Origin of the sequence: Curtobacterium phyllosphaerae (assembly GCF_049341865.1) — a bacterium.
GTDB lineage: Bacteria > Actinomycetota > Actinomycetes > Actinomycetales > Microbacteriaceae > Curtobacterium > Curtobacterium phyllosphaerae.
On sequence record NZ_JBMPIU010000004.1, the window covers coordinates 56,695 to 287,380 of the forward strand.

General features: G+C 71.3%; 199 protein-coding genes, 7 tRNA genes, 1 pseudogene and 1 riboswitch (2 of these 208 running past the window's edge). Of the genes and pseudogenes, 89 read left to right on the top strand and 118 right to left on the bottom strand.

Translation table 11 applies throughout. The annotated features are described in order from the left end of the window. On the bottom strand, positions 1–801 hold the 5' portion of the coding sequence (locus ACO0E0_RS08340; protein ID WP_422870951.1) for an ABC transporter ATP-binding protein. 84 nt of this gene lie to the left of the window's left edge; the window shows 801 of its 885 coding nt (coding positions 1–801); it begins with the start codon at positions 799–801; its stop codon lies beyond the left edge, outside the window. After that, complete coding sequence (locus ACO0E0_RS08345; protein ID WP_422870952.1) at positions 798–1,484, bottom strand: hypothetical protein; 687 nt, start codon at positions 1,482–1,484, stop codon at positions 798–800. The genes ACO0E0_RS08340 and ACO0E0_RS08345 overlap by 4 nt, the downstream gene beginning before the upstream one ends. Positions 1,485–1,786: 302 nt before the next feature. On the opposite strand from ACO0E0_RS08345, the gene ACO0E0_RS08350 reads away from it, so the two are divergent. Next, a complete protein-coding gene (locus ACO0E0_RS08350) occupies positions 1,787–1,948 on the top strand; it encodes an aureocin A53 family class IId bacteriocin (RefSeq protein ID WP_422870953.1) in 162 nt (53 codons plus the stop codon). Positions 1,949–2,165: 217 nt separating this feature from the next. Here the strand turns inward: ACO0E0_RS08350 and ACO0E0_RS08355 are convergent, their stop codons facing one another. Both ACO0E0_RS08355 and ACO0E0_RS08360 read right to left on the bottom strand, forming a co-directional pair. Further along, positions 2,166–2,831: a CE1759 family FMN reductase gene (locus tag ACO0E0_RS08355; protein WP_422870954.1), complete on the bottom strand. Its 666-nt coding sequence runs from the start codon at positions 2,829–2,831 to the stop codon at positions 2,166–2,168. Then, positions 2,828–3,952 (bottom strand): LLM class flavin-dependent oxidoreductase, encoded by a 1,125-nt coding sequence (locus ACO0E0_RS08360; protein ID WP_422871266.1) that lies wholly within the window; start codon positions 3,950–3,952, stop codon positions 2,828–2,830. Before ACO0E0_RS08360 ends, ACO0E0_RS08355 begins: the two co-directional genes overlap by 4 nt. Positions 3,953–4,133: 181 nt before the next feature. Between ACO0E0_RS08360 and ACO0E0_RS08365 the strand changes: the two genes are divergently transcribed. The 3 genes from ACO0E0_RS08365 (at position 4,134) to ACO0E0_RS08375 (ending at position 7,352) form a co-directional block, all read left to right on the top strand. Next, the gene (locus ACO0E0_RS08365) at positions 4,134–4,547 is read left to right on the top strand and encodes a lactococcin 972 family bacteriocin (RefSeq protein WP_422870955.1); all 414 of its coding nucleotides are present in this window, start codon (positions 4,134–4,136) and stop codon (positions 4,545–4,547) included. A gap of 70 nt (positions 4,548–4,617) precedes the next feature. Continuing rightward, positions 4,618–6,618: a hypothetical protein gene (locus tag ACO0E0_RS08370; RefSeq protein WP_422870956.1), complete on the top strand. Its 2,001-nt coding sequence runs from the start codon at positions 4,618–4,620 to the stop codon at positions 6,616–6,618. Between the two features lie 32 nt (positions 6,619–6,650). After that, positions 6,651–7,352, top strand: a complete 702-nt coding sequence (locus ACO0E0_RS08375) for an ATP-binding cassette domain-containing protein (RefSeq protein WP_422870957.1) — start codon at positions 6,651–6,653, stop codon at positions 7,350–7,352. A gap of 260 nt (positions 7,353–7,612) precedes the next feature. Here ACO0E0_RS08375 and rpsO read toward each other — a convergent pair whose 3' ends face one another. From rpsO to ACO0E0_RS08390, 3 genes are all read right to left on the bottom strand, one after another. Further along, on the bottom strand, positions 7,613–7,882 hold the full coding sequence (gene rpsO, locus ACO0E0_RS08380; RefSeq protein ID WP_422870958.1) for a 30S ribosomal protein S15: 270 nt from the start codon (positions 7,880–7,882) through the stop codon (positions 7,613–7,615). 120 nt (positions 7,883–8,002) lie between these two features. Continuing rightward, entirely contained in the window at positions 8,003–8,863 is an 861-nt protein-coding gene (locus ACO0E0_RS08385; protein WP_422870959.1) for a nuclease-related domain-containing protein, read from the bottom strand. Between the two features lie 181 nt (positions 8,864–9,044). Then, complete coding sequence (locus tag ACO0E0_RS08390; protein ID WP_422870960.1) at positions 9,045–9,500, bottom strand: VanZ family protein; 456 nt, start codon at positions 9,498–9,500, stop codon at positions 9,045–9,047. Between the two features lie 175 nt (positions 9,501–9,675). Here ACO0E0_RS08390 and ACO0E0_RS08395 point away from each other — a divergent pair, with 175 nt between their 5' ends. The 3 genes from ACO0E0_RS08395 (at position 9,676) to ACO0E0_RS08405 (ending at position 12,230) form a co-directional block, all read left to right on the top strand. Then, a complete protein-coding gene (locus ACO0E0_RS08395; RefSeq protein ID WP_422870961.1) occupies positions 9,676–10,821 on the top strand; it encodes a glycoside hydrolase family 6 protein in 1,146 nt (381 codons plus the stop codon). 40 nt (positions 10,822–10,861) lie between these two features. After that, entirely contained in the window at positions 10,862–11,902 is a 1,041-nt protein-coding gene (locus ACO0E0_RS08400) for a M4 family metallopeptidase (RefSeq protein ID WP_422870962.1), read from the top strand. Between the two features lie 61 nt (positions 11,903–11,963). Then, a complete protein-coding gene (locus tag ACO0E0_RS08405) occupies positions 11,964–12,230 on the top strand; it encodes a protealysin inhibitor emfourin (RefSeq protein ID WP_422870963.1) in 267 nt (88 codons plus the stop codon). A 10-nt stretch (positions 12,231–12,240) separates the two neighbouring features. Here the strand turns inward: ACO0E0_RS08405 and ACO0E0_RS08410 are convergent, their stop codons facing one another. From ACO0E0_RS08410 to ACO0E0_RS08420, 3 genes are read right to left on the bottom strand one after another with little or no spacing between them, the layout of a single operon-like run. Next, a complete protein-coding gene (locus ACO0E0_RS08410; RefSeq protein WP_422870964.1) occupies positions 12,241–14,547 on the bottom strand; it encodes a HelD family protein in 2,307 nt (768 codons plus the stop codon). Positions 14,548–14,606: 59 nt separating this feature from the next. Beyond that, positions 14,607–15,449, bottom strand: coding sequence for an aldo/keto reductase (locus ACO0E0_RS08415; protein WP_422870965.1), 843 nt, complete (start codon positions 15,447–15,449; stop codon positions 14,607–14,609). Further along, entirely contained in the window at positions 15,449–15,820 is a 372-nt protein-coding gene (locus ACO0E0_RS08420) for an FKBP-type peptidyl-prolyl cis-trans isomerase (RefSeq protein WP_422870966.1), read from the bottom strand. The genes ACO0E0_RS08415 and ACO0E0_RS08420 overlap by 1 nt, the downstream gene beginning before the upstream one ends. A gap of 44 nt (positions 15,821–15,864) precedes the next feature. On the opposite strand from ACO0E0_RS08420, the gene ACO0E0_RS08425 reads away from it, so the two are divergent. The 3 genes from ACO0E0_RS08425 to ACO0E0_RS08435 all read left to right on the top strand — a co-directional run bounded on the left by ACO0E0_RS08425 (position 15,865) and on the right by ACO0E0_RS08435 (position 18,405). Further along, a complete protein-coding gene (locus ACO0E0_RS08425) occupies positions 15,865–16,254 on the top strand; it encodes an MFS transporter (RefSeq protein ID WP_422871267.1) in 390 nt (129 codons plus the stop codon). After that, positions 16,197–17,195 carry an MFS transporter gene (locus tag ACO0E0_RS08430; RefSeq protein WP_422871268.1) on the top strand — a complete coding sequence of 333 codons (999 nt, stop codon included), beginning with the start codon at positions 16,197–16,199 and terminating at the stop codon, positions 17,193–17,195. Before ACO0E0_RS08425 ends, ACO0E0_RS08430 begins: the two co-directional genes overlap by 58 nt. 91 nt (positions 17,196–17,286) lie before the next feature. After that, a complete protein-coding gene (locus ACO0E0_RS08435) occupies positions 17,287–18,405 on the top strand; it encodes a YihY/virulence factor BrkB family protein (protein WP_422870967.1) in 1,119 nt (372 codons plus the stop codon). Positions 18,406–18,449: 44 nt separating this feature from the next. Here ACO0E0_RS08435 and ACO0E0_RS08440 read toward each other — a convergent pair whose 3' ends face one another. The 3 genes from ACO0E0_RS08440 to ACO0E0_RS08450 form a co-directional block, all read right to left on the bottom strand. Next, entirely contained in the window at positions 18,450–19,982 is a 1,533-nt protein-coding gene (locus tag ACO0E0_RS08440) for an aspartate ammonia-lyase (RefSeq protein ID WP_422870968.1), read from the bottom strand. A gap of 441 nt (positions 19,983–20,423) precedes the next feature. Further along, entirely contained in the window at positions 20,424–20,717 is a 294-nt protein-coding gene (locus ACO0E0_RS08445) for a hypothetical protein (RefSeq protein WP_422870969.1), read from the bottom strand. Beyond that, entirely contained in the window at positions 20,714–21,970 is a 1,257-nt protein-coding gene (locus tag ACO0E0_RS08450; protein ID WP_422870970.1) for an inorganic phosphate transporter, read from the bottom strand. The genes ACO0E0_RS08445 and ACO0E0_RS08450 overlap by 4 nt, the downstream gene beginning before the upstream one ends. A gap of 140 nt (positions 21,971–22,110) precedes the next feature. On the opposite strand from ACO0E0_RS08450, the gene ACO0E0_RS08455 reads away from it, so the two are divergent. Then, positions 22,111–23,799, top strand: coding sequence for a cation:proton antiporter (locus tag ACO0E0_RS08455; RefSeq protein WP_422870971.1), 1,689 nt, complete (start codon positions 22,111–22,113; stop codon positions 23,797–23,799). A 115-nt stretch (positions 23,800–23,914) separates the two neighbouring features. Beyond that, entirely contained in the window at positions 23,915–25,447 is a 1,533-nt protein-coding gene (locus ACO0E0_RS08460; protein WP_422870972.1) for an ABC transporter permease, read from the top strand. Between the two features lie 6 nt (positions 25,448–25,453). Here the strand turns inward: ACO0E0_RS08460 and ACO0E0_RS08465 are convergent, their stop codons facing one another. Next, a complete protein-coding gene (locus ACO0E0_RS08465; protein WP_422870973.1) occupies positions 25,454–25,960 on the bottom strand; it encodes an 8-oxo-dGTP diphosphatase in 507 nt (168 codons plus the stop codon). A 95-nt stretch (positions 25,961–26,055) separates the two neighbouring features. Between ACO0E0_RS08465 and ACO0E0_RS08470 the strand changes: the two genes are divergently transcribed. Continuing rightward, positions 26,056–26,406, top strand: a complete 351-nt coding sequence (locus ACO0E0_RS08470; RefSeq protein WP_422870974.1) for a tryptophan synthase subunit alpha — start codon at positions 26,056–26,058, stop codon at positions 26,404–26,406. Positions 26,407–26,503: 97 nt separating this feature from the next. Further along, positions 26,504–27,394, top strand: coding sequence for an aminodeoxychorismate lyase (locus ACO0E0_RS08475; RefSeq protein ID WP_422870975.1), 891 nt, complete (start codon positions 26,504–26,506; stop codon positions 27,392–27,394). A 33-nt stretch (positions 27,395–27,427) separates the two neighbouring features. On the opposite strand, the gene ACO0E0_RS08480 is transcribed toward ACO0E0_RS08475, so the two are convergent. Further along, positions 27,428–28,630, bottom strand: a complete 1,203-nt coding sequence (locus ACO0E0_RS08480) for an amidohydrolase (RefSeq protein ID WP_422870976.1) — start codon at positions 28,628–28,630, stop codon at positions 27,428–27,430. Positions 28,631–28,821: 191 nt separating this feature from the next. Between ACO0E0_RS08480 and ACO0E0_RS08485 the strand changes: the two genes are divergently transcribed. Next, complete coding sequence (locus ACO0E0_RS08485) at positions 28,822–30,987, top strand: S9 family peptidase (protein WP_422870977.1); 2,166 nt, start codon at positions 28,822–28,824, stop codon at positions 30,985–30,987. A gap of 12 nt (positions 30,988–30,999) precedes the next feature. Here the strand turns inward: ACO0E0_RS08485 and ACO0E0_RS08490 are convergent, their stop codons facing one another. Continuing rightward, positions 31,000–32,520 carry a CYTH domain-containing protein gene (locus ACO0E0_RS08490; protein WP_422870978.1) on the bottom strand — a complete coding sequence of 507 codons (1,521 nt, stop codon included), beginning with the start codon at positions 32,518–32,520 and terminating at the stop codon, positions 31,000–31,002. A 79-nt stretch (positions 32,521–32,599) separates the two neighbouring features. On the opposite strand from ACO0E0_RS08490, the gene ACO0E0_RS08495 reads away from it, so the two are divergent. Next, entirely contained in the window at positions 32,600–32,872 is a 273-nt protein-coding gene (locus ACO0E0_RS08495; RefSeq protein ID WP_422870979.1) for a mycoredoxin, read from the top strand. An 8-nt stretch (positions 32,873–32,880) separates the two neighbouring features. On the opposite strand, the gene ACO0E0_RS08500 is transcribed toward ACO0E0_RS08495, so the two are convergent. Both ACO0E0_RS08500 and ACO0E0_RS08505 read right to left on the bottom strand, forming a co-directional pair. Continuing rightward, positions 32,881–35,055 carry a DEAD/DEAH box helicase gene (locus tag ACO0E0_RS08500; protein ID WP_422870980.1) on the bottom strand — a complete coding sequence of 725 codons (2,175 nt, stop codon included), beginning with the start codon at positions 35,053–35,055 and terminating at the stop codon, positions 32,881–32,883. A gap of 538 nt (positions 35,056–35,593) precedes the next feature. After that, entirely contained in the window at positions 35,594–36,820 is a 1,227-nt protein-coding gene (locus tag ACO0E0_RS08505; RefSeq protein ID WP_422870981.1) for an aminoglycoside phosphotransferase family protein, read from the bottom strand. A 124-nt stretch (positions 36,821–36,944) separates the two neighbouring features. Here ACO0E0_RS08505 and ACO0E0_RS08510 point away from each other — a divergent pair, with 124 nt between their 5' ends. Then, positions 36,945–38,030, top strand: coding sequence for an FUSC family protein (locus ACO0E0_RS08510; protein WP_422870982.1), 1,086 nt, complete (start codon positions 36,945–36,947; stop codon positions 38,028–38,030). Positions 38,031–38,124: 94 nt separating this feature from the next. Here the strand turns inward: ACO0E0_RS08510 and ACO0E0_RS08515 are convergent, their stop codons facing one another. Then, positions 38,125–38,526 carry a hypothetical protein gene (locus tag ACO0E0_RS08515; protein ID WP_422870983.1) on the bottom strand — a complete coding sequence of 134 codons (402 nt, stop codon included), beginning with the start codon at positions 38,524–38,526 and terminating at the stop codon, positions 38,125–38,127. Positions 38,527–38,791: 265 nt separating this feature from the next. Between ACO0E0_RS08515 and ACO0E0_RS08520 the strand changes: the two genes are divergently transcribed. Continuing rightward, positions 38,792–39,469, top strand: a complete 678-nt coding sequence (locus ACO0E0_RS08520) for a response regulator transcription factor (RefSeq protein WP_422870984.1) — start codon at positions 38,792–38,794, stop codon at positions 39,467–39,469. 4 nt (positions 39,470–39,473) lie between these two features. Then, a complete protein-coding gene (locus ACO0E0_RS08525) occupies positions 39,474–40,913 on the top strand; it encodes a sensor histidine kinase (protein ID WP_422870985.1) in 1,440 nt (479 codons plus the stop codon). 33 nt (positions 40,914–40,946) lie between these two features. On the opposite strand, the gene ACO0E0_RS08530 is transcribed toward ACO0E0_RS08525, so the two are convergent. The 16 genes from ACO0E0_RS08530 to rplU form a co-directional block, all read right to left on the bottom strand. Further along, entirely contained in the window at positions 40,947–44,414 is a 3,468-nt protein-coding gene (locus ACO0E0_RS08530; protein ID WP_422871269.1) for an error-prone DNA polymerase, read from the bottom strand. Then, on the bottom strand, positions 44,414–46,021 hold the full coding sequence (locus tag ACO0E0_RS08535; protein WP_422870986.1) for a DNA polymerase Y family protein: 1,608 nt from the start codon (positions 46,019–46,021) through the stop codon (positions 44,414–44,416). The genes ACO0E0_RS08530 and ACO0E0_RS08535 overlap by 1 nt, the downstream gene beginning before the upstream one ends. After that, complete coding sequence (locus ACO0E0_RS08540; protein WP_422870987.1) at positions 46,018–46,959, bottom strand: hypothetical protein; 942 nt, start codon at positions 46,957–46,959, stop codon at positions 46,018–46,020. The genes ACO0E0_RS08535 and ACO0E0_RS08540 overlap by 4 nt, the downstream gene beginning before the upstream one ends. Positions 46,960–47,037: 78 nt before the next feature. Continuing rightward, a complete protein-coding gene (locus ACO0E0_RS08545; protein ID WP_422870988.1) occupies positions 47,038–49,332 on the bottom strand; it encodes a hypothetical protein in 2,295 nt (764 codons plus the stop codon). A 108-nt stretch (positions 49,333–49,440) separates the two neighbouring features. After that, positions 49,441–51,027 (bottom strand): anthranilate synthase component I family protein, encoded by a 1,587-nt coding sequence (locus tag ACO0E0_RS08550; protein ID WP_422870989.1) that lies wholly within the window; start codon positions 51,025–51,027, stop codon positions 49,441–49,443. Between the two features lie 36 nt (positions 51,028–51,063). Further along, a complete protein-coding gene (locus ACO0E0_RS08555) occupies positions 51,064–51,987 on the bottom strand; it encodes an aldose 1-epimerase family protein (protein ID WP_422870990.1) in 924 nt (307 codons plus the stop codon). 93 nt (positions 51,988–52,080) lie between these two features. Then, positions 52,081–52,153: transfer RNA gene (locus ACO0E0_RS08560), tRNA-Ala, on the bottom strand. 121 nt (positions 52,154–52,274) lie between these two features. Then, positions 52,275–52,643 (bottom strand): ribosome silencing factor, encoded by a 369-nt coding sequence (gene rsfS, locus ACO0E0_RS08565; RefSeq protein WP_422870991.1) that lies wholly within the window; start codon positions 52,641–52,643, stop codon positions 52,275–52,277. A gap of 105 nt (positions 52,644–52,748) precedes the next feature. Beyond that, on the bottom strand, positions 52,749–53,960 hold the full coding sequence (locus ACO0E0_RS08570; RefSeq protein ID WP_422870992.1) for a hypothetical protein: 1,212 nt from the start codon (positions 53,958–53,960) through the stop codon (positions 52,749–52,751). 350 nt (positions 53,961–54,310) lie between these two features. Beyond that, positions 54,311–54,910 (bottom strand): nicotinate-nucleotide adenylyltransferase, encoded by a 600-nt coding sequence (gene nadD, locus ACO0E0_RS08575; protein WP_422870993.1) that lies wholly within the window; start codon positions 54,908–54,910, stop codon positions 54,311–54,313. Positions 54,911–54,921: 11 nt separating this feature from the next. Further along, positions 54,922–55,128, bottom strand: a complete 207-nt coding sequence (locus tag ACO0E0_RS08580) for a hypothetical protein (RefSeq protein ID WP_422870994.1) — start codon at positions 55,126–55,128, stop codon at positions 54,922–54,924. Between the two features lie 36 nt (positions 55,129–55,164). Continuing rightward, entirely contained in the window at positions 55,165–56,424 is a 1,260-nt protein-coding gene (locus tag ACO0E0_RS08585; RefSeq protein WP_422871270.1) for a glutamate-5-semialdehyde dehydrogenase, read from the bottom strand. A gap of 54 nt (positions 56,425–56,478) precedes the next feature. Further along, positions 56,479–57,366 carry a glutamate 5-kinase gene (proB, locus tag ACO0E0_RS08590; protein WP_422870995.1) on the bottom strand — a complete coding sequence of 296 codons (888 nt, stop codon included), beginning with the start codon at positions 57,364–57,366 and terminating at the stop codon, positions 56,479–56,481. A gap of 4 nt (positions 57,367–57,370) precedes the next feature. Then, positions 57,371–58,888, bottom strand: a complete 1,518-nt coding sequence (gene obgE / locus ACO0E0_RS08595; protein WP_422870996.1) for a GTPase ObgE — start codon at positions 58,886–58,888, stop codon at positions 57,371–57,373. Positions 58,889–59,003: 115 nt separating this feature from the next. After that, a complete protein-coding gene (rpmA, locus tag ACO0E0_RS08600) occupies positions 59,004–59,255 on the bottom strand; it encodes a 50S ribosomal protein L27 (RefSeq protein WP_422870997.1) in 252 nt (83 codons plus the stop codon). A gap of 12 nt (positions 59,256–59,267) precedes the next feature. Next, entirely contained in the window at positions 59,268–59,576 is a 309-nt protein-coding gene (gene rplU / locus ACO0E0_RS08605; RefSeq protein WP_422870998.1) for a 50S ribosomal protein L21, read from the bottom strand. A 228-nt stretch (positions 59,577–59,804) separates the two neighbouring features. Between rplU and ACO0E0_RS08610 the strand changes: the two genes are divergently transcribed. Then, positions 59,805–60,074, top strand: coding sequence for a DUF4031 domain-containing protein (locus ACO0E0_RS08610; RefSeq protein ID WP_422870999.1), 270 nt, complete (start codon positions 59,805–59,807; stop codon positions 60,072–60,074). Between the two features lie 115 nt (positions 60,075–60,189). Here the strand turns inward: ACO0E0_RS08610 and ACO0E0_RS08615 are convergent, their stop codons facing one another. Next, positions 60,190–61,371, bottom strand: a complete 1,182-nt coding sequence (locus tag ACO0E0_RS08615; RefSeq protein WP_422871000.1) for a hypothetical protein — start codon at positions 61,369–61,371, stop codon at positions 60,190–60,192. 188 nt (positions 61,372–61,559) lie between these two features. Further along, positions 61,560–64,637: an Rne/Rng family ribonuclease gene (locus ACO0E0_RS08620; protein ID WP_422871001.1), complete on the bottom strand. Its 3,078-nt coding sequence runs from the start codon at positions 64,635–64,637 to the stop codon at positions 61,560–61,562. Between the two features lie 292 nt (positions 64,638–64,929). Here ACO0E0_RS08620 and ACO0E0_RS08625 point away from each other — a divergent pair, with 292 nt between their 5' ends. Both ACO0E0_RS08625 and ACO0E0_RS08630 read left to right on the top strand, forming a co-directional pair. Further along, positions 64,930–65,538 carry a vitamin K epoxide reductase family protein gene (locus ACO0E0_RS08625; protein WP_422871002.1) on the top strand — a complete coding sequence of 203 codons (609 nt, stop codon included), beginning with the start codon at positions 64,930–64,932 and terminating at the stop codon, positions 65,536–65,538. 129 nt (positions 65,539–65,667) lie between these two features. Beyond that, a complete protein-coding gene (locus ACO0E0_RS08630) occupies positions 65,668–66,528 on the top strand; it encodes a DsbA family protein (protein ID WP_422871003.1) in 861 nt (286 codons plus the stop codon). 171 nt (positions 66,529–66,699) lie between these two features. Here the strand turns inward: ACO0E0_RS08630 and ndk are convergent, their stop codons facing one another. From ndk to ileS, 4 genes are all read right to left on the bottom strand, one after another. Further along, positions 66,700–67,119, bottom strand: coding sequence for a nucleoside-diphosphate kinase (gene ndk / locus ACO0E0_RS08635; protein ID WP_422871004.1), 420 nt, complete (start codon positions 67,117–67,119; stop codon positions 66,700–66,702). A gap of 73 nt (positions 67,120–67,192) precedes the next feature. Then, positions 67,193–67,672 (bottom strand): DUF4233 domain-containing protein, encoded by a 480-nt coding sequence (locus ACO0E0_RS08640; RefSeq protein WP_422871005.1) that lies wholly within the window; start codon positions 67,670–67,672, stop codon positions 67,193–67,195. Beyond that, positions 67,669–69,168, bottom strand: coding sequence for a bifunctional folylpolyglutamate synthase/dihydrofolate synthase (locus ACO0E0_RS08645; protein WP_479723449.1), 1,500 nt, complete (start codon positions 69,166–69,168; stop codon positions 67,669–67,671). The genes ACO0E0_RS08640 and ACO0E0_RS08645 overlap by 4 nt, the downstream gene beginning before the upstream one ends. Continuing rightward, positions 69,161–72,430: an isoleucine--tRNA ligase gene (ileS, locus tag ACO0E0_RS08650; protein WP_422871006.1), complete on the bottom strand. Its 3,270-nt coding sequence runs from the start codon at positions 72,428–72,430 to the stop codon at positions 69,161–69,163. Before ileS ends, ACO0E0_RS08645 begins: the two co-directional genes overlap by 8 nt. A gap of 296 nt (positions 72,431–72,726) precedes the next feature. Here ileS and ACO0E0_RS08655 point away from each other — a divergent pair, with 296 nt between their 5' ends. The 3 genes from ACO0E0_RS08655 (at position 72,727) to ACO0E0_RS08665 (ending at position 75,843) form a co-directional block, all read left to right on the top strand. Next, positions 72,727–73,272, top strand: coding sequence for a GtrA family protein (locus tag ACO0E0_RS08655; protein ID WP_422871007.1), 546 nt, complete (start codon positions 72,727–72,729; stop codon positions 73,270–73,272). A 77-nt stretch (positions 73,273–73,349) separates the two neighbouring features. Beyond that, complete coding sequence (locus ACO0E0_RS08660; protein WP_422871008.1) at positions 73,350–74,405, top strand: cation diffusion facilitator family transporter; 1,056 nt, start codon at positions 73,350–73,352, stop codon at positions 74,403–74,405. Positions 74,406–74,757: 352 nt separating this feature from the next. Then, on the top strand, positions 74,758–75,843 hold the full coding sequence (locus ACO0E0_RS08665; protein WP_422871009.1) for a cell wall-binding repeat-containing protein: 1,086 nt from the start codon (positions 74,758–74,760) through the stop codon (positions 75,841–75,843). 57 nt (positions 75,844–75,900) lie between these two features. On the opposite strand, the gene ACO0E0_RS08670 is transcribed toward ACO0E0_RS08665, so the two are convergent. Beyond that, positions 75,901–76,533 carry a TetR/AcrR family transcriptional regulator gene (locus ACO0E0_RS08670; RefSeq protein WP_422871010.1) on the bottom strand — a complete coding sequence of 211 codons (633 nt, stop codon included), beginning with the start codon at positions 76,531–76,533 and terminating at the stop codon, positions 75,901–75,903. A gap of 31 nt (positions 76,534–76,564) precedes the next feature. Here ACO0E0_RS08670 and ACO0E0_RS08675 point away from each other — a divergent pair, with 31 nt between their 5' ends. From ACO0E0_RS08675 to ACO0E0_RS08690, 4 genes are all read left to right on the top strand, one after another. Then, positions 76,565–78,208 (top strand): ABC transporter substrate-binding protein, encoded by a 1,644-nt coding sequence (locus ACO0E0_RS08675; RefSeq protein WP_422871011.1) that lies wholly within the window; start codon positions 76,565–76,567, stop codon positions 78,206–78,208. Between the two features lie 83 nt (positions 78,209–78,291). After that, a complete protein-coding gene (locus ACO0E0_RS08680; RefSeq protein ID WP_422871012.1) occupies positions 78,292–79,236 on the top strand; it encodes an ABC transporter permease in 945 nt (314 codons plus the stop codon). After that, positions 79,233–80,078 (top strand): ABC transporter permease, encoded by an 846-nt coding sequence (locus tag ACO0E0_RS08685; RefSeq protein WP_422871013.1) that lies wholly within the window; start codon positions 79,233–79,235, stop codon positions 80,076–80,078. The genes ACO0E0_RS08680 and ACO0E0_RS08685 overlap by 4 nt, the downstream gene beginning before the upstream one ends. 86 nt (positions 80,079–80,164) lie before the next feature. Beyond that, entirely contained in the window at positions 80,165–81,949 is a 1,785-nt protein-coding gene (locus tag ACO0E0_RS08690; protein ID WP_422871014.1) for an ATP-binding cassette domain-containing protein, read from the top strand. Between the two features lie 72 nt (positions 81,950–82,021). On the opposite strand, the gene proP is transcribed toward ACO0E0_RS08690, so the two are convergent. After that, on the bottom strand, positions 82,022–83,614 hold the full coding sequence (gene proP / locus ACO0E0_RS08695; protein WP_422871015.1) for a glycine betaine/L-proline transporter ProP: 1,593 nt from the start codon (positions 83,612–83,614) through the stop codon (positions 82,022–82,024). Positions 83,615–83,845: 231 nt separating this feature from the next. Here proP and valS point away from each other — a divergent pair, with 231 nt between their 5' ends. The 3 genes from valS (at position 83,846) to ACO0E0_RS08710 (ending at position 88,838) form a co-directional block, all read left to right on the top strand. Beyond that, positions 83,846–86,470, top strand: coding sequence for a valine--tRNA ligase (gene valS, locus ACO0E0_RS08700; RefSeq protein WP_422871016.1), 2,625 nt, complete (start codon positions 83,846–83,848; stop codon positions 86,468–86,470). A gap of 64 nt (positions 86,471–86,534) precedes the next feature. Then, the gene (locus ACO0E0_RS08705; RefSeq protein WP_422871017.1) at positions 86,535–86,786 is read left to right on the top strand and encodes a hypothetical protein; all 252 of its coding nucleotides are present in this window, start codon (positions 86,535–86,537) and stop codon (positions 86,784–86,786) included. A gap of 27 nt (positions 86,787–86,813) precedes the next feature. After that, entirely contained in the window at positions 86,814–88,838 is a 2,025-nt protein-coding gene (locus ACO0E0_RS08710; protein WP_422871018.1) for a M3 family metallopeptidase, read from the top strand. A 54-nt stretch (positions 88,839–88,892) separates the two neighbouring features. Here ACO0E0_RS08710 and clpX read toward each other — a convergent pair whose 3' ends face one another. After that, positions 88,893–90,173, bottom strand: coding sequence for an ATP-dependent Clp protease ATP-binding subunit ClpX (gene clpX / locus ACO0E0_RS08715; RefSeq protein ID WP_422871019.1), 1,281 nt, complete (start codon positions 90,171–90,173; stop codon positions 88,893–88,895). A 154-nt stretch (positions 90,174–90,327) separates the two neighbouring features. On the opposite strand from clpX, the gene ACO0E0_RS08720 reads away from it, so the two are divergent. After that, complete coding sequence (locus tag ACO0E0_RS08720) at positions 90,328–91,062, top strand: YcnI family copper-binding membrane protein (RefSeq protein WP_422871020.1); 735 nt, start codon at positions 90,328–90,330, stop codon at positions 91,060–91,062. Further along, positions 91,062–91,820 carry a copper resistance CopC family protein gene (locus ACO0E0_RS08725; RefSeq protein WP_422871021.1) on the top strand — a complete coding sequence of 253 codons (759 nt, stop codon included), beginning with the start codon at positions 91,062–91,064 and terminating at the stop codon, positions 91,818–91,820. The genes ACO0E0_RS08720 and ACO0E0_RS08725 overlap by 1 nt, the downstream gene beginning before the upstream one ends. 167 nt (positions 91,821–91,987) lie before the next feature. Here the strand turns inward: ACO0E0_RS08725 and ACO0E0_RS08730 are convergent, their stop codons facing one another. From ACO0E0_RS08730 to ACO0E0_RS08750, 5 genes are all read right to left on the bottom strand, one after another. After that, positions 91,988–92,647, bottom strand: coding sequence for an ATP-dependent Clp protease proteolytic subunit (locus ACO0E0_RS08730; protein ID WP_422871022.1), 660 nt, complete (start codon positions 92,645–92,647; stop codon positions 91,988–91,990). A gap of 27 nt (positions 92,648–92,674) precedes the next feature. Beyond that, on the bottom strand, positions 92,675–93,316 hold the full coding sequence (locus ACO0E0_RS08735; RefSeq protein ID WP_422871023.1) for an ATP-dependent Clp protease proteolytic subunit: 642 nt from the start codon (positions 93,314–93,316) through the stop codon (positions 92,675–92,677). Positions 93,317–93,500: 184 nt separating this feature from the next. Beyond that, positions 93,501–94,841, bottom strand: coding sequence for a trigger factor (tig, locus tag ACO0E0_RS08740; RefSeq protein WP_422871024.1), 1,341 nt, complete (start codon positions 94,839–94,841; stop codon positions 93,501–93,503). 63 nt (positions 94,842–94,904) lie between these two features. After that, positions 94,905–94,978, bottom strand: a tRNA-Pro gene (locus tag ACO0E0_RS08745). Positions 94,979–95,113: 135 nt separating this feature from the next. Further along, a complete protein-coding gene (locus tag ACO0E0_RS08750; protein WP_422871025.1) occupies positions 95,114–95,389 on the bottom strand; it encodes a hypothetical protein in 276 nt (91 codons plus the stop codon). A 104-nt stretch (positions 95,390–95,493) separates the two neighbouring features. Between ACO0E0_RS08750 and ACO0E0_RS08755 the strand changes: the two genes are divergently transcribed. The 5 genes from ACO0E0_RS08755 (at position 95,494) to ACO0E0_RS08775 (ending at position 97,043) form a co-directional block, all read left to right on the top strand. Next, positions 95,494–95,564, top strand: a tRNA-Gly gene (locus ACO0E0_RS08755). An 87-nt stretch (positions 95,565–95,651) separates the two neighbouring features. After that, entirely contained in the window at positions 95,652–95,897 is a 246-nt protein-coding gene (locus tag ACO0E0_RS08760) for a hypothetical protein (RefSeq protein ID WP_422871026.1), read from the top strand. Beyond that, positions 95,894–96,208 carry an SdpI family protein gene (locus ACO0E0_RS08765; RefSeq protein WP_422871027.1) on the top strand — a complete coding sequence of 105 codons (315 nt, stop codon included), beginning with the start codon at positions 95,894–95,896 and terminating at the stop codon, positions 96,206–96,208. The genes ACO0E0_RS08760 and ACO0E0_RS08765 overlap by 4 nt, the downstream gene beginning before the upstream one ends. Before the next feature lie 253 nt (positions 96,209–96,461). After that, positions 96,462–96,794 (top strand): hypothetical protein, encoded by a 333-nt coding sequence (locus ACO0E0_RS08770; protein ID WP_422871028.1) that lies wholly within the window; start codon positions 96,462–96,464, stop codon positions 96,792–96,794. 96 nt (positions 96,795–96,890) lie between these two features. After that, on the top strand, positions 96,891–97,043 hold the full coding sequence (locus tag ACO0E0_RS08775) for a hypothetical protein (RefSeq protein WP_422871029.1): 153 nt from the start codon (positions 96,891–96,893) through the stop codon (positions 97,041–97,043). Between the two features lie 27 nt (positions 97,044–97,070). Here the strand turns inward: ACO0E0_RS08775 and ACO0E0_RS08780 are convergent, their stop codons facing one another. The 4 genes from ACO0E0_RS08780 to ACO0E0_RS08795 form a co-directional block, all read right to left on the bottom strand. Then, the gene (locus tag ACO0E0_RS08780; protein WP_422871030.1) at positions 97,071–97,988 is read right to left on the bottom strand and encodes an EamA family transporter; all 918 of its coding nucleotides are present in this window, start codon (positions 97,986–97,988) and stop codon (positions 97,071–97,073) included. Next, on the bottom strand, positions 97,985–98,662 hold the full coding sequence (locus tag ACO0E0_RS08785; RefSeq protein ID WP_422871031.1) for a response regulator transcription factor: 678 nt from the start codon (positions 98,660–98,662) through the stop codon (positions 97,985–97,987). Before ACO0E0_RS08785 ends, ACO0E0_RS08780 begins: the two co-directional genes overlap by 4 nt. Positions 98,663–98,672: 10 nt before the next feature. Continuing rightward, positions 98,673–100,208 carry a sensor histidine kinase gene (locus ACO0E0_RS08790; RefSeq protein ID WP_422871032.1) on the bottom strand — a complete coding sequence of 512 codons (1,536 nt, stop codon included), beginning with the start codon at positions 100,206–100,208 and terminating at the stop codon, positions 98,673–98,675. A 96-nt stretch (positions 100,209–100,304) separates the two neighbouring features. Further along, a complete protein-coding gene (locus tag ACO0E0_RS08795; RefSeq protein ID WP_422871033.1) occupies positions 100,305–101,765 on the bottom strand; it encodes a serine hydrolase in 1,461 nt (486 codons plus the stop codon). A 48-nt stretch (positions 101,766–101,813) separates the two neighbouring features. Between ACO0E0_RS08795 and ACO0E0_RS08800 the strand changes: the two genes are divergently transcribed. Both ACO0E0_RS08800 and ACO0E0_RS08805 read left to right on the top strand, forming a co-directional pair. Next, on the top strand, positions 101,814–102,491 hold the full coding sequence (locus tag ACO0E0_RS08800; protein ID WP_422871034.1) for an FMN-binding negative transcriptional regulator: 678 nt from the start codon (positions 101,814–101,816) through the stop codon (positions 102,489–102,491). Next, positions 102,488–104,008, top strand: coding sequence for an amidohydrolase (locus ACO0E0_RS08805; protein ID WP_422871035.1), 1,521 nt, complete (start codon positions 102,488–102,490; stop codon positions 104,006–104,008). Before ACO0E0_RS08800 ends, ACO0E0_RS08805 begins: the two co-directional genes overlap by 4 nt. 210 nt (positions 104,009–104,218) lie before the next feature. On the opposite strand, the pseudogene ACO0E0_RS08810 reads toward ACO0E0_RS08805, so the two are convergent. Together ACO0E0_RS08810 and ACO0E0_RS08815 are read right to left on the bottom strand one after the other, a co-directional pair. After that, positions 104,219–105,187: pseudogene (locus tag ACO0E0_RS08810) on the bottom strand (Fpg/Nei family DNA glycosylase); the annotation flags it as partial. A gap of 19 nt (positions 105,188–105,206) precedes the next feature. Then, positions 105,207–105,695, bottom strand: coding sequence for a ribose-5-phosphate isomerase (locus ACO0E0_RS08815; protein ID WP_422871036.1), 489 nt, complete (start codon positions 105,693–105,695; stop codon positions 105,207–105,209). A gap of 101 nt (positions 105,696–105,796) precedes the next feature. On the opposite strand from ACO0E0_RS08815, the gene ACO0E0_RS08820 reads away from it, so the two are divergent. Beyond that, complete coding sequence (locus tag ACO0E0_RS08820) at positions 105,797–106,321, top strand: GNAT family N-acetyltransferase (protein ID WP_422871037.1); 525 nt, start codon at positions 105,797–105,799, stop codon at positions 106,319–106,321. 94 nt (positions 106,322–106,415) lie between these two features. Here ACO0E0_RS08820 and ACO0E0_RS08825 read toward each other — a convergent pair whose 3' ends face one another. Next, positions 106,416–107,057, bottom strand: a complete 642-nt coding sequence (locus ACO0E0_RS08825) for a mycothiol-dependent nitroreductase Rv2466c family protein (protein ID WP_422871038.1) — start codon at positions 107,055–107,057, stop codon at positions 106,416–106,418. Between the two features lie 112 nt (positions 107,058–107,169). Here ACO0E0_RS08825 and pepN point away from each other — a divergent pair, with 112 nt between their 5' ends. The 3 genes from pepN to ACO0E0_RS08840 all read left to right on the top strand — a co-directional run bounded on the left by pepN (position 107,170) and on the right by ACO0E0_RS08840 (position 111,698). Beyond that, positions 107,170–109,761: an aminopeptidase N gene (pepN, locus tag ACO0E0_RS08830; protein ID WP_422871039.1), complete on the top strand. Its 2,592-nt coding sequence runs from the start codon at positions 107,170–107,172 to the stop codon at positions 109,759–109,761. 150 nt (positions 109,762–109,911) lie between these two features. Then, complete coding sequence (locus tag ACO0E0_RS08835) at positions 109,912–110,919, top strand: mechanosensitive ion channel family protein (protein ID WP_422871040.1); 1,008 nt, start codon at positions 109,912–109,914, stop codon at positions 110,917–110,919. A 413-nt stretch (positions 110,920–111,332) separates the two neighbouring features. Beyond that, the gene (locus tag ACO0E0_RS08840) at positions 111,333–111,698 is read left to right on the top strand and encodes a globin (RefSeq protein ID WP_422871272.1); all 366 of its coding nucleotides are present in this window, start codon (positions 111,333–111,335) and stop codon (positions 111,696–111,698) included. 53 nt (positions 111,699–111,751) lie between these two features. Here ACO0E0_RS08840 and ACO0E0_RS08845 read toward each other — a convergent pair whose 3' ends face one another. After that, complete coding sequence (locus ACO0E0_RS08845) at positions 111,752–112,609, bottom strand: NAD-dependent epimerase/dehydratase family protein (RefSeq protein ID WP_422871041.1); 858 nt, start codon at positions 112,607–112,609, stop codon at positions 111,752–111,754. 176 nt (positions 112,610–112,785) lie between these two features. After that, positions 112,786–113,517 (bottom strand): DUF8185 domain-containing protein, encoded by a 732-nt coding sequence (locus ACO0E0_RS08850; RefSeq protein WP_422871042.1) that lies wholly within the window; start codon positions 113,515–113,517, stop codon positions 112,786–112,788. A gap of 262 nt (positions 113,518–113,779) precedes the next feature. On the opposite strand from ACO0E0_RS08850, the gene ACO0E0_RS08855 reads away from it, so the two are divergent. Next, on the top strand, positions 113,780–114,676 hold the full coding sequence (locus ACO0E0_RS08855; RefSeq protein WP_422871043.1) for an acyl-CoA thioesterase: 897 nt from the start codon (positions 113,780–113,782) through the stop codon (positions 114,674–114,676). A 179-nt stretch (positions 114,677–114,855) separates the two neighbouring features. Here ACO0E0_RS08855 and ACO0E0_RS08860 read toward each other — a convergent pair whose 3' ends face one another. The 6 genes from ACO0E0_RS08860 to msrA all read right to left on the bottom strand — a co-directional run bounded on the left by ACO0E0_RS08860 (position 114,856) and on the right by msrA (position 119,273). Continuing rightward, positions 114,856–115,338 carry an acyl-CoA thioesterase gene (locus ACO0E0_RS08860; protein WP_422871044.1) on the bottom strand — a complete coding sequence of 161 codons (483 nt, stop codon included), beginning with the start codon at positions 115,336–115,338 and terminating at the stop codon, positions 114,856–114,858. Positions 115,339–115,346: 8 nt separating this feature from the next. Further along, entirely contained in the window at positions 115,347–117,032 is a 1,686-nt protein-coding gene (gene ettA, locus ACO0E0_RS08865; protein WP_422871045.1) for an energy-dependent translational throttle protein EttA, read from the bottom strand. A gap of 37 nt (positions 117,033–117,069) precedes the next feature. Further along, complete coding sequence (locus ACO0E0_RS08870; protein WP_422871046.1) at positions 117,070–117,588, bottom strand: DUF6993 domain-containing protein; 519 nt, start codon at positions 117,586–117,588, stop codon at positions 117,070–117,072. A gap of 65 nt (positions 117,589–117,653) precedes the next feature. Further along, entirely contained in the window at positions 117,654–118,355 is a 702-nt protein-coding gene (locus ACO0E0_RS08875) for a single-stranded DNA-binding protein (RefSeq protein WP_422871047.1), read from the bottom strand. 104 nt (positions 118,356–118,459) lie between these two features. After that, positions 118,460–118,696: a methyltransferase gene (locus ACO0E0_RS08880; RefSeq protein WP_422871048.1), complete on the bottom strand. Its 237-nt coding sequence runs from the start codon at positions 118,694–118,696 to the stop codon at positions 118,460–118,462. A gap of 49 nt (positions 118,697–118,745) precedes the next feature. Beyond that, on the bottom strand, positions 118,746–119,273 hold the full coding sequence (gene msrA / locus ACO0E0_RS08885) for a peptide-methionine (S)-S-oxide reductase MsrA (protein WP_422871049.1): 528 nt from the start codon (positions 119,271–119,273) through the stop codon (positions 118,746–118,748). Positions 119,274–119,434: 161 nt separating this feature from the next. Between msrA and ACO0E0_RS08890 the strand changes: the two genes are divergently transcribed. The 3 genes from ACO0E0_RS08890 to ACO0E0_RS08900 all read left to right on the top strand — a co-directional run bounded on the left by ACO0E0_RS08890 (position 119,435) and on the right by ACO0E0_RS08900 (position 121,099). Continuing rightward, on the top strand, positions 119,435–119,719 hold the full coding sequence (locus ACO0E0_RS08890) for a hypothetical protein (RefSeq protein ID WP_422871050.1): 285 nt from the start codon (positions 119,435–119,437) through the stop codon (positions 119,717–119,719). A gap of 117 nt (positions 119,720–119,836) precedes the next feature. Next, the gene (locus tag ACO0E0_RS08895) at positions 119,837–120,862 is read left to right on the top strand and encodes a hypothetical protein (protein WP_422871051.1); all 1,026 of its coding nucleotides are present in this window, start codon (positions 119,837–119,839) and stop codon (positions 120,860–120,862) included. A gap of 164 nt (positions 120,863–121,026) precedes the next feature. Further along, positions 121,027–121,099, top strand: a tRNA-Arg gene (locus tag ACO0E0_RS08900). Between the two features lie 79 nt (positions 121,100–121,178). Here ACO0E0_RS08900 and ACO0E0_RS08905 read toward each other — a convergent pair. Further along, entirely contained in the window at positions 121,179–121,439 is a 261-nt protein-coding gene (locus ACO0E0_RS08905) for a glutaredoxin family protein (protein WP_422871052.1), read from the bottom strand. A gap of 77 nt (positions 121,440–121,516) precedes the next feature. Further along, positions 121,517–121,807, bottom strand: coding sequence for an oligoribonuclease (locus tag ACO0E0_RS08910; protein ID WP_422871053.1), 291 nt, complete (start codon positions 121,805–121,807; stop codon positions 121,517–121,519). 199 nt (positions 121,808–122,006) lie between these two features. Between ACO0E0_RS08910 and ACO0E0_RS08915 the strand changes: the two genes are divergently transcribed. The 5 genes from ACO0E0_RS08915 to ACO0E0_RS08935 all read left to right on the top strand — a co-directional run bounded on the left by ACO0E0_RS08915 (position 122,007) and on the right by ACO0E0_RS08935 (position 125,586). Next, entirely contained in the window at positions 122,007–122,441 is a 435-nt protein-coding gene (locus ACO0E0_RS08915; RefSeq protein WP_422871054.1) for a MarR family winged helix-turn-helix transcriptional regulator, read from the top strand. Positions 122,442–122,575: 134 nt separating this feature from the next. Next, positions 122,576–123,781 (top strand): MFS transporter, encoded by a 1,206-nt coding sequence (locus tag ACO0E0_RS08920; RefSeq protein ID WP_422871273.1) that lies wholly within the window; start codon positions 122,576–122,578, stop codon positions 123,779–123,781. A gap of 23 nt (positions 123,782–123,804) precedes the next feature. Next, positions 123,805–124,440, top strand: coding sequence for an oligoribonuclease (orn, locus tag ACO0E0_RS08925; RefSeq protein WP_422871055.1), 636 nt, complete (start codon positions 123,805–123,807; stop codon positions 124,438–124,440). Between the two features lie 150 nt (positions 124,441–124,590). Further along, positions 124,591–124,663 (top strand) — tRNA-His (locus ACO0E0_RS08930). Between the two features lie 578 nt (positions 124,664–125,241). Next, a complete protein-coding gene (locus ACO0E0_RS08935) occupies positions 125,242–125,586 on the top strand; it encodes a metallopeptidase family protein (protein ID WP_422871274.1) in 345 nt (114 codons plus the stop codon). A 147-nt stretch (positions 125,587–125,733) separates the two neighbouring features. On the opposite strand, the gene ACO0E0_RS08940 is transcribed toward ACO0E0_RS08935, so the two are convergent. The 3 genes from ACO0E0_RS08940 to ACO0E0_RS08950 form a co-directional block, all read right to left on the bottom strand. Then, on the bottom strand, positions 125,734–126,381 hold the full coding sequence (locus tag ACO0E0_RS08940) for a nucleoside/nucleotide kinase family protein (RefSeq protein WP_422871056.1): 648 nt from the start codon (positions 126,379–126,381) through the stop codon (positions 125,734–125,736). Beyond that, positions 126,366–128,741: an ATP-binding cassette domain-containing protein gene (locus ACO0E0_RS08945; protein ID WP_422871057.1), complete on the bottom strand. Its 2,376-nt coding sequence runs from the start codon at positions 128,739–128,741 to the stop codon at positions 126,366–126,368. Before ACO0E0_RS08945 ends, ACO0E0_RS08940 begins: the two co-directional genes overlap by 16 nt. Beyond that, positions 128,738–129,418, bottom strand: a complete 681-nt coding sequence (locus tag ACO0E0_RS08950; protein WP_422871058.1) for an ECF transporter S component — start codon at positions 129,416–129,418, stop codon at positions 128,738–128,740. The genes ACO0E0_RS08945 and ACO0E0_RS08950 overlap by 4 nt, the downstream gene beginning before the upstream one ends. Beyond that, positions 129,410–129,522, bottom strand: a riboswitch (TPP riboswitch). Its footprint overlaps the gene before it by 9 nt. A gap of 32 nt (positions 129,523–129,554) precedes the next feature. Here ACO0E0_RS08950 and ACO0E0_RS08955 point away from each other — a divergent pair. Then, on the top strand, positions 129,555–129,854 hold the full coding sequence (locus tag ACO0E0_RS08955; RefSeq protein WP_422871059.1) for a hypothetical protein: 300 nt from the start codon (positions 129,555–129,557) through the stop codon (positions 129,852–129,854). Here the strand turns inward: ACO0E0_RS08955 and ACO0E0_RS08960 are convergent. After that, complete coding sequence (locus tag ACO0E0_RS08960; protein WP_422871060.1) at positions 129,844–130,164, bottom strand: hypothetical protein; 321 nt, start codon at positions 130,162–130,164, stop codon at positions 129,844–129,846. The two genes, ACO0E0_RS08955 and ACO0E0_RS08960, sit on opposite strands and share 11 nt — an antisense overlap. 140 nt (positions 130,165–130,304) lie before the next feature. Here ACO0E0_RS08960 and glgX point away from each other — a divergent pair, with 140 nt between their 5' ends. The 3 genes from glgX to treZ are packed head-to-tail and all read left to right on the top strand — an operon-like array spanning position 130,305 to position 136,809. Further along, complete coding sequence (gene glgX, locus ACO0E0_RS08965; RefSeq protein WP_422871061.1) at positions 130,305–132,581, top strand: glycogen debranching protein GlgX; 2,277 nt, start codon at positions 130,305–130,307, stop codon at positions 132,579–132,581. Further along, a complete protein-coding gene (treY, locus tag ACO0E0_RS08970; RefSeq protein ID WP_422871062.1) occupies positions 132,578–135,046 on the top strand; it encodes a malto-oligosyltrehalose synthase in 2,469 nt (822 codons plus the stop codon). The genes glgX and treY overlap by 4 nt, the downstream gene beginning before the upstream one ends. Further along, positions 135,043–136,809 carry a malto-oligosyltrehalose trehalohydrolase gene (gene treZ, locus ACO0E0_RS08975; protein ID WP_422871063.1) on the top strand — a complete coding sequence of 589 codons (1,767 nt, stop codon included), beginning with the start codon at positions 135,043–135,045 and terminating at the stop codon, positions 136,807–136,809. Before treY ends, treZ begins: the two co-directional genes overlap by 4 nt. A 155-nt stretch (positions 136,810–136,964) precedes the next feature. Here the strand turns inward: treZ and ACO0E0_RS08980 are convergent, their stop codons facing one another. From ACO0E0_RS08980 to ACO0E0_RS09005, 6 genes are all read right to left on the bottom strand, one after another. Beyond that, a complete protein-coding gene (locus ACO0E0_RS08980; protein ID WP_422871064.1) occupies positions 136,965–137,744 on the bottom strand; it encodes a polyprenol monophosphomannose synthase in 780 nt (259 codons plus the stop codon). 66 nt (positions 137,745–137,810) lie between these two features. Further along, positions 137,811–138,521, bottom strand: a complete 711-nt coding sequence (locus ACO0E0_RS08985; RefSeq protein WP_422871065.1) for a class F sortase — start codon at positions 138,519–138,521, stop codon at positions 137,811–137,813. Beyond that, entirely contained in the window at positions 138,491–139,666 is a 1,176-nt protein-coding gene (locus ACO0E0_RS08990) for a family 8 glycosyl hydrolase (RefSeq protein ID WP_422871066.1), read from the bottom strand. Before ACO0E0_RS08990 ends, ACO0E0_RS08985 begins: the two co-directional genes overlap by 31 nt. A 148-nt stretch (positions 139,667–139,814) precedes the next feature. Then, on the bottom strand, positions 139,815–140,645 hold the full coding sequence (locus ACO0E0_RS08995) for a DUF4397 domain-containing protein (protein ID WP_422871067.1): 831 nt from the start codon (positions 140,643–140,645) through the stop codon (positions 139,815–139,817). Positions 140,646–140,725: 80 nt separating this feature from the next. After that, on the bottom strand, positions 140,726–142,849 hold the full coding sequence (locus ACO0E0_RS09000) for an ArnT family glycosyltransferase (RefSeq protein WP_422871068.1): 2,124 nt from the start codon (positions 142,847–142,849) through the stop codon (positions 140,726–140,728). Next, on the bottom strand, positions 142,846–144,399 hold the full coding sequence (locus ACO0E0_RS09005; protein ID WP_422871069.1) for a glycosyltransferase: 1,554 nt from the start codon (positions 144,397–144,399) through the stop codon (positions 142,846–142,848). Before ACO0E0_RS09005 ends, ACO0E0_RS09000 begins: the two co-directional genes overlap by 4 nt. Positions 144,400–145,262: 863 nt before the next feature. Between ACO0E0_RS09005 and ACO0E0_RS09010 the strand changes: the two genes are divergently transcribed. The 4 genes from ACO0E0_RS09010 to ACO0E0_RS09025 all read left to right on the top strand — a co-directional run bounded on the left by ACO0E0_RS09010 (position 145,263) and on the right by ACO0E0_RS09025 (position 149,061). After that, positions 145,263–146,225, top strand: a complete 963-nt coding sequence (locus ACO0E0_RS09010) for an endonuclease domain-containing protein (RefSeq protein ID WP_422871070.1) — start codon at positions 145,263–145,265, stop codon at positions 146,223–146,225. A gap of 398 nt (positions 146,226–146,623) precedes the next feature. Further along, positions 146,624–147,184, top strand: a complete 561-nt coding sequence (locus ACO0E0_RS09015) for a YceI family protein (protein ID WP_422871071.1) — start codon at positions 146,624–146,626, stop codon at positions 147,182–147,184. A 327-nt stretch (positions 147,185–147,511) separates the two neighbouring features. Continuing rightward, the gene (locus ACO0E0_RS09020) at positions 147,512–148,084 is read left to right on the top strand and encodes a TIGR03086 family metal-binding protein (RefSeq protein ID WP_422871072.1); all 573 of its coding nucleotides are present in this window, start codon (positions 147,512–147,514) and stop codon (positions 148,082–148,084) included. Beyond that, a complete protein-coding gene (locus ACO0E0_RS09025) occupies positions 148,081–149,061 on the top strand; it encodes an aldo/keto reductase (RefSeq protein WP_422871073.1) in 981 nt (326 codons plus the stop codon). Before ACO0E0_RS09020 ends, ACO0E0_RS09025 begins: the two co-directional genes overlap by 4 nt. 44 nt (positions 149,062–149,105) lie before the next feature. Here ACO0E0_RS09025 and ACO0E0_RS09030 read toward each other — a convergent pair whose 3' ends face one another. Then, complete coding sequence (locus tag ACO0E0_RS09030) at positions 149,106–150,023, bottom strand: oxygenase MpaB family protein (RefSeq protein ID WP_422871074.1); 918 nt, start codon at positions 150,021–150,023, stop codon at positions 149,106–149,108. 82 nt (positions 150,024–150,105) lie between these two features. Here ACO0E0_RS09030 and ACO0E0_RS09035 point away from each other — a divergent pair, with 82 nt between their 5' ends. Further along, positions 150,106–151,791 carry a long-chain-fatty-acid--CoA ligase gene (locus ACO0E0_RS09035; RefSeq protein WP_422871075.1) on the top strand — a complete coding sequence of 562 codons (1,686 nt, stop codon included), beginning with the start codon at positions 150,106–150,108 and terminating at the stop codon, positions 151,789–151,791. Positions 151,792–151,850: 59 nt separating this feature from the next. Here ACO0E0_RS09035 and ACO0E0_RS09040 read toward each other — a convergent pair whose 3' ends face one another. The 7 genes from ACO0E0_RS09040 to ACO0E0_RS09070 all read right to left on the bottom strand — a co-directional run bounded on the left by ACO0E0_RS09040 (position 151,851) and on the right by ACO0E0_RS09070 (position 158,862). Further along, entirely contained in the window at positions 151,851–153,839 is a 1,989-nt protein-coding gene (locus tag ACO0E0_RS09040; RefSeq protein WP_422871076.1) for an APC family permease, read from the bottom strand. A 19-nt stretch (positions 153,840–153,858) separates the two neighbouring features. After that, a complete protein-coding gene (locus ACO0E0_RS09045) occupies positions 153,859–154,707 on the bottom strand; it encodes an ABC transporter permease (protein ID WP_422871077.1) in 849 nt (282 codons plus the stop codon). Further along, positions 154,704–155,798, bottom strand: coding sequence for an ATP-binding cassette domain-containing protein (locus ACO0E0_RS09050; protein WP_422871078.1), 1,095 nt, complete (start codon positions 155,796–155,798; stop codon positions 154,704–154,706). The genes ACO0E0_RS09045 and ACO0E0_RS09050 overlap by 4 nt, the downstream gene beginning before the upstream one ends. A gap of 69 nt (positions 155,799–155,867) precedes the next feature. After that, on the bottom strand, positions 155,868–156,581 hold the full coding sequence (locus tag ACO0E0_RS09055) for a hypothetical protein (RefSeq protein WP_422871079.1): 714 nt from the start codon (positions 156,579–156,581) through the stop codon (positions 155,868–155,870). A 117-nt stretch (positions 156,582–156,698) separates the two neighbouring features. Then, the gene (locus ACO0E0_RS09060; RefSeq protein WP_422871080.1) at positions 156,699–157,154 is read right to left on the bottom strand and encodes a DUF3054 domain-containing protein; all 456 of its coding nucleotides are present in this window, start codon (positions 157,152–157,154) and stop codon (positions 156,699–156,701) included. 22 nt (positions 157,155–157,176) lie between these two features. Next, positions 157,177–157,830 (bottom strand): spermidine/putrescine ABC transporter substrate-binding protein, encoded by a 654-nt coding sequence (locus ACO0E0_RS09065; protein WP_422871081.1) that lies wholly within the window; start codon positions 157,828–157,830, stop codon positions 157,177–157,179. Positions 157,831–157,902: 72 nt separating this feature from the next. Further along, a complete protein-coding gene (locus ACO0E0_RS09070; protein ID WP_422871082.1) occupies positions 157,903–158,862 on the bottom strand; it encodes a DUF3097 family protein in 960 nt (319 codons plus the stop codon). Positions 158,863–158,965: 103 nt separating this feature from the next. Between ACO0E0_RS09070 and ACO0E0_RS09075 the strand changes: the two genes are divergently transcribed. The 5 genes from ACO0E0_RS09075 to ACO0E0_RS09095 all read left to right on the top strand — a co-directional run bounded on the left by ACO0E0_RS09075 (position 158,966) and on the right by ACO0E0_RS09095 (position 166,178). Next, positions 158,966–160,018 carry a zinc-binding dehydrogenase gene (locus tag ACO0E0_RS09075; RefSeq protein ID WP_422871083.1) on the top strand — a complete coding sequence of 351 codons (1,053 nt, stop codon included), beginning with the start codon at positions 158,966–158,968 and terminating at the stop codon, positions 160,016–160,018. A gap of 60 nt (positions 160,019–160,078) precedes the next feature. Further along, a complete protein-coding gene (locus tag ACO0E0_RS09080; protein WP_422871084.1) occupies positions 160,079–160,744 on the top strand; it encodes a response regulator transcription factor in 666 nt (221 codons plus the stop codon). Next, the gene (locus tag ACO0E0_RS09085) at positions 160,741–161,973 is read left to right on the top strand and encodes a sensor histidine kinase (protein ID WP_422871085.1); all 1,233 of its coding nucleotides are present in this window, start codon (positions 160,741–160,743) and stop codon (positions 161,971–161,973) included. The genes ACO0E0_RS09080 and ACO0E0_RS09085 overlap by 4 nt, the downstream gene beginning before the upstream one ends. 114 nt (positions 161,974–162,087) lie before the next feature. After that, positions 162,088–164,004, top strand: a complete 1,917-nt coding sequence (locus ACO0E0_RS09090) for a glycosyl hydrolase family 18 protein (RefSeq protein ID WP_422871086.1) — start codon at positions 162,088–162,090, stop codon at positions 164,002–164,004. Between the two features lie 110 nt (positions 164,005–164,114). Then, positions 164,115–166,178, top strand: a complete 2,064-nt coding sequence (locus tag ACO0E0_RS09095; protein WP_422871087.1) for a glycoside hydrolase family 43 protein — start codon at positions 164,115–164,117, stop codon at positions 166,176–166,178. Between the two features lie 100 nt (positions 166,179–166,278). Here ACO0E0_RS09095 and ACO0E0_RS09100 read toward each other — a convergent pair whose 3' ends face one another. The 5 genes from ACO0E0_RS09100 to ACO0E0_RS09120 all read right to left on the bottom strand — a co-directional run bounded on the left by ACO0E0_RS09100 (position 166,279) and on the right by ACO0E0_RS09120 (position 170,726). Next, positions 166,279–167,028: a methyltransferase domain-containing protein gene (locus tag ACO0E0_RS09100; protein WP_422871088.1), complete on the bottom strand. Its 750-nt coding sequence runs from the start codon at positions 167,026–167,028 to the stop codon at positions 166,279–166,281. Then, a complete protein-coding gene (locus ACO0E0_RS09105; RefSeq protein WP_422871089.1) occupies positions 167,025–168,158 on the bottom strand; it encodes a type III polyketide synthase in 1,134 nt (377 codons plus the stop codon). Before ACO0E0_RS09105 ends, ACO0E0_RS09100 begins: the two co-directional genes overlap by 4 nt. A gap of 66 nt (positions 168,159–168,224) precedes the next feature. Then, a complete protein-coding gene (locus tag ACO0E0_RS09110) occupies positions 168,225–169,700 on the bottom strand; it encodes a cryptochrome/photolyase family protein (protein ID WP_422871090.1) in 1,476 nt (491 codons plus the stop codon). Positions 169,701–169,725: 25 nt separating this feature from the next. Beyond that, on the bottom strand, positions 169,726–170,109 hold the full coding sequence (locus ACO0E0_RS09115) for a cupin domain-containing protein (RefSeq protein ID WP_422871091.1): 384 nt from the start codon (positions 170,107–170,109) through the stop codon (positions 169,726–169,728). Between the two features lie 62 nt (positions 170,110–170,171). Continuing rightward, on the bottom strand, positions 170,172–170,726 hold the full coding sequence (locus ACO0E0_RS09120; RefSeq protein ID WP_422871092.1) for a P-loop NTPase family protein: 555 nt from the start codon (positions 170,724–170,726) through the stop codon (positions 170,172–170,174). Positions 170,727–170,918: 192 nt separating this feature from the next. Here ACO0E0_RS09120 and ACO0E0_RS09125 point away from each other — a divergent pair, with 192 nt between their 5' ends. Together ACO0E0_RS09125 and ACO0E0_RS09130 are read left to right on the top strand one after the other, a co-directional pair. After that, positions 170,919–171,533 carry a TetR/AcrR family transcriptional regulator gene (locus ACO0E0_RS09125; protein ID WP_422871093.1) on the top strand — a complete coding sequence of 205 codons (615 nt, stop codon included), beginning with the start codon at positions 170,919–170,921 and terminating at the stop codon, positions 171,531–171,533. A gap of 104 nt (positions 171,534–171,637) precedes the next feature. Next, positions 171,638–172,057, top strand: coding sequence for a hypothetical protein (locus tag ACO0E0_RS09130; RefSeq protein WP_422871094.1), 420 nt, complete (start codon positions 171,638–171,640; stop codon positions 172,055–172,057). 196 nt (positions 172,058–172,253) lie between these two features. Here ACO0E0_RS09130 and gatB read toward each other — a convergent pair whose 3' ends face one another. From gatB to mnmA, 7 genes are all read right to left on the bottom strand, one after another. Next, positions 172,254–173,774 (bottom strand): Asp-tRNA(Asn)/Glu-tRNA(Gln) amidotransferase subunit GatB, encoded by a 1,521-nt coding sequence (gatB, locus tag ACO0E0_RS09135; protein WP_422871095.1) that lies wholly within the window; start codon positions 173,772–173,774, stop codon positions 172,254–172,256. After that, entirely contained in the window at positions 173,774–175,297 is a 1,524-nt protein-coding gene (gatA, locus tag ACO0E0_RS09140) for an Asp-tRNA(Asn)/Glu-tRNA(Gln) amidotransferase subunit GatA (RefSeq protein ID WP_422871275.1), read from the bottom strand. Before gatA ends, gatB begins: the two co-directional genes overlap by 1 nt. A 17-nt stretch (positions 175,298–175,314) precedes the next feature. Next, positions 175,315–175,614, bottom strand: a complete 300-nt coding sequence (gene gatC / locus ACO0E0_RS09145) for an Asp-tRNA(Asn)/Glu-tRNA(Gln) amidotransferase subunit GatC (RefSeq protein ID WP_422871096.1) — start codon at positions 175,612–175,614, stop codon at positions 175,315–175,317. Positions 175,615–175,676: 62 nt separating this feature from the next. Continuing rightward, positions 175,677–177,818, bottom strand: coding sequence for a transglycosylase domain-containing protein (locus ACO0E0_RS09150; RefSeq protein WP_422871097.1), 2,142 nt, complete (start codon positions 177,816–177,818; stop codon positions 175,677–175,679). A 194-nt stretch (positions 177,819–178,012) separates the two neighbouring features. After that, positions 178,013–179,260, bottom strand: a complete 1,248-nt coding sequence (locus tag ACO0E0_RS09155; RefSeq protein WP_422871098.1) for an alpha/beta hydrolase — start codon at positions 179,258–179,260, stop codon at positions 178,013–178,015. 533 nt (positions 179,261–179,793) lie between these two features. Beyond that, positions 179,794–182,142, bottom strand: a complete 2,349-nt coding sequence (gene ligA, locus ACO0E0_RS09160) for an NAD-dependent DNA ligase LigA (RefSeq protein WP_422871099.1) — start codon at positions 182,140–182,142, stop codon at positions 179,794–179,796. After that, positions 182,139–183,263, bottom strand: a complete 1,125-nt coding sequence (gene mnmA, locus ACO0E0_RS09165) for a tRNA 2-thiouridine(34) synthase MnmA (RefSeq protein ID WP_422871100.1) — start codon at positions 183,261–183,263, stop codon at positions 182,139–182,141. Before mnmA ends, ligA begins: the two co-directional genes overlap by 4 nt. Positions 183,264–183,324: 61 nt before the next feature. On the opposite strand from mnmA, the gene ACO0E0_RS09170 reads away from it, so the two are divergent. From ACO0E0_RS09170 to ACO0E0_RS09180, 3 genes are all read left to right on the top strand, one after another. Beyond that, entirely contained in the window at positions 183,325–184,611 is a 1,287-nt protein-coding gene (locus tag ACO0E0_RS09170; RefSeq protein ID WP_422871101.1) for an MFS transporter, read from the top strand. Between the two features lie 89 nt (positions 184,612–184,700). Beyond that, a tRNA-Leu gene (locus tag ACO0E0_RS09175) sits at positions 184,701–184,782 on the top strand. Positions 184,783–184,959: 177 nt separating this feature from the next. Further along, positions 184,960–185,637, top strand: a complete 678-nt coding sequence (locus ACO0E0_RS09180) for a DedA family protein (protein WP_422871102.1) — start codon at positions 184,960–184,962, stop codon at positions 185,635–185,637. A 94-nt stretch (positions 185,638–185,731) separates the two neighbouring features. Here ACO0E0_RS09180 and rdgB read toward each other — a convergent pair whose 3' ends face one another. The 3 genes from rdgB to murI form a co-directional block, all read right to left on the bottom strand. Then, entirely contained in the window at positions 185,732–186,346 is a 615-nt protein-coding gene (rdgB, locus tag ACO0E0_RS09185) for an RdgB/HAM1 family non-canonical purine NTP pyrophosphatase (RefSeq protein ID WP_422871103.1), read from the bottom strand. Beyond that, the gene (rph, locus tag ACO0E0_RS09190) at positions 186,343–187,077 is read right to left on the bottom strand and encodes a ribonuclease PH (RefSeq protein ID WP_422871104.1); all 735 of its coding nucleotides are present in this window, start codon (positions 187,075–187,077) and stop codon (positions 186,343–186,345) included. The genes rdgB and rph overlap by 4 nt, the downstream gene beginning before the upstream one ends. Before the next feature lie 76 nt (positions 187,078–187,153). After that, a complete protein-coding gene (gene murI / locus ACO0E0_RS09195; RefSeq protein ID WP_422871105.1) occupies positions 187,154–188,002 on the bottom strand; it encodes a glutamate racemase in 849 nt (282 codons plus the stop codon). 24 nt (positions 188,003–188,026) lie between these two features. Here murI and ACO0E0_RS09200 point away from each other — a divergent pair, with 24 nt between their 5' ends. Next, positions 188,027–189,313 (top strand): nicotinate phosphoribosyltransferase, encoded by a 1,287-nt coding sequence (locus tag ACO0E0_RS09200; RefSeq protein WP_422871106.1) that lies wholly within the window; start codon positions 188,027–188,029, stop codon positions 189,311–189,313. 3 nt (positions 189,314–189,316) lie between these two features. Here the strand turns inward: ACO0E0_RS09200 and ACO0E0_RS09205 are convergent, their stop codons facing one another. The 3 genes from ACO0E0_RS09205 to ACO0E0_RS09215 all read right to left on the bottom strand — a co-directional run bounded on the left by ACO0E0_RS09205 (position 189,317) and on the right by ACO0E0_RS09215 (position 191,912). After that, positions 189,317–189,580 carry a DUF3039 domain-containing protein gene (locus ACO0E0_RS09205; protein ID WP_422871107.1) on the bottom strand — a complete coding sequence of 88 codons (264 nt, stop codon included), beginning with the start codon at positions 189,578–189,580 and terminating at the stop codon, positions 189,317–189,319. A 77-nt stretch (positions 189,581–189,657) separates the two neighbouring features. Next, positions 189,658–191,226: an ABC transporter permease gene (locus tag ACO0E0_RS09210; RefSeq protein ID WP_422871108.1), complete on the bottom strand. Its 1,569-nt coding sequence runs from the start codon at positions 191,224–191,226 to the stop codon at positions 189,658–189,660. Further along, a complete protein-coding gene (locus tag ACO0E0_RS09215) occupies positions 191,202–191,912 on the bottom strand; it encodes an ABC transporter ATP-binding protein (protein ID WP_422871109.1) in 711 nt (236 codons plus the stop codon). The genes ACO0E0_RS09210 and ACO0E0_RS09215 overlap by 25 nt, the downstream gene beginning before the upstream one ends. Positions 191,913–192,768: 856 nt before the next feature. Between ACO0E0_RS09215 and ACO0E0_RS09220 the strand changes: the two genes are divergently transcribed. The 4 genes from ACO0E0_RS09220 to ACO0E0_RS09235 all read left to right on the top strand — a co-directional run bounded on the left by ACO0E0_RS09220 (position 192,769) and on the right by ACO0E0_RS09235 (position 195,499). Next, positions 192,769–193,464: a phosphocholine cytidylyltransferase family protein gene (locus ACO0E0_RS09220; protein ID WP_422871110.1), complete on the top strand. Its 696-nt coding sequence runs from the start codon at positions 192,769–192,771 to the stop codon at positions 193,462–193,464. Between the two features lie 52 nt (positions 193,465–193,516). Continuing rightward, positions 193,517–194,335, top strand: a complete 819-nt coding sequence (locus tag ACO0E0_RS09225; protein WP_422871111.1) for an ABC transporter permease — start codon at positions 193,517–193,519, stop codon at positions 194,333–194,335. Continuing rightward, positions 194,335–195,108: an ABC transporter ATP-binding protein gene (locus ACO0E0_RS09230; protein WP_422871112.1), complete on the top strand. Its 774-nt coding sequence runs from the start codon at positions 194,335–194,337 to the stop codon at positions 195,106–195,108. The genes ACO0E0_RS09225 and ACO0E0_RS09230 overlap by 1 nt, the downstream gene beginning before the upstream one ends. A 103-nt stretch (positions 195,109–195,211) precedes the next feature. Further along, positions 195,212–195,499 carry a hypothetical protein gene (locus ACO0E0_RS09235; protein WP_422871113.1) on the top strand — a complete coding sequence of 96 codons (288 nt, stop codon included), beginning with the start codon at positions 195,212–195,214 and terminating at the stop codon, positions 195,497–195,499. Here the strand turns inward: ACO0E0_RS09235 and ACO0E0_RS09240 are convergent. From ACO0E0_RS09240 to ACO0E0_RS09260, 5 genes are all read right to left on the bottom strand, one after another. Beyond that, on the bottom strand, positions 195,488–196,735 hold the full coding sequence (locus tag ACO0E0_RS09240) for a hypothetical protein (protein ID WP_422871114.1): 1,248 nt from the start codon (positions 196,733–196,735) through the stop codon (positions 195,488–195,490). The two genes, ACO0E0_RS09235 and ACO0E0_RS09240, sit on opposite strands and share 12 nt — an antisense overlap. Before the next feature lie 86 nt (positions 196,736–196,821). Beyond that, complete coding sequence (locus ACO0E0_RS09245; protein WP_422871115.1) at positions 196,822–197,745, bottom strand: glycosyltransferase family 2 protein; 924 nt, start codon at positions 197,743–197,745, stop codon at positions 196,822–196,824. Then, complete coding sequence (locus ACO0E0_RS09250; RefSeq protein ID WP_422871116.1) at positions 197,742–198,599, bottom strand: CDP-alcohol phosphatidyltransferase family protein; 858 nt, start codon at positions 198,597–198,599, stop codon at positions 197,742–197,744. The genes ACO0E0_RS09245 and ACO0E0_RS09250 overlap by 4 nt, the downstream gene beginning before the upstream one ends. A 5-nt stretch (positions 198,600–198,604) precedes the next feature. After that, positions 198,605–199,645 carry a glycosyltransferase family 2 protein gene (locus ACO0E0_RS09255; RefSeq protein WP_422871117.1) on the bottom strand — a complete coding sequence of 347 codons (1,041 nt, stop codon included), beginning with the start codon at positions 199,643–199,645 and terminating at the stop codon, positions 198,605–198,607. Positions 199,646–199,896: 251 nt separating this feature from the next. After that, positions 199,897–201,939: a S1C family serine protease gene (locus tag ACO0E0_RS09260; RefSeq protein WP_422871118.1), complete on the bottom strand. Its 2,043-nt coding sequence runs from the start codon at positions 201,937–201,939 to the stop codon at positions 199,897–199,899. Between the two features lie 204 nt (positions 201,940–202,143). Here ACO0E0_RS09260 and ACO0E0_RS09265 point away from each other — a divergent pair, with 204 nt between their 5' ends. Beyond that, on the top strand, positions 202,144–203,340 hold the full coding sequence (locus tag ACO0E0_RS09265) for an aminotransferase class I/II-fold pyridoxal phosphate-dependent enzyme (protein WP_422871119.1): 1,197 nt from the start codon (positions 202,144–202,146) through the stop codon (positions 203,338–203,340). 133 nt (positions 203,341–203,473) lie between these two features. Here ACO0E0_RS09265 and ACO0E0_RS09270 read toward each other — a convergent pair whose 3' ends face one another. The 4 genes from ACO0E0_RS09270 to ACO0E0_RS09285 all read right to left on the bottom strand — a co-directional run bounded on the left by ACO0E0_RS09270 (position 203,474) and on the right by ACO0E0_RS09285 (position 208,914). After that, positions 203,474–204,289 carry a carbon-nitrogen hydrolase family protein gene (locus ACO0E0_RS09270; protein WP_422871120.1) on the bottom strand — a complete coding sequence of 272 codons (816 nt, stop codon included), beginning with the start codon at positions 204,287–204,289 and terminating at the stop codon, positions 203,474–203,476. Between the two features lie 140 nt (positions 204,290–204,429). Next, positions 204,430–204,503, bottom strand: a tRNA-Met gene (locus tag ACO0E0_RS09275). Positions 204,504–204,568: 65 nt separating this feature from the next. After that, the gene (locus ACO0E0_RS09280) at positions 204,569–207,682 is read right to left on the bottom strand and encodes a UPF0182 family membrane protein (RefSeq protein WP_422871121.1); all 3,114 of its coding nucleotides are present in this window, start codon (positions 207,680–207,682) and stop codon (positions 204,569–204,571) included. A gap of 119 nt (positions 207,683–207,801) precedes the next feature. Then, entirely contained in the window at positions 207,802–208,914 is a 1,113-nt protein-coding gene (locus tag ACO0E0_RS09285; protein WP_422871122.1) for a YlbL family protein, read from the bottom strand. 188 nt (positions 208,915–209,102) lie between these two features. Here ACO0E0_RS09285 and ACO0E0_RS09290 point away from each other — a divergent pair, with 188 nt between their 5' ends. Together ACO0E0_RS09290 and ACO0E0_RS09295 are read left to right on the top strand one after the other, a co-directional pair. Further along, entirely contained in the window at positions 209,103–210,479 is a 1,377-nt protein-coding gene (locus tag ACO0E0_RS09290; protein WP_422871123.1) for a zinc-dependent metalloprotease, read from the top strand. Between the two features lie 110 nt (positions 210,480–210,589). Then, positions 210,590–211,465: a TOMM precursor leader peptide-binding protein gene (locus ACO0E0_RS09295; RefSeq protein ID WP_422871124.1), complete on the top strand. Its 876-nt coding sequence runs from the start codon at positions 210,590–210,592 to the stop codon at positions 211,463–211,465. Here ACO0E0_RS09295 and ACO0E0_RS09300 read toward each other — a convergent pair. Both ACO0E0_RS09300 and nudC read right to left on the bottom strand, forming a co-directional pair. Next, a complete protein-coding gene (locus ACO0E0_RS09300) occupies positions 211,350–213,089 on the bottom strand; it encodes an ATP-dependent helicase (RefSeq protein ID WP_422871125.1) in 1,740 nt (579 codons plus the stop codon). The genes ACO0E0_RS09295 and ACO0E0_RS09300 overlap by 116 nt on opposite strands. Beyond that, on the bottom strand, positions 213,086–214,021 hold the full coding sequence (nudC, locus tag ACO0E0_RS09305; protein ID WP_422871126.1) for an NAD(+) diphosphatase: 936 nt from the start codon (positions 214,019–214,021) through the stop codon (positions 213,086–213,088). The genes ACO0E0_RS09300 and nudC overlap by 4 nt, the downstream gene beginning before the upstream one ends. Positions 214,022–214,135: 114 nt before the next feature. Between nudC and ACO0E0_RS09310 the strand changes: the two genes are divergently transcribed. Further along, a complete protein-coding gene (locus ACO0E0_RS09310) occupies positions 214,136–215,137 on the top strand; it encodes a phosphotransferase (protein WP_422871127.1) in 1,002 nt (333 codons plus the stop codon). A 69-nt stretch (positions 215,138–215,206) separates the two neighbouring features. On the opposite strand, the gene ACO0E0_RS09315 is transcribed toward ACO0E0_RS09310, so the two are convergent. Beyond that, entirely contained in the window at positions 215,207–218,395 is a 3,189-nt protein-coding gene (locus ACO0E0_RS09315; RefSeq protein ID WP_422871128.1) for an ATP-dependent DNA helicase, read from the bottom strand. Continuing rightward, positions 218,392–221,730, bottom strand: coding sequence for a PD-(D/E)XK nuclease family protein (locus tag ACO0E0_RS09320; RefSeq protein WP_422871129.1), 3,339 nt, complete (start codon positions 221,728–221,730; stop codon positions 218,392–218,394). Before ACO0E0_RS09320 ends, ACO0E0_RS09315 begins: the two co-directional genes overlap by 4 nt. A gap of 123 nt (positions 221,731–221,853) precedes the next feature. Here ACO0E0_RS09320 and ACO0E0_RS09325 point away from each other — a divergent pair, with 123 nt between their 5' ends. Continuing rightward, the gene (locus ACO0E0_RS09325) at positions 221,854–222,078 is read left to right on the top strand and encodes a DUF3107 domain-containing protein (RefSeq protein WP_422871130.1); all 225 of its coding nucleotides are present in this window, start codon (positions 221,854–221,856) and stop codon (positions 222,076–222,078) included. An 11-nt stretch (positions 222,079–222,089) separates the two neighbouring features. Continuing rightward, a complete protein-coding gene (locus tag ACO0E0_RS09330; protein ID WP_422871131.1) occupies positions 222,090–222,413 on the top strand; it encodes a hypothetical protein in 324 nt (107 codons plus the stop codon). 53 nt (positions 222,414–222,466) lie between these two features. Here ACO0E0_RS09330 and ACO0E0_RS09335 read toward each other — a convergent pair whose 3' ends face one another. Beyond that, entirely contained in the window at positions 222,467–223,180 is a 714-nt protein-coding gene (locus ACO0E0_RS09335; RefSeq protein WP_422871132.1) for a ferritin-like fold-containing protein, read from the bottom strand. 86 nt (positions 223,181–223,266) lie between these two features. On the opposite strand from ACO0E0_RS09335, the gene ACO0E0_RS09340 reads away from it, so the two are divergent. Further along, positions 223,267–224,751 (top strand): DEAD/DEAH box helicase, encoded by a 1,485-nt coding sequence (locus tag ACO0E0_RS09340; RefSeq protein ID WP_422871133.1) that lies wholly within the window; start codon positions 223,267–223,269, stop codon positions 224,749–224,751. Between the two features lie 131 nt (positions 224,752–224,882). Here ACO0E0_RS09340 and ACO0E0_RS09345 read toward each other — a convergent pair whose 3' ends face one another. Further along, positions 224,883–225,758, bottom strand: a complete 876-nt coding sequence (locus tag ACO0E0_RS09345; RefSeq protein WP_422871134.1) for a PHP domain-containing protein — start codon at positions 225,756–225,758, stop codon at positions 224,883–224,885. Positions 225,759–225,841: 83 nt separating this feature from the next. On the opposite strand from ACO0E0_RS09345, the gene ACO0E0_RS09350 reads away from it, so the two are divergent. Next, a complete protein-coding gene (locus tag ACO0E0_RS09350) occupies positions 225,842–227,329 on the top strand; it encodes an aminopeptidase P family protein (RefSeq protein WP_422871135.1) in 1,488 nt (495 codons plus the stop codon). 140 nt (positions 227,330–227,469) lie between these two features. After that, positions 227,470–227,934: a GNAT family N-acetyltransferase gene (locus ACO0E0_RS09355; protein WP_422871136.1), complete on the top strand. Its 465-nt coding sequence runs from the start codon at positions 227,470–227,472 to the stop codon at positions 227,932–227,934. A 52-nt stretch (positions 227,935–227,986) separates the two neighbouring features. On the opposite strand, the gene ACO0E0_RS09360 is transcribed toward ACO0E0_RS09355, so the two are convergent. Continuing rightward, a complete protein-coding gene (locus tag ACO0E0_RS09360) occupies positions 227,987–228,817 on the bottom strand; it encodes a general stress protein (protein WP_422871137.1) in 831 nt (276 codons plus the stop codon). 66 nt (positions 228,818–228,883) lie between these two features. Between ACO0E0_RS09360 and ACO0E0_RS09365 the strand changes: the two genes are divergently transcribed. Both ACO0E0_RS09365 and ACO0E0_RS09370 read left to right on the top strand, forming a co-directional pair. Beyond that, positions 228,884–230,203 carry a magnesium transporter MgtE N-terminal domain-containing protein gene (locus tag ACO0E0_RS09365; RefSeq protein ID WP_422871138.1) on the top strand — a complete coding sequence of 440 codons (1,320 nt, stop codon included), beginning with the start codon at positions 228,884–228,886 and terminating at the stop codon, positions 230,201–230,203. A gap of 61 nt (positions 230,204–230,264) precedes the next feature. Continuing rightward, positions 230,265–230,686: the 5' portion of a DUF1003 domain-containing protein gene (locus ACO0E0_RS09370; RefSeq protein WP_422871276.1), read on the top strand. Its footprint extends 124 nt past the window's final position; 422 of the gene's 546 nt are visible here — the first part of the coding sequence; its start codon is at positions 230,265–230,267; its stop codon lies off the right edge, out of view.

Here is a 230,686-nt window from a genome sequence, read left to right on the forward strand (position 1 = left end):
ACGCATCGCCGCGGCGAAGACGTCCGCTGGCGTGACTCCGGTCAGGTGCAGCGCGCCGTCCGGTGCGATCGTTCCGGCACCACCCATCGCGAGGACGCTGGCAAGGAGTGGTTCCGGACGACCCTGTGTCACGGCGACGACTCCCACGACGCGTCCCCAGGCCGTGTCGTCGTCGCCGCTCCTGATCACGCCGTCGGACAGGATGACGACTCGATCCGCCACACGCTCCATCTCGGACATGAGATGCGACGACAGCAGCACGGCTCCCCCCGACCGCGCGAACTGCTGGACGAGGTCGCGGATCCAGAGGACTCCGCCGGGGTCCAGTCCGTTGATCGGCTCGTCGAGGACGAGAAGTCCCGGCGAGTGCAGTGTCGCGACCCCGAGCGCGAGTCGCTGCCGCATCCCGAGAGAGAGTCGACCGGCGCGGACGGTGGACGAGTCCGCGAGCCCGACGTCGGCGAGCGCGTGCCGGACGCGACTCCGTGTGACCGGGAGGCCGTAGGAGGCGAGGGCGATCCGGACATGCGCGGTACAGCTGAGCCGCCCGTCGATCCACCGGGGGTCCAGCATCGCTCCGACGTGGCGCATGCCGACCGTGGGCCGCTCGGAGAGGATGCGGACGGTGCCCTGATCCGGGCGGTCAATGCCGCAGACCACGCGGAGCAACGTGCTCTTCCCTGCCCCGTTCTCGCCGAGGAGTCCGACGACCTCGCCGGCCCTGACCCCGAAGCTGACGTCACGGAGGACGTTCTTCCGCCCGAGTCGTCGTTGGACGCCGCTGACCTCGAGCACGCTCATCGCACGGCCTTCCGGACCATGCGGACCGCACCGAGCACGACGACGACCAGGTCGATGAGGAGGAAGCGGAGCAGATCCATCCCCGGCGGGAAGTCGTGGAGAACTCGCGTCGTCAGCATCGCCGGCATGGAGGCCAGGAGTTGCCGCGCAACGTCAGCCAACCAGATCCCGGCGATCGCGATCAGCAGCGGGAGCGCGAAGACGGCGGAGAGGTACGCGGCGATCGCGCCGGCCGTGGTGGCGAGGAGCAGGCCGACACCCGCCCCGAGGAACGCGTGACAGACGAAGACGCTGCAGAGCCGGACGGCGGCCGAGAGCCAGTCGTCCGTTCCGCCGAGTCCGATCCCCCCGAGTCGAGCCGAGGTGATCACGGCGAGGACGAGCGCGATCACCACGGTACCGCCCGTGACGCACAGGGCGAGCAGAGCGACCGCGATGAGCTTGGCCGCCAGGACGGCGCGACGTGACGGAACGAGGATGAGCGTGGTACCGATCGCGCCGCTCCCGAGGTCGGACGCGATGTACACGAGGCCCGCGATCCCGAGCACGACCGGCGCGAGGTCGCCGCCGCCGACGGCAGCATCCACGAGGACCGACGGTCCTGCCGTGCTGTCGAGCGGCACGGTCCCCGCGGCACCGACGGCGGCGAACGCACCGAGGGTGATCCCGACGAGCCATCGCATCGAGCCGAGGTGAAGTACCCGGATGAGCTCCGCGCGGAGAGCGCGTCCAAGGACATCCGGTCGGCCTGAGGCTCGCCGGTTCTCCCTGGATCGGTGTGGTTCCGCGATCGTCATACGCCCCTCCTCGATGTCGAGGTCCGAGCGTAGCACCGAAGATCAGATCCAAAACCTGTCACGCATGATGTTTCCACAGGCGTTGACATTTCAAATTCTTTAATGACAGGGTCACTCCACCGCATGGACGCGGCGGGGTACCGGACAGTCCGACTACCCGTTCATCATCGACAGAAGGGGGCACTGCCATGGCAGCGTTCACACGCATCATCCAGATCATCACGCAGTTCGGACAGCGAGCGATCAACTGGGTGTACGCGAACCGGGACCAGATCCTGAACTGGATCAACGCAGGTCAGGCGATCGACTGGATCGTGCGGAAGGTCAAGGACGCGCTCGGGATCAAGTAGCGATCGAGGGTGCGACCGTGCCGCGTGCCGACGGGTGCGCGGCACGGTCGACGCCGACGCTGGTGCACGCCTCGGTCTTGTCCGCGGACGAGCCGTGCTCGGGACATCCAACCTCGACAGGCAGCAGCATCGGTTGCCGGAACGAGCATCAGCTGCAGGAAGGAGCATCAGCTGCCGGAAGAGCGACCGATCACCAGGATGGGCGACCGCCACGCAGTTACTGTCCCAGCGAGCCCAGCAGACTGGCGAAGTCCGTCACGGCGGCGGACGCAGCCACCGGACGACGACGCGACACCCGGATGCCGTGAGCGAGTTCCTCGCCAGCACGACCGACTCGCTGCTCGAGCCCGACGGCTGCCTCAGCACTCCCCCAGTCGTCGGTCGCGACGAACACCGCGGTCGGCACGACCGAGGCCCGCAGGTACGAGAACACCGGACGCATGCCGTGCTCGATCACCAGGGAGTGCCGCGACGAGCCTGCGGTCGCCCCGACGAGCACGGGCATGTCGACGAGCGCGGTGGGCTCGAGCACGTCCAGGAAGGACTTCGCGAGACCGCTCATGCCGGCCGTGAACACCGGCGCGACGAAGACGAGCGCGTCCGCGCCGACGACCGCCGCGATCGCCGCGTCGAGCGCGGGTGGTGCGAACCGCGTGAGCATGGCGTCGGTGATCTGATGGGCCAACGGACGCAGGTCGACGTGCACGATGCGGGTTGCGCCTCCCGTCCGTTCAGTGTCGTGCGTCCGGAACGCGCCGGCGGCGTCGGACGGGAGGGACGGGTCGGCCAGCGCGGACACGGCCGCGTCCGCCAGTCGGTCCGCCAGCAGGCGCGATGACGACGGGTCGGAGAGTCCGGCCGAGACGACGGCGATGGTGGTCATGCGGACACCGTCTCGGAGGTCGAGGCGGTGGATGCCGGTGCGAGTGTCGCCACCGCGGCGGCCACGAGCGATGCGTGGGTCGGCGCGTCGGGGACGTCGGCGGGTCGTCGCGCGGCGAACTCCCGGCGGAGCACGGGCACGACCTCTCCTCCGAGGATGTCGAGTTGCTCGAGCACGGTCTTCAGCGGCAGCCCCGCATGGTCCATGAGGAAGAGCTGGCGCTGGTAGTCGCCGACGTACTCGCGGAACCCGAGGGTACGGTCGATGACCTCCTGCGGGCTGCCGACCGTGAGCGGGGTCTGACTCGAGAAGTCCTCCAGGCTCGGGCCGTGGCCGTACACCGGCGCGTTGTCGAAGTACGGGCGGAACTGCCGCACGGCGTCCTGCGAGTTCTTCGCCATGAACACCTGCCCGCCGAGTCCGACGATCGCGTTCGCGGCCGGACCGTGGCCGTGGTGTTCGAAGCGCTCGCGGTAGAGCCGCACCATCTGCGCAGTGTGGCTCGCGGGCCAGAAGATGTGGTTCGCGAAGAACCCGTCGCCGTAGTACGCGGCCTGCTCGGCGATCTCGGGCGTGCGGATCGAGCCGTGCCAGACGAACGGAGCGACACCGTCGAGCGGACGCGGGGTCGACGTGAAGCCCTGCAGCGGGGTACGGAAGTGGCCCTGCCAGTCGACGACCTCTTCGTCCCAGAGTCGGCGGAGGAGCGCGTAGTTCTCGATCGCGAGGTTGAGGCCCTGACGGATGTCCTTGCCGAACCACGGGTAGACCGGGCCGGTGTTGCCACGCCCGAGGATGAGGTCGGTGCGACCTCGGGCGACGTGCTGGAGCATGGCGAAGTCCTCGGCGATCTTCACTGGGTCGTTCGTGGTGATGAGCGTCGTGCTCGTGCTGAGGATGATCCGCTCGGTCTTCGCCGCGATGTAGCCGAGCAAGGTGGTCGGAGAGCTCGGGACGAACGGCGGGTTGTGGTGCTCGCCCGTCGCGAAGACGTCGAGCCCGACCTCCTCCACCTTCTGCGCGATGGTCAGGACGGCCTGGATGCGCTCGGCTTCGCTCGGGGTGTGGCCGGTCGTGGGGTCGGTGGTGAGGTCCCCGACGGTGAAGATGCCGAACTGCACGGTGTGCTCCTTGCTCGATGCTGCACGCGTTCGATGCGTTTGCATGTACACCGTACCCGAACACGTCGGGTGAGCGCCCCATTCCGCCAAGGTCCAGCTGGAGCTTGTTCAATACATATTTTGGATATATGTTCCTCGTGAGCCGTGGCACGACGCCGCGGCCAGGATGAAAGGCCCTCCCATGAAGATCCGCATGATCGCTTGCTCGGCTGCAGTGGTCGCCCTCGGCGCGGCGCTCGTCGTGCCCGTTGCCGCGCACGCAGCACCGAGCGCGACCGCCGATGAATCTGGCGCAGCCCTCGTCCGCGTCGTCGATGCCGATGAGGGGTTCGGTGTCGTCGAACCCTCCGGGATCAGCACGCGGAAGGACAAGGACTTCGTCGAGTTCCCGGAAGGCGGTGGCACCTGGTACCACGGCATCAAGAACGGGCAGGTCTACTCGAACTTCTACCACTACACGCGGAAGCACGGGTCATCGGTCATCAACGGCGAAGGCTGGAAGAAGTCGAGTCGGCTCGTCGATCCGCGGCTGACCTCGAACGCGTCGATCAGCTCGACGATCGCCGGCAACACCGCCTACTACCGGTTCGGCTGATCGAACGTTCCCCCCACGCGCCCGCGGGCTCCGGTCCGCGGGCGCGTCGTCCGCTCACGAGAGGGATCGCATGCTCCTCCGTACCAGCACCGCCGCGGCAGTCCTCATCTGCCTGCTCACAGCGTTCCTCTACACGCGCGCGAGCGACGAACAGATCCCCCAGGGCGCGACCACGGTCCTGACGATCTGGGACTCGAACTCCGAACTCACGCTCCGTGAATCGCGCGCGACCATCGTGGCCGCTGCCCGCTCGCAGGCAGTGTCCTTCATCAAGCGCGGATCGCCGTCGGTCGGCGTGGGCGAGCGCGTGTTCACCCTCGTCAACCGTGGGGCGTCCTCACCAGCGGTCGGTGCATACCGGGACTTCAGCCGGTCGCTCCGCACGCACGTCCGCTCGGGTCCACTGCCGTTGAACCACCTGAACGGCATGTACATCTCGTCGAACAGCCCCGACGCCGTCGACCGGGTCGCCGCGGACCTCCAGGAACACGGCCTCTCGGTGAGCACGCTGCGCACCTCGCCACTGCGCATGCTCAGCTGGGCCGCGGTCACGACCCCGACCCTCCCGCTCATGCTCGCGGGCGGCATCCTCGTCGTCCTCGGTGCCGCATTCTGGACGTTGTCCGTCCGTCGCCGCGACGCGATCCAGCAGGTCAACGGTCGCGCGACGGCACGATCGGTCCTCGGCCACGCGGGGCACGGCATCGTGCTCTGCGTCGGCCTCGGGGTGGTCGGGCTGGTCTGCTCCGTGCCAGCGCTCATCTGGTACAACGGCCTCGCGCAGTGGACGCGGTTCGCCGGCAACGCGGCAGTCGGGTACGCCGTCATCGCTCTCCTGCTCGTCGCGACGATCACGATGACGAGCCTGATCGGGGTCCGGACACGGCCCGCAGCCGCGATCAACGGCTGCGCGCCGTCGAAGACCGCGTTGGCCGGCGTCGTCGGCCTGCACACCATCGCGCTCGCATTGCTCATGAGCATCATGCTCTCCACGCTCGTGGTCGGCGCCACGGCGCTTCGGAGCACCACCGAGCGCGCCGACTGGTCACGGACCGCCGACTGGCTCGCGATGTCACTCACCAGCAACCTCGATCGGACCGACCGCACCGAAGCACCGCTCGCGGCTGTCATCCGAGGGCAGGACGCCGAGGGGCTCGTCCTCATCACGATCCATGAACCCTCGGCGTCCGAGAACGGCGGACCGTGGAACGGCAATTCGTTGATCGTCAACCACCGGTACCTCCGGGAGCAATGCGTGCGGCTCGCTGACGACACATGCGTCGCCCGCGAGCGTCTCGACCCGTCGAAGCTCACACTCCTCGTCCCGTCCGCCGTGCACGACCTGCGCGGTGTCAGGCAGGAATGGGGTGATTGGGCGCGGTCACAACGATCGAACTTCAGCGATGACCGCACCGTGGTCGCCGAGTCCGGCATCCTGATCGATGTCCTCCGCACTGCCCCGGGCCAACACGTTTTCAACTACGGAGCTGCCGGAGGCGACGAAACGAGCTCGCAGGTCGATCCGATCATCGCCGTCCTGCCCGCTTCCCCGGACTTCCTCTCGGACAACTGGTTGGCAGCGAGCGTCACCTCGGCCCAGGTGCTCTTCGAGGACCGACGATCGCTCCTCGCGGCACTCGATGATGCTGGACTCAGAACCCAGGTCGGACATGTCGACAGCGCCCGCGCCATCGCTGCGAACGAGCTGCTCCTCAAGGAGCAAGCCGTCCGCGACACCATCGAGACCGGAGTCCTCGGCGCGTTCGCCACTGTCCTCGCGGCGGTGCTGCTCGCGAGCGCGCAGGCAGAACGTCGTCGCCGCATCGACTTCACTCACTGGACGCACGGTGGCGGGCGGCGGTGGGGGTTCATCGTCGCGCTCGCGATCGCGAACGGCGTCGCGGTGATCGGATTCACCGCCTCCGCGCCGTTCGTCCCGTGGGTCGTTCCCACGGATCCGCGCTCGATGGTCGTTGCAGGCGCGGTCGCGTGCGCCGACCTCGCGCTGGTGGCGGTCGCACTCGCCTGGCACCGACGCCGTGTCCGCCTCGACACCGTCCGCCGATCATGACCACCGCCGACCGCCCCGATCGAAGGAGTCCCTTGACCACCGTTGCCCCGATCCACGTCGACGACCCCATCCTCGACGCACCGGTCATCAGTGCCCGCGATCTCGGCAAGCGTCACGGGGCCGTCCCGATCTGGACGGACGTGTCGTTCTCGATCCGGAGCGCCGAGACCGCCGCCATCGTCGGCCCCAGCGGTTCCGGCAAGTCGACACTGCTCCACTGCGTCGGACTGCTCGACCGTGTCGACGACGGCAGACTCGAACTCGATGGGGCCGACGTCACACGGATCGGCCGAGCCGCGCAACGTCACCACTTCCGCATGGGCGTCGGGCATCTGTTCCAGAACTACGCGCTCGTCGAGAACTGGACCGTTGACCGGAACCTCGACCCCGCGTTCATCGGTCGACGGATCCGTCGCGCGGAGCGGGCAGAACGTCGAGCATCGGCGTTGGAGCGCGTCGGGCTCGCGGGCGCCGGACACCGGAAGACCTACTCGATGAGCGGCGGCGAACAGCAGCGGATCGCGCTCGCCAGACTCTTGCTCAAGGCACCGCGGGTGGTCGTCGCCGACGAGCCGTCAGCCGCGCTCGATGACGACAACGTCGCGATGGTCCTGTCCGTCCTCGGCGAGATGCGCGACGCCGGGTCCGCGATCGTCATCGCCACGCATGACCCGCGCGTGGCGGATTGGTGTGACCAGCGCATCGACCTCGGCGCCGCCGCCGCCGTCGAGTGAGCAGCAATCGTCGGCTGCACGGCGACGATCCGACGATTACTACTCACTCGCGGGGCGCGGCGGCGGCGGGGGGCGCGGCCGCCGGGCCGACCGCACCACGGCATGCAGAACGCCCCGCCCCTCCGAGGAGAGACGGGGCGTTCGTGTCAAGACAGGTTCCTCAGCGCGGCTGAGGCACTTCGATCACCGGGTGCTGTACGCCCGACGCGATCGCGACCCGACGGGTGCAGACCTACAGATGCAGACCTACAGGTGCAGACCTATCGACGCAGCCCGAGACGCTCGATGAGCGCACGGTAGCGGTTGATGTCGACGTCGGAGAGGTATCCGAGCATGCGACGACGCTGACCGACGAGCAGCAGCAGACCACGACGCGAGTGGTGGTCGTGCTTGTGCTCCTTGAGGTGCTCGGTGAGGTCCCGGATGCGCTGGGTCATGACCGCCACCTGGACCTCGGGGGATCCCGTGTCGCCCGGGTGGGTCGCGTACTCTTCGATGATCGCCTTCTTGACGTTCGGTTCGAGTGCCATAGGTGATCCCCTCTCTGCTTGTTGCGCGGTGCCGCACACCGGATGTATGGGCGCTCTTTGTCCGCGGCCGTTCTGACGGCAACCTGACGATCTTAGCAGAGCGCGGGTACCGGATGACCCCTAGAACCCGAGGCCCGCGCCGAGCCCCGCGAAGAACGACACGGCGCCCGGGATCGCCGCCGCGAGTGCGACCGCTCCCCCGGCGAGCACTGCTCCCGCACCACCCACCCAGGTGAGCCGCACCGCTCGCGCGACCCGCGCCTCCCGTTCGATCACCGCGAACCGTCCCACGACGTCGTCGTCCGCTGCGCCGAGCACCGGGGCCTCACCGCCCTGCCAGGTGGCGCCCGACGCGAGCGCCCCGGCCAACGCCCAGACCGCGTCCGGCGACAGGACCGCGGGCATCCGGCGGAGCGTACGCACGAGACGTCGGGCGTCGATGACGGACACGCCCTCGGGTTCGGAGCGGACCACGACCGATGCCGCGTCGACGACGGCGACGATGCTCGTGACGGGTGCGATCGGGAGGGTCATCCCCGCGAGGACACGCACGACCCGACGACGCTCGGACGCGGCGGCGTGCACGTACGGTTCGTGGCGGCCGTTGACGAGGACGGTGTCGCCGGCCACCCAGACCCGTGCGTCGCGATGGTGCTTGGTGTTGATCGTGACGATGCCGATCGGCCCGATCACGAGGTGGTCGATGTCCGTTCCGCTCGCCGAGACCGGCACGGAGTGCAGGACGACGTGGTCGGGTCCGAGCGAGTCGAGGAGCCGGGCGGTGATCCGCTCGCCGACGGCTCCGGCGTACCAGGACTTGGCCTCCGGCGCGATGGCGTGCGCCCCGAGGATGCGTGCCACCCGTCCCCGGGGTGCGTGCTGCGCCTGCAGCCGGACGCACTCGGCCATGAGCGCCTGCCCGGGGATCCGCCGCGTGAGGTCGTCGAGATCGGTCGCGGCGTCGGTCGGCGGTGTCGTCACGGTGCTCCTGACGGGCGGCGCTCGGAACACGCCCCCCGCTTGCAAGCATGGTCGGGTGGCGGGGTCGGAGCCAGTACCAGAACGGGTGCCCCTCGCACTGGAGGCGCGTCCCTGTCCGGCATCCCGGCCTCCGTCTGCATTGGGTCGGTCGGGCGACCCGCCGCGCGGCGAACGGCGCCGTTCAGACGGTGCGGATGCGGCGACGTCGCTCGGGCATCGCACTCCGGACGGCACCGACGAGCGTCGCTCCGAGCAACCCGCCGAGGCCGTTCGAGAGGACGTCGCGGGGATCGGCGACACGGGTCGGCAGCGCGGTCAGCTGCACGAACTCGATGCCGACGGAGAGCGCCACCGCGAGGACGGCGGCGACGAGCCAGGCGCGACGCGGCAGCCACATCGCACCGATCATGCCGATCGGCACGAACATCGCGACGTTCGCCAGGAACTCGGCGCGGTCGTAGGTCAGCCAGTCGGTCGCCGCGTGGCCCTGTGCGAACCGGAGGACGGTGCCGACGAAGTGCTGCCCGGAACTCGTGAACACCTGCGGCGTGAGCGTCATCCGCCACACGACCCAGGCGTAGCCCGCCGTCAGGAGCAGGAGCAGGAACTTCCGGAGCATCCAGTCAGTGTCGGGCACGATGCTGGCCGCGGCCTGGCACGCGCCTGCACGGACGCCCGGGCTCCCCGGTCGGGCGCGCGACGACCTGCCAGGACTGGCGTCCGAGGTGCGCGCGGTGCGAGAGTAGGAGCACGGATCCGCGACGGTGCGGCTCACGAACCCCGTGTCCGACCAGCCGGCGGAGGTCCGACGAATGGCCAGCACCCCACACCCGGAGACGGGCGACCCGACGACGGGCGACCCGACGACGGGCGACCCGACGACGGGCGACCCGACGACGGGCGGCCCGTCCGTCGTGGGTGCGCGCTCGAGTGCACGGCGGCAGTGGACCGTGATGGGGATCGTCGCCGTCCTCCTGGTCGCCGTCGTCGTCCTCGTGCTCACCGTCGTCGTCCCCGGAACCGGAGGTCTCGTGTCCGAACCGTCCCCGAGCCGGACGATCCTGCCCCGGAAGACCGCCGCCGCGGCGTTCCCCGGCGGTCTGGCCCGGCAACCCCCGGCGCAGAACCGGCCCGGGATGCAGGAGGTCGCCGCGCGTGACCGCGGCGACACCGGCACGGCGGACGAGATCGCCCGGATCGCCGACCAACCCATCGCGACCTGGTTGACGAGTTCGTCCGTGGCGTCGACCGTCCGCACCGTGGACGCCGTCGTCGCGAACGCGGAACAGGCGGGGAAGACACCCGTGTTCGTGCTGTACGACATCCCGGACCGCGACTGCGGCAGCTACTCCGGGGGCGGGAACTCGATGCGGGAGTACATCCCCTGGGTTCGGGCCGTGGCGCGGGCGATGCGGGGATCGCATGCCGTGGTGCTCGTCGAACCGGACTCGATCGCCCAGATCTCGAACTGCAAGCGTCTCGAGCACGGGCGGATCCCGCTCCTGCGGCAGGCCGTCGCGGCGTTGTCCGGGCACGGACTGACGGTGTACCTGGACGGCGGGAACGAGAACCGCGTCCCGGTGGGGACCATGGCGACCCGGCTCCGCGAAGCGGGGGTCGACGACACCCAGGGGTTCTTCACGAACGTGTCGAACTTCTACGGCGTCGACCCGGAGCGGTCCTACGCGGACGAGCTCTCGGACCGCATCGGCGGCGACCCGCACTTCGTCATCGACGTCTCCCGGAACGGTACCGGGTGGCACGGGACGTGGTGCAACCCGCCGGGCGCCGGCCTCGGCCAGACGCCGCGCGTCACCGGCGGGACGACGCGCCTGGACGCGCTGCTCTGGGTGAAGACCCCGGGGCTCAGCGACGGCACGTGCAACGGCGGGCCCGCCGCCGGACAGTGGTGGGAGTCGTACGCGCTCGACCTCGTGGCGAACCGGAAGCAGGGGTAGCGCACTGCTCGTTGTCGGCGGGGTGGCGCACAGTGTCCCCATGAGGCACTCCGTGATCCCGCCGTACCTGCTCCAGGCCATCGCCGACGGGGGCGAGCAGCGGTACCCGCGTGCCGCGTCCGCGGCCCGGACCGCCCTCGCGTCACTCGACGCGGTCGCGTCCGCCAAGCACGTCGGCGGCCTGCACCGTGCCACGGCGACACCGGCCGCGTCGAGCTCGCCCCAGCGGAGCATCTTCGACGCGGCGCACGGCACGACGCTCCCCGGCACGGTCGTGCGCCGCGAGGGCACGCCGGTCAGCGGCGATCCGGCGGTCGACGAGGCCTACACCGGCCTCGGCGACACCCACGCCTTCTACCTCGACGTGTTCGGGCGGGCCTCGATCGACGGTGCGGGACTCCCGCTCGTCGCGAGTGTGCACTACGGCCAGGACTACGACAACGCGTACTGGAACGGCTCCCAGATGGTGTTCGGCGACGGCGACGGCCAGGTGTTCAACCGCTTCACCATCGCGGTCGACGTCATCGGCCACGAGCTCACCCACGGCGTGACGCAGTACACCGCGAACCTGACCTACGCGGGGCAGTCCGGGGCGCTCAACGAATCGGTGAGCGACGTCTTCGGTTCGCTCGTCGCCCAGTACGCGTCGGGGCAGACGACGGACCAGGCGTCCTGGCTCATCGGGGAGGGCCTGTTCACGGCCGAGGTCCAGGGTGTGGCCCTCCGCTCGATGCGGGCACCGGGGACCGCGTACGACGACGACGTCCTCGGCAAGGACCCGCAACCCGGCACGATGGCCGGCTACGTCGACACGCAGGACGACGACGGCGGGGTGCACACGAACTCGGGCATCCCGAACCACGCCTTCTTCCTGGCCGCGACCGCGATCGGCGGCAAGGCCTGGGAGGGTGCCGGCGCTGTCTGGTGGGACACCCTGACGTCGCCCGAGGTCACCGCCGCCATCGACTTCGCCGGCTTCGCCCGGGTGACGGTGACCGCGGCCGGGAGCCGGTTCGGGGACGGTTCGCGCGAGCAGTCCGCGGTCGAGGACGCCTGGCGGACCGTCGGCGTGCTGCCCTGAGCCATCCGGCCGGACGACCCCGCGCGGTCCGCCCGCACGCGGCGGGCGTATCGTTCGGGGCATGGACATCGTCGTGCGTCGGACCGGAGGCGTGACCGGCATGACCAGGACCTGGCGGACGGACAGTGCGGCGGTCGGCGAGGACACCGACTGGGCCGCACTCGTCGACACGATCAGGTCGGCGGTCCCACCGACGTCGGCTCCGGCCGTCCGGGACGACTTCACGTGGACCATCACCGTCGACAGTGCCTCGGTCAGCGTCCCGGGTTCACAGCTCGCGGAACCGCTCGCCGGTCTCGTCGCGCGGGTCTGCGCCCCGACCGCCTGAGCGCGACGGATCAGGCGGCGACGCGCGCTGCGTCGGCGACCTCGAGCACCACGAGGCGCCGCGTCGGCCGGGTCATCGCGACGTAGACGGCCGCAGCCGCACGGGCGGCATCGGCGCCGACGCCGGCCGGGTCGACGAGCAGGACGCCGTCGAACTCCAGGCCCTTCGCCTCCGCACCCGTCAAGACCGTCACGGAGCCCGGTCGCGGCGATCCGAGCGCCCGGACGTCGTCCGTCGTCGCGGCGAGGGCACGCCGGACGGCGTCGACGAGCTCGTCGGGCACGATGACGCCGATGGTGCCGGAGCCGATCCGCAGACGTTCCGCCTCGACGTGCTCGACGACCGCGTCCAGGACGCCGGCACGGCGCACGGTCACCCGGTCGACCGGGTCCCCGTCACGGACCGTGCGGGTGGCCGTCACGGCGAGCCCGGCCGCGTCGGCGAAGACACCGGCCTCCTCCACGATCTGCCGCGGGGTCCGGTAGTTCACGGTGAGGTGCTCGACGCGGTGTTCGATCGGCACCTGTGGCGCGCGCCCACGGCGTCGGCGGGCGAGGGCGCCGACGACGTCGTCCCAGGTCCGCGCTGCAGCGGGCGACGAGCCCTGTGCCATGTCGCCGACGATCGTGAACGACCGGAGGGGGTTGCGCCGGGCGAGTACCCGCCACTGCATCGGGGAGAGCTCCTGCGCCTCGTCGACCACGATGTGGCCGTAGGTCCACTCGCGGTCGTCCGCGGCACGCTCGGCAGTCGATCGGGCATCGCCCCCCTCGGCGAACGCGCCCGCGACCTGTTCGGCGCTGACGATGCCCTCGACGCCCATGTTCTCGATCGCGGCCTGCGCGTTCTCGACGTCGCGCCGACGGGTCGCCTTGGCCTGCCGTTTCGCCGCGCCGCCGGACGGGTCGAACGGGCCGAGGAGCTCGGCGGCCTCGTCGAGGAGCGGGACGTCCTCGACCGTGAACCCGGCACCGCGGTCCCGGCGGAGCAGCGCGCGACGCTCGGGCGTCCAGTGGCCGGTGAGGCTCGCGAGCCAGTTCGGCCGTGCGTAGAGGTCCTCGATGAACTTCTCGGCGGTGAGCGGCATCCATGCACCGTTCAGCAGGACGCGGACGTCGTGCGAGGACCGGATGTCCTCCCGGAGCACCCGCTCGTCGGACTCGTCCACGGTCGAGCCGCGCTCCCGGATGACGTCCACGAGCGCGCGGGTCAGGGCGTCGAGCGCGATCTTGTTGAAGGTGACGCGTGCGACGTTGTGCGGCTTGCCCCGCTCCTGCGCCCGACGCATCGCGTCCGCGACGAGCTGTGGCCGGACCTCGAGCCGCTCGCCCTCGATGTCGAGGACGACCGGCGCGGTGGGGACGATCTGCCGGGAGCGGACCGCACGTCGGACCAGGTCGGCCATCTCGGCGGAGCCCTTCAGCGCGGCGACCGGCGCGTCGTCGTGTCGGGTGGCGTCGAGTCCCGGGTAGAGCGACCCGAGGGACGCCATCACGACGCCTGTCTCGCCGAGCGAGGGAAGCACCTGCTCGATGTAGGTCAGGAAGGCCGAGGACGGCCCGACGACGAGCACCCCGGAGCCGCGGAGCCGCTCCCGGTACGAGTACAGCAGGTACGCGGCGCGGTGGAGGGCGACAGCGGTCTTCCCGGTGCCGGGGCCGCCCTGGACGATGAGGACGCCCTCGAGCGGAGATCGGATGATGCGGTCCTGCTCGCCCTGGATCGTCGCGACGATGTCGGTCATCCGGCCGGTGCGGTCGGCGGTGACGGCGGCGAGCAGCGCGCCCTCGCCCTGCAGGTGGGTCCGGTCGCTGTCGTAGAGCGTCGCGTCGAAGACCTCGTCCTCGACGCCGACGACCCGGCGGCCCTCGAGCGTCAGGTGGCGACGCGCGCGCATGCCCATCGGGTACGCCGCCGTGGCCTGGTAGAACGCACTGGCACCCGGGACCCGCCAGTCGAGGAGCAGCGGACGGTGGTCGGCGTCGCGGAGGCCGACGCGACCGATGTAGCGGTGCGTGTCGTCCGGCCCCTCCGGATCGGCGACGTCGAGCCGACCGAACACGAGTCGGTCGCCCACCCGTTCCAGGGTCGCGATGGTGTCCTCGTACAGCCGGGCGTACGCGTCGCGCTCGCTCCGGCTCTGGTGGTTGCCACCGACCGAGATCCGCCGGGTGTCGACGAGTCGGCGCCGTGCGTCGGCGGTGAGGTCGTCGAGGCGGACGAACAGGCCGTCGACGTAGGTACGTTCGCGCTCCACCTCGGTCGCTCGTGGATCGTCGGCCGCGGTCGCGCCGACGAGTTCGGACGGATCAGTCACACATCACCCTTCGGGACGGGGCTACAAGTGTAGCCCCGTCCGTCGGGCCGGGATCGCCGCTACATCTCCTCGTGGGTGTCCGGGTCGGCACCCCAGAGACGGCCGCGTTCAAGGCCGGAGATGGATGCCATCTCGTCGTCCGTGAGGGCGAACCCGAACACGTCGAGGTTCTCGCGCTGACGCTCCCGGTCGCCGGACTTCGGCACCGGGACCGCCCCGAGCTGGACGTGCCAGCGGAGCACGACCTGGTTCGGCGTGACGCCGTGCCGAGCGGCGACGTCGGCGATCACCGGCTCGTCCATGAGCGTCCCCTGGGTCGCGAGCGGACTCCAGCTCTCGGTGACGATGCCGTGGGACGCGTCGACCGCCCGCTGCGCCGCCTGCGGGAAGTACGGGTGCAGCTCCACCTGGTTGACCGCAGGGGCGACCCCGGTCGCGTCGACGATCCGCCGCAGGTGGGCGTCGGTGAAGTTCGAGACGCCGATCGACCGGACGACACCGCTGTCCCGCAGGTCCACGAACGCCTTCCACGTGTCGACGAACTTGTCGACCGACGGGTTCGGCCAGTGGATCAGGTACAGGTCGACGTACTCGAGGCCGAGGTTGCCGAGGGACTCCTCGATCGACCGGTGCGCCTCGTCGTACCCGTGGTGTCGTCCGGGCAGCTTCGTCGTGACGAAGAGCTGGTCGCGCGGCACGCTCGACCCGCGGACGGCCGCGCCGACGGCGTCCTCGTTGCCGTAGTTGAGGGCGGTGTCGAGCAGGCGGTACCCGGCGTCGATGCCCGCGCCGACGGCGGCAGTGCCCTCGTCGCCGTCCAGCCCGTAGGTCCCGAGGCCGAGCGACGGCATCCGGTGGCCGTCGTTGAGCTCGACGAGCGGGGCGAGCGTCGCGTCCATCATCAGCGCACGCCGAGCAGGTCGATGATGAAGACCAGGGTCTTGCCGGAGAGGAAGTGTCCGCCGCCGGCCGGGCCGTAGGCGAGCTCAGGCGGGACCACGAGCTGACGTCGGCCACCCACCTTCATGCCGGGGATGCCCTCCTGCCAGCCGCGGACGAGGGCCGCTAGCGGGAAGTCGATCGGCTCGCCGCGGCTCCACGACGAGTCGAACTCCTCGCCGGAGTCGTACTCGACGCCGGCGTAGTGCACCTTGACGGTCGAGCCGGGCTGCGCTTCGTCGCCGTCGCCAACGACGATGTCGGTCACGACGAGGTCGGTGGGGGCAGGGCCCTCGGGGGCGTCGAACTCGGGCTTCTGGGAGAGGTCGGTCATGCGGACCAGTCAACCACGCGCACACACGGCAGAATGGTTCCACCGTGACACCACCTCCTGCCGACGACGGCGCCTCCTCCCCCCACCGTTCCATCTTCGCCGACCTCACCCCGATGCGCCGCTCGCCGGCGTTCGCACGGCTCCTGATCGGCAGTTCCATCGCCGGGATCGGCACGATGATGACCGCCGTCGCGGTCGGGCTCGAGGTGTACGACATCACCGCGTCGACGTTCGCCGTGTCGCTCGTCGGGGTGATCGCCCTCGTCCCGATGATCATCGCCGGGCTCTACGGCGGGATGCTCGCCGACGCGTTCGACCGTCGGAGCGTCGCGTTGATCTCCGCGGTCCTGGCCTGCTCTCGACCGCGCTCATCGCGCTGCACGCCTGGCTCGGTCTCGAGAGCGTCGGGCTCCTCTACGTCCTCGCCACGGTGAACGCGGTGGCGGGGACGGTGATCGGCGCGTCGCGGTCGGCGATCATCCCACGGCTCATCGGCACGGACCTGCTCCCCGCGGCGAGCGCCCTCAGCGGGATCGGTTCCGGTCTCGCGGTCACGGTCGGCCCCGCGGTCGCCGGCGTCCTCGTCGCCGCGGTCGGGTTCGCCCCGACGTACACGATCGACGTCGTGCTGTTCAGCTTCGCGTTCATGGGGATCATCACGCTCCCGCGGATGGCGCCGGAGCACACCGTGCAGAAACCGGGGCTCGGCAGTCTCGTCGAGGGCGCGCGGTTCCTCCGACGATCGCCGACGATCGGCATGACGTTCGTGCTCGACATCGTCGCGATGACGTTCGGCCAGCCGCGGGTGCTGTTCCCGGCCATCGGCGCGCTCGTCATCGGCGGCGGGTCGATCACGGTCGGCGCGCTGACCGCGGCGTACGCGATCGGTGCGCTCGTGTCGAGCGTGTTCTCCGGCCGGCTCGGCGCCGTCCGACGTCAGGGCGCCGCGGTGGGCTGGGCGATCACGGTGTACGGCGGCGCGATCGGGGTGTTCGGCGTCGTCATCGCGCTCGCGCACGTCCTCGGCGGTCGCGCCGGGGACGCGTTCTCCGCGGGTGTGCTGCCGGCGCTCGGGTTCGCCGCGCTGTTCCTCGCCGTCGCGGGGGGTGCGGACAACGTCAGCGCGGTCTTCCGCGGCACGATCCTGCAGGCCGCGGCCCCGGACGGCATGCGCGGACGGCTCCAGGGCATCTTCACCGTCGTGGTCACCGGCGGTCCGCGCATCGGCGACCTCTACGCCGGGCTGGTCGTCGCGGCCGGGATCGCCGTGCCGCCGATCGTCGGCGGCGTCGCGATCATCGGGCTGGTCGCGCTGCTCCTCCGCGCCGTCCCGTCGTTCCGACGGTACGACGCGCTCCACCCCGCGGCGCGGTAGCGACCATCCGCCGGACGGGAGGCGCGGCTCGGCGCGGTCCCGTCCCTCCCGTCCGTCACCGGTCCGGCACCGGCGCGGTACCGTTGCCGACATGTCGGACTCGGACGCTCGTGACCTCCAGCGTGCCGGCGTCCGTGCCGTCGTGCGCCGGACGACCCATCAGGTCATCCGGCACCGGGTCGTCGACGCCGCCGCGTCGCTCACCTTCTTCGCGACGCTGACGGTGTTCCCGACCGCGCTGGCCGTCGTGTCGGCGTTGTCGATCCTCGACCGGGGGACCGACGCGATCGCCGACATCATCACGCTCATCGGCGCGATCATCCGGCCGGAGACCGCTCGGCACCTGGAGACACCCCTCCGGCAGCTCACCCAGCTCGACAACCCGTGGCTCGCGTTCGCCATCGGCCTCGTGCTGACGCTCTGGTCGCTGTCCGGGTACGCCACCGCGTTCGGTCGGGCCATGAACACCGCCTACGAGATCGAGGAGGGGCGCCGGATCTGGAAGTTCCGGAGCATGATGCTCCTCGTCACGATGCTCATCATGGTGGGTGGGGCGATCGTGATCGGGATCCTCCTCGGGACGCCGAGCGTGGCGGCCGCCGTCGTCCACCAGATGGGGTGGCCGTCCTGGGTCGCGTGGATCTGGAACGCCGGCAAGTGGCCGGTGCTCGTCGCCACGCTCGTCGTCATGGTCGCCGTGCTCTACTACGCGACCCCGAACGTCAAGACGCCGCAGCTGCGATGGGTGTCCGCCGGTGCCGCGTTCGCGATCATCGCGTGGGCCGTCGCCACGTTCGGCTTCGTCGTCTACGTCGAGACGATCGGCTCGTCGAACAGCGCCTACGGATGGCTCGGTGGAGCGATCCTGCTGCTCGTCTACCTGTACCTGTCGAACTTCGTGCTCGTCGTCGGGGGCGAACTCGACTCCGAGGTGATCCGGATGCGGCAGCTCCTGGCCGGCATCGACGCCGACCGGGTGATCCGGCTGCCGCTCCGCGACGTCCGACGGAACTTCGCGTTGGCGCGGTGGCAGGACGCGGACGTCGCCGCCGCGCACGACGTCCGCGTCGCCGCGGCCGAGCGCGCCGACGAGCAGCGCGCGGACGGTGTCGAGGAGCCGGCGGCCCGGAAGGACGCCGAGCAGCACCTCCGGGACATGTCGAGGCAGGTCCGGGTCGGCGCGGACGAGCAGCCGCTCGCGACCGACTGAGGTCGCCCCCGGCGCGGCGCGCTACTCGCTCCTGCCGCGGCGTGCTACTCGCCGCCGGAACCGCTCGTCGTCCCGCGTCGAGCCGCTTCGGCTGCGAGCATCTCGTCCGTGATCACCGGGATCGCCCCGGTCGCGAACTCGATGCCGGAGAGCCGGGCCGGTGAGAGCACTCGCTGCACCTGGACCTCGTCCATCAGCCCCGCTGCGACGACGAGGGTCGCGATCGGCGTCGAGGTCGTCAGAGCCGTGTGCGCGATCGAGGCCGCCGCCGCGTAGCCGATGTACGGGGTCAGCGCGGTGACCACGCCGACGTTCGTGTCGACCTGCGCCGCGAGCTTGGCCTCGTTCGCCTCGATGCCGGTGACGCAGTGCACGCGGAGCGTCGCGCAGCCGTTCGCCATCCACTGGAGGCTCTGCAGGATCGCGTGCGTGATGATCGGTTCGAATGCGTTGAGCTGCAACTGTCCGCCCTCGGCCGCCATCGTCACGGTGGTGTCCGCGCCGGCCACCGCGAACGCGATCTGGTTGACGACCTCGGGGATCACCGGGTTCACCTTGCCCGGCATGATGGACGAGCCGGCCTGCCGGGCGGGCAGGGTGATCTCGCCGAGACCCGCCTGCGGCCCCGAGGCGAGCAGTCGGAGGTCGTTGCAGATCTTCGAGAGCTTCGCGGCGCTCCGCTTGACCGTGCCGGACAGCGTCAGGAACACTCCGGCGTCGCTCGTCGCCTCGATGAGGTCCGGGGCCGTGACGACGTCGATGCCCGACGCTCTGACGAGCTGCTCGCGGACCTCGGCACGGTACTGCGGGTCGGCGGTGATCCCGGTGCCGATCGCGGTCGCGCCGAGGTTCATCTCGGCCAGCAGCGGCACGACCTTGCGGAGCATCACGGCGTCCTCGGCGATGGTGTGCGCGAACCCGGTGAACTCCTGCCCGAGCGTCATCGGCACGGCGTCCTGCAGCTGTGTGCGTCCGACCTTGAGCACACCGGCGAAGGCCCGGCCGCGCTCGGCGAACGCGTCGCTCAGCTCGTCGAGCGCGTCCGCGAGCCGGCGCGTCCCGAAGATCATCGCGAGCTTGATCGAGGTCGGGTACGTGTCGTTCGTCGACTGCGAGCGGTTGACGTGGTCGATGGGGTGCAGCTCGTCGTAGTCGCCCTTGGCGTGTCCGAGGAGTTCGAGGGCACGGTTCGCCAGCACCTCGTTCGTGTTCATGTTCGTGGAGGTGCCCGCACCGCCCTGCACGACGTCGACGACGAACTGCTCGCGGAGTGCGCCGTCGCGGACCTCCTGTGCGGCCCGGTCGATGACGTCCGCGTGTCGGGCGTCGATCACGCCGATCGCCTTGTTCGCCCGGGCGGCCGCCTGCTTCACCGTGACGAGGGCCTCGATCAGGTCCGGGTAGACGGAGATCGGGACCGAGGTGATCGGGAAGTTCTCCAACGCGCGGAGGGTGTTGATCCCCCAGTACGCGTCGGCCGGGACCTCCCGGCTCCCCAGCGAGTCCGTCTCGGTCCGCGTGCCGGGCTCGTTCCCCGGCTCGGTCCTCGGCTGCGGTTCGGTCCTGGTCTCGGCCACGTGGTCCTCCTCGTGCTGCGGGACGTCGTCGTCCCGCAGGTCGGTCGCTTGTCGGCCCGACCGACGTTACCGGGTCCGGCGGAGGTGGGGCGCGCCTCCCGTCCGACACACCGTCCGCGTGTCCGCCGGGAGCTCGCGGGCGCCTCCGTGTCCGCCGGGAGCTCGCGGGCCTCCGCTTCATGACCGCGCATCGAGCGACATTCCCAGCGTTTCGCGACGTCGCGGATCGCGGGAGATGTCGCTGCATGACGACGCATCAGATGCGGAGTCATGAAGCGACATCGCCGCGGAAGAACGACGTCGCGGGAGCCGGGGAATGTCGCTTCATGCGAAGTCATCGAGCGACACCAGCACTGAAGACACCAGCACTGGAGACACCGACACCGACACCGGCCACCAGCACGGGCACCAGCACCAGCACCGCCACCGGACGCCCCCGGGCTAGTGGAACTGCGGGACGATCAGGAAGATGCCGTACAGCACGGCCAGCCCGCTCACCGCGAAGCACGCGACCGACCCCGCCCGGACGAGCCGGACCACACCGGTCGAGCTGGTCGCGCCGGGGATCCCCGCCGTGGACGGGCCGATGCTGCCGTCCGACTCGATGCTGTACTTGCCGGCCATCGCGTCGGCGTTGCTCCAGAGACGGAGACCGACCGAGTACACGAACACGACGAAGCACGCGGCCACGATCGCGACGACCGCGACGGCGAGGAACGCCAACCAGTCGATCATCGTCGACCTCCCTTCCGGGCCGCCATCCGTCGGAGCGTCCGTTCGCGGCTCAGCGCGACGCGTCGGGTCGCGACCTGCTCGGCCCGCTTGCGGCGCTGCAGGTCGCGGACCTGCTTGCGGGTCAGGACCGAGTTCGCGGCGACGTCGACCTCGATCGCTGCAGCGTTCTCGACCGGGCTGCGACGCGACATCAGGTACAGGCCGCCGATCACCACGACCCCGATCACCGCGTCGATCACGAGCCCGGTCGTCCCGATCAGGGCGATCGCCGAGGCGGCGGCACCGACGAGGGCCGCGGCGGGGAGGGTGATGAACCAGGCGACGACGATCTTGCCGGCCGTCGACCACTGGATGGTCGAGCCACGACGGCCGAGTCCCGCGCCGATGATCGACCCGGACGACACCTGCGTCGTCGAGAGCGCGAAGCCCAGGTGGCTCGAGGCGAGGATGGTCGCGGCGGTCGAGGCCTCGGCGGCGAACCCCTGGGTGGCACGGATGTCGATGAGCCCCGACCCGAGTGTCCGGATGATGCGCCACCCGCCGGTGTACGTGCCGAGCGCGATCGCGAGCGCGCAGGCGATGATGACCCAGAGCTCGGGGCCGGAGTCGGACGACTGGAACCCACCGGCGATGAGCGTCAGGGTGATGACCCCCATGGTCTTCTGCGCGTCGTTCGTGCCGTGTGCGAGCGAGACCATCGACGACGTGAAGACCTGGCCGATGCGGAACCCGCCGCGCTCGTTCGGGAACACGGGCCGCCTGGTCACCCGGTAGGCGATGCGCGTCGCGAGGAACGACACGAGCGCTGCGATCACCGGGGAGAGGAACGCCGGGATGATCACGACCGAGAGCAACGAGGCGTAGTTCACCGACCCGAACCCCGCGCCCACGATGGCGGCGCCGATGAGCCCGCCGAACAGCGCGTGGCTCGACGAGGACGGCAGGCCCCGGAGCCACGTGATCATGTTCCAGGTCACCGCGCCGATCAGCCCGGCGAAGATCATCGCCGGCGTGATGGCGACACCGCCGGGACCCTCGTTGATGAGCCCGTGCGAGATCGACGTCGCCACCTCGGTGCTGAGGAACGCACCGACGAGGTTCAGCACCGCCGCGACAGTCACCGCGACCTTCGGCTTCATGGCGCCGGTTGCGATCGGGGTCGCCATCGCGTTGGCAGTGTCGTGGAAACCGTTCGTGAAGTCGAAGAAGAGGGCCAACGCGATGACCAGGACGACTATGAGTGTGAGTTCCACCGCGAAGGAGTCTCCCAGCCGCAGGGCCGGAAGGCAACCCGGGCGTTCACCTGCCGTCCACCGGCGGTTCAGCACGCACCACGGGCGACCCATGCCTCTGCGAGGATGGACGGACCGACGACGAGAGGAGCACCTGCCGGATGGACATCGCTGAGCTGCTGATCATCCTCGTCGTGTCGCTCGCGATCACCGGGTTCGCCCGCGCGAAGAACCTGCCGGCCCCGCTGCTCGTCACCGTGGCCGCGCTCCTGGTGTCGTTCGTCCCGGGACTGCCGAGCATCGAGATCGACTCTGACGTCATCCTGACGATCGTCCTGCCACCGCTCCTGTACTCCGCCGCCCTCGACGTCTCGTGGCGCAGCTTCCGGCAGTCCGCACGCCAGATCCGGCGGCTCGGGATCGTGCTCCCCATCGTGACGGCGCTCGTGGTCGGGGTCGTCGCGTTCTGGTTGATCCCGGACATGTCGCTGCCCGCGGCGATCCTCCTCGGCGCGGTGGTCGCCCCGCCGGACGCGGTGTCCGCCGCCGCCATCGGCCGCAAGCTGGGGCTCCCCCGCCGCGTCATGGACGTCCTGTCCGGCGAGAGCCTCATCAACGACGCGTCGTCGCTGACCCTCGTGCGCGTGTTCACCCTGATCATCGCGGGTGCGGGGCTCACGTGGATCCAGGACCTCGGCATCTTCGGTCTGGCGATCGGCGTGGGACTGCTCGTCGGCGGCGTGCTCGGGATCGTCGTGCACTGGATCCGGATGCGCCTGAACGACCCGATCGTCGAGACGATCATGAGCATCCTGCTCCCCTTCGTGGCGTACATCCTCGCCGAGGACCTCTCCGGGTCCGGCGTCATCGCGGTGGTCACGGCCGGGCTCTACATCGGCTTCAACTCGCCGAAGGAGAGCTACGCGACGCGCCTGCAGGAACGCCCCTTGTGGACGAGCGCGGACGTCATCCTCGAGGGCTTCGTGTTCGGGCTCATCGGGCTTCAGCTGAAGACCGTGATCAACGACCTCGTCGAGAGCGACCGCAGTCTGTGGCAGAGCGTCGGGGTGGCGTTCGTGGTCCTCGCCGTCGTGATCCTCGTGCGGCCGGTCTTCGTGTTCCTCTCCTACTACCGGCGTCGCGTGAACGGCCGCTGGCTCCGACCCCTCGTCGTGCGCGCCACCCGCGGCCGGAAGCACCTGCGCTGGCTCCGCGGCGCCCGGGAGCCGTACATGTCGTGGCAGGAGCTCACGGTGGTGTCGTGGACCGGCATGCGGGGCGTCGTGACGCTCGCCGCGGCCGTGTCCGTGGTGTCGTCCTCGGTGCACATCCCGGCGCAGGACACCATCTTCCTCATCGCGTTCGTCGTGACCGTCGGCACGCTCCTCATCCAGGGACTGACCCTGCCGGCGGTGATCCGACGGCTCGACGTCCGGGACCCGCAGGAGGGTGAGCGCGACACCGCGAACGAGCTCCTGCTCTCCCGACGGACGACGGAGGCGGCACTGCAGCTGATCACCGAACGGCAGTCCGAGTGGGCGGCGCAGTTCGGCGAGGAGGCCGTGACCGCGTCGGTGGGTCGGCTCCGGACCCGGCTCGAACGGCAGGCGGACGAGTTCCGCCGCGATGCCGAGGACGAGGACGACGAGACCGCGAACGCACCGGCCCGGCTGCGTCCGGCGCAGGTCACCCAGATCCGACGGGAGCTGCTCGAACGACGGCGCGAGGTCGTCCTCGAGCAGCGCGAGCAGGGCAACCTCGACGAGGAGGTCATGCGCCGCGTCCTCGTGACGCTCGACGCGGAGGAACTCGCGATGGACTCGTCGCAAGCCGGCCGCTCCCGGTCCTGAGGCGGATCGGCACCGGCGCGGCGCACCCCGGCCCGACATCTCCCGGCCCGACCTGTCCCGGCCCGGCGTATCCTGGAGGACCCGCCGACCGCAGCAGAGGAGAGGCCCGACCCGCGTGAGCACCGCCAACCACCGGAAGACCGGCAGCGTCCGGAACGACGACCTCCCGGAGCGATCGCGGACCGCGGCCTCCACGCGTCCGTCCGGACGGGGCTCGTCCCGGCCCCGTCGTGGCGCCCCGATCGCCGGGTCGCGTCGGCCCGCTGCGGCACCGGTCCCGGGTCCGCAGCACATCACCCGCTGGCGCAGGTGGTACTCCACGCTGCACCCCTCGCTCCAGCTCATCGGCCTGCAGCTCTGGATGCCGCTGTTCTTCATCGTCGGGTTCTGCCTCTGCTACGTCTTCGCGTTCCACGCTCCACATCCGCACGACGTCCCGGTCGGCCTCATCGGCTCCGATCCGACGCTCGTCGCGGCGGTCGACAAGGCGCTGCCCGGCGAGTACCTCTTCCACACGTACGACTCGGTGGCGCAGGCCAAGCGCGACGTCCTGAGCGGCTCGATCGCGGTCGCGTTCGACCCGTCGTCGAACGTCGTCTGGAAGGCGAGCGCCCACCAGTTCCAGGTCGCGAGCCTCGTGCCCGCCACGCTGTCGTCGGTCATCGAGGGCACCGGCGGCACCGCGCCGACGGTGACCGAGCTCGCGCCGCTGCCGGCCTGGGACGAGTACGGCACGGTCTCGATGTACGTCATGCTGGCGTGGTGCATCGGCGGCTACATGGTCGCGATGTTCATCGGCATCATGGGCGGCCCGCTGCGCCACCGCGTCCGTGCGGCGGTCATCGTCGCCGGCGGCCTCATCATCTCCCTCATCACGAACACCCTCGCCGGCCCGGTCGTCGGCGCGATCCACGGTCACTTCGTCCCGCTCGTGTTCATCTCCTGGGGCTGGATCGTCGCGATCGGTCTCGCGGTGAACGGGCTGAGCTACTTCGCCGGCCGGTTCATCGCCGCGCCCGCGATGATCTGCTTCGTGTTCCTGTCGATGCCGTCGTCGGGCGGGGCCTACCCGAAGTGGTTCATGCCGGAGCCGTTCGCCTGGCTCAACCACGTCGTCGTCGGCTCGAGCATGGTCGACATGATCAAGCACCAGATCTACGGCGTCGGTCCCGGGTACGGCCGAGGTCTCACGACGATGGCGTGCTACGCAGGTGTCGGGGTCGTGCTGATGGTGGTCGGCAAGGCGTGGTGGGAACGTCGGCGGATCCACATGATCGTGACCGGTCGGACGACCATGTTCAACGACGCCCAGACCGCGAACCGGGAGTTCCTCGGGCGGCAGCGGGACGAGGAGCTCTCCCGGCACGGTCTCGAGTCGACGGCGACCGGGACGCTCACGGCGATCCGGCAGGGCCGCCAGGGCCGCCAGGGCAGTCAGGACGGCGACGACCGCGACTACGGGTTCCAGGACGACCGGATGTCCGGGGACACCATCTGGGGCGGCCCGGACGGGCTCGAGAACGCACCGCCGTCGACGCGCGAGCTGGAGACGGTCCGGACGGGAGGCCCGGGGCAGGTCCCACAGGCCCGTCCGGTCCCGGGACCGTCCGCATCTGGCGCGACCCGGCACCGGCACTCGGCGCGGTGAGCCCCGTCAGCGTGCGTCGACACCGTCCCCGCTGAAGCCGGACACCGTCGCGCAGTCGGCCCCGAACGTGAACCGGGCATCGACCGAACCGCCCCGGAGCACACCCGGCAGCCAGTACTGCGCGTCGTCCCACATCCGCGCGTACGGGACGTCGTCGAGCGGGAACCACCGCGGTGCGAGTTCGTCGCTCGCGGTGGGGACCCCGCTCCACCGTCGGACGACGAACACGTCGGAGCGTTGGGACCACGACGGTCGGAACGGGAACCGGTAGTCGAGCGTGCCCCGTGCCTCCAGGTCGGCCGCAGCCAGGGTGACGCCGATCTCCTCGGCGACCTCGCGCACCGCGGCAGCGGCCGAGGACTCGTCCGGCTCCAGCTTGCCGCCCGGGCCGACCACGTTGCCCGCGCCGAGCCCGCGGCGCTTCTCGCCGAGCAGGACCTCGTCGCCGTGCGGACCGGACCGGACGAGGTACACGACGCACACCGGCGGGTGCTGGTTCTTCGACGCGTCCACAGGTCGAGTCTGCCGTACCCCGGCGACCGGTGGACCGAGGGGTCTCCTCGCTTGGCGTAGCCTGGTTCCCATGGCAGGCGCACCCCGGGGTGACCATGGCTGAGTCACGGCGGACGGGGCGCAGCCTCGAGGTCATGCGTGCCGAGGCGGCCGAGGAACTCGCGATGATCATCGAGCACCGGTGCCGCCAGGGTGACGATCCGTGGGAGTTCATGCCGATGCTCCCCACCATCGACGAACAGGTCGTGCTCATGCTGCGGGCCGAGTCGGTCGAGGTCGACTCCCGGATCGAGGAGCACTCCTCCGCCCGGTCGATGCACCCGTCCTCCGGCGCGGGCACCGTGTACGGCGCCGAGTTCCATCGGCTCCGGCGGATCGCGCTGCAGCACCCCGAGCTCTCCGGCGCGGTGTGGAAGCTGATGGACGCGATCCCGGGCGACCGCTGACCCTGCACGTCCGACCGGTGCGCGTCGGCGCAGCGACCGATCCGGCTGCCGACGCGGCTGTCGGTGCCGTCACGTCGGGATGCGGTTGACTGGCCGCATGACCGAAACCGTGCTCGCGATCCTGAACCGTCCCTCGCTCGACGCCGGAGCGCACGACCCGGACGCCGACGCGTTCACGTTCGCCGCCGCACTCGAGGCCCACGTGCAGGTCCTCGACCTGGGCGTGACGCGGGGCGACGGCGTCTTCGAGACCCTCAACGTGACGGACGGCCGACCGCAGGCGCTCGAGGCGCACCTGGCACGGTTCGGCCGGTCAGCGGCGATGCTCGACCTGCCGACGCCGGACACCGATGCCTGGCGTCGGGCGATCGAGGCCGCGTGCGCACAGCTCGACCCGACCCGCGAGGCGTTCGCGAAGACGGTGATGACCCGCGGGGTCGAGGGCGACGGGCGACCGACCGGCTGGGTGTACGCGGCGCCCTCCCCCGCGGACCCGCCCTCGCGGACCGAGGGCATCGCGGTCGTGACGCTCGACCGCGGGTACCGCCACGATGTCGAGCGGACGAGCCCGTGGCTGCTGCAGGGCGCGAAGACGCTGTCCTACGGGGTGAACATGGCTGCCCTCCGCGAGGCCGAACGCCGGGGTGCGGACGACGCGGTGTTCCTGTCGACCGACGGCTACGTGCTCGAGGGCTCGCGGTCGAACGTGATCCTGCTCCGCGACGGCGAGCTCGTCACCCCGCGGACCGACATCGGCATCCTGCCCGGCACCACCCAGGCGGACGTCTTCACCTGGGCGGCGGACCGCGGGACCCCGACGTCCTACGGTCTCGTGACGATCGACGACCTCCGGGCCGCCGATGCGCTCTGGCTCGTCTCGAGCGTCCGGCTCGCGGCGCCCGTGCGGAGCCTCGACGGCGCGACCCGGGCGATGGACCTCGACCTCACCGCCGCGATGAACGAGTACCTGCTCGGCCGCCGGGTCTAGCGCGTCGGTCCGGGTCTGGCGCGTCGGTCCGGGTCAGAACCGCGGGACCGTCACCCCGCGGTGCGCGGCCTCGTCCCACGCGTGGACCTGGACGCCGTCGATCCAGACGCGGAGCGCCCGGGACATCGCGTCGAGCGGGTCACCGGACCAGAGGACGAGGTCGGCGTCGAAGCCCGGGGTGATCTGCCCGACGCGGTCGCCGAACCCGAGGAAGGTCGCCGGGTTCACCGTCAGCGCCTCGAGCGCGGTCTGCCGGGGCAGCCCCTCCTTGACGGCCATGGTCGCCTGCAGCACGAGCATGTTGATCGGGACCACCGGCGCGTCGGTGGTGATCGCGACCCGGACGCCGGCGGCGGCGAGCGCCGCGAGGTTCGAGATCGCGCGGTCCCGGAGCTCGACCTTCGAGCGGCTCGTGAACAGTGGCCCGTAGATCACCGGGATGTCCTTGGCCGCGAGCACGTCGGCGATCTTGTGCCCCTCGGTGCCGTGGTTGACGACGAGCCGGTAGCCGAACTCCTCGGCCAGGCGGATGGCGGTCGCGATGTCGTCGTGGCGGTGCACGTGCTGGTCCCAGGCGAGCTCGCCGTCGAGCACCCGGGCCAGGGTCTCCTTGCCGAGGTCCCGGGCGAACGGCTCGTGCTTCTCGGCGGCCGCGGCCCGTGCTGCCCGGTAGTGGTCGGCGGCGAGGAACGCCTCCCGGATCACCTTGGCGACGCCGAGCCGCGTCGAGGGCGTCTTGTCCTTGCCGCCGTAGACCCGCTTCGGGTTCTCACCGAGGGCGCTCTTCACGCTGACGCTGTCGGAGATGAGCTGCTCGTCGATCGTCCGGCCGCCCCAGGTCTTGATCGCGACGCTCTGGCCGCCGATCGGGTTGCCGGAACCCGGCTTCACCACGATGCTCGTGACGCCGCCGGAGAGTGCGTCGCGGAACCCTTCGTCGTCGATGTCGATCGCGTCGATGGCCCGGACCGCGGACATGTCCGGGCCGGTCATCTCGTTCGTGTCGTTGCCCGCGGAGCCGTTCGCCTCCTCGTGGATGCCGACGTGGCCGTGCGCCTCGACGAACCCCGGGAGCACCCAGGCGCCGGCGGCGTCGACCACCTCGAGGCCGTCCGGGACGACGACGTCCGGGCCGGCCGCCGCGATGCGGCCGTCGGTGACGATGACGACACCGACGAACTCCTCCCCGACGACGGGGACGACATGGGCACCGGTGATCGCGAACGAGTTGGTCATGGCCTCAACCGTAGTGAGGGAGTCGCGTCCGCGTCGCCGACGGCCTGGAGGCACGGGGCCGGTGCCTGGGACCGGCGCGGGCTCCGAAGGCGGTGGCGTGCAGGGTGCGGCAGATCTCGCACGGGCGGCTCCCGCCGGACGGGATGCGCGCCTCCCGGCCGCGCAGCGCCCGTCCGTCCTAGGCTGGACCGGTGACCGACGCCGTCCCGCAGTCCTCCATCGCCCCCGTCACCCCGCCGATCGCGCCCCGGCACCCGCGGACCCGCACGCACCACGGGGTCGACGTGGTCGACGACTACGACTGGCTCCGCGACAAGGAGTCCGCCGAGACCCTGACCTACCTCGAGCAGGAGAACGCCTACACCGAGGCGGAGACCGCCCACCTCGACGCGCTCCGTGGCCGGTTGTTCGAGGAGATCCGCTCGCGGGTCCAGGAGACCGACCTGAGCGTCCCCGTCCGGATGGGTCGGTTCTGGTACTTCACCCGGACGAGCGAGGGCAGTCAGTACGGCGTGCACTGCCGCGCCCCGATCTCCGCCGACGACGACTGGACGGCCCCGACCATCGAGCCCGGTGCCGAGCTCCCGGGCGAGCGCGTCATCCTCGACGGCAACGAACTCGCCGAGGGGCACGACTTCTTCTCGCTCGGGTCGTACGACATCAGCGACGACGGCACGCGGCTGGTCTACGGGGTCGACCTCGCCGGTGACGAGCGGTACACCCTCCACGTCCGGGACCTCACGACCGGCCAGGACCTGCCCGACGTCGTCGAGAACACCGGGGCCGGTGCGACCTTCGACCCCTCCGGGCAGTACGTGTTCTACCCGACGGTCGACGACTCGTGGCGTCCGGACACCATCTGGCGGCACCGCGTCGGCAGCACCGATCCGGACGTCTCCGTGTTCACCGAACCGGACGACCGTTACTGGGTCGGCGTGGGGGTCACCCGCTCGTCGCAGTACATCGTCATCGAGCTCGGGTCGAAGATCACGTCCGAGGCGCTCGTGCTCGACGCGGCGGACCCGACGGGCGAGTTCGAGGTGGTCTGGCCACGACGCGAGGGCGTCGAGTACGAGATCGAGCACGCCATCGTCGGCGGCAGCGATCGTCTGCTCGTCCTGCACAACGAACACGCGGAGAACTTCGAGCTCGTCGACGTCCCCGCGGACGACCCGATGTCCACCACCGATCGTCGCGTCGTCATCGCGCACGACCCGGAGCGGCGCATCGAGTCCGTCGACGCGTTCGCCCGGCACCTCACGGTCGAGTACCGCTCCGAGGCGCTCCCCCGCATCGCGATCCTGCCGATCGAGGGTGACGGCTACGGCGACGCCCACGAGATCCCCTTCGACGAGGAGCTCTTCTCAGCGGCCTTCGGCGGCAACCCCGAGTGGGACCAGCCGACGCTCCGCATCGGGTTCACCTCGTTCGTGACACCGTCCACCGTGAGCGACCTCGATCCCACGACCGGTGCCGTCACCGTGCTGAAGCGTCAGCCCGTGCTTGGCGGCTACCGGTCCGAGGACTACGCCCAGGAACGCGCCTGGGCAACGGCCCCGGACGGCACGCAGGTCCCGATATCGCTCGTCTGGCGACGGGACGCGGTTCCGGACGGGAGGCCCGCTCCGGTCCACCTCTACGGGTACGGCTCGTACGAACACAGCATCGACCCCGCGTTCAGCGTGATGCGGCTGTCCCTGCTCGACCGTGGCGTGGTGTTCGCGGTGGCGCACGTCCGCGGCGGGGGCGAGATGGGCCGACACTGGTACGAGAGCGGCAAGACCCTCACGAAGAAGAACACCTTCACGGACTTCGTGGCCGTCGCCGACCACTTGATCGCGTCCGGTCGGACCACCCCGGGACAGCTGGTCGCGGAGGGCGGCAGCGCCGGTGGCCTGCTGATGGGCGCCGTCGCGAACATCGCCCCCGACCGGTTCGCCGGGATCCTCGCTGCGGTGCCGTTCGTCGACGCCCTGACGAGCATCCTCGACCCCGACCTGCCGCTCACCGTGATCGAGTGGGACGAGTGGGGCGATCCGCTGCACGACCCCGAGGTGTACCGGTACATGAGCGAGTACACCCCGTACGAGAACGTCCGGGACGACGTCGAGTACCCGCGCATCCTCGCGGTGACGAGCATCAACGACACCCGCGTGCTCTACGTCGAGCCGGCCAAGTGGACGGCACGGTTGCGGGAGGTCGGCGCGCCCGTGCTCCTCAAGACCGAGATGGCCGCGGGGCACGGCGGAGTGAGCGGGCGCTACGACTCGTGGCACGAGCGCGCGTTCGAGCTCGCCTGGCTGCTCGACGTCCTCGGTCTGGCGCAGGTGGATCCGCTCCCCCACTCCGCCGACTGACACGACCGCCGGTCAGACGCGGGAGAGGGCGTGCACCGCGTCGTCGTAGGACTCCTCGGCGCGGCGCACCCGGTCCCCCGCCAGGACCCCGTAGCCGAAGGTGTCCTCGCCCGCACGGCTCGCGAGACCGGCCAGACGTCGGAGCTCCTCGAGTGCGTGCAGTGCCTGCGTTCGCTCGGTGAGGACCTCGGACGCGACGGTGACGCGGCGGACGAACGCGTGCGCGAACGCCTCGTCGCCCAGGACGTCCATCGCGATGCGCGCCTTCGTCGTCGCGAGCCAGGCGGCCTCCGTCGCGGTGCGGTCGGCCGCCTCATCGGTCGGGTCGTCGCCGACCGAGGCGCGGACGAGCTCGCGGATCGTCGGCTTGACCTCGGCAGCGACGTCCTGTGCCACCGTCTTCGGGCGCTGCAGCGCCCATGCGGTCGGGGTGGGACGCTCGACCGCGTCGTCGAGGGCGTCGAGCAGGTCGAGGAAGTCGGGACTCGTCAGGAACCGGACGACGTCGCGCACCGCGACGTCACGACGTTCCCGGGTGGCCGCGAGGATCCGCTCGCGTGTCATCGCGTCGACGAGCTGCTCCTGCGCCGGGGTCGCCGCCCGGGGCAGCGTGTCGACGAGGTCCTCGGCGGAGGCGCTCCGCGCGGCGACGTCGGCGAGCTCGTCGGCCGCGGACACCGCCCGACCGGTGAGCTCGGTGTCCGCGAACGCCCGCCGGTACGCCCCGAGGACGGCCGCGATGCCGAGTGCGGTCGCGGCCAGTCCGCGGAGGTCGGTGGTGTCGCCGGACCGCAGCCGCGCCTCCCGTCGGTGCAGTGACGCACGCAACCGCGTGAGGCGCTTCGTCACGGCGCGTGCCGCGGTCTTCTTGGCGGGCTTGTCGGCCGTGCGGAGGCGGGGTGCGTCCGCACCCGCGATCCCCCGGGCGAGCTTCGACGACACGGCGGCTGGGCCGGCGCCGACGGCGGCGAACCGTCCGTCGAGTGCGTCGAGGAAGGCGTGGGCGATCTGCGGGTCGACGCCCTCCACCGTCTCGACCTCGACCTCGCGCCACCGCCGGGGCTCGGCCGCTGCGGCACCCGAGGCGTCGAGGCGCGTCGCGGTCACGGCGTCGTCCGCGAGCTCGGCGACCTGGTCGTCGTCCTCGTCAAGGAGTCGGGTGACCGCGCGCGTCGTCGCGATGTGCACGACGGGCCGCAGGCCGCGGCCGCGGCGCTCGGTGAACAGGGCGGCGAGGAGCTCGTCCGGCACCGCGTCCGCACGTTCGGTGAGCGGGAAGTGCTGCTCGTGACGGACGGTGTCCGACTCGGCCCGCTTGATGTGCCAGCCGGCGTCTGGCCCTCCGGTCCGACGCCGGACGGTGACACGCGCCGCGACGAGGTCGAGCCGGTCGGTGTCCCAGTACGTCGCGTCGAGCGCGAACGGCTCAGCTCGCTCGGTGCGGAGGATCCCCCCGACGCCGATCAGGTCCGGCAGGTCTGCGCCGTCGGGCAGGTCGTAGGTGCGCTCGATCTCGAGGTGGGTGTCCGTCACGCTGCCTGTCTACCAGTGTCGGACCCATCGTCGCGGCTCCCGGAATGTCCCCGCAGGCCGCACGGTTACCCTGAGCATCATGACCGACACACTCTCGCGCGACGCATTCACCCCCGCAGCCGGGGCCGTGACCATGTTCACCACCGGCTGGTGCGGCTACTGCAAGCGCCTCAAGACCCAGATGGACCGAGCCGGTGTCACCTACACCGAGGTGAACATCGAGGAGGTCCCCGGCACCGCCGAGCTCGTCGCCGCGGTCAACGGCGGCAACCAGACCGTTCCCACCCTGGTGTTCCCGGACGGCTCGACCGCCACGAACCCGTCCCTCGCCGAGGTCCAGTCCCGCCTGTAGCCCCGGGGCTACTCGGACTCCAGCGCCTCGAGCAGCATCGCCGCCATCGCGTCGAGCTGGATGTCCCCCGAGTCGACGATCTCCTCGTCGGACCCGTCGAGAGCCCGGGCCGCGAGGCTCGCCTTGCTGTCGATGAGCTCCGCGATCTTGGTGTCGATGGTCTGCGCGGCGATGATCCGCCACGCGGTGACCGGCTCCTCCTGCCCGATGCGGTGCACCCGGTCGATCGCCTGCGTCTGCTCGGCGCTCGTCCAGGACAGCTCCGCGAGCACGACGTTCGACGCGACCTGCAGGTTGAGGCCGACGCCCGCCGCCGTGAGCGAGCAGACGATGACGGCGACGTCGGGGTCGTTCACGAACGAGTCGATCTGCGCCGTGCGCGCGACCGCGGTCTGGTCCCCGCGGACCGTCGCGGTCCGGAGGCCCCGACGCGCGAAGACCTCCTCCGCCTGGTCCATCACGTCGAGGTGCTTCGCGAAGAACACCACCTTGCCGACGTTCGCGGCGAGCTGCGCCGCGTAGTCCGCGGCGAGCTGGGCCTTGGCACGGCCGATGCGGCGCACCATCGAGAAGACGTTCTCCCCGGTCGGCGAGGCGTCCTGGTCCTCGAGCTCCCAACGGGCGACCTGTCGGACGAGCCCGAGGTCGATGCCCTCGACCGGAGCCTGACCCGTGCGGTTCGCGAGCGCGGTGTGGTACCGCTGCACGAGCTTGGCGGTGAGCTCCCGTTCGGCGTCGCGGATCGAGCGGCCTTCGTCGCCGTCGAGCTCGACCGGGATGTCCGCGATCCGGCGGGCCGGGATGTCCGCGGCGACGTCGACCTTGCGGCGGCGGACGATGCCCATGTCGATCACGGCACGGCGGGCCTCGGTGAAGAACCCGGGTTCCGCCGGCGTCAGGCCGATGTCCTCGAGCTCGTTCATGAGCTGGGCGCGGGGCTTCTTGTCGTCGATCCACCCGAGGAACTGCCAGATGGTGCGGAAGTCCTCGACGGAGTTGATGAGCGGCGTCCCGGTGAGGGCCATCAGGAGCGGCGAGGACACCCGGTCCCGGATCCGTTCGGCGAGCTGCAGGACGAACCGGGAGCGCTGCGAGTCCTTGTTCTTGATGAAGTGCGCTTCGTCGACGACCATGCCCCGGAACCCGAGCGACCCGAGCCAGCCGACGTGCCGGTCGAGGATCTCGTAGTTCACGATGATGATGTCCGCGAAGCCGTCGAGGTCGTCCCCGTCGCCGTGGAGGACGCTCGCCGTGCGGTTCGGCACCCACAGCGCGGCCTCGCGCGCCCAGTTCGTCTTGACCACGTTCGGGACGACGACGAGCAACGGGAAGGCACCCGCGGCGTCGGCGGCGAGCAACGACTGCGCCGTCTTGCCGAGCCCCGGTTCGTCGGCGAGCAGGAATGTCCGGTGCCCCTGGGCGGCCGCACCGATGAGCTCGGCCTGGTGCTTCATGAGGGTCGATCCGGCAGGACTCCGGAGGTTCGTCGGCTCCGGGAGCGGCATCGACGCGGGTCCGCCGCCGGCGCCGTACTCGAACGACTTGAACAGCGGCCCGAAGAGCTCCCAGTTCGCCAGGCGTCGCGGATGTGCGACCGGGGCGTCCGCGAGCGAGAAGTCCGGCGGGAGGAACGGGTTCGCCAACTGCCGCGACACGATGGCCTGCGGTACGACCGCGCGCTCCTGGGTCTCGACGACGGCGGGCGGCTCGGTCGCGATCACGAGGTCCTCCGGCGCCATCTCCATGCCGCCGGCGATCATCATGTCCCGCTTGACGGTGCGGGTGGCCTCCGGGACCGTCGCGTCCTCGCCGAGGAGCTGGATGACGCTCGTGTCCCGGGCGGCGGTCTTGGCGAGGATCGTCGCGACGCCGTCGAGTCGCTTGAGCTGTTCGGCACGCTGCGCGTCGGTGAGGGTGGCGTCGACCTTGACGCGGGCCCGCTCCTCGCGCATGAGGAGGGCCACGGCCTGGAACTTCGTGCGGTTGGTCGGACGGAGGACCCCGCGCTGGGCCGCCGCCTCGACCTCGCGCACCGCTCGCGCCAGGACGGGGATCAGCCCGTCGTTGTCGACGGAACGGGTGCGTCGGGATGCGGTGCCCGTGCCTCCGGCCGCACGGGATCCCGCGCGGGTGCCGCCGGCACTGCGACCACCGGCCGCACGCCTGGTGCCTGATCGAGCCAACGTCGTTCCTCCTGTCCGCCCGGTGGGCGGGAATCCTCCGGCTGCTGCCGGTCGTGGTGCGCGGCCCCTGCGGGACCAGGGCACTCGCGCGCCGAGCCACGATGGCCCGACCCGGACCGCGGGTGCATGCACCCCGGCCCGACGCGTCGTGGCACCGTCATGCCCCGACCGACGCGGCGTCGTGCCGGACGGGGACGCCCGGGACGGCGCCCGCCCGGGTGACCCGGTCGGCAGGGACCATGGTCGGTGCCCCTTGCTGAACTGTCACACGCGCGCGATGCCGGACGAGTGTCGGGCGATCGCGGATCCGTTCCGTGCGCTGCACTTGCGGCAGAAGACGGACCTGCCAGCGCGAGCACGTGCGGCGCGTGCCCTGTCAGTCTACTGCAGCGCTCGTCCGTCCACCACGCACGGCGCACCCGCGCGTGGCGCGGCGGCCGGTGGCGACGGGACGGGGTCGGACCGCGCCTCCAGTCCGGTCCCGGACCGGAGGACGACCGGGAGGCACGGGGTCCGGCCGCCCCGTCGCAGGCGTCCGTCAGCGGGTCCCGCCCGGAGCCGACCGGGGCCGGAGTCCGGCGGACGGCAGCGTCGGCGCCGGCTCGGAGAGCGCGGCGCGCGTCGCGGCGAGGAGCTGCTCCGCCGTCGCGATCCCGGTCGGTGACCCGGTCGTCGCCTGCCCGCCGGCGTGCGCGAGCAACTGCGAGCCGATCGCAGGCCCGATGCGCTCCGCCGCACCGCGGTTCCGGCGGACCCAGTCCCTCGCGATCGCGTCGGCCAGGCGCTCCGCGGCGGCCCCGCGGTCGACGTCACCGCGGGACCGGTGCCAGAGCCCCGTGACGACGAGGTGCGCGACGACCGCCCCGACGTCCCGGACCGGCTGCCCCCACCCCGCGGTGTCGATGTCGAGCATGCCGGTGATCCGCCACGGCTCCTGCTCGTCGACGAAGATCTGCTCGAGGTGCAGGTCGCCGTGCACGACCTGCCGTTCGGCGTTGTTCCAGCCGATGGACCTGCGTCCGATCGCGTCGTACAGGCGATCGATCTCGGCCGCGTCCCGTGGGAGCGCCGCGGCGAGCGTCCGCCGGTGCCAGTCCGCGTGGTCCATCGCGTCCGCACGCGCCTGCTGCGTCACGGGGACCGACGCGATCCGCCCGGTCAGCGCGGTGAGCGACGCCACGAACCGCGGGTCGTCGGCGATGTCGAGGATGCGGCTGCCCGCCGGCACGCCCCGGATGCGCTCGAGCACCAGCAGGCCGTCGCCGCGGCTCGAGAGCACGCGCGGCACCGGCAGCCCGGCGGCGACGAACTGGGAGTGCGTGCGGACGATCGGACCGACGCGGTGCGGGCGCACGACCTTGAGGAACAGCGTGCCCTCCGGCGAGTCCACCCGGACGACCGCCCGCTTGCCCGGCCGGTAGGCGGCCACGGTCAGGGTCGGGTTCGTCACGGGCATCCCGAGCGTGGTGAGGAGCTCGGCGACGGCGTCGCGGTAGGTCACCTGCGCGAGCACCGGCAGTCCCGGGTCGTTCGGGTAGGCCCACACGCTCACCGGCGAACCCGTCAGCGGATCGGTGACGACGGCCGAGTTCTGGTCGTGCGCGCCGCCGGTGTCGACGTAGGTGAGGACGGTCGACCGCTGGCCCTGCTGGTCCACCGTGTCGACCTCGTAGCCGTAGAGGTAGCCGTTCCCGGACGGCTCGACCGAATGGGGACGAGCAGCCACGACGACGGCCCCGGAGCCGACGAAGGCTTCCGGGATCACCCGCTCATGGTTGGGCCACACGGACACAGTCAACCGTGTCCGCGACGATTCGTCGCCAAGTGGCCCGGCTCGGCGAGGCGGGCGGGAGCGGTGCCGACACACCGCGCGTCGTTACCCTGGATCCGTGAACCCGGTCGCGCGCCTCCGCCAGTCGACCAGGATCCCGTTCCTGCAGGTCGTCAAGACCGCGGTCGCCGTCATCGCGGCGTGGGGGGTCTCCACCGTCGCCATCGGCACCGAGTACCCGATCTTCGCCGCGATCGCCGCGCTGCTCGTCGTCCAGCCGAGCGTGAACCAGTCGTTCGTGCGGGGCATCGAGCGGAGCGCCGGCGTCGTGGTGGGCGTGCTGCTCGCGACCGCCGTCCACGTGGTGCTCGGCGACTCGACGTGGATCGTGCTGCTCGTCATCGTCCTGGCGATCGTCCTCGCCTGGGCACTCCGGCTCACTCCGACGTCGTCGACGCAGATCCCGATCAGCGCGATGCTCGTCCTGTCCACGGGGGCGACGACCCCGCACTACGCGCTCGACCGGATCATCGAGACCGTGATCGGTGCACTCATCGCCCTCGCCGTGAACGCCCTCATCGTGCCTCCGGTGGCCCTGCAGCCAGCGCACCTCGCCGTCTCGCGCCTGGCCCGGGACACCGCGGCGGCGTTCGAGCGGATCGCGGTCGGCCTCACCCGGGGGGACGACACGGCGGAGTGGGACCGGGTCCTCGACACGGCCCGGACGCTCCGGGCGACCCAGGCCAGGGCGGAGGCCGCACTCACCACCGCGAGCGAGAGCCTCACGATGAACCCGAGGCGGGGTCGCCACCGGACGATCCTCGAGCGGGACGTCGTGGTGGCGCGGCACCTCGGCGTGCTCGTCACCCGGGTGATCGGCATGACGCGCGGCATCCGGGACAACGCGACGCCGGACCTCGTCGAGGATCACCTGATCGGACGGATCGCCACCGAGGTCGCGCGGATCGCGGTCGACGTCCGGACGCTCGCCACGCAGGTCGAGGTGTCCTCGATCGCGCCCCGCCCTGCGGCAGGTGGATCTGCGGCAGGTGGATCGGCGGCGGACGGGCCGGCGGCGGACGGGCCGGCGCTCACGACGCCGATCACCGTGCTCCAGCCGAACGAGCGCCACTGGATCCTCATCGGGTCGCTGCTGGAGGACATCCGGCGGGTGCGGGAGGAGTTGCTCGGCGACGGTGCCTGAGCGACAGCGCGTGGGCGACGGGCGACAGCGCGTGGGCGACGGGCGACGGCGCGTGAGTGTCGGGCGACGGCGCGTGAGTGTCGGGCGACGGCCCTCAGCAGCTCGCGTGGACCGGGCAGGTCGCGCGGACCGCCTCGGTCGCATCGGCCAGGATCGCGTCCCAGAGCACCGCGGCGAGCCGGTCGACGGGTTCCGCACCGGTCCGCCCCGCACCGGGGTCGGCCCCGCCAGCGAGGTGCGCGAACCGGTGGATCTCGGCGAGCACGGCCGTGCCGCCGACCTCATGGGCCGATCGGCTCGCGACGTCCGGCAGCTCGGTGCGGATCGACCGGACGAGCCGATCACGGTGGACGTCGTCCGTCATCGTGCCGATCTGAGCGATGCCGAGCCGTGCCGCGGCGAACTCAGTGTGGATGCGTTCCAGGGCCGGATGCCCGTGCTCGTGCCGGTCCTCGTCGGCCCGATCCACGTGCTGCGCTGCCGTGTCGTCGGTCATGCGTCGTCTCCCCCAGTGCTCGTCGACCCGAGTCCGCCCTCGACGACCACCGGATCGCCACCGGACGCACGCGCTCGCCGACGAGGTGTCTCGGGTTCGGGCAACCCCTCGGGAATCGTAGCAACAGCAGGCGCGATCACAATTGCCGTCGGCCCCCTCGCGCAACGGGCCCGCTCCGCGCACGCTGTGGTCGTGTTCAGCCACACCGGGTCGTGAGCGGGTCATCCGGGGTCCGGGGTGCCACGATGGTCCCGGGAGGTCCGACATGCGATTGCTGGTGGTCGAGGACGATGACGAGATGCGCGCCCTCATGGAGCGCGGTCTCGCCGCAGAGGGGTACCGCGTCACGGCGGTCGAGAACGGGGTCGAGGCACTCATCGCGCTCGGCGAGCAGTCCTTCGACCTGGCCGTCGTCGACGTCATGATGCCCGGCATGTCCGGGTTCGAGCTGAGCCGACGGATCCGCGAGCGCGAGGACCCCATGCGCATCCTCCTGGTCACCGCGCGCGACGCCGTCGATGACCGCGTCTACGGACTCGACGCCGGCGCCGACGACTACCTCACCAAGCCGTTCGCGTTCGCGGAGCTCACCGCACGACTCCGGGCGCTCGGCCGCCGCGAGTCCGCAGGGGCACCCCGGACGATCGAGGTCGCCGACGTCGCGATCGACTCCGAGGCCCGCCGGGTCGCCGTCCGCGGGCAGCGCGTCGCGATGAGCCCCACCGAGTTCGCACTGCTCCGGCTGCTCGCCCGGTCCGCCGGCTCCGTGGTGGACCGTCCGAAGATCCTCGAGGAGGTCTGGGACGGCAGCCAGCACGTCGACCCCAACGTGGTCGAGCAGTACATCTCGTACCTCCGCAAGAAGCTCTCCGCCCAGGACGCCTCGGTCGCGATCACGACGGTCCGCGGCCGCGGGTACCGCCTCGACACGATCGGCTCCTGACCCGGTGCGAGCCCTCCGGCTCCTCTCCCTCCGAGCCCGGATCACGCTCGGCAGCACGGCGATCGCGGCGGTCGTCATCGTGCTGCTCGTCGTCGTGGTGCGGCTGCAGGTCATCTCGGTCGTGGGGAGCGCCACGAGGACGCTCCTGACCGCCGACGCCGACCCCTACGTCGCCGCGCTCGAGGTCGACAGCGCCCCGAACCTCCGTCGGCCGGCCAACGCCCAGCTCGTCGCCGTCATCTCGCCGTCCGGTTCGATCGAGCTCTCGACGATGCCGGAGCGCGTCGAACGGTCGCTCGGGTCCCTGACGGGTGCCGGGCCGTCGACGTCCTCGATCACCGTCGGCGGCTCCGAGTACCGGGTCGTGGTCGAGCACGTCACCAACACCGCCGGCCGGTGGACCGTGGTCGCAGCCCGGAACGCACAGGCGGAACGGATCGTCGTCGACAACCTGACCACCACGCTCGCGGTGACCGGCCTGGTGATCCTCGTCGCGTTCGGGATCGCATCGTGGGTGCTCGCCACGACGGCCCTCCGGCCGGTGAACCGGATGCGGCGCGAAGCCGAACGGCTCCGCGGCACCTCGGACCGGGCGGTCCTGCCGGTCGGGCCGGTGCACGACGAGCTGTCCTCGCTCGCGACGACGCTCAACGCGTTCCTCGCCAGGACCCGCCAGGCGACCCAGCGCGAGCGGCAGATGGTGTCCGACGCGAGCCACGAGCTCCGGACCCCCCTCGCGATCCTCACGACCCAGCTCGACCTCGCGACGCTCGACACCGGCGACGCAGGAGCGCTCGAGGGCCACATCGACCGCGCCAAGCAGAGCGTCGCACGCCTCAGCCGCCTCGCGAACGACCTCCTCACGCTGTCGCGGATCGAGGAGTCCCAGCTCGGCGACGGCAGCGACGCCGACGCCGACGCCCGGACGACGAGCTGGACCGACCTCGGCGACGAGGTGATGGCCGCCGTCGACCGCGTCCGGCTCATCGCCGGCGTCAAGGACATCACCGTCGACTTCGAACTCGTCCCGCCGATCGCCGTGGGCGGCTCCGGCCCGGGCATCGGCGGCGGCACGGTCGAACCCCGCTACCGGCTCGACACCAACGGCATCGCGCAGCTCGTGACGAACATCGCCGGCAACGCCGTCGCCGCGCTCGAACCGGGGGGCGGGATCCTCGTCACCTGGCGCGCGGACGCGTCCACCGGGGTGCTCCAGGTGACCGACGACGGCCCGGGCGTCCCCGATTCGTTCGTCGAGGTCGCCTTCGACCGGTTCACCCGCCCCGACGCGGCACGCCGCTCCGACACGACGACGCCGGGCGGCTCCGGCCTCGGACTCGCCATCGTGCGCGCCATCGCGGAACGGTCTGGAGGCTCGGTCTACCTCCGCAACATGCGTTCCGGAGGTCTCGAGGTCACCGTCACCGTCCCCGTGGTGCGCTGACCGCGCTGCTCGCGTGGTGCGCTGCCGCGCACGTCAGTGGAAGTCACGGGACCGGGTCCGGACGGCGAGCGGCAGGTGCTCCAGATGGTCCGCCACGACGTTCACGACACCGTCCGGACTCCGCTCCAGGATCCCCCGCACCACGAGCGCCGGGGACTCCCGGGCCACCCGCCGGAACCGCGTCCACATCCCGACGCTGCAGATGACGTTGACCAGACCGGTCTCGTCCTCGACGTTCATGAACGTGATCCCGGACGCCGTCGCCGGGCGCTGACGATGGGTCACGATGCCGCCGACCTCGACCCGCCGTCCGGTCTCCGCCACGGCGAGGTCGGCCACGCTCAGTGCACCCCGGCGGGCCAGCGCACCCCGCACGTGCCGGATCGGGTGGTCGTCCGTCGAGAGCCCCGTCGACCAGATGTCCGCGATCAGCGCATCACCGTCCGTGAGCTGCCCGAAGAGCGGCGGCTGGACGTACACCTGCGTGTCCGGGAGCTGGTCCGGACGCTCCGCGGCGGCCTGCGCAGCCGACCACATGCCGCCGCGGCGGTCGATGTCGAACGGGGTGAAGGCGTCGGCGGCCGCGAGCGCCTCGAGCTGCGCGGTCGACAACCCCACCCGGCGCGCCAGGTCCGACATGTCCCGGAACGCGCCGTTCGCGTCCCGTTCCGCGACGATCCGCTCCGCACTCCGCCGGCCGAGGGACTTCACCTCGGCCAGGCCGAGCCGAACCGCGAGGCCGCCGTCCCGACGGTGGTCGTCGGTGTCGAACCGGGCGCGCTTGTCGAAGGGCTCGACCGGCGGCTGCTCGGTGTCGAGACAGCTGTCGCTGCCCGTCAGGTGGACGCGACCCGCTGACGGGCCGCCGGCGGCGGGACCGTCGTCGGTCGCGCCTCCCGTCCGTTCGTCGACCGGCTCGAGCGTCGCGTCGACTCCGGACCGCAGGATGTCCGGACGTCGTACCTGCACGCCGTGCCGTCGGGCGTCGGCGACGAGCGACTGCGGCGAGTAGAACCCCATCGGCTGCGCACGGAGCAGCGCCGCGAGGAACGCCCCGGGGTAGTGCAGCCGCATCCACGCGCTCGCGTAGACGATGAGCGCGAAGCTGATCGAGTGGCTCTCCGCGAAGCCGAAGTTCGCGAACGCCTGGATCTTCATGTAGATCGTGTCGGCGTCGTCCCCGGTGATGCCGTTGTCCGCCATCCCTGCGTAGAGCTTGTCCTTCAGCCCCTCGATCTTCACGAGGCCCCGCTTGGACCCCATGGCCCGGCGGAGCTGATCCGCGTCCTCGCCCGTGCAGCCGCCGACCGTCATCGCCATCTGCATGAGCTGCTCCTGGAACAGCGGCACGCCGAGCGTCCGCTCGAGCACCGGTTCGAGCGACGGGTGCAGGTACGTCACCGGCTCCTCGCCTGTCCGTCGGCGGATGTACGGATGGACCGCACCGCCCTGGATCGGACCGGGACGGACGAGCGCGACCTCGATCACCAGGTCGTAGAACCGTCGGGGCAGCAGCCGCGGCAGGGTCCCCATCTGCGCCCGGGACTCGACCTGGAACACGCCGACGGTGTCCGCACGGCAGAGTTGGTCGTAGACGCCCTGCTCCTCCTTCGGCATCGAGTGCATGTCCCAGCGCTCCCCGCAGTGCTCGGCGGCGAGGTCGAACGCGTACTGCAGGGCGGCGAGCATGCCGAGCCCGAGCAGGTCGAACTTGACGAGGCCCATGTAGGCGCAGTCGTCCTTGTCCCACTGCAGGACCGTCCGGCCGTCCATCCGGGCGTGCTCGATCGGGACGACCTCGCCCACCGGACGGTCCGTGAGCACCATGCCGCCGGAGTGGATGCCGAGGTGCCGCGGGAACCCGAGCACCTCGCGAGCCAGGCCGACCACCGCGTCCGGGATGTCGTGGTCGTCGCTCTCGACCACGGACCCCCACCGCTCGACCTGCTTGGACCAGGCGTCCTGCTGTCCCGGTGAGTGTCCGAGCGCCTTCGCCATGTCCCGCACGGCGAACTTCGGGCGGTACGTGATCACGTTCGCGACCTGCGCCGCGTTGTACCGGCCGTACTTGGCGTAGACGTACTGGATGACTTCTTCACGCCGGTCGGAGTCGAAGTCGACGTCGATGTCCGGTTCCTCGTCGCGCATGCTCGACAGGAACCGCTCGAACGGCAGGCCGTACCGGATCGAGTCGACCGCGGTGATCTCGAGCAGGTAGCAGACCGCCGAGTTCGCCGCGGATCCCCGGCCCTGGCAGAGGATCCCCCGGCCCCTGGCGTGGTGGACGAGGTCGCGGACGATCAGGAAGTACCCCGGGAAGTCCTTCTCCTCGATCACGGCCAGCTCCCGCTCGATCCGGTCCCGCTTGGCGGGGTCCACCCCGCGGTCGTTCCCCGGGTACAGCCGCTCCGCGCCGTTCCACACCAGGTCGCGGAGCCACGACATCGGCGTGTGCCCGTCCGGGACGTCGATCGCGGGCAGCCCCGGCGACACGCTCCGGAGCCGGAACCCCAGCTCGTCTGCGAGCTCGACGCTCCGCTCGACGGCACCCGGGTACCTGATGAACCGTGCCTGCATCTCAGCGCCCGACCGCAGGTGCGCCGTGTCCGCCGCCGGGAGCCAGCCGTCGAGTTCGTCGAGGCTCCGTCGCGACCGGACCGCGGCGATCGCGGTCGCGATCCGGAACCGGTCGGGGGTCGCGTAGTGGACGTTCCCGGTCGCGACGACGCCGAGCCCGAACCGGTCGGCGAGGCCGGCGAGGACGTCGTTCCGGCTGCTGTCGAGCGGATCCCCCCGGTCGGTCAGCTCCACGGTCACGTGCTCGGAGCCGAACCGGTCGAGGAGCACCCGCAACGCCTGCTCCGCCGCCGACTCGCCCCCGGACTCGAGAGCCGCGCGGACGGTGCCCTTGCGACAGCCGGTCAGGACGTGCCAGTGCCCTCCGGCGCGCTCCGCGAGGACGTCGAGGTCGTACCGTGGTCGGCCCTTCTCGGCGTCGGCGGCCAGGTGCGCGGTCGTCACCGCCCCGGCGAGGCGGTGGTAGCCCTCCTGCCCCCGGGCGAGCACGAGCAGGTGCGTGCCCTCGGGGTCCGGGACGCCGTTCTGCGGTGCGCTCAGCCCGAGGGAGAGCTCGGCGCCGTAGACCGTCCGGATGTCCGGGTACGTGTCGGCGACCTCGGCGAACCGGGCGGCTCCGTACAGGCCGTCGTGGTCGGTCAGGGCGAGGCCGTGCAGTCCGAGCCGACCAGCTTCCTCCATCAGGTGCTCCGGCTGGCTCGCGCCGTCGAGGAAGCTGAAGGTGGAGTGCGCGTGCAGCTCCGCGTACGGCACGGTCGGGCCCGCCGCGGCGTCGACGACCGGTGCCGGCGAGTACGGCGCTCGTTTCCGCGACCAGGCCGGGCTGTCCCCGCCGTCGCCGTCCGGGGTGGTCCCGGGGCGGCCACGGTCGGACAGTGCGCGCTCGAACGCCGACCACGGGATCGGCGGGTTGCTGTAGCCCATCAGGTCGCCACCGCTTCTGCCCACCATCGGCCGTCGGCGAGCACCAGGAACCACGCCCGCCCCTCCGCGTCCACCAGCTGGAGCCGGTGGAGTCGACGCCCGCCGGACTCCCACCACCGGACCACGAGCGGCCAGGGACCCGCCCACGCCGTCACCGCGCTGAACGCCCCACCCCGGTCGCCGTCGGCGCGGAACCGCCCGGGTTCGCCGACGAGCACGCCGCGGTCGTCGACGTCGACCGAGGCCCCGGCACCGGTGACCACGTCGACCGGTCTGGGTCGGTCGAGGACGGTCCCGGGAGCCGCGCCCGGGAGCTTGCCCGGCCACGGCCGGGCTCGGGCGACCGCGACGGCGCGCTCGCCACCGACGGGGGTGTCGCCCCACGGCACGAGGACGACCCGTTCGGCGAGGGTGCGCCCGCCGCCGATCCGCGCCGTCACGACGCCGTCGTGGCCGACCAGGCCCTGGATCCGCGCGAGACCGTGGTGCACCCGCTCATCGGGTCCCGATCCCCACAGGCCGCGCTCGTGGTGGCCGACGGAGTCCACCGACTCGGCCTCGAGCCGGACGTGTGCGACAGGCGCTTCCAGGCCGGTCGGCCCGGTGCCACCCTGCAACTGCCACCGCACCCGGTCGACGATGTCCGCGGCGTCGAACCACCGCGGGTGCGCCCAGGTGCGGTCGAGGCACACGCCGTGGTCGTCGGTGACCTCGATCCGGATGGCCGTCGCGACCAGCTTCGCCGCGGCGAGTCGCTCCGTGAACGTGTCCGCCGACCGCCGGAACGCGAACGCCACCTGGTCCGCACGGTCGAGAGGCGGCTCGAACGGAGCGTCCACCGCGAGGTCCGGTGGGACCGCCCGTGCCGAGACCTCGCGGGGGTCGCGGCCGCCCGCCAGCCGGTGCAGGAACGCGCCGTCGGCACCGAACCGGTCGCGGACCTGCTCGTCGGTGAGCGCGGCGAACTCCCCGAGTGTCGTGATGCCCAGGCGCCCGAGCAGCATCGTCAGGTCGTCCTGGCCGAGCACCGACATCGGCAACGGGTCGAGGAACGCGGCGGACCCTCCGGTCGGCACGATCCGGGGACGGCCGTCGGCGTTCCGGATCCGTGCGGCCTGCTCCGCCGCGAACGGCGTGTCCGCGATGCCGACGACGACACCGGGAGCACCGTGGTCGGCCGCGATCCCGGCGAGGGTGATCGCCGCCGCCCGCTCGCCGCCGTAGTAGCGCGCCGGACCCCGGGAGCGGAGCGCGAGGGTCCCGGGGCGGAGGACGTGCACGCCGGGGGCCGCCGCCTCGATCGCGCGGATGACGGGTTCGAACACCCGGTGGTCGGCGTCGTCGTCGTAGGGCTGGACGACGAGCGCCGAGCATCGCGCCTGGGCTTCGCGGACCCGGAGTCCGCGGACCACGCCCTCGGCCCTGGCCGCTGCGGAGCAGGAGTGGACGATGCCCTTGTCGACGAGCGCGAACGGCCGGTCGGGGTCGGCACCGGTCGCCGTGGACGCCGCGATCACCGGCCAGTCGGGGCACCACAGCACGATCGTCCTGGTCGGCGGGGCGTCGGGGACCGCGCTCGGTCGGACACCCGCGGCGCGCGCGCTCATGACGCCACCGCGACCGGGAGCTGCGCGACGGCGACCGCCCCGGCCACCGCCTCGGTCACCGACGCGGACACCGTCGTGGGCACCGCCGTGGCAGCCGGTGCCGTCCCGGACCGCACCGGAGCGACGGTGCCGGCACGGGTTCCTCGGTCGGCCGACGACACGGTCCCGTCAGCCGCCGGCAGCAGCAGTTCGGCGTGCACCGGACGCCCGGCACCGGCGCGACCGTTCGCCGTGACGGTCGCGCGTCGTTCCAGGAGGTACCCGTGCCCACGGCCGATCCCCCGCCACTCGGACGCCGTCACCCGCAGGGTGGTCTCGGCGCCCGGCCAGCCGCCGAGCGACACGAGCGCCGCCCCGCGCTGTCGGAGTCGTGCGGCGAGCCGAGCCGCGTCACCGGGGCGGACCCGACCGAGCGGACGGGTCAGGACGATCGTCGCGACGTCGGCCATGGCGGCGGTCACGGCGAGCCACTGGTCACCCGGGTCGGGGACGAGCACGAGACGGTCGAGGTCGATCCCCATCGCGGCGGCGGCCTCGATCCCGAAGGACGGCACCCCGACCACCGCGCACCACGACCCGGACGCCGAGGCCGCCTGCAGCATCGTCATCGCGAGGAGGACCGACTCCTGGACGCCGTACACCGCTCCGGACCGGATCGCACCGCCGGGCAGCAACGGTTCGAGGGCCGGAGCGGTCGGCAACGCCCCGGTGTCGACCCGGGTGTCCTCCATGTCCGCGATCCGGGAACGGAGGGACGTGATCCGGTCGAGCGCCGCCTTCGCCTCCCCCAGGTGGTCGACCGGCGCGACGGTGTGCACGGCACGGTCGCCCGCAGCACGGTCGCCCGCAGCACGGTCGCCCGCACCGCGGGGACCCACCCCGGCGGTGCGGGAACCGAGGAGTTCCGCTGCCGTCTGCACAGCGCCATATTCGAACATGTGTTCGATGATGTCAATCGCGTCTGACATCCGGGTGCGTCGAGCGGCCCGTCCCGCGTGACGGGCCGCCCGCCGAGGTCAGGCCTCGGGCGTCACCGCGATCGGAGCGCTGGTGACCGGCGCACCGTCCACCGGGGTCATGGTGACCGCGAAGGTGTACGGGCCGTTGCCGAGGTACCGACCGACCTTCCAGGACCCGTCGGCACCCACCACGGTGCGCACGGAGGCGAGGCCGGCACCCGCGTCGATCGTGATCGTCGCACGGGCCGAGCCGGTCCCGGAGAACTCGCGCACCGTGTTCGGCGCGAAGGTCGTCCCGGACACCGGAGCGGTCACAGCGAAGTCGCGGTCGACGTCCGCCGGCTGGTTGACGACGTACCCGGCCACCCGACCCGTCTCGACGCCCGCGGCGTTCGCCTGCACGATGTCGAAGCGGTAGGGGCCGTCTCCGAGGTAGCGTGGGACGGACCAGTGACCGTCGTCCCCCACCGTGGTGACGACGTCGGCGCTGCTGAAGTTCGCGACCCGCAGTGTCACCGTGCTCCGAGCGGCCCCCGTGCCCGCGAAGGTCGCCGTCTGCGACCGGTGCTCCGAGCCGCGCCCCGGGCTCGTCACCGCGAACGGCTCGGTCACACCCTGGTTGACGACGAAGCCCCGGACCGCGCTCGTCGTGGCACCGCTCGCATCGGTCTGCACGATGTCGAAGGCGTACGCGCCGTCGCCGAGGTACCGCTGCACCGACCAGTCCCCGTTCCCCTGGACCTCGGTCGAGACCGGGACGAGCCCGGGGACACCCGGGTCGAGCGTGACCTCCTGCCCCGGCTCGCCACGGCCCGCGAACACCACCAGCTCGTTCCGGTGCTCGGACGCGATGCGCGGCGAGGTCGCCGTCACCGGCGCGACATCGGCCGCGGTCGCCGCGTACGGGACGTCCGACATGACCGAGGTACGGCCGTCTGCGGTCGTCTGGGTGAACGTGATGTCGTAGCCCGCGGACGACGCGAGGTCGGCCTCCGCGGACCAGGAGCCCACCGCCGAGCGGGCCCCGTGGACCGTCGTCGAACGGGCCCCGGGGACCGCCGTCGAGAACAACTCGTCGTCCGCGGTCGACGCGGTGATGGTGGACCCGGTCTCGGCCGTGCCGTGGAACGCGACCGAGCCGGGCGTGTACGTCGGGGTGGCGGCTCCGTCGACGGTCAGCAGGCGGGGCAGCGGGACGCGCTCCGAGATCTCGTTGAACTGCATCGTGACCATGTCGAGCTGCTCGCCGGTGTCCGCAGCGGGGATCGTGTACGCGAAACCGCCGTTCGCACCGTAGCCCGCGACGACGCGGTCGCCGGCCATGATCCAGGTCGCACCGGGCTGGCTGGTCCCGGTGACCATGATCGAACCGTCCGGCATGGAGACCGTGTCGCGGATGCTCGGCGCGGCGATGTCGTCGTTCTGCGTCGCCGCGGCGAGCGTCACGAGGGCCGGCGCCGAGTCGCCCGCGTCCGACCGTGCGACGACCTGGACGTCCGAGCCGAGGTACTGCTCGGGGACGATGAGCGCGAACGCCCCGCTGCTGCCGGCCGGGGCCGCGGCGATCTCCTCCCCGCCCCGGAGCACCACGGCCTGACCGTCGGCATCGCCCCGGACGATGAACTGCCCGTCGATCCCACGGTCGACGCCGCGCACGGACGGCGCGGATCCCACCCCGGTGTCGGCAGGCGTGTACACGACGCCGGCGATCGTCGTCGTGATGCCGGACGTCGCGGTCTGCGTGAACGTCAGCACGTGGACGGCGTCGTCGAGGTCGGCCGGCGCGCTCCAAGCGCCGCTGACACCGCGCTCGGTGGAGGCCCCGACCGTGATGGAGAAGACCGGCACTCCGGCGGCGTCCGATGCCGAGACCGTCGAGCCGACCTGCGCGACGCCCGAGAAGGTGTGCCTGCCCGGGGTGAACGCGACGGCGTTCGAGGTCACGTCGTCGACCTGCAGGGTGCGGGGCAGCGCGACCGGCTCGGACCGGACCGGTGCGCCGTCGACGGTGCGGACCGCCACCATCGTGAGCGAGGTGTCCTTGTACCCCGCCCCGACGGCGATGGAGAAGAGTCCGCCGCCGCCCGGCCAGGCGTCGACGACCGAGGAGCCGTCGAGGACCTCGACCCGGTCGGTACCTGCCGTGCCGAGCATGCGCTGCGTGCCGTTCGGCTCGGTCTGGATGTTCCGGACGACCGGAGCGGGGACGGTCACCGAGACGGTCGACGCCGGAGGACTCGAAGGCGGTGCGGTGGGGGCTGCAGCGGCCGCGGCGGCGCCGAGCGTGCAGGACAGACCGACGGCGACGACGACTCCTGCCGTCGTGAGCCGGGCTGTGCGAGAGAGTGACATGGTGCTCCTGGGGACGGGTGCCGGGCGTTCCGGCTGCTCCAATCTGGCACATGTGTATGAAATACACATGACCGCGATGATCACCGGGCGTCGATCACCCGGCGATGATCACCACGTCGCGACGGCTCCGAGCGACCCGAGCACCGATCGCGTCTTCGTGACGACCTCGTCCGCCTCGGCTGCCGCCGTCGAGGACCAGGTCACCGCTCCTCCGGCACCGAGGGTCCGCCGCACGACGTCGCCACTGCCGCCCGAGCGGGTGCGGACGGTCACGAGCGTCCGGATCGCGACCGCCAGGTCGACGGCTCCGCTCAGCGAGAAGTACCCGACGACCCCGGAGTAGACGCCGCGCGGTGCACGCTCCAACCGGTCGATGATCCCCATCGCGCTGATCTTCGGAGCGCCGGTCATCGAGCCGGGCGGGAACGCGGCACCGACGACCGCGGCACGGGAGGTCCCCGTCGGCACCGACGCCACCACGGTCGACACCATCTGGTGCACGGTCGCGAAGGTCTCGACGACGCACAAGCGCTCCACGTGCACCGAGCCCGGGACCGCCGTCCGGAGCAGGTCGTTCCGCAGCAGGTCGACGATCATGACGTTCTCGGCCCGGTCTTTCGCGCTCGCCGCCAGCTCGGCGCGGAGCAGGTCGTCCTGCGCGGGCGTCGCGCCCCGCCCGCGGGTGCCCTTCATCGGCTCGGCGACGACACGGCCGGCGGCGGAGATCGACAGGAACCGCTCCGGTGACCGGCTCGCGACCGTCACCGCACCGAGCCGCAGGAACGACCCGAACGGCACCGGGTCCGCGTCGCGCAGACGACGGTACGTCCGGAACGCGGGGTCCGCTGCCAAGCCAGGCCGTGCCTCCCGTCCGGATCGCCGCGCGCCCGCGACCGGAACCGGAACCGCGAAGGCGGTCGTCAGGCACACCTGGAACGCGTTGCCGTGTCGGATCTCCTCACGGCACGCCTCGACGGCGCGTTCGTACGCCGCGCGCTGCTCACGTCCGGGTGCGGCGATCGGCGTGGCTGCGGACACGGACGGGAGGGCCGGGGTCGGGTCCGCCCCGGATGGCGCGGACGTCGGGACGGTCACCAGGGCGCGGAGCGCCGAGCAGGTCGCGACCGCCCACGCGCGGTTCGTCGCGGTGGGGCCGCGCGCATCGTCGCGATCGTCGGGCCCGTGCTCGTGGTCCTCCACCAGCGCCAGGACCCAGGCCACGCCGTCGACGCCGTCGAGCACGACCGCTCGGTCCACGAACCGGAGGTCGGCGTCCGGATGGCCGTCCGCGCGCCGGTCCGGGCCGCCGGACTCACGACCGAGCTCGTACCCGAGGTACCCGACCCACCCGAGCGCGAACCCGCATCCCGGGACCGGTTCGGGCATCGGCGGGACCGCGGCGAGGAGGTCGCCGAGAGCCGGGAAGCACGGGCGTTCCCGGCTGCCGGTCGCGAACCACGTCGCCGCCGGTGCCGCACGCGTCGTCGCCACCCCGTCCCGGTGGGTGAACGCGGCCGAGAACGGACCGTCCGGGACGGCGAGGACCGACCACCGACTGCGCTCCGGGTCCGCGGCACCGGCACCTGCGCCGGCACTCGAGTCGAGCCACAGGACGTCGTCGGATGCACCGGCCAGGGCGTCGAGGAGCACTGCGGCGTCCGGCATGCCGTCGACCCGGGTCGCCTCGATCCGCATCCGACGATCATCCCAGGACATCGTCCGGTCGCGGTGTCAGACGGCGGCGATGGTCCAGGACGCGGTCGTCGACGCCCCGGCCCCGAGCACCAGCAGTCCCCGCTCCGCGCCCGCGTTGAACGCGTCGGGCGCGCAGGTCATCGGCTCCACCGCGAGTCCCAGCCGGTCGAGCTCCGGCACGGGCTGGTCCGCCGTGTGCACCTGCAGCCACGAGCACTCCGGACCGAACACCATCCGGACACCGTGCCCGTCGTCGGCGGTGAGCACCACCGCAGCGAGGCCGTCGGCGTCGCGCACCAGGTCGGTGAACGCGTGGTCGACGAACCGGTCCCCGATGCGGGTCGGGACGCGCATGTCGAACTCCGCGGACACCGGCGCGAGCCCGGTCGGGATCAGCCGGTCCTCGGTGACCTCGAGCACCGAGTCGGCGGGGACGGTGACGGTCCAGTCGTCGACCCGCCCCGGGCCGGCCACCAGGTACGGGTGCGGGCCGGTCCCCCACGGCGCGTCGTCGTCGCCGGTGTTCGTGCCGGTGACCGTCGTGTGGAGTCCGTCGGCGTCGAGCGAGTACCGGACCCGGACCTCGACCCGGTGCGGGTACCCGACCTGCGCCGGCACGACGGTGACGAGCTCGACCGAGCCCTCGCTCTGCTCCGCGACGGCGAAGTCGGACCAGACGACGAGTCCGTGCAGCGCATGGTGCCGCCGCGGCTCGGTCAGGGCGAGCTCGTGGTCGACGTCGCCGGAGCGGTAGCGGCCGTCGACGACCCGGTTCGGCCAGGGAGCCAGGATCGCGCCGCGGAAGGCCGGGCGGACCGTGTCGGCCTCGAACGGCACGACGAGGTCGCGGCCGTCGTGCTGGAGCACGCGGAGCGTCGCACCGATCGAGGCGATGGCGGCGGTGTACCCGGCTGCGTGGAGGCGGATCTCGGTGCCGGAGAGGGGGGCGTCGGTGCTCATGCCCCAACGCTATCGGTGCCGCGGGTGCCGCATCGACGGAGCAGCGGACATGGAAGAACCCCGCACTCCGGAGGAGGACGGGGTTCTCGATCGTGGATCTGAGGGGACTCGAACCCCTGACCCCCTGCATGCCATGCAGGTGCGCTACCAGCTGCGCCACAGACCCAGATCGCCGCTCCCTGGCGGAAGCAACGCAGTACAGCCTACACCACTCGCGGCTGCCCGACGAACACCGCCGAACCCCGCGAGGTGCGTCGTCGCCTGCTCGACGCGTGCGCCAGACTGCGTCAGTGGTCGGCGGGCACCTGGAGGGCGATGGCCGGGCAGTCCGACCAGAGCCGCTCGAGCGAGTAGTACTGGCGGTCTTCCTCGTGGAAGACGTGCACCACGATGTCCCCGAAGTCCAGGAGGACCCACCGGCCCTCGCTCCGACCTTCACGCCGGAGCGGCTTGGCGCCGGCGGCGATCATCCGGTCCTCGATCTCGTCGGCGATCGCGAGCACGTTCCGCTCGCTCCGACCAGTCGCGAGCAGGAACACGTCGGTCAGCGGCAGCGGGCCGGAGACGTCGAGGGCGACGAGGTCGTCCGCCTGCTTGGCGTCCGCCGCCGTCGCAGCGATCTGGACGAGTTCGTGTGCGCGGGGAGAAGCGGTCACGGAGTCCTTCTGGTCGGCGACGCACCGGGGATCGGTGCGCGATGCCTGACGATCATAAGCCAGACCGCCGACAGCGGCCAGCGGCGCCGGGGACGGCCGTCCGACTCAGAACAGGTGCAGCGTGACCGCGGCGATGACGAGCGCCGCGACACCGACCACGCCGAGCCCGGCCGCGCCGTACGCGAGGACCGTCGGGAGCCGCGACTGCTTCGGCATCGCGGCCGCGAGCACCACGGCACGGGTCGACGTGTGGCTCGACACCGCACGACTCGCACGGACGGGGCTGGCGTCGGACGACGGGCCGTCCGCGTCCTGCTGCTCGAGCAGCCGGTCGACCTCGGCACCGTCGATCGGCGTGTGCGACCCGGTCGAGGCGAGCGCCTTCGGCAGGTCGATCGACCCGGTGATGATCACCTCGCCCGTGGCGTTCAGGGCACCGGTGACGTCGCTCAGTGCCGAGTTCGGCATGATCAGCGCGTTCGTCACCGGCTGCGTCTCGCGGACCGCCCCGGTCTCCGGGTCGTGCACGTGGGCGTCGTCCTCGGCGGCCTGTCGGCTCCAGTGCCCGGCCGGAGCGGCGAAGGCCGTGGTCACGGGTTTCGGCTCCGCCGGGGTCGTCCCACGGGTGCCCGCTGCCGGTGCGTCGGCACGCTCGGGCTGCCCGGGCTCGTTCGTCGCGTCGGACGCGGAAGCGCCGGTCGTCGACGCGCCGGTCGTCGACGCGGACCGTGCGGCAACCGGGACCTCGTCGGTGTCCGCGTCGAGGTCGAGCGGGAACACACCGGCCGCCGTCGGGTTCGGCAGGGGCGCTCGGAGCGGCAGCCCGGGGACGACCGACTCCGCCGCGGCCGATCCGGGAACGATGGTGTCCTCGACCGCGTCGGGATCGGTCTCGGCCGAGGGGTCGTGGTCCGGCACGGCATCCTGCGCCCCGGGTGCGTTCGGGGCGGGCGACCAGGTCGACCGATGGCGACGCGGCTCCTCGCTGTGTGCGACGGCGTCGGCGAGCGGCTCGACGGCGTTCGGGGACCCGTCGGCCTCGGTGGCCTGTTCGATCGCCGCGGCGTCGAGGACCGTCCGGTGCGGGTCGTCCGAGTCCTTCTGGTCCTCGATCGCCGCGACCGTCCCGAGGACGTCCGCGACCGTGCGGTCCGACGACTGCGGGGACTGCGGCGTCGGCACCTGGAGCGGGACCGGACGAGCCGACTCGGCGTTCTGCGCAGCTCGGAGTTCGCGGAGCTGTCGGCGAGTCAGGCCGCCGGTCCCCGGGACGATCTCGGTCGCCGAGGCCGGGGCGGCATCGACGTCCTGTGCCATCGGACGGACCGGCGGCTGCTGCGACGGCGGCGCGGAGACGGGAGCGGCATGCGACCCGGGACGCCGCCGCTCGGATGTCGGCGACTCCGGCACCACCGCCGGTTCCGTCGCAGCCGCCGAGGGCGCGGAGACCGACCGCGACGGTGTCGAGGAAACGGGCGCCGAGGAAACGGGCGCCGAGGAGACGGACGCCGAGGACACAGGTGCCGGTGAGACGGGCGCGCTCGACGCCGTCGGCGCCGGTCGGGCTGCCGCGGACGGCGGGGTGACGGGCTGCGCGCCGGTCTCGGAAGCACGCTCGCGCTCACGCGCCTGACGACGCGTCAGGGGCGGCTGCGAGTCGGACGAACTCATGCAACGCTCCGATACAGGTGGTGCTTGGAGATGTACTGGACGACGCCATCCGGAACCAAGTACCACACGGGGAACCCCCGGCCCACCCGGCTCCGACAATCGGTGGACGATATCGCCAGTGCGGGGACTTCGAGCAAGCTTACGTCGCCCTCCGGCAAACCGGTAACGCTGAGGTCATGTCCCGGTCGAGTCACAGCCACGAAGTGCGCGAGGTCCCACATCTCGTCGTGGTCCTTCCACTCCAGGATCTGGGCGACGGCGTCCGCGCCCGAGATGAACACGAGCTGCGCGTCGGGCCGCTGGTCGCGGAGATCCCGGAGCGTGTCGATCGTGTAGGTCGGACCCTCGCGGTCGATGTCCACCCGGCTCACCGTGAAGGACGGGTTCGAGGCCGTCGCGATGACCGTCATCAGGTACCGGTGCTCGGCGTCGGACACGCCGGACTTCATGTAGGGCTGGCCGGTCGGGACGAACACGACCTCGTCCAGGTCGAACGATTTGGCGACCTCGCTCGCGGCCACGAGGTGACCGTGGTGGATCGGGTCGAACGTCCCGCCCATCACGCCGATGCGTGGCCGGCCGGTGCTCTCGAGCATCGAGCGGGAGGTCAGATCTTGGTGTGGCCGAACTCGTCCACACCGGTCTCGTGGGAGCGAGTGGCCTCGAACTTGTTCGAGTGGCGGTAGGCGACGTCGCGGAAGCTCCACGTGATGAAGCCGAGCAGGACGAACACGCCCGCGAGCACCAGCGGGAAGACGATCGGCGGCGCGATGAGCTGGATCTCTTCTGCAGCGGCGAGCAGGACGTGCGACATGGAAGCTCCGATCGTTCCGGGAAGACTCCGGCCAGTCTAGCCGCGGACCTGCCCCTGCCCGCGCACCACCCACTTCGTGCTCGTGAGCTCGGACAGACCCATCGGTCCGCGGGCGTGGAGCTTCTGTGTCGAGATCCCGACCTCGGCACCGAACCCGAACTCGGCACCGTCGGTGAACCGCGTCGAGGCGTTCACCATCACCACCGCGGAGTCCACCTCGGCGAGGAACCGTTCAGCGTTCTGGAGGTCGCTCGTGACGATCGACTCGGTGTGGTGCGTCGAGTACCGGGCAATGTGCGCCATCGCGGCGTCGAGGTCGGGGACGACACGGATGGACAGATCGAGCGCCATCGACTCCGTCGCGTAGTCCTCGTCGGTCACCGGGACCGCCGCAGGGACGAGGGTGCGCGTGGCGTCGTCGCCCCGGAGCACCACACCGGCGTCGGTCAGGCGTGCGCCGAGCATCGGCAGGAGCCGTTCCGCCGCATCCTCGTGGACGAGCAGGGTCTCGAGTGCGTTGCAGACACTCGGCCGCTGCACCTTGCTGTTCATGACGATGTCCGTGGCCCAGTCCGACGGCGCCGACTCGTCGAGGAACACGTGCACGACCCCCGCTCCGGTCTCGATCACGGGCACCTGCGACTCGGTGACGACGGTCTGGATGAGACCGGCGCTCCCCCGCGGGACCAGGACGTCGACGAGGCCCCTGGCGCGCATCAGCTCCGCGGCACCGGCGCGCCCGAATTCGTCGATCGTCTGCACGAGGTCGCCCGGCAGGCCGACCGACCGCACGGCGTCCTGGATGACGCCGACGAGCACGCGGTTGGTCTGTTCCGCCGCGGACCCGCCGCGGAGCACCACCGCGTTCCCGCTCTTCAGCGCCAGGCTCGCGATGTCGACCGTGACGTTCGGACGCGCTTCGTAGATCGCGCCGACGACGCCGAACGGGACGCGGACCTGGGTGAGCCGGATGCCGTTCGGCAGGGACGATCCACGGACGGACTCGCCGACCGGATCGGTGAGCGTCGCCACGTGCTCGACCGCGGCCGCGAGGGACTCCACCCGCCCGGCGTCGAGGCGCAGTCGATCGACGAGGCCCGTGGCGAGTCCGTTCCGCGCACCGCGCTCGAGGTCGAGTTCGTTCGCACGCAGGACCTCCGGCGCCGCGGCACGGAGCGCTGCGGCGATGGCGGCGAGGGCGGCGTTCTTGACCTCGGTCGTCGTCGTGGCGAGCGGCACCGAGGCGTCCCGCGCAGCGAGGAGCCGGTCGGTGAGCGCCGCCGACACGTCCGTCATCGTCATGCGACCGATTCTAGGTCGGCAGGCGACCCGCGCTCGGACCGGAGCGCGTCAGACCCGGGGCGCCGCGCGGAACCAGGTCCCGATCGACTCGCCCGCGAGGGCGCGGTCCACCATCGAGGTGGCCGTCACGAGGACGGCCGTGCCGGCCTCGGCCGCGAGCCGTGCGGCGGCGACCTTCGTGCCCGCACCGCCGGTCCCGACGCCTGCCTTGCCGACCGAGCCGAAGGTGACCCCCGCGAGGTCGTCGCCGAACGGGACCTCGGCGATGCGTTCCGCTCCGGGCTGCTCCGGCGGCCGGGTGTACAGCGCGTCCACGTCGGAGAGCAGCACCAGGACGTCGGCACCGAGCAGTCGGGCGACGAGTGCGGCGAGCCGGTCGTTGTCGCCGAACCGGATCTCGTGCGTCGCGACGGTGTCGTTCTCGTTGACGATCGGGAGCACACGGAGCGCGAGCAGCCGGTCCATCGCCCGCTGCGCGTTCACCCGGTGCGTCGGGTTCTGCAGGTCCCCCGCGGTCAGGAGGATCTGCGCCGCGACGATCCGGTACCGCTCGAGACTCTGTTGGTACCGGAACATGAGGACGTTCTGACCGGTCGCGGCGGCCGCCTGCTGCGTCGCGAGGTCCTCCGGACGTGTCGCGATGCCGAGGAACGGGAACCCCGTCGAGATCGCCCCGGACGACACCAGGACCACCTCGGTCCCCCGGGCGTACGCCTGACTGAGGGCATCGACCAGCGGCTCGATCTGGCCGACGTTGTCGCCGCTGATCGATGACGACCCGACCTTGACGACGATGCGGCGCGCGCGCGGGATGTCCGAACGCTCCGCCGTGGCCTCCGACACCACGGATCCCGACGGCGCCTGCGGGGTCGTCCGTGCCTGCGGGGTCGTCCGTGCCTGCGTGGTCGTCTCCGCCTGCGGGGTCGTCTCGGTCATGCGGTCACTGCTCGACGGGGTCGTCGTCGTCCGCCCAGAGCCCGGCGACGCGCTCGCGCTCGAGCTCGGCACGGGCCTCGGCCTTGGCGTCCATGCGCTCGAAGTACGCGTCGCGGCGCTCGTTGCGGGTGGGGCGGTCGTTCGGCGCGAGGCGCGGGTCGGTGCCGCGTGCGCTCGTCATCAGCTCGGCGGTCGAGGTGAGGGTCGGCTCCCAGTCGAAGACCATGCCGCCGTCGCCGCCGATCACGACCGTCGACCCGGCGATCGCCCCGGCCTTGAAGAGGTCGTCCTCGACGCCCAGCTTGGCGAGCCGATCGGCGAGGTAGCCGATGGCCTCCTCGTTCGTGAAGTCGGTCTGCTGCACCCAGCGCTCGGGCTTCGCACCGCGGATCCGGTAGAAACGGTGCTCCTCACCACCCTCGGCCTTGACCGTGTAGTCGGACCGGTCGACGGCCTTCGGCCGGATGACGATCCGCTCCGAGACCGGGATCGCCGCGAGTGCCATGCGTTCCTGTTCGACCAGCTCGCCGAGCGCGAACGTCAGCTCGCGGAGGCCCTTGTGCGAGGCCGTGGAGATCTCGAACACGCGGTAGCCGCGGTGCTCCAACTCCGGCTTCACGAAGTCCGCGAGCTCGGCGGCGTCCGGCACGTCGATCTTGTTGAGGGCCACGAGCTGCGGGCGCTCCAGCAGCGGCCTCTGACCGGTCGGCACTGGGTACCGCTCGAGCTCGCGGATGATCACGTCGAGGTCGGTCAGCGGGTCGCGGCCGGGGTCGAGCGTCGCGCAGTCGATGACGTGCAGCAGGGCCGAGCAGCGCTCGACGTGGCGCAGGAACTCGAGCCCGAGGCCCTTGCCCTCGCTCGCACCCTCGATGAGGCCCGGGACGTCCGCGACGGTGAACCGGACGTCACCGGACTCCACGACGCCGAGGTTCGGGTGCAGGGTCGTGAAGGGGTAGTCGGCGATCTTCGGCTTCGCGGCGGAGATGGCCGCGATGAGACTCGACTTGCCGGCGGACGGGAACCCGACGAGCGCGATGTCGGCGACCGTCTTCAGTTCGAGCTTGACGTCGCCGCCGACGCCGTCCGTGCCGAGCAGCGCGAACCCCGGGGCCTTGCGCTTCGTGCTCGCCAACGCCGCGTTGCCGAGACCGCCCTGGCCGCCCTTCGCGACGAGCACCCGCATGCCGGCCTCGGTGACGTCCGCGATGACCTCGCCGTCGTCGTCGTACACGACGGTTCCGAGCGGGACCGGGAGCTCGAGGGACTCGCCCGTCGTCCCGCTCCGGTGGTCGCCCATGCCCGGGCCACCGTTCCTGCTCGCCCGGTGCGGCGCGCGGTGGTAGCCGAGGAGCGTCGTGACCTGGGGGTCGCCGACGAGGACGATGTCACCGCCGTCGCCGCCGTTGCCGCCGTCCGGGCCGGCGAGCGGCTTGAACTTCTCGCGGCGGACGGAGACGCAACCGTTGCCGCCGTTGCCTGCGGTGAGGTGCAGGGTCACGTGGTCGACGAAGGTGGCCATGATGTCCTCTGGTGCTGATGCGGGGCCGCGAGTGCTGCGGAACTGCCGCGGGAATGCGAGAAGGGCGAGCCGATCGGCTCGCCCTTCCGCTGGAGTCGTGTCGTCGCGGTGCTGACTACGCCGTGACGATGTTGACGACCTTGCGGCCGCCCTTCGCGCCGAACTCGACCGCACCGGCGGCGAGGGCGAACAGCGTGTCGTCGCCACCACGGCCGACGTTGGCGCCGGGGTGGAAGTGGGTGCCGCGCTGACGGACGATGATCTCGCCCGCGTTGACGACCTGTCCGCCGAAGCGCTTCACGCCGAGGCGCTGCGCGTTCGAGTCACGACCGTTGCGAGTGGAACTCGCACCCTTCTTGTGTGCCATTGTTCGTCCGCCTTACGCGATCTTGGTGATCTTGACGCGGGTGAGCTCCGAGCGGTGGCCCTGGCGCTTCTTGTACCCGGTCTTGTTCTTGAACTTCTGGATGACGATCTTCGGGCCGCGGAGGTCGGTGATGACCTCGGCCGTGACCGACACCTTGGCGAGGTCGCTCGCCGCGGAGGTGACCGTGTCGCCGTCCACGAGGAGAACCGGCGCGAGCTCGATGTTGCCCTGGTCGTCGGCCTTGATGCGGTCGATGTGGAGGATCGTGCCGACCTCGACCTTTTCCTGACGGCCGCCGGCGCGCACTACTGCGTAAACCACGTGGGATTCCTTACGTACTCTGCTTGAGGGAAGTCTCGGGTGTTCCAGCGCGGACAGAACAGCCCGCGGACACCAAGAGTCGAGGATACTCGATCGGGCTGCCCATGGTCAAACGGCGCCACGCCGGGGAACCGGCGTGCCCCGAGCCTCGTACGATCGGACCGTGATCGCGCTCTCCATCCCGCCTGTCCGCGGGTTCCGCTCGGCGCTCGACACGGGCCGCAGCCGGTGACCGTCCTCATCGACCCGCCGGTGTGGCCCGCGCACGGCACGATCTGGTCGCACCTCGTCAGCGACAGCTCGCAGGACGAACTGCACGCCTTCGCGGCGCGTGCCGGACTCCCCCGCCGGGCGTTCGACCACGACCACTACGACATCCCAGAGGCGCGGTACGCCGAGATGGTCGGACTCGGTGCGACGGCGGTCTCCGGACGCGAACTCGTCCTGCGGCTCATCCGGAGCGGTCTCCGCGTCCGACAGCGCGACAAGCGGCACTGAACCGCGGGCGGGCCACGGGAACAGCGGGCCGGCCACGGCCGGAGCCGACCAGCGACCGGAGCCGACCAGCGACCGGAACTGGCCGGCGACCGGAACTGCCCACCGCCCGGGCTGGCTACCGCCCGGCGGGATCCTCGCCCCCGGCGGACGGCGGTGCCCACCGGCTCGCCTCCGGGGTCGGGGCCGGGGGTTGCTCGGGCGCCGACCAGGTCGGCCGTGCCGGAGCCGCCGGCGGTGCACCCCAGGTGGGCCCGGTGGCGGAGTGCTGTGGGCCTCCAGGCAGTCCCGGGTAGCCCGGAGCCGACTGTCCCGGTGCGCCGTGCGGCACGGCACCCGGCTGCGCCGCGGGCTGCTGCGCCGTGGCGGGCGGCTGCACCGTGGCGGGCGGCATGGCGTCGGCACGCGGGACGGTGCCCGGCATGCCGGGTTGCACGGCCCGGCCGGAGCGCCCGGGGCGACCGAGCCAGAGCCACGCGACCGACACGGCGGCGACCAGGACGGCGGTGTACAGGACGCCGTTCGAGAGCGGGTCCGTGACGAAGTCGGTGAGGAGCCACGACCAGTTGTCGTCGCGGATCGAGTGGTAGAAGCCCATCAGCACGCCGACCAGCATCATGCCCACCGTCCCGGCCGCACTGGCGACGACCGCGCGGAGCAGGATCGTCGGCAACGGACTCTGCCGGACGATCGGGGTGAGGAACGCGAGCACCACGAACCCGACCACGTAGAACGGCAGCGGCGTCAGCAGCCAGTACTGCAGGAAGAACCCGATCGAGGTCGAGAGGAACCCCTCGTCGCCGTCCTCGGTCGGCGAGACGTAGCTCGTGCTGCCCGCGAAGCTGAGGAGCGAGGACAGGAACAGCACGGCAGCCATCGCTCCGATCGCGATGGCGGCACTCCGGACGGTCGCCGCGGAGGCCTGCGGAGCGAGGACGCTCGTCGAGCTCGACGACCGCCCGGGGACACGTCGGACGGCGCCGTCGGTGGGTGCGGTGTTCCCGGGCGGTGGCGCTCCGTACCGTGCAGGCGGACCGTACTGGGGCGGACGGGCACCGTACTGCGACGGGGCACTGTACTGCGACGCAGCGCCGTACTGCGACGGGTCGCCGTACTGCGACGTAGCGCCGTACTGCGACGGGGCGCCGTACTGGGACGGAGCATCGTGGCGGACCTGACCGCCGGAGGCCGGCGGTCGCTGATGATGGTGGACCGGGGTCCCGTACGGGGCGTCGTGCTCCGACTCGCGCGGTGCAGGGACACCCGGCCGCGGCGTCTGCTCGTCGTGCGGGTTCGACACGGTGTTCCTCCCAGGGTCTCGTCCGGACGAACCGGTCGCCGTCGCCGGTCGTGCTCGATCCGGCCCCGGAACGCTATCGCGATTCACCATGGACGGTGTGCGTCCGGGTCCGCCGGCGGTCCCTGGATGCAGGACACGCCGCCTCCCGGATGGGGAGGCGGCGTGTGGTGCGGAGCAGTCCCGGCCGATCAGCTGCCGAGGATCACCGGCCCGTCACCCGCGGCGGCTGAGCCCGAGGCGCCGGAGCCCGAGGCGTCGGAGCTCGAGGCGTCGGAGCCGGCTGAGCCCGAGGCGTCCGCGTTCGCCGGTGCGCTGATGCTGCCCGACGAGACACGGCGCGACCGCGCACGACCCTGACCGGGCTGCTTCGGCTCCGGGAGCGCCTGCAGGACCGAGTCGAGGATGGACTCCGCGGCGACCGGGTCGACCTTCCGGGGCGTGCGCGTGGTCGTCGCGACCGGGATGTCGAGGATCGCGACCGGGCCATCGGACGGCGCGACCGCGGCTGCGGTCGACACGCGGCGGGAGACCGGTGCGGTCTTGACCTTGGGCGGCGCGCTCGCCGTCTCGACCCGGGCAGCGTCCACCGGCGCAGGCGCCGTCGGCGCGACCTCGGCCAGCGCGGCGCCGGTCTGCACGGCGTCGGTCTGCGCGGCATCGATCTTGGCAGACGTCGTGCGACCGGACCGCGCCCGCCTCGGCTCAGCCTGCCGAGTCGATCCGACCCGGCCCGACTCGGAGTCGGCACCGGACTCGCTCGTCGCCGCCGTCGCCGTCACCGTCGCCGGCTCGTCCGCAGCCGGCTGGAACGGTTCGACGAGCTCGGCGGACGTCGGCTCGGACGCACCCTGCTCGCGCTGCGCGGCATCGCCGCCGCGACGACTCCGGCGGCTCCGGCGCGACGGACGATCCGGCTGCGCGTCCGTGCCGGGTTCGGTGGTCGTCGCCTCCGGGGCGTCCGACTCCGAGGGTGACCCCGGTGACGACACCGCCACGCGGGCGGGCTGCGTCCCGGGCGACGACTCACCGTGGGCGATCGTCGACGCCGCGATCCGCGACAGGGCGCTCGTCACGTCCGCCGTGATCTGGTGGGTCTGCGTCGACGAAGCGCTGGAGTTCCCGCCGTTGCCGCCGGAACCGTTGCCGCTGCCGCGCGCCTTGCGGTTGGTCCGCCCGCCCTTCGGCGACGACTCCGCGGTGTTGTCGTTGACCTTCGCGTTGACCTCGGCGAGGGACTCCTGGAGCCCGACACCGATCTTCTTCCGGGTCATCTGGACGAGCCCGAGCGAGGTCACCTCGGCGACCTGGTGCTTCGTGCGGTCACGGCTCAGGCACTCCATCAACCGCCGGAGCACGAGGTCGCGGTTCGTCTCGAGCACCATGTCGATGAAGTCGACGACGATGATGCCGCCGATGTCGCGGAGACGCAGCTGTCGGACGATCTCCTCGGCAGCCTCGAGGTTGTTCTTGGTGACGGTCTCCTCGAGGTTCCCGCCGGACCCGACGAACTTGCCCGTGTTGACGTCGACCACCGTCATCGCCTCGGTGCGGTCGATGACGAGCGAACCACCGGACGGCAGCCAGACCTTGCGGTCGAGGGCCTTCTCGATCTGCTCGTTGAGGCGGTGCTCCTCGAAGGAGTCCGGACCGTCGTACGTCTCGACGCGGTCCTTGAGGTCCGGTGCGACCGCGGACAGGTACTCGTCGATGACCTCGTGCGCGGTCTGTCCGTCGATGATCAGTCGGGTGAAGTCCTCGTTGAAGACGTCGCGGACGATCTTGACGAGCAGGTCGGGCTCGGAGTGCAGCTGCGTCGGGGCGTGCCCGCCCTGCACCTTCTTCTGGATCGCCTCCCACTGGCTGGTGAGCCGGGTGACGTCACGGGTCAGCTGCTCCTCGGTCGCCCCCTCGGCCGCCGTGCGCACGATGACGCCGGCGTGCTCGGGCAGGACCTCCTTGAGGATCTTCTTGAGTCGCGACCGCTCGGTGTCCGGCAGCTTGCGGGAGATCCCGTTCATCGACCCGTTCGGCACGTAGACCAGGTACCGGCCGGGGAGGGAGATCTGGCTCGTCAGGCGCGCACCCTTGTGGCCGACCGGGTCCTTCGTGACCTGCACGAGGACCTTGTCGCCGGGCTTCAGCGCGAGCTCGATGCGGCGCGGCTGGTTCCCGGTCTCCACCGAGCTCCAGTCGACCTCGCCGGAGTACAGCACGGCGTTGCGGCCGCGTCCGATGTCGACGAAGGCGGCCTCCATGCTCGGCAGGACGTTCTGCACCTTGCCGAGGTAGACGTTCCCGATGAGCGACACCTGCTGGTGCTTCGTGACGTAGTGCTCCGCGAGCACGCCGTCCTCGAGCACGCCGATCTCGACGCGGTCCGCGTGGGACCGGACGATCATCTGACGGTCCACGCTCTCGCGGCGCGCGAGGAACTCGTCCTCGGTGATGACCGTTCGACGGCGCCCGGCATCACGGCCGTCGCGGCGGCGCTGCTTCTTGGCCTCGAGGCGCGTGGATCCCTTGATGCGCTGCGGCTCGGTGATGAGCTCGGGCTCGCGTCGTTGGCGCGGCTGACGCTGCTGGCCGCCGTCGGACTCGTCCTGCTGCTGGCCGCCGCGTCGGCGGGAACGCCGGCGTCCGGTCGGCTGGTCGCCGTGGTCGTCCTCGAGCGGGCTCACCGGTTCGTCGTCGCGCCCCGGACGTTCCGCGTCCGAGTCGGACCAGGCGCGGTCCGGACCACGGTCCGACCATCCGCGGTCGGAGCGTCCGGTGAACGGCCGCTCCGGGAGGGCGGGGAGCACCGGGGCATGGAAGATCAGGCTGGTGGTGCTCGTCGCGACGGGGACGAACGGCGTGGCGGGCGGCTCCGCGGCCGGTGCCTGCACCACGGTCTCCGGCGTGACCGCGTCGGACGCGGGAGTCGCCGTGGCCGTCGTCTGCTCGACGACCGCCGTCAGGTCGCCGGTGAAGGTACTGACGTCCGCGGGCGCGCTCGTCGCGTTCGCCTGGGTGTCCAGCTCCAGCGACACGGCACCGTCGGTCGGCACTGCGACGTCCTGCGTCGCGACCGTCGGAGCGTCCGCGGTCAGCGTCTCGCCGGTCTGCGCGGTGTCCGCCGCGCTCGGGTCGGGTGCCGACACGGGGTCGGTCACGGTCTCGGGGACGCTCGCACGGGACTCCGGGGCACTCGATCGGGCTCGTCGCCCGCCGAACAGCCGTGTCCTGCGCTTCGGTCCTTCTTCGTTCTTGTCGTTCTGCTCCACCATGGAACTGGTGCACTCCTCAGGCCCTGCCTGTCACCGTGTTACCGGCTGACCGGCGGGAATTCTCATGCGGGCGGCGACTACGCCCCCGCGCTCGCTCGTGATGCTCCCGGCTCGAGGTCGGGGTGACCCCGCGTCCGGTCGCAGCGTCCTGTCACGACGCCCATGTTGTCCGGTTCCGCCGCGGTGCAGCGATCCGGAAAGCTTCTCGCGCCGGCGGTACGGACCACCGACGCGTCGATTATCGCACGCTCCACCCAGGAGTACGCCGCATGCCCGTGTGAGAATTGCCCACGTGACCTCTCGTGCGACCCTGACCCGCCCGCCGATCGCGATGGCGGTGTTCCTCATCGTGACCGGTGGCGTCGGCCTGTTCGGGGCGTTCACCCTCGTCATCGACGAGTTCGCGAAGTACGCCGACCCGCACAAGGTGCTGTCGTGCGACGTCAACCCGTTCGTCAGCTGCTCCGACGTCATGGCGAGCTGGCAGGGGCACCTCTTCGGGTTCCCGAACCCCCTGCTCGGGCTGATGGGGTTCGTCGCACCGATCGCCGTCGGTGTGATGCTGCTGGCCGGCGCGACCGCTCGCACCTGGTTCTGGACCACGTTCAACGCCGGCGTGTTCCTCGCGTGGGTGTTCGTCACGTGGCTCTTCACCCAGACCGTCTGGTTCATCGGCGCACTCTGCCCCTGGTGCATGCTCGTGTGGTCGATGACGATCCCGATGTTCTGGGTGTTCACGGCCTGGAACCTCGCGCGCGGCGGGCTGCCCTTCGGGACCCGAGCGCAGCGGATCGGGCGGGCCGTACTGCCGTTCGCGTGGATCATCGTGCTCGTGAACTACCTCGTCATCGTCGTGACGATCCTCATCGAGTTCCCGACGCTGCTGTCCCTGCTGTTCTGACGCCCGATACTCCGCGCTGTGCCGATCCGTGCGGCGTACCAAGTCCTCGGTGACACGTCACCTCCTTCTTGGAGATTTGCCAGCGGAACCTCCCGTCCCGCCCGCCCGCGTCCGTTACGGTTGATCCCGATGAGCAGCCATGACGGTTCCAAGAAAGCGCGGCGCGACGCCGCACGCGAGCACGCCCGCGCCCGGCGCGAGCAGGAGCAGAAGCGCCGCCGCCGGAACCGCTGGTTCCTGCAGGGTGGCATCGGGCTCGCAGTCATCGCCGTGGCTGCGATCGTGGTCGTGGTCGTCGCGAACTCCGTGCACCCCGCTGGTCCCGGCCCCAAGAACATGGCGAGCGACGGGGTCCTGCTGAAGGGGACGGACTCGTCGATCACGGCCGTCCGGACGAAGGCCATCAAGGCCGGCGGCACGCCCACCCCGACCAAGCAGGCGTCCGGCGTGGCGAACATCACGATCTACGAGGACTACCTCTGCCCGTTCTGCAACCAGTTCGAGACGACGAACATCTCGCAGATCAAGGAGTGGGTGAAGAACGGGTCCGCCACGCTCGAGATCCATCCCTTCGCGCTCCTCGACCGCAGTTCCGCCGGCTCCAACTACTCGTCCCGCGCCACGAACGCCGCCGCCTGCGTCGCCAACTACCAGCCGGACAAGTTCCTCGCGGTCAACTCGGCGTTCTACGCGAAACAGCCGAGCGAGGGCACGAAGGGTCTGTCGGACTCCGAGATCGTCTCCCTGGTCAAGTCCGCCGGGGTGACGAACAGCGCGGTCCCGTCGTGCATCACCTCGGGCAAGTTCCGACCGTGGGTGGCCGCGGCGACCGAACGCACGCTCAACGACAAGATCCCGAACTCGTCGGTCGACAAGCTGACCGGGACGCCGCTCGTGATCGTCAACGGCAAGCAGTACCCGTCGTCGACCGGGTCCGCGCTGACCTCGGCGAGCGAGTTCGCAGCGTTCGTGCAGAGCGCCACGCAGTAGGCACCGGCGTCGACGAGACGCCCCTGGAATGCGAGATGCCCGTCTGTCGGGTCGGCCAGAGCCGGGCGACAGACGGGCATGCCAAGTGACAGACGGGCATGCCGGGTGACGGACGGGCATGCCGAGTGCCAGACGGGCACCCTGCGTGGGAGCCGGGACGGGACGCCCGGCTCAGGCGAACCAGAGACCCAGCTCGCGCTGCGCGGACTCGACCGAGTCGCTCCCGTGCACGAGGTTCTGCTGCACCCTGAGGCCCCAGTCGCGCCCGAGGTCCCCGCGGATCGTGCCGGGGGCGGCCGATGTCGGGTCCGTCGTGCCGGCGAGGGACCGGAACCCGGCGATGACGCCGTTGCCCGCCACCCGGACGGCGACGATCGGCCCGGACTCCATGAACTCGACGAGCGGCTCGAAGAACGGCTTCCCCTGGTGCTCCTCGTAGTGCTCGGACAGCAGCTCACGCGGGGCGGTGAGCATCCGGAGGTCGATGATCTCGTAGCCCTTCGCCTCGATGCGGCGGAGGATCTCCCCGGTCAGCTGTCGGGCGACACCGTCGGGCTTGACGAGGACGAGGGTCTCTTCGAGGTCGGACACGCAGGACTCCCTTGGTCGGGGCGGATGTGGTCGGTGTTGTCGCGGTGCAGCGCCACAGGGTCCCGGGACGAGGTCACGCCCCGTTCTCAGCCTCCCACGCCGCACGCGCGTCGGCGTTCTGCCGGTCGAGCTGCCCGCCCTTGACGTAGCAGTAGACCCACATCGCGACGAACAGCACACCGACGACGAACATGAACCGCTCGACGAGACCGGTGGCGAGGATGGCCACCTGCAGCAACCACCCGAACCATACACCGGCGCGGTTGCCGGTCGCGCGCGAGGCGATCGCGAGCACCACCATGAACCCGAGACCGCCGCCGAACGCCCAGCCCGCCGGGATCTCGTGCTTGCCGTAGACGACGAGCATCGGGAAGAAGAACATGATCGCCTCGAGGACGAGCACGATGGAGAGGAGGCTCTCCCGGGCCCCACGAGGCCGCCGCGGCTTCCGGTACCGCATGCCCTTCGGGAGCGGCGGGAGCTCCTGCCCGGCGCTGCCCGCCGCGTCGGTCGCGTCCGGGTCCGGACTGGAGGCCCGACTCGCGTCCGTCACTGCGACCCGCTTGCCGCGTGCACCAGGTCCATGACCTGCCCGATGAGCACGATCGAGCCGGAGACGAGCACGATCGCGGGGGTGTCACCGTCCGCGGCCTCGGCGTCGGCGTCCTCCGCGAGCGTCCGCGCCTCGGCGACGGCAGCGGCCACGTCCGGTTCGACGACGACGCGATCGGACCCGACCTCGTCCACGGCGATGCGCGCGAATTCGTCCGCCGACATCGCCCGGTCCCCCGGTGGCGTCGTCACGACGAACGTCTCGACGACCGGCGCCAGGGCACGGATGACGCCGCGCGCGTCCTTGCCCTCGAGGATCCCGACGACCCCGACGACGTGTGAGGACGGGAACGCGACGGGGAGCGCCTGCGCGAGGGCCTGCGCACCGTGCGGGTTGTGCGCCGCGTCGACCACGATCGTCGGTCCGGTCGCGATCGGCTGCAGACGTCCCGGGGACGACGCCGCGGCGAGCCCTTCGCTGAGGACGTCCTGGTCGAGCGGCTGGGAGCCTCGACCCAGGAACGACTCGACGGCCGCGATCGCCAGGGCGGCGTTCTCGGCCTGGTGCGCCCCGAACAGCGGGACGAAGAGGTCGTCGTACCGGCCGGCGACACCGCGGACGGTGATGAGCTGGCCACCGACCGCCGGGGTGTCCGACTCGAGTCGGAAGTCGGTGCCGGCGACGGCGAGCGACGCCTCCATGAGCTCGCCTGCACGCTGCAGCTCGGCGAGTGCGTCGGGCGTCTGCGCCGCGCTGACGACCGCGGCGGACGGCTTGATGATGCCGGCCTTGGTCCGGGCGATCTCGGCGACGGTGTTCCCGAGCTGCTTCGCGTGGTCGATCGCGATCGGCGCGAACACCGCGACCTGGCCGTCGACGATGTTCGTCGAGTCCCACTCACCGCCCATCCCGACCTCGATGACAGCGACGTCGACCGGCGCGTCCGCGAAGCAGGCGAGCGCGAGGACGGTGAGCGCTTCGAAGAAGGTCAGGGGCTGCTCGCCGTTGTCGGTGAGCTCCTTGTCGGTCATCTCGAGGTACGGCTGGATGTCGCGCCAGTTCTCGACGAACGACTCCGGACTGATCGGCGCGCCGTCGATGACGATCCGTTCCCGGATCGACACGAGGTGCGGGCTCGTCATGAGTCCGGTCCGGAGGCCGTGCGCCCGGACGATGCTCTCGATCATCCGAGCGGTCGACGTCTTGCCGTTCGTGCCCGTGATGTGGATCACCGGGTACGCCAGGTGCGGGTCGCCGAGGAGCTCGGCGGCGCGACGGGTCGCGGTGAGCCGCCGCTCGGGCGCCTGCTCGCCGATGCGGGCGTACAGCTCCGCCTCGACCCGAGCGACCTCGTCGGTCTCCGCACCGTAGGGCGTCGCGACGCTCGTCACGGCGTCGCGCTGCTCCGGGTCGACGAGTTCGCCGTCCTCGTCGAACTCCCCCGAGAAGGGGTCGTCGTCGCCGTGGGGGTTCGTCCCCCTGCCGATCTCAGCCAATGCGGGTCACCTCCACCCGGACGAACGCGCCGTCGCCGACGCCGATCGCTCCGGGAGTGTCGTTCGTGAGTGCTGCGGGGACGACCTCGAGCGAGGTGCTCAGGGTCTCGGACGTGATGAGAGCATCATGCGCCTGCACCGCCGACATCGCCGTCCCGTCCGCGTGGAGCACGAGGGCGATCCGGTCGCCGACGTCGAGCCCGGCGTCCTTCCGCGCCTGCTGGACCGCGCGGACGACGTCCCGGGCGAGCCCCTCGGCCTCGAGCTCGGGCGTCGTCGCGGTGTCGAGGACGACGAACCCGCCGGCATCGAGGAACGTCACGGCGATCGCGGAGTCGGACACCGTCAGGTCCAGGCTGAACTCCCCCGGCAGCAGGTCGATCCCGGCGACCGTCACACCGTCCGCGGCGTCTCCCGCCGGACCGGTCGCGGACCACTCGCCGCGTTTGGCCGCAGGGATGACCTGCTGGACCGCCTTGCCGATGCGCGGGCCGGCGACCCGGGCGTTCACGGTGAGCTTCCGCTCGATGCCGGAGGTCGCGAGCGAGTCCTCGTCCTGCGCCTCGAGCACGACCTGTTTGACGTTGAGCTCGTCGCGGAGGATGTCGGCGAACTGCGCGAGCTCGGTGGCGTCATCCGTCACGACGGTGATCGTGGCGAGCGGCAGGCGGACGCGGTTCCCGGTCGCCTTGCGGAGCGCGAGGCCCTTCGAGGCGACGTCGCGGACGCGGTCCATCGCTGCGACGAGTGCGTCGTCCGCCGGGAACGTCCCGGCGTCCGGGAAGTCCTCGAGGTGCACGCTCCGCCCGCCGGTGAGGCCGCGCCAGACCTCCTCGGTCACGAGCGGAGCGAGCGGGGCGGCGACCCGGGTCAGCGTCTCGAGCACCGTGTACAGCGTGTCGAAGGCGTCTCGGTCGGTGCCGTCCCAGAAGCGGTCCCGAGAGCGGCGGACGTACCAGTTCGTGAGGACGTCGGCGAAGTCCCGGATCGCGTTCGCGGCGAGCGGGGTGTCGAGCGCCTCGAGGTGCACCGTGACGTCCGCGACGAGCGTGTGCGTCTTGGCGAGCAGGTAGCGGTCGAGCACATTGGTCGAGTCTGTCCGCCACACCGCCCGGTACCCGTCGCCCGCGGCGTTGGCGTAGAGGGTGAAGAAGTACCAGGTCGACCAGAGGGGCAGGAGGAACTCGCGGACGCCCTGCCGGATGCCCTCCTCGGTCACGACGAGGTTCCCGCCGCGGATCACCGAGCTCGACATGAGGAACCATCGCATCGCGTCGGCACCGTCGCGCTCGAACACCTCGTTGACGTTCGGGTAGTTCCGGAGCGACTTCGACATCTTCTGGCCGTCCGACCCGAGGACGATGCCGTGGCTGATGACGTTCGAGAACGCGGGGCGGTCGAAGAGCGCCGTCGCGAGGACGTGCATGACGTAGAACCAGCCACGGGCCTGCCCGATGTACTCCACGATGAAGTCCGCCGGGTTGTGGGTGTCGAACCACTCGGCGTTCTCGAACGGGTGGTGCACCTGCGCGTACGGCATCGACCCGGAGTCGAACCAGACGTCGAACACGTCGGTGATCCGGCGCATCGTCGACCGGCCGGTGGGGTCGTCGGGGTTCGGGCGCGTGAGGTCGTCGATGTACGGCCGGTGCAGGTCCGGCTCCCCGGCCTCGTTCAACGGCAGACGTCCGAAGTCGGCCTCGATCGCGGCCAGCGACCCGTAGACGTCGGTCCTCGGGTAGGCCGGGTCGTCGCTCTTCCACACCGGGATCGGCGAGCCCCAGTACCGGTTCCGGGACACCGACCAGTCCCGGGCGCCCTCGAGCCACTTGCCGAACTGCCCGTCCTTGACGTTCTCCGGGACCCAGTTGATCTGCTCGTTCAGCTCGAGCATCCGGTCCTTGACCGCGGTGACCTTGACGAACCAGCTCGACACGGCCTTGTAGATGAGGGGGTTCCGGCAGCGCCAGCAGTGCGGGTAGCTGTGCTCGTAGGACGCCTGGCGGAGGAGTCGTCCCGCAGCTCGGACGGCCTGCGTCAGCGGCTTGTTCGCGTCGGACCAGAGCTGCCCGGCGACGAGCCCGACCTGCGGCAGGAACCGGCCGCCGTCGTCGACCGAGAGGATCACCGGGATGCCGGCCGCAGCGCACACCTGCTGGTCGTCCTCGCCGTAGGCCGGAGCCTGGTGCACGATGCCGGTGCCCTCGCCCGTCGCGACGTACTCGGCGACGAGCACCTGCCAGGCGTGCTCGGTGCCCCAGGCCGCGGCGTCCGTGTAGAAGTCGAACAGCGGCTCGTAGCGGACCCCGCCGAGTTCGGCACCCAGGAGCGTGCGGGCGACGGCCGCGACCGCGTCGTCGGCCGAGTCGTAGCCGAGGTCCTTCGCATGCGCGGCGACCGTGTCGGACGCGAGCAGGAACGAACCGGAACCCGCCTGGGTGCCGTCGGCCGCGCCTCCCGGCCCTGCGGGCACGATCGCGTACGCGATCTCCGGGCCCACGGCCAGCGCGACGTTCGTCGGCAGCGTCCACGGCGTCGTCGTCCAGGCGAGCGCACGCACGCCGGACAGTCCGAGCGACTCCGCGCGCTCCCCGACGAACGGGAACGCGACCGTGACCGACTGGTCCTGCCGCATCTGGTAGACGTCGTCGTCCATCCGGAGCTCGTGGTTCGACAGCGGGGTCTGGTCGTTCCAGCAGTACGGCAGGACACGGAAGCCCTCGTACGCCAGGCCCTTGTCCCAGAGCTGCCCGAACGCCCACAGCACGCTCTCCATGAAGGAGATGTCGAGCGTCTTGTAGTCGTCGTCGAAGTCGACCCACCGCGCCTGCCGGGTGACGTAGGCCTGCCACTCGTCGGTGTACCGCAGCACTGACTCGCGGGCCGCGGCGTTGAAGACGTCGATGCCCATGTCGTCGATCTCGTGCTTCTCGGTGATCCCGAGCTGGCGCATCGCCTCGAGCTCCGCGGGGAGGCCGTGCGTGTCCCACCCGAACCGGCGGTGCACCTGCTTGCCGCGCATCGTCTGGAACCGCGGGAAGACGTCCTTGGCGTACCCGGTCAGCAGGTGGCCGTAGTGCGGCAGCCCGTTCGCGAACGGCGGGCCGTCGTAGAACACCCACTCGTCGGAGCCCTGCCGCTGGTCGATGCTCGCCTGGAACGTGTGGTCACGGTCCCAGAAGGCGAGGATCCCCTGCTCGACGTCGGGGAAGGACGGAGATGGGGTGACGCCGTCGGCGTCGTTCGACAACGGGTAGCGCATGATGCTCCTCGACTCGGCTGGGACTGACTGCTCGTCGACGAGGACGCCGGTCGTGCGACCGTCGCGGTACCACCTCGCTTGCGATCCGGACCGGACTGGAGGCGCTGCTCCGGTCCGGCGGTCCGCCGCTCGTTCTCAGGTGGTGACGGACCCGACCCGTTCGGTTCTAGTTGCGCACCGCCGGCGCGGTGCACGTTCTTCCGAAGGCTCCCCGGTGATGGCCGGATCGACGCCGCTGAACGACATCGTACCCGCCGTCAGGCGACCTCTGGGAATCGACCAGGTATCGTGCACAGGTGATCGGATTCGTCAGCCGCCTCTGGAACTGGGGCATGTCCCTCCGCGACGGCTCCCTCGTCCGGTTCCTCGGCGTGGGGGGGCTGTGCTTCGTGCTGACGCTCCTCATCAACTACGTGCTGAAGTTCACCGTCCTCAGTCACAAGCCCGTCATCGCGTTCCTGATCGCCACGGTGGTCACCACGGTGATCTCCTACTTCCTCAACCGCAGGTGGACGTTCGGGCAGCAGGTCGAGGGCATCTGGAACTGGGACATGCTGCGGTTCGCGATCGTCAGCGGCATCGGCATCGTCCTGAACTCCGCGCCGTACTGGGTCTCCCGGTACGTGTTCCACCTCGGCGTCCCGGACGTCAGCCGCTCGACGCAGGAGATCGCGGACTTCGTCTCCGGCCCGATCATCGGGACGATCATCGCGATGGGCTTCCGGTACGTGGCGATGGAGTGGTGGGTCTTCGGCCGCGAAGGACGCAAGGGGTCGCCCGAGGCGGTCGCGCGCGCCGAGTACACCGGGACGGACTGCGTGCCGGTGCAGACCACGCGCTGACGGCGCAGACTGGGGCGGTGCCCCCCGACGCTGTACCCCCCGACGCTGTACCGGCCGATGCTGTGTCGGCCGATGCTGTGCCACCCGACTCGGCTGCTCCCGCGTCCGGTGCGACGTCGAAGGGCGGCAACGGCTCGCTCGTGACCGTCGTCATCGCGTTCGGGGCGAACCTGCTCGTGGCGCTCGCCAAGACGGTCGCGTCGCTCATGACCGGCTCGGCGTCGATGGTGGCCGAGGCCGCGCACTCCTGGGCCGACACGGGCAACGAGGTGTTCCTGCTCATCGCGGAGCGGCGCGGCGGCAAGCAACGCGACGCCGTCCACCCGCTCGGGTACGGCCGCGAGACCTACATCTGGTCGATGTTCGCGGCGTTCGGGCTCTTCACCGCGGGCGCGATCGTGTCGATCTACCACGGCATCACCGAACTCGGCTCGGACGAACCCCCGCGCGACCTGCTCGTCGGGTACATCGTACTCGGGGTGTCGGCGTTGCTCGAGGGGTCGAGCTTCCTGCAGGCCTACCGGCAGGCGCACGGGGCGGCGACCAAGCGTCGCGTCCCGGTGCTCCGACACGTGCTCCAGTCGTCGAACCCGACGCTCCGGGCGGTCTTCGCGGAGGACGCTGCCGCCCTGATCGGGCTCTTCCTCGCGTTCCTCGGGCTCTTCCTCCATCAGGTCACCGGCTCCGCGATCTGGGACGCCCTCGGTTCGATCGCCGTGGGCGTGCTCCTCGGTGTCGTCGCGATCATCCTCATCGATCGCAACCGCCGGTTCCTCCTCGGCGAGTCCACGTCGCCCGAGCTCGAGGACGCCGTGCTCGCGGAGATCCTCGGCAAGCCCGAGGTCTCCCGTGTGACCTACCTGCACCTCGAGTTCGTCGGACCTTCGCGGGTGTACCTCGTCGCCGCCATCGACATGCAGGGCAACGAGGCCGAGGACGCCGTCGCGGTCCGGCTCCGCGCCGTCGAGGACCAGCTCGAGGCGAGCGAGTACATCGAGGAGGCCGTCCTGACCCTGTCACAGCCGGGCGACGCGAGCCTCGTGCCGCGGGGCGACGGCGAGGTCCCGGAGGTCATCAAGGACGGCACGCTCGAGGACGTCTCCTCCGACGGTGCGGGTACGCTCCGCACGTAGTTGTGGCCCGTGGGAGCGCCATGTCACCCGCTCGGGGACTCAGGGTGTGCCTGAGCGTCCTCTAAGGTCAATTCGTGCGTTCGAAATCCCCCCGCCGAGTTCCGCTCTCAGCCATCACGGCGGCGTCGCTCCTCGCAGCGTTCCTCGTCGGTGTGTCCCTCACCGGGGTGGCCGCTGCTGCGCCCGTTGCCGGGCCAACGCCCACCGCCGCGTCGGCGGAGCTCATGGGCACCCTGCTGCGCGATGAGCCACAACACCATGTGGTTCCCAACGCCTCCGTCACCATCTACTCGGTCGACGATCGGGGAACGCGAACCTACTTCGCGAGCGCGACGCCCGACGGCCTGGGACGGTGGACTGCGGACGTCGAACCGGGGCGGTATGCACTCCAGATGGGCAGTGGGTTCGCTTCCACTTGGTTCTCTCGCACCGATTCAGCGAACGATCCCGATGGGCGAGTGCTCACCCTCGCCGCCGGCGATCAGTTCACAGCCGACGTGGCGCTGGGCTGGGGGCGGCCGCTTCGCCGCACGCGACGCGCCTGGATGGTGACGATCGGTACGGGACCGCTGTCGCGGTGTCGCGGTGGGCGTGGTCGACGACGGTCCCGACGGTGTACCTCGCGAGCGGAGAATCGTTCCCGGACGCGCTCAGCGCTGGCCCTGCTGCGGCGCATGCGGGCGGCCCGCTGCTTCTCACTCCGCGAAGTGGTCTCCCAGCCGTGGTCGCAGACGAGATCCGACGACTCGCGCCCCGAGCGGTCGTGGTGGTGGGTGGTCCGGCTGCGGTGAGCGATGACGTCCTCCGCCAGGTCCGCGCCATCGGGCCCGACGTCGTCCGGGTCTCCGGCTCAGATCGGTACGCGACCTCCCGCGAAGTATTCGCCCACGAATTCACGGGCTTCTGCGACCGGTTCTTCGTCGCCACCGGGCGCAACTGGCCCGACGCTCTCGCCCTCGGTCGTCTGTCCGCCGCCGGGAAGGATCCCCTGCTCCTCGTCGATGGTTCTGCTCCGGGCATCGATGCTGCTACGTCCCAGTTCCTGGACCGATCAGGGTGCGAGACATTCGAGATCGGCGGCGGCGTGAACGCGGTCTCCGCCGGCGTGGAGGCCGATCTCCAGCATCGGACGCCGTCAGTTCGAAGGATCGCCGGAGCCGACCGGTACGAGACCGCCGTCGCGACGAACAACCTGCTCACGGTGGGGAAACGGATCTTCGTCGTCTCGGCCGCGAACTTCCCCGATGCTCTCGCCGCCTCGGCGGAGGCCGGCTACATCGGATCCGGCCTGGTGTTGGTGACACCTCAGGACATCCCAACCGCGACACGCAACTTCTTGTCTGAACAAGACCCTGAGGAAGTCATGCTGGTCGGCGGACCTTCCGCGGTCGGATGGTCGATCGAGAATCAGCTGCGCTGCGGATCGTCGCTGTGCTGACGAAGCTGCAGAGGGCGGCTGGATGCTCATCGGTCGCCTGGCAGGCCTGCTGACCCGTCAGGCGGCGTCGAGGCCCGCCACGACCGGGGTCAGTGCGGCACCGACGTAGCCGACGAGCGGCCCCCGCCCGACGCCGTCCGCGACCCACACCCCGAACGCCGCCGCCGCCGCACCGAGCATCGCGCCGCTCACCGTCTGCGGCCAGAGCGAGTCCGGCCGCTCCCCCGTCCGACCGGCCACGAAGGCGGCGACCGCGGCGTGCTGCGCCATCAGCCGCGCCGCAGCACTCTCCACGAGCGCCGAGCCGATCTCCATCGTCGACGCCTGGGCGATCGACAGCGGCACGCGCTCCGGGTCGTGCGACCGGGCGGCCGCGAGCAAGGCCGACTCCACGGCACGGATCGGAGACGGTTCGGTCGAGGCGGCGAGGAGTCCGGGGATCGTCGCGAGCGCGGCGTCGAGGTCGAGCCACATCACGTCGGACTTCGCCGCGAAGTAGTTGAAGAACGTCGCTCGACTCACCCCCGCACGGTTCGCGATGTGGTCGACGGTCGTCCTGGCGTACCCCTGCTCGAGGAACAGCTCGGCGGCGGCATCGGCGAGCACGTCGGCCGACGAGCGGCGCGGGCGCCCGCCGCGGCGGGCCTGGACCTCGGGTCCGACGGTGGCGGGCGGCTCGGGCGGCGTCATGGCCCCATTCAACCGCTAGACTCGCTGAGCCATGTTCCTGGACTCCGTGCAGAAAACCCGAACCCGTGTCGCGCTCGCCGCAGCGGGTGCCGCCACGATCCTCCTCGCCGTCACCGCCTGCTCCGGCGGCACGCCGTCCACGAGCAGCGCCCCGGTCCGCGGCGGCACGCTCACCTACGCGTCCGGGGACGCCGAACCGACGTGCCTCGACCCGCACGTGGGCGGCAACTACCCGCAGGCACTCCTCGCGACGCAGTACATCGAGACCCTCGTCGGCATGGACAGCAAACGGGAGATCGTGCCCGCACTCGCGACGAAGTGGTCGACGTCGAGCGACGGCCGGACGTGGACCTTCACGCTGCACCGCGGTGTGACGTTCTCCGACGGCACGCCGTTCGACGCGGCCGCGGTCGTCCGGAACATCGAGCACGTGCAGGACCCGACGACCGCGTCGAGCACCGGCTACCTCGCGTTGCAGGCGATCGACAAGGCGGTCGCCACCGACGACCACACCGTGACGCTGTCGCTGAGCCGTCCCGACAGCGCGCTGCTCGAGTCGTTCTCGCAGCCGTGGGTCGGGATGGAGTCCCCGAAGGCGCTCGAGCGGTCCCAGGCGGTCAACTGCGAGTCCCCCGTCGGGACCGGCCCGTTCGCGGTCACCGACTGGAAGCACGGCGACCGCATCACGCTCGCCCGGAACAGCGACTACACGCCGCTCGACGGCTCCACGACGAAACCGCGACTCGCCGGCATCACGTGGCGGTTCCTCCCCGACTCGACGAGCCGGTACGCGGCCCTCAAGGCCGGTCAGGTCGACGTCATCGACAACGCCCAGCCCGACCAGGTCCGTGCAGCGTCGTCGAAGGGCGACATCCGCGACCTCGACGCACCCCGTCCCGGGGCGTCGAACCGTCTCGAGCTGAACTCCGGCCACGGGGTGTTCCGGGACGCGGCGGTCCGCAAGGCGTTCATCGCCGGTGCGGACATCGACCCCGGGCTCGAGTCGCTGTTCCTCGGCACCGCCACGCGCTCCTACTCCGTGTTGTCGAGCGTCGAGCCGCTCGGAGTGAGCGACAAGAGCCTGTTCCGCTACGCGCCGTCGACCGCGGACAAGCTCCTCGACGCCGCGGGCTGGAAGAAGAACGCCGACGGCATCCGCGAGAAGGACGGCTTGCCCCTCACCGTCGTCTTCCCGGTGTCGACGAACCAGTCGATCCCTGCCGAACGGAGTCTGTTCGAGCAGATCCAGGCATCGGAGAAGCGGGTCGGCTTCGACGTCCAGATCAAGCAGCTCGACCTGTCCAGCTGGTACGCGGCGCTCGCGGAGAACCAGTACGACGTCGTCAGCGCGCCGTACACGAAGGTCGGCCCGGACGTCCTCCGGATCCTCTACGACACCGCGAGCATCACCCCGGCACCGTCGGGGTACTTCGCGAACCTCGCCCAACTGTCCGACCCGCAGCTCGACGCCGACCTCGAGCAGGCCGCGAGCACCTCCGACGCGGCCCGCCGGAGGTCCCTGTACGCCGACGCGCAGAAGATCATCCTGGCGAGCGGGACCGTGCTCCCGCTCTACGACCAGCAGAACCACTTCCTGTACCGCTCGAGCGTGCACGGGATCCGGACGACCGCCGTGTCGACACCGTGGTTCGGTACGGCGTGGCTCGACCGCTGACCGCGGTCGCAGCGGAGCGATCGGCCGGGAGGCGCGGGGCACGGCCGCCGGGTGACCCCACCACACGGACGTGGCGGGGGCCGGTGTCCTGGCTGGCGCGCCGGGTCGCCGGTGCAGTCGGTGTCCTCTGGGCCGTCGCGACCACCGTGTTCGTCGCGATCCGAGCGATCCCCGGCGATCCGGCGCAGGCTATCCTCGGCGGACCGGGGTCGCAGGCGTCGGCGGCAGCACTGGCGCACGTCCGGGCGGAGTACGGCCTGGACCGCCCGGTGCTCGTGCAGTACCTCGTGTTCCTCGGCCGGCTCGCGACCGGTGACCTCGGCGACTCGTACGCGCTCCGCACCCCGGTGTCGACGTTGCTCGCGCAGGAGCTCCCGGTGACGCTGACCCTCGCCGTCGTGGGGCTCGTCCTGGCCTGGGCCCTCGCGATCGTGGCCGCGTGGTGGTCGACCCGTCGGGGCCGGATCGCGGCGGCACTGACCGACGGCATCGCGATCACCGCGAGCGTCACCCCGCACTTCTGGCTGGGGAGCGTGCTCATCGTGGCGTTCGCCACCGGCCTCGGCTGGGCTCCCGCGGTGAGCGACGGCACCGTCGGCGGGTGGGTGCTCCCGGCCGTCACGGTCGCCGTGCCGGTCGCCGGGTACCTCGCGCAGACCGTCCGGGACGGTGTGCTCGACGCCGACCGGTCCGCGTTCGCCCTGGCTGCCCGCGCCCGCGGTGAGACCTCCGTCGGGCTCTTCGGCCGGCACCTGCTCCGGCACGCCGCACTCCCGGGGATCGCCCTGAGCGCCTGGGCGTTCGGATCGCTCGTCTCCGGTGCGGTCGTCGTCGAGTCGGTGTTCGCCCTCCCCGGCATCGGGCGTTCGCTCGTCACCGCCGTGACCCAGCGCGACATGCCGCTCGTCACCGGGATCACGATCGTGTCGGCCCTGGCGTACGTCGTGGTGCTCGCGGTCGCGGACGTCGTGGAGCGGCTCGTCGATCCGCGCGCAGCGGGACGCGACCGATCGCGGGGCGCGCGGTGAGCGGCTTGCTCGCGCACCGCGGCCCCGCGGCCCGCGGCCCGGCGGCGCTCGGCCCCGCGGGTCTGGTCGCAGCGGCGATCGTGCTCGTCGCGGTGGTCGCCGCGATCGCACCGGGCCTGCTCGGCGGAGCGCACCCGCTCGTCGTCCACCCCTCCGAGGCACTCCTCGCCCCGTCGGCAACCCACCCGTTCGGCACCGACGAGTCCGGTCGCGACGTGCTCGCCCGGGTCGTCGCCGGGACGCGGGCGTCGCTCGTGGTCGGCGTGGTCGCGACGCTGGTCGGCGGGGTCCTCGGCATCGTGCTCGGCCTCGTCGCGGGACTCGGCGGTCGGCTCGCGGACGCGGTCGTCAGCCGCGTGATGGAGGTCGGCTTCGCGCTGCCGGTCCTGCTCGTCGCGCTCGTCGTGATCGCCGTCACCGGTCCCGGGCCCGTCCCGGCGACGATCGCCGTCGGGCTCGCCACCGCGCCCGGGTACGGTCGGATCGTCCGCGGCCTGGTCCGGACCGCGCGCGAGTCCGCCGTGGCCGAGACCGCGGTGCTCCTCGGTCGGCGCCCCGCGTGGATCGTCGTGCACCACGTGCTCCCGGCCGCGCTCTGGCCGATCGTCGCCGTCGGGACGCTCGGCGTCGGACAGGCGATCGTGTGGGCGTCCGCGCTGAGCTACCTCGGCGTCGGGACCCCGCCGCCGGCACCGGAATGGGGTGCGATGCTCGCCGACGGCCGCACCTACCTGCAGACCGCGTCGTGGATGAGCACGTTCCCGGGACTCGCGATCGTCGTGACGGCGACGGCGGTCACGGTCCTCGGTCGGGCTCTCCGAGCGGTCGGGGCGGTGCGGTGAGCGCGGGACAGCGTGGGGGTGCGTCGACCGGCACACCCGGACGCGACGGGCCCACGGGGACCGGCGCGGTCCCGGAGGGCACGCGCGTGCCCGTACTCGACGTCGCCGGGCTGTCCGTGCGGATCGGCGGGACGACGCTCGTGGCGGACGTCGCCCTCACCGTCGCACCCGGGGAGTGCGTGGCGCTCGTCGGGCCGTCCGGGTCCGGCAAGTCCGTCACCGCCCGTGCCGCGCTCGGCCTCTCCGCAGCGGGGGCCGTCGTCGCCGCGGACCGACTCGACGTCGCGGGACGGGACCTCCGCCGCGCGACCGACCGCGACTGGCGACGGGTCCGGGGCACCGCCGTCGGCTACGTCGGCCAGGAGGCCCTCGGCGCACTGGACCCCCTCCGTGCGGTCGGCCGCGAGGTCGAGGACGCCCTCCGGCTCCACACCGACCGCTCCGCACGGGAACGCCGTGAGCGTGTCGCCACGGTCCTGGACCAGGTGGGCCTCGATCCCGCGCTCGCCACCGACCGCCGACGCGCGGGCACCCTCTCCGGCGGGATGCGGCAGCGGGCGCTCATCGCCGCGGCACTCGTCGGCGACCCGGACCTCCTCGTGGCGGACGAGCCCACCACCGCGCTCGACGCCGGCGTCGCCGTCACGGTGATGCGACTCCTCCGATCGGCGCAGGAGCGCGGCGCCGGCGTGCTCCTGATCACGCACGACATGGGGCTCGTGGCCGGATGGGCGGACCGGGTCGCGGTGGTGTCGGACGGGAGGATCGTGGAGACCGGGCGCACCGGTGCGGTCCTCGAGTCCCCCGAGCACCCGGTCACGCAGGCACTCGTCGCGGCGGCGGCACGGGCCCGGACCGGTACGGCGGGCCCGACCCGAACGGCGGGCCCGACCCGAACGGCGGGCCCGACCCGAACGGCGGGCCCGACCCGAACGGCGGGCCGGGGTGACGGGACGGGCGCGGCCCCGGGCCTCCAGTCCGACGACGGACGTGCACTCGTCGGGGACGGCCTCGGCAAGGCGTTCGACGGGCGCGTCGTCGTCGACGACGTCGACCTCGTCGTCCGGCGGAGCGAGACCCTCGGGATCCTCGGCGCCTCCGGGTCCGGCAAGACCACGCTCGTCCGGATGCTGCTCGGACTGACGACACCGTCGGCCGGGTCGGCGACGCTCGACGGAGAGCCGTGGGTGCCGCTGCCCGAGGCTGCTCGCCGTCCCCGACGACACCGGATCGCGGCGGTGGTGCAGGACCCGGGCGCGACGTTCGACGAGCGGTGGAGCGTCGAACGGGTGCTCGCGGACGCGCTGAGCGGAGGACGGGCGCACCGCGGCACGGGGGCGGTGTCGTCCGCGATCGACGATGCCCTCGTGCGCGTCGAGCTGCCCCCGACGATCCGTCCCCGCTCCCCGCTGTCGCTCTCCGGTGGGCAGCGGCAACGCCTCGCGATCGCCAGGGCCCTCGCCACCCGTCCGGAGGTGCTGCTCCTCGACGAACCCGTCACGGCGCTCGACGCGGCCGTGCAGGACTCGGTGCTGCTGCTCCTCGAGCGGCTGCAGCGCGAGACCGGGACGGCGATGGTGTTCGTGTCGCATGACCTCGATGCCGTGCGACGGATGGCGGACCACGTGCTCGTCATGGCGGACGGTGTCGTGGTGGAGTCCGGTCGCGCCGGGACGGTGCTCGCCGAGCCGTCGCACCCTGTCACGGCGGCCCTGCTCGCCGCCGCGGAGGCTCTCCGCACGCCTCCCGCCGACGCCGGTCGTCCGGGTCCCGTCCCCGCGCCGCCCGGTCCGGGTCCCGTCCCCGCGCCGCCCGGTCCGGGTCCCGCCCCCGCGCCGCCCGGTCCGGGTCCCGCCCCCGTGAGTGAGTAGCAATCGTCGGGCGAGCCACCGGTTGCCGACGATTCCTGCTCACTCGCGAGCCCGGACGACCGTGCGGCCGGGCTACTTCGTGGTGGACGGCTCCGTGGACTGCGGCGGGATGACGTCCATCTGGCTCGTCGCGAAGTCCTTCGCCCAGTCAGACCGGGCGAACTCGCTCGACGGGTCCTCGTACTGCTCGATGAGGTCGCGGGCGTCCTCCTCCGACCCCACCGTCGGGCCGGACCCGAGCAGCGGCTCCTTGGCGGTCTCCTTCGTGAAGAACACCGCGACGAGGCCGATGAGTGCCGCAAGCATGAGGTAGAACGCGGGGATGTCCCGCGCCCAGGCGTACCCGGCGTCGTCCGCGGCCTTGACCAGTGCCTCGGTGAAGAGCGGGGTGGTCCCGCCGAACAGCGAGACGGACACGTTGAACGCCACGGCGAGCGCCCCGTACCGGATGATCGTCGGGAACAGTGCCGGGAGCGTCGAGGGCATCGTCGACGTGAACGTGACGAGCACGAGCCCGAGGACGAGGAGCCCCGCGAACACGCCGAGGTCGCTGCCGCTCTGGATGAGCTTGAGCGCCGGCCAGGACAACACGAAGAAGCCGATGCACCCCGCGAACAGGACCGGGCGGCGGCCGAACCTGTCCGAGATCTTGCCGCCGAATGTGATGACGAGCATCATCACGACCATCACGATGACGATGAGCAGGAGGCCGACCGTGGCGTCGCCGCCGAGGGTCTCGGACAGGTACGTCGGCATGTACGACAGGAGCATGTAGTCCGTCACGTTGAACACCAGCACGAGCCCGATGCAGACGAGCAGTGCGCGCCAGTGCTCGCCGAAGAGCCGGAGCACCGGGGTCTTCTGCTGCTCGCGCTCCGCGGCCTGCTCCTGCTGCTTCTGGAACGCCGGCGTCTCCTCGAGCTTCAGCCGGAGGTAGAGCCCGACGATGCCGAGCGGACCGGCGACGAGGAAGGGGATGCGCCAGCCCCATCCGAGCATGGCGTCCTCGGAGAGACCGAACTGCAGTGCCGTGACGAGCGACGCACCGAGGACGTACCCCGCCAGCGTGCCGAACTCGAGCCAGGAACCCATGAAGCCGCGGCGCTTGTCCGGGGAGTACTCGGCGATGAACGTCGCGGCGCCGCCGTACTCGCCACCGGTCGAGAAGCCCTGGAGCAGGCGCGCGAGGAGGAGGAGCACCGCTGCCCAGACCCCGACCTGCGTGTAGCCCGGCAGGAGCCCGATGGCGAACGTCCCCGCGGCCATCAGGATCATCGTCAGGGCGAGCACCTTCTGCCGCCCGATCCGGTCGCCGAGGGGGCCGAAGAACGCGCCGCCGATCGGTCGGACCACGAAGGCCGCGGTGAAGGTCGCGAGCGCGGACAGGGTCGACGCGGTCGGGTCGTCGGACGGGAAGAACACCCGCCCGAGCGTCGTGGCCAGGTAGGCGAACACACCGAAGTCGAACCACTCCATCGCGTTCCCGAGCGCGGCGGCGGCGACGGCGCGCTTGAGCAGCGACTCCTCGACCACCGTGACGTCGTCGGGGGTCAGCGTCCGGCGCGCACGCTTGGCGGCGCCCCGCGACCGGATCGGTCGGGCCGGCGCATCGCCGTCGGAGGACGGTCCGGTGCGGTGCTGGGTGTCGTTCGGTCGTTTCGGCATGATCCTCCGGGGTCGGCTGACGTGGTGGAGCCCGACGGGCGCGGCGGTGCGGAGTCTCGCGGGCCGGAACCCGCCGAACAAACCTGAGAAGCCTACCAGGGATCGTTCGGCGGTAGGAAATGCACTCGCACCGGAACGCGGCCGGTACCCTGGATCGACCGCGCAGCGCGCGTGACACTCAGGCACCTCACCACGGACTCGGTGCCGCACATACGAACGGAAGGCGTCCCCATGACCAAGCCCATGCCCGAGAAGCCCAGCGTCGACGGCCTCGAGCAGGTCTGGGGCCCGCAGTGGGAGCAGGACGGCACGTACCGGTTCGACCGCGACGGTGCCACCCGCGCGGACGTCTACTCGATCGACACCCCGCCGCCGACCGCCTCTGGCTCGCTCCACATCGGCCACGTGTTCTCGTACACGCACACGGACGTCAAGGCCCGGTTCGAGCGCATGCGGGGCAAGCGCGTGTTCTACCCGATGGGCTGGGACGACAACGGCCTGCCGACCGAGCGCCGCGTGCAGAACTACTACGGCGTCCGGTGCGACCCGTCCCTGCCCTACGACGCCGACTTCACCCCGCCGTTCGAGGGCGGGGACGGCAAGTCGTCCAAGGCCGCCGACCAGATCGCGATCTCCCGCCGCAACTTCATCGAGCTGTGCGAGCGCCTCACGGTGGAGGACGAGCAGCAGTTCGAGGAGGTCTGGCGCACGCTCGGACTCTCCGTCGACTGGACCCAGTCGTACCGGACGATCGCCGACGACTCGCAGGCCGTCGCCCAGAAGGCGTTCCTCCGGAACCTCGCTCGCGGCGAGGCGTACCAGGCCGACGCCCCGACCCTCTGGGACGTCACGTTCCGCACCGCGGTCGCGCAGGCGGAGCTCGAGGACAAGGACATGCCCGGGGCGTACCACGGCATCGCCTTCCACAAGTCGGACGGCACCGGCGACGTCGTCATCCAGACCACCCGCCCGGAGCTCCTCCCCGCGTGCGTCGCCCTCGTCGCGCACCCGGACGACGAGCGGTTCCAGGACCTCTTCGGCACGACGGTCCGCTCCCCCCTGTTCGACGTCGAGGTCCCAGTGCTCGCGCACCACCTCGCGCAGCAGGACAAGGGCGCCGGCATCGCGATGATCTGCACGTTCGGCGACACCACCGACGTCGTGTGGTGGCGCGAGCTGCAGCTGCCGAACCGCTCGGTGATCGGGTTCGACGGCCGCGTGCGGAGCGAGTCGCCCGAGTGGATCACGAGTGAGCAGGGCCAGCAGGTGTACGGCGAGATGACCGGCAAGACCGTGTTCTCCGCCAAGCAGGTCGTCGTGGACGCCCTCACCGCCTCGGGCGAGCTCATCGGCGAGATCACGAAGATCACCCACCCGGTCAAGTTCTTCGAGAAGGGCGACAAGCCGCTCGAGATCGTGTCGACCCGGCAGTGGTACATCGTCAACGGCTCGCGCGACGAGCAGCTCCGCGAGACCCTGCTGCAGCGCGGCGAGCAGATCGCGTTCCACCCGGACTTCATGCGCGTCCGCTACGAGAACTGGGTCAAGGGCCTCGCCGGCGACTGGCTCATCAGCCGCCAGCGGTTCTTCGGCGTGCCGATCCCGGTCTGGTACCCGCTCGACGCCGACGGCAACCCGGTGTTCGACGCACCGATCGTCCCGACCGAGGCGCAGCTCCCGGTCGACCCCGCCTCCGACGCAGCCCCCGGGTACGAGGAGTCCCAGCGCGGCGTCGCGGGTGGCTTCGTCGGGGAGCTCGACGTCATGGACACCTGGGCGACCTCGTCCCTCACGCCGCAGCTCGCTGGTGGGTGGGAGCGCGACCCGGAGCTCTTCGGCATGGTCTACCCGTACGACGTCCGCCCGCAGGCGCAGGACATCATCCGCACCTGGCTGTTCACGACGGCGCTCCGCGCGCAGCTCGAGGACGGCATGGCGCCGTGGGCGAACGCGTCGGTCTCCGGGTTCATCGTGGACCCCGACCGCAAGAAGATGTCGAAGTCCAAGGGCAACGTCGTGACTCCGCTCAGCATGCTCGAGCAGCACGGCGCCGACGCGGTCCGGTACTGGGCGGCGTCCTCCAGGCTCGGCGTCGACGCCGCGTTCGACCCGCAGAACCCGAAGCAGATCAAGGTCGGCCGGCGTCTGGCGATCAAGGTGCTCAACGCGGCGAAGTTCGTCTACTCGTTCGAGCTGCCGGTGGGCGCACACGCGGTCACGGAGGCGCTCGACGTCGACATGCTCGCGACCCTCGGCGCCGTGATCGACCAGGCGACGACGGCGTTCGAGGGCTACGACCACGCCCGCGCCCTCGAGCAGACCGAGCGCTTCTTCTGGACGTTCTGCGACGACTACCTCGAGCTCGTGAAGGAGCGCGCGTACGGCACGGCCCCGGACGCGACGCACGAGTCCCAGGCGAGTGCGGTCCTGGCGCTCCGCGCTGCGATCGATGCGCTGCTCCGGCTGCTCGCACCGTTCCTCCCGTTCGCGACGGAGGAAGTGTGGGCCTGGACGCACGACGGCAGCGTGCACCGCGCCTCCTGGCCGACGCGGGCATCGCTCGCCGATGCTGCGGGGTCGGCGTCCGCAGCTGCCGTCACCGACGGCACGACCGGGCTCCTGGACGTCGTCGGGCAGGCGTTGATCGGCATCCGCGGTGCGAAGACCGCCGCCAAGGCCTCGCAGAAGACACCCGTGACCCGTGCGGTGATCGCGGCGCCGGGTGGCGTGCGCGAGCTCCTCGAACAGGCCGCGGTCGACCTCGCTGCCGTCGGGCGGATCCAGAACCTGTCGTTCGTCGACGGGCCGGACCTGGCGGTCGTCGAGATCGAGCTCGAGGAGCCGGACGCCGCGTAGTCGCGCACCCGCCGGGCGCGGTCGTCGCGTCCGGCGGACCCACCGGATCGGACTGGAGGCACGGATGCAGCTGGGCACACGATGGAGCGTCGGGCAGGCGGTCCCGTCGGACCTGCCGGCGACGGTGGTCGACGCCGTGGGACAGGTGGAGGCGGAGCTCGCCCGGGACGGCGTCGACGCGTCGACGTGGCGCTGGACGCTGACGTACCTCGAGCGGAAACCGGTCGTCGAGCTCGACGACGGCACCGCGATCCGTCTCGACGCCCGCGGCGAAGCGACAATCACGAACCCGGACGACGCCCCAGAAGAGGACTGACCCCCCGCCGGTGCCTAGGCTGGGGTGATGGCCTCTCCATTCGACGTCCAGAGCACGCTCCCGTACGCGCTCCCACCGTTCCGCGACATCCGGCTCGAGGACTACCGGCCGGCGTTCGACCAGGGCATGCGTGAGCAGCGCGCGGAGGTCGAGGCAATCGCCACGAGCACCGACGCGCCGACGTTCGACAACACCCTCGTGGCACTCGAACGATCCGGGCAGCTGCTGTCCCGCGTGAGCATGGTGTTCTTCACGATCTCCGGCGCCGACGCCACGGATGCCGTGCACGACCTCGAAGCCGAGGTCTCCCCACTCCTGTCGGCCCACCGTGACGCGATCACACTCGACTCGCGCCTGTACGCCCGGGTCGCCGCGGTCCACGACCAGCGCGAGGCCATCGGGCTGCGCGGCGAGGACCTCCGACTCGTCGAGCGCACGCACACCGAGATGACGCTCGCCGGTGCCGGGCTCGACGACGCCGGCAAGGAACGGCTCACGGCACTGAACACCGAACTGTCGACGCTCACGACGAAGTTCGAGCGGAACCTGCTCGACGACACGAACGACCTCGCGGTCCTCATCACCGACGAGTCCGAGCTCGCCGGCCTCGACGACGGAGCACGTTCGGCGACCCGCGGGGCTGCGGAGTCCCGCGGACTCGACGGGTGGCTCGTCACCCTGCCGCTCTACACCGGCCACCCCTACCTGGCCACCCTCACGAACCGCGCCGTCCGGGAACGGATCATGCGCGCCTCGCTCGCCCGGGGGCGTCGCGGGAACCAGTGGGACAACCGCGAGCTGGTCCTCCGCATCGTCCGGCTCCGCGCCGAGCGCGCCGAGCTGCTCGGGTTCGCATCGCACGCCGCCGCCGTCACCGCGGACGAGACCGCGAAGACCCCGGAGGCAGTGGCCGGGCTGCTGCAGTCCCTCACCGCTCCGGCAGCGCGGAACGCGAACGCCGAGCGCGAAGCCCGGTCGCGCGTGCTCGGCACCGACGTCGAGTCGTGGGACTGGGCGTACGCGACGGAGATCCTCCGCGAGGAGCAGTTCGCCGCAGACTCGAACGCGATGCGGTCGTACTTCGAGGTCGAACGGGTCCTCCGCGACGGTGTGTTCTTCGCCGCCGGGGGGCTGTACGGCCTGCGGTTCGCCGAGCGTGACGACCTGCACGGGTACAACGACGAGGTCCGCGTCTTCGAGGTCACCGACGAGGACGACGCCCCCGTCGGGCTGTACCTGCTCGACCTGTACACCCGCGACGGCAAGCGGGGCGGCGCCTGGATGAACCCCATCGTCGAACAGTCCGCGCTCGCGGGGACACTGCCGGTGGTCATCAACAACCTCAACGTCCCGAAGCCCGCCGCGGGGTCGCCGACGCTCCTCACCCAGGACGAGCTCGAGACGTTGTTCCACGAGTTCGGCCACGCACTCCACGGGCTCATCGCGCGGACGACCTACCCGCGGTTCTCCGGCACGAACGTGGAGCGCGACTTCGTCGAGTTCCCGAGCCAGGTGAACGAGATGTGGACCGCGTGGCCCGAGGTCCTGGCGAACTACGCCAAGCACGTCGACACCGGTGCGCCCATGCCGGCGGAGCTCGTGCTCGGGCTCAGCGACACCGAGGGCTTCAACGAAGGCTTCTCGACGACGGAGTACCTCGCCGCGGCGATCCTCGACCAGGCGTGGCACTCGCTGTCCGCCGCCCAGGCCGCAGAGGTCGACGACGTCGAGGCGTTCGAGGCCGCTGCGCTCGCGGTGTCCGGGATCGCTGTCGAATCCGTGCCGACCCGGTACTCGTCGACGTACTTCGCGCACACCTTCGCCGGCGGGTACGACGCCGGGTACTACGGGTACATCTGGAGCGAGGTGCTGGACGCCGACGCGGTCGAGTGGTTCAAGGAGCACGGTGGTCTGGACCGGGCGGCCGGGCGGCGGTTCGCGACGATGGTGCTCGGCGTCGGCGGGGCGAAGGACCCGATCGAGGCGTACCGGGAGTTCCGCGGCCGCGATGCCGAGGTCGGTCCGCTGCTGCGTCGCCGCGGCCTCGAGTAGCGCAGCCGGCAGCGGGCGCCGCGCAGAGCGGCCCCCGCTGCTGTTGCGTCCGTTCTACGCGGACTTCTCGACGCGCTTCGGCTGCCGCGGCACGATGGTCGGCGCGGCGTTCCCGATGACCGTTTCCTTGGTCACGACGACCCCGGCGACGTCGGCTTCCGACGGGACGTCGAACATGATCGGCCCGAGCACTTCCTCGAGGATCGCGCGGAGTCCGCGGGCTCCCGTCTGCCGGAGCACGGCGAGGTCGGCGATCGCCTCGAGCGCGTCCTGCGTGAACTCGAGATCGACGCCGTCGATCTCGAACATCCGCTGGTACTGCTTGACCAGCGCGTTCCGGGGCTCGGTGAGGATCTGCATGAGCGCGGCCTGGTCGAGCGGCGACACGGTCGTGACGACGGGCAGACGGCCGATGAACTCCGGGATCAGCCCGAACTTGTGCAGGTCTTCCGGGAGGACCTCGGCGTAGAGGTCCTGGTGGTCGAGCGGGTTGTGCAGCGGAGCGCCGAACCCGATCCCGCGCTTGCCGACCCGCGAGGAGATGATCTCTTCGAGTCCCGCGAACGCACCGGCCACGATGAACAGCACGTTCGTCGTGTCGATCTGGATGAACTCCTGGTGCGGATGCTTGCGACCGCCCTGCGGCGGCACCGACGCGGTCGTGCCTTCGAGGATCTTGAGGAGCGCCTGCTGGACGCCCTCTCCCGAGACGTCGCGGGTGATCGAGGGGTTCTCGGCCTTCCGGGCGATCTTGTCGACCTCGTCGATGTAGATGATGCCGGTCTCGGCGCGCTTGACGTCGTAGTCAGCGGCCTGGATCAGCTTGAGGAGGATGTTCTCGACGTCTTCGCCGACGTACCCGGCCTCGGTCAGGGCGGTGGCGTCCGCGACTGCGAACGGCACGTTGAGGCGCTTGGCGAGCGTCTGTGCCAGGTAGGTCTTGCCACAGCCCGTCGGACCGATGAGCAGGATGTTCGACTTGGCGATCTCGATCTCGTCGCCACGGTTCTCGGCGGCGGTCAGCGCACCCTGCGCACGGATGCGCTTGTAGTGGTTGTAGACCGCGACGCTCAGGGCCTTCTTGGCGGGGTCCTGCCCGATGACGTACTGTTCCAGGAACTCGAAGACCTCGCGGGGCTTCGGCAACTCGAAGTCACCACCGGCGGACTCCTCGCCCGCTTCGGCCAGACGCTCCTCGATGATCTCGTTGCACAGCTCGACGCACTCGTCGCAGATGTAGACGCCCGGCCCGGCGATGAGCTGCTGGACCTGCTTCTGGCTCTTGCCGCAGAACGAGCACTTCAGGAGATCACCGCTCTCTCCGATGCGTGCCATGGCTCGCCCTCCCTGGTTGTCGTGCAGTCGAGCCTAATCGCAACCAGTGACACTGACGACGACCCGCTGCGGCGATCTCGAATTGTGTTCGTCACGGAGCCCGACTACGTTGGGGAGCACGCACTCTACAAGTTGTAGAAATCGGAAGGAACCCATGTACCAGCGTCGCCGCCTCGTCACCGCAGTCACCGCGACGGCCGGGATCGCCGCAGCGATCGTCCTCGGGACCGCAGCCGCGGCGAGCGCCCACATCGAGGCGACGGCGACCGACACCGCGGCCGACTCGTACACGACGCTCACCTTCTCGGTCCCGCACGGCTGCGATGGTTCCCCGACGACCGCGCTCACGTTCCACGTGCCGTCGTCCGTGATCGAGGTCACCCCGACGGTCAACCCGAACTGGACCATCAGCAAGGCCACCGAGCCCTACACGAGCGCGTCCTCCGCCGCGGACAGCGAGAACCCCGAGGACGCCGGCACCCGCGTCACGAGCGTCACCTACACCGCGACGACGCCGCTCCCCGCCGACGAGCGCGACACGTTCCAGCTGTCCCTGTCACTGCCGGACGGCAAGGCCGGGGACGTCGTCGCGTTCCCCGTCACCCAGACCTGCGAGCAGGGCTCCACCGCGTGGGACCAGGTCCAGGAAGCCGGCCAGGACGAGCCGGAGCACCCCGCGCCGAGCGTCACCCTGACGGCCGCGATCCCCGGGGCGGACGACGACGACGACCACGCCGCCGCGCACGCGACCGCTGCCGCCGCCGCCACGGACACCACCTCCACGGGAGCCCCGGACAACGTCGCCCGCGGACTCGGCATCGCGGGTCTCGTCGTCGGCGCGGTCGGCGTCGTCAGCGCGGTCGCCACGGCGCGGAAGCGCACCCGCTGATGCGGCTGCGCGACGCACGGGACGCGTCGGTCGGGAGCCGTGCCTCCAGTCCGTCCGGCCGGCTGCGGGACCGCTGCCGGCCCCTGGCCTGGAGGCGCGGTGCGGCTGCCGCCGTCGTCGCGGCGCTCGCAGGCGGTGCGGTCCTCGGGCTCGCGGCGCCGGCGTCCGCGCACAACTACATGATCGCCTCGACCCCCGCGGTCGACGGCACCCTGACCGCCCTGCCGAAGTCCTTCGAGATCACGACGAACGACCGGCTGCTCGACATCGACAGTGCGACGAACCCCGGCTTCGCGTTCCGCATCAAGGGGCCGGACGGCAAGTACTTCGAGAACGGCTGCGTGGCCGTGGACGGCCCGTCGATGACCACGACGGCCGCGCTCGGGGCATCGGGCAGGTACACCGCCGAGTGGCAGATCGTCTCGGCCGACGGGCACACCGTGTCCGACCAGTACGCGTTCACCTGGCAGGCCCCGGCATCGTTCGTCCCGTCGAAGGGTGCGACGACCCCGCCGACGTGCGCGACCGCCGACACCGACGGCGGAGCGGGCTCCGGTGCGGCGACGACCCCGGCCGAGTCCTCCGGCGCGAGTGCGTCGTCGACGACGAGCGGGTCGGACGGCGTGCTCGGCGATGCGCTCTGGATCGGTGGCGGCGGGATCGTCGTCATCGCCCTCGTCGTCGTCGTGCTGCTCCTGCTCCGACGCCCGGCTGGTGAGGCGCTCGACGACGACCCCGACGATGCGGACGGACGCTGACGCGTGCCCGTCCCGTCTCGTCCCCTCCGTCCCACCAGCGAGTGAGCAGCAATCGTCGGGACGGTGACACCGATCCGACGACGACTGCTCACTCATGAGCTCCGGTGGGCGTCCGAGCACGACGAAGGGCCCCTCTCCCGTGTGAGAGGGGCCCTTCGTCGTACGACCTACTTGACGAGCGCGGGCAGGTTCTTCCGGCTGGTCAGGACCTGGTCGATGAGCCCGTACTCCACGGCCTCCGCGGCGGACATGATCTTGTCGCGCTCGATGTCGTGGTTGATCTCCTCCGGCGTCTTGTTGGAGTGCTTCGAGAGCGTCTCCTCGAGCCAGGTGCGCATCCGGAGGATCTCCGCCGCCTGGATCTCGATGTCCGACGCCTGGCCGCCACCCTGCTGGGTCGCCGGCTGGTGGATGAGCACACGGGCGTTCGGCAGTGCGAGCCGCTTGCCGGGGGTGCCACCGGCGAGCAGGACCGACGCCGCGGACGCCGCCTGGCCGAGGCACACGGTCTGGATCTGCGGACGGATGTACTGCATCGTGTCGTAGATCGCCGTCATCGCGGTGAACGATCCACCGGGCGAGTTGATGTACATCACGATGTCGCGGTCGGGGTCCATCGACTCGAGGACCAGGAGCTGCGCCATGACGTCGTCGGCCGAGGCGTCGTCCACCTGCACGCCGAGGAACACGATGCGGTCCTCGAAGAGCTTGGCGTACGGGTCCTGCCGCTTGTAGCCGTAGGCGGTGCGCTCCTCGAAGCTGGGGAGGATGTACCGATCAGTGGGGGCCGGGACGTTCTGCGCGCCACCGAGCATGGGGAGATGCATTCTCGATTTCCTTTTCTTGGTGGTGGGCTAGGACTGGTCGGGGCCGGCGGCGTCGGGCTCGGCGGCCGGCGTCGGGGCATCGCCCGGGGCGACGGTTCCGCCGCCGCCGATGACCTCGGAGCTCATCGCACGGAGGTGGTCGACGAAGCCGTACTCGAGGGCCTCCTGCGCCGTGAACCAGTTGTCGCGGTCGTTGTCCTTGAGGATCTGCTCGATCGACTTGCCGGTCTGCTCGGCGGTCAGCTCGGCCATGCGCTTCTTCATGTCGAGGATGACCTTGGCCTGCGTCTGGATGTCGGCAGCCGTGCCACCGAACCCACCGGACGGCTGGTGCAGGAGCACGCGGGCGTTCGGGGTGATGTAGCGCTTGCCGGGTGTGCCCGACGAGAGCAGGAACTGCCCCATCGAGGCGGCGAGGCCGATCCCGACGGTGACGATGTCGTTCGGCACGAACTGCATCGTGTCGTAGATCGCCATGCCGGCGGTGATCGAGCCACCGGGCGAGTTGATGTAGAGGTAGATGTCCTTCTCGGGGTCCTCGGCAGCGAGGAGCAGCAGCTTGGCCGCGATCTCGTTGGAGTTGTCGTCACGGACCTCGGAGCCGAGCCAGACGATCCGGTCCCTCAGAAGGCGGTCAAAAACACTGGGGTTCAGTGTTGCTTCGGCCATGGAATAGCTCCCGTTCAGTTGTCGCTTGTTGTCGAACCTATCGGGTGCAACAGCGCGTTTCGCGCCAGTTCGCCAGGGGCATACAACGCCGCCGGAACGACGGACGGGAGGCACGGTGCCAGCTGGCACCGTGCCTCCCGTCCGGACGGTGGTCGCGCTCGCGACCCGCGTTCCTGGCGTCTGCCTACTTGGCGTCCGCGGTCTCGGCGTCGGTCGACTCGGCGTCGGTCGTGTCGTCCTCCTGCGCCACGCCCGCGGTGAACGCGGACAGGTCGACGGGCTTGCCGTCGGTGTCGACGACCTTCGCCTTGGCGAGGACCGTGGCGACGGCCTTGGACCGAGCGACCTCGCCGACCATGCCGGGGATCTGCCCGTTCTGGTCGATGACCTTGATGAACTCGCCCGGCTCCATGCCGTACTGCGCAGCGGCCTGGATGAGGTACTGCGTCAGTTCCTCCTGCGAGACCTGGACCTTCTCGGCCTCGGCGATCGCGTCGAGCAGCAGCTGCGACTTGAACGCCTTCTGGCTCGACTCAGCGACCTCGGCGCGGTGCTCGTCGTCCTCGAGGCGGTTCTCGTTCTCGAGGTGACGGTGGACCTCGTCCTCGATCAGCTGGTCGGAGATCGGGATCTCGACCGAGTCGAGGAGCTTCTCGACGAGCTGGTCGCGCGCGGCGGTGCCCTGACCGAACGACTTCGACTTCACGATCTGGTCCTTGAGGTCGACCTTGAGCTCGTCGAGCGTGTCGAACTGGCTCGCGATCTGGGCGAACTCGTCGTCGGCGTCGGGCAGCTCGCGCTCCTTGACGGCGGTGACGGTGACGGCGATCTGCGCGGTCTCGCCTTCGTGGTCGCCGCCCAGGAGCTTCGACTCGAAGGTGGTGGACTCGTCGGCGGTCAGGGACTCGAGCGCCTCGTCGATGCCGTCGATGAGGTCGCCCGACCCGAGCTCGTAGGAGACGCCGGACGCGTTGTCGACTTCTTCGTCGCCGATCTTGGCCGTGAGGTCGATCTGCACGAAGTCGCCCGTGGTGGCCGGACGGTCGACGGTGACGAGCGTGCCGAAGCGCGTGCGCAGGTTCTGGAGTTCTTCCTCGATCTCCTCGTCGCTGACCTCGACCGCGTCGACCGTGATCTCGAGGCCGTCGTACTCCGGGAGGTCGAACTCGGGGCGGACGTCCACCTCGAACGTCAGGACGAGGTCGCCGGTGAAGTCCTTGATGTTCGGCAGCTCGGCCACGTCGGCCTCGGCGCGCCCGAGGACGCGGAGCTCGTTCTCCTCGACCGCCTGGCGGTAGAACGTGTCGATCGCGTCGCCGACGGCGTGGTTCAGGACCTCGGGACGACCGACGCGCTGGTCGACGATCGCCGGCGGGACCTTGCCCTTGCGGAAGCCGGGGATGTTGATCTGCTCGGCGATGTGCTTGTACGCGTGGTCGAGGCTCGGCTTGAGCTCGTCCGGCGTCACGTTCACCGTGAGCTTGACCCGGGTGGGGCTGACCTTGTCGACGTTGCTGGTGACCAAGGGATGTTCTCCTGAGATTGTGACGTTCGTGGTGGTCGTGGTACGGGTGGAACCGTGTTCCGGTCGGGGCGACAGGATTTGAACCTGCGACCTCCCGCTCCCAAAGCGGGCGCTCTACCAAGCTGAGCTACGCCCCGCCCTGCGGATGTTCCGTCGGACGGCGGTTGTGCAGGACCGACTCCGGCCAGGTCGGCCGCGCGGGCAGGGCGAACCCGGCCCGATCGACCCAGACGAGTCTAGCGGTATGCGCTCGGGCCGTTCCTGGCGGTCGTTCAGTCTCGGTCGCGCTCGCGGACCAGGTTCTTCCGCCACCGGACACCCACCACCACCTGCACCGCGAACGCCGCGACGATGAGCACCGTGGCGACGACGGGGCGCACCACGTGGAGCAGCACCCGTGCGGTCTCGCCGGACGGGTCGCCGAGGACCGACGGCGCGAACGAGAGCGCCACGACGCCGAGCCCGGCGAGGACGTAGGACACGATGCGCGAGCGGCGGACGAGACGCTGGCTGCGCGGGTCGGGGTTGCTGACGATCCGGGACGGCACACCGCGAGTGTAGGAGCTCGGACGGCCGATGCACCACGACGGTGTGCAGGACGGCATCCGCGGTCCGCTACCATGGTGGGGCTGCGTCCCATGCGGGCGCATGCGGGGATGTAGCTCAATGGTAGAGCCTCAGTCTTCCAAACTGATCACGCGGGTTCGATTCCCGTCATCCCCTCCCTTCGGGCTCGCGCCCGACGTGTTCGCGGGACTCGCTCCGCTGCTCGAGCTACCGCTCGTGATGGTGGCGGCGACGTATGCGGTCATGGTCGTCGAACTCCTCATCGCCGCGAGCATCTGGGTTGAGAGTCGGTTCTCACGGACCGTCCTGTCCGCAGGGATCGTCTTCCACTTCGGAATTGCGGTGGTGCTCGGACTGTGGTCGTTCGGAGTGACGATGGCTGCGGCGATCCTGCTCTGTCGTGCCCTCTCCAGGGCTGACGTCTTCTTCATCAAGGGCGGTCGTCGTGGCGGCCGTCCACTACTCACGACACGAGAGGTGCAACCATGATCTACGCCGAGATGGCCGTCGCTGTTCTGGCGATCGTCTTCACCGTCCTCCCGGCCCGTGGTCTCATCGGCCGGAATCGGCTGGTCGGGATCCGCACGAGGGCGACACTGCAGAGCGACACGGCTTGGCGGCGAGGCCACAGCGCAGCAGTTCTGCCGATGGCCCTCACCGGAGGTGCGGTCGTGGTCGCCGGACTCGTGCTCATCGGTCTCGGACATCTCGAGAGCATCCCTGCGACGATCGTGCTCGCGATCGTCGTCCTCGTCGGTGCACTGTGGAGTGCCGGACGAGCGTCGCGCGCGGCCTCGTAGTCACTGGCCGAACCGCCCGCGCAGAGCGACCCATCAGCGCTCGGCTCGTCCAGTACCGAAGACCGAGGGCGTTGCCGGCCCAGCGGACGAGGAGTGCGAGGACGACGAACGCGACGAGCATGCCAGGCGGCGCCGGTCGACATGTGGCAACACAGCGATCCGCGCCCTCGCCGATCCGTCGACGTCGTGATCGACAGCACGACACGCGGCGCCCGACTTGACGCCGCGTTCGAACATAGTTTCGAATGGGCACATGGGCCAGCGACGAGCGGACCGGTGGACGCCGCCGGAGCACCCCGACTCACCGCGCCCCGATGCGTTCTCGCTCTCCGCCGACGCTCGTGGCGACGACGTCTGCCACGCCGTGACGCCGCTCCCGGTGTGGGCGTGGATCCAGTTCCCGTCGTTCCACGTCCGGGTCAAGGGATTCGCCCGGAGCTGGACGATCGACGCGGTGCTCGTCGAGTGGGCGCAGTTCGGGCACCCGACGTCCGCGTGGGTGTGGCGCTCCGCGGTCAAGCACCGCACACTCCGGAACGACGACCGCCGGCTTCGGCTATCGGACAGCCCACAGCGCCGTGATTGACAGGCATGGGGAGACGGGAGGATCGTGGGACTCGCCGATACCTCGAAAATCGAGTAATTCAGCGCTGAGACACTTCGCCTCGAGAGGAGGCCGCCCATGACCACCAAGGACGTACCGTCGTGGGTCGCCAAGGTGCTCACCCCACCCGAGGTGATCGCCGCCTACGTCGAGCGCCGCGTGAACGACCCGTCGCTGCTCTCCGGCGACCACGCCGAGCCGACGTACGCGGACTTCATCGCGGACGAGTAGGCAGCGACGACGCGGTCTGGAGGCCCGTCACGCGTCCGGCACGGACGCCGCCATCCGCGCCTCCCGTCCGCCGGAACCGCGTCGCGACGCGACGGTCACCCCGATGCTCGCGACGCTGACGCAGACGAGCGCCACCAGCTCCACCACCGTCAGGGCCTCCCCCACGATGACGAACCCGGCGAGCGCCGCGATCGCCGGGCCGAGGCTCTGCAGGACGCCGAAGACGCGCGTCGGGATGCGGCGGAGCGCGAGCATCTCGAGGGCGTACGGCAGCACGCTCGACAGCACCCCGACCGCGAGGAACACGACCAGCAGCACGGGTGCGCCCCGGACGCCGTCGACGGCCTGGCCGGTGCCGAAGGGCAGCGACACGAGCATCGACACCGCGAGCGACACGCAGAGGCCGTCCACCCCGGGGATCCGCGCTCCCACGAACCGGTTCATCACGATGTACCCGGCCCAGCAGGCCGCGGCGAGGACGGCGAACACGATGCCGAGGAGCTGCGCCGCGCCGGTCGACCCCGACCCGAGGAGCACCACCCCGGCGAGTGCGAGCACCGCCCACAGGACGTCCCGCCACCGTCGGGTGTGCACCAGGGAGAGCGTGAGCGGGCCGAGGAACTCGATGGTCACCGCGATCCCGATCGGGATCGAGGCGAACGCGACGTAGATGAACACGTTCATCCCGCCGAGGGCGAGCCCGAGCCCGATCGCGGCGAGCCACTGCGACCGCGTCCACCGGTGCACGGCGGGTCGGACGACGAGCCACAGGACGACGGCCCCGACCGTGAGGCGGAGCGTCGCGGCACCGATCGGCCCGACCTCGTCGAAGTGGTCCTTGGCGATCGCGGCGCCGAGCTGCACGGACACCATGGCGGTGATCGCGAGGACCGGCGCGGGGACGCGGGCGAGTCCTCGGGGTGCGGTGACGGACGCTCCGCTCATCCCAGGTAGGCGAGGACCGCGAGGACGCGGCGGTGGTCCTCGCCGGTGTCCTCGAGCGCGAGCTTGGCGAAGATGCTCGAGACGTGCTTCTCGACGGCCCCGGTGCCGATGACGAGGGCCCGGGCGATCGCGGCGTTCGTCCGGCCCTCGGCCATCAGCCCGAGGACGTCCCGTTCGCGCGGCGTGAGCGCGGCGAGCGGGTCACGGCGCCGGGCCATGAGCTCGGCAACGACCTCGGGGTCGAGCACGGTGCCGCCGGAGGCGACGCGGCGGACGGCGTCGTCGATCTCGTCGAGCCGCGTGACCCGGTCCTTGAGCAGGTAGCCGATGCCCGCGGAGCCGTCGGCCATGACGTCCTCGGCGTACGCGGCCTCGACGTACTGGGAGAGCAGGAGCACGCCGATCCCCGGGGCGATCCGACGCGCCTCGACGGCGGCACGGACACCTTCGTCGGTGAACGTCGGCGGCATCCGGACGTCCATGATGACGACGTCGGGGGCCGTGCCCGTCGCCGCCTGCTGCTGCAGCGCGGCGAGGAACGTCCGCGCGTCGCCGTGCTGTGCGACGACCTCGATGCCGGCTTCGTCGAGCACGCGGGCGAGCCCCTCGCGGAGGAGCACGGCGTCGTCGACGACGACAGCCCGGATGCGCGGGGCGTCCGGGCTGTCGGTCATGGGCTCGATGCTATCCGGCAACGGGCCCGGTACCGCTCGTGCCGCGGCCGGTCGGCACGCCGTGGAGCGCTCCGAGCGGGATGCGGGCGGTCGCCTCGGTCGGGCCGCCGAGCGGGCTCGAGACCGTGAGCTCGCCGTCGAGGGCGCGCATCCGGCCGGTCAGCCCCTCGATGCCGTGTCCCTGGCGGAGCGTGGCGCCGCCGCGGCCGTCGTCGGTGACGCTCACGGTCAGCACGGTCTGGCCGTACATGTCCTCGATGAGTCCCATGTACACGCCGGCGGTCGACGCACCGGCGTGCTTCGTGGTGTTCGTGAGCAGCTCGCTCACCGTGAAGTACACGTTGCGCTCGATCTCGGTCGGCAGGGTGAAGCCCGAGGGGAGGTCGATCCGCAGGCCGACCGGGATCGGTGTGCGGGCGGCGAGCGCCTCGAGTGCTGCGACGAGCCCGCGGTCGAGGAGGATCGGCGGCGCGAACCCACGCGACAGCGCACGGAGTTCGTCGAGGGCGTCCTTGGCGTGCTCGGATGCCTCGGTGATGAGCGTGCGGGCCTTCGCGGGGTCCTTCTCCATCGCGCGCTCGGCTGCCGCGAGGTCCATCCGGAGCCGCACGAGACGCTGCTGGGGTCCGTCGTGCAGGTCGCGCTCGATCTGGCGGAGCGCCTGCCCCTCGGCGGTGACCGCGCCGGCACGGGAGGCCTGGAGTCCGACGACGCGCTGCTGGAGCACCTCGGCCTTGAAGCCGCCGAGCAGCCCGTGGTCGATCCAGTAGTGCGCGAGCGTCGCGGCGCGGGCCCAGATCGGGAAGAGGACGACCGCGATGGCCATCGAGAGGACGCAGGCGGTGGCGCCGAGGATCCACGCCCAGTCCTGGTCGAAGCTCTGCTCCTGGAGGAGCTCGTTGATGCGCCACCCGTTGGCGAGCGCCACGATCCCCGCGAAGATCGGGAAGAAGAAGCCGAAGATGAGCGCCGCACCGATGCCGAGCGTCACGAACGCTGCCGCCGGGTACACGACGACCGCGTGCAGGAGGTAGAGCCAGTAGTGCGGGTTCGCCACGGCGGAGATCGTCCGCATGAACCAGTTCTGCTGCCAGCGCGGCGTCCAGTCGACGGGGCGGATCGGACGCCTGTCAGCCCAGCCGATCCGGAGCTTCTCGAAGGCGCCGAGCCACCGGGCGACGAACAGCGCGACGAGCAGCAGCACGAGGAAGAACGGCGACCAGGCGGCCCGGGACGCTCCGCTCCCGAAGACGACCGCGGGGAACGGCAGGTAGATCGCGAACATCAGGACTGCGCTGAGTGCGAGGTAGCCGAAGTCCCGCGGGAGCCGCCGCCATGCCTCGCGGTAGAACGAGCGACGCACCGGGACCGCGCCGCTGTCGCCCGCGCCGTGGTCGCCCGAGGCTCCACCGTCACCCGTGCCTCCACCGTCACCCGGGCTTCCACCGTCACCGTCGCCGTCGTGGGGCGTCGGTGGCTCCGGGGGCAGCACGTCGGAGGTGATGGGCACGGTCTCCGCCTGGTCGATGGGCAGCGTCTTGTTCATGACACCAAGCCTCGCGATCCGCAGGCTCCGCACCCATCCTGCCCGCTCCCCGATCCGGGGTGGGGACAACCCCACCCCGGACGCCGTGGACGCGGACTACGCCAGGCCCGCCGCGACCTCCGGCGACTCGACCGGGACGCTCCACGGGGACATCGTCATCCCGCCACCCGCGCGGATCGCGACCACGCGGCCGTCGGCGTCGCGGTCGTACCGGATGTCCTCGTCGATCGACCCGAAGCGGTTGCCGTCGGTCATCCGGACCGTGTCGCGGTCGACGACCCGGAGCGTCGTCGGGCTCGCCATCGGGTCCGGCGCCGTCGGGTCGATCTCGACGAGACGGCCGCCGATCCTCGCGACGTCGGCGACGCCCCACGGGTTGGCGAAGCGACCGACGAACGAGTCGAGGTCGACGTCGGGTCCGCTCCCGGTACCGGTGCCGTCGTCCGCGCCGACGCCGCGCGCGCTGCCGTCGCCGGTGCCCGTCTCGGTCGCCGCATCGAGCAGTCGGACGATGCCCTGCGCGAGGAGCGTCGCAGGCCCACCCGCCGCGTTCGTCATGACGGAGACGACGAGCGAGGACTCCGGGTCGAACAGCGACTGGGTGATGTGGCCCGGGAACCCGCCGGAGTGTCCGCGGAGGTCGTGCCCGCCGATCCGGTCGACGATGAACCCCATGCCGTAGCCGCGCGACGCCGGGTCCGCGTCGGCGCTCCAGGCCTTGCGCTGCGCGAGCCGCTTCGAGTGGTCGCCGATGAGGTCGCCCTGGCCGAGGACGTGGGCGGAGAAGTACCGGACGAGGTCGGAGGCCGTGCCGTGGAACCCGGTGGCGGCCGCCATGGCGCGGGTGTCGACGTGCGGCAGGCGGTGCCGGACGCGATCGGTGTGGAACCCGGAGTACCCGACGACGAACTCGTCCGACCAGGCGGGATCGAAGTCCGGTCCGGTGTGCGCGAGCCCCAGCGGCTCGACGACGAGCTCCCGGACGGCCTCGTCGTAGGTCCTACCGGTGGCGGCCGCGATCACCATGCCGAGCAGCGAGTACCCGAGGTTCGAGTAGTTGAAGCTCGAGCCGACCGGGACCTTCGAACCCTCGTCGAGCACGAGCGCCAGCAGTTCGTCCTCGTCCGGGAACGGCCGACTGAGCGACCAGTAGTCGCCGTCGAGCCCGTCGCGCAGGACACCGGCACCGTGCTCCATGAGCTCACGGACGGTGGCGTCGGCGATCGGGGACCCGTGCTCGACGAGCGCCGGGACGTACGCACCGACGGTGTCGTCGAGACGGATCGACCCACGCTCGGCCAGGACCAGCAACGCCGTCGCGGTGAACGTCTTGGAGTGGCTCGCGATCCGGAAGCGGTCGTCGGCGCCGAGCGGGCGACCGGCCTCGACGTCCGCGTGGCCGTACTCGGCGTGCCACACGAGGTCGCCGCGGAACCCGACGGCCACCTGCACGCCAGGGACCCTGAGCTGCCAGGCCTTGTACGCGACCCAGTCGCGGACGTACGGGAACGTGGCCCGGTAGGCGGCGAGTGTTGCGTCTGCGGTGGTGTCGTCCATGTCCCCATCCAACCGAGGAATGCTGCGCGCCTGTGCCACGCTGGGGGGATGCGCCACACGCCGCACTTCCTGCAGACCGACGTCGACGCGGTCGCGCGCCTCGTGCGGGAGCACCCGTGGGTGACGATCGTCTCGCACACCGCTGCCGGGATCGTCGCGTCGCACTACCCGTTCCTGCTCGAGGAGGTCGACGGCGACGAGCTCGTGCTGGTGAGCCACGTCGGCCGCCCGGACGAGGTCGCCCACGAACTCGGCGAGCACGAGGTCCTGCTCATCGTGCAGGGCCCGCACGGGTACATCTCGCCGGCGTGGTACCCCGCCGACCAGTTCGTGCCGACCTGGAACCACGTCACCGCGCACCTCTGGGGCGTCCCGGAGATCCTGTCCGATGACGACACCTTCCGGGTCCTCGGCGAACTCGTCGACCACTTCGAGCAGCACATGCCGGAGCCGGCCTCCCTCGACGTCGACGAGCAGACCGCCCGACGGATCGCGATGGGCACCGTCGGCATCCGTGTCCGGGTCACCCGGTTCGACGCCCGTGCCAAGCTCAGCCAGAACAAGGCGCCGGAGGTCGTCGACGAGGTCATCGCCGGACTCGAGGGCGACGGTCCGTACGCGTCGCCCGCACTGGCCGCCGAGATGCGGCGGGTCCACGCGCGCGACGCGACACCGCTCGGCACCGACGCGTCCGCCGCCGCCGACGACACCGCCGGACGCGCATGAGCGGGACCGTCATCCGGAACGTCCGCAGGATCGGCACCGCGGGTGGTCCGTGCGACGTCACCGTCCTGGAGGGACGGATCGCGTCCGTCACACCGGCCAGCCGTGCGGAGACGGCCGGCCCCGGCACCACGATGGACGTCGTCGACGCCGACGGCGCCTGGATCGGCCCGGGACTCTGGGACCACCACACGCACTTCGAGCAGTGGTCCATGGTCCGCCGTCGCGTGGACGTGTCCGCCGCTCGGAGTGCCGTCGAGGCCGCGGACACCCTCGCCGACGTCCTCCGCACCGACCCCGGGGGTGCCCTCACCGGCGGCACGCTCATCGGCTGGGGTTTCCGCGACGGCATGTGGCCGGACGCTGCCCACCGCGACCTCCTCGACCGCCTGAGCCGACGGGACGGACCGGCCCCGGGCCTCCCGGTCGTCGTCGTGTCCGGCGACCTGCACGCGGTCTGGTGCAACGGCGCCGCGCTCGCGCGGTTCGCACCGGCCGACCAGGACCATCCCACGGGTGTGCTCCGCGAGCAGGCCGCGTTCGACGTCAACACGGCGATCTCGACGGTCCCCGACGACGAGCTCGACGGTCACGTCGGTGCGGCGGTGGACGCGGCGGCGGTCCGTGGACTCGTCGGCGTCGTCGACCTCGAGATGCGGTTCGGGTTCGATCGGTGGTCGACGCGCGTCCACGCCGGGATCGACGGCCTCCGCGTGCGGTCCGGCGCGTACCCGTCGGACCTCGACGCCGTCGTCACACGCGGACTGCGCACCGGCGACGCAGCACCCGGGACCCGCGGACTCGTGCGGATGGGCCCGTTCAAGGTCATCACCGACGGTTCGCTGAACACCAGGACCGCGGCCGTCGCCGACGCGTACGACGGCCTGCACGGCCACGACGCGCACGGGGTGCTCGCGTACCCACAGGACGAGGTCGTCCGGATGGTGCGGCGCGCCGTCGACGCCGGACTCGTCCCCGCGGTGCACGCCATCGGGGACCGTGCGAACACGCTGGCACTCGACGTCTTCGAGCAGGTCGGGGCACGCGGATCGATCGAGCACGCCCAACTGCTGCGGACGTCGGACGTCGAACGGTTCGCGCGGCTCGGGGTCGACGCGTCGGTCCAGCCGGAGCACGCGATGGACGACCGCGACGTCGCCGACCGGTACTGGGCCGGGCGCACCGACCGGGCGTTCGCGTTCCGGGCCCTCGCCGCCTCGGGAGCGCGGCTCCGGCTCGGGTCCGACGCCCCCGTCGCTCCGCTCGACCCGTGGGTGTCGATGGCCGCCGCCGTGGGTCGGGACCGCGACGGGCGTCCCGCGTGGCACCCGGAGCAGCGCATCGACCCGGTCACGGCATGGCGGGCGTCCACGGACGGCCGGGTCACGGTCGCGGTCGGGGACGTCGCGGACCTGGTGCTCGTGGGGCAGGACCCGCTGGTGTGCTCGTCGTCGGAGCTCCGGGCGATGCGGGTGCTCGGGACGGCCGTCGAGGGGCGCTGGACGTACCTGGACCGATGACGCGCGCGGGTCGCGGGGGGCTGCGGGCTACTCGGCGGCGGGCTTCTTCGTGGTCGGCGTCTTCGCGGCGGGCTTCTTCGCGGCAGCCGGCTTCTTCGCAGTAGTCGACTTCTTCGCAGCAACGGGCTTCTTCGCAGCAGTCGACTTCTTGGCGGCAGCCGGCTTCTTCGCGGCGGGCGTCCGCCGGGCCCGGGGCTTCCTCGGGGCCACCTGGTCCTCCGGACACCAGTAGAGCTTCCGACCGGCGACCTCCTCGAGCAGGATGTTCGTCCCGCAGACCCGGCACGGCAGCCCTGCGCGGTGGTACACCCAGTGCCGGTCGTCCCGACTCCGCAGGGCGGCCCGGTACTCGTCCTCCGACAGGTCGTCCATCGTCATCATCTGCCCGATCCGGACGCCGTCGTGGAGCAGCCGCGACCAGTCCCGCCAGAGGGAACGGCACACCTCCTCCGGGACCTCCCTGCCCGGCACGTGCGGGTCGAGGCGTGCCCGGAACAACAGCTCCGCGCGGTAGACGTTGCCGATCCCGCTCACGACGGACTGGTCCATGAGCAACTGACCGATCTCGACCCCGCGCTTCCGGACGTTGTCGACGAACGTCTGCTCGGCCTCCGGACCGTCGTCGTTGATCGGGTCCGGGCCGAGCTTGTCGAGGGCCTTCTGCACCTCGTCCGGCGTCTCGACGACGCACGCGGTCGGACCGCGGAGGTCCGCGACCGCCGTCTCGGTGAGGATCCGTACCCGGACGGCGCCGACGGGCTCCGGCGGGAACGACTCGATCGGCTGCTCCTGCCGTTCCTGCTCGGCCATCCGGAGGCGGGAGCGCCGCGGTGCGCCGATGCTGTCGAGGGAGTCCTCGCCGGCGCTGTCGACGACCGTGCCGCGCTGGTTCGTCTGACCGATCCTGCCGTTCGCGCTCGCGGTCGTCGCGTCGGTGGTGATGTCGCCCGCGAAGTCCCACGCCCCGTACAGCCCGAGGTGCACGCGGAGGAACAGGTCCCCCTCGAACTCGAGGAACATCTGCTTGCCGACGGCTCGGGCATCGATCATGGTGCGGCCGTCGATCTCGCTCGCACCCTCTGCGAAACGCCCCTGCGGGCTCGAGATCGTGCAGGCGTGACCGACGAAGTGGAGTGCGAACTGCCGCGCGATGCGGTGGACGGAATGACCTTCGGGCATGCGTCCTGTCTACACGCGACTACTGGTCGATCTGCTTGCCGGCGATCGACCCGGTCTGCTCGTACTCGGCGAGCTGCGCGATGCGGCGGACGTGGCGCTCCTCGCCGGAGAACGGCTCGTGGATGAACAGGTCGATGAAGTCGATGGCCTCCTCGACGGTGTGCTGGCGCGCGCCGATCGAGATCACGTTCGCGTCGTTGTGCTGCCGTGCCAGGAGCGCGGTCGCCTCGCTCCAGACGAGCGCGGCGCGGACCCCCTCGACCTTGTTCGCCGCCATCTGCTCGCCGTTGCCGGAGCCGCCGAAGACGACGCCGAGCGCCTCGACGCCCGCGCGCTGGTCGCGGACCACACCGGACGCCGCGTTGATGCAGAACGAGGGGTAGTCGTCGAGCGGCTCGTACGTCGTCGGGCCGTGGTCCACCACCTCGTGACCGGCCGCCGTGAGGTGCTCGGCGAGGGTCTTGGAGAACTCGAGGCCGGCGTGGTCCGTTCCGAGGTGGATGCGCATGGACCGATCCTATTCCGGGTCGGGAGGAGCGATCGCGGCGCACACCGGGCGGTGCGTCGAGGAGTCGCGTGTGGTCGAGACCGTCCTCTACCATCGGTCACGTGTCGACAGCGCGGGGGTCCGAGGAGCGCGCAGCCCTCGTCCGACCGGCCGAGCCCCGGGACCTCGACGCCGTCCACGCCCTGCACGTCGACGCCGTCCTGCACTCGACCGCGATCTGGCGCGACGAACCGTTCCCGCGATCGTGGTTCGACACCTGGTTCCGCGCACGGGCGGACGGCGGGTTCCCGGTGCTCGTCGCGTGCGTGGACGACGTCGTCGCGGGGTACGTCACGTACGGGCCGTGGCGCGAGAACCCCGGCTACCGGTTCACGGTCGAGGACAGCATCTACCTGGACGCGCGGTTCCACGGCCGCGGGATCGCGTCGCTGCTGCTCCGTGCCGCGATCGACCACGCCGTCGCCGCGGGACGGCACGTGATGATCGCGGACATCGCCTCGGACAACGCGGCGTCGATCCGTCTGCACGAGCGGCTCGGCTTCGAGCACGTGACGACCGTGCGCGAGGTCGGCCGGAAGTTCGACCGGTGGCTCGACCTCGTGGTCATGCGGTTGCCCCTGGTGTGACCGCCGGAGCGGTGTGACCGCCGGAGCGGTGTGACCACCGGACTGGAGGGACGGTGCCGACCCGCCCCGCGCCTCCCGTCCGGCGGTCGGCCGATCAGACCGTGTCGAAGAGGGGACCGACCGTCCGGCTGCGCTTCAGTTCGAAGAAGCCCGGGTAGCGGGCTGCGGCGACCACGCCGTCCCACAGGTCGAGGGCCTCTTGGCCCTTCGGCGCCGGCGAGATGACCGGTCCGAAGAACGCGACGCCGTCGACCGCGATGACCGGGGTGCCGACGTCCTCGCCGACCCGTCGGATGCCGTCCGCGTGGCTCGCGCGCATCGCGGCGTCGGTCTCGTCGGTCCAGGCCGCGTCGGCGAGATCGGCCTCGAGGCCGAGCTGTTCGAGCGCTGTGGGGACGACCGCCGCCGGGTCGTCCTGCTGCCGGTGGTGGATCCGCTCGCCGAGTTCGTCGTAGAGCGGTTTGACGATCTCCTGGCCGTGCCGGAGGCGGGCTGCGGTGACCAGACGCGAGTACACCTGCTTCGTCGCGAGCGCCTCCTTGTACGTGTCCGGGACGTCCTGCCCCTCGTTGAGGACGAAGAGGCTCATCACGTGCCAGGTGACGTCGAGGTCGCGGTGCTGCTCCACCTCGCCGACCCATCGGCTGGTCATCCACGCCCACGGGCAGGTCGGGTCGAACCAGAAGTCCACAGCGGTCGGGGTGGTGCGGGAGTTCTCCACAGGGGTGTCCGTCATGACGCCGACAGTACGCGCGTCGATAGGGTTGTCTGGTCGCCATCGTCGGCGACACCACCAGCGCGACGGGCCCACGAACGCCCGTGCGCATCGCATCAGGATGGAGCGGGTCGTGCCCGGAGAGAACCTCACCCGAATCGAAGCCCAGGAACGCAAGCAGATCGTCGACGTGCAGTCCTACGACGTCGAACTCGACCTCACGCGCGGGGCGGAGACGTTCGGCAGCACCACGACCGTCCGGTTCACCGCGACCGCCGGCGCGTCGACCTTCATCGACGCGATCACCCGGACGGTGCACTCGATCACCCTGAACGGCACCGAGCTCGACGTCGCCGCGGTGAACGACGGCGTCCGCATCCAGCTCGACGGGCTGCAGGACTCGAACGAACTGATCGTCGTCGCCGACGCGCTCTACACGAACACGGGTGAAGGCCTGCACCGCTTCGTCGACCCCGTGGACGACGAGGTCTACCTGTACTCCCAGTTCGAGGTCCCGGACTCCCGGCGGATGTTCGCGGTGTTCGAACAGCCCGACCTCAAGGCCGAGTTCACCTTCACGGTGACGGCGCCGTCCCGCTGGCAGGTCGTGTCGAACTCACCGACGCCCGAGCCCCGCGTCGACGGCGATCGCGCCACGTGGGCGTTCGCCCCGACGTCCCGCATCTCGAGCTACATCACCGCGCTCGTCGCCGGCCCGTACTCGGTCGTCCGGAGCGAGCTGACGAGCTCCGACGGCCGGACGATCCCGCTCGGCATCTTCGCGCGGCAGTCCCTGTCCGAGTACCTCGACCCGGACTACGTCTTCGAGACCACCCGCAAGGGCTTCGCGTACTACGAGGACAAGTTCGGCGTCCCGTACCCGTTCGACAAGTACGACCAGCTCTTCGTCCCGGAGTTCAACGCGGGCGCGATGGAGAACGCCGGCGCGGTGACGTTCACCGAGACCTACGTGTTCCGGTCGAAGGTCACCGACGCCATCAAGGAACGCCGTGTCGTCACGATCCTGCACGAGCTCGCCCACATGTGGTTCGGCGACCTCGTCACCATGAAGTGGTGGAACGACCTCTGGCTGAACGAGTCGTTCGCCGAGTGGGCCTCGACCATCGCCACGGCGGAGGCCACCGAGTGGACCGGGGCCTGGACGACGTTCCAGGCCATGGAGAAGAGCTGGGCGTACCGCCAGGACCAGCTCCCCTCGACGCACCCGGTCGTCGCGACGATCAACGACCTCGAAGACGTCCAGGTCAACTTCGACGGCATCACGTACGCCAAGGGCGGCTCGGTCCTCAAGCAGCTCGTCGCGTGGGTCGGGATCGACGCGTTCTTCGCGGGCGTCTCGGCCTACTTCACCAAGCACGCGCACGGCAACACCGAGCTCGCGGACCTGCTCGCCGAGCTCGAGGTCACGAGCGGCCGCGACCTGTCGACCTGGTCGGAACTCTGGCTCGAGACCGCCGGGGTCAACACGCTCCGGCCCGAGATCGAGACGGACGAGAACGGCGTCATCACCGCGTTCGCGGTCCTGCAGGAGGCCCCGGCCGACCATCCCACGATCCGCCCGCACCGCCTGGCGATCGGCGTCTACGCGTTCGGCGCGGACGCCGCCGAGGAGTCGTCGGCCCCGTTCGGCGCGGACGCCGCGTCCGCGGGCGGCAAGCTCGAGCGCGCGCACCGCGTCGAGATCGACGTCGACGGACCGCGCACCGAGGTCCCCGAGCTCGTCGGCGTCCACCGCGGCGACCTCGTCCTGCTGAACGACGACGACCTCGCGTACGCCAAGATCCGCCTCGACGAACAGTCCCGCCGCACGGCGATCGAGCACCTCGCCGCGATCGCTGACCCGCTCGCCCGCTCGATCGTCTGGGGTGCGATGTGGGACGCCACGCGCGATGCCGAATCGCCCGCGAGCGACTACGTCCGGCTCGTGCTCGGCAACATCGCGACCGAGACCGAGTCGACGACCCTCCGCACGACGCTGTCGCAGCTGCTCCTCGCCGCCCGGAGCTACGTCGCGCCCGCCAAGGCCGACGCCACGGTCCGCGAGGTCGGCGACGCCCTCTGGCAGCTCGCCGGCTCGGCCGCGGCCGGGAGCGACGCACAGTTCCAGTTCGTGAAGTTCTTCGCGCAGATCGCTTCGACGCCCGACCACGTGGCGGCGCTCTCCGGACTCCGCGACGGCTCCGTGGCGCTGCACGACCTGACGATCGACACGGACCTCCGTTGGGAGCTCCTCGAGGGTCTGGTGCTCGCGGGCGCGGCCGGCGACACCGAGGTCGACGCCGAGCTGGCCGCGGACAAGACCGCGTCGGGCGCGCAGGCCGCGGCTCGCGTGCGCGCGACGATCCCGACGGCCGAGGGCAAGCTCGCCGCGTTCTCGTCCCTCGTCGACTCGGATGCACTGCCGAACGCGATCGTGCGACAGACGACGATGGGGTTCCAGCATGTGCTGTCCCCGGTCACGCTCGAGGGCATCGTGCCGAAGTACTTCGACGCGATCACGGGTGTCTGGGCGACGCGGAGCTACCACATCGCGTCGACGGTGATCGGCGGGCTCTACCCGGCGCCGCTCGCGAGCGTCGAGCTGCGGGACGCCACGAACGCCTGGCTCGAGACCCACCAGGAGACCCCGGCGCTCCGTCGTATCGTCATCGAGAGCCTCGCCGGCGTCGACCGTGCGCTCGCCGTCCAGGCTGCCGACGCGTGAGCTGAGAACCCCGTGTGACGGGGACGTGTGCAGCGGGCCGCTCAGGCTCGCCGCACACGTCCCACCTACCATCGTTCGGACATGTACCTGCACCTCCTCGCGACCTCGACCCCAGAACCAACGACGCCAGCCGGAGAGGCGACTGCTGCAATGAGCAATGCGTTCACCCAGTTCGTCGAGACCTGGCAGACCCCGATCACGATCGTCATCGTCATCCTCGTGGCGGTCGGCGTCCGGCTGTTCCTCCGCAAGGTCATCAAGGACCTCGTGAACCGCGTCGTGAACGGCGTCAAGAAGCGTCAGAACGTCGAGGACACGCAGGCACTGATCGCGTCACCGCTGCAGACGGCGCGGGTGATCCAACGGACCCGGACCCTCGGAACCGTGCTCGAGAACGTCGCGACCGTCGTGATCGTCATCGTCGCGCTCGTGATCATCGCCGGGCAGTTCGGTGCGAACCTGCTCGGACTCGTCGCCGGTGCGTCGGTGGTGGCCGCCGGTCTCGCCGTCGGCGCGCAGAGCATCGTCAAGGACCTGCTCTCCGGCGTCTTCATGATCATCGAGGACCAGGCAGGCGTGGGGGACGTCGTGGACACCGGGCAGGCGACCGGTGTCGTGGAGAACGTCGGCCTCCGCGTGATGCAGGTCCGCGACGTCAACGGGATCCTGTGGTTCGTGCCGAACGGACAGATCCTGCGTGTCGGGAACATGTCACAAGGCTGGTCCCGGGTGCTCGTCGACATCACGGTCCCGTACGACACCGACGTCGACGCCGTGCAGGACGCGCTCCTCGCCGCGGCCGTGCGGATGGCGTCCGAGGCTCGCTGGAAGCAACGCATCGTCGAGAAGCCCGAGATCTGGGGCCTCCAGTCCATCTCCGACTCAGCCATGGTGTTCCGGCTCGTCGTGAAGACCCGTGCCGCTGAGCTCGACGCCGTGGGCCGAGAGCTCCGAGTCCGTCTCAAGCGAGCCGTCGACGACATCGGAGTGACGCTCCCGGCGATGGCGATGATCATGCCTGCGGGCTGGGAGAACGCCTCGTCGATCAACGGGCTCCGGTCCGTGCAGACGCAGCCGACTCCGGTGCCGAAGCCCCGGCGGACGCGCGCTCCACGGACGACTCCCCCGGCTGGCGGCGCGCCAGGGGCGAGCTCGTGACCCCGCTCCCACCAGAGTCGCCCGAGCCGGTGGACCACGTCGCCACCCCGGGCGCCGGTCCCGGACCCCGCCAATCGCCGGGGGCCGGTCACGGACCCGGCCATGCGCCGGTCGCCGGTCCCGGACCCGGCCATGCGCCCGGGGCCGGTCTGCACGTCGGGCGTGCGCGCGGCCTCCAGTCCGGTTCGCTCCCCGCGCCCGGGGGTGCTCCGCGTCCACCAGGCGGGACGGCGGACGACTCCAGTACCGCGCCGAGCGTGCCGGGCGGCGCGCCGAGCGTGCCGGGCGGCGCGCCGAGCGTGCCGGGCGGCGCGTCGAGCGTGCCGGGCGGCGCGCCGATCACGCTCCGTGCGGCCGCACCGCGTCCCGACGGCGCCCCAGCATCGACGGCCGGCAATCTCGACTCCGGTGAGCTGTTCGACCGGATCGGTGGTGCGCCGACCTTCGACCGGCTCGTCCGCACCTTCTACGACGGCGTCCAGACCGACCCGGTCATCTGGCCCATGTACCCCGCCGACGACCTCGAGGGAGCGATCAGCCGACTGTCGCTGTTCCTCCAGCAGTACTGGGGCGGTCCAGGCACCTACAGCGAGAACCGTGGACATCCGCGCCTCCGGATGCGCCACATGCCGTTCCACGTCACACCCCAGGCCCGCGACCGTTGGCTCGTGCACATGCGGGATGCGGTCGAGTCCCTGGAGCTCGCGCCGCTCGACGAGGCGACACTCTGGGCGTACCTCGACCGTGCCGCGCACGCGATGGTGAACGCGTTCGAGTGAGCGACGGACGACGCCGCGCGAACCGGCCCTGACCGGGACGGCGAACCCGACGGTCAGCTGGCGTAGCTGCCCGACGCCGTGTCGTCGAGCAGGGACGGCCGGGCCGGCTGCCACCCGTACTCGTTGCGAGCGTGTGCCCCGAACGCTTCCTGGTGCATCATGAGCGCATCCGCCAGCGGCCTGCCGAGGCGGTCCCGCGTCGCGTTCGGCGAATCACGGACGACTGCGCGGCCACGCGCTCCCGCTTCCCCGATCTCCCGGACCGTGGGGTTGTCGCCGGCGGCACCGATGACGATCGGGTCGTGTCGATCGTGGTGCAGCACGAGGCTGTACAGCTCCGCCAGGTCGTCGACGTGGACGGTCGCCCATCGCTGCGAACCGTCGCCGATCAGCCGGACGTCCGTGGTGCCGTCGCCGGACAGCATCGCGGGGATGCCCCCGCCGTGGCCGTACACGATGCCGGGGGCGACGACCGTGGCGTGCACGTCGCTCTGCCGGATCGCCCGCTCGATCGGGATGCGCCATGCCGTCAGCTCCGGCGGGTCGAGCGGCGAGTGCTCCGAGATGTCCGTGGAGTTGCCGAACACCCAGACACCCCCGGTCTGGACGAACCGCTTCGGGGTGCCGGCCAATGCATCGAGGATCGTGTCGACGAAGTCCCCGTCCACGGTCGCACTCGTCGCGTCGCCGGTGGCCGCGGTGTGCACCACAGCGTCGCACTCGTGCGCGAGCCGTGTCACGACGTCCGTGTCGGTGATGTCCCCGACGATCGCGGTCCCGCCGGCGTCGCGGACCGCGGCGGCCTTCTGGTCCGATCTGACGATGGCGGTGACGGTGTGTCCGTGCGCGAGCAGGGAACGGAGGACGGCCGAGCCGATGTAGCCGGACGCGCCGGTGAGGAACACATGCATGGGACCACCGAACCACCCCCGGCTGGGGAGTGCCGGGTCATGGGCGCTCGGCCGTCGCTGCTCGGTGCTCGGCATCGGCGTTCGGCGTCGGCGTACACCAGGACTTGCCGCAGAGGTCAGCAGGCCACGGTGAACGAGCGATCAGGGCAGCGGGCCGCAGTGGGTGGACGATCGGCTCAGCGGGCCGCGACGGGTCGACGCTTGACGAGGACGTGGCCCCGCGACGTCGTCAACCGCCCCCACGGACCGGCCTCGAACAGACGGACCCGGTCGCCGTCGGCGAGGAACCCCAGGCTCTCCGCCGCGAACGCCGCGCCGGCCGGTACGTGCTCAGCGCGTTCGATCGGCCGACCCCAGACCTCCGCGCGGACGCGACGCACCACGGCGTCACCCGCCGCGGTCGGTACGGTCTCGGCGACCTCCGCGATGCCGGCTGCTGCCTGGTCGCGAAGGGCCGTCAGGTCGAGGTCCGGGAGCGGCGACCACCCGCCGCGCGGCGGTGAGATCGCAGCCCAGGTGACCGTGTGGACCTCGAGCGGGAGCTCAGCGGTGATCCCGACCGATCCCGACCCGTCGCCCGTGCTCGCTGTGGTCGGGGCGTCGTCGGGCGCGTCGTCGTCCTCCGTCGCGATGCGGTCCGCGAGTCGGTTCAACCGTTCGAGGAACGAGGCGATCGGGACGACGGCGTCGAACGTCGCGGGCGACGCGAGCTCGAACGTCCGGAGTCCGAGGACGGTGGGCACCTCGTCGAGGAGGCCGACCGGGTAGAGGATCGCGGTGTAGACAGCGAGGACCCCCGACCCCGCGATGAGCCGGACCGAGCCGTCCTCGACACGAGCTGCACGGCCGAGGTAGGTGCGGAGGTCGCGGAGGGAGGCAGCGTCGGGGAGGGTGAAGGAGGGACTCATCGCTCCGCGAGGATATCGGACCCGTGACGCCGAACGGCTGGGTGCCGGTGTGACCAGCGGCCCTCGTGCCGACGCGAGGATCAGGCTGCGCGCCGCTGTGCTGCGCTGTGCGGGTCTGACCGGTCCTTCGGGGTTCGTGCTCCAGGCTCCGGGCTTCGGGGTTCGTGCTCCGTGTTCCGTGCTCCGGGCTCCGGGCTCCGGGCTCCGGGCTCCGTGCTCCGGGCTCCGGGCTCCGGGCTCCGGGCTCCGTAGACTACGGGCGATGAACGGCGAACCGAACGGCAGCCCGATGACGGACGAGCCGGACTTCCTGCACACGCTCCGACTCGTCGACACCGGAGCGAACACCGGCGAACGGATCTTCACCGGCACGAGCCACTGGTCCCCGGGGAACCGCGTCTTCGGCGGACAGGTGCTCGCGCAGTCCATCGTCGCCGCCCAGGCCACCATCGAGGACCGCGCGATCCACTCCATGCACGGCTACTTCCTGCGTCCGGGATCGATCGAGGAGCCGATCACGTTCGCGGTCGAGCGCATCCACGACGGGCGCTCGTTCGCGACGCGGCGGACCCAGGCCTTCCAGAACGGCATGCCGATCTTCTCGATGATCGCCTCGTTCCAGACGGCGGACACGGGGATCGAGCATCAGGACGTCATGCCCGCGGACGTTCCCCCGCCTGAGTCCCTGCCCTCGACCGCGAGTGTGCTCTCATCGGTCGACCACCCTGTCGCCCGTCACTGGGCGAAGCGATCGGTGGACGTCCGTCACGTCGACGGTCCGGTGTTCATCGACGTCGAAGGCGCGCATGTCCCGCACCAGGCCGTGTGGCTTCGGGTCGACGGCGTCCTGCCGGATGATGCAGCGCTCCACCGCGCCGTCCTCGGGTACGCGAGCGACCTCTCGATCCTCGAACCCATCATGCGTGCGCACGGGGTCGCGTGGGGGTCGCCGGGTGTCAAGACGGCGAGCCTCGACCACGCGATGTGGTGGCATCGGGATGGCCGCGCAGACGACTGGGTGTTGTACACGCAGGAGTCGCCGAGCGCGCAGGGCGGACGCGGGCTTGCGCTCGGCCGGATGTTCGACCGGGCAGGTCGGCTGCTCACGACCGTCGCCCAGGAGGGCATGGTGCGGGTCCCCGAGGGTCTGGCGGACTGAGGTCCCCACCCAGTCCCCTGGGCTGCGGGGGGGCGGCCCAGGGGGTAGGGGCCTCGGGGGGTCAAGGCCGGGTGCTCAGTGCTCAGCGCTCAGTGCTCAGCGCTCACGGAACAGGCCTGACAGCCGCGACTCACCGCTCACGGCTCACGGCTCACGGCTCACGGCTCACGGCTCACGGCTCACGGGCGAGAGAACGCGACCGGCTGCTCCATGTAGCTCTCACACGCCGAACGCTCGACGTCGGTGAGTCGCCGCGGACGGCTCGTGGCCGCATCGACGAGCACGAGCGTCGTCGTCGCGCGCGTGTAGACCTCGAACGGGTCGGTCCCCACCGGCGAGCACACCTCGTACGAGACGTCGATGCTCGCCCCGCCGACCCGCCCGATCCACAGCTGGATGTCGAGCGGACGGCGGAGGTACGGGATCGAGGCCAGGTACTCGAGTCGCTGGCCGGCGATCACCGTGAGGGTGCCCGAACCCGGCCGGCCGTCGATGATCGGCGCAGGGACCTCGGTCGACGCCTCGAGCTCCTCCGGGTCCGGCGCCCAGAACGCCATGATCCGAGCTTCTTCGAGGAGACGCAGCATCGCCGAGTTGTTGACGTGCCCGTACGCGTCGATGTCGCTCCACCGGATCCGCGTCGGGACGTGCAGGCGTGTCATCCGGAGGCCTAGTCGCGCGTGAGCTTGCGGTAGGTCGACCGTGCGGGCTTCGCGGCGTCGGCACCGAGGCGCTCGACCTTGTTCTCCTCGTAGGACTGGAAGTTGCCTTCGAACCAGTACCAGTTCGGGGTGCCGTCCTCGTTCACGCCTTCCCAGGCCAGGATGTGCGTCGCGATGCGGTCGAGGAACCACCGGTCGTGCGTGATGACCACGGCACATCCGGGGAACTCGAGCAACGCGTTCTCGAGGCTGCCGAGAGTCTCGACGTCGAGGTCGTTCGTCGGCTCGTCGAGGAGCAGCAGGTTGCCGCCTTGCTTGAGTGTCAGCGCGAGGTTGAGACGGTTGCGCTCACCACCGGAGAGCACACCGGCCTTCTTCTGCTGGTCCGGTCCCTTGAACCCGAACTGCGACACGTAGGCCCGGGAAGGGATCTCCGTCTTGCCGACCTGGATGTAGTCGAGTCCCTCGGACACGACCTCCCACAGGTTCTTGTTCGGGTCGATGCCGCCGCGGCTCTGGTCGACGTAGGAGATGTCGACGGTCTCGCCGACACGGAGGTCTCCGCCATCGAGCGGCTCCAGGCCGACGATGGTCTTGAAGAGCGTCGTCTTGCCGACACCGTTCGGGCCGATGACCCCGACGATGCCGTTACGGGGCAGCGTGAAGGACAGGTTCTCGATGATGACGCGCTCGCCGAACTGCTTGTGCAACTTGCTCGCGTCGATGACCTGGGACCCGAGGCGCGGTCCCACCGGGATCACGATCTCCTCGAAGTCGAGCTTGCGGGTGCGCTCGGCCTCGGTCGCCATCTCCTCGTACCGAGCGAGACGAGCCTTGGACTTGGCCTGGCGACCCTTCGCGTTGCTCCGGACCCAGTCGAGTTCCTCGGACAGACGCTTGGCGAGTTTGGCGTCCTTCTTGCCCTGGACCTCGAGGCGCGCACGCTTCTTCTCGAGGTAGGTGGAGTAGTTGCCCTCGTACGGGTAGAGGCGCCCGCGGTCGACCTCGGCGATCCATTCCGCCACATGGTCCAGGAAGTACCGGTCGTGCGTCACGGCGAGCACCGCACCGTGGTACTGCGCGAGGTGCTGCTCGAGCCACTGCACGCTCTCGGCATCGAGGTGGTTCGTGGGCTCGTCGAGGAGGAGCAGGTCCGGCTTCTGCAGCAGCAGCTTGCAGAGGGCCACGCGCCGTTTCTCTCCGCCGGAGAGGTGCGAGATCATCTCATCCCCCGGCGGGCACTGGAGCGCGTCCATCGCCTGCTCGAGTTGCGAATCGAGGTCCCATGCGTCCGCGGCGTCGATGTCCTCCTGGAGGACCCCCATCTCGGACAGCAGTGCGTCGAAGTCGGCATCCGGCTCGGCCATGGCCGCCGAGATCTCGTTGAACCGATCGAGCTTCGCCTTGATCGGACCGACGCCTTCTTGCACGTTCTCGAGTACGGTCTTCGACTCGTCGAGCTCCGGCTCCTGCATCAGGATGCCGACGGTGAACCCGGGCGACAGCTTGGCGTCGCCGTTCGACGGCTGGTCGAGCCCGGCCATGATCTTGAGGATGGTGGACTTCCCGGCGCCGTTCGGGCCGACGACGCCGATCTTGGCCCCTGGGAGGAACGACATGGTCACGTCGTCGAGGATCAGCTTGTCGCCGACCGCCTTGCGGGCACGGACCATTTGGTAGATGTACTCAGCCATATTGTCTCCAGTCTACCGAGCGAGGGAGGGACCGCGGCTACCCGCCGATCGCCTGGGTGGTGCCGATCAGACACTTGCCGGTGCCGAGGACCGGCGCGGTGTCACCGACGTAGGTCGCACCCCGGAACTGTCCGAGGAGGCACGTCGACCCGACGAGGACCGACACCTGGATCGCGTCCGCCCTGCGTCCGATCGAGGTGGTGTCCGGGGTGATCTGCATGGCATGCACGTCGAAGCCGGCCGCGACGAGTGCGGCGACGATGGCCGTGTCGCCCGCGTCGGCGTTGGCGGTCGCAGTCGCCTGGTTCGTGGCGTCGAACTTCGTGCGGGCTGCCGCGACCTCGGGCGCCGGCGTTGCAGACGCGGTGGTGGCGGCCTCGGAGGACGGGACAGAGGACGACGTGCCTCCCGAGGTCGGGCCTGCGGACGACGTCGCCGAGTCCGAGGCCGGCGCGGAGACGGTGTCCCGGTCGACGCCGCCGCCGGCGGTGCAGGACGCCAGGACGAGAACGGCGACGGTCGCACCCGCGAGTGCGAACGGTGCCCTGGCGCGCATCGACGACCCCTCCTGTCGCACGCGTCCGGACGGCGACGACGTCCGAGTCTACGGGGAACCATGGGTCAGGAGCGCCGGTCGACGTGGTCCGCCGACGCGTCGAGCTCGCGCTCGCCCGCACCGACCGCAGCCGACGAGGCGGAGGCGATCCGGTCCTCCAGGCCGGTACCGGTCGATCCGGTGTCCGTGAGACCGGAGCCCGCACGGCCATCGGACATCGTGGCGGGTCCGCTCGGTCCAGACCCCGGTCCAGTGCCGTCGTCCGTGTCGGAGGTCTCGAGATCCGTGTCCGCTATGAGTTCCCCGGTCTCCGGGTCGGCCACTGCGGTGCCGTCGGCGACGCGGCGTGCGGCAGCCCGTTCCTCCTCGGTCGGGTGCTCGCCGGGACCGGCGGTCTCCTCGATCGTGTGCCGGAGGACCTTGCGCCACTGCGACCGACCGAACGCGAGGTCGTGGCCCACCGCGTCCGCGTCGATCTCGACCGAGATGCCGCTCCGCCGCTCGCCCTCCCAGGGGCGGATCCGCAGACGGCCGGTGACGAGGACGCGGTCCCCCTTGACGACGGACTCCTGGACGTTCGTGGCCAGGGTGCGGAACGCGGTGACGGTGAACCAGTTGGTGTCGCCGTTCGTCCACGCCGAGGTGGATCGATCCCAACGACGCGATGGTGAGGCGAGGCGGAAGCTCGTGATCGAGAGGCCCGTACCGGTGACGAGGTGACGGGGGATGGTGGCGACGATGCCGCGGATGGAGATGATGTCGTTCATGACGTCGATGCTGATGCGCCCCGACTCGGTCGAAACCGCATCGGGGCGCATCTGTGGATGGACCGTCATGCCGTCCGAGTTGTGCAGGACTCGGACGGCCGGCGTCAGTGCGCCCGGAACTCCGGGCGCTCGGCACCTGGTCCGAGCGCGGCGTGCACCGCACGTCGGGCTGACTCCAGCGTCGGGTAGACCGCCGTCCGGGCACGGGTGCCGTAGAGCTCGACGCGGTACCCGGACTCGACGCGGTGCACACTCCCGACCGCTCCGGCCGGGCCGACAGCGACCCAGGTGTCCGTGGTGGGACCGGTCTCGGTCATCGTGTCGATCGGTTGCTGCATCATCGACCACCTCCTCGTGGTTCGGCGACGGCGCCGTCCTGCTCGAAGCGGGCTACGACGCCAGGATGTACTGACTGTACGCCTTGCGCACCTTATTCACCTTGGGCAGGGCGACGGCCAGGCAGTACCCCTGACCAGGGTTCTTCGCGAAGAAGTCCTGGTGGTACTCCTCGGCCCGGTGGAACTCCCCGAGCGGCTCGATCGTCGTGACGATGCCGCCGTCCCAGATGTCCGAGGCGCGCTCGATGGCCTTCTCGAAGAGCTCACGCTGCGCGTCGTCCGCGGGGAACATCGCCGAACGGTACTGCGTGCCGACGTCAGCACCCTGCCGGTTCAGCTGGCGAGGATCGTGGAGCGTGAAGAACACGTCGAGGATCACGTCGGCGGGGATCACGTCCTCGTCGAACGTCACTGCGACGGCCTCGGCGTGTCCGGTCCGTCCGGTGCAGACGTCTTCGTACGACGGATCCGGAGCCGTTCCGCCGATGTAGCCGGACACCACGTCCGAGACACCCTGCAGCGTGCGGTATACCGCGTCGAGACACCAGAAACAACCACCTGCGAGCACGAACGTCGTCATGGCGACAACCTACCTTCCGGGGCCTGGGTGGCCCTCCCTGCACAACCCTCGGGGCGGTCATCACATTCCACAGGCCAGGTCGAGCATCGGTGGTATGTCGGTGGTGCGCCCTAGCGTCGGAGACGTCCCCGACCGGATCTCGACACGGAATGGAGCGCACGATGATGACCACACCGACCGGATCGACCGCCACGGACCCGGCCCTGCGGATCAGGACCACACGACCCGTGGCGAGGAACCGCGGTTTGTTGCAGGTCCTCGATGTCAGGGACGACCTGAGCCGCGTGATGCGTGCGGACGGTGCGATCCTCGGGTACGTCGACCGCATCGACGTCGTGGGCGGTCCCGCCTACTGTGCACGCCGCTACATCGCTGCCGAGCGCCGGTTCGTCGATCTGCCGGCGGTCTGGAGTCCTGACGACGCGGTCGACATGCTGCGGTTCTGACCGACCCTTCTGCTGCGGTGGGCCGCGTGCCTGGCCCGATCGGCACGTGCGCACTGGAAATCAAGGACATGCCTGTCGCGGCACGGGTGTCTGGCTGTACGTCGATACAGTGCCCGCATGGACTGGTGGAGCAACTTCGTTGACTGGAGCGGGTCGGATCGCGGCTCGCAGCTCATCGCCGGTGCGGTCGTCCCGTTCGTCGCCATCGTCGTGGCCGGTGTCGTCGCGGCGCTCATCGGTCGCGGCGCGACGAAGCGCATCATCGCCGTGCAGGAGCGTGAGGCTCGGAACGCGGCCGTCGCCGGCATCATCTCCGCCGCTCGCAAGGCATCGACCTGGGGCAGCCTCGGGCACGACGAGCGGGCGTACGCCGACCACCTCGCCGAAGACGCGGACATCCGCCTCCGACTCCTGCCCGTGTCGGGAGCGCCCGTCGCCGCGAACTGGGCGCAGCACGAGATCGCCGACATCAAGCGCAACTCGTCCACGTTCAGCTTCCAGGCCGAACAGTCCCTCTCCGAGTTCCGCGACCGGATGCTCGAATGGCAGTCGAGGCCGTCCAGGGCGCGCAGGCTCTTCCGGAACGACCTCGAACGTTGGAAGTTCGAGACTCCGGACCCCGATGCGGACCTCATCACCCGCCAACAGGCGTGGAACGCGGAGCAGATCGATCAGCCTCGGTCACGTGCGGGACGGCCGGCAGCCGATCCTGCAGCCGCGTCCGGCGCGGTCGCAGCCGCGTCGGGAGCGGGCACATTGACGGGCTCCCCGGCAGCCGTCGTTCCCGAGGGCGCCCGCCCTGCCGCCGTCAGCCAGGGCAGCGAGGGAGGCAGGGCGACTCCGTTGCCAGGCGCGGTCGCACCGGCGGCCGTCGTCCCGGCGCCGCCCGGCCCCGCACCGGCGTCCGCAGATGGACCGAGCACCTCCGCGCCTGCTGCTGAGCGCCGCGACGAACCCGGCGCGCTGACCCACCCGAAGGTCGATGCCGCGTCCCCCGCGGGAGACACGAGCACGACGTCGATCCCGACGCGCATCACCGACGTCCCGGCGGAGTTCGCCGATCCGCACGAGACCGACGAAGCCCCCTACGGCGCACCCGTGAGCGCCAGTGAGCTGCGCCGCCGCAGCGAGGACGACGACTGAGTCCCGAACAACAAGGGTCTGAGTCGAGAGCAACAGGCGTCTGAGTCGAGAGCAACAGGCGTCCATCCGCCACAGAACTGCGACGAGCTGGGTCGCCCGAGTCCCGACGCCGGCGTTCGTCATGACGGTGGGACGACGCCGCACCCGGATATCCTGGTGACGTAGCCCCCGTGGCCCAATGGATAAGGCAGCGGATTTCTACTCCGACGATTGCGGGTTCGACTCCTGCCGGGGGCACCCTCGATCGCCCGACGGCCAGCGTAAGCACCGACAGACGGCCACGGCGAGCACCCGCAGCCAGCCAGCGCGAGCCCCGTCAGACAGCGAGTGCGAGCGCCCGCAGCAACTGGTCCCGACGAGGAACGCCCGGGGACCGGAACACCTCCGCGCCCGCGGCGTCCGAGACCACGATGGTCGGAGTCGATCGGATCCCGAGCGCCTCGACGTCGTCGGGGTGGGCGGCCACGTCGATCTCGCGCACGCGCAGTCCCGGGACGACGCGGACGGCGTCGTCGACGATGCGTCGGGCAGCGCCGCACGGTGCACAGAACGCCGACGTGTACAGATCGATGCGCATGCGTCCGCCAACATCGAACGGCCACCCCGCATTCCGCGGGATGGCCGTGTCGGTGTCAGTCGGGGTCCGACCGGGTGTCACTCGCGGTCGAAGGAGCCACTCCGGTCGCCACGCTCGTCGAGGTCGTCGACCGGGTCGGAGTCCTTCGGGTCGAACGCGTAGTCGACGTGCACCTGGTCGAGGACCTGCTTGGCTCCGGTCGCGGTGTAGGTGAACGCGGTCTCGAGCCCCTCGACCCCCGCGTAGGCCGTGACCTCGGTCTCCCACGTGTCGCTCGTCGCGGTCCTGGAGTCGGTCGTGCCGTCGAAGGGGCCGCCGTGGTAGATGGCGGTGTACTCGTCGCCTTCGTTGATCGTGATCTCGCTCATGGGACCGTTCTACCAGGAGCCCGTCACCGAACGCCCAGCCCGACCACGAACGCCCAGCCCGACCACGAACGCCCAGCCCGGCCGCGAACGCCCAGCCCGGCCGCATGCCCAGCCGGACCGAGCGGCCACGCGACCGTCCTGGCGAGCGTCTCCCGCGCCTCCATTGCGATTTACATAGCTAGGCTATACACTTGGGCGCATGAGCCCGACGCACGACGTGACGATCGAGACCCTCCTGGTCTCGGTGAACCGGCTGATCCGCCGCGCGGCGCAGGCGAGCGGGAACGCCACATCGTCCGCCGTCTGGCGCACCCTCGGCATCCTCGACGCCGAAGGAACCATGCGCATCGGCGAACTGGCCACTGCCAGCCGGGTCAGCCAGCCGACCATGACGAAGCTCGTCGCGAACATGACGATCGACGGCCTCGTCGACCGGACCCCGGATCCCGGCGACTCCCGCGCCGGACTCATCGCCATCACCGCCGCCGGGCACGACGCGATCACGGCCTGGCGCACGACCCTGGCCCGCGAGGTCCTCCCACTCTTCGACGACCTCGACCCCGACCAATGGAACACCCTGCACGACGCAGCGACCCTCCTCGCATCGAGGGTGAGAACGGAGATCCCCGCGTGAGCACCCGCGCATCAGCCACCAGCAGCCACGCCCCGACCGGCAGCAGCGCGGCCACCAGCAGCCACGCCCCGACAGGCGGCAACGCACCGAGCGGCACGCACGCACCGACAGGCGGCCACCCGCCGAGGAACAGCATCCTGAAGCAGCCGACGGCCGTGTGGGCGATCGCCTTCGCGAGCGTCGTCGCGTTCATGGGCATCGGCCTCGTGGACCCGATCCTCCCCGCGATCGCCGCATCCCTCAAGGCGACCCCCTCGCAGACGGAGCTGCTCTTCACGAGCTACCTCGCCGTCACGGGTGTGGCGATGTTCTTCACCAGCTGGGTGTCGAGCCGCATCGGAGCGAAGAAGACCCTGATGATCGGCCTCGCGCTGATCGTCGTCTTCGCGCTCTTCGCCGCGTTGTCGAACAACGTGTGGATCATCATCGGGTTCCGCGCCGGATGGGGCCTCGGCAACGCGTTGTTCATCTCGACGGCACTCGCCACGATCGTCGGCGCGGCATCCGGCGGCACCGCGAGCGCGATCATCCTCTACGAGGCGGCCCTCGGACTCGGCATCGCGATCGGCCCGCTCGTCGGCGGCCTGCTCGGCTCGGTCAGCTGGCGCGGTCCGTTCTTCGGCGTGACGACCCTGATGGCGATCGCGTTCGTCGCGATCGTGGTGCTCCTCAAGTCGAACGCGATGGAGAAGCCCGTCCCCACAAAGCTCTCCGCGCCGTTCCGGGCTCTTGGACGGCCGGCCCTCGCCGCACTCGCCGCGACGGCGCTGTTCTACAACATCGGCTTCTTCGTGCTCCTCGCGTACACGCCGTTCCCACTCGGGTTCGGTGCGATGGGCATCGGGTTGACGTTCTTCGGCTGGGGTCTCGGTCTCGCCATCACCTCGGTGTTCGTCGCTCCGCTGCTCACCGCACGGCTCCGCCGGACGACGGTCCTGCGGATCGCGCTCCCGCTGCTCGCCCTCGACCTGTTCGCCGCGGCCGTGTTCGTCGGCAGCCAGGTCGGCCTGGTGATCTGCGTCGTGGTCGGCGGACTCGTCCTCGGCATCCTGAACACGGTGCTCACGGAGAGCGTCATGGAGGCCACGGACCTCCCCCGCGCGGTCGCGTCGAGTGCGTACTCGGCCGTCCGGTTCATCGGTGGCGCCATCGCACCCCCCGCCGCGACGCTCCTCGCCGACGCCATCAACCCGAGCGCCGCCTACGTGTTCGCCGGCTCGTCGGTCGTCGTCGCCCTGATCGTCACGGTCGTCGCCACGAAGGCACTGCGCCGCGTCGACGACGGTCCGGAGCCGGAACGCGTCGAAGCCGAGGCGATCGCCGCAGGCGAGGTCAGCTGACCGCGGCGCAATAGGATCGAGCCATGGCTACCGCGAACGACCGTCTCGTCTGGATCGACTGCGAGATGACGGGCCTCGACATCGCCGTCGACGAACTCGTCGAGGTGGCCGTCGTGATCACCGACTTCGACCTCGAGCCGGTGCACCCCGGGTTCGACATCGTCATCAAGCCGGACCAGTCGGCGCTCGACAACATGAACGAGTTCGTGACGAACATGCACGTGTCGTCCGGCCTCATCGACGAGATCCCGAACGGCGTCAGTCTCGCGGACGCCGAGTACCAGGTGCTCGAGTACATCCTCCAGCACGTCCCGGCCGAGGGATCCGCCCCGCTCGCGGGCAACACCATCGGCACCGACCGGGCGTTCCTCGCGAAGTACATGCCCCGCGTCGACAGCCACCTGCACTACCGGAGCGTCGACGTGTCGAGCATCAAGGAGCTCAGCCGTCGCTGGTTCCCGCGTGTGTACTTCAACGCACCCGAGAAGCACGGCGGGCACCGGGCCCTCGCGGACATCCTGGAGTCGATCCGCGAGCTCGAGTACTACCGTCGAGCCGGCTTCACGCCCGAGCCCGGCCCGACGTCGGACGACGTCAAGGCGATCAATGCCGAGGTCGTCGCGAAGTGGGCGCCACGGCTCGTCGCACCCGACGCCTGAACCACGCGTCACGGCGACACGAGCCGATCCGGTTTGGAGGCACGACCCACCCCCGCACCGCGGCCCGCCGGTCGCAGATGGTTCGGAACGAGCCGCCGTCTGTACTACTATTGATGAGCCGCGTCTGGGCTCCACCCCGGGCGCGACATGGTGGATATAGCTCAGCTGGTAGAGCGCCTGGTTGTGGTCTAGGAGGTCGCGGGTTCGAGCCCCGTTATTCACCCGGTCGAGGGAGAGTTCTGTTCCGCCTAGCGGAACCGGAGCTCTCCCTCAGTGCTTACCGGCCCGCCCTCTGGGCGGCGCGATCCGAGGGAGCGTTCTGTTTCGCCTGACGGAACGGGAGCTCTCCCTCAGTGCTTACCGGCCCGCCCTCCGAGCGGCGCGGTCGCGGCATCCGTCGAGTGAGTCGAAATCGTCGGGTGCGCGACGCCCTGCCGACGATTCCTGCTCACTCGCCGCAGCGACGACCGGGCGGCGGGACAGGCATCCGTCGAGTGAGTCGAAATCGTCGGGTGGGTGACCGGCGACCGACGATTCCTGCTCACTCGCCGACAAGACGTCCGGGCGGCGGGACGGACATGGCTCCGAGTGAGTCGAAATAGTCGGGTGCGCGACGCCCTGCCGACGATTCCTGCTCACTCGCCGCAGCGACGACCGGGCGGCGGGCGGCGGGACGGACATGGCCTCGAGTGAGTCGAAATCGTCGGGTGCGCGACGCCCTGCCGACGATTCCTGCTCACTCGCCGCAGCGACGGGGCGGACGGCGGCAAACCCAGGGAAGGCTGGGAGGATCGACCCGTGATGGAGATGTCGCCGGAAGCGTTCGAGGCCCTCGTGACGGACGAGCTCGACCTCCTGCCCGACGACATGATGGACGGCCTCGAGAACGTCGCCTTCGTCGTCGAGGACGAACCCGAGGACGGGGAACAGCTCTTCGGGAGGTACGACGGCATCGCGGCCACCGAACGCGGCCAGTACGGCTTCGGCGAACTCCCCGACCGGATCGTCGTGTTCCGGACGGCGCACCTCGCGGAATGCGACACGCTCGAGGACCTCCGCGACGAGGTCCACACCACCCTCGTGCACGAGATCGGCCACTACTACGGCATCGACGACGAACGCCTGCACGAGCTCGGCTGGGCCTGACCCGCCCTCCGCCGAGGACGCACACATCCGGAGTGGCACAGCGCCCGAACCGCGCATCCCCGCATCCGCGCATCCTCGGCGACAGCCCTGGGCCGGCGGACGACAGCCCTGGGCCGGCGGTCGGCGGCCCGCGGTACGCACCGGCCCTCAGGGCAGGTGCAGCAGCCGGTCAGCCAGGGACATCGGGTCCTCCTCGCGGATGAACGCCCGCTCCTGGGCCGCCCAACGCTCCCACTCCCGCGCGAACACCGCGCCGTCCCGGTCGAGCGCTCGCCGTCGACGCGTCGCGTCCTCGCCGTCGAGCCAGATCCGGAGCGTCGCGCGGGGCGCCGCTCCGCGCGACAACGCGCCGCACCCCTCGACGACGAGCGGCCGGGTCGGATCGAGCGCGTGCCATTCGGCCTGGAGGCCCGCCCCCCAGTCGTACCGCCGCCACCCCGGGCGCGGGGTCGGCTCCGGCACCTGCGGCGGGACCGGTTCGTCGGCGAGGTCCTCGGACCCGCGCCCCGCCGACGTCCTCGACCCCCCGAGGACGTCCCGCACGACGGCGTCGGCCGCGGCGCGGAGCCCGTCCCACCCGGGGTAGACGTCGTCGAGGTGTACGAGCTCGGCGCCCAGCGCGGCGGCGAGGCCACCGGCGAGGGTCGTCTTGCCCGTTCCGGATCGCCCGTCGACGAGCACCACGGGCCGCGAGGCGGTGTGGGCCTCCGCCACGAGGACGTTGAGCGGGACCGGTGCGCCGTCCGCGTCGAGGAACGCGCGGTCTCCGAGCACCCCGGTCACAGCGTGTGCCATGTGCCGGCGGCGACGGCCGCACCGATCGCTGCCAGGCCGATGCCGAGGAGCGCCGCGAGCATCGCCCACTCGCGCGGCCCGAACCGCGACTCCCGCGCCCACGTGCGGCGACCCGGCGCTCCGAATCCGCGGGACTCCATCGCGACCGCGAGCGTCGTCGCGCGACGGAGCGCGAGGACGAGGAGCGCGAACGCCATCGACGCGCCCCGACGGAACCGTCCGCGTCCCGCCGTCCCCCGGGCACGCCGCGCCATGCCGAGGACCCGCCAGTCCTCGCGCATCAAGGTCGTCATCCGGATGGCGGCGAGCGCACCGAGGACGAAGCGCGCCGGGAGTCGGAGCACCTGTGCGAGGCCGTCGGCGAGGTCGGTCGGGTCGACCCGGGCGAAGAGCGCGATCGTCGGCAGGCCGATCGCGATGAGCCGGAGCACCGTTGCGAGGGCGAGTCCGAGTGACCCGTCTGTGACGTGGACGAGTCCGAGGTCGAACAGGGTGCGGCCGTCAGCACGGCCGTAGAGGGCGATGCCGACGCCGGCGAGCGGACCGGCGACGAGCAGGGGCGCTCCGCGTCGCAGCAGTGTCCCGAGCCGCACCCGGACGAGCGGCAGCAGGAGGAGCTCCAGGGCGAGCGCCGTCGTGGCCGACACGACGTCGAGACTCGTGACGAGACACACGGCGAGGACGAGGACGCCGACCAGGGACGCCGCCGGGTTCACGGCGAGCCCCCGGACCGAGACCGGCTCCGGGCCCGGAGCCGGGCCCGGAACGGGTCCGCGCACCGACGACTCCGCCGACGGATGCTGGAGCCGGACCTCCTGCGCGCCGAGAGCCTCCACGAGTGCGGCGTCGTGCGTCACCGCGACGAGCGCCGTCCCCCCCGCCAGCAGCGCCCCGAGGACGTCGACGACCTGGTGCCACGTTCGGCGGTCCTGCCCAGACGTCGGCTCGTCGAGCACCACGACCCGCGGCCGCACCGCCACCGCGGCACCGATCGCCAACCGGCGCTGCTCCCCGCCGGACAGCGTGAACGGGTTCGCGTCGGCGAGTGCGGACAGGCCGAGGGCGTCGAGCAGTTCGTCGACCCGCTCCCCCACCGCGGACTCCGCCATCCCGACCGCCCGAGGACCGGCCGCGAGCTCGTCCGCGACCGTCCCGGCGACGAACTGGTGCGCCGGTTCCTGGAACACGGTCCCGATCCGCACGGCCAGCGTCGCGCTCGACCAGTCGATGGGGTGCGGACCGACGTCACCGGCCGACCCCGCGGCGACCACACCAGCCGTCACGGCCCCCGCTGCCACCGGGACCAACGCCGCCGTCGCCACGACTGCGCCATGCTCAGGAGGCAGCAGTCCCGCGAGCGTCAGGCCGAGCGTGGACTTGCCGACGCCGTTCGGCCCGGTGACGGCGAGGCACTCGCCCGCCCGGAGCGCCAGGTCCGGCGCCCGGCCGACCGGGGTGCCCGGCGTCCTCGCCGTCGTCAGCGCATCGGTGCGGAGGAGGACCGCACCCGGGTCCGCGGACCGGACGGGGTCGATCCCGGCGCCCGGGACCCACACCCCCGCGTCCCGGAGGAGCGCGGCGTGGTCGCGCAGCACGGCCGCCGGGGGACCGTCGACGACGACGCCCTCCCCCGGCGCGAGGACGACGAGCCGGTCGACGAGGTCGAGCCAGGTGCCGATCCGGTGTTCCACCACGAGGAACGTCGCCCGGCTGTGGTCGAGGAGCGCCCGCACGGCGTCGTGCACCGCGGCCGTGCCGTCCGGGTCGAGGTTCGCGCACGGCTCGTCGAGCACGAGCGCACCGGGGCGCATCGCGAGCACCCCGGCGAGCGCGAGCCGCTGCCGCTGCCCGCCGGACATCGTCGACGTCGCCCGTCCCTGCGGCAGGTCGAGCCCGACGACCTCGAGCGCGTGGTCGACCCGCGACCAGATGTCCGACCGCGGCACGGCGAGGTTCTCCGGACCGAACGCGACGTCGTCCCCGACGCGGGACATCACGGTGTGCGCCTCGGGGTCCTGCATGACGAGTCCGACACGGCCGCGGACGCCCCGGGGTTCGCGGCCGTCGACGGTGCAGCGGCCTGCCTCGGCGTCCCCACCGCCGTCGTCGTCACCGCCGTCGCTGTCGGGGAGCACGCCGGCGACCGCGCGCAGCAGCGTGGACTTGCCCGATCCGGACGGTCCGACGACCGCGACGCGCTCCCCCGGCTCGACCACGAGGTCGACGCCCCGGACCGCCCAGCCGTCCCGCTCGCCGTAGCGGTAGCCCCACCCGTCGAAGACGATCCGCGCCGCGCCCCCGGTTCGCGCCGGCGGGTCGACGGGTCCGCGCTCGACGTCCACCGACGGGGCGTCGATCACGCTCGCCGGGCGGGGCGCCGAGACGGACGCGCGGCGCGGGCCTCCCGTCCGGCGGCGAACCCGGAGAGCACTCCGGTCGCGGCGAGCGCCCGCACGACGAGCCACGACCCGAGTCCGGCGATCACCGCACCGGACACGACGGCGCCGACGACGTACGTCACGCTGAACCCGACGGCGTACCCGGCATAGGAGAACACCAGGTCGTTGAACCCGAGCGCGAGCCCCGCGACGGCGCCCGCGAGCACGACGACCGGGAGTCGGTACGAGCGGTACAGGAACAGTGCGAGGACGAGCTCTGCGCCGAGGCCCTGCACCAGGCCGGACTCGATCGTGGTGACGCCCCAGTAGTTGCCGAGGAGCGCCTCGACGGTCGCGGCGACGAGCTCGCCGTAGAGCGCCGCGCCCGGTTTCCGGACCACGATGCCGACGAGCACCCCGGCGAAGAGCCAGACGCCGCCGACGAGCGACTGGAGTCCGGGGAGCACGACCTGCAGCCCGGCGCTGATCGGGGCGTAGCCGAGGTCCCAGAGCGTGAAGACGAGACCGGCCGCGACGGCGAGGACGCTCGCCACGACGATGTCGACGACACGCCAGCGGAGGTTCCGCGGACGACGGGTGCGGGGCTCGGCGGGCACTCCGGCCGGGGGACGCGTGGACGTGGTGGCGCGATCGCGCATGAGGACTCCTCCCTGCGCCGGCATGATCCGGATCAGGTTCGACGGTCGGAGCGCCGTTCGCTCCCTCTCAGCCCGGTACCGCCCGGACTCCCGTGTGTGTTGCACCTACTATAGGACCGCGCGGGATGCTGCTCCCATGCCGGTGCCGTCACCGCACGCTCCCACCGAGTCGGACGCGGCGTACTTCGCCCCGCTCGGGTCGGTCGAGGTCCCCGCCGACACCGAACTCGTCCTCGGGTTGGTGCACCACGAGGACGGCCTCGCCGGGGCGCTCGCCCGCGTCGAGGCCGCGCGCACCGCGGCCCGCGGTTCGGCATCGCCACCGAGTGCGGGTTCGGACGCGGGCCGGAGACGGACGGGAGGCCCGGTACCAGCTGGTACCGGGCCTCCCGTCCGTCGCTGGGTCGCGTGCGGCGCGGGCCGCGCTACTTCTTGAGGACGCGGACGAGCTTGCGGACCACGGTGCCCGCCGTCCACACGAACGGTGTCGCGACGGCGAGGAGTGCGATGATGTTCGGCTCGAACACCATGTCCTTGCCCGGACGTCGGACGTAGGCGCCGATCGGGACGGACGCGCCGCCACCGCCGCCGCCGCCCTGCTGGTCGTCGCCGCCCCCGCCGAAGCCGAACCAGCCGATCGACACCGGGATGAGCGTGTTGTCGCCGACCTCGATCGGATCTCCGTAGTTGGTGGAGACGCCGAGCGGGCGGACCTTGTCTGCGATCTGGGTGACGATGTTGGCCATGCTGCGACGGTACTCCGCGGAGGTCGCCGGGGGCGACCCGCGTGCGCACGACCGCCGCCGGTGCGTCCCGTGGCGACCCCCGCCGGACATGCACGGCTGCCCCCCAGTAGGTTGGCTCCGTCCCCGACCAGGAGGTCCCTTTGCAGACATGGCCAGGAAGCCCGTACCCACTCGGCGCCACCTACGACGGGAGCGGCACGAACTTCGCCGTCTTCAGCGAGGCGGCGGAGCGGGTCGAGCTGTGCCTCTTCGACGAGCACGACGTCGAGACGCGCATCGACCTCATCGAGGTGGATGCGTACGTGTGGCACGCCTACCTGCCGAACGTCGGCCCGGGGCAGGAGTACGGGTTCCGCGTCCACGGGCAGTACGACCCGGCGTCCGGCCACCGCGCGAACGCGAACAAGCTGCTGCTCGACCCGTACGCCAAGGCGACGAGCGGTGACATCGACTGGGACCAGTCGCTGTTCTCGTACACGTTCGGCGACCCGGACTCGACGAACGACGAGGACTCCGCGTCCCACATGATCAAGGGCGTCGTGATCAACCCGTTCTTCGACTGGCAGGGCGACCGGCCGCCGCGGGTGCCCTACAGCGAGACGGTGATCTACGAGGCGCACGTGAAGGGCCTCACCGAGACGCACCCCGGCGTGCCGGAGGAACAGCGCGGCACCTACGCCGGCGTCGCCCACCCCGTGGTCATCGACCACCTCAAGCGTCTCGGCATCACGACGCTCGAGCTCATGCCGGTGCACCAGTTCGTGAACGACTCGGTGCTCCAGGACAAGGGGCTCAGCAACTACTGGGGCTACAACACCATCGGGTTCTTCGCCCCGCAGTCGCACTACTCCGCCTCGGGTGACCGCGGGCAGCAGGTCCAGGAGTTCAAGGCGATGGTGCGGACGCTCCACGACGCCGGGATCGAGGTCATCCTCGACGTCGTCTACAACCACACGGCGGAGGGCAACCACCTCGGCCCGACGCTGTCGTTCCGCGGGATCGACAACGCGGCGTACTACCGGCTGATGGACGACGACCAGCGGTACTACATGGACTACACCGGCACCGGCAACTCGCTGAACGTCCGGCACCCGCACTCGCTCCAGCTCATCATGGACTCGCTCCGGTACTGGGTCACCGAGATGCACGTCGACGGCTTCCGGTTCGACCTCGCCTCGGCGCTCGCGCGGGAGTTCTACGAGGTCGACCGGCTCTCCACGTTCTTCGAGCTCGTCCAGCAGGACCCGATCGTGTCGCAGGTCAAGCTCATCGCCGAGCCGTGGGACGTCGGACCCGGCGGCTACCAGGTCGGCAACTTCCCGCCGCAGTGGACCGAGTGGAACGGCATGTACCGCGACACCGTCCGCGACTTCTGGCGGGGCGAGCCGTCGACCCTCGGGGAGTTCGCGTCGCGCATCTCCGGCTCGGCCGACCTGTACGAGCACGACGGACGCCGACCCGTCGCGAGCATCAACTTCATCACCGCCCACGACGGCTTCACGCTCCTCGACCTGGTGTCGTACGACGACAAGCACAACGACGCCAACGGCGAGGACAACAACGACGGCGAGAGCCACAACCGGTCCTGGAACTCCGGCGTCGAGGGTCCGTCGGACGAGCCCGCGATCACGCAGCTCCGTCTCCAGCGCCGACGGAACTTCCTCGCGACCCTGCTGCTCAGCCAGGGCGTGCCGATGCTCGCGCACGGTGACGAACTCGGCCGCACGCAGCTCGGGAACAACAACGTCTACGCCCAGGACTCCGCCGTCAGCTGGATCGACTGGGAGCACGCCGACGACGACCTCATCGCGTTCACGGCCGAGGTCGTCCGCCTGCGCCGACACCACCCGACGTTCCGACGCACCCGCTACTTCAACGGTCGACCGGTCCTCCGCGGCGCCGAGGACCCGCTGCCCGACATCGTCTGGCTCACCCCGGACGGCGACGCGATGCTGCCCGCCGAGTGGGACTCGGGCTTCGGCAAGAGCGTCGGCGTGTTCCTGAACGGCGAGGGCATCCGCGGACGCGACGCCCGTGGTGGCCGCGTCACCGACGTGAACTTCCTGATGTACTTCAACGCCCACTCGGACACGGTCACCTTCACCCTGCCGCCGGACGAGTACTCGCCGCACTGGATGATCCGGATCGACACCGCGGACCCGACCGAGAAGGGCGACGTGTTCGACGCCGGTGCGCTGCTCGACGTCCCGGCGCGTTCGATGCTCGTGCTCCGCGCCGAACCGCCGCGCGAACCGTCCAGCACGCCGATCACGACCGTGACCTCGGTCGGCGGTGCGTCCCCGATCGCCGCCCCCACCGCCGCTCCGACCGATGCGCTCGCCGAGTCGAAGACCGCCGATCCGCTCGGTGAGGGCGGACCCACCCGCCGAACCCGTCCCGAGGAGGACCCCGCGTGAACGCCCATCGTGTCCCTGCGTCCACCTACCGCCTGCAGATCACCGCAGACTTCGACCTGGCCGACGCCGCCGCACTGGTGGACTACGTCGCCGCGCTCGGCGCCGACTGGGTCTACCTCTCCCCCGTGCTCCAGGCCGAGACGGGGTCGACACACGGCTACGACGTCGTCGACCACGCCCGGGTCGACGCCGAACGCGGTGGCGACGAGGCGTTCCGCGCCGTCGCCGAGGCCGCGCACCGTGCCGGCCTCGGGGTCCTCGTGGACATCGTGCCGAACCACATGGGTGTCGCCGACCCGTCCTCGAACGCGTGGTGGAACGACCTCCTGACGACCGGTCGGGACGGCGCACGTGCCGACTCGTTCGACGTCGACTGGGAGTTCGGCGGCGGACGGGTCCGCATCCCGGTGCTCGACCACGACCTCACCCCCGGATCCGGCGAGGACGGCATGGACGCCGTCGAGCTCGACGGCGACCACCTGATGGTCGGCAGCACGCCGTACCCCACCGCGCCGGGCACCGTCCACCCGGGCGACGACGTCCGCACCGTGCACGACCGGCAGCACTACGAGTTCGTGCACTGGAAGCGTGCCGACCGCGAGCTCAACTACCGCCGGTTCTTCGCGGTGAACACCCTCGCCGGCATCCGGGTCGAGGAGCCGGAGGTGTTCCGGGAGTCCCACGCCCTCGTCGGCGCGTGGTTCCGGGACGGGCTCGCGGACGGTCTCCGCATCGACCACCCGGACGGCCTCTTCGACCCGGCCGGCTACCTCGCCGACCTCGCGGAGCTGACCGGCGGGGCCTACACGCTCGTCGAGAAGATCCTCGAGCACGGCGAGGACCTGCCGGCGTCCTGGCCGGTCGACGGCACGACCGGGTACGACGCGCTCGGCATCGTCGACCGTGTGTTCGTCGACCCCGCCGGCGCCGAACCGCTCGGACGACTCGACTCGCGCCTCCGCGGGGAGACGAGTCCGTTCGAGTGGGACTCGCTGACCCACGGCACCCGTCGCGACGTCACCGACGGCATCCTCCGGAGCGAGGTCGCCCGGCTGGCCCGGATGCTCGCCGCGGACGTGCCGGACGTCACCCGCCCGGTGCTCGAGGACGCCCTGGCCGAGGTCATCGCGTGCTTCCCGGTCTACCGCACCTACCTCCCGGAGGAGGCGACGCACCTGCTCGAGGCCCTCGAGGCCGCGTGCGGACGCCGCCCGGACCTCGCGACCGCGATCGACCGGATCGCACCGTTCCTCGTCGACGCCGACCACCCGGCCGCGCTGCGGATGCAGCAGACGAGCGGCATGGTGATGGCGAAGGGCGTCGAGGACAACGCCTTCTACCGGTACGCCCGGCTGTCAAGCCTCAGCGAGGTCGGCGGCGATCCGAGCTCCTTCGCGCTGACCCAGGGCGAGTTCCACGCCGCGCAGCAGGCCCGCCTCGCCGCTTGGCCCGCGACGATGACGACCCTCACCACGCACGACACCAAGCGGAGCGAGGACACCCGCGCGAGGATCGCGGTGCTGTCCGAGCTCGGCGACGAGTGGGTGGCCGCGTTCGAGCGCCTGGACGCGCTCGCCCCGCTCCCGGACGGCGTGTTCGCGAACCTCCTCTGGCAGGCGATCGTCGGCGCTCGACCCGCGTCGCGGAAGCGGCTGCACGACTACGCCGAGAAGGCGTCGCGCGAAGCCGGCAACAGCACGACGTGGACGGCTCCGGACGAGGCGTTCGAGGAACGGATGCACGCGCTCGTCGACGCGGCGTTCGACGACCCCGACGTCGTCGCCGAACTCGACCGGATCGACGCCGTGATCGACGCCGCCGGTTGGTCGAACGGGCTCGCGATGAAGCTCGTGCAGCTCACCGCCCCGGGTGTCCCGGACGTCTACCAGGGCACCGAGCTCTGGGACCGCTCGCTGGTCGACCCGGACAACCGCCGTCCCGTCGACTTCGCGGAGCGCCGGCGGATCCTGCGGCACGTGCAGGACGGGTTCCTGCCGCCGGTGGACGCCTCCGGGGCCGCGAAGCTCCTCGTCACCGCGGCCGCGCTGCACCTGCGCCGAGACCGTCCCGAGCTGTTCTCCCGGCACCTGCCGGTCCCGGCGTCCGGCACCGCCGCGGACCACGTCCTGGCGTTCGACCGCGGTGGCGCCGTCACCGCGGTGACCCGGCTCCCGCTCGGACTCGACCGCGCCGGCGGCTGGGCGGACACCCTGATCCACCCCGTCCCCGCCGACCGCGTGGACGTCCTCACCGGCCGCCGTTTCGCTGCGGGCCGGGGCATCCTCGCGAGCGAGCTGTTCCGCACCTACCCGGTCGCGCTGCTGGCACCCGCGGCCGCGGCCGCGGCGGAACCGGGCGCGATGGCCGCCGGGGCCGACGCACCGGGCGCGGACCGGGCCTCCCGTCCGGAGGCCGCGCCGACCGAGACGCAGGCCGAGATCGACATCCTGGAGGGCCACGCATGAACCGCACCACCGTGTTCCGGACCGGACCGGTCCGCGCCGGACGCTTCGAGGTCTGGGCGCCCGACGCCGACCGGGTGCGCCTGGTCGTCGACGGGGTCGAGTACGCGCTCGCCGAGGACGACGGGTGGTGGACCACCGACGACGTGACGCCGACGGTCGGGCAGCGGTACGGCTACCGGATCGACGACGACGACGCGGTGCTCCCCGACCCGCGGACGCTCTCCCAGCCGGACGGGGTGCACGGCACCTCGGAGGTGATCGACCTCGACGCGTTCCGGTGGACCGACGAGTCGTGGACCGGTCGGCAGGCGCGCGGCGCGGTGATCTACGAGATGCACGTCGGCACGTTCACGCCGGACGGCACGCTCGACGCGGCCGCCGAGCGGCTCGACCACCTCGTCGAACTCGGTGTCGACCTGGTCGAGGTCCTGCCGGTGAACGCCGTGAACGGCATCTGGAACTGGGGCTACGACGGGGTCGACTGGTTCGCCGTGCACGCCCCCTACGGCGGTGCCGCTGCGTACCAGCGGTTCGTCGACCGCGCGCACGGACTCGGGCTCGGGGTCGTCCAGGACGTCGTCTACAACCACCTCGGCCCGAGCGGGAACGTCCTGCCGCAGTACGGCCCGTACCTGATCAGCGGTTCCGGGAACACCTGGGGCGACTCGGTCAACGTCGAGGAGCCCGAGGTCCGCCGCTTCGTGCTCGACAACGTGCGGATGTGGTTCCGGGACTTCCACGTCGACGGGCTCCGGCTCGACGCGGTGCACGCGATCCGGGACACCACGCGTCCCCATGTCCTCGCCGCGATGGCGTCGGAGACCGAGTCGTTCGCCACGCACGTGGGTCGGCCGTTGTCGCTCATCGCGGAGTCCGACCTCAACGACCCGGTGATGTTCCTGCCGCGGGAGTCGCACGGGTACGGGCTGACCGGACAGTGGTCGGACGACTTCCACCACGGGTTGCACGTCGCGCTCACCGGCGAGACCACCGGGTACTACGCGGACTTCGCCCCGCTCGCCGCCCTCGCCAAGGTGCTCGACCACGGGTTCTTCCACGACGGCACCTGGTCGTCGTTCCGCGGTGCGCTGCACGGGAAGCCGATCGACCGGGGCACCTCGCCGACGACGGCGCTCGTCGTGGCGAACCAGAACCACGACCAGGTCGGCAACCGCGCCGTCGGGGACCGGCTCGCGGCGACGCTCGACGACGACGGTCTGATCATCGCCGCGGCGGTCACCCTGCTCGGCCCGTTCACGCCGATGCTGTTCATGGGCGAGGAGTTCGCCGCGTCGACCCCCTGGCAGTTCTTCACGTCGCACCCGGAGCACGACCTGGGCGAGGCGACGGCGAAGGGGCGCATCGCCGAGTTCGCGAAGATGGGCTGGGACGAGTCGGTGGTCCCGGACCCGCAGGACCCGGCGACGTTCCAGAACTCGAAACTGCAGTGGGCGGAGACGCTCGAAGGTCGCGGCGCCCGTGTCCTCGCCGCCTACCGGGCCCTCATCGCGCTGCGCCGACGCGAAGAAGCACTCGTCGACTGGCGGTACCTGGCGAACGACGTGCGGTTCAGCGAGGACCGGCGATGGCTGGTCCTGCGACGCTCGGACATCCACGTCGCGGTGAACTTCCTGCCCGGGTCGAGCGAGGTCCCGGTCCCGTTCGCGGGCGCCGAGCCGGAGGTCCTGTTCTCGACCGACGGCGTGACGCACGCCGCCGGGTGCCTGCGGTTCACCGGGCGTGGGGTGGCGGTGGTCCGGTAGTCCCGGGCAGAGCGTTCCGCCGGGGCGGACGGACGGGAGGCGCAGCTCACCTCACGCAGGTCCGGTCCCGTCCGCCCTCTGGAGCGCTCGCAGTCTCCGGCCGGACCGGACGCCGCCTGCACCACGAGGACCGTGGCAGGCCAGCGCGTGCCGGACTACGCCGACACGTGCGCGTTCGCCCGTACCGACGGCAGCCGACGCCGGTGCAGCACGAGGCTCTTCACCTCGCGAACGCGGCGGTCGATGCCCCAGCGCGTCACGAGCGTCAGGCTCTCGCGGACGATGTTGCCGCTCATCTTGGACACGCCGAACTCCCGCTCGGTGAATGTGATCGGGGTCTCCACGACGCTCAACCCTGCCTCGAGTGCACGCCAGCACAGGTCCACCTGGAAGCAGTAGCCCTTCGACGCGATCCCGGTCAGGTCGATCCGCTGGAGCGCCCGGGAGGTGAACACCCGGAAGCCACCGGTCGCGTCCTGGACCGCGATGCCGAGCGCGAGCCGCGAGTAGAGGTTCCCGCCCTTCGACAGGAACGCGCGGTGCCAGGGCCAGTTCTCGACCTGCCCGCCCGGGACCCAGCGGGACCCGAGCACGAGGTCGTGGGTCTCGGACAGCTCGAGCATGTGCGGGAGGTACTCCGGGTGGTGCGAGCCGTCCGCGTCCATCTCGACGAGGCGTTCGTACCCGCGCTCCAGTCCCCACGCGAACCCGGCGAGGTACGCTCCGCCGAGTCCGTTCTTCTCGGAGCGGTGCAGGACGTGCACCCGTGGTGACGAGCTCGCGAGCGCGTCGGCGATGTCGCCGGTCCCGTCCGGGGAGTTGTCGTCGACGATGAGCACGTCGACGCGGTCGGTCGCACGGAGGGTGCGGTCGACGATCATCCGGACGTTGTCCTTCTCGTTGTACGTCGGGATGACGACCAGGGTGTCGTTCATGCGCGGTGGCCTCTCGGAGTCTGGTGCTGCTGGTCTGGACGATACTGACGGGGGCCCGATGGGGAACTACTGAGCACCGTCGAGGTCTGCGAAGACGATCAGGTTGTCCGTGTAGTGCCCGGCCGTCTTGTCGAACGTGCCGCCGCAGGTGATCAGCCGGAGTTCCGGCGTCGGGGTCGTGCCGTAGACGCTCGAGGTGGGGAACGCGTTCTTCGCCGCCTGCTGCGAGCCCCGGACGGTGAACGTCAGCGTGGTGCCGTCGGACATCGAGACCATCACCTGGTCACCGGGGGCGAGTTCGTCGAGGTCGTAGAAGATCGCGGCGCTCGTGAGCGAGTCGACGTGGCCGGCGATCACCGCGGGACCGACGTGGCCCGGGACGACGCCGTCGCTGTACCAGCCGGCGTCGTTCCACTGGGTCGGCGGTTCCAGTGCCCCGTTCGGGTCCTTGTGGAGGTCCTCGAGGGTCGCGTCCACCTTGATCGCCGGGATGTGCACGGAGACGGGGGTGGCGTCGGCGGCGGTGGTCGACGTCTTGTTCGCGGTGGGGTCGAGCGGCCCGGCGGCGGCGTTGTTGCCGAGCGGCGAGGACGACGGGCGGGGCGTCGACGTGGCCGATCGCGTGGAGCTGGCGTCCGGAGAACTCCCAGCGTCCGACCCTGCCACGGCGGCCGACACGCCGACTCCGCCGCCGATCACGACGACGGCGCCGACCACGGTCGCCCATCCCCAGCGCGGCAGCCGGATCACGAGGAGCTCCCGCCGTCGGCCGCGCATCCGCCGAGGACGTCGGAGGTGAGCATGGTCGCCCCGAGCGCCGCCCAGGCGTCACCGTAGTAGGTCGGTGTGGACGCGGAGGTCCGGTCGGCACGGACCAGGTCCGCCGTCGCGGCAGCGGTCGATCCGGTGGCCTGTTCGCTCGCGGCACGGGCGGCGTAGGCCAGCGCGCTCGTCGAGTCGGTGACGGCCGTGCCACCCAGGTCGAGCTGTGCCGCGAGCTGCGTCGTCCGCCGGAGCGTCGGTGCGATGCTGCCGGCGAGCACCCGGTCGTCGGCCGAACAGGACTCCGCGTACCGCAGCGGCATCCGCATCGCGTCCCAGCCGTACACGACGGGACCGCTCTCGCCGCTCGCGGACGGCAGCGGGTCGACCGTGCCGTCCTGGTGGACCTGCGCCCAGTCGCTCGGCAGGTCGGTCTCCGCGAGGATGTTCTGCGCGACGACGCGGGAGCCGGTCTCGAGTTCCCGCCAGCGCGGGTCGCCCGTCGCGGACGACAGGACCGCGTAGGCGACCGGGGACGCGTACGACACGTCGTACTTGTAGGGGTCGGCGGTCTTCGCCCACGGCCCCGGCAGGAGGATCCGCCCGACGTCCGTCTGCACGGTCTCCCGATCGAGGATCGCTCTGCCCATCTGCTTGCCGGCCGCGGTGTACGACGGCTCGTCGAACCGCTCGCCGGCGAGCACCAACGCGCGTGCGGCGTCGAGGTCGGCGTCGCTCGCGGACTGCTCGTCCGCTGTTCCGCCCCGTTCCTGCCACCGCCACGCGAGCAGGTGGTCGTCACCCTGCAGGTGCTGCCGCGTCCACTTCCAGATGTCGGCGAACGTCGAGCGGTCGTCGGACGCGAGCGCGATGAGCATCCCGTAGGCCTGCCCCTCGCTCACGGTGTCGCCGCCCTGGTCGGTGCGGACGACGCGGCCACCCCGGACGTAGTCGTCGAGGAAGTCCTCACGGAGCGCGGCAGCCGATCGGGTCCCGTCCGGCACCGCCTTCGTGGTCGTCGTCGAGCTGGGCTGTCCTGCTGCCTGCTCGTCATCGGCGGTGGTCGTCCAGGGGTGCACCGCCGTGACGGCGATGCCCCCGGTCACGAGCACGGCTGCCGCGGCGAGCCCGGCGATGGGGGCCCACTGTTTCCTCGTCATGCTGTCCTCTCCGGGCGCACGGTCCCGCGATGCGGGCGGCCCGTGTGGTCAGTACGTCGGTCGGTGGGTCGAGCCCGTGTCAGGGCACGGACCGTCGGACGGGAGGCGCGGTGCGGGCTGGCACCGCACCTCCCGTCCGTCGTTCGGTTCAGTGCACCAGCGTGTCGACGGCCTTGACGATGCCGTGCGAGATCGCCTCGATCGGCGACCCGGCGGTTCCGCCCCCACCGGTCTGGACGCCGCCGACCGGCGTGGCGCCGACCGTGGCGCTGTCGACCACGGGCACGACGGTCAGGTTGCCCTGTGCGTTGTCGAGCACGAAGAGCGTCGAGACGGAACCGCTGGCGAGGTCGACGTCGGCCGATCCGGTCTGGCCGCCGCCCCGGACGGACAGCGCCCACTTGCCGGCCGCGACCGACGCGTACTGGGTGGCCGTGCCGAACTCGGCGTCCTTCGCGACCGTCGTGCCGGTCGTCGTGCTGACGCTCACGGTCTTGGCGTTCGTGGCGGCCTGCACGAGCCGCAACCGGGCCTGGCCGTCCGCAGGGGCCGTCAGGTCGTCGGTGAACGCGGCCGTCTTGAGGTTCTTGTTCTTGCCGTACGCCACCACGGTCGTCGGCGATCCGGCCTTCACGGTGACGTCGGTCGAGATCACCGGGGTCGAGTTCGGTGCATCCGTGGCGCGCATCGACAGGACGTACGTCCCGGCGGGCAGCTCCTTGTAGGCGCTGACCTGCCCGTACTGCACGTTGTCGAGCTCGAAGACGCTCGCGCCACCGGACAGGTTCGACAGCTGGACGTCGACCCCCTTGGTGTCCGGTGAGAGGTGGCCCACGCGGAGCCATCCGTCGGGTTGGGCCGCATCGGCCGGGGTGCCGACGCCGATCATCGCGGCGACGACGGCGGCGGCGATGCCGCCGGCGATGGCGAACCGGGTACGGCGCGTCAGGGGGGATCTCGTGCTGGTTCGGGATGACATTCTGGTCCTGCTCCTTGTCCGCGGAAGGGACGTCCGCGTCGTGGATTGTGTTCGGTTGGGGGTGCTGACGACCGGGTCGATCACGAGGCCGCCGTGATGGTGGTGGTGGGGTCGGTGGCCGAGAACGTGACGGTCAGGCGCTTGCCCTCGCGCTGCACGTCCTCGGCTGCGTACGTGCCGGACATCGCCCGGATCGTCTGCTGGATGCGGACGGCGTCGTCGAGCGAGTTCGCCTCGAGACTCATCCGCCGGAAGACCTGGCCGTCCTCGCCCGGGAGCGGGGTGAACCGGTCGACGTGCAGGGACTGCCCGGCGAGCAGCTGCCCGAGGACGATCACCGCACGCTGGTCGACCTGTCCGGCATCGAACTGGCTCTTCGTCCCGGCGTTCGCCTCGAGCGCGGGGTTCTCGGCGAGCTGCGTGCCGATCGTCTTCCGGACGTTCGCCGCGTCGGTGATCTCCCGCTTCGCGGCGGCCTCCCCCTCGGGGTGGATGCGACGCACGTCGACCTGCTGGTTGCCGGTGCCGAAGCTCGCGACGACGCTCGAGTTGCGGATCGCCTTCGCGACGTCCGGGGAGGAGTTGCCACCGGTCCGCATCGAGTCCGTCGTGATGACGTAGTCGGAGTCCTTCCAGCCGTTCGGCGACTGCTTCTCGACGGCTCCGTCGGTGTCGAGCTTGTAGTACCAGATCACGTTGTCCCGGGCGAAACCGTCGTCGACGAGGTCGACCCACATGGCGTCGTCCACGATCAACCGGGAGCTCTTGTCGACGTTGCCGCTGACCCAGGTCTCGGCCTGCTGCATGGGTCGGTCGAGGTTCGCGAGGAAGAACCCGCGGAGCTGCCCGGTCCAGAGCGGCACCGCGACGACCAGGGCGGCGGCCATCGCGGCGAGCCAGGCGACGCCGACCGTCCGGCGGAGGGCGACCTGCTTGCGCCGGACACCCATCACCGCGATCACGGCGCGCTCCCCGGCGACGGCGATCAGCAGTGCGCCGAACGGCACGAGCATGATCACGTACGGCACCGGCAGGTAGCCGTTCGGACGGAACATGAACAGCAGGAGGAAGACCATCATCGCGGCGATCGGTCGGACACGGCGGAGGAACAGTCCGGCGATGCTCGCGACGATGCCGGCGACGATGAACGTCGGGTCGAGCTGCCACCACTGAGAGGCTGCGTCGAACGCGAGGCTGCCCGTGTCGAACACCGAACCGCTGCCGTTCCGCGACGCGAGCTGGTAGGTGATCCCCTGGAGCAGGCTGACCCGACCCGGGCCGGGGAGGAGTTCGCCCTTCACCGCGGCGAGCATGATGTAGCCGCCGCCGATGATGACGAGGACCGCCGCCGCGACACTGAGCGTGTAGCGACGGGTGCTGCGATCGCTGTTCCGGATCATCGTCCACGCCAGGAACGGCAGGGCGAGCAGGTACGTCTCCTTGCTGAGCGTGGCGACGCCGAGGCATGCGGCCGACGCGGCGAACCCGGCGAGCTGCTGCCGCTTGCTCAGGGCGAGCACGAACGCGGCGATGAGCCACGGGGTCGCGACGTTGTCGATGTACACCGTGCGGTGGTACTGCACGGCCAGCGGCGACAGGGCGAAGACGAGCGGGGCGACGACGGCACCGGCACGGGACAGGCGGAGCTTCCGTCCGAGCACGAAGAGCAGGAGCGCGGACACGACGGTGAAGAACACCATCGCCTCGCGGGCGGCGTCGACGGCGAACGGGTAGCGGAGGAACGCGCCGGTGAGCTGGGTGTAGCCGGCGATCTGGATCCAGCCGAGCGGCGGGTGGTCGTACCAGTACGTGTAGTGGGTGATCTCGCCGAGGTGCGTCAGTGCCCACGCCTGGGCGGTGTACGTGCCCTCGTCGTCGATGCGCTGCGGGTTCCCGGTCATGTTGACCGACTGCACGACGGCGGCGATCGCGAGGGCCGGGGTGATCCACGCGATGCTGCGGGCGTGCGCGACGAACCAGCGGGCGATGCCGGACTGCGCGGCGGCACCGGTGCGCGGCGAGGCCGACCCGTTCTTCGTGCCGGTCGGTCCGATCTTCGTCCCGCCCGACCCGCCCTTCGTGCCGGGCGATCCGTTCTTCGTCCCGGTCGGCCCGATCTTCGTGCCGGTCGGCGTGCCCGGGGCGGTCGTGGTGGCCGGTGTGCCCGTCGGCGTGGCCGGCGCGGTCGTCGTGCTGGCGCTCATCGGTCATCTCCGTTCGAAGTCGTGCTGCGGGCACCCGACGCGCCGCCGGAGACGGCTCCGGACAACGGTCGGGACCCTGCTCCGGACATGGCGAGGACGGGCTGGGACTGCGTGACGGCGCTCGGGGAGCCCTGGACCTGCGGCTGACGGTGCTGGTTCGTGTGCTCCGTCTTCTCCCAGCCGTTCTGCCCGCGCACGTGGCGGACGACGCTCCGCACGGCCGCTGCCGCGAGGAAGATCTGGTACGGGATGAGCCCGAGCACGAGCTTCACGTAGTCGCGGACGCGGACCTTCTCCTGGTAGATGCGGCCGAACTCGTTGAGGCCGACGATCTCGACGGCCAACAGCATGAGCGTCGGCGCGACCGGGATGAACGACACCAGCGCCACGGCGGTCGGCACCTTGACGAAGACGATCATCAGGACGCTGAGCGGGATGAGCAGGCCGGTGGCCGCCTGGACGAACGGCATGACGAGCAGGTACCGGGCGAAGAACCGCTGCTTGGCGGTGGGGAGCTTCTTGTACTCGCCCTTCGCCAGCACCTGGAGGAAGCCCTGGTTCCAGCGCGTGCGCTGCTTGAGGAGGGACACGAAGGTCGGCGGGGTCTCCTCACGGGTGACCGCCTCCGGGCTGTAGGCCACGACGACCTTGGCACCGTCGGCAGAGAGCCGGACGCCGAGCTCGCAGTCCTCGGCGAGGCAGTGCGCGTCCCACCCGTTCGACCAGTCGAGCCGCTCCTTCGTGACGAACACGGTGTTGCCGCCGAGCGGGATGAACTTGGACTCGGCGTGGAAGTGCAGACGCGAGCGGAACCAGAAGTAGTACTCGAGCACGTTGCGGAGGCTCCACCAGCTCGACCGGAAGTTCATCAGCTGCACGCCGCCCTGGACGACATCCGCGTTCGTCTCCTGGAATCGCGAGTCGACGAGCGACAGGAGCTTCGGGTAGACCTCGTCCTCGGCGTCGAACACGCCGACGATGTCGCCGGTCGCGGACTGCAGCGCGAGGTTCATCGCCTTCGGCTTGTTCTTCGGGAGGGTGTCGTCGACGACGACGCGGATCAGTTCCGGGTGCCGTGCGGCGGCCTCGCGGACGACGCGGTCGGTCTCGGGGTCGTCCTCGCCGACGATCGCGATGATCTCGAAGTCCGGGTGGTCCTGCATCGCGAGCATGTCGAGGGTCTCCCCCATGACGTCCTGCTCGTGACGGCCGGGCACCAACAACGTGAAGCGGTGCGCGGCGGGCAGCGGGTCGGCGCTGAAGCTCGTCGACTTGAGCGCATCGCGGGAGCGCCACGCGTGCAGCATCCACCAGAGCGTCGAGAGCGCGATGCAGGTCAGGAGGATCGAGGTGGCGATGAGTGCCGAGTACCCGATCCACTCGCCGATGCTCCAGGAGCCCGTCGAGACCGCGCCGGAACCACCGGTGGGGACTGTGCTGGTCCCTCGGTTCGGCGTGTCGTCGGCGGGGCCGTTCTGGCTCGGCTGCAGGACGGCGGCGGCGAGCGTGGTGGCATGCGATGCAAGCGAGCTGATGAGGTGACTACTCATGGACCAGGGCCTCCTTGGGACGGGGAACGACTGCCGTGTGTGCGACGGAACGGGACGTCGTGCCGAGCACGAGACCGATTCCGCTGCCGGCGACGTTGTCGGCGAGGGTCGAGGTGGGAACGAGTACGGGATGCGAGGGGAACGGGACGCGGCTGATCGCGGTGGACGACTCGAGCGGACGCAGGGTGGAACGGCTGGGACACGGCGGTCCGTGCACCTTGGCTGTCCCCAGGACGGGGATCACCCGTTCGAGGGTCATGGTTCGGGTCATGTCACTCATTCGGGGGCGCTCGATGATGTGTTTGGGTGGGTACCGGGTCGTCCAGGCGTTTGCCAGAAACGTGACATCTCTGGTTCACACGGGGACGGCCGACCGTGTCGCGTCGCCATCGGTGCGGCGGCCGTCGACGCGCGGGAGCGTCGACGACGGGTCGGCGGCCGCGTCACTCGGTTCGACGAGACGGCCTCTCCGCGTCGTCGCCAGGGAGCGGGACGCGTCGTGCGCCCACTGTGTCACGCCGGGCGTCCCCCGTCCGGGGGACATGAGGAATCATGCGCTGAGTGGACACGCGGGCCGGGCCGGACGGGAGGCGCGCTGCGGGCCCGCCCCGCGCCTCCCGTCCGGCTGGCGCGCGGGGGCCGCGCCCTGCGGGCGTCCTGTCCTGTCCTGTCCTGTCGCGTACCCGACCCGTCTTGTCCTGTCCGCCGACCGTGCAGTTCGACCCCGTCCTGGGCCCGCAAACACGGCCGAAGTGCACGCTCGGCGGCCGCGCGTCCGCGGCGAGCCCCTCCACAGGGCCGGGTTCTCCACAGATGGGAGCTCCGGGCGGCCACGTGGGAATGGCCTCGGCCAGCATGACGACATGACCGCTCGCCGACCGCTCCCTCGCGCGCTCCGCGACGAGCCCTTCGCCGTGCGGGACGCCATGACCCGGGGCGTCGACCGGCACCGGCTCGGTCGATCGGACCTGACCGCACCGTTCCGCGGCGTCCGCACACCGGCTGTGTCGCAGTCCGGTCCTGGCCCGAGGACCGTCCTCGAGACGCTCCGCGCGTTCCAGCCCCTCCTCGCGCGCGACCAGGCGTTCAGCCACACCACCGCGGCGATGGTCTGGGGCATCCCGCTCCCCCGCGCGTTCCAGGGGGTCGAACCGATCCACGTCGTCACGCTCCGACCCGACGCGGCCATGCGGCGTCGCGGGGTGGTCGGACACCGCGGCGCCCGGTCGACACCACTCGAGCGGTACCGAGGTGTGGCGGTCACGGACCCGGTGTCCACCTGGATGGCGCTCGGGAGCCTGCTCGACGTCGACGACCTCGTCATCGCTGCGGATGCGGTGGTCGGCGAACTGCGGCTCGCGAGGCTCGAGCACCTCCATGGCGCAGTCGCGAGAGCTCCGGGCGTGCGGGGCGTCCGGAACCTCCGCGCCGCACTGGTCGATGCGCGGACGGGTTCGCGGTCCCCCGGCGAGACACGCCTCCGACTCGTGCTGACCCGCGGGGGCCTCCCGGAACCCGAGCGCAACCTCGACGTCGTCGTGGCCGGACGCCGGATCGCGTGCGTCGATCTCGCCTACCCGGCCGCGCGGCTGGCCATCGAGTACGACTCCGACCTCCATCGGACGGATCCGGCGGCGTACCGGAAGGACCTGACACGCTCCGAACGCCTGAAGGACGTGGGGTGGTGGGTGATCCGCGCGACGGCGTTCGACGTCGGGGTCGGTGCTCCGGAGTTCCTCGCCCGGGTCCGTCGCTTGCTCCGGGCGGGCTCGGGTGTCGGCCATCGCCCGCAACCGCGTCCATCGGAGCCGCCTCACCCGCGGTGAGCGTGCAGTTCGGCCGCGTGCGCCCGGCGCTGACGTGGCAGAACTGCACGGTCGGCGGGGCGCCCGAGTTCGGAGGTGGCACACCGGGACCCGCGCTTGGATCTGGGCCCGCCTCCCCGCCCGCATCCGCACCCGCGCCCGCGCCCGCACCCGCACCTGCACCTGCACCTGCACCTGCACCTGCACCCGCACCCGCACCCGCGGTGAGCGTGCAGTTCGGCCCCGTGTTTCCGGAGGCGACACGTCGGAACTGCACGGTCGGCGCGGCTCCGGGAGTGAATCCGCGCGAAACAATTGGTTGTCGGATCAACAATTCCGCCCCGGTTGCAGTAGAGTGACGGTCGATGCGCTTGCATCGACCAGGCCATCCGGCAGACCACCACCCCCGAGGAGCACTCATGGCACTCACCGCATCCACCATCCCCGGCTACGCCGCCGGCACCTGGACCCTCGACCCGGCGCACTCCGAGGTCGCCTTCAGCGTCCGCCACCTCGCGATCAGCAAGGTCAAGGGCAAGTTCGAGCAGTTCGACGCCACCCTCACCACGGGCGAGAACCCGCTCGACACCTCGATCTCCGCGACGATCGAGATCGCCAGCGTCAAGACCGGCCAGGAGCAGCGCGACGGCCACCTCCGCACCAGCGACTTCTTCTCGGCGGACGAATTCCCGCAGATCACCTTCACGTCGACCGGCATCCGCGAGGACGGCGACGACCTCCTCGTCGACGGCGACCTCACGATGAAGGGCGTCACCAAGCCCGTCACGCTGAAGACCGAGTTCGGAGGCATCACCACGGACGGCTACGGCCAGACCAAGCTCGGCGTCGAGGCCACGACCAAGATCGACCGCACCGGGTTCGGCGTCACCTGGAACGCTGCGACCGAGGCCGGCGGACTGACGCTCGGCAACGACGTCACGATCACGCTCGACCTGCAGTTCACCGCTGCCGCCGCGTAGTCCACTCCGAACGAAGCCCCGGGCCCACACGTGGGACCGGGGCTTCGTCGTGTCCGCGGTGTCGAGCCCACAGCATGGAGACCGCGGCATGCAGTCCGGGGCGTCGGATCCGGAGCAGTGACCCCAGTCCTCCCCAGTCCGGCAGGCGGTCGCCGTCGTCCCCAGCCGGGAGGCGCGACCCGGCCGTGCGCACAGCGCACGGCGTAGCGTGGAACCGCTCCGATCCTCCCGGCCGACACCCGGGAATCGCCCAGCCGCCGTGCGCGTTCTCCTGACCGCGTTCCGCGGCACGGACGGAGCGACGCCAGCACGAACGGGAGCACCACGATGGCACACGACTGGATCGACCTGCAGGAACGGGCCGCCGCCGAGTTCGGCCGCAGACTCGCAGCCGTCACCGACTGGGATGCCCCGACGCCGGATTCCGAGTGGACGACGCGCGACCTCGTCACCCACGTGATCGACGAACAGCGGTGGATCCCGCTGCTCCTGACCGGCCGCGACCATGAGCAGGCCGAAGCCGACCTCGAACCGATCGGTGACGACCTCGTCGCCGCGTGGTCGTCGTTCGCGGCGGCGGCGACCGCAGCGTGGCACGACGTCCCCATGGACACCCCCGTGCACCTGTCGACCGACACCGTCCGCGCCGGCGACTACCTCGCCGAGCAGACATCGGACATCACGATCCACACGTGGGACCTCGCTCGCGCGACCGGGTCGGACGAACGCCTCCCCGACGACCTGGTCGAGGCCGTGTGGACCGTCTTCGAACCCCAGATCGACTCGCTCGCCGCGAGCGGTCTGTACGACGCGCCGGTGCGCGTCGACGACCAGGCACCACTCCAGACACGATTGCTCGCCGCGACCGGCCGCGACGCGCGGGACAGGACAGCAGCATGAAAACCGTTCGACTCGGCACCTCCGGCCTCGAGATCAGCGCCGTCGTCCTCGGGATGATGAGCTACGGCGAACCGGACCGTGGTGGCCACCCGTGGAGCGTCGGGCTCGACGAGTCACGCCCGTTCATCCGCCGCGCGTTCGAGGCCGGCATCACGACCTTCGACACCGCCAACGTCTACTCGCTCGGATCGAGCGAGGAGATCACCGGCACTGTGCTCAAGGAACTGGCACCGCGCGAGGACGTCCAGATCCTCACCAAGGTCAACGGGCGGATGCGCGACGGCCGGAACGGCGCCGGACTCTCCCGGGCGACGATCATGCACGAGATCGACGCCTCGCTCACACGCCTCGGGACCGACTACGTCGACGTCTACCAGATCCACCGGTTCGACCCGAACGTCCCGATCGCGGAGACCATGGAGGCCCTGCACGACGTCGTGAAGGCCGGCAAGGCCCGTTACATCGGCGCGAGCAGCATGTGGGTGTGGCAGTTCGCCGAGATGCAGCACACGGCGGAGCTGCACGGGTGGACACCGTTCGTGTCGATGCAGGACCAGTACAACCTCCTCGAGCGCGAAGAAGAACGCGAGATGCACCCGTACTGCGCTGCGACCGGCGTCGGCGTGATCCCCTGGAGCCCGCTCGCGCGTGGCAAGGTCACGCGACCGTGGGGCGAGTCCGGGACCAAGCGCGAAGGGACGGACGAGTTCGGCAAGACCCTCTACCGGCAAGACGAGGACGCCAACCGGGCGATCGTGGACGCGGTCGCCGCGGTGGCCGAGGGGCGAAGCGTCCCGATGGCACAGGTCGCCCTGGCGTGGGCGGCGGGCAAGTCGGCGGTGACGGCGCCGATCGTGGGTGCGACGAAGGCCCACCACATCGACGACGCCGTCGCGGCCAGCGACATCGAGCTGACCCAGGACGAGATCGACCAGCTCGAAGCGCCCTACACGCCGCGGGAACCGTCGGGGTTCTGAGGACGCAGCCCGGGGCTCAGGGCTCAGGGCTCAGGGCTCAGGGCTCAGGCCACAGCCTGGGCGCGGAGTCGTTCGATCCGGACGAGCGCTGCCCGCTCGGTCCCGGGCCGACCGCCGAGCACCCGGCCGATCCCGTCGAGCACGAGCTTCGTCGACGTGATCGCCGGGGCCTGGAGTGGCCCGATGGACGGCGTCCGCAGTCCGAGCAGCTTCCGGTGCCGCGGGTCGAGCGAGGCGACCGCTCCCTCGAAGAGCACCCGGTAGCCGGGCTGCAGCAGGCGGGCGAGCGGCGGGTTCCGGATGAACCGCACCACCTCGAGCGTCCGTGAACTTACCGCGAGTTCGCCCCGGTCGAGGTACCCGTCCATCGCCGCACGCAGCTCGGCGTCCGATTCCGGCGCGTCGACGACGTGCATCAACCGCCCTGCCGTCGCCCATTCCCGGACGTACGCATCCGCACCGCCCGGGATCGGTCCGCCCCACAGCTCGGCACTCCGCAGGAACCCGTCCGCGAAGGCCAGATGCACCCACCGCAGCAGGTCCGGGTCGTTCGCGGTGTAGTCCCGGGTGACCCCGTGCCCGTCGACGAACGTCCCGTGCACCCGCTCGTGCAGGCGCAGGACCCACTCGCTGCCGGCGGTGGCGGTGGCGGTGTCGCCGTGCGAGACGGTGTAGATCCAGCGGATGGTGCCGGCCAGACGCCCGAACGGGTCCTCGCGGAACCGGGAGTGGTCGTACACGCCGGCGAGCGCACCCGGGTGCAGGGCCTGCACGAGGAGCGCGCGGATCCCGGCGACGATCGTGGACATGCCGCCGTGCACCGCCCACGTCGCGGAGTCCGGCCCGAAGAACCCTGCATCGGTGCCGTGCTCGAGATCGTCGATCCACGCCGGGCGAGTGGTGGAACTGCCGGTGAACGTCTCGTTGAGCCGATCGCGCATCGCAGTGGCAAGGGAAACCATGTCCGAATTGTCCGCCGCGCGCCTGACATCCTGCACGGTCCGCTCCCAGCGCCCTCCCGGTCGGGCCTCTAGGGTGGTCGGCGTGAGCAACGACACGCCACGGCCATGGCTGGCCAGCTACGCGCCCGGAGTTCCGCACGACATCGACGAACCGACCGGTTCGCTGCCGGACATCGTGGAGACCTCGGCGAGCCGGTTCCCACGCCACGTGGCTCTCGAGTTCTTCGGCCGGACGACCACGTACGCGGAGCTGCAGCGGCAGATCGAACGGGCCGCGAACGGTCTCCGCCGGCTCGGGGTCGTCGCCGGCGACCGTGTTGCGCTCGTCCTGCCCAACTGTCCACAGCACGTCGTCGCGTTCTACGCCGTGCTGCGGCTCGGTGCGATCGTGGTCGAGCACAATCCGCTGTACACGCCGCGTGAGCTCCGGCACCAGTTCGAGGACCACGGGGCGAAGGTCTCGATCGTGTGGGACAAGACGGTCGCGACGCTCCAGGACTTCCCGTCCGACCTCCGGCAGCGCGCGATCGTGTCGGTCGACCTGACGCGCGCGATGCCGAGGAGCACCCGGGCCGCGCTGGCGCTCCCGCTCGCAAAGGCGCGGGAGTCCAGGGACCGGTTGACGACGACGGTTCGCGGCACGACGAAGTGGGACGACCTGGTGGACGGCCGTCGGCTCCGCCGGCGCCATCCGCGACCGGCCACCGACGACGTCGCCCTCATCCAGTACACCTCGGGGACGATGGGCTCGCCGAAGGGTGCCGTGCTGTCCCACCGGAACCTCATCGCGAACGCCGCCCAGGCACGCGCCTGGATCCCGCAGATCACCCCGGGCGACTGCACGGTGTACGCGATCCTGCCGATGTTCCACGCCTACGGGCTCACGCTCTGCCTCACCTTCGCGATGAGCATGGGCGCCCGCCTCGTGCTGTTCCCCGCGTTCGACCCCGCGCTCGTCCTCAAGGCGATGAAGAAGCACCCGCCGACGTTCCTGCCCGCCGTTCCGCCGATCTACGCTCGGCTGCAGCACGCCGCCGACGCCGCGGGCATCTCGCTCCGCGGGATCGAGATCGGCATCTCCGGCGCGATGCCGCTCAGCAAGGACGTCATCGAGCCGTGGGAGGAACGCACCGGCGGGACCCTCGTCGAGGGCTACGGTCTGTCCGAGACCTCGCCCGTCATCATGGCGAACCCGGTGTCCGACGGTCGGCGACTCGGCACGATCGGCGTGCCGTTCCCGTCGACGCACATCCGCGTCGCCGACCCGGACGACCCGTCGCGGGACGTGCCCGTCGGGGAGGCCGGCGAACTGCTCGTCAAGGGCCCGCAGGTGTTCTCCGGGTACTGGGGCCGTGCCGAGGCGACGGACGAGGCCTTCACGGCCGACGGCTGGTTCCGGACCGGCGACATCGTGTCGATCGACGCGGACGGCTACGTGGCGATCGTCGACCGGCTCAAGGAGCTGATCATCACGGGTGGGTTCAACGTGTCACCGTCCGAGGTCGAGGACGCGCTCATCGCCTCGCCCGCCGTCCGCGAGGTCGCCGTCGTCGGCATCACGCAGGGCGGGAACGAACAGGTCGTCGCGGCCGTCGTGCCGACCGACCCGGCATCGTTCGACGCCGACGCCCTCCGCGAGTTCGCCCGCGAGCACCTCGCCGCCTACAAGGTCCCGCGGCGCATCGTCGTCGTCGAGGACCTGCCGCGGTCGATGATCGGCAAGGTGCTCCGTCGCAAGGTCCGGGACCGGATCGTGGACGGACGCTGACCGCGACCCCCACGGGCAAGGTCCGGGACCGGATCGTGGACGGACGCTGACCGCACCCCTCAGGACACGTGCACGGCCGGTCGACGAGTGACGTCCGCCTCGGCCTCGCGGAGGACCTCACGGGTGACCGGGGCGACCTCGCCCCCGCCGGTGAACAGGAACCGCAGCATGTTGCGGATCGGGCTGCCCTCGGTCCACTCGAAGTAGATGCCGGGGACGACACCGGTGAGGTCGCGGATCGCGAGCAGTGTCGACGCGATCGTGTTGGGCACGTTGCCGGACCGGACCCGGAGCACGCGGAAGCCGGACGTCACGACGCCCTCGACGACGAGGTCCTCCTCGAAGTCCGACGAGTCGGCCGGCAGCACCTCGAGGAACATCGTCGGCACCCGCGCCGGGATCCCCGCGTTCCGGCGTTCCACGCGACCCTTCTCGCGGTAGGACTCGGCGGTCCCGGACCCGGGCTCGTTCGAGATGATGCAGATCGTGCTGAACTGGTCCGCGTCGGCCTCGACGAACTGCCGGGCGACGGCGTCGAGTTCGATCGACGACGCACGGAGCTCGAACGACCGGCGGACCCGGGACACGAGTGACACGACGACGATCGCGATGATGAAGATCGCGGCGATCCGGACACCGTCCGGGCGTTCGATGACGTTCGCGACGGTCGTGTAGAAGAACACGACCGTCACGAACCCGAACGCGATCATGCGCTTCCGCTGCCGTCGGCGTCGTGCCGAGAGCGTCACCGCGACGGAGGCGCTGGAGATGAGGACGAGCACGCCCGTCGCGTACGCCCCACCCTGGGCGTCCACGTCGGCGCGGAAGATGATCGTGATCGCGAAGGCGATGAGCGTGAAGATGATGACGAGCGGCCGGACGGCGCGAGCCCACTGCGGTGCCATGCCGTAGCGGGGCAGGAACCGCGGCACCAGGTTGAGCAGACCCGCCATCGCGCTCGCGCCGGCGAACCAGAGGATCGCGACCGTCGAGAAGTCGTAGATGCTCCCGAACACGCCCCCGAGGTACTCGTGCGCCAGATAGGCGAGCGCGCGCCCGTTCGCCTGCCCGCCGGGCTGGAACTCCCGCTGCGGGATCAGGAACGTCGTCACGATGCTCGACAGGATGAGGAAGGAGCTCATGATGATGGCCGCCGTCGTGAGCAGGCGACGCGTCCCTCGGATCCGGCCTTCCGGGCGTTCGGTGTGCTCGTCCGACGGGTCCCCGGTGACCTGCGGCATCACGGAGACGCCGGTCTCGAACCCGGACAGGCCAAGGGCGAGCTTCGGGAACACCACGAGCGCGATGCCGATCATGACGAGCGGGTTCGCGTGCTGTGTCGTGAGCCCCGTCCACCAGTCGCTCGCCACGCTCGGCCGTTGGAAGACGTGCACGAACGCGACGAACACGACCACGACGTTCAACGTGAGGTAGACCGCGACGAGGCCGACCGCGATGCCGATCGCCTCGCGGAACCCGCGGAGGAACACCACGCCGAGCAGTGCGATGAGCGCCAGGGTGAGCGGCACCGGGATGTCCGTGAACCAGTGCGGTGTGAACGGGTTCTCGGCGATGTGCGCGGTGGCGTCCGCGGCCGACAGGGTGATGGTGATCATGAAGTCGGTGACGGCGAACCCGAGCAGCACGAGCACGAGGAGCTTTCCGGCCCACCACGGCAGGAGCTTCTCGAGCATCGCGATCGAACCCGCCCCGCGGAAGCTGTCGTTCGCGACGCGACGGTACACCGGGAGCGCGCCGAAGAGGGTCACGAGGACCAGGACGATGGTGGCGACCGGCGACAGCAGCCCGGCGGCGAGCGCAGCGATCGCCGGCTGGTACCCGAGGGTGGAGAAGTAGTCCACGCCGGTCAGGCACATCACCCGCCACCACGAGTGGGTCTTCTCGACCTCGGTCTGGTGCGGACCCTGCTGTGCGGCCTTCGTCGTGGCACCCTGCAGCATCCAGGCCGTGACGCGGTCGCGGCGTGCGGCGATCCGGATCGCGGCGGTCGTCGGGGGCAGGGCCGGGGGCGTGTCGGGAGCGCTCATCTCACGTCGAGGATAGGGCCTACTTCGCGCTGATCCGCGTGTACTTGTCGACGCTCCACGGGACGAACACCGCGAGCATCACCCCGATCCCGATCAGCACGGTCACGAGCGGGTGCTGCATCGTCCAGATGTCGGGGACTCGGGTCGAGCCGACGTTGCCGAACAGCTCGCGCGCGGCCTGCACCAGGGACGACACCGGGTTCCACTCGGCGAACACGCGGAGCACGAGCGGCAGCGTGTCGCTCGGCACGAACGCGTTCGAGACGAAGGTCAGCGGGAACAGGATCATGAAGGACGCGTTGTTGATGACCTCGGGCGTCTTGACGCTCATGCCGAGCAGCGCCATCACCCAGCTGAACGAGTAGCTGAACAGCAGCAGGAGCGCGACGCCGCCGACGAACTCGAGCGGCGACGAGTTCACCCGCCACCCGACGGCCAGCCCGGTGAGCATCATGATGACCATCGAGATGGTGTTCAGCACGAGGTCGCTGTTGGTCCGCCCGATGAGCACCGCCGACGCACTCATCGGCAGCGTGCGGAACCGGTCGATGAGCCCTTCCTTGAGGTCCTGCGCCATCGCGGAGCCGGAGAAGGTCGCGCCGAACACCACCGTCTGCGCGAAGATCCCCGCCATCAGGAACTGCGTGTAGTCGGTTCCCCGCACGGCGATCGCCCCGCCGTACACCTGGCTGAACAGCAGCACGAACATGATCGGCTGCAGCACCGCGAACACGAGCATGTCCGGGGAGCGCTTGATCTTCGTGAGGTTCCGCCTGGTGATCGTCCAGCCGTCAGAGAACCAGACGGCGACCGGCGCGGTCACGACGACCGGGAGCGGCCCGATCGACGGCCGACCGATGATGGTCATCGTGCCGTCTCCCGTTCGCGCGCCGGGCCCGGGGCCGCAGGAGGACGGACGCCCGCAGCCGCGTCGGCCGACCCGCCGCCGGCGATCCGGCCGTCCGCAGCCCCGCCGCCAGCAGACCCGCCGTCGTCAGCGCCGCCGTCGGGCGCGGCCGCATGACCGGTCAGGCGGAGGAAGACGTCGTCGAGTGTCGGCCGACGCATGCCGGCGTCGTGCAGCGCGACACCGGCGCAGTCGAGGTCCGCGAGGATCCGCTGGAGCGCGGCCGGACCGTCCACGACGGCGATCGAGTGCGTCCGGCCGTCGCCCGAGCTCTCGACGTCGCCGTTCCCGTGCCGCCGGAGCGCGTCGACGACGGCGGACGCGGACGCACTGTCCACGACGGTCACGACGACACGGTGTCCGCCGACCTGTGCCTTCAGTTCGTCCGACGTGCCGCGGGCGATCACCCGGCCGTCGTCGATGACCGCCACGTCGTCGGCGAGCCGGTCGGCCTCCTCCAGGTACTGCGTCGTCAGGAGCACCGTGGCACCGTCCGCGACGAGGTGCTCGATGACGTCCCAGAGCGCCAGCCTGCTCCGGGGGTCGAGACCGGTCGTCGGCTCGTCGAGGAACAGCACCCGGGGGTTCATGACGAGCGCACCCGCGAGGTCGATCCGGCGCCGCATGCCACCGGAGAACCCCTTGACCGGCCGGTCGCCTGCCTCGGAGAGGTCGAACACGTCGATGAGCTCCCGAGCCCGGGCCCGCGACGCCGCCCGACCGAGGTGGTAGAGGCGCCCGATCATCTCGAGGTTCTCGAACCCGGTGAGGTTCTCGTCGACCGCGGCGTACTGCCCGGACACCCCGATCGAGCGACGGGTGGCCTGCGGGTCAGCGAGCACATCGACCCCGGCGATCGTGGCGCGACCGGAGTCCGGACGGACGAGCGTCGTGAGGACCTTCACGGTCGTCGTCTTGCCGGCGCCGTTCGGCCCGAGCAGGGCGGTCACGGTGCCTTCGGGAACGTCGAGGTCGAGTCCCGCGAGCGCATGGACCGGGCCCGACCCGGACGCGTAGGTCTTGGTCAGCCCTGCTGCCTCGATGATCGACATCGGCCGCTCCTCGGTCGTCGTGCGTCGTGGTCTGCGATCCGGCGCCCCACCACGGCCGGGGCTCGCGACTCAGATGCCGAAGTCGCCGCCGAGGTCCTGGTCGAAACCGCCGCCGTCGCCCCATCCGGCGCTGTCGAACCCGCCGCCGTCCGAGGCCCCGCCGTCGGAGCCGGTGTCTCCGGACCCAGCACCCTCCGAACCGCCGTCGCCCGCAGCATCCGTACCGCCGTCGAACGATCCGGGATCCGGCAGGAAGGCGCTCATGATCGTGGACCCGATGACGTACCCGGCCACCGACCCGAGGATCGAGGCGCCGAGCATGCTGCCGAACCCGGGGCCCTGCCGCTGCGCCCCCATCCCGCCCCCGAGTCCACCGAGCGAGCGCTCCATGGTGCCGGGCTGGCGGATCTCGGAGCGGGTCGCAGCCTGCGCGAGGGACCGTGGGTCGTCGGCACGCGGGGCGTCTCCGGCCGGCGCGTTCCGGGAGAGCTCGTCGAACACCATGCGGCGCTGCTCGGGCGTCAGGCGCTCGAACGCCTCGGTGTGGACTTCCTCGATGCGCTCGGGCGGCGCCGTGCGGAGCAGGTAGCGGTACCGGTCGACAGCCTGTTCGTCAGCCGACCGCGGTCCCGACTGAGCCGGTCCGGACGACGCACCGCCCTGGTAGGACTGCTCGCCGTACCGGTACTGCGAGTCGGGCTGCCGGCCGTACTGCCCCCGCCCGTCCTGCGTCGTGGGCTGCTGCTGGTCGTCACGGCCGAGCAGCCGGTCGAGGAAACCCATGGTGTCGCTCCTTCGGGGTCGATGGCGTCTCAGGCTACGGAGCACCGTCGAGCACGCGCTGTACGGCTGCTCAGAATGTGCCCGACCCAGCTGTCAGGGGGCTGTGCACCGTCGGCGTCAGCGAGCGGCGCGGTGCTCCTCCACCGTCTCCTCGACCGACGCCTCGGGACGACGACGAGCGGCACGACGCTCGGCACGACGGACGAGCGGACCCACCACCATCCGCCAGCCGAGCAGGAACACCCCGGTCACGATCGTCGCGACGATGAGGAACGACAGCGGGAGCGGGTTCCCGTCCTCGACGCCCTGACCACTCGCGACGCGGATCACCATGCCGACGAACACCGTGAGGATCCACGCGACGCCACCGGTCGGCCAGAGGGCGAGCGGGCGTGACCAGCCTCCGGTCGTCACGTAGGCGATCGCCCAGCCGGCGAGGAACGGGTACGCCGTGACCCACAGCGTCCAGGGCGTCACGCCTTCCCCGTGGGAGAGGCGGCCGATCAGCGCGAACACGACGAGGAGCACGACGTCGACGACGGCGGCGAGCCAGGAGAAGGAGCGAGTCGTCACACGCCCATTGTCGCAGCCCCGCTCAGAACAGTCCGTCGTGCGGGCGGTCGTCGCGCTCGTCGAACCCGGCGAACATGTCCGACACGAGCGCCGCGATCTGCGGTTCGACGAGTCGGTCGACGGCCTCGGCGATCCGTCCGCGGTGGTCGACGAGGGCGAGGCAGACGGCGGTGCCCGTCGCCCGCGCGCACTCGTCGGACAGGGCGATCTCGTGGTGGAGCGCCGCCTTCGCCTCGTCCGACAGCGGCTCGCGCGGGACCTGCTCCGCGGCGCCGGTGCCCTCGAGTTCGGCGAGCGTGAACAGGAACGGCTCCCCCGGGGTCGGTTCCGGGTCGATGTCGAGCCCCTGGAACTCCGGCGACAGGCCGTCGGCGGGCTGGTAGCCGGCGTGTCGACGGCGGGCAGCCATCCGGTCGAGCTCACGGCCGAGGAGCGGCAGGTTCTTCGCGGTGTACTCGTCGACCGCTGCGTCGACGATCGTGGAGACCCGGCCGATCAGGGCGTGCTGGACGGCGTGCGGGACGTCCGGGCCGAAGCCGGCCGCGGTCGCGATCGGGGACCCGGTGCACTTCCGGCAGATCCGGGTGCGGGGACGGGCGGAGCCGATCTGCCACCGTGGCAGCCATCGGAGCCAGACGTCGACGGCGTTCCGCACGCGTCCGTCGATCCCGTCCATGGGACAAGCGTACGGACGGGAGGCGCGGATCACCCGTTCCCGCACGGAACGATGCACGAACGGGTGCGCTGGTCAGTGCGTCGGGCCGGTGACGAAGTCGATGAGCTCCTCCACCCGGCCGAGCAGCGACGGCTCCAGGTCCGCGTAGGACCGGACCTGCCCGAGGATCCGCTGCCACGCCCGAGCGATGTCCGCCTGCTCCTCGTGCGGCCAGCCGAGCGCGTCGCAGATGCCGTGCTTCCACTCGATCGACCGCGGGATCGTCGGCCACTCCCGCAAGCCGAGCCGCGCGGGCTTCACGGACTGCCAGACGTCGACGTACGGGTGTCCGACGACGAGCACGTGCGCGCCCCACTTCCCGCGCATCACCGCCTCGGCGAACCGGGACTCCTTCGACCCCGGCACGAGGTGGTCGACGAGCACGCCGACGCGACGATCCCGGTCCGGCCGGAAGTCGTCGAGGACCGCCGCGAGGTTGTCGACGCCCTCGAGGTACTCCACCACGACGCCCTCGACGCGGAGGTCGGCACCCCAGACCTTCTCGACGAGCTCGGCGTCGTGCCGTCCCTCGACCATGATCCGGGAGGGCAGGGCGACCCGCGCCCGCTCCCGTTCCACGGCGAAGCTGCCGGACGCGGTGCGCGCGCGACCGGCGGCCGGTCCGGATGCCGGCAACGGTCCTCCCGGTCGACCCAGGCTGAGCGGCGCGGCGACGGGTGCCGGCTTGCGGAACGGGACCGTGCTGCCGGGTCCCCCGCCGCCGGGGCGGTTCACCGGCGCGCCGGGACGCCCGAGCCGGACGAGCTCGCCCTCGAGCAGGAACTGGCCCGTGGCGGGGAAGGAGCGCGTGCGGCCCTTCCAGTCCTCGAGCTCGACGTTGCCGGCCTCGAGCCGCACGACGGCACCCGCCCATCCGGATGCCGGGTCCTCGAGGACCATGTCGCGTTCGAGCGGGACCTCCCGGACGAGCTTCCGACCCTTCGAGCGCCAGTCGCCGGAGAGCACGTCCCCGCCGTATCGATCGTCGTCCACCTTCAGGAGCGTAACGTCGTGGCGTCCCCCTCCGGCTCCGTCGCCCTGGCGCGTCGGAACGTGCCGCGCGGCGAGCCGAGACCGCCGAACGGAAGGCTCATCCATGCGTGCAACCGTCATCCACGACGCCCGTGACATCCGTGTCGAGGACCGTGACGTCCCGACGATCCTCCGCCCGACCGACGCCGTCGTGCAGGTCGTCGCGGCCTGCGTCTGCGGGTCGGACCTCTGGCCGTACCGCGGCGTCCGCGAGACGACGGAACCCCGCGCGATCGGACACGAGTTCGTCGGGACCGTGACCGAGGTCGGCGACGACGTGACCGACCTGCACGTCGGCGACTTCGTCATCGCGCCCTTCACCACGAACGACGGTACCTGCCAGGCGTGCCGGCACGGGGTCACCTCGAGCTGCGACCACCAGTCCACCTTCGGCGTCACCCCCGATGCGTACGGCGAGGCGCTCGGCGGGGCGCAGGCCGAGTTCGTGCGGGTCCCGGACGCGCAGGCGTCGCTCGTCGTCGTCCCCGGACCCGTCGACGAGGCGCTGATCCCGTCGCTCCTCACCCTGTCCGACGTGTTCTCCACCGGCCACCATGCCGCTGTGTCGGCCGAGGTCGGTCCCGGCAAGACGGTCGTCGTCGTCGGCGACGGCGCGGTCGGGCTGTCCGCGGTGCTCGCGGCGTCCCGGCTCGGTGCGGACCGCGTGATCGCGATGAGCCGCCACGCCGACCGGCAGGCACTCGCGACGGAGTTCGGTGCGACCGACATCGTCGCGACCCGCGGGGACGAGGGCGTCGCCGAGGTCCGTGCCCTGCTCGGCGGCGACCTCGCCGACTGCGCACTCGAGGCCGTCGGCACGAAGGAGAGCATGGACCAGGCACTCCGGGTCGTGCGCCCGGGTGGGAACGTCGGCTACGTGGGTGTGCCCGCCGGTGGACCCGAGCTCCCGCTCCCGTACCTGTTCGGGCACAACGTCACGGTCGGCGGCGGCATCGCACCCGCCCGCGCCTACATCGAGGAGCTGCTCCCCGACGTGCTGTCCGGTGCGGTCCAGCCCGGCAGGGTCTTCGACCTGGAGCTCCCGCTCGAGGAGGCCGCCGAGGCGTACGCGGCGATGGACGAGCGGCGCGCGATCAAGGTGCTGCTCCGTCCGTAGCCCGGTCCCGGCATACGATCTCGGATGGGCGCTCGTGCCCGACCGGGATCGGAGGGACGGATGCGCGTTCTCGTCGTCGAGGACGAGGCCCCGCTGCGCGTGCGCGTCGTCGCGGGGCTCGTCCGGGCGGGGATGGCCGCCGACCCGGCCGGGTCCATCGCCGAGGCCGGGTTCGCGATGGCGGTGAACCGGTACGACTGCGTCGTCGCCGACCGAGGGCTCCCGGACGGGGACGCCGTCGACTTCGTGTCCGCGCTCCGGGCCGACGGGAACGCCGTGCCGGTCCTGCTGCTCACGGCGCATGGCCGGCTCGACGAGCGCGTCGCAGGGTTCGAGCACGGCGCCGACGACTACCTCGTCAAGCCGTTCGCACTCGCCGAACTCGTCGTCCGCATCCGGGCGTTGACGCGTCGGACGCACCCGCCCCGCGTCCCGGTCGTGACGGTCGGCGACGTCGAACTCGACCTCGCACGACGGCGGGTGTCCCGCGCCGGTGTCCTGCTGACGCTCACCGCCAAGGAGTTCGCCGTGCTCGACGTGCTCGCCGAGCGACCGGACGAGGTCGTGACGCGCACCGAGCTGATCGATCGGTGCTGGGACGACGCGACCGAGCCGATGTCGAACGTCGTGGACGTCGTGATCGGTCAGCTCCGCCGACGGCTCGGCCCACCGGAGGTCATCGAGACCGTGCGCGGCGCCGGCTACCGGCTCTCCGGGGCACCGTGAGCACGGTCCCGGCCGGCACGGCGGCCCGGCGACTCCGCCGGACCCGGATCCTGATGACGGTCGCGTTCACCGCCGTGACGGCGATCTGCCTCGCGCTGCTCGCCGGGCTCGCGCTGCGGATCGACGCGTCGTCCGGGGTCGACGTGCAGACGTCGAACGTCGCGGAGCGGGCGGGTGGCCTGGCGCGCGGCATCTACTTCGACGGCGGCGTGCTGCACCTGGAGCCGCTCCGCGAGGACGAGCTCGCGGTCGGGGCGACGGAGATCGGCGTCTACCGCCTGGACCGCTCCTCCGACGTCGCGTCCACGGCCTACCGGAAGGGCACCCGGGTGGACGAGCTCACGACGGACGAACGCGACGGGATGGTCGCGGACGTCGTCGAGGAGCAGGGGTCGGTGCACGACCGCCTCCGGACACGCGCCGGGCACTCCGTCGTGTGGGCCGCTGCACCCGTGTGGAACGAGGCCGACCGCATCGGTGCCGTCGTCATCGTCGGGCAGGACCTCTCGGCACAGGAGGCCGGCCACGACCGGCTCGCGCTGGGGCTGGGGCTCGGCTGCCTCGTGCTGCTCGCCGCCGCGGGGCTCGCCGGCTACACGCTCTCGGGTCGCGCGATGCGCCCCGCGACCCGCGCACTCGCGCAGCAGGAGCAGTTCCTCACCGAGGCCGCGCACGAACTGCGCACACCGCTCGCCACCCTCCGCCTGTCCGTCGAGACCGGGGACCCGGACGACCGGGAGCACTCACTCGGCGTCGTCGACCGACTCGACCGGCTGATCACGGCGCTCCTCACGCGGGCGCGGATCGAGGCCGGGACGTTCGAACCGGAACGGACCGCCCTGCGTCTGGACCAGCTCGTGCAGGAGGTCGTGCACGAGGTCGGCGACACCCGGTCCGTCCGCCTCGTGACCGAACCCACCGTCGTCGTCGGCGATCCGGTCCTCCTCGGCCAGGCGGCGCGCAACCTCGTCGACAACGCGCTCCGCCACGCTCCGGGGCCGGTCGACGTCACGGTCACGCCGCAGCGCCTCGCGGTCCGCGACGGCGGTCCCGGCATCCCGGAGGAGCGCCGGGGATCCGTCCTCCGACGCGGCACCGGCTCCGGGAGCGGCACGGGGACCGGGCTGTCCATCGTCGCCTGGGTGAGCGAGCTGCACGGAGCGACGCTGACCCTGTCGGACGCCCCGGGCGGTGGGTTGGTCGCCGAGATCGCGTTCCCGGCCGTCTGACGTCGCGGAACCTCATCGTCACCTCATGTCCGCCTGGCGAGACTGCCCCTGCGGCCTCACCCGCAGCGCGCGGCCTCCTCGCCGCGAGCACACACGACCTGGGGAGAACAGACCATGAGACCTCGCAGAACACGCTTCGTCCTCGGCATGGCGGCCGTCGTCGCGGTGGGCGCCATGCTCGCCGGTTGCGCGACCTCCCCGGTGGCGCACCGGCTGCCACGGGCACCGATGCTCGAGACCCGCAGCGACGCGATCACGAACGCACGAGGACTGCAGCTCGGCATGTACTACGGCGACCAGTCCCTCGCCGCCACCGACGCGGCGCTCGGGACCACCCCGGCGATCCACCTGACCTACCACGACTGGAAGTCCGACTGGAGCCACGACCCGGTCCTCGCGGCAGACGCGGGCCGCGGACAGACCTCGCTCGTGAACTGGGAGCCGTTCGGCGCGGACTTCCACGACATCGTCCGCGGCAGGTACGACGCCCTCATCACCAAGCAGGCGAAGGGTGCGGCCACGTTGCGTCGTCCGGTCATGCTCGACTTCGCCGCCGAGATGAACGAGGAAGAGGGCTGGGGCGGCCACGACCCCGCGCTGTACGTCGCCGCCTGGCGTCACGTGCACGACCTCTTCGCTGCGGAGGCCGGCGGGGCGGTGCAGTGGGTCTGGGCCCCGAACAACACCGACAGCGACGGCGCTCCGGCGGCGATCGAGTACTACCCGGGCAGCGCCTACGTCGACTGGACCGGGATCGACGGGTACAACTGGGGCACGTCCGACCCGGACTTCGACTGGCAGTCGTTCGCGTCCGTGTTCGGCGACATGTACGGGGTCCTGCATCGGCTCGGCAAACCGATCATCATCGGCGAGACGGCGTCTGCCGAACAGGGCGGCAGCAAGGCCGGGTGGATCGCCAGCATCCTGCCGACGCTCGCGAAGCAGTTCCCCGACGTCAAGGCCCTCGTCTGGTTCGACATCCAGAAGGAACGCGACTGGCGCATCCACTCCTCGTCGAGTGCGTTCAGCGCCGTGAAGAAGCTCGCCAACGACAGGTCCGTCGTCTCGGCCGCCCCCGTCCGTGCCGCCGCCACGAGGAAGGCCGTCGACGGGTTCGACGTCGAGGGGTTCGAACCCGAGGGCGCCGACGCCGCCCTGATCGACCAGAACGCGGCCGCCGTGAACGTGATCGGGGTCGACGGGCTGCTGCTGAGGACCGACGGGACCGGCGTCTCCGCACCGTCGACCGACGCGAAGGTCCGCCGGGACCGGGCACACGCCGACGGACTCACGGCGCAGTTGCTCGTCAGCAACTACGACGAGGGCATCGGCGACTTCAGCGAACCGATCGCGAAGAAGTTGCTGACGTCGGCCACGAACCGGGCGAAGGTCGTCAACGCCCTGGCCGCGGACGTCAGGACCGGCGGCTGGGACTCGATCATGATCGACTTCGAGGCGATGAGCTCGGCCGAGAAGACCGGCCTGACCTCGTTCGCGAAGGAGCTGCGGGCGAAGGTCGGCGACTCCGTCCGGCTCGACATCGCGATCGCCGCGTCCACCACGAAGGCCGGGTACGCCGCCCAGGGATGGGACGTCGCCGCGCTCGCTGCACCGCTCGACCACCTGACCCTCATGGCCTACGACCAGCACGGACCCTGGGAGCCGAACGACCCGGGGCCCGTCGGCGCGCTGGACTGGACCACGCAGTCGGTCGCCGCGTTGAAGAGCCTGGCACCGGCGGACCAGATCGTCCTCGGCGTCGCCGGCTACGGGTACCACTGGCACGGCCCGGACGCCGCGGCCCAGGTCTCCGACCGAGAGGCCCGCGACCGTGTCGCCGCGGCACACGCCACCGCGACCTGGAACGGCACGGTCGGCGAGTGGACGGCGACGCTGCCGAACGGCGAGGTGCTCTGGTGGTCCGACGCCAGGTCGCTCGGGGTGCGCGAGACCCTCGCCGAGCAGCTCGGCCTCACCGGTGTCGCGGTCTGGTCCCTCGACCTCTCCGACACCATCGTGCCGGTGCGCTGAGGTGGCACGGCGCGGATCGCGCCGTGCGGTGCAGGGTGCCGGCGCGGGTGGTGTCCGCGGAGCGGAGTAGCGTGACGCGAACCACTCCTCAACGACGAGAGAGAGCTCCCGTGCGACACGCATTCCTGACGGTCGGCATCCTGACCACGAGTCTGATCGGCGCGGCCGTCCTGCCCGCTGCCGCGGAGGCGACGCCGACGGCCGCGCCGACGTCGTCGCCGTCCGCGAGTGCGAGCGCCGACCCCGCGACCACCGCGAGCCCGACGACCCCGGCCGCGTCGAGCCCACCGACGGCACCGGCCGCGTCGACGGCACCGTCCGCGTCGTCGGCACCGTCCGCGTCGACGGCACCGGTCGCGCCGGGCTCGTCCTCGGGCGCGGCCGTGTCACCGGACCGCCACCACGGACGGACCGCGACCTACCAGAACCCGCTCGCGCTGCGCCTCCCGGACGGTCAGACGGCCGCGAGCTGCGCCGACCCGACCGCCGTCCACGGGGCCGGTCGCGATCGGAACTGGTACCTGTACTGCACCTCGGACGCACTCAGTGCGACCGAGCTGAACGCGGACGGGTCGCTCGTGCAGCACGTCGTGCCGACCTACCGGTCCACCGACCTGACCGACTGGACCTACGTCGGCGACGCCTTCACGACGAAGCCCGCCTGGGTCGGTGCGGCGAACGGCATCTGGGCACCCGACGTGGTCTACCGGGCCGGGTCGCACGGCCGTGCCGGGACGTGGTTCATGTACTACGCCGCATCGGACACCCCGAGCGCGACCGGGCCGACCGGCGGCGGTTCCGCCGTCGGCGTGGCGACGAGCTCCAGCCCCACCGGCCCCTGGACGGACTCCGGCGGCCCCGTGGTGGCACCGCAGACCGCGGCGAACGGCACCGGCTACCGGTGGGAGTTCGACCCCGAGGTGATCACCGACCACGGCTCGACCTACGTGTACTTCGGCAGCTACTTCGGCGGGGTGAACGTCCGGACCCTCAGCGCGGACGGCCTCCGGTCCGACCCGGCGTCCGAGCGGCCGATCGCGATCGACAACCGGTACGAGGGCTCGTACCTGATGCAGCACGGCGGTTGGTGGTGGTTCATGGGGTCCGCGACGAACTGCTGCAACGGTTCGCTCACGGGCTACGGGGTGTTCGTCGCCCGGTCGCGGAGCCCACTCGGACCCTTCGTCGACCAGAACGGCGTGTCGATCCTCGACACGCGCGTCGGCGGCACTCCGCTCCTCGCGCAGAACGGGAACCGGTGGGTCGGACCCGGCCACGACACCGTGGTCACGGACTTCGCGGGGCAGGACTGGATCATCTACCACGCCGTCGACCGGAACGACCCGTACTACGCCGGGCAGACCGGCTACACCAAGCGTCCTGTGCTCATGGACCAGCTCGACTGGAACGGCGGCTGGCCGAGCGTCCGCGGCGGAGCCGGCCCCTCGGACACCCCGCAGCAGGCGCCCGCCGCACAGCCCGGCGACCGTGCTGCGGCGGTCGCCGCGCCCGCACCGGTCATCGTCCCCGGCCGGACCATCGGCGCCGCGTCGACGGACTTCTCCGGTCGGTCGTTGCCCGCCGCGCTGACGTGGACCCGGGAGCCGGACCCCTCGACGTGGTCCGTCCGCCACGGCTCGTTCCGCTGGCAGACCCAGGCCGCCGACCTGCATCCCCCGCAGACACCGCTCGCGTCGGTGCTCACCGAAGCGGCGCCTTCCGGGGACTACGTGGTCGAGACCCGCGTCAAGGTCGACACCCCGGCGACGGGCGACGGCGTCAACTACGTGCAGGGCGGCCTGATCGTCTACGGCGACGACGGCAACTACATCCGCCTCGTCTCGAACTCGATCTTCGACACCCGCCAGACCGAGTTCGGGAAGGAGGTGACCCCGCAACCGACGGGCGCACCGAACTACGGCAACATGGTCGTCGGACCGGTCGGCGAGTGGACGACGCTCCGGATCGCGCACCACCTCGTCGACGGGCAGGACGCCTACACCGCGTCCACGAGCGTCGACGGACGTCACTTCGTGCAGGGCGGCACGTGGACGGCGGACCTCGGCGCGCATCCCCGCATCGGGCTCATCTCGCTCGGCGGCTCGGGGTTCACGAGCACGTTCGACTTCCTGCGGGTGGACACGGCGAGGACGGTGGGCGGCGGGATCCGCTGACGCGGGACCTGCTGCCCTGAGGACGCGGCCGTCCGCCTGGAGGCGCGCGGCGTGACGATCGCAGCAGGCTCCATGGAGCCGCGGATCATGGGAGCGCCGGTCAGACGATGTCGGAGATCGCCAGGACGCGGTGCGGGGCCGAGGCCTCGACCCGCCACCCCGCGGGCACGACGGCGTCGAGCTCCGACACCGTGTAGCTCCGACGGATCGAGCGCAGACCGTCGACGAGCACGAACGTCCCCGCCGCGACGAACGGTGCAGTGAGCGCGTACGACCGGTAGGCAGCCGGGGATCGGCGGATGTCGCTGTGCACGACCCGACGCGTGGCGAGCACGGCGGAGTCGGCCAGGAACCCAGCACGCTCGTCGTCACCGAGGTGGTGCAGCACGTGGTTCGAGACGACGACGTCGAACCGCTCCCCTGCCGCGACGAGCTCCGCGCTCGAGGCCGTGCGGTAGGCGACCCCGGCCGTCGACCGACGACGCGCGGCTCGGAGTGCCCGCTCGTCCGGATCGACGCCGACCACCTCGACGTCGAGGCCGTCGGACCGGGCCCACCGCGCCAGGGACCGTGCGAGGTCGCCGCCACCGCAGCCGAGGTCGAGGACCCGCCCAGGACGACTGGCACCGAGCAACGGCCGGACCTCTCGCCGCCACACCCTCCGCCATCCGGCGACCAGTGGATTGATCAGCGCGAACCGGCGGAACGTCCGGTCGAGCGTCTGCGGATCGCACCCGGGGTCGTCCATCAGCTCGGTCAGGTCGGTCGCCCGCACGGCGAGGTCCGGGTGCCGCGGCTCCCCGTTCCGGAACCGGCCGACCGTCGGGTCGCGATCGCGACCGTCGCTCACCCGCGCACCACCTCGAGCGCGGCGGACTCGACCGTCAGGCCGGGGCCGAAGGCCAACGCGACCACGCGGGTGCCCGCCGTCGGCTGCTCCCGGAGGATGCGCTCGAGCACGAACAGGACCGTTGCACTCGACATGTTGCCGAAGCTCCGGAGCACGTCGCGCGAGGCGTCGAGTGCGCCGAGCGGCAACGTCAGCTCCTCGTCGACGCGGTCGAGGATCGCGCGGCCTCCTGGGTGCACGGCCCAGAGCGGGACCTCGGCTGCGGAACGGACCTCGATCGCCGCGAGGACCGGCGCGACCGCCTCCGCGACGTGTTGCTCGATGAGCCGGGGCACCGCCGTGCTGAGGACCATCTCGAACCCCTCGTCGCCGATGTTCCAGGCCATGTCCTCCTCGCCCTCGGGGATGACGGTCGTGGCGAACGCGTCGATGCGGAGCCCCGCGGGGCCGGGGGCCTGGTCCTCGTCGGCGAACCGCGCACTCGGCAGGTCGGGGACGACCACGGCGGCGGCGGCACCGTCGGCGAAGACGCTGTTCGCGACGATCTGGTCCGGGTCGGAGGACGACCGTACGTGGAGCGTGCAGAGTTCCGCGCAGACGACGAGGACGACCGCGTCGGGGTCGGCCTGGCAGAACGCGGCCGCAGTCCGGAGTGCGGGGAACGCGGCGTAGCAGCCCATGAAGCCGATGTGGTGCCGGAAGACGCCCGGGCGCATGCCGAGCTGCCGCGCCACCGCGAGGTCCGGCCCGGGCTGCGTGAAGCCCGTGCACGACACCGTCACGACATGGGTGACCTGGTCCGGGTCGATGTCCGCCGCCGTGAGGGCCTGACGGGCCGCCTCGACGAAGAGCGGGATCGCGAGGTCGCGGTAGCGGTCGTTCCGGAAGCGTGTCGACGGGGAGTGGATCGTCCCGTCCGCGTCCACGAAGGCCCCCGGCCGGTGGTCGTCGTGCAGGTCGTCGAGGACGGTGTGCCGCTGGTCGACGGCCGAGGCACCGAACGCTGCGCCGACGAGCCGTTCACCGAGCCGCCCGAGGCCCGGCTGTGCTCGGAACAACCGCATCGCCCCGTCCTGGTCGATGACGCGAGGCGGGGTTGCGGTGCCGATGGCACGGATCGTTGCGGACACACTCCATCCTGGCACCACGGGGTCGAGATCCCACAGGTTGTGGACGGACGAGGCCGCGGCGTCGGGTCAGGGCATCGCGCGCCCGCGTTCCTGCTCGACCACGGCCTCCCGGTCGGCGAGGCGGCCGAGCTGCTGCAACGGACGCGTCATGCGGCGGTTGGCGCGGAGTGCAGGTTCGGCGTGGTCGAGGAAGGCCCAGTACCCGGCGGTGAACGGGCAGGCGTCCGGACCGAGCCGCTGGGTCGGGTCGAACCGGCATCCACCGCAGTGGTCGGTCATCCGGTCGATGTAGCGCCCGCCCGATGCGTACGGCTTCGTCGCGACCCGACCGCCGTCCGCGTGCTGCGACATCCCGATGATGTTCGCCGGCATCACCCAGTCGGTGCCGTCGACGAACAGGTCGGTGAACCACGCGGTGAGCTCGACGGGGTCGTACCCGCGCTGCAACGACCAGTTGCCGAGGATCATGAGGCGTTGGATGTGGTGCAGCCAGCCGTGGTCGTGGAGGTCGTCGAGCGCGGTGGTGAGACAGGCCGCGGTGACCTCCGACGTGTCGAGCGCCCACCACCACGCGGGCAACGACGTCGGCGGGCCGAGCGGTGCGGCGTCCGCGCCGTAGTCCTCGCCGAACTCCCAGTACAGGTGCCAGACGTAGTCGCGCCACCCGGCGACCTGACGGACGAAGCCCTCGACGCTCGCCAGCGGCGCGCCGTCGTCGAGTGCCGAGATCACGGCGCCGATCGCCGTCCGGGGGTCGAGGACACCGAGGTTCATCGGCACGCTCAACAGCGAGTGCGCCATCGCCCGGTCGTCCTGGAGCACGGCGTCCTCGAACGGCCCGAAGTCGTTCAACCGGGTCGCGACGAAGTCGGCCAGTGCGTGCTCGGACTCGCCGGGCGTCACCGCGAACCGTCGGCGGTCCATCGCCCCGACGAAGTGCACGAGGCCGTCTCGCTCCCACTGCGCGAGGTCGTCGCGTGCCTGTGCGTCGATGTCGTCCTCCGTCGGCGACCACGGGTCCGGGAGACCGAGCGAGGTCGCGCCCTTCGGAGGCGGGTTGCGGTTCTCGTCGTCGAGACTGAACCGCCCGCCCGTCGGACGGTCGCCGTCCATGAGCCAGCCTTCGCGCCGGCGGACGTGCTCGTAGTGGTGTTCCATCACGAACCGGCGGGACGATCCGTCGGCCCAGTCCGCGAACTCCCGTTCGCTCGTCACGAAGCCGCGGCTCGGGAGGACGTGCACGTCCGGGAACCGGCGGACGTCAGCACGGAGTGACCACGACGGTGGGTCGATCACCTCGAGGTCGTGTCGTTCGGCGAGCGCGTCCTGGACACGGCCCACCCGGGCGTGTTCGGCCCGGTCACCGAGTTCGACGACGCGGTGCCGGAGGGCGGAGAGCCACAGGAGGGCCTTGGCACGGTGCATCGGACGCGCCGTGAAGAACTCCATCGCCTCGACGACGAGCATCGGTCCGCCGTCGTCGAAGGCGGGGCCGTACTGCCCGGGCAGGAGCACCCGCGTGCGGAGAGGGTCGCTGGTCACGCGCCCATCCTGCCGCGGCCCACCGTCACTCGCCGGGGGTGGTCCGGTCCTCCGGTGTGCCGCCGTGCTCGCTCCACGCGGGCTTGCCGCCGGCTGCGTTCGACGTGACGCTCGTCCCGAGGATGATGAACCGCGCCTCGGTGTCGGTCCTCGGGCAGTGTTCGATCCCTCGCTCGACCACGAACAGGTCGCCGGGTCCGAGCACGACGTCACGGTCCCGGAGCTGCACCGTCAGCGAACCGTCGACCATGACGAAGGTCTCGTCCTGGTCGTCGTGTGCGTGCCACCGGGTCGAGCCAGTGCCCTTCGCGACCTTGATCAGGGTCCCGTTCGCCGTCGCGAGGGTGCGTTGCGACCAGAACTCCGTCAGGTCGTCGAGCGCGTCCGTGTAGCTCACCTTGTCGTCCATGTGCCGATCCTCCCGCACCGGACGCACCGGGCAAGGGCCGCCCGGGCGTGGGTGGCCTGCCATCACCGTGCGATCGATCGGACCCAGGAATCGGCCTCGCCCTGCGACCGGACCCGCACGACACGCAGATGTGGTTGCGTGCGTTCGACGTCCGCCACCCGTCGGCGGAGGACCGCGCGCGCACGCCACCCCCAGCGCACGATGTGGTCCGGGTCGGTGAAGAACGTCCACAACGACGGCTCGACGTTCCCGTTCCAGAGCGCTTCACGACGGAGTCGTCGACGGAGCGTGCGGCGGACGAGCCGTCCCATGTGCACCCAGACCGGGAAGTCGAGCCACACCATCGTGTCGGCCCTGGCCTCGAGCAGGTCGCCGAGCTGCGACGAGTAGGACCACTCCGTCACCCACGACGGCTCGCTCGTGAACGTCTCGACATCGCTCCGGAACTCCGGCCGCGGGACCCACCCCGGACCGTGGAACAGCGCGTCGACCTCGGTGTGCCGGATCCCGGACGCGGCCTCGTTCCGGCGCGCGATCGAGGTCTTGCCCACACCGGAGGGTCCGGCGACGACGACGCGGCGCGGCGATGGCGACAACGGGTCTGCCGGTCCGAGCATCCGACCACCATGGCAGGAACCGACGGCGGACGGAAGGGACGCGCGGCCGCTTCGACCCCGCGCGTGGTCACGGCGGTCACCGGCTGCTAGTTTTTGAACGTGTTCGAAAATGAGATGCAGCCCTCGACGGCTCCGGATCCGGATCCGACGCCCCTGCCGAAGCGAGAGCGGACGCGAGCCGCCATCCGCGCAGTGGCGATCCGGTCCCTCCGCGAGAAGGGGTACGACGCCACCACGATGCGCGGCATCGCGGAGGAGGCCGGGCTGTCCGTCGGGAACGCGTACTACCACTTCCCGACCAAGGACCACCTCGTCCAGGAGCTCTACCTCGACGTGCAACAGGCGCATCGGCAGGTCGCCGTCCCGCTCCTGGCCGAGACGGACGACCTGGCGGCACGGATCGGGATCGTGGTGCGGACCGGGCTCGCGAACCTGACCGAGTACCACGCCATCGCGCCGCAGTTCCTCGCCGCCGCGTTCACCCCGGACTCGCCCGTCAACCCGCTGTCGTCCGAGTCGACACCGGCCAGGGACCTCGTGCTCGGCACCTTCACCGACGCGGTCCGCGGTGCCCGCCAGCAGCTGCCGTCCGACCTCGCCGGGGACCTGCCGACGGCCCTGTGGATGGGGTACCTGCTCCTCGCGCTCTTCTGGACGTACGACCGGTCCCCCGACCAGATGCGAACGACCAGGCTCGTCGACGCCATGCTGCGCGTGCTGCGGTTCGCGCTCCCGCTGTTGCGGCTCCGCCCGTTCCGCCTGGCCGTGACCGAGATCGTCGGCATCGTCGCGGGGAGGGTGTCGTGAGTGCCGGCGTGGCTGCGGAAGCCCGGACAGCGACGGCTCGATGGACATGGGCGGACAGTTGGCGCCTCGAGCTCCGCGCGTACTGCTGGATGATCGGCCTCACGATGCCCGTGAGCAGCATGCTCGTCGTCGTCCTGGTCGCGATCCTCGTCCCGAGCGCGGGCTTCACGCTCGGGGAGAGCCCCGGATCGTTCGTCGCCAGCGCAGTCGGGTGGGCGGCATACGCGGACGCCTTCGCAGTGCCCTGCACGTTCGGAGCGATGATCGTCGCGCTGCCGCTCACCTACGGCGTCGGTCGCCTGTTGGATCCCGCGCGATCCCGGTCCGCACACGTCGTCGCGACGTCCTCGCTCGCCGGGACACTCGCGGCGGTGCCCCTCGTCACCATCGGGCGTCCGAGCGATCCGGACTGGTGGCTGGGCTTCACCATCTTCGCAGCGGTGAGCATCGCGGCCGGTTCCGCGGGCGCCATCGCCTGCCGGAGGTACCGGTCGATCTCTTCCCGGTCGGTCCTCTCGGCCTGAGCATCCTTCGTTCCCATGGCCCATGCCGAGCAGCCGGGTTTGCGACCGACGCGACCACCCGACGGGCTGGAGGGACGGGTCGGCCCCGCACCGTCCCTCCAGGCCGGCGGTACCCGCTCGCACAACGCGATCCCCACCACACAATGCGATCACGGTGTGTGGTGGGGATCCGGTCGTGTCGTGCCGGCTGGCCGGCCTACGCCTGCGCGCGCTCCAGGACCAGCTCACGGACGCGTGCTGCGTCCGCCTGGCCCTTCATGGCCTTCATCACGGCGCCGATGATCGCACCGGCCGCCTGGACCTTGCCGTCGCGGATCTTCGCGAGCACGTCCGGCTGTGCCGCGAGGGCCTCGTCGACCGCCGCCGTCAGCGCACCGTCGTCCGAGACGACCTCGAGACCACGGGCCTCGACGACCTCGGCCGGGGAGCCCTCCCCGGCGATGACGCCCTCGAGCACCTGACGTGCGAGCCGGTCGGTGAGGTCGCCGGACTCGACGAGCGCGATGACCTCGGCGACGTGCGCCGGGCTGACGAGGTCGCCCGGAGCGGTCTGCTCGCCGTCCTCCTGCTGTCCGCGGGCGTTCGCGATCCGGCTGATCTCACCCGTCCACCACTTGCGGGCGGCCTGCGGGGCGGCACCTGCGGCGACGGTCTCCTCGACCTCCGTGAGGAGGCCGCTGTTCGCGACGTCCTGGAACTCCAGGTCGGCGAAGCCCCACTCGCCCTTGAGGCGGCGTCGACGCGCGACGGGTGCCTCGGGCAGCGCGGCCCGCAGCTCCTCGATCAGCTCCGGGGCGGGCACGACGGGGAGCAGGTCCGGCTCCGGGAAGTAGCGGTAGTCGTCGGCGTCGGACTTCGGGCGCCCCGCGGATGTCCGCCCGGTGTCCTCGTGCCAGTGCCGGGTCTCCTGCGTGATGCTGCCCCCGCCGGCGAGGATCGCGGCCTGCCGCTGGATCTCGTAGCGGACGGCGCGCTCGACGGCGCGGAACGAGTTGACGTTCTTCGTCTCGGTGCGGGTGCCGAGCTTCTCCTGGCCGCGGGGCCGCAGCGAGATGTTCGCGTCGCAGCGGAGGTTCCCGCGTTCCATGCGTGCCTCGGACACCCCGAGTCCGCGGACGATGTCGCGGATGGTCTCGACGTACGCGGCGCCGAGCTCCGGCGCGCGGTGCTCCGTGCCGAGGATCGGTCGCGTGACGATCTCGACGAGCGGCACCCCGGCGCGGTTGTAGTCGACGAGCGAGTACTCGGCGCCCTGGATCCGACCCGTGGCACCGCCGACGTGCGTCAGCTTGCCGGCGTCCTCCTCCATGTGGGCCCGCTCGATCGGGATCGTGAAGACCGTGCCGTCGGCGAGCTCGACGTCGACGGAACCGTCATGCGCGATGGGCTCGTCGGACTGGGAGATCTGGTAGTTCTTCGCGAGGTCCGGGTAGAAGTAGTTCTTCCGGGCGAACCGCGACGACTCCGCGATCTCGCAGCCGAGTGCGAGCCCGATGCTGATCGAGTACCGGACCGCCTGCTCGTTGACGACGGGCAGCGACCCGGGCAGCCCGAGGTCGACCGGGGTCACGTTCGTGTTCGGTTCGCCGCCGAAGAAGTTCGGGGCGTCCGAGAACATCTTGGTCGCCGTCGCGAGCTCGACGTGCACCTCGAACCCGAGGACCGGCTCGAAGCGTTCGAGCGCCTCGTCGTAGTCCATGAGTGCGTCCTTGGCCATCAGACCACGCCTTCCTCTGCTGCCGCCTGCTGCGTCTGGTCCAGGTCCGGGGCCTGGGAGATGAGCGTGTGCCCCCACGAGTCCTCGAGGAGCCGCTCGAGTGCCGCGCCGTACCGGTAGAGCCGGACGTCCTCGTGTGCGGGTGCCATGAGCTGCAACCCCGTCGGCAGGCCGTCCTCCGGTGCGAGCCCCATCGGGATGCTCATGCCGGGGATGCCCGCCAGGTTCGCCGGGATCGTGGTGAGGTCGTTCAGGTACATCGACAACGGGTCGTCGATGCGCTCCCCGATCGGGAACGCGGTCGTCGGGGCCGTCGGGCTGACGATCAGGTCGACCTGTTCGAAGGCCGCCGCGAAGTCGCGCTGCACGAGCGTCCGGACCTTCTGCGCCTTGCCGTAGTAGGCGTCGTAGTAGCCGGCGCTCAGCGCGTACGTGCCGAGGATGATCCGACGCTTGACCTCCGGACCGAACCCGGCCTCGCGCGTGGCGGCCATGACGTCCTCGACCGTGCCACCGTTCGGCGGGGTGACCCGCATGCCGAAGCGGACCGAGTCGAACTTCGCGAGGTTCGACGAGGCCTCGGCCGGGAGGATCAGGTAGTAGGCGGCGATCGCCGACGCGAAGGCCGGAGCGTCGATCTCGACGACGGTCGCACCGGCGGACTCCAGCAGCGCGACGGTCTCGGTGAACCGCTGGGTGACACCGGTCTGGAAGCCGTCGCCACCGAGCTCGGTGACGACGCCGACGCGGACACCGTCGAGCACGCCCTCCTGCAGTCCGTCGCGGGCGGCCGCGGCGAACGACGGCCAGGCATCCGTGAGCGACGTGGAGTCGTGGGGGTCGTGTCCGGCGATGACGTCGTGCACGAGCGCCGCGTCGAGCACGGTGCGGGACACCGGTCCGATCTGGTCGAGGCTCGACGCGAGAGCGATCGCACCGTACCGGCTGACGCCGCCGTAGGTCGGCTTGACGCCGACGGTCCCGGTGACGGCGCCCGGCTGCCGGATCGACCCGCCGGTGTCGCTGCCGAGGGCGACGGGTGCCTCGAACGCCGCCACTGCCGCAGCGGACCCGCCGCCGGAGCCGCCGGGGATCCGGTCGAGGTCCCACGGGTTCCGCGTCGGACCGTACGCGGAGTACTCCGTCGACGAGCCCATCGCGAACTCGTCCATGTTCGTCTTGCCGAGCGGCACGAGGCCGGCCTGCCGCAGCTTCGTGACGACGGTGGCGTCGTAGGGCGGTACCCAGCCTTCGAGGATCCGCGATCCGGACGTCGTCGGCATGTCCTGCGTGCAGAGGACGTCCTTGATCGCGATCGGCACACCGGCGAGCGGCCCGAGAGCGTCCCCGGCGGCGCGGCGCGCGTCGACCGATCCGGCGACCGCGAGGGCCTTGTCGCTGACGTGCAGGAACGCGTGCACGTCGCCGTCGACCGCGGCGATCCGGTCGAGGTGCGCCTGGGTCGCCTCGACGCTCGAGACGTCGCGCGCCACGAGAGCGTCGGCGAGCGCGGCGGCGGTCATCCGGGTGATGTCGTCGGTCACTGTTCCTCCCCCAGGATCGCGGTGACCCGGAAGCGCTGGCCGTCCGAGTCCGGAGCGCCGGACAGCGCCTGCTCCTGGGTCAGCGTCCGGCCGACGACGTCGGGGCGGGAGACGTTCTGGAGCGGGATCGGGTGGCTCGTCGCGGGGACGTCGTCGGTCGCGACCTCGGCGACGCGAGCGACGCTGTCGACGATCTGCGACAGCTCCCCGGTCAGCTTCTCGATCTCGTCCGGCGTGAGGGCGATACGTGCGAGGTTCGCCAGGTGGGCGACCTGCTCGCTCGTGATGTCAGGCATGCAGCTCCGTCGATCGGTTCGTGGAATGCCACCCAGTCTAGGACGACACCCACGACCCGCCGTCAGCCGGCCGAGGCCGTCGGAGCACCGCCACCGATCATCGCCTGGTCGGGTGCCGGCAGGGCGTCGCCGCCGTAGTGCGCGTCGAGGTACTGCAGCATCGGCTTCGCGACGGAGAACTTCGCGCTGTACCCGGTGTTGCCCCCGGGGAACGACACGTGCGCGAGTCCGACGTTCCCCGACACGTTGCCGACCCAGGTCGCGTTCGTGTACTTCGTGGTCGACGTGACGAGCCAGTTCTGGACGTCGGAGTCCGTCGTCCCGGTCTTGGCGAACTTCGGCACCGAGTCGCCGGGGTTCGCCGTCGCTGCGGTCCCGCCGGCGTTCAGCACCCCCTGGAGCGCCCAGTCGACGGTCCCGGCGACCTGCGCCGAGACGCCGCGGGTGCAGGTCGTCGGCGTCGGGGTGATCGTCGAGCCGTCCGCCTCCGTCACCTTGTCGATCGCGACCGGGGTGCAGACGACCCCGCCGTTCGCGAACCCGGCGTAGGCGCTCGCGAGGTCGATGGGTGACAGGTTGTTCACGCCGAGGATCATCGACGGGCCCTGGAACAGGTCGGAGCTCCCGCCGGCGGTGTGGATGCCCATCGACTCGGCGAGCTGCGCGATCTTGCACAGGTCGAGCTGCTTGCCCATCTGCGCGAATGCCGTGTTGATCGACTCGGTCGTCGCGGAGAGGACGCTCATCGAGTCCGGGACGCTCTCCGCGTTCGCGACCGACCAGTCCTTCGTGCCGGCGAGGCTCTTGCAGGAGTTCCGGAACTCCGATGCCGGGAACGTGTGCTCGGTCGTGGTGACCGACTCGCTCAGCGTGTGTCCGGTCGCGAGCCACTCCGCCAGCGTGAACACCTTGAACGTCGAGCCGGTCGCGAACCCACCGGACTGCCCGTACTCGGAGTCGGCGCTGTAGTTGACGCTCGTCTGCCCGACCGGCGCGGTGTCGGACTGGTTGAACCCGGTGTTCTGGACCATCGACACGATCCGCCCCGTCCCGGGCTCGACGGTGACGTTCGACCCGCCGACGTGCGCCGCGGCCATCGTCGCCGGCACGTACCGGGACAGGTTCGCCTGGGCCGTCGCCTGCAGGTCGAGGTCCAGGGTCGTGTAGATCCGGAGGCCCTTGGTGTCGAGCGTCTCGATGCGCTCGGCCGACGTCGCACCGAAGGCGGTGTCGTTGAGGACGTCGTTCCGCACGTAGTCGCAGAAGTACGCGGCGGAGTACTGCACCGCGGCGGAACAGCCGTTGCTCGTGGCGGTGATCTTCGGCGTGACGGGCTCGGTGAGCGCGGCGTCGCGCTCCGCCCTGGTGATGGACTTGTGCACGTACATCCGCTCGAGGACGTAGTCGCGGCGGGCCTTCGTCAGGGCGTACCCGTTCGCGGACCCGTTCTGGGCATCGTCCGGCCGGTCGATGCGCAGGTTCGCCGGGTTGTTGAGGATCGCCACGAGGGTCGCCGACTGCGCGAGCGTCAGGGCCTTCGCGTCGACGCCGAAGTAGTACTGCGCACCGGCCTGCACGCCGTACACCCGACCGCCGAGGCCGACGATGTTGAGGTACCCGGTGAGGATCTGGTCCTTCGTGTACTTCTTGTTGATCGCGATCGCGTACCGCATCTCCTGCAGCTTGCGCTGCGGGGTGACGTCCGTGGCCTTGCTGTAGCAGTCGTCGATCTTCGCCTGGCTGCCGAGCTCCTCGCACTGCTGCACGAGGACGTTCTTGACGTACTGCTGGGTGATCGACGATCCGCCCTGGACGTCGTGGCCGAGCGCGGTCGACGCCGCCCCGCGGACGGTGCCGACGACGTCGATGCCGCCCTCCTGGTAGAAGCGGGGGTCCTCGGTGTCGATCGCGGCCTGCTTGACCGTGGGCGCCATGTCGGCGGACTTCACACTCGTCCGGTTCTCGGCGTAGAACGACGCGATCGGGATGTCCTGCCCGCCCTTCTTCGCGTAGATCGTCGAGACCTGCTGCGGCGCGTCGACCTCAAGGTAGCTCGGCAGGTCCTCGAAGAACTGCGCGGCGCCGGAGATGCCCTGGCCGGACAGCGCGACGGCCGGCGTCACGGCGATCGCGACGAGGACACCCGCGAGCACGGACATCACCACGAAGGTCAGGAAAGCGGCCGGCCACCGGAGTACACGCATGGGACGACGGTACGAACACCGGCTGTGGCAGGGCTGCCGCGACGCGCCACAACCTGCGACGGACCTCAGGATCGTCGGACGGGAGGCGCGGGGCGGGCGGACGCCGCGCCTCCCGTCCGTCTCGTGGTCGCGTCCGCAGCGCGGTCCGGCGCGACGCTGACCTGCGCGACACGGTCAGGCGCGGTGCGCGGCCGTCAGTCCCGGACCAGGAGGTCCTGCGGACGGACGACGAGGAAGTCCGGCGATCCCGGGCCGTTCCCGTCGTGACCCCCCGCGCCGCCGGGGATCCTCGTCCGGTCCGGCACGAGGTCGCTCCGCCCGATGACGATGAGGGCGATGTCGTGCAGCGACGCGGTCCCGGGCTTCAGGTAGTCGTTGTGGCCTCGCGGACGCCGGAACACGTCGCCGTCGGCGGCCCAGTCCGGCCCGCCGTCGAGGTCGAGCACCCTCGACCCGAAGGAGCGCGAACCCGGGTCGGTCCCGAAGTACCCGGTCCCGGCGATCGGGTCCCACTTCGCGTTCCCGACGAACACCTGGCCCGTCGGCACGGCGAGCTGGTCCGCATGCGCGACGGTGCTCCCCGGCGACCCGATGACGGTGAGGCTGTCGACGTGGATCCGCCCGGTCGCGAGGGCGATCAGCGACGTCGTCGAGCCGTACGAGTGTGCGACGACCGACACCCGCGGCGGGGTCGCGGCGCGCATCATGTCGAGCCCGGTGACGACCCGCTCGAGCCGCGGCGCGCCCTCGTGTGCGAGCCGCAGCGACATCACGCTGCTGAGGTCCGGGGTGTGGTACCCCATCCAGGCGATCACGGCGATCCCCGACCCCTCGCCGACACGGCCCGTGGACGCGGGCGCGACGCTCGCCACCGGGGACAGGGTGGCCTGCTCCTGGTAGAGGTCCACCGCGGTGTCGGTCCAGTCGGCGAGCTGCCCGGTCACCGTGAAGAACATCCCGGGGACGAGCACCGTGACGTCCCGTGCGGTGTCGAGGTCCCCGATCGCGATCGCGACCCGACCGGTCCCGCGCAGGTCGACGGTGAGGAGCGTCTTCGGCGGGTCCCCCGGTTGCTCGTCGAGCGACGCGTCGATCTGCCCGAGCATCGTCGTCATCGCGCCGGGCGTGCCGACGTCCCGGTGCGCGGCACGGACCGCCCGTCGGAGGTACTCGCGGTTCGCGGTGTCCCGGACCGCGTAGGGGATGCCCTCCAGCGTGCCGACGACCTGCGGCGCGTCGTCGAGCATGCGGGTCCGGTCCCCGTCGGACAGTGACGACCACCATCCGGCCGACTCGACCGCGGTGGGCGGATCGTCGAGGATCGTGGTCTGCACCGGACCGTCCTCGCGGACCGCGGCGCGGAGGGCGGCCGACGGCAGCGCGGTCAGTCCGTCGAGGAGCGCACTGCCGTGCAGGGACCGGACGTCGCGCGCGCTCCGCATGCGTGGGCTCGGCGCGTCCTCGCCCGCGGCAGACGAGGTCGACGGGGATGAGGTCGACGGGGACGACGACGCCTGCGAGGCTTGGGACGCCTGCGTCGGTGTCGACGTCCCCGCCGGGGCCGGGGCCGGGGTCGAGGCCGCAGACTGGGTCGAGGCCGGGGACGGGGTCGAGGTCTGGGCCGGCTGCGCGGCCGTCGCGGCGCGCTGTCCCCCGGTCATGACCGGTTCGGAGGCACTCCGAGGAGCCGATGGTGTCCGATCGGCGGTGGGGACGACCGCGGGTGCTGCCGCGATCGTCGGGACCGACCCGACCACTCCGAGGGAGTGGAACGAGGCGGTGAGTAGTAGTGCAGCGAGCAACAGCAAGCTGGTCTCCCCTGGGAAGGCCACCCGTCGTCCCCCTGCAGACGACCGGTGATACCCTCCCCAGTGTAGGGAAACACCCCTCGTTCGGGGTGGACCCGCGTCGAACTGTCCCCCGTTCTGGGTCCAGAAATCGCTCGTGTCGTTGCTGCGCGGTCGCGCCGGTGACGCTACACGGACGGTTCGGGGGCCGGTTCGATGGCCGGCTCGGGGTCCGGGAGTCCGCCCGGCCCCTCGGTGACGAGGATCGCGAACGCCGCCGCGTCGATGATCCGGACACCGAGCTGCTCCGCCTTCGTGAGCTTCGAGCCCGCCCCGGGACCTGCCGCCACGAAGTCGGTCTTCTTGCTGACGCTCGACCCGGCCTTGCCACCCGCCGCGACGATCGCCTCCTGGGCGCCTTCACGGCTGTACCCCTCCAGCGACCCGGTCGCGACCACTGTGAGGCCGCTCAACACACCCTCCGGACCGCCAGCGGCACCGGGGCCCGGGTGTCCGGGCGTGCTCCACTGCACGCCGGCTGCCGCCCAACGCTCGACGATCTCGCGGTGCCAGTCGACCTCGAACCACTCGATCAGGGCGTCGGCGATGATGCCACCGACGCCGTCCACCGCCGCGAGGTCCTCACGCGAGGCGCTCCGGATGGCGTCGAGCGACCCGAAGTGGTTCGCGAGCGCCCGCGCCGCGACGGGACCGACGTGCCGGATGCTCAGACCGACGAGGATCCGCCAGAGCGGTCGGGTCTTCGCAGCGTCGATGTTCGCGAGCATCTCGAAGGCGTTCTTCGACGGGTACCGGCTCGGTGCCCCCGTGAAGTCGGCGCCGCGGGCGTCCGGGTCGAAGGTGGGGTCGGTCTTCTTCCGCGCGCGGCTGAACGGCGTGACGCGTTTCGGGGCGCCGCTGTCGTCCACCTTCGGCATGCCGGTCTCGGCGTCGCGGACGATCACCTCGATCGGCACGATGTCCGCCATCGTCAGGTCGAACAGACCGGCCTCGGTGACGAGCGGCGGTATCTCCGGGGACTGCGGCTGGGTCAGGGCCGCGGCCGCGACCTCGCCCAGGCCCTCGATGTCGAGGGAACCGCGGGACGCGATGTGCTCCACCCGGCCGCGGACCTGCGCCGGGCAGCTCCTGGCGTTCGGACAGCGGAGGTCGATGTCGCCCTCCTTCGCCGGGCGCAGCGGGGTGCCGCACTCGGGACAGTCGGTCGGCATCACGAACTCGCGCTCGGTGCCGTCGCGGAGCTCGACCACCGGGCCGAGGACCTCCGGGATGACGTCACCCGCCTTGCGCAACACCACGGTGTCGCCGATGAGCACGCCCTTGGCCTTGACGACCTGCTGGTTGTGCAGGGTCGCCTGCCGTACCACGGACCCCGCGACCTCGGCCGGCTCCATCGACGCGAACGGGGTGGCGCGACCGGTCCGCCCGACGCTCACGACGATGTCGAGGAGCTTGGTGTGGACTTCCTCCGGCGGGTACTTGTAGGCCGTCGCCCACCGGGGTGCGCGCGAGGTCGAACCGAGCTCCTCGTGGAGAGCCAGGTCGTCGACCTTGATGACGATGCCGTCGATCTGGTGCTCGACGCTCGCGCGACGTTCCCCGTAGTCCCTCACGAACCCGAGGACGTCCTCGATCGCATCGAAGACGCGGAAGTGCGTGCTGATCGGCAGACCCCACGAGTCGAGCAGCTCGTACACCTCGGACTGCGCACGGACGTCGGTGTCGCGCTCGAGCTCCCGGACCGGCCACGCACCGATGCCGTGCACGAGCATGCGGAGGCCCTTGATGCGCTCGACCATCAGCCGGCGTCTTGCAGGGCTCTTGCCGTCCTCCTTCTGCCGGAGGGACCCGGCGGCGGCGTTCCGCGGGTTCGCGAACAGCCGTTCCCCCGCCTCGAGCTGCCGGGCGTTGAGCTGGTCGAACTCGGCGACCGGGAAGAAGATCTCGCCACGGACCTCGACCAGCGCCGGATGCCCGGAGCCCGCGAGGCGGTCGGGGATCGTGCCCATCGTCCGGACGTTCCCCGTGACGTCCTCGCCCACGACGCCGTCGCCACGGGTGGCCGCCGTGACGAGTCGGCCGTGCTCGTACCGGAGGTTGATCGCGAGGCCGTCGATCTTCAGCTCCGTGAGGAACCGGACCCGTTCCGAACCGGCGTCGCGCTGGACCTTGTCCGCCCACTCGGTCAGCTCGTCCGGGCTGAACACGTTGTCGAGACTCAGCATCCGTTCCGCGTGCTGCACCTCGGCGAACTGCACGTTGTCCGCGCGTCCGCCGACGGTCTGCGTCGGGCTGTCGTCGCTCTGGAGCTCGGGGAACCGCTGCTCGACCGCGTCGAGCCGATGCATCATCGCATCGTAGTCGGCGTCCGTGACGGTCGACCCGTTGCCTTCGTAGTAGGCGTCCCGGAGGCCGTTCAGCACCTGGCGGAGCCGGTCGACCTCGTCGCGGGCCTGCCCCGGGTCGAGGTCCGCCGGCGCGAGGGTCTCGGCGGTCCGGTCGTCGGTCGTGCTCATCGGGCGACCACCGGCACGGCGCTCGTCGTCCGGTCGATCGTGCACTGCCCGAGCACCCGGGTCCCGACGTAGACCACGGCGGTCTGCCCGGGCGCGACGCCGGTGAGCGGTTCGTCGGGTGTGACGACCAGCTCGGACGTGCCGTCGGCGCCGTCGGCCACCCGGGCGATCGCGGGCACCGGGTCGGCGTGCGCGCGGATCTGGACGTGGCACGCGAAGGGCTCGGCGGGATCGGCCGGTGCGACACCCGCCCACGTGAAGGAGCGTCCGGCGATCTCGGCGATCGCCAGGGCTTCCTTCGGGCCGACGACGACGGTGTTGTCCTTCGGGCGGACCTCGAGCACGAACCGCGGTCGGCCGTCCGGAGCCGGACGCCCGAGCGCCAGCCCACGACGCTGTCCCACCGTGTAGGCGTGCGCTCCCTCGTGCGCGCCGACGACCGTGCCGTCCCGCTCGACGATGTCGCCCGTCGCGGTGCCGACGCGCTCCGCGAGCCACCCGCGGGTGTCGCCGTCCGGGATGAAGCAGATGTCGTGGCTGTCGGGCTTCTGTGCGACCGTCAGGCCACGCGCGGCGGCCTCGGCGCGGACCTCGGCCTTGGACGGCGTCGCGCCGAGCGGGAACATCGAGTGGGCGATCTGCTCGGCCGTGAGCACGCCGAGGACGTACGACTGGTCCTTGGCCCAGGCAGCGGCGCGGTGCAGCTCCCGGTTGCCGTCCGCGTCCGTGACGATCGAGGCGTAGTGGCCGGTGCACACGGCGTCGAACCCGAGCGCGACGGCCTTCTCGAGCAGGGCGGCGAACTTGATCCGCTCGTTGCACCGCATGCACGGGTTGGGCGTGCGTCCGGCGGCGTACTCGGCCACGAAGTCGTCGACGACGTCGGCCTTGAACCGTTCGGAGAAGTCCCACACGTAGTACGGGATGCCGAGCATCGACGCCGCGCGCTGGGCGTCCATGGAGTCCTCGATGGTGCAGCACCCGCGGCTGCCGGTCCGGAGCGTCCCGGGCATCCGGCTGAGCGCGAGGTGCACCCCGACGACGTCGTGTCCGGCTTCCACGGCGCGAGCCGCCGCCACCGCGGAGTCGACCCCTCCGCTCATCGCTGCGAGCACCTTCATGGCGTCAAGGCTAGCCGCCGCGACCGACACCGTCCCGCGCGGGCGTACCGTTGCACGCGCCATGACGACGCCGACACCCTCCTTCGACTTCCGGGCGGTCGCCCTCTCCGCGTTCCTCCCCGCCACGCTCTTCGCGATCGGCGAGGGCGCCATCATCCCGATCATCCCGATCGCCGCGCACTCCCTCGGGGCGTCGCTCGCGTTCGCGGGGTTCGTCGCGGCGCTCATCCTCGTCGGCGAACTGATCGGCGACGTCCCGAGCGGCTGGGTGGTCGCGGCGATCGGCGAGCGGACCGCGATGATCGGCGCCGCGCTCGTGAGCATCGTCGGGCTGCTCGTCGCCGTGTGGGCGCCGAACGCGGTGGTGCTCGCGATCGGGGTGTTCCTCGTCGGGGTGTCGACCGCGGTGTTCGCCCTCGCGCGGCACGCCTACATGACGACCGCCGTCCCGGTCGAGATCCGGGCCAGGGCGCTGTCCAGCCTCGGCGGCGTGTTCCGCTTCGGCTACTTCGTCGGTCCGTTCCTCTCGGCCGGCGTCACGCACCTGACCGGGTCGTCGCAGAGCGCGTTCTGGATCCACGTGGTGTGCTGCCTCGCCGCGGCGGCGGTGCTGTTCGTGCTCCGCGACCCCGTCGACGGCTCGCGCGGGTTCCGGATCAGGCGCCGCGCCTCCCGTCCGGCCGGGACGGCCCCCGCCGAGCGCCACATGCTGGAGGAGGGCGAGGAGTTCGTCGAGGACGAGGCCGTCGGCCTCTTCGCCACCATCCGCGCCAACGCGCGCGTGCTCGTCCGTCTCGGCAGCGGGGCGGGGCTCGTCGGTGCGATGCGGGCGGGTCGGCAGGTGATCCTGCCGCTCTGGGCGGTCAGCGTCGGGATGGACGACTCCACCGCCGCGCTCGTCATCGGGATCGCCGGTGCGATCGACTTCGCGCTGTTCTACACGAGCGGCCAGATCATGGACCGGTTCGGGCGGCTCGCCAGCGCGCTCCCCTGCATGCTCGGCCTCAGCATCTGCTACTTCCTCCTCGCCTGGAGCGACCACCTCGACACCCGGGTCGTCTGGTTCGTCGCCGTCGCCATGCTCATGTCGCTCGCGAACGGCGTCGGGTCCGGCATCCTGATGACGCTCGGGGCGGACCTGGCCCCCCGGGGACACCCGGCGCCGTTCCTCGGTGCGTGGCGGTTCACGGGGGACTTCGGGTCCGCCGTCGCCCCGCTCGTCATCTCCGGCGTGACCGCCGTGGCGACGATCGCGGTCGCGAGCACCGTGATGGGCGTGCTCGGCATCGTCGGCGCGGGGATCCTGCTCCGCTACGTCCCGCGGTACCTGCCGCGCACGCTGCGCTGACGCGCCCCGCACGGTCGTGCGCCCGCGGACGGGAGGCACGGAACGCCCCGGCAGGTGCGTCACGGCCGTCGGTACACTGACTGCTGCTCGCGGGAGTGGTGAAACTGGCAGACACGCAGGATTTAGGTTCCTGTGCCCCAGGGCGTGAGGGTTCGAGTCCCTTCTCCCGCACGAGCGCCCGTCCGCACGACGGTGCGTCATCCGTGCGGACGATCTTCGGCGCACGAACCCCGACCGCATCGTCCGCTCGATCGCGACCCGGTACCCTCGTGGTGCGGGAAGCACTCCCGTGTGCCGCCGAGCCACCGCTGGGCACCGTCCGCGTGGCCGACGACCGAGAGAAGAGACATGACGTCCGTCCCCCTTGCCCTGCTCCCCTGGCTCGACCCGAACACGATCCTGCACGACTTCGGCGGCCTCGCGGTCTTCGTCGTCTGCGCGATCGTGTTCGCCGAGACCGGCCTGCTCGTCGGGTTCATCTTCCCGGGCGACACGCTCCTCATCATCACCGGGCTCACCGCCTTCGACCAGGGCGGGCACATCGGCGGGCTGCCGATCTGGCTCATCGCGCTGATGATCGGCGCGAGCGCGTTCCTCGGCGGCGAGCTCGGCTACTACATCGGCAAGAAGGTCGGACCGCCGATCTTCGAGCGCAAGGAGAGCGGCCTGTTCTCCAAGGCCAACGTCGACCGGACCAACGCCTTCTTCGAGCGGTTCGGTGCCCCGGCCGTCATCGTCGCCCGCTTCGTGCCCGTGGTCCGCACGTTCGCGCCGATCGCCGCGGGTGTGGGCCGGATGTCCTACAAGAAGTACTCGCTCTACAACGCGATCGGTGCGCTCATCTGGGGCACCGGCGTGACGTTCATCGGCTTCGTGCTCGGGTTCATCCCCCCGGTCGCCGAGTTCGTCCGCAACTACATCGACGTCATCCTCGTGGCCGCCGTCGTCGTGACGGTGATCCCGGCCGTGATCACCTACGTGCGGAACGCCCGGAAGGCCAAGCGCGACGAGGAGCAGGCGGGCTAGCCCCCGCCCTACCCCCGCTGAACGCCACGTTGGCCGGTTCTCGCAATGCTGTAGCCCTGCGAGAACCGGCCAACCTGGTGTTCCGCGGAACGGACTACACCCCGAAGTACTCCCGCACGATCGGGGCGATCGCCCGGAACGCCTTCGCCCGGTGGCTCAGTGCGTTCTTCTCCTCGCGCGTGAGCTCGGCGCTCGACCGGTCCGCGTCGTCGGGCTTGAAGACCGGGTCGTACCCGTGCCCGCCGGTCCCGACCCGTTCGGTGAGGACCTCGCCGTTCCAGACGGCCTCCTCGACGTGCTCCCACTCGGCGACCACCGCGGGGTCGTCCGACGGCACCACGAACGCGGCGGCGCAGACGAAGGACGCCGTCCGCTCGACGACGCCGGACAGGTTCGCCAGCAGGAGGTCGATGTTGTCGTCGTCCACCCGCGTCCCGGCGTACCGCGCGGAGTGGATCCCGGGTGCCCCGTGGAGGGCGTCCACCGCGATGCCGGAGTCGTCAGCGAGCGCCGGGAGCCCGGTGCGGGCAGCGGCAGCACGCGCCTTGAGGAGTGCGTTCGCGGCGTAGGTGTCGCCGTCCTCGACCGGCTCGGGGCCGTCGTACGCGATCAGCCGCACGCCGGGGAGCGCTGCGCCGAGGATCTCCTGCAGCTCGACGACCTTGCCCTGGTTGTGTGTGGCGAGGACGACGACCCGTCCCTCGGTCATGCGCGCGACTCCGCCAGGACCGCCCGCTGGATCTCGGCGAGGGACGCGTTGCCGGCGAGCCCGAGGTCGAGCAGGAGGTTCAGCTCGTCGCGGTCGAACGGTGCGTGCTCCGCGGTCCCCTGCACCTCGATGAAGGTCCCCGAACCCGTCGTGACGATGTTCATGTCGGTGTCGGCGCGGGAGTCCTCCTCGTACGCCAGGTCGAGCATCGGCTCGCCCCCGACGATGCCGACGGAGATCGCCGCCACGCTGTCGGTGAGCGGGGTGGCCTTCTGGGCGATGAACTTCCGTTCCCTGCCCCACGCGATCGCGTCGGCCAGTGCCACGTAGGCACCGGTGATCGACGCGGTCCGGGTGCCGCCGTCGGCCTGCAGCACGTCGCAGTCGAGGACGAGGGTGTTCTCGCCGAGCGCCTTCATGTCGACGACCGCGCGGAGCGACCGGCCGATGAGGCGAGAGATCTCGTGGGTGCGGCCGCCGATCTTGCCCTTGATCGACTCGCGCTGCATGCGGTCGTTCGTGGAGCGGGGCAGCATCGAGTACTCCGCGGTGACCCAGCCGGAGCCCTTGCCGGCCATCCAGCGCGGCACGCCGTTCGTGAACGAGGCGGTGCAGAGCACCTTGGTGTCGCCGAAGCTGATCAGCGCACTGCCCTCGGCCTGGCGGCTCCAGCCGCGCTCGATCGTGACGGGACGGTGGTCGTCGGCGCTCCGGCCGTCGATGCGGGTCATGGGTTCCTCCGGTTGGTTCTGCTGGGTTCGGACGGGAGGGTCGGTACGGGTCCGGCGGACCCGTCGCCTCCGGTGGTCATGCGCGTCGGGCGGCGCCGCGCGGCAGGTCGATCGCGCCGGTCTGCAGGTGGCCCACCTGGGACACCTCGGGGCCGAGGAACCGTCGTGCGAGACGGACGAAGCCGAGCCGGTCGGTCCCGGTCGCGTCGAACTCGTACGTCGGGGGCGCGGTCGACACCCGCTCGATGCCGTGCTCGACGAGCGACCGGTACACGTCGTTCGCGGTCTCCTCGGCGCTCGACACCAGCGTGACGTCGGGGCCCATGACGTACTGGATCGCCGCCGACATGAGCGGGTAGTGCGTGCACCCGAGGATGAGCGTGTCGACGTCGGCGGCCCGGATCGGTGCGAGGTACTCCGCGGCGAGGGCCCGCAGCTCCGGGGAGGCGGTGTCGCCCGTCTCGACGAACTCGACGAACCGTGGGCAGGCCGCGAGCGTCAGGTCGACGTCGGACGCCGCGGCGAAGGCGTCCTCGTACGCGCGGGAGCCGATGGTCCCCGCCGTGCCGATGACCCCGATGCGCCGGGTCCTGGTCTGCTTGACGGCGGCGCGGACGGCGGGCTGGATGACCTCGACGACCGGGATCCCGTAGGTCCGCTCGTACCGTTCGCGCGCGTCCCGGAGGACCGCCGAGCTCGCGGTGTTGCAGGCGATCACGAGGGCCTTGACGCCCTGTTCGACGAGGTCGTCCATCACCTCGAGCGCGTACCGGCGGACGTCCGCGATCGGTTTCGGACCGTACGGCGAGTGCACGGTGTCACCGACGTAGCGGATGGACTCCCGCGGGAGCTGGTCGATGATCGCGCGTGCGACCGTGAGGCCTCCGAGTCCGGAGTCGAAGACTCCGATGGGCGCGTCCGTCACGTCCCCCAGGTTAGTCTCGGTCACGTGACGACCGCTCTCCTCACCGACCAGTACGAGCTCACGATGGTCGACGCGGCCCTCAAGGACGGGACCGCCGGCCGCCGCTGTGTCTTCGAGGTGTTCGCGAGACGCCTGCCGGACGGGCGACGCTACGGCGTCGCGGCCGGGCTCGGGCGGTTCCTGTCGCTGCTCGCCGACTTCCGCTTCGGCGACGACGAGGTCGCGTTCCTCCGCGACCGGGGTGTCGTGGACGCTGCGACCGGGGACTGGCTCGGCGGCTACCGGTTCCGCGGCGACGTCCGGGCGTACCGCGAGGGCGAGGTCTACTTCCCGAACTCGCCGATCCTGCAGATCGAGGGGACCTTCGCCGAGGCCGTGCTCCTCGAGACCCTCGCGCTGAGCGTGTTCAACGCCGACTCCGCGATCGCCTCCGCGGCGGCGCGCATGGTGTCCGCCGCCGACCACCGTCCGCTCGCCGAGATGGGGTCGCGACGCACCGGCGAGTGGAACGCGGTCGCAGCAGCCCGTGCCGCCTACATCGCCGGGTTCGGCGCGACGAGCAACCTCGAGGCCGGGCGCACCTGGGGCATCCCGACGATGGGGACCGCGGCGCACGCCTTCACGCTCCTCCACGACTCCGAGGAGTCCGCGTTCCGATCGCAACTGGCCGCCCTCGGCGACGCCACCACCCTGCTCGTGGACACGTTCGACATCCCGGCGGCCGTGGAGACCGCGGTGCGGCTGACCGGAGGCCGACTCGGCGCGGTCCGGATCGACAGCGGCGACCTGCCGTCCGTCGTGGCCTCGGTCCGCGCGCAGCTCGACCGGCTCGGGGCGACGTCGACGAAGGTCACCGTGACGAACGACCTCGACGAGTACACGATCGCCGCACTCCGTGCCGCACCGGTCGACTCCTACGGCGTCGGCACGAGCGTCGTCTCCGGGTCCGGGCACCCGGCGGCCGGCATGGTGTTCAAGCTCGTCGCGCACGAGGACGCCGCCGGGAACTGGGTGCCGGTCGCCAAGAAGTCCGCTGCGAAGGCGACCGTGGGCGGCCGGAAGGTCGCCGCGCGTCGCCTGCGGAACGGCGTCGCGACGGCCGAGGTGGTCCGCGTCGGCGGCACGACCGGCCCCGATGAGCGAGCGCTGCTCGTCCCGGTCGTCACCGGCGGCGAGGTCGACGACGCGTTCCTCGGGGGACGCGGCGTCGAGGCTGCGCGCCGTCACCATCGCGGGGCGAAGGCGGAACTCCCCGCCGACGCCGAGCGGATCGGACGCGGCGACCCGGCGATCCCGACCCTGATGGAGTGAGAGCTACTCGCCCTTCATCGTCTCGTAGATCTCCTTGCACGTCGGGCACACCGGGAACTTGCCCGGGTCACGACCAGGCGTCCACTTCTTGCCGCAGAGCGCCTTGACGGGCTTGCCGCTGAGGGCCGACTCGAGGATCTTCTCCTTGCGGACGTAGTGCGAGAAGCGCTCGTGGTCGCCTGGCTCGATCGCCTCTTCCTCGAGGAGCTTCTCGAGTTCGCGGTCCATGACGTCGAGGCCGCCGCCGGCGGGTTCCATCGTGCTCATGGTCCAAGCGTACGTCGATCGGGGTCGTTCGGGGATCGGTCCCGACCGCCCCGCGCCGATCAGTTGCGCTGCGCCGATCAGTTGCGCTGCGCCGCCGCCAGGATGTCCGGTCCGTGCCGGTCGAACATCCGGCCGCCGATGAGCACCCCGAGCGCGAGCACGACGATGCCGGTGCCGAGCCCGACGAGGAGCGTCGTCGCGCCCCATTGGTCCTGCCCCGTCCGGAAGGCCCGGACCGCGAACCACACGGTGGGGGTCATGCAGACGAGGATGAGCACGATCATCGCGGACTGCGCCGTCGTGGCGAGCACGCCGGTGGCCTGCGGCTGCTGGAACGGGTGGTCGCCCGGGCGGACGGTCGGGTACGGCAACGCCGCCGACGACACGCTCGACAGTCCGAGCCCGACGAGCATGACGCCGCCGGACACCCCGATGACCGTGGGCAGGACGTCCCAGTCGCCGAAGAGCCACGCCGAGACGACGGACCCGGCCGCCACCAGGGGCACGCCGACGACGAGCACCGGCGTCACGCGTCCGAGCCGGTCGCTCCACCCGGGCGCCCCGGACGCGACGTGCAGCCACACGGCCGTGTTGTCGTAGGCGACGTCGTTGTGCGGCAGGAACCCGGCCACGAGGGCCATGAGCGGCAGCGGGAACAGCGCGGTCCAGTGCCACGGGACGCCGGCGACGCCGAGCGGCAGGACGATGACGGGGACGACGAGGAGGACGACGTACGACATCCGGTACCGCGGATCCCGCCCCCAGTAGGTCAGGCTGCGCGCGGCGACGGCCCCGACCGGCGTGGACCCGAGACGGTCGAACCACCCGAGGGTCCGGGATCGCCGGGTGTGCGCCGCGCCGCCGACCGACCGGAGGAGCCGACCGACCATCGCGACCCACGCCCACGCCAGTGCCGCGACGACGACGAGCGCGACGAGCAGTCGCAGGATCCCCCGTCCGGTGTGCCCGGTGGCGATGTCGGCCGGGAACGCCCACGCCGCACCCCACGGGGTCCAGCCGGCCACGTCGGCGACGTGCTGCACCGCGGGGCCCGCCGGAGCGAGCCAGTCGACGTGCAGCAGCAGTACGAACGCGGGGACGAGCAGCACGACGACGACGAACGCGACGAGCCACGCGGCGTCCCGGACCCGGTGTGCGGCGAGGAGCCAGGCACCGGCCGTCGTGGCCACCCGGCTGAACAGCGCACACGTGAGGACGATGAGCACGACGCTGACGACACCGGCGAACCCGACGCCGGGACGCATCCAGGCGACGGACTGCGACACCGCGAGGACCATCACGACGACGACCGGGACACCGACGAGGCCGACCACTCCGAGCCCGACGGCGAGCGGTCGCGGCGCGATGCCGAACGTGGCGAAGCGCCGTGGGTCCAGCGGGTCGTCGGCACCGACGGCGAGCGGCACGATCGTGAACCCGAGGGTCAGGAGCGTCCCGACCGGGACGACGACACCCGCCGCGAGGTCCGGCGACGCGGTCCGGAGCGCTCCGAGGTGCACCGCGGCGACGACGGCCACCACGAGGGCGAGGAGCACCCCGAGCACCACCAGCACGGAGCGCCGCACGGACTGCCGGACCTCGCCCGCGAGCAGGTCGAGCCTCAGTTGGAGGAGCCGTGCAACCATTCCATGCTCTCTGTGACGACGCGGCCGCCGGCGAGTTCGACGAACTTGTCCTCGAGGCTCTTCCGGCCCCGGACCTGGGTCATCGTGCCCGCGGCGAGGACCTTGCCGCCGACGATGATCGCGACCGAGTCGCAGGTGCGCTGCACGAGGTCCATCGAGTGGCTCGAGAGCACCACGGTGCCGCCACCGGCGGCGTACCGGCGGAGGATCTCGGTGATCGTCGCGGCGCTGACCGGGTCGACGGACTCGAACGGCTCGTCGAGCACGAGCACCCGTGGCGAGTGGATCAGGGTCGCGGCGAGGGCCACCTTCTTCGCCATGCCGACGGAGTAGTCGGCGACCTGGCGCCCGAGCGCCTCGCCGAGGCCGAACGCCTGTGCGAGGTCGGCGCTGCGGGACCGTGCGGTCCTGCCGTCCAGTCCCCGGAGCGTCGCCGAGTAGAACAGCATCTGCCCGCCGGTCAGCCGGTCGAACAGACGGAGTCGGTCCGGGAGCACGCCCATCGACCGCTTGGCCGCCGCCGGGTCCGCCCAGACGTCGTGGTCCAACACGGATGCCTCGCCCGCGTCGGGGCGGAGGAGCCCCGTCATCATCGAGAGCGTGGTCGTCTTGCCCGCACCGTTCGGGCCGACGACGCCGAAGATCGATCCCTGGCGGACCTCGAGGTCGATGCCGTCGACCGCCACGGTCTGGCCGTACCGTTTCGTCAGCCCGGACGCGGTGAGGACGACGGGCTGCTGCGGCTGTCGGCTGCTCGGACGTCGCGGTGTGGTGGCACGTGGGGCTCGTTTCCGCGGCGCCTTGGCGCCGGGTCCTGGGGGCGCAGCGCTCGTGACCGTCGTGTCGGACGTCGGTCGTGCCTCCGGTCCGACCGTCCCCGGTGCGTCAGGTGTCGGGTCCGCTTCGGGTGTCGGTGGGGCATCGGGCGTCGGCGGCGCGTCGGCGGACGGCGGCGCGTCGGGCGACGCCGGGCCGGGAGGCACGGGGCGGCTCGTGCTCGCCGGTCGCGCTGAGGACGTGACCGGGCGCCTGCGGGGCGCGGGTCGACGGGTCCGTGGCTCGGGCGTCGTGCTCGGCGCGGCGGACGCGGGCAGCGAGCCCGCGTCGTCGGCTCGCGCTGGGCTCTCGTCGGTCACGGTCCGCTCCCCCGTCGTCTGGTCCATCGTGCTGTCCCCAGTGGTACTCGCGGCAACGTCGTCCCGGCCCGGGTCGTCGACCCCGCCGTGCCGACCCGGTGCTGCCACTGCCCCAACCGTACCAATGCCGCCGGGCCCCAGAGGAGTGACAGGCCAGGGGTCACGAAACGGCCACGAATGTGCGCGAGTCCACCCCCCGGAACGGGGTCGTCACGTACAATTCACCGAGGCACGGCGTCGTGTTCATCTTCCAGGACCCTGCAGGACGCGGGCATCTCCGCTCGTCCCGGTCGCAGTGGTGCAGCCGTTCTCGGCGCATTCAGAGGTGCGACGAGCAGGATCGACCAATGCCCTGACGCGGACGACACTTCGTCCGCATGGGCAGACAACATCGAGGAGACAAGACATGACCACACAGATCGTGATCCTTGCCGCGGGCATGGGGAGTCGGCTCGGCCGGTCCCTCCCGAAGCCCCTCACCGAGCTCAGCGACGGCCGCACCATCATGCAGCAGCAGTTCGACAACATCCGGGCGGCGTTCGGCTCGAGCGCACGGGTGACCGTCGTCGTCGGCTACAAGTCGGAGTACATCGTCGAGGCCTTCCCCGAGGCCGCCTTCGTCTACAACGAGTCCTACGACTCGACGAACACCTCCAAGAGCCTCCTCCGAGCACTCAAGGCGACGGGCAAGGACGGCGTCCTCTGGATGAACGGCGACGTCGTGTTCGACCCGCGCGCACTGGTGCGCGCGGCCGACATGATGGACCAGGACCGTTCCTTCGTGAGCGTCAACACCGAGAAGGTCTCCGACGAGGAGGTCAAGTACACGATCGACGCCGAAGGCTTCATCGACAAGCTGTCCAAGCGGGTCAAGGGCGGGCTCGGCGAAGCCGTCGGCATCAACTACGTGGCCTCCACCGAGAAGCAGGCGCTGATCCGCCAGCTCGGCCGGGTCGACGACCAGGAGTACTTCGAGGGCGGCATCGAGGCGGCCATCGCCGAGGACGGGCTACGCTGGACCCCCGTCGACATCTCCGACCTGTACGCGGTCGAGATCGACTTCGCCGAGGACCTCGAGCGAGCGAACGAACTGTTCGCCTGACGACATCCGTCGGGTCCCCGGTCGGCATCATCATCCGGCACCGAGGGACCACATGACGACTGCGAGCGCGCCAGCGACCACCGAGGTCGCCACGGCGCGCTCTCGATCGTCGGCGACCCGCTACCGGCACGCGCTCTGGCTCCTCACGATGCGGGACCTCCGCGTCCGCTACTCGACGTCCGCGCTCGGCTACCTGTGGTCGATCCTCGATCCGCTGATCATGTCCGGGATCTACTGGTTCGTCTTCACGCAGGTGTTCCATCGCGACGTCGGCGAGCGGCCGTACATCGTCTTCCTGCTCTCGGCGCTGCTGCCGTGGATGTGGTTCACCGGGGCCGTCTCGGACTCCACGAAGGCCTTCATCAAAGAGGCCAAGCTCATCCGGTCGACGACCATCCCGCGGTCCATCTGGGTGGCGCGGATCGACCTGTCCAAGGGCATCGAGTTCCTGTTCAGCATCCCGGTGCTCGCCGTCTTCGCGGTCTTCTCCGGCGCGCACGTGTCGTGGCAACTGGTCTGGTTCCCCCTCGCCATGCTGATGCAACTCGTCCTCGTCTACGGGATCGGACTGATCATCGCGCCGCTCGTCACGTTCTTCCGCGATCTGGAGCGCGCGACGAAGCTCGTCCTCCGGTTCGCGTTCTACGCGTCGCCCATCATCTACTCGGCGTCGGAGCTGCCGAAGTCCGTGCGCCACATCGCCGAGCTCAACCCGCTCGTCGGGATCTTCAGCATGTACCGCGCGGGGTTCTTCCGGCATGTCCTCGACCCCTCCGCCGTCGTCTCGGCGGCCGTCGTGACCCTCGTGGTCCTCGTCGTCGGGCTCGTGGTGTTCCGCCGGAGCGAGCACCGCGTCCTCAAGGAACTCTGATGACCAGCACCGCACCGACCCGCACCGTCCGCACGGCTCCGGTGATCTCCGTCGAACGCGCCGGGATCCGGTTCCGCCGGAACCGCAAGGCCAGCCGGAGCTTCAAGGACCTGTTCGCGGGCCGGGCACGGCGGCGCCGACCGGTCGACGAGTTCTGGGCGCTCCGGGACGTCTCGTTCACCGTGCAGCCCGGCGAGTCGATCGGCGTCGTGGGCCGGAACGGCCAGGGCAAGTCGACGCTGCTCAAGCTCGTCGCGCAGGTGATGCTCCCGGACGAGGGTCGCATCACGGTGGACGCCGGCGTCGCCCCGCTCATCGAGATCACCGGTGGGTTCGTCGGCGACCTCACGGTGCGCGAGAACGTGTTCCTGACGGCTGGTCTGCACGGCATGTCCAAGGCCGAGATCCAGCGGAGCTTCGACGAGATCATCGACTTCGCGGAGATCGGCGACTTCGTGGACACCCCCTACAAGCACCTCTCGAGCGGCATGAAGGTGCGCATCGCGTTCGCGGTGATCGCCCGGCTCGAGGAGCCGGTGATCCTCGTCGACGAGGTCCTGGCCGTCGGTGACAAGTCGTTCCGCGAGAAGTGCTACCGACGGATCGAGGAGCTGCTCGCCGGCGGCCGGACCCTGTTCTTCGTGTCGCACAACGCGAAGGACCTGCGCCGGTTCTGCACCCGTGGGCTGTACCTCGACAAGGGCGCCCTCGTGCTCGACGACACGATCGAGGCGGCGCTCGACCGCTACGAGTCCGACTACCCGTCGCCCTAGCCACTCCTCCCCAACCGGCAGGACCGCGCTCCCCTCCACAGGCCGGTGCGCGCCGGCCCCCCGCGGTGCCCATCCGTCGGCGGTCCTCCCTAGCGTTCCGGACATGAACCACACCGAGACCACCGCCTACCGTGTCCCGTTCCGCATCGACCGGACCGATCCGCCGCGCCGCTACGACCTCGTCAACGTCGGCCCTGAGCCGCTCGACGCCGTCACCCTGACCCACCTCGGCACCGGGTACTGTCCGCCGCTCGCGGTCCGACGCCTCGATCCCGGCCGGCACCTCGCGCTCGCGGTGTTCGGTGCGAGCCGCGAGGACACCGGTGTCGTCATCGTGCGATGGCGGCGGCCAGAGGGCAGCGAGTACCTCTGGCGGATGTCACTCGTGTGAGTCGGCGGGCGGCCCGTGCGTCGCCGCGACCTCGTCCCACCGGACCAGGAGCTGCTCGATCGCCGCACGGAACCGCGCGGTCGCCGTGCCGGGTGTCGTGTCGCCGAAGTACCGCGCCACCCAGTACCGGAGCTGCTCGATCTGCGTCTCGTCGTGCAGCGCGGCATCCACCCGGTCGATCACTGCCGGGGCGTCCTCGACGCGGAGCCAGTCCGCCGCCGCGAGGTACCCCGTGTCGTCGACGTCGGCCTGCCGGGACACCGGGCGGGTCACGAGCAGGGGCTTGCCCACCGCCAGCCGGTCATAGATCATCGCGCTGATGTCCGTGATCGCGACGTCGGCGTCCGCCAGTTGCCACCCCATGCCCGGGCCGTCGTCGTACACGTGGTGGGCGCCGGGGTCGGCGGCGTTCGCCGTCGCGATCGCGGCGACGATCCGCTCGTGGGCGGCGCGGTACTCCGCATCGAGCACCCCGCTCCGCGGATGGGGTCGGTAGACGAGCCGGTGCCGGGGCGACCGCAGCACCCGTTCCGCGATCGTCGTCCCGTGCGACGCGATCGACCCGTACGCCGCGGCCGCCCGGTCGCCCTCCCACGTCGGCGCGTACAGCACGACGGTCCGGTCGTCCCGGGGGTACGGGACCTCCCCGGCGAAGTGATCGGCCTGGGGTCGGCCGATCGGGATCGCGCGACGGTCGATGTCCCAGTCCCAGAGCGCCGCGCGCAACCGGTCGCGAGCGGCGTCACCGGCGATGAACGCGTAGTCGTACGCCTTGAACTGGTTCGTCGTCATGTACATCTTGTCGCTCTCGCCGTGGTTGACGAAGACGTGCCACATGCGTCCGTACCGCATCATCTGGAAGTTCCGGGCGTTCTGGTTGACGTACAGCACGATCTTCGGCCGCTGCTCGTCGACGAACCGCTCGAGGTCCATCACCTGCCGGGTGTAGACAACGGGGACCGGCGATTCGTCGAGCAGGGCGAGCATCGTGCCCGGCGACCGCGCGATGATCGCGACCGGGTGCGTCGTCGCGAGTTCTGCCAGCGGTGCGTACCACTGACGGATCTGGTACATGTTGACCGGCCCGTCGGCGAAGTACACGGCGATCTCGATCGAGCCGGGCTGCAGCCGGGCGATGGACGGCAGACGGCGCGCGAGGACCTGCCGGCTCCGGCGCGAGCGCCAGAGCCGCTGGATGAGCTTCTGTGCGGTGCGGACGTCGTTGCGGATCGGCACGGGCCGTTCCCTTCCTGCTGCGCTCCGGGTGCGCAGCATCTCATCGGTTCTCGTGCGGTCGGGCAGTCGGGCCGTCGTGCGGTCCGTCAGACGACGGGCGGCCGACCCGCAGCGGTCATCCTGCCGATCGTCAACCAGCCGAGCGGATGGTACGGGCCGCAGTCGTCCCGCCAGCCCTCCCGCACCCCGGCGAACCAGACTGCGAGGCGTCCCGGATGTCGCCACCACCGGAGCGTCTGGATCGCGGCCCACGATCCGACGTACAGCGGCCGGAGCGGCGCGGGGAGGTTCCGACGGGCGAGCCAGACCCGGTTCCGGGCGTTGAGCCGGTAGTACTCCTCGTGCCGCGCGGGATCGATCGCGGGGTGGCTCGCGACGAGGTGCCCTGCGTACCAGGCCCGGCGTCCCGCGCCCCAGACACGCCACGCGAGCTCGATGCCCTCGTGCGCGTAGAAGTACTCGTCACCCCAGCCGCCGGCCGCGGCGAAGACCTCGGACGGCAGGATCGTGGCGCCCTCCCAGACGCTGAACACCGGGCCGGACTGGTCCGGGTCGCCCTTCCGGATGCGCGGGACCCATCGGAGCGGGTTCGCGGCACCCGACGGGTCGACCACGCGGGGCTGCACCAGACCGAGGCTCGGGTCGCGTTCGAACAGGGCGATCGCGTCGGCGAGGAACGTCGGCGACGGGATCGACGCGTCGTCGTCGAGGAAGAACACGTAGTCGCCCTGCACGAGTGCCGCGCCGGCGTTCCGTCCTGCCGGGATCCCGACGTTCTCGGGCAGCGGCAGCGCACGGACCCCGTCCGGGAGCCCGGTCGGCACCCACCCGTTGCCGACGCACACGACGTCGAGCTCGACGCCCTGTTGCGCCAGCACGCTCTGCAGACCGGTCTGCAGGTCGTCCGGTCGCGTGCCCTGGGACAGGCTCACCACGCCGACCCGGGGACGCTCGCGGTGCGGGACCGCCCGACGCCGGAGGGTGCCGGGTCTCGGCGTGCCGCCGCTCACGCCCGCACCCGCTTCGAGGAGACGATCGCGACGAAGTGCCCGACGACGGCCAGCAGAGCGAGCGGCAGGAGCACGGCCACGAGGATCCGGTCGGCGAGCGGCGAGCCGATCACGAGCCCGAGGAGGGCGACGACGAACGCGATCATCGTCAGTTCGACCGAGTGGTACAGGCGGTGGAACGGCAGGTACCTGGCGAGCCGCCGGAGCCCGGCGAGCCGCCGACCGCTCGGCGCCGTCGACGCGTCGCGCTTGTCGACGAGCTTGGCGAGGCCGGCGTTCGCCCGGGCCACGTGCACCATGTCGTTGAGTGCCTTGTTGAGGACGATGACGAGCGCGAGGGCGAACCCGATCGTGGTCCACGCGTAGTCGCCGCCGACCACCGGCCACGTCGCCGCACGGACGCCGAGGGCGATCGGGATGAGCGCCTCGGTCGTGTAGTGCCCGACCTTGTCGAGGAACACGCCGGCCGGGGAACGGGTCCCCCGCCACCGGGCGACCTCTCCGTCGGAGCAGTCGACGAGCATCTGGAGCTGGCCGAGCACGAGCGCGATCGCCGCACCGACGATCCCGGGGATCAGGAGGGCCGCGGCGGTGCTCCACCCGACCAGGATCATCAGGCCCGTGACCTGGTTCGCCGAGACACGCGTCTTCAGCAGCACCCAGGTGAGGTACGGCGAGACGTCGCGCAGGTACAGCGACGCGGTCCAGTGCTCGGCGTTCGCCCGCGATCGGACCTCGTCCGGCTGTGCGACACGGCGCAGCTCGGCGATCGAGGTCGGGCGAGCGTACGCGGCCGCTCCGCGCTCCGTGAAACCGTCGTCGGCATTCACCGGGGGGCCTCCGGGATCGGACATGGGGGTCACCTTCCGGTGTGGGTCGTCAGCTCGGAGGTGCCGAGGAAGCCGAGGACGAACCCCACACCCCAGCCGATGTGGATGCACGGCAGCACGACGACGAGCCAGGCGAGGGCCGCCGGCCCGCTCGACCTGCCGACGACGACCGATCCGAGGACGACGAACACCAGGTACACGACGGGTACCACGAACCCGATGAGCGCCCAGGCCGCGCCCGAGCCGGCGACCGCGCCGGCGACGCCGATCAGCCCGGCGACGACGCCGAGTGTGACCGCGACGACCATGGCCGGTGGGACGAAGTAGCGGAGGCCGTTGCCCGTGGGGAACCGACGGGCGAGCTCGCCGCGCCACAGGCCGGTCGCGACGAACTGCCGCACGAGCCGTCGGAGACTCGGCCGCGGACGGTAGATGACGACGAGTTCTGGCGTGAACCACACGGTGCCGCCGGTCTTGCGGAGGCGACGGTTGAGTTCCCAGTCCTGGCCCCGCTTGATGTCCTCGTCGAACAGGCCGACCTCGAGCAGACGGTCGCGCCGGAACACCCCTAGGTAGGCGGTCTCGGCGGGGCCGGCCTGTCCGCCGACGTGGTGGGGCGTCCCGCCGAGGCCCACGCGGCTCCCGTAGGCGAGCGCGACGGCGCGCTCGAACGGCGTCCGTCCCTCGGCGCGCATGATCCCGCCGACGTTGTCCGCCCCGGACTCCTGCAGGACGCGGACCGCGACCCGTGTGTAGTCGGCCGGGAGGACGGAGTGCGCGTCGACACGGACGACGATCGGGTGGTTCGAAGCCCGGATCGCGACGTTCAACCCCGCCGGCGTCGACCCGATCGGGTTCGGGATCGCCTGGATGCGGGAGTCCGCGGCGCTCATCTCCTCGACCAGTTCGTTCGTCCCGTCGATCGACGGCCCGAGGGCGAGCACGATCTCGACCGGTCCGTCGTAGTCCTGCGCGAGGAGGCTCGCCACCGCGGCGCGGACCTCCGTGGCCTCGTTGAGGACCGGCATGACGTAGGAGACGCCCGGGAGGGCCTGCGCGTCTGGCTGCATTCGATCCGTACCTCGTGGTCCTTGCGGGACGGGGCGCACCCGGAGGCGCCGCCCCGCAGAGCGAGCACGAGCCTAGCAGCGCGGGCCGACGCGCTCCCTGACCGGGACCCCGCCGTCGTCGGCGGACGCGGACCGGACGGACGGGAGGGGCGGGGCGGGGTCGTGCCGCGCCTCCCGTCCGGCAGGTGGTCCGGACAGACCGACGGCCCGGCCGCGTCCATCGGGACGCCGCCGGGCCGTCGGTTCGGGACTCAGCCCGTGTACGTGCCGAGCGTGACGTCCGACGTCGTGCTCTGTCCGTTGCGGACGTACGTGATCGACGTCTTCGCGCCGCCCGCGGCGAACCGGACCTGCGCTGTCAGGTCGGTGCCGTCGGTGACCGGGACCCCGCCGAACGCCGTGACGACGTCACCCTTCCGGAGCCCGGCGTCAGCAGCCGCGCCGCCGCCGGTGACCGACTTGATGACGGCACCCATCTGCGTCGCGTTCGCGTCCGCGGCGGCGTCGCCGACCGTCGCACCGAGCAGGCCGTGCGTCGCCTTGCCGTTCGCGACGATCTCGGACGACACCCGCTTGGCGAGGTTCGCCGGGATCGCGAAGCCGACGCCGATGCTGCCGGACTGCGACCCGGTCGAGCTCGACGAGTCCGACGCACTGGCGATCGCGACGTTGATGCCGATGAGCTTGCCCTTGGAGTCCAGCAGCGCGCCGCCGGAGTTGCCCGGGTTGATCGCCGCGTCGGTCTGGATGACCGGCAGCGAGATCGGCGCCGCCGTCGCCGCACTCCCGTTGTCGCCGTTGCCCCAGAAGTCGTACGGACCCTGGCCGTTGTTGCTGCCGCCGTCGTTCGAGTCACCGGACGATCCGCCGCTCGGCGCGCTCGACGCGACCTGGATGCTCCGGTTCAGGGTCGAGACGATGCCGTCCGTGACCGTGTTCGAGAGCCCGAGCGGTGCGCCGATCGCGACCGCCGTGTCCCCGACGTTGAGCTTCGAGGAGTCCGCGAAGTCCATCGGCGTCAGGTTCGGGGCGTCGATCTTCACCACGGCGAGGTCGACCGTCGGGTCCGTGCCGACGAGCGTGCCCTTGTAGATCTTGCCGTCCGAGGTCGTGACCTGGATGGCGCCCTTCGAGCTGTCGCCGTCGAGCGTCACCACGTGCGTGTTCGTGACGATGTAGCCGTCCTTGTCCAGCACGACACCCGACCCGGTCCCGGCCTCGGAACCCGCCGACACGTTGATCGTGACGACGGACGGGGTGGCCTTCGCGGCGACGGCGGTGACGACGGTCGCGGAGTTGTAGTCGTTCACCGTCAGGTGGCCGCCGGCGCCCGAGGTGGTGCCGGCGCTCGTGGTCGTCGAGGAACCCTGGCCGTCGGTCGCAGCGGTCCAGGCCGCGCCGGTCGCACCGCCGACGATGGCCCCGATGACGAGCATGCCGATGAGCGGCAGGACGAGTCGTCGCCGGTCCGCGGTGCGGGCGGGGGTGGCGCCGTCGGCGAACCAGGGACCGTTCGCCCGGGCGTTCGCGCCGTCGACGTCACCGAAGGCGCTCGTCGGCGCCTGCGTCGACCCGGGTCCGGTGCTCGACGCGGGCTGGGCGGAGTGTGCGGAGCCCTGGCCGTACCCGGCGGGACCCGTGGCGTACTCGCCGTAGCGGGGCTGCGGGGCCGTCGGCTGGCCCTGCTGGGGGTAGCCGTAGCGGTCCTGCTGTCCGTACTGCGACGTCTGGCCGGAGCCGGAGGTCTGGTCGTACGGGGAGCGCTGGCCGTACTGGTCGTACTGACCCGGCTGGCCGTGCTGGCTCGGCGCGCCGCTCTCGTACTGGCTCGGTGCGCCGCTCTCGTACCGGCTCGGCTGGCCGTACTGGCTCGGCTGCCCGTACTGGCCCGGCTGGCCGTACTGGCCCGGCTGCCCGTACTGGGCGGGCTGGCCGTGTCCGCTCTGCGGCTGCGTGGTCGGCATCGGCGTCGGGTACGGCGTCGTGTACTGGTCCGTCGGGTGCTCGTCGGTCCGCGGCGAGGCGGCCGTGTCACCGTCCCCCGGGTACACGGCGGTGTCGTGCACGCCCGCGGTGTCGTTCGCGCCCGTGGTGTCCGTCGCGCCCGCGGCGTGGTCGTCCGCCACCGCGGTGCGGTCGAGTCCGGCATCGCCGCCGCTCGTCGCGGCGTCGTCCGTGCTCGTCGGCCGGTCGGAGGCGTCCGGCGTCGGTGCGGGGGTCGTCACGTCGTCAGCAGCGGCCGCGTCGTCGGGGCGACGGTCGTCGTCGTTCCGGGAGTTCGAGGTGTCGGTCATGCGGGGCGTGCTCCTTTCAAGCCAGTGCAGTCTGTCGCACACAGCTGGATGGTCCTCATGGCGACCCTGTGAGGAGTCCTGGGCGATCATATGCGTGCGCTGGACGTCAGCCCGGCCACCGACCGACCACGATCGACGCCTCCGAGCGCGGTCCACCCGCGGCGCTAGGTTAGGCATGGTTCCGATGATTCCGATGGGAGACCCATGCGCTCGACCGGTCCCTGGCTCCGCGCCGCCGCAGGAGCGATGCTCCTCGGGTCCGACGGTCGTCCGGCCCCCACGGTGTTCGCCGAGATGAGTGCGCTCGCGGCAGCGACCGGGGCGATCAACCTGGGCCAGGGGTTCCCGGACGAGGACGGTCCTGCCGAGGTGCTCGAGGCCGCGACGCGGGCGATCCACGACGGCGTGAACCAGTACCCGCCAGGACGCGGCACCCCGGACCTCCGGGCGGCGATCACGGAGCACCAGGAGCGGTTCTACTGTCTCCGACTCGATCCCGAACGCGAGATCCTCGTGACCGCGGGTGCGACCGAGGCCCTCGCGGCGTCGCTGCTCGCGCTCGTCGGACCCGGCGACGAGGTCGTCACCTTCGAGCCGTTCTACGACGCGTACGGGGCGCTCATCCGGCTCGCCGGCGGCACCCACGTGACGGTGCCGCTCGTCGCACCGGACTTCCTGCCCGACGAGGACGCTCTCCGTGCGGCAGTGACCGACCGCACCCGGGTCATCCTCGTCAACTCCCCGCACAACCCGACCGGTCGCGTGCTCCCCCGGGCCGTCCTCGACACCGTCGTCGAGCTCGCCGAACGGTACGACGCAGTCATCCTCACCGACGAGGTCTACGAGCACCTGACGTTCGGGGTCGCCCACACCCCGATCGCGACCCTGCCGGGCGCACGGGCACGGACGCTGACGGTCTCGAGCGGCGGCAAGACGTTCAGCACGACGGGCTGGAAGATCGGCTGGCTGACCGGACCGGCCGAGCTCGTCGACGCGGTGCTCGCGGTCAAGCAGTTCCTGACGTACGTGAACGGTGCGCCCTTCCAGCCGGCCATCGCCGCCGGACTCCGGCTGCCGGACCGGGTGTTCGCGCGTGCGGCCGCCGAGCTCGGCGCGAAGCGCGACGTCCTCGCCGCGGGGCTCCGGGATGCCGGGTTCGGGGTCTCCGTGCCCGATGCGACCTACTTCGTGATCGCCGACGCCGCGCCGCTCGGGTACGACGACGCCCGCGCACTCTGCCTCGAGCTCCCGCACCGGGCCGGTGTCGTCGGGGTCCCGGTGACCGCGTTCGTCCACCCGGAGCACGCCGAGGGGTACCGCTCACTGGTGCGGTTCGCGTTCTGCAAGCGCCGTTCGGTCCTGGACGAGGCAGCCACCCGGCTCGCCGCGTTGCGGGCCTGACGGACGCCCCAGGCCGCACCAGAGCACGGCGCAAGGGAGCTCGGTCAGGGCGCGGTGTCAGGGAGCTCGGTCAGGGCACGGTGTCGGGGAGCTCGTCAGGGCACGGTGTCGGGGAGCTCGTCAGGGCACGGTGTCAGGGGCGACGCTCGACGACGTCGTAGTGCCGGAGGGACAACGAGGGGTTGACCGAGCGGACACGCTCGACCTCGTCGGTCGTCACGGTGGCGGTCAGCAGCCCCGGTTCCGCGCCGAGCCCCGCGATCGTCACCCCGGACGGGTCGATGACGACCGAGCAGCCGATCCCGACGGACGGCGTCTGGCCGGCCGCGACGACGTAGACGGTGTCCTCGATCGCACGAGCCGTCAGCAGTGTCCGCCAATGGTGCTCCTTGCCGGGGCCGCGGACCCACTCGGCCGGGACGAGGACGACGTCCGCACCGGCCACCGCGAGCCGACGGGTGACCTCCGGGAACCGCAGGTCGTAGCAGGTCTCGATGCCGAGCCGCACGCCGTCGAGCTCGAACACGGGGCACTGCGCAGGGTCGCCCGGTTCGATCCAGTCGGACTCCCGTGCGCCGAACGCGTCGTAGAGGTGCACCTTGCGGTAGCGCTCGGCCAGGGTGCCGTCCGGCAGGATCGCCACGACCGTGTTCCAGAAGACCGCATCGGGCGCGTCGACGTGCCGCTCGTTCATGCCGGCGACGATGGCGATGTCCGACGCGCGGGCGGCCTCGGCGAGGCCCGTCACGAACGGCCCATCGACGGTCTCGGCGGTCTCGACCCAGCGTGGGCCGAGGTCCCTCTCGAAGAACGCGCTGTACTCGGGGACGACGAGCAGACGTGCCCCGCGGGCGGCCGCTGCCACTGCCGCAGCCGTGATCGTGCGGAGGTTCACGGCGCCGTCGGCGACGGGTGCGAACTGCGCGACGGCGATCGTGAGCGAGGCCATGGTCCGAGCGTACGGGGTGCTGGTTCGGTTCGGCCGGCCCAGAGCGGTGCAGAGCGGTGCAGGGCGATGCAGCGCGGTGCGGGATGGTGTCCGGACATGCAAGAAGGCCCGGTCCTGGTGGACCGGGCCTTCTGTTCTTGTTGCGGGGGCAGGATTTGAACCTACGACCTCTGGGTTATGAGCCCAGCGAGCTACCGAACTGCTCCACCCCGCGGCACGAGATGAAACTCTAGCACGGGGTTCGGGCCGACGCGAATCGAGGCCGCGCCGGCCCGCCCGTCACTTGCCGGAGCCGCTGGAACTGTTGCCGGAGCTGCTGCTGGAGCTGCTGGTCGACGTGCTGCCGGTCGAACCGCTGCTGGAGCTCCCGCTCTGGCCCTCGGCCTGCAATGCCGCCTGGATCGCCGACTGGAGGCGCTGATCGGCTTCGGCGGCCGCGACCAGGTCGTTCTTGGCGTACGCGGCCTGTCGGTCCTGGAGCGCCTGGTTGGCGTCCGAGAGCGCCTGCTGGAGCGCAGCGTTCGTGGAACCGCTGCCGCTGCCGGACCCCGTCCCGGTGCCCGAACCGCTCCCGGTCCCGGACCCGGACCCGCTGTCGCCCGAACCGGACCCCGAGCTGGAGCCGGAGCCGCTCGCCGCACCCGAGTCGCCCGCAGATGCGCCCGAGTCCCCACCGAACAGCGAGTTGAGCGCCTGGTCGAGGGTGTCCTCGAACGCGATCTTGTCACCGAACGCCACGAGCACCTTCTGCAGCAGCGGGTAGGACGTGTCCGAGGTCGACTGCACGTAGACCGGCTGGACGTAGAGGAACCCGCCGCCGACCGGCAGCGTCAGCAGGTTGCCCCGCTTGATCGTCGTGTCGCCCCGCTGCAGGATGTTCAGCTCGGTCGAGACGTCCGGATCGGAGTTGAACGAGGCCTGGACCTGTCCCGGACCCGGGATGCTGTCTGTCTTCGGGATCGTGAGCAGGTTGAGCTTGCCGTAGCCGGAGGCCTTCTTGCCCTTCCCGACACCGCCCGCGTCGGAGTCGACGGACAGGTACCCGGTCAGCACGTTCCGGGCGTTCGAGCCGGATTGTTGCGGGATGTAGGTCGAGTAGAGGGTGTACGCCGTGTCCTGTCCGGGGATCTTCATCGTCAGGTAGTACGGGTCCTGACGGTTCGCGGTCGCCGTGGTGGTGGTCGTCCCGAACGCACTCGTGGCGCCGCCCGACGTGCCCGAGTCGCTCGACGAGCTCGAGTCCGAGGACCCGGACGAGTTGGACGTGGGATCGGCCGGCGTGACCCAGGCGTCGTCACCCGAGTAGAACGAGTTCGCCGTCGTCACGTGGTACCGGCCGAGGATCGTCCGCTGCACCTTGAACAGGTCCGTCGGGTAGCGGACGTGGTCGAGGAGCGCCGCGCTCATCGAGGTCATCGGCTGGATCGAGGCCGGGAAGATCTTCTTCCAGGTCTGGATGATCGGGTCCTGGGCGTCCCACGAGTAGAGGGTGACCTTGCCCGTGTACGCGTCGACGGTGGCCTTGACCGAGTTGCGGATGTAGTTCACCTGGTCGGTCCGGTAGCCGGAGGTCGCGGTGCCGTTGATCGTGTCGTCGAGGCTCGCGCTCTGCGAGTACGGGTAGGCGTTCGTCGTCGTGTAGGCGTCCACGATCCACACGATCCGGTGGTTCACGATCGCGGGGTAGGCGTCCTTGTCGGTCTGCAGGTACGGCGCGACCTTCTGGACGCGCTGCACCGGGTCGCGGTCGTAGAGGATCTGCGAGTCGGCGTTGACCGCGTTCGACAGCAGGATCTGCTCGGACTGGAACTTGGCGGCGTAGACGAGCCGGTTGAAGAAGCTGCCGATCGTCGGGCCGCCGTTCGCCGCGTAGGTCGTGGTGGCGTTGCCGGCGTTCGAGTCGTCCGCGCCGGACGGGTAGTCGAGTTCGACCTTCTTGGTGCCCTTCGGGGCGCCCACGATCGAGTACGCCGGCGAGCTCTCACCGAAGTAGACCCGGGGCTGGTAGTCGCCGAGCACGCCCGTGGTCGGGATGCCGTACTCCGCGAAGACCGGCTTGCCGTCGCTCGCGCGCTGGTTGCCGTACGCGCCGACGAGGCCGTACCCGTGCGTGTACACGAAGGTCCGGTTGTACTGCGTGGCGGAGTTGCCGAGGCCGTTCAGGTCGAGGTCACGGACGGCGATGACCTGGTCCTCGGACGTGCCGTCGATCTTGTACCGGTCGACGTCGAGCGTCTTCGGGAACTGGTAGTACTGCCGGTACTGCTGCAGCTGGCTGAAGGACTCGCTGACGATCGACGGGTCGAGGATGCGGATGTTCGCGGTGGTCTGGGCATCCTGCGCGAGCGCGCCGGTGGAGGTGTCCTTGGTCGCGTCGTAGGTCTGCTCCCGGACGTCCGAGACCCCGTAGGCCGAGCGGGTCGCGTCGATGTTCCGCTGGATGTAACTCGACTCGTACGAACGCTCGCTCGGTGCGACCTGCAGCCGCTGGACGAGCCATGGGTAGATGCCGCCCACGACGATCGCGGAGACGAGCAGCAGTGCCGTGCCGACGACCGAGACGCGCCACCGACCGATGACGGCGGTGATGACGAACAGGATCGCGACGACCGCCGCGATCCCCGCGAGGATCTGCCGCCCGGGGATGGTGGCGTTCACCTCGGTGTACTGCGCACCGGTGATCAGCGAGTTGTCCCGGGCCAGGGTCGCGTACTGGTCGAGCCACAGGCTCACCGCCTGGAGCGCGATGTAGACGGCTGCCGTGATTGCCAACTGGACACGCGCCGTCCGCGAGATCCGGACCTCCCGGCCGCCGAAGCGAAGCGCGCCGTACAGGTACGACGCGGCGATCGCGGCCAGGCCGGCGATGAGCACGACCGCCGACGCGAACGCGACGATGGAGCGCCAGAACGGCAACTCGAAGACGTAGAAGCCGATGTCCAGGTGGAACTGGGGGTCGACCTTGCCGAACGGGGTCCGGTTGAAGTACTCGAGCACCATGCTCCAGCGCGGCGCGGTCGCGAGCCCCGCGAAGATGCCGAGCACGACCGGGATCCCGATCATCACGGCGCGCCGGAGCGGCTCGATGACCTGCTGGTACCGGTCGAGCTGCGCGTTGAGCTTGGCGTAGACGGGCCGGAACCGGAACGCGACGGCGATGCTCACGTACACCGGGACCGCCATGCCGAGGAACCCGGTGAAGAACATCGCCGTGCCGGCGAGCCACCGCGTGGTCAGCACCTGCTGGAACCCGAGCTGCGCGAACCAGAGGTAGTCCGTGTACAAACTCGCGAAGATGAAGAACGCGATGACCAGGGCAGCGAGCACCACGATCGTCACCACGATCGGGACCCGCGGCGATCGGCGCCCGGTTGCGGACGAGGTAGTCGTCACTTGTGTTGCTCCTGACGTGTCGCGAGTCAGGCCCCTGAGGCCTTCGGAGCCTCGATCCTAGGGGTTCGCGCTGACAGCCCGGCACAGTGTGCGCCCCCTGTGGAACGTCCGGACGGCGGCTACGAACCGCAGCGTGCGAGCCCGGAGGTGTCGCCGCCCTTCGCGATGACGGCGAGGTCCTTCGTCGCCTGGCTGAGGGTCGAGACGGCGTAGACGTCGAGCCCGTCCGGCACGTGCCCGACGACCTCGTCGCAGTTGCTCTCCGGGGCGAGGAACACCGTCGCGCCTGCGGCTTCGGCCCCGTAGAGCTTCTGCCGGATGCCGCCGATGGCCCCGACCTGCCCGTCCGCGGTGATCGTCCCGGTGCCGGCGACGTGCTTGCCGCCGTTCAGCTGCCCCGGCGTGATCTCGTCGATGATGCCGAGCGCGAACATCATCCCGGCGCTCGGTCCACCGACGTCCTGCAGCGCGATCCGGACCCGGAACGGGAACTTGTACGACTCGTTCACACCGACCCCGATGAGCGGGGTGCCCTGCGCGTCCGTCGGTGTCAGCGACACGGTCGTGTCCGTCCCGTCGCGGCGGACGACGACCCGCGCGGCCTTGCCGGCTCCGTTCGCCGCGATGAGGTCCCGGAGCGTCGTCGCGTCGCTGTTCGTCGCCAGCGAGGTGCCGTTGACGCTCTCGATGACGTCGCCCTCGCGCAGCACGCCGTCGGCCGGCGAGCCCTTCTCGACGTACCCGACCGTCAGCGTGGAGGCGATCTCGTACCCCTCGTGCACGAGCGCCGCGGCCACCGCCGACTGCTGCGAGTTCGTCATGTCGGCGGCGTCCTGCTTGTTCACCTGCTCGGTGGTCTCGCCCGGCGGGTAGATCTCGGATGCCGGGATGACCGCCTGGCTCCGCGTGAAGAGCGCCCGGATCACGGTCCACCACGAGGGACGCTCGGTCGCGGTGCCCGCGACGCTCACCGTGAGCATGTCGAGGGCGCCCTTGGTCGGGTAGGTCTCGTGCCCGGAGATCTGGATGAGCTTGACGTCCTTCGCGTCCTTGCCCGTTCCCTGCTGCTGCGTCCCGATGGTGTTGAACACCGGTCCCGGGAGCTCGATGACGTACGGGCTCGGGATGAACGTCGCGGCGAGCGCGAGGACGACCGCGAGCGCGATGAGTCCCCAACCGACCGAGCGTGCTCTGGAACGGGGCGCGGGAGGGGTCGGTGCGAAGAGGGTCAACGGGGTCCTTCCGGGCGGCAGCGGCAGCGGTCCGGACGGACCCGACGCCGGGACCGGCACCGTGCGATGCCGACGCAGTGCGGCGGAGGGATGCTCGTCCGGGGCTGTTCGCCACGGGCGCACGCCGACCGGCGATCGCTCGGGCCGGTCCCAGGTCGGGCCGCGGACCAGCCGTTAGCGTAGTGGCCATGGCTGATGATCCGCAGCGGGGACCTGACGACGAGTTCCGCGACATGCTGCGCAAGTTCCTGTCCGGCGGCTCCGACATCGATCCGTCGCAGCTCGCCGGCGCGGCCGGACTGCCGAACGACCCCGCCTTCGTCGCCCGCCTCATGGGGCAGCTCCAGGACGCGGTGCAGAAGGGCGGCGACGGCATCGACTTCTCCGCGGCCGGCGACCGTGCCGCGAGCATCGCGAAGGACGGCGGCGAGGCCGTCGACCCGGCGACGTCGAACGCGCTCCTGCAGGCGTTCCAGGTCGCCGCGCTCTGGCTCGACGACGTCACGACGGTCGCCGAGCTCACCGCCGCACCGCGCCTGATGACCCGCGAGCAGTGGGCCTCCGCGACGATGCCGGTCTGGAGTCAGGTCGCCGAACCGGTCGCGACGAGCATCGCGGACGCCCTCACCGAGGTCATCGACCAGCAGGCCCCGGAAGAGCTCAAGAGCATGTTGAGCGGTGCGAGCCAGATCATGCGGAGCGTCGGCGGTGCCCTCTTCGCGATGCAGCTCGGGCAGGTCGTCGGCCAGCTCTCGACCGAGGTCGTGTCCGGCGGCGACGTCGGCATCCCCCTCCTCGACGAGCAGCAGGCAGCGCTCGTGCCGCAGAACGTGGCGGCCTTCGCCGAGGGTCTCGACGTCCCGGAGGACGAGGTCCGCATCTACCTCGCCGTCCGCGAGCTCGCGCACGCCCGACTGTTCCGGTCCGCGCGCTGGCTCCGACTGCACCTCATCACGTCGATCACCGAGTTCGCGCGTGGCATCCACGTCGACACCTCGGCGGTCGAGGACCTCGCGTCGAGCTTCGACCCGTCGAACGCGGAGGAGCTCCAGAACGCGCTCGCGAGCGGGGCGCTCATTCCGCCGCGCACCCCCGAGCAGGACCAGGCGCTCGCCCGTCTCGAGACCATGCTCGCGCTCGTCGAGGGCTGGGTCGACGTCGTCACCGCCGCGGCGACCGAACGCCTGCCGAGGTCGAGTGCGATCGCCGAGATGGTCCGTCGCCGCCGCGCCGCCGGCGGGCCGGCCGAGTCCGCCTTCGCCACCCTCGTCGGCCTCGAACTCCGACCCCGTCGGCTGCGCGAGGCGGCCGCGATGTGGCAGCAGGTCACCGACGAGCTCGGTGCGGAGCAGCGGGACACGCTGTGGTCGCACCCGGACCTGGTCCCGACGAGCGAGGACATCGACGCGCCCGCGTCGCTCGTCGCACGGCTCCGGGACCCGCAGGACGCCTCCGACGAGATCGACCGCGCCATCCAGGACCTGCTCGACGACACGTCGGACGACCGACCGCACGAGGCGACGGACGGCAGCGCGACCGAGGACGACGGCCGACCGTCGGACTGACGACCCGGCGGGGCCGCCTCGGGACACGACCGGGAGGCGCGGCGCGGGTTCTCCACAGATCCGCGCCTCCGGCGTCCGTCGCCGTCGCATCCACGCCACCATCGATGCTCATGGGCCTCCGCATCGATCCCGCGCTCGAGTTCGTCTGGCGCGACGTCCGCACGGTGCAGCTCGGCGTGGACCCGCAGCGGGCCGTGGTGGACGTCGCGACGACCCCGGCCGAACGGTTCCTGTCCGCGGTCCGCCGTGAGACCGCCCGCGACGCGCTCCCGGTCCTCGCCGAGCAGTTCGGCTGTCCGCCGGCCACCGCCGCGGCGGTGCTGGGAACCGCCGCACCCGCGCTCGTCGACGTCGTCCCGGAGCCGGACCACCTGGTCGAGGTGCACGGCACGGGTGCGGTCGCCGACCGCGTGGTCGCACAGCTCCTCGGCGAACAGGTCCGGGTCGTGCGGACGTCCGCTCCGCCCGGCGGCCCGGTCCCGATCCCGGACCCGCCGCCCGACCTCGCCGTCGTGGTGGCGGACCTGCTCCTCGATCCGGTGCTCCGGTCGACGTGGGTGCGTCGTCGGGTGCCGCAGGTCCCCGCCGTGATCGGCGACGGCACCGTCCGGCTCGGCCCGGTGCTCGAACCCGACGCCGGCGCCTGCCTCGCGTGCCTCGAGTTGTGGCGCGTCGACGAGGACCCCGCGTGGCCGGCGATCGCCGGTCAGGTGTGGGGACGCCGGTTGCCGGAGCCGACGCCGTGGCGCACCGACGGGATCGCCGCCGCCGTGACCGGTCTCGTCCTCGACCGACTGCGTCCGGGCCGGGCGTCCCGGGCGAGCGCTCCGGACGGTCGGACGTCGTGGATCGACCGGTCCGACCTGACGGTCAGGACCCGGACGGTCGGGGCGCATCCCCGGTGCGCGTGCCGAGTGCTGCCACGAAACGACTCGGCCGCCGTTCCCCGCCCCGGCCGCTCCCCCGCGCCGACCACGTCACCGTGAGCGTCCGGCGGGCACGGGTGAGCCCGACGTAGAACAGCCGCCGCTCCTCGTCGACGTCGGCCTCGGTCGTCGCGTGCGAGATCGGCAGGAGTCCCTCGGTCGCGCCGACGATGACGACGTTCGGCCACTCGAGCCCCTTCGAGGAGTGCAGGGTCGCGAGCGTGACGGCGTCGAGCGTCGGCTCGTGGTGGGTCGCCTCCCGGTCGACGAGGTCCGCGGAGAACCGTGCCAGGGTCGTGCCGGCCGGGGCGTCCTCGGCGAGCCCCATGATCGCCTGCAGCGACTCCCACTGCGCACGGACCGCGCCCTGGCCCTCCGGCGCCTGCACGGTCCAGCCGAGGGAGCGGAGCACGTCGGACACGGTCTTCGCGACCGGCTCGTCGGTGATGCTCCGGGCCGCGCCGCGGAGGAGCAGCACCGCCTGACGGACCTCGGGGCGGTCGAAGAACCGGGTGCCGCCCTGGACCCGGTACGGGATGCCGGCGCGGCCGAGCGCGCTCTCGAGGAGCGCCGACTGGGCACCGACCCGGAACAGCACCGCGCAGTCCGCGTACGAGGCACCGTCGGCGACGAGCTCCTGGATCCGCCGTGCGACCGTGGACGCCTCCTGGCCGTCGTCGGCGCACGCCACGACGACCGGGTCGACGCCCGCCTCGTCGGTCTGGGCCACCAGGTCGAGCGCGCCGGGACGGCCCCGCATGAGCGTGTTCGCGGCCTGCACCACCGCCCCGGTCGACCGGTAGTTCCGTTCGAGCCGCAGCACCGACGAGCGCGGGAACTCCGAGCCGAACCCGAGCAGGTAGGAGCTCGACGCCCCGGCGAACGAGTAGATCGTCTGGCTCGCGTCCCCGACCACGCACAGGTCGTCGCGTCCGCCGAGCCAGGCCCGGAGCAGGTCGTGCTGGACCGGCGAGACGTCCTGGTACTCGTCGACCACGAAGAACCGGTACTGCTGGTGGACGAAGGACGCGACCCGGGGCTCCGTCTGGATCATCCCCAGGTTCGCGAGGAGGACGTCCTCGAAGTCGAGCTGCCGCCGGTCGTCCTTGATCCCCTCGTACGCGTTCATCAGGTCGACGATCCGGCGTGGTGTCGTCCCCGGTGGCAGGACGCGCTCCGCGGCGGCGGCCTCGTACTCCTGCACCGTGAGACGCTGGACCTTCCGCCACTCGACCTCGGCGGCGAGGTCCCGGAGCGTCGCGGTGTCGATCGGCAGGTGGATGCCGTCGGCCGCCTGGGCGATCAGTCGGCCCTTCGACTCGACGATCCGGGGGGCGGCACCGCCGACGGTGTCGGGCCAGAAGTAGCTGAGCTGGCTCATCGCCGCGGCGTGGAACGTCCGCGCCTGGATCTGGCCCGCGCCGAGCGCACGGAGACGGGCCCGGAGTTCGCCGGCGGCCCGCGTGGTGAACGTCAGCGCGAGGACGTGGTTCGGCGCGTAGGTCCCGGTCGCGACCCCGTAGGCGATCCGGTGCGTGATCGCCCTGGTCTTGCCGGTGCCGGCACCGGCGAGCACCGCGACCGGACCGAGGAGCGTCGTGGCGACCGTCCGCTGCTCGAGGTCGAGCGCAGCGAGCAAGGCCTCCGGCGACGCCGGGGGGAGCGGGTCCGACGCGGTGCTCACGGCACGTCGAGCTCCGCGCCGTACCACTCCTCGATGATCGCGCGGGCGATCGAGGTCCGACCGGGGAGGAACAGGGTCACCCCGGCCTCGGCGGCGATCTCGTCGCGCGAGAACCAACGGACGTCCATGATCTCGACGCCGTCGGGCCGGATGGTCGACGGGTCGCCGTCGAGTGCACGGGCTGTGAACCCGAGCATCAGCGACGCCGGGAACGGCCAGGGCTGGGAACCGAGGTACCGCGGCTCCTCGACCCGGACGCCCGACTCCTCGTGGACCTCACGGCGGACGGCGTCCTCGAGGGACTCGCCGGGTTCGACGAACCCCGCGAGGAGCGAGTACCGACCGGCGTCCCAGGCGGCGTTCGAGCCGAGCAGGATCCGGTCGTCGCGATCGGTGACGCCGACGATGATCGCGGCGTCCGTCCGTGGGAACAGCTCGTGGCCCTCCGGGTCGCGGAGCACCCAGCCGCCCTTCTCGGGCACGGCGGCCGACCCGGTGCGCGGCGAGAACCCGTGGACGGCGTGCCAGTTCGCCATCGCGACGGCCTCCACCGCGATCCCCGAGTCCCGCGCGGACAGCTCGGTGCCGAACATGCGGAGGCTCTCCCACGCGCCGTCGTCCGGCTCGATGTGCGCCGCGGTGTCGTCGTCGACGAACGCGGCGACGAACCGCGTGCCCGCTGCAGCGTCCGGGGCGTTGTCGATGGCGCGACCGAGGTACAGGAGCACCGTGCCGTCCGGGATGGTCGCCGCGTCGACGAACCGGAGCGTGCCGTCCGCGTTCCGCAGCATGGCGGCGCGGCGGAGCGGCAGGAACCGCGTCGACGGGTCCGCCCGGAGCACCGTCTCGAGCTCCGGTGTCTCCCGGAACTCGCCGTCGCGGTCCAGCCGGTTCCTCGACAGCGGCAGACGGGCGGCGAATTCCTCGGACAAACGGACTCCTGACGTGGGACGGATCGGGACCGTGACGGATCGGATCGGAGGCGGACACGCGGGGAACAGCGTGGCGAACCGGTGCCGAGCGGGAGAGCGACCTACCCTGAGGGCATGGCGGGATCCCACTTCACTCTAGCGGCGTTGGCCACCACGGCCGTGCCCGGCCTCGTCGTGACGGGGACGAAGGCGCTCGGCTCGCCGTCCGCCGGCGACTACGAGTCCGCCGTGCTCCGCGTCGCGGACGATGCGTCGCTCACCATCAGGCGTCCCCGCAGCCAGCGTGCGGAGGCGCGCCAGTCGGCCGACCTCGTCGCGATCCGCGCCCTGTCCGCCGGGATCAGGACGCGCCTCCCGTTCGGCGTCCCGGAGTACCGCGGTCAGGCGCCGATCGGCCAGACGCGCGCCATCGTCGCCACCCACGTCCCCGGCTCGCCGTTGTCGATGCGGGCCCTCATCGACCGTCCGGACCTCGCGACGAGCGTCGGTCGGGCCGCTGCCGCGATCCACGCGCTGCCCACGAGCTTCGTGACGGACGCAGGCCTGCCGTCCCTCACCCCGTTCGAGGTGCTGCGGTCCGCGGTGTCCGTGATGGACCGTGCGGTGTCGACCGGACTCGTGCCGGCCGCGCTGCAGGAGCGGTGGGAGGGGGCTGCGAAGGACCAGCAGCTCTGGCAGTTCACGCCGACGGTGGTGCACGGCGCACTCGGCCCGGACGTCGTCCTCGTCGAGGGCGACGCCGTCACGGGCGTGCTCGGCTGGGGCGAGCTGCGGCTCGGCGACCCGGCACGCGACCTCGCGTGGGTGCTCGGCGGCCGCGACGGCCAGGCCTTCGAGACCGTCCTGGCGTCCTACACGACGAACGGGGGCGGCCGCGACCGCCAGCTCCCGCAACGCGCGCGGGTCCATCATGAGCTCGAGACCGCGCAGTGGCTGCTGCACGGCGTGCAGGTGAAGAGCACTGAGGTCGTCGACGACGCGGTCGCGATGATGCACCGGCTCGCCGACCAGGTGCACTCCCCGTCGGCCGCGCCGCTCCAGGGCGTCTCCCCCGAGACCATGGAGATCGGCGAGGTCGAGCAGCTCCTCAGCTCGACCGAGCGACGACACGGCTGACGCCGCGTCCCGACCGGCCCGGCCTGGAGGCGCAGCGCACCCCCGCCCCGCAGGCCCCGGTCCGTGCGGTCAGGCGATGGCGGCGGCCCACGCCGCCTCGAGCCCGGCACGGTCGAGCAACCCGGTCGGGCGGATCTCGGTGTCCTCGGCGACGAAGTAGAACACCGCGTCGACCTCGGTCACGTCGCGACAGGTGAACTCCGCGTACGCCACCCGGTACAGCGCGAGCTGCAACTGGCGGCGCTCGAGGTCGGCGGCGTCGCGCGGCGCCGCGCCGGTCTTCCAGTCGACGATCTCGATGCGCCCGTCGATCGCGTACACGGCGTCGAGCTTGCAGACGACGCTGTGGCCGAGGAACGGGATGTGGATCTCCCGCTCGACGTCGATCGGCGTCAGCGTCGCCCATCGCGACCGCGCGAACGTCCCCTGCAGCTCGGAGAGTCGTCGGGCGTCGTCGTCGGTCGCCGCGGCCGCCGCGCTGTCGTCCGGGTCGAGGTCGAGTTCGCCGTCCCAGGCGTCGAGGGTCTCGAGCGCACCGCCGGGCTGCGCCCGGCGCTCCACCCACGCATGGAACAGCGTTCCGAGTCGGGTCGCGCGGTACGGGCGCTCGGGCATCGGCCGCCGGAGGCGCTCCGCCACGGTACCCGGCTCGCTCAGGTAGTCCTTGAAGCCGGACGCGGCGATGCGGTGCGGCACGTCGACGAGGTGCCGTCCGTGCTGCGTGGCCCGCCGCTCGGCGAGCAGCAGGTCGATGTCCGCCGCGTACCGACCGGCTGCGCCGGGGTTCGCGTTCCGGACCCGCTCCGCCGCCGCGACGACCCGCGAACCGCGTTCGGTGAACGGCACGTGCGGCCACGACATCGTCGCGCCGGACTCGCTGAGCGGGTTCGACTCGTACGCGGTCGTCGCGGGCAGGGCGGTGGGGTCGAGCACCCCGGCGTCGGCGAGGTCGCCGAGGTACGGGCTCGGCATCGTGGGACGGCTCCCGGAACCCCAGAACGAGCCGCTGAGCAGCAGCGCGTGCCGGGCCCGGGTGAGTGCGACGTAGGCCAGACGGCGTTCCTCGTCGAGGGCGGCCGCGCCGACCTCGGACCGGAACGCCTCGATCGCGTCGACGACGTCCTTCTGGGTGTCCGCGCCCCGCCAGGGGAGGCGGGGGAGTTCGTCGGCGTCGCCGCGGAAGTCGTACGGCAGCCGCCCGAACCCGAGCCACCCGGTCGACCCCTCCTGCGGGCGTGACGGCAACCCGCCCTGCACCATCCGCGGCACGGCGACGGCGTCCCACTCGAGGCCCTTCGACCCGTGGATGGTCAGGACCTGCACGGTGCCGGCCTCGGGGTCCTCCGAACGTGGGCCCATGTCGTCGCGGCGCGCGGCGGCGTCGATCCACCCGAGGAACGCCCCAAGGTCGGCGCGGTCGTCGGTGGACACGAACCCGGCGAGCTCGTCGAGGAACGCGTCGAGGTAGGCGGCACTGCCGTTCTCGTGCGCCGCGACCTCGACGTCGAGCCGCAGCTCCTGCACGACGAGCGTCACGAAGTCGACCAGGTCGCCGCCGGCGCGCGACCGGAGCGCCTGCATCGCCGTCCCCAGTGCGCGCATCCGGCGACGACCCTCCTGGCTGATGGCCGCCAACGCGCCGTGCTCGTCCGGTGCCGCCGCGACGAAGTCGAGCGCGTCGACGAGCGAGCCGTGCTCGCCCACGGCGACGGATGCCCGGAACGCGCCGGAGACGTCGGCGGCGAGCCGAGCCTGGGTGTGATCGCGTTCGAACATCCACCGCGACACCTGCTGGAGGGCGACGACGTCGGCCAGGCCGACGCGCCACCGAGCGCCGGCCAGCAGCCGGATGAGGTCGTTGCCCGCGGCGGGGTCGTGCAGGACGCGGAGCGCCGCGACCAGGTCGACGATCTCCGGCCGCTGCAGCAGGCCACCGGTGCCGAGGACGTGGAACGGGACCTCGCGGGCCGTGAGCGCTGCCGTGAACGCGGCGAGGTCCTTGCGGGCACGGAGCAGCAGCGCCATCGATGCGCCCGGGTGCGCGGACCGGTAGGACCCGAACCACGCGGCGACCTCGAGCGCCTCGTCCGGGAGCGTCTCCGGGTAGACCGCGGTCAGGGTCCCCGAGCCGGCCCCGGGCCGTGGCTGCAGCTGCTCCACCTGCACGTGCGACGCGGCCGTGAGCGGCGCGACGAGCGCGTTCGCGCCCCGGAGCACGTCGACGGGGTTGCGCCAGCTCGTCGACAACGCGTACACCCCGGTGCTCGCGGCGTCGCCCTCGCCGAAGTCCCGCGGGAACCTGGCGAGGTTCGCCGCGCTCGCCCCACGGAACCCGTAGATCGACTGGTGCGGATCGCCGACCGCCATCACCGGGTGGCCGCGGAACAGCTGCGCGAGGAACCGGGTCTGCACGACCGAGGTGTCCTGGTACTCGTCGAGGAGGACCACCCGGTACCGGGACCGGAGGTCGGCGGCGACCCGCGGCGCGGCGTCCGCGGCCTGCAGCGCGAGGGCGACCTGGTCCGAGAACTCCACGAACCCGCGCTCGGTCTTCTGGCGCCGGAACTCCTCGACCAGGTCGACGAGCGGCCCGAGCCCGGACACCGCCGTCACCGCCTTGACGATCGGCGCGTAGTGCCGGCCCCGGTTGCCGGGCAGCTCGAGCACCCGGGCGAAGTCGTCGGCGAACCGGCGGAGCCGCGCGGGCTCGACGAGGTGTTCGCTCATCGCGCCGTTCAGTGCGACGACGGCGGCGGTGACGGTGTCGACGTTCCGGTCGAGTCCCGCGAGACGGTCGTCGTGCGCAGCCACCACGACGCGACGGGCGAGCTGCCAGGCCGAGGGCTCGGTGAGGACCTGGGACTCGCCGTCACGGCCGACGAGCAGCGCGTTCTCGCGGAACACGGCGTTCGCGAACGCGTTGTAGGTCGACACCGTCGGCGCCTCGAACGCATCGGCGGGGTCGATGACGCCGGCTCCCTCGAGCGCCGCGATGCGGTCGTTGACCCGGACGCCGAGCTCGCCGGCGGCCTTCCGGGTGAACGTCAGTCCGAGCACCTCGTCCGGGCGCACGAACCGGTTCGCGAGGAGCCACACCACCCGCGACGCCATCGTCTCCGTCTTCCCGCTGCCCGCCCCGGCCACGACGAGCGCGGGCTCGAGTGGCGACTCGACGACGGCACGTTGCTGCTCGGTCGGTCGGGGACGGCCGAGCGCATCCGCGATCGCGTCGGCGGTGTGGACGGGTGCCGGGGTCACCAGGTGACCTCGCCGACGACGTGCATGCGGCACTCGACGCCGTTCCGTGCCCGGTCGCAGTGCTCGTCGACGTTCGCGACGAAGGTGCGACCGCCCATGCCCCGCGCGACGTCGTGGAGGCGCTCCCGGTACGCCGCTCGGGCCTCGCCGTCGAACGCGTCCTGCACCCGTTCGGTGTACCCGGCACCCGCCCTGCCGTTCTGGACGAACACCAGCTTGGCGTCCGCACCGGACACGGTCGCGGCGATGCCGGTCACCGCACCGTCCTCGAGCGCGAGCTGGTACGCGCCGAGCTGTGCGTGCTCGGGCATGTCCTTCTGCGCGGGCATGTGCGTCCCGGTCTTCAGGTCGACGACGGTCGCCCGGCCGTCCGCGTCGAGCTCGATCCGGTCGATGCTCCCGCGCATCCGTGCCGGACCGGTCACGAGCACGAACTCGCTCTCGGCGCCGAGCACCCGCTTGCCCGCGCTCCGGAAGGTCCGGAGGTAGTCGCTCAGGCCCTCGATCATCCGGCGGGTGCGCGCGCGTTCCCGGTCGGCGATCCAGTCGGACTCGAACGTCAGCTCCGCCCATCGCGCCTCCACACCGCCCCACAGCGACTCGACGTCGACGTCGTCGCCCGCGTGCTCCATGACGTCGTGCACGATCGTCCCGATGCCCATCGCCGGACTCGGCGCCCCGCCACCGAACGTCTGCACGAACCAGTGCAGCGGACACTCCTCGTAGGTGCCGATCCGCGACGGTGCGACGGACACCGTCGGGGCGACGGGTCGCGCGTCCGGGTCGTCGGCCTGCCAGGACGGCACGCTCGGTGCCGCGTCGAGGTCGACGAGCGGCTCCGTCGTGGACGGCTCGGCGAGGCCGTACCACTCGTCGGGCGAGGCGCCGGGGACCCCGGCCGCCGCGAGCCGGGCCAGCGCCGACGCGGCCTCGTGGTCCCCGGTCGTCACCACCCGGCGACGGAGCGACCCGGCCATGCCCCGGAGCGACAGCGGATGCGCCGACGGAGCCCGGTCGGGGTCCACCGGCACCAGCCGGAGGAACGGCGACGGGGACTCGTCGTCGTTCGCGATGCTGCCGACGACCACCTGCGTGGTGGCCCGCGACACGGCGCGTGCGAACAGCCGCAGCTCGTCCGCGACCACCGCGGCCCGCTCGTCGATCGGGGTCTGCGCGATCCCCCGCGCCGCCCGGACCAGGCCGTCGGGGTCGAGGAGGCTCCCGCGGACCCGGGTGTTCGGCCAGACGCCGTCCTGCAGTCCGAGCACCACGACGACGTCGCACTCCACGCCGATCGTCCCGAGCGGCGTGGCCACCCGGACGCGTCCGGCAGTCCGGTCGGGACCGATCGAGTCCTCGGGCAGGTCGGACTCCAGGACGTCGTCGACGAACACGCGCGCGGGGGCGTCCGGCGTCCGCTCGACGAACCGCTTCGCCGCCGTGAAGAGCCCGACCACGGCATCGAGGTGCCGGTCCGCCTCGGCCGCACCGACCCCGCCCGCGGACGACTGGCCGCCCCAGGTCCTGGCGAGACCGCTGCGCTCCCAGAGCCCCCACAGGAGCTCCTCGATGCTCGCGTCGGCGCCGGCGTCCGCACGGGCCCGCTCGAGGCTGTCCGCGAGACGTCCGGCCCGTCGCGCGAACCCGGCGTCGATCGTGCTGAACCGGTTCGGCCCGGACAGGGCCTCGACCAGGAGGTCGTCCGCCGAGCGGGACCCGCCCGACGCCAGTTCCTCGCGGCGCATCGCGAGCCGGAGCCGTCGGAGCGCCAGGGTGTCGAGCCCACCGAGCGGCCCGGTCACGAACTGGGTCGCGAGCGCCGCGTCGAGGACGCGGACGCCGAGCGCGACGGCAGCCGCGTCGATGAGGGTCCGCGCGGCGACGTCGTCGCGGACGCGAGCGGGCGCCGTGCCGGCCGTCGCGGGCACCTCGGCGACGGACAGCGACCGGACCAGCTCCGGGATCGCCCCGCCGCTCCGGGTGACGACGACCATCCGGTGCCACGGGACGCCGTCGAGCAGATGGTGCTCCCGGAGGCGCCGGGCGACCGCGGTGACGAGGGCGGAGCGGCTCGGTGCCTCGACGTGCACGACCGCATCGGGCCGACCGCCGACCGCGGAGGCCGTCGCCGCGCGCTGTCGACCGGCGGCGGCCGTGCCGATCCGCGCGGTGATCCCGGTCACCAGCTCGCGGATCGCGACCGGGTGCCGGTGCACGGTCTCGAGCACGATCGTCCGCACCGCCGGCAGCCCGAGCCGGCTCGCGAGGCGGCCGAGCACGTCCGGTTCGGCACCGCGGAACGCGCTCGAGGCGATGTCCGGATCGCCGAACGCGACGACCTGGACGCCGGAACGGGAGAGCGCGCCGAGCAGCGCGATCTCGCCCTCGACGAGTTCCTGGGCGTCGTCGACCATGATCGACCGGAGCGCCGCGACCGACGGTGGGAGCTCTCCGCGGGCCACCGCAGCGGTCGCGTACGCCACGAGCTCGGCGGCGTCGAGGCTGGTCGACCGGTAGGCGGTCACCGCGGCGCGGTACTCGTCGACGAGGTCCCCGATCGCCGCCCACTCGGGACGTCGTTCGCGCGTCGCGAGGGCGCGCATGTCGTCCGGTTCGACACCCGCGGCGGACGCGCGCATCATGACGTCGCGGAGGGCGGTCCGGAACCCCGCACGCTCCCGCACGGCGGACGAGATGGGCTCCGGCCAGGTCGGGGTGCCGACCGCGCCGAGGAGTTCGTCGTCGGCGAGGAGGTCGTCCCCGGCCAGCAGGTCGGCGAGGATCGCGTCCTGCTCGCCGCCGGTGAGCAGGGTCGGGGGTTCGTCGCCGGCGGTGGACGCGGCGTGCGTGACGATCTCGAAGGCGAGCGAGTTCACGGTGCGCGCGAGGGCCCCCGGGACGACCCGGTCCACGGTCGCGGCGAGACGGTCGCGGAGGGCGGTCGCCGCAGGACGCGAGGACGTCAGCGCGACGACGGTGCCGAAGCCGTCGGGCGTGATCGCCCCGGGTCGGCCGAGACGCGCGGCGACGAGCTGCGCCAGCACCGTCGTCTTGCCGGTCCCCGGGGCGCCGATCACCGCCGCGCTCCCGACGTCCGGCAGGTCGAGCACCGCCCGGTGCGCCGCGTCCGGCGCGAGGGCGTGGACGGCGCTGCCGCCGGTCAGGTCGAGACCGTCGGTCGCGGCGAGCCGGGCGGCGCGCGGTGACCTGGCGGTCCGTTCCGCGCGGAACCGAGCCCCCCGCGTGGCCCCGGAGGCGGGTCCCGACGCGGCCTGGGAGGCGGGTCCGGACGCGGGTCCGGACCCGGCCCGGGACGCTGACGGAGTGTGTGCCACGGCCGGCACGATACCGGCGAGCGCCGACATCGCACCCGTCCCGCGCGGGGGCGGATCGGCGCGCTCCTTGCGCTCTGGGTGAACGGCAGCGCCGGGTGTGGGGTGCTCGGATATGGTGAGGGCGTGGACATCAAGATCGGCATCACCAACAGCCCGCGCGAGATCGCGTTCGAGACCAAGCAGACCGCGACCGAGATCGAGCAGGCCGTCGCGGACGCCCTCTCCTCGAAGGCCACGCACCTCTCGCTGCAGGACGACAAGGGCCGTCGGTTCATCGTCCCCGTCGGTTCCCTCGCCTACGTGGAGGTCGGCTCCGAGGAGTCCCGTCGCGTCGGTTTCGTCGCCTGAGCAGACCCGACGTGGAACTCCTCTTCGTGGTCCTCGGCGGTATCGTCGTCGGCGCCGTCGCCCACGTGGTCATGCCGTGGCGCTCCACGCGGGGCGTGCTGCTGGCGCCAGCGATCGGGGGCATCGTCGCGGCGGTCCTCTGGGAGGCCCTGACCTGGGCCGGGTGGAGCTACGGCGGGACCTGGATCTGGGTCGTCGCGCTGGTCGGGGCCGGCGTCGTCGCGCTCGTCGTCGAGTGGATCGTCGGCCCGCGACGCCTCCGTGCGGACGACGAGTTCACCGCACGTGCGACGGCCGCAGCACGATCGGGCGCCAGCGGCCGCCCCGTCGCCTGAGCGGGCGCCGGGTACCCGGCAGACTGACCGGTCAGGCCGATGCCCACAGGCCGTCAGGCCGTCAGGCCGAGCGCGTCCATCCGCCGTGTGTGTGCCGCGATCAGCTCGGTGAAGACCGGCTCGAGCCGCTCCTCGTCCTCGCGGGCGTGCGACGCGAGCGCCGACCGGGCCACGAGCAGGGTGTCCCCGACGAGCCGCCGCCCCCACATCGCGAGCCGGGACGCCACCTGCGGCTCGCGTGCGATGTCGGCGGTGAGCTCCTCGACCACGGCCGGTTCCTCTCGGGCGTCGAACACGTTCCCGAGCCGTGCCCGGACGTCGGCGGGCAGCGATCGTGCGAGCGAGTCGAACAGGTCGTTGAGGATCCCCGCGGTGACGTAGCCGGTGAGGATCGACTCGAACCAGTCCGCACCGGCGGTCCGCGCCAGGAACGCGTCGATGGCGTCCCGGTGCGGTGCCATCAGCTCGGCGGGGTCGTGGTGCGAACGTTCGATCTCGGCGACGATCGCCCGGTGCCGGTCGAGCGCGGTCGTCGCGAGCACGCCCGTCACGAGCCGACCGGACATGGTCGGGGCGGAGGACCCGGCGCGGCCCATGGCCTCGTACAGCGAGAGCTGGAGGTACGCGGCCTGCCCGAGGTAGACGGTCAGCTCCGGGGAGACGTCGTCGAGCTGGAGCCGCTCGACCGACTGCTTGGCGCGAGTGGTCCGCGACGCCAGCCAGCTCGCCGCGAGACGGGCGCGTCTCCGGTTCCACAGTGACACCACCGGACCAGCATAGAGGGCCGTGGTCGGGGGAAATCCCACCAACGGTAGACTGATCGGACTCCCCGACAACGAACAGGGCGAAACACTTGACTTTCTCAGACCTCAACATCGAGCAGGACATGGTCGATGCGCTCGCGACGAAGGGCATCATCGAGCCCTTCCCGATCCAGACGCAGACCATCCCGCTCGCCCTCACCGGCCAGGACATCATCGGCCAGGCGAAGACCGGAACGGGCAAGACGCTCGGCTTCGGCCTCCCCATCATCCAGCGGCTCGGGCACGACCCGGAGCCGGGCGTCAAGGTGCTCGTCGTCGTCCCGACGCGCGAGCTCGCGGTGCAGGTCTTCGAGGACCTCGTGCTCGCGTCCTCGAACCGCCCGGTCAAGCTGGCCTCGATCTACGGCGGCAAGGCGTACGAAGGCCAGATCGAGCAGCTCAAGGACGGCGCGCAGATCGTCGTCGGCACACCCGGTCGGCTCATCGACCTGCACCGGCAGCGCATCCTCGACCTCTCGCACGTGCAGGAGATCGTCCTCGACGAGGCCGACAAGATGCTCGACCTCGGGTTCCTCTCCGACATCGAGCGCATCTTCCAGTCGGTCCCCGAGATCCGCCACACGATGCTGTTCTCGGCGACCATGCCGGCACCGATCGTGGCGCTCGCCCGCCGGTTCATGACGCGGCCGATCCACATCCGCGCCACCGACCCGGACGAGGGCCTGACCCAGGCGAACATCAAGCACGTCATCTACCGCGCGCACTCGCTCGACAAGGACGAGGTCATCGCGCGGATCCTGCAGGCCGAGGGGCGCGGCAAGACCGTGATCTTCACGCGCACGAAGCGCGCCGCCGCCCGGATCATGGAGGAGCTGAAGGACCGCGGGTTCAACACCGCAGCGGTACACGGCGACCTGAACCAGGAGCAGCGCGAGCGGGCGATGGCGGCGTTCAAGGCCGGCAAGAAGGACGTCCTCATCGCGACCGACGTCGCTGCGCGGGGCATCGACGTCGACGACGTCACGCACGTCATCAACCACACGATCCCGGACGACCCGGACACCTACCTGCACCGTGCCGGCCGGACCGGCCGCGCGGGCAAGACGGGCATCGCCGTGACGTTCGTCGACTGGGACGACCTGCACAAGTGGGCGCTCATCAACAAGGCGCTCGACTTCGGGCAGCCCGAGCCGACCGAGACCTACTCGTCGTCGCCGCACCTCTACTCCGACCTCGACATCCCGGAGGGCACCAAGGGCCGACTCCCGGGTGCGTCCGCGCACGCCGCTGCGGCACCCCGGACCGAGCGCCCGCCGCGCTCCGGCTCCGGTGACGGCCGTTCCGCCGACGGCCGCTCGGGCGACGGCCGTTCGCGCAACCGGAACCGGACGGGAGGCGCGGCCTCCGAGTCCACGTCGGCCGGCCGTTCCGAGCCGGTCACCGCCGGCACCTCGGACGCCGCTGCTCCGGAGGGTCAGGCCGAAGGCGCCCCGCGTCGCCGTCGTCGTCGTCGGCGCGGTGTCGGCGGCGGCCAGTCCGAGCAGGCCGCGTCGACGACCCCCTCGGCCGAGTAGGTCCCCGCGCCGTTCCCCCGGCCCCGGCGCCGAGAACGCAGAAACCCGCAGTCCAGTCCCCTGGCACTGCGGGTTTCCGCGTTCTCGACGGCCGAATCCGCGGCCTGGAGGCATCCTGCACCCGGACGCGGTCAGACCTGCAGGCGGGCTCCAGGACCGGACACCGGAGCGCTGCCGGTCGCCTGGGACACGATCTCGCGGAGTGCCCGCTCGCCCGTCCGATGCTCCCCCAGTCGGTTCGGCTTGCCCGTGCCGTGGTAGTCGCTCGACCCGGTGACGAACAGCCCGAAGCGCTCCGCCCAGTCGAGCAGCACCCGCTTGCCGTGCGTGAGGTTCTCGCGGTGGTCGACCTCGAGCCCGCCGAGCCCCGCCTCGACGAGGTCGGCCAACGCACGCTCGTCGATGACGATCCCGCGGGAGGACGCCGCCGGGTGCGCGATGACCGGCACCCCACCGGCAGCTCGGATGAGCTCGACGCCGCGGATCGGCGACGGTGCGTCGTGCGGCTCGTAGTACCCCGCGGCCGGGTGCAGGATCCCGCGGAACGCGGCGCTGCGATCGGGTTCGAGGCCCGCGACGACGAGGGCGTCGGCGATGTGCGGGCGGCCGATGGTCGCCCCGGGGCGCGACTGCGCGAGGACGTCGTCCCAGGTCAGCGGGTGGTCCCTCCCGATCCGCTCCACCATGCGCTTGGCACGAGCGAGCCGGCCGTCGCGGATCCGGGTGGTCTCGGCGAGGAGTCCCGGGTCGGCGGGGTCGACGAGGTACCCGAGCATGTGCACGCTGCGCGGTCCGATGCGCGTCGACAGCTCGAGGCCCGGCACCAGGGTCAGCGGAGCGCTCCGGACCGCCTCGATCGCCTCGTCCCAGCCGTCGGTCGTGTCGTGGTCGGTGAGTGCCACGACGTCGAGCCCGGCGTTCCCCGCAGCACGGACGAGGTCCGCGGGCCGTTCGGTGCCGTCGGACACGCTCGAGTGCGTGTGCAGGTCGATGAAGAGGTCGGGCACGCCCACAGCCTAGCGATGAGCGCGACGCCGCATGCCGCGGGCGACGAGCGCACACCGTGGTGTGCAGTGGGATGATGGGCTCCATGGCCGACTCCACCACCCCCCGCGCGACGAGCAACCGATCGACGACCCCCGGATCGTCCACGTTCAAGGACTACATCGGGTCGTCCTGGGCCGAGCACGACGACGCCCTGCCGTCGGCACGCGAGCAGGCGTCCTTCGCCGCCGCGCGCCGTGACCGGATCTCCGCCCTCCACCCGGGGACGACGATCGTGGTGCCGGCGGGGCAGGCCAAGGTCCGCTCGAACGACTGCGACCACCCGTTCCGTCCGCACTCGGCGTTCGCGCACCTCACCGGCTGGGGCACCGACGCCGTCGTCGGCTCCGTGCTCGTCCTCGCCCCGGACGCGGACGGCACCGGCCACGACGCCACCCTCTACTTCCGCGCGAGTGCGGGCCGGCACTCCGAGGAGTTCTACGCGAACCCGGAGATCGGCGAGTTCTGGGTCGGTCCGCGGCCCTCGCTCGCCGCCGTCGCCGCCGATCTCGGCATCGCGACGAAGGACCTCGGCGAGTTCGCTGCGGTGGCGGACTCGCTCGACGCGGGCGCGGTGCTCGTCCGCGACGCCGACCCGTCGTTCACCGACGCGCTCGACCGGAGGCTCGGGACCGCGGTCGGCGGTTTCGACGGCGACGACGACGCCCCCGCGACCGACGACGTCCTCGCGCGCGACCTCAGCGAGATCCGGCTCGTCAAGGACCCCTACGAGATCAACGAGATGCGCCGCGCGGTCGCCGCGACCAAGCACGGCTTCGACGACGTCATCGCGGACTTCGGCGCCGTGCTCGCCCACCCGCGCGGCGAACGCATCGTCGAGGGCACGTTCAACCGCCGTGCACGCGCGGACGGGAACACGGTCGGGTACGACACCATCGCGGCGAGCGGCGAGCACGCCTGCATCTTGCACTGGACCAGGAACGACGGCGCCGTACGCCCCGGCGACCTGATCCTCATCGACGCCGGGGTCGAGGTCGACAGCCTCTACACCGCGGACATCACCCGGACGCTCCCCGTGAGCGGACGGTTCACCGACGTGCAGCGCCTCGTCTACGACGCCGTGCTCGAGGCCGCGGACGCCGCGTTCGCGATCGTGAAGCCGGGCATCACCTTCCGCGAGGTCCACGCGACCGCGATGCGGGTCATCGCCGAGAAGACCGCCGAGTGGGGCTTCCTGCCGGTGAGCGCCGAGGAGTCGCTGCAGCCCGACGCGCAGTACCACCGCCGCTACATGGTGCACGGGACCAGTCACCACCTGGGGCTCGACGTGCACGACTGCGCGAAGGCCCGGCGAGAGCTGTACCTCGACGGCATCGTCGAGGCCGGCATGGTGTTCACGATCGAGCCCGGTCTGTACTTCCAGGCCGACGACCTCACCGTCCCGGCCGAGTTCCGCGGGATCGGCGTCCGGATCGAGGACGACGTCCTCGTCACCGACGACGGCGCGGAGAACCTCTCGATCGGGATCCCGCGCTCCGCGTCCGACGTCGAGGCGTGGATCGCCGGGGCCTGACGCACCACTGGACCCGCACCGCGCCCGCCGGACCCGCACCGCGCCTCCAGACCGGATCGGACCACCGGCGGTCCGGCGCTGTCCCGCGCGTCCGAGTGACGAAGACTCGGGAAATGCGTCCGACGCGGTAGCCTGCTCGCGTGACGACGTCCTCTCCCTGCACGATCGCTGCCGAACCGTTCGACTCGCCCGACGCGCAGCGACTCAGAGCGGCGCAACGGATCGAGATCGACGGGACCTACGGACGCGACACGGAGCCTGGTGAGAAGCCGACGGCGGATTCGATCGCGGCGTTCTTCGTGGCTCGGGACGTCGACGGGACGCCGCTCGGCTGTGGTGGCATCCGTCTCGTCGAGGACGACGTCGCCGAGATCAAGCGCATGTACGTCCGGTCCGAGTCCCGCGGGACCGGTGTCGCGGTCGCGATCCTCCGGCAACTGGAACACACGGCACGTGAGGTGGGGGCACCGGCGCTCGTGCTCGAGACCGGGACCGAGCAACGACGGGCCATCGCGTTCTACGAGCGCGAGGGGTTCTCCCGGATCGCGAACTTCGGCCCGTACGTCGGGGCGCCGCTCTCGGTCTGCTACTCGAAGATCCTCTGACCAGACGCGCCGCCGCGACCGGGCATGCCGGATCGGACCGGTCTCGCCGCGGTCAGTCCCGCGACGGGCCCGCGTCGTCCGTCCGGTTGGGCTCGTCGCTGCGCTCGGGTGTCGGCCGCTCGGGTGCCGGTCGCTCGACTGCCGGCTCGACGGGTGCGTTCTCGCCGTACCGCGGCCGTTCCGGCTGCGCGACCGGTCGGGCCGGCGCCTGCGGCTCGCGGCGACCGTCGGCCGGGACCTGCTGACCGTACGGCGGCTGGTCGTGCCGCTGGTCCTGCGCGCCACGCATCTCGCCGTACTGCTGCTGGGGGGCGCGTGCCTGCGGCGGCTCCTGCGGCTGTGCCGGCGGCGCCCACGGCTGCGTGTGCTGCGCCTGCTGGTGCTGCGGCGTCCAGCCCGCCGACGCCGTCCCGAGGATCTGCTGCGCCCGGCCGCTGAGCTGCGGGTCGACGACGATCTGGTAGTTCGTGGCGAGCACCTGGTGCACGCTCGTGAAGTCCCGCTGCCGCTTGGTGATCGAGAAGCTGACGACGCCGTAGAGCATGCCGAACGCGGCACCGATCACGGCGGCCGCGAAGATGGTCACACCCGAGGTCCCCCGCGAGAAGAGCGTGAGGACGATGCCGAAGAACAGGCCGAGCCAGAGTCCGCTCACCGCACCGGCGATGGCGGCTCGTCCGTAGGTGAGCTTGCCCGTCACCCGCTCCACCGTCTTGAGGTCGTTGCCGACGATCGACAACTGCCCGACCGGGAAGTCCGACTCGGCGAGCTTCGCGACGACCCGCTGGGCCTCCGGGTAGGTCTCGTAGGTGCCGAGGACGTCACCGCGCGGGAGGCTCGGAAACGCCGCGTTGGTGCGGCCGAAAGGGCTCTGAGTGCTCACATCCTGAGTATCCTCGCGTCGGCTTGGGAAACCACGGGAGCCCGGTGCACCGACTACGCTGGACGCGTGAGCGCCACGAAGGTATTCGTCGCCCGACTTGCCGGGTGCTCCGTCTTCGACCCCGCGGGCGACCGCGTCGGCAAGGTGCGGGACGTCCTGGTCGTCTACCGCAAGTCCGACGCTCCGACGGTCGTCGGGCTGATCGTCGAGGTCCCGGGCAAGCGTCGCATCTTCGTCTCCGTCGGCCGGATCACCGCGATCGGTGCCGGCCAGGTCATCACCACCGGTCTCGTCAACGTCCGCCGGTTCGAGCAGCGCGGCGGCGAGGTCCGGGTCATCGCGGAGATGCTCGGCCGCAGGGTCCTCATCACGCGCGACCGGATCCGCGCCACCATCGAGGACGTCGCGATCGAGGAGCACGGTCAGGGCTCGTGGGACGTCGCGCAGCTCTTCCTCCGCAAGCCGAAGACCACGCCGTCGCCGTTCGGCAAGGGACCGACCACGTTCGCGACCTGGAACGAGGTGACCGAGGAGGACACGCTGCCCGGCGAGTCCCAGTCCGCCGAGCACGTCATCGCCGCGTACTCCGACCTGCTGCCCGCCGACCTCGCGTCGACGCTCCTCGACCTGCCCGCCGAACGACGCCTCGAGGTCGCCGGCGAACTCCCCGACGACCGGCTCGCCGACGTGCTCGAGGAGATGCCCGACCAGGAGCAGATCGAGATCCTGTCCGGGCTCGCCGACGCGCGCGCGGCCGACGTCCTCGACCAGATGCAGCCGGACGACGCGGCCGACGTCCTCGCACAGCTCTCGTCCGAACGGAGCGAGGCGCTGCTCGAGCTGATGGAGCCGGAAGAGGCCCAGGACGTCCGCATGCTCCTGGAGTTCGATCCGGACACCGCCGGCGGGCTCATGACCACCGAGCCGGTGATCGTCTCCGCCGACGCCACCGTCGCCGAGGGGCTCGCGCTCATCCGCCGCCACGAACTCGCGCCGGCCCTCGGAGCGGCCGTGTGCGTGACGCTGCCCCCGTACGAACCGCCGACCGGACGGTTCCTGGGCTTCGTGCACTTCCAGCGGATGCTCCGCTACCCGCCGAACGAACGACTCGGCACCCTCATCGACACGCAGCTCGAGCCGGTCCGCGCCGACGCGAGCGCGGCCGAGGTCACCCGTGTCATGGCGACCTACAACCTCGTCTCCGTCCCGGTCGTCGACGACGCCCACCGACTCGTCGGGGTGGTGACAATCGACGACGTCCTCGACCATGTCCTGCCGGATGACTGGCGAAGTCAGGGCGGGTCCGACGGCTCGGGCCCCCGACCCCGCACCCGTACCCGCAGACCTCCGGTGACCACCGGGAGGAGGACGACCAGTGGCAGATGACGAACGGCGCCGGAACGAGCGCTCGGACCGGAACGACATCCGGCTCGACTCCCCCAAGGGCATGCGCACCCGCGTCCTGCCGAGTCGTCGGCGCGGCAGTGGCGACTACTTCGGACGCGGCACCGAGGCGATCGCGCGCGGGATGGGCACCCCGTGGTTCCTCATCGGACTCACGCTGTTCTGCGCGGTCTGGATGGGCTACAACACCCTCGCACCGCAACCATGGCGGTTCGACTCCGCAGCGATCGGCTTCACCGCACTGACCTTGATCCTGTCGTTGCAGGCCTCGTACGCCGCCCCGCTCATCCTGCTCGCCCAGAACCGGCAGGACGACCGCGACCGGGTGCAGTTCGAGCAGGACCGGCAGCGCGCCGAGCGGAACCTCAACGACACGGAGTACCTGGCCCGCGAGGTCGTGGCGCTCCGGTTGGCGGTCCGGGACATGGCGTCGCGGGACTTCATCCGCGCCGAGCTCCGGTCCCT

Bases quoted from the DNA above. Each gene is read 5' to 3' on its own strand.
- ACO0E0_RS08785 (WP_422871031.1), bottom strand. From the start codon at position 98,662: ATGACCGACAGCCCGGACGCCCCGCGCATCCGGGCTGTCGTCGTCGAC.
- ACO0E0_RS08495 (WP_422870979.1), top strand. From the start codon at position 32,600: ATGACCGACACACTCTCGCGCGACGCATTCACCCCCGCAGCCGGGGCC.
- ACO0E0_RS08475 (WP_422870975.1), top strand. From the start codon at position 26,504: ATGACCGAAACCGTGCTCGCGATCCTGAACCGTCCCTCGCTCGACGCC.
- ACO0E0_RS09250 (WP_422871116.1), bottom strand. From the start codon at position 198,599: ATGTCCGATCCCGGAGGCCCCCCGGTGAATGCCGACGACGGTTTCACG.
- ACO0E0_RS08960 (WP_422871060.1), bottom strand. From the start codon at position 130,164: ATGGCCAACATCGTCACCCAGATCGCAGACAAGGTCCGCCCGCTCGGC.
- rdgB (WP_422871103.1), bottom strand. From the start codon at position 186,346: ATGACCGAGGGACGGGTCGTCGTCCTCGCCACACACAACCAGGGCAAG.
- ACO0E0_RS09120 (WP_422871092.1), bottom strand. From the start codon at position 170,726: ATGCTCGGACCGGCAGACCCGTTGTCGCCATCGCCGCGCCGCGTCGTC.
- gatB (WP_422871095.1), bottom strand. From the start codon at position 173,774: ATGGCCAAGGACGCACTCATGGACTACGACGAGGCGCTCGAACGCTTC.
- ACO0E0_RS09260 (WP_422871118.1), bottom strand. From the start codon at position 201,939: ATGACCGACACCTCGAACTCCCGGAACGACGACGACCGTCGCCCCGAC.
- ACO0E0_RS08940 (WP_422871056.1), bottom strand. From the start codon at position 126,381: ATGGCACACGCTGTGACCGGGGTGCTCGGAGACCGCGCGTTCCTCGAC.
- ligA (WP_422871099.1), bottom strand. From the start codon at position 182,142: ATGAGCACGACCGACGACCGGACCGCCGAGACCCTCGCGCCGGCGGAC.
- ACO0E0_RS08670 (WP_422871010.1), bottom strand. From the start codon at position 76,533: ATGACGCCGCCCGAGCCGCCCGCCACCGTCGGACCCGAGGTCCAGGCC.
- ACO0E0_RS08355 (WP_422870954.1), bottom strand. From the start codon at position 2,831: ATGACCACCATCGCCGTCGTCTCGGCCGGACTCTCCGACCCGTCGTCA.
- ACO0E0_RS08765 (WP_422871027.1), top strand. From the start codon at position 95,894: ATGATCTACGCCGAGATGGCCGTCGCTGTTCTGGCGATCGTCTTCACC.
- ACO0E0_RS09040 (WP_422871076.1), bottom strand. From the start codon at position 153,839: ATGAGCGCTCCCGACACGCCCCCGGCCCTGCCCCCGACGACCGCCGCG.
- ACO0E0_RS08580 (WP_422870994.1), bottom strand. From the start codon at position 55,128: ATGTCGCACGTCCTGCTCGCCGCTGCAGAAGAGATCCAGCTCATCGCG.
- ACO0E0_RS08770 (WP_422871028.1), top strand. From the start codon at position 96,462: ATGGGCCAGCGACGAGCGGACCGGTGGACGCCGCCGGAGCACCCCGAC.
- ACO0E0_RS09255 (WP_422871117.1), bottom strand. From the start codon at position 199,645: ATGCAGCCAGACGCGCAGGCCCTCCCGGGCGTCTCCTACGTCATGCCG.
- msrA (WP_422871049.1), bottom strand. From the start codon at position 119,273: ATGACGACGTTCGTGCTCGCAGGTGGTTGTTTCTGGTGTCTCGACGCG.
- ACO0E0_RS08405 (WP_422870963.1), top strand. From the start codon at position 11,964: ATGGACATCGTCGTGCGTCGGACCGGAGGCGTGACCGGCATGACCAGG.
- ACO0E0_RS08345 (WP_422870952.1), bottom strand. From the start codon at position 1,484: ATGCGATGGCTCGTCGGGATCACCCTCGGTGCGTTCGCCGCCGTCGGT.
- ACO0E0_RS08935 (WP_422871274.1), top strand. From the start codon at position 125,242: ATGGAGATGTCGCCGGAAGCGTTCGAGGCCCTCGTGACGGACGAGCTC.
- ACO0E0_RS08400 (WP_422870962.1), top strand. From the start codon at position 10,862: ATGAGGCACTCCGTGATCCCGCCGTACCTGCTCCAGGCCATCGCCGAC.
- valS (WP_422871016.1), top strand. From the start codon at position 83,846: ATGACCAAGCCCATGCCCGAGAAGCCCAGCGTCGACGGCCTCGAGCAG.
- ACO0E0_RS08735 (WP_422871023.1), bottom strand. From the start codon at position 93,316: ATGGCCGAAGCAACACTGAACCCCAGTGTTTTTGACCGCCTTCTGAGG.
- ACO0E0_RS08570 (WP_422870992.1), bottom strand. From the start codon at position 53,960: ATGGCACAGGACGTCGATGCCGCCCCGGCCTCGGCGACCGAGATCGTC.
- ACO0E0_RS08530 (WP_422871269.1), bottom strand. From the start codon at position 44,414: ATGGGCTACAGCAACCCGCCGATCCCGTGGTCGGCGTTCGAGCGCGCA.
- ACO0E0_RS08835 (WP_422871040.1), top strand. From the start codon at position 109,912: ATGAGCAATGCGTTCACCCAGTTCGTCGAGACCTGGCAGACCCCGATC.
- rph (WP_422871104.1), bottom strand. From the start codon at position 187,077: ATGACCCGCATCGACGGCCGGAGCGCCGACGACCACCGTCCCGTCACG.
- ACO0E0_RS08995 (WP_422871067.1), bottom strand. From the start codon at position 140,645: ATGTCATCCCGAACCAGCACGAGATCCCCCCTGACGCGCCGTACCCGG.
- ACO0E0_RS08415 (WP_422870965.1), bottom strand. From the start codon at position 15,449: ATGATGGACGCGACGCTCGCCCCGCTCGTCGAGCTCAACGACGGCCAC.
- ACO0E0_RS09290 (WP_422871123.1), top strand. From the start codon at position 209,103: ATGGCTGATGATCCGCAGCGGGGACCTGACGACGAGTTCCGCGACATG.
- ACO0E0_RS08630 (WP_422871003.1), top strand. From the start codon at position 65,668: ATGAGCAGCCATGACGGTTCCAAGAAAGCGCGGCGCGACGCCGCACGC.
- ACO0E0_RS08705 (WP_422871017.1), top strand. From the start codon at position 86,535: ATGCAGCTGGGCACACGATGGAGCGTCGGGCAGGCGGTCCCGTCGGAC.
- clpX (WP_422871019.1), bottom strand. From the start codon at position 90,173: ATGGCACGCATCGGAGAGAGCGGTGATCTCCTGAAGTGCTCGTTCTGC.
- ACO0E0_RS08550 (WP_422870989.1), bottom strand. From the start codon at position 51,027: ATGCGGATCGAGGCGACCCGGGTCGACGGCATGCCGGACGCCGCAGTG.
- ACO0E0_RS08880 (WP_422871048.1), bottom strand. From the start codon at position 118,696: ATGATGCAGCAACCGATCGACACGATGACCGAGACCGGTCCCACCACG.
- ACO0E0_RS09180 (WP_422871102.1), top strand. From the start codon at position 184,960: ATGACGTCCGTCCCCCTTGCCCTGCTCCCCTGGCTCGACCCGAACACG.
- ACO0E0_RS09205 (WP_422871107.1), bottom strand. From the start codon at position 189,580: ATGAGCACGATGGAACCCGCCGGCGGCGGCCTCGACGTCATGGACCGC.
- ACO0E0_RS08795 (WP_422871033.1), bottom strand. From the start codon at position 101,765: ATGGACGACACCACCGCAGACGCAACACTCGCCGCCTACCGGGCCACG.
- ACO0E0_RS09150 (WP_422871097.1), bottom strand. From the start codon at position 177,818: ATGCGTGTACTCCGGTGGCCGGCCGCTTTCCTGACCTTCGTGGTGATG.
- ACO0E0_RS08365 (WP_422870955.1), top strand. From the start codon at position 4,134: ATGAAGATCCGCATGATCGCTTGCTCGGCTGCAGTGGTCGCCCTCGGC.
- ACO0E0_RS08850 (WP_422871042.1), bottom strand. From the start codon at position 113,517: ATGAGTCCCTCCTTCACCCTCCCCGACGCTGCCTCCCTCCGCGACCTC.
- ACO0E0_RS08480 (WP_422870976.1), bottom strand. From the start codon at position 28,630: ATGACCAACTCGTTCGCGATCACCGGTGCCCATGTCGTCCCCGTCGTC.
- gatA (WP_422871275.1), bottom strand. From the start codon at position 175,297: ATGACCGCCGCCGCGCTCGCCGACGCTCTCGTGGCGCGCGACGTCTCG.
- ACO0E0_RS08445 (WP_422870969.1), bottom strand. From the start codon at position 20,717: ATGATCGACTGGTTGGCGTTCCTCGCCGTCGCGGTCGTCGCGATCGTG.
- ACO0E0_RS08790 (WP_422871032.1), bottom strand. From the start codon at position 100,208: ATGAACAAGACGCTGCCCATCGACCAGGCGGAGACCGTGCCCATCACC.
- ACO0E0_RS09020 (WP_422871072.1), top strand. From the start codon at position 147,512: ATGGCACACGACTGGATCGACCTGCAGGAACGGGCCGCCGCCGAGTTC.
- ACO0E0_RS09295 (WP_422871124.1), top strand. From the start codon at position 210,590: ATGGGCCTCCGCATCGATCCCGCGCTCGAGTTCGTCTGGCGCGACGTC.
- ACO0E0_RS09075 (WP_422871083.1), top strand. From the start codon at position 158,966: ATGCGTGCAACCGTCATCCACGACGCCCGTGACATCCGTGTCGAGGAC.
- ACO0E0_RS09310 (WP_422871127.1), top strand. From the start codon at position 214,136: ATGGCGGGATCCCACTTCACTCTAGCGGCGTTGGCCACCACGGCCGTG.
- obgE (WP_422870996.1), bottom strand. From the start codon at position 58,888: ATGGCCACCTTCGTCGACCACGTGACCCTGCACCTCACCGCAGGCAAC.
- ACO0E0_RS08980 (WP_422871064.1), bottom strand. From the start codon at position 137,744: ATGAACGACACCCTGGTCGTCATCCCGACGTACAACGAGAAGGACAAC.
- ACO0E0_RS08950 (WP_422871058.1), bottom strand. From the start codon at position 129,418: ATGCGCGATCGCGCCACCACGTCCACGCGTCCCCCGGCCGGAGTGCCC.
- ACO0E0_RS09155 (WP_422871098.1), bottom strand. From the start codon at position 179,260: ATGCGGAGCGCGCGCGACGTCCGGTCCCTGCACGGCAGTGCGCTCCTC.
- ACO0E0_RS08905 (WP_422871052.1), bottom strand. From the start codon at position 121,439: ATGCGCATCGATCTGTACACGTCGGCGTTCTGTGCACCGTGCGGCGCT.
- ACO0E0_RS08955 (WP_422871059.1), top strand. From the start codon at position 129,555: ATGCCGGTGCCGTCACCGCACGCTCCCACCGAGTCGGACGCGGCGTAC.
- ACO0E0_RS08805 (WP_422871035.1), top strand. From the start codon at position 102,488: ATGAGCGGGACCGTCATCCGGAACGTCCGCAGGATCGGCACCGCGGGT.
- ACO0E0_RS08515 (WP_422870983.1), bottom strand. From the start codon at position 38,526: ATGACCGACGACACGGCAGCGCAGCACGTGGATCGGGCCGACGAGGAC.
- ACO0E0_RS09235 (WP_422871113.1), top strand. From the start codon at position 195,212: ATGAACCACACCGAGACCACCGCCTACCGTGTCCCGTTCCGCATCGAC.
- ACO0E0_RS08760 (WP_422871026.1), top strand. From the start codon at position 95,652: ATGGTCGTCGAACTCCTCATCGCCGCGAGCATCTGGGTTGAGAGTCGG.
- ACO0E0_RS09170 (WP_422871101.1), top strand. From the start codon at position 183,325: ATGACGACGCCGACACCCTCCTTCGACTTCCGGGCGGTCGCCCTCTCC.
- ACO0E0_RS08855 (WP_422871043.1), top strand. From the start codon at position 113,780: ATGAACGGCGAACCGAACGGCAGCCCGATGACGGACGAGCCGGACTTC.
- ACO0E0_RS08800 (WP_422871034.1), top strand. From the start codon at position 101,814: ATGCGCCACACGCCGCACTTCCTGCAGACCGACGTCGACGCGGTCGCG.
- ACO0E0_RS09050 (WP_422871078.1), bottom strand. From the start codon at position 155,798: ATGTCGATCATCGAGGCAGCAGGGCTGACCAAGACCTACGCGTCCGGG.
- ACO0E0_RS08675 (WP_422871011.1), top strand. From the start codon at position 76,565: ATGTTCCTGGACTCCGTGCAGAAAACCCGAACCCGTGTCGCGCTCGCC.
- ACO0E0_RS08910 (WP_422871053.1), bottom strand. From the start codon at position 121,807: ATGAGCGAGATCACGATCAACGAAGGCGACGAGTACACCGCCATCTAC.
- ACO0E0_RS08420 (WP_422870966.1), bottom strand. From the start codon at position 15,820: ATGACCGACCTCTCCCAGAAGCCCGAGTTCGACGCCCCCGAGGGCCCT.
- ACO0E0_RS08545 (WP_422870988.1), bottom strand. From the start codon at position 49,332: ATGTCACTCTCTCGCACAGCCCGGCTCACGACGGCAGGAGTCGTCGTC.
- ACO0E0_RS08470 (WP_422870974.1), top strand. From the start codon at position 26,056: ATGGCTGAGTCACGGCGGACGGGGCGCAGCCTCGAGGTCATGCGTGCC.
- ACO0E0_RS08890 (WP_422871050.1), top strand. From the start codon at position 119,435: ATGATGACCACACCGACCGGATCGACCGCCACGGACCCGGCCCTGCGG.
- ACO0E0_RS09350 (WP_422871135.1), top strand. From the start codon at position 225,842: ATGGCCGACTCCACCACCCCCCGCGCGACGAGCAACCGATCGACGACC.
- ACO0E0_RS08350 (WP_422870953.1), top strand. From the start codon at position 1,787: ATGGCAGCGTTCACACGCATCATCCAGATCATCACGCAGTTCGGACAG.
- ACO0E0_RS09220 (WP_422871110.1), top strand. From the start codon at position 192,769: ATGACCACACAGATCGTGATCCTTGCCGCGGGCATGGGGAGTCGGCTC.
- ACO0E0_RS09115 (WP_422871091.1), bottom strand. From the start codon at position 170,109: ATGGACGACAAGGTGAGCTACACGGACGCGCTCGACGACCTGACGGAG.
- ACO0E0_RS08985 (WP_422871065.1), bottom strand. From the start codon at position 138,521: ATGCGCGGCCGACGGCGGGAGCTCCTCGTGATCCGGCTGCCGCGCTGG.
- nadD (WP_422870993.1), bottom strand. From the start codon at position 54,910: ATGCTCGAGAGCACCGGCCGGCCACGCATCGGCGTGATGGGCGGGACG.
- rpmA (WP_422870997.1), bottom strand. From the start codon at position 59,255: ATGGCACACAAGAAGGGTGCGAGTTCCACTCGCAACGGTCGTGACTCG.
- treZ (WP_422871063.1), top strand. From the start codon at position 135,043: ATGAACCGCACCACCGTGTTCCGGACCGGACCGGTCCGCGCCGGACGC.
- ACO0E0_RS08535 (WP_422870986.1), bottom strand. From the start codon at position 46,021: ATGAGCGCGCGCGCCGCGGGTGTCCGACCGAGCGCGGTCCCCGACGCC.
- ACO0E0_RS08520 (WP_422870984.1), top strand. From the start codon at position 38,792: ATGCGATTGCTGGTGGTCGAGGACGATGACGAGATGCGCGCCCTCATG.
- ACO0E0_RS08435 (WP_422870967.1), top strand. From the start codon at position 17,287: ATGTCGGACTCGGACGCTCGTGACCTCCAGCGTGCCGGCGTCCGTGCC.
- ACO0E0_RS09010 (WP_422871070.1), top strand. From the start codon at position 145,263: ATGACCGCTCGCCGACCGCTCCCTCGCGCGCTCCGCGACGAGCCCTTC.
- ACO0E0_RS08620 (WP_422871001.1), bottom strand. From the start codon at position 64,637: ATGGTGGAGCAGAACGACAAGAACGAAGAAGGACCGAAGCGCAGGACA.
- ACO0E0_RS08990 (WP_422871066.1), bottom strand. From the start codon at position 139,666: ATGACGAGGAAACAGTGGGCCCCCATCGCCGGGCTCGCCGCGGCAGCC.
- ACO0E0_RS08780 (WP_422871030.1), bottom strand. From the start codon at position 97,988: ATGAGCGGAGCGTCCGTCACCGCACCCCGAGGACTCGCCCGCGTCCCC.
- ACO0E0_RS08370 (WP_422870956.1), top strand. From the start codon at position 4,618: ATGCTCCTCCGTACCAGCACCGCCGCGGCAGTCCTCATCTGCCTGCTC.
- ACO0E0_RS08585 (WP_422871270.1), bottom strand. From the start codon at position 56,424: ATGACGGACGTGTCGGCGGCGCTCACCGACCGGCTCCTCGCTGCGCGG.
- mnmA (WP_422871100.1), bottom strand. From the start codon at position 183,263: ATGAAGGTGCTCGCAGCGATGAGCGGAGGGGTCGACTCCGCGGTGGCG.
- ACO0E0_RS09065 (WP_422871081.1), bottom strand. From the start codon at position 157,830: ATGGACGGGATCGACGGACGCGTGCGGAACGCCGTCGACGTCTGGCTC.
- ACO0E0_RS09055 (WP_422871079.1), bottom strand. From the start codon at position 156,581: ATGGGTTTCCTCGACCGGCTGCTCGGCCGTGACGACCAGCAGCAGCCC.
- ACO0E0_RS08555 (WP_422870990.1), bottom strand. From the start codon at position 51,987: ATGAGCACCGACGCCCCCCTCTCCGGCACCGAGATCCGCCTCCACGCA.
- ettA (WP_422871045.1), bottom strand. From the start codon at position 117,032: ATGGCTGAGTACATCTACCAAATGGTCCGTGCCCGCAAGGCGGTCGGC.
- ACO0E0_RS09270 (WP_422871120.1), bottom strand. From the start codon at position 204,289: ATGGCCTCGCTCACGATCGCCGTCGCGCAGTTCGCACCCGTCGCCGAC.
- ACO0E0_RS09030 (WP_422871074.1), bottom strand. From the start codon at position 150,023: ATGGTTTCCCTTGCCACTGCGATGCGCGATCGGCTCAACGAGACGTTC.
- proP (WP_422871015.1), bottom strand. From the start codon at position 83,614: ATGCCGAAACGACCGAACGACACCCAGCACCGCACCGGACCGTCCTCC.
- ACO0E0_RS09000 (WP_422871068.1), bottom strand. From the start codon at position 142,849: ATGAGCGCCAGCACGACGACCGCGCCGGCCACGCCGACGGGCACACCG.
- ACO0E0_RS08455 (WP_422870971.1), top strand. From the start codon at position 22,111: ATGGACATCGCTGAGCTGCTGATCATCCTCGTCGTGTCGCTCGCGATC.
- ACO0E0_RS08730 (WP_422871022.1), bottom strand. From the start codon at position 92,647: ATGCATCTCCCCATGCTCGGTGGCGCGCAGAACGTCCCGGCCCCCACT.
- ACO0E0_RS08845 (WP_422871041.1), bottom strand. From the start codon at position 112,609: ATGCATGTGTTCCTCACCGGCGCGTCCGGCTACATCGGCTCGGCCGTC.
- rpsO (WP_422870958.1), bottom strand. From the start codon at position 7,882: ATGGCACTCGAACCGAACGTCAAGAAGGCGATCATCGAAGAGTACGCG.
- ACO0E0_RS09090 (WP_422871086.1), top strand. From the start codon at position 162,088: ATGAGACCTCGCAGAACACGCTTCGTCCTCGGCATGGCGGCCGTCGTC.
- ACO0E0_RS09230 (WP_422871112.1), top strand. From the start codon at position 194,335: ATGACCAGCACCGCACCGACCCGCACCGTCCGCACGGCTCCGGTGATC.
- ACO0E0_RS08540 (WP_422870987.1), bottom strand. From the start codon at position 46,959: ATGTTCGAATATGGCGCTGTGCAGACGGCAGCGGAACTCCTCGGTTCC.
- ACO0E0_RS08870 (WP_422871046.1), bottom strand. From the start codon at position 117,588: ATGCGCGCCAGGGCACCGTTCGCACTCGCGGGTGCGACCGTCGCCGTT.
- gatC (WP_422871096.1), bottom strand. From the start codon at position 175,614: ATGCCTGACATCACGAGCGAGCAGGTCGCCCACCTGGCGAACCTCGCA.
- ACO0E0_RS08860 (WP_422871044.1), bottom strand. From the start codon at position 115,338: ATGACACGCCTGCACGTCCCGACGCGGATCCGGTGGAGCGACATCGAC.
- ACO0E0_RS09015 (WP_422871071.1), top strand. From the start codon at position 146,624: ATGGCACTCACCGCATCCACCATCCCCGGCTACGCCGCCGGCACCTGG.
- ACO0E0_RS09225 (WP_422871111.1), top strand. From the start codon at position 193,517: ATGACGACTGCGAGCGCGCCAGCGACCACCGAGGTCGCCACGGCGCGC.
- ACO0E0_RS09025 (WP_422871073.1), top strand. From the start codon at position 148,081: ATGAAAACCGTTCGACTCGGCACCTCCGGCCTCGAGATCAGCGCCGTC.
- ACO0E0_RS08825 (WP_422871038.1), bottom strand. From the start codon at position 107,057: ATGACGGACACCCCTGTGGAGAACTCCCGCACCACCCCGACCGCTGTG.
- ACO0E0_RS08895 (WP_422871051.1), top strand. From the start codon at position 119,837: ATGGACTGGTGGAGCAACTTCGTTGACTGGAGCGGGTCGGATCGCGGC.
- ACO0E0_RS09080 (WP_422871084.1), top strand. From the start codon at position 160,079: ATGCGCGTTCTCGTCGTCGAGGACGAGGCCCCGCTGCGCGTGCGCGTC.
- ACO0E0_RS08915 (WP_422871054.1), top strand. From the start codon at position 122,007: ATGAGCCCGACGCACGACGTGACGATCGAGACCCTCCTGGTCTCGGTG.
- ACO0E0_RS08710 (WP_422871018.1), top strand. From the start codon at position 86,814: ATGGCCTCTCCATTCGACGTCCAGAGCACGCTCCCGTACGCGCTCCCA.
- ACO0E0_RS08875 (WP_422871047.1), bottom strand. From the start codon at position 118,355: ATGAACGACATCATCTCCATCCGCGGCATCGTCGCCACCATCCCCCGT.
- ACO0E0_RS08775 (WP_422871029.1), top strand. From the start codon at position 96,891: ATGACCACCAAGGACGTACCGTCGTGGGTCGCCAAGGTGCTCACCCCA.
- ACO0E0_RS09130 (WP_422871094.1), top strand. From the start codon at position 171,638: ATGCCCGTGAGCAGCATGCTCGTCGTCGTCCTGGTCGCGATCCTCGTC.
- ACO0E0_RS08725 (WP_422871021.1), top strand. From the start codon at position 91,062: ATGCGGCTGCGCGACGCACGGGACGCGTCGGTCGGGAGCCGTGCCTCC.
- proB (WP_422870995.1), bottom strand. From the start codon at position 57,366: ATGACCGAGACGACCCCGCAGGCGGAGACGACCACGCAGGCACGGACG.
- ACO0E0_RS08395 (WP_422870961.1), top strand. From the start codon at position 9,676: ATGGCCAGCACCCCACACCCGGAGACGGGCGACCCGACGACGGGCGAC.
- orn (WP_422871055.1), top strand. From the start codon at position 123,805: ATGGCTACCGCGAACGACCGTCTCGTCTGGATCGACTGCGAGATGACG.
- ACO0E0_RS09005 (WP_422871069.1), bottom strand. From the start codon at position 144,399: ATGAGTAGTCACCTCATCAGCTCGCTTGCATCGCATGCCACCACGCTC.
- ACO0E0_RS09045 (WP_422871077.1), bottom strand. From the start codon at position 154,707: ATGACCATCATCGGTCGGCCGTCGATCGGGCCGCTCCCGGTCGTCGTG.
- ACO0E0_RS08720 (WP_422871020.1), top strand. From the start codon at position 90,328: ATGTACCAGCGTCGCCGCCTCGTCACCGCAGTCACCGCGACGGCCGGG.
- ACO0E0_RS09265 (WP_422871119.1), top strand. From the start codon at position 202,144: ATGCGCTCGACCGGTCCCTGGCTCCGCGCCGCCGCAGGAGCGATGCTC.
- ileS (WP_422871006.1), bottom strand. From the start codon at position 72,430: ATGCGCTACCCGTTGTCGAACGACGCCGACGGCGTCACCCCATCTCCG.
- ACO0E0_RS08815 (WP_422871036.1), bottom strand. From the start codon at position 105,695: ATGCGCATCCACCTCGGAACGGACCACGCCGGCCTCGAGTTCTCCAAG.
- ACO0E0_RS09210 (WP_422871108.1), bottom strand. From the start codon at position 191,226: ATGGTTGCACGGCTCCTCCAACTGAGGCTCGACCTGCTCGCGGGCGAG.